Annotated in this window: 187 protein-coding genes, 1 tRNA gene, 1 pseudogene and 1 riboswitch (1 of these 190 cut by a window edge); of the genes and pseudogenes, 82 read left to right on the top strand and 107 right to left on the bottom strand. The window is 61.8% G+C overall.

What is annotated here, in order from left to right:
* Positions 1-377, bottom strand: partial view of a hypothetical protein gene (locus VSX56_RS03750; RefSeq protein ID WP_350934950.1) — the 5' portion only. 52 nt of this gene lie to the left of the window's left edge; the window shows 377 of its 429 coding nt (coding positions 1-377); the start codon lies at positions 375-377; the stop codon falls past the left edge of the window.
* 12 nt (positions 378-389) lie between these two features.
* Positions 390-887: a flagellar basal body-associated FliL family protein gene (locus VSX56_RS03755; protein WP_339113512.1), complete on the bottom strand. Its 498-nt coding sequence runs from the start codon at positions 885-887 to the stop codon at positions 390-392.
* A 122-nt stretch (positions 888-1,009) separates the two neighbouring features.
* On the opposite strand from VSX56_RS03755, the gene fliF reads away from it, so the two are divergent.
* Genes fliF through fliP form a run of 4 tightly spaced genes read left to right on the top strand, consistent with a single transcriptional unit; the run spans position 1,010 to position 4,229 of the window.
* On the top strand, positions 1,010-2,632 hold the full coding sequence (gene fliF, locus VSX56_RS03760; protein ID WP_350934953.1) for a flagellar basal-body MS-ring/collar protein FliF: 1,623 nt from the start codon (positions 1,010-1,012) through the stop codon (positions 2,630-2,632).
* Complete coding sequence (locus VSX56_RS03765) at positions 2,629-3,225, top strand: FliH/SctL family protein (RefSeq protein WP_339113510.1); 597 nt, start codon at positions 2,629-2,631, stop codon at positions 3,223-3,225. Before fliF ends, VSX56_RS03765 begins: the two co-directional genes overlap by 4 nt.
* A complete protein-coding gene (locus VSX56_RS03770) occupies positions 3,218-3,493 on the top strand; it encodes a FliM/FliN family flagellar motor switch protein (RefSeq protein ID WP_350934955.1) in 276 nt (91 codons plus the stop codon). The genes VSX56_RS03765 and VSX56_RS03770 overlap by 8 nt, the downstream gene beginning before the upstream one ends.
* Before the next feature lie 7 nt (positions 3,494-3,500).
* The gene (fliP, locus tag VSX56_RS03775; RefSeq protein ID WP_339113508.1) at positions 3,501-4,229 is read left to right on the top strand and encodes a flagellar type III secretion system pore protein FliP; all 729 of its coding nucleotides are present in this window, start codon (positions 3,501-3,503) and stop codon (positions 4,227-4,229) included.
* Positions 4,230-4,271: 42 nt separating this feature from the next.
* On the opposite strand, the gene VSX56_RS03780 is transcribed toward fliP, so the two are convergent.
* From VSX56_RS03780 to VSX56_RS03790, 3 genes are all read right to left on the bottom strand, one after another.
* Positions 4,272-4,781 (bottom strand): acyl-CoA thioesterase, encoded by a 510-nt coding sequence (locus tag VSX56_RS03780; RefSeq protein ID WP_350934957.1) that lies wholly within the window; start codon positions 4,779-4,781, stop codon positions 4,272-4,274.
* Between the two features lie 104 nt (positions 4,782-4,885).
* A complete protein-coding gene (locus tag VSX56_RS03785; protein WP_339113506.1) occupies positions 4,886-5,533 on the bottom strand; it encodes a GntR family transcriptional regulator in 648 nt (215 codons plus the stop codon).
* Positions 5,534-5,574: 41 nt separating this feature from the next.
* Entirely contained in the window at positions 5,575-6,318 is a 744-nt protein-coding gene (locus VSX56_RS03790; RefSeq protein ID WP_350934959.1) for a M48 family metallopeptidase, read from the bottom strand.
* A 119-nt stretch (positions 6,319-6,437) separates the two neighbouring features.
* On the opposite strand from VSX56_RS03790, the gene VSX56_RS03795 reads away from it, so the two are divergent.
* Both VSX56_RS03795 and VSX56_RS03800 read left to right on the top strand, forming a co-directional pair.
* Positions 6,438-6,764, top strand: a complete 327-nt coding sequence (locus VSX56_RS03795; RefSeq protein WP_339113504.1) for a TIGR02300 family protein — start codon at positions 6,438-6,440, stop codon at positions 6,762-6,764.
* A gap of 154 nt (positions 6,765-6,918) precedes the next feature.
* Positions 6,919-7,806, top strand: a complete 888-nt coding sequence (locus tag VSX56_RS03800) for an intradiol ring-cleavage dioxygenase (RefSeq protein WP_339113503.1) — start codon at positions 6,919-6,921, stop codon at positions 7,804-7,806.
* Positions 7,807-7,852: 46 nt separating this feature from the next.
* On the opposite strand, the gene lpdA is transcribed toward VSX56_RS03800, so the two are convergent.
* From lpdA to sucC, 9 genes are all read right to left on the bottom strand, one after another.
* A complete protein-coding gene (gene lpdA / locus VSX56_RS03805; RefSeq protein ID WP_350934963.1) occupies positions 7,853-9,238 on the bottom strand; it encodes a dihydrolipoyl dehydrogenase in 1,386 nt (461 codons plus the stop codon).
* 62 nt (positions 9,239-9,300) lie between these two features.
* Positions 9,301-9,708 (bottom strand): MAPEG family protein, encoded by a 408-nt coding sequence (locus tag VSX56_RS03810; RefSeq protein WP_339113501.1) that lies wholly within the window; start codon positions 9,706-9,708, stop codon positions 9,301-9,303.
* A 7-nt stretch (positions 9,709-9,715) separates the two neighbouring features.
* Complete coding sequence (locus VSX56_RS03815; protein ID WP_350934965.1) at positions 9,716-10,108, bottom strand: MAPEG family protein; 393 nt, start codon at positions 10,106-10,108, stop codon at positions 9,716-9,718.
* Entirely contained in the window at positions 10,105-10,440 is a 336-nt protein-coding gene (locus tag VSX56_RS03820; RefSeq protein ID WP_350934967.1) for a hypothetical protein, read from the bottom strand. The genes VSX56_RS03815 and VSX56_RS03820 overlap by 4 nt, the downstream gene beginning before the upstream one ends.
* Positions 10,441-10,512: 72 nt before the next feature.
* On the bottom strand, positions 10,513-12,015 hold the full coding sequence (odhB, locus tag VSX56_RS03825) for a 2-oxoglutarate dehydrogenase complex dihydrolipoyllysine-residue succinyltransferase (protein ID WP_339113498.1): 1,503 nt from the start codon (positions 12,013-12,015) through the stop codon (positions 10,513-10,515).
* A 3-nt stretch (positions 12,016-12,018) separates the two neighbouring features.
* Positions 12,019-14,967 (bottom strand): 2-oxoglutarate dehydrogenase E1 component, encoded by a 2,949-nt coding sequence (locus tag VSX56_RS03830; protein ID WP_339113497.1) that lies wholly within the window; start codon positions 14,965-14,967, stop codon positions 12,019-12,021.
* Positions 14,968-15,039: 72 nt separating this feature from the next.
* Entirely contained in the window at positions 15,040-15,450 is a 411-nt protein-coding gene (locus VSX56_RS03835; RefSeq protein WP_339113496.1) for a hypothetical protein, read from the bottom strand.
* 378 nt (positions 15,451-15,828) lie between these two features.
* Complete coding sequence (sucD, locus tag VSX56_RS03840; protein WP_339113495.1) at positions 15,829-16,713, bottom strand: succinate--CoA ligase subunit alpha; 885 nt, start codon at positions 16,711-16,713, stop codon at positions 15,829-15,831.
* 4 nt (positions 16,714-16,717) lie between these two features.
* Positions 16,718-17,911, bottom strand: coding sequence for an ADP-forming succinate--CoA ligase subunit beta (gene sucC / locus VSX56_RS03845; RefSeq protein ID WP_339113494.1), 1,194 nt, complete (start codon positions 17,909-17,911; stop codon positions 16,718-16,720).
* A 228-nt stretch (positions 17,912-18,139) separates the two neighbouring features.
* Here sucC and VSX56_RS03850 point away from each other — a divergent pair, with 228 nt between their 5' ends.
* Positions 18,140-19,222: a glycosyltransferase family 2 protein gene (locus VSX56_RS03850; RefSeq protein WP_350934972.1), complete on the top strand. Its 1,083-nt coding sequence runs from the start codon at positions 18,140-18,142 to the stop codon at positions 19,220-19,222.
* A 56-nt stretch (positions 19,223-19,278) separates the two neighbouring features.
* Here VSX56_RS03850 and mdh read toward each other — a convergent pair whose 3' ends face one another.
* Both mdh and VSX56_RS03860 read right to left on the bottom strand, forming a co-directional pair.
* The gene (gene mdh, locus VSX56_RS03855) at positions 19,279-20,241 is read right to left on the bottom strand and encodes a malate dehydrogenase (RefSeq protein WP_339113492.1); all 963 of its coding nucleotides are present in this window, start codon (positions 20,239-20,241) and stop codon (positions 19,279-19,281) included.
* Between the two features lie 214 nt (positions 20,242-20,455).
* Positions 20,456-20,782 carry a hypothetical protein gene (locus VSX56_RS03860; RefSeq protein WP_339113491.1) on the bottom strand — a complete coding sequence of 109 codons (327 nt, stop codon included), beginning with the start codon at positions 20,780-20,782 and terminating at the stop codon, positions 20,456-20,458.
* 191 nt (positions 20,783-20,973) lie between these two features.
* Here VSX56_RS03860 and VSX56_RS03865 point away from each other — a divergent pair, with 191 nt between their 5' ends.
* The 13 genes from VSX56_RS03865 to VSX56_RS03925 all read left to right on the top strand — a co-directional run bounded on the left by VSX56_RS03865 (position 20,974) and on the right by VSX56_RS03925 (position 29,807).
* Complete coding sequence (locus VSX56_RS03865) at positions 20,974-21,834, top strand: HpcH/HpaI aldolase/citrate lyase family protein (RefSeq protein WP_350934974.1); 861 nt, start codon at positions 20,974-20,976, stop codon at positions 21,832-21,834.
* Between the two features lie 18 nt (positions 21,835-21,852).
* A complete protein-coding gene (locus VSX56_RS03870) occupies positions 21,853-22,392 on the top strand; it encodes an NnrU family protein (RefSeq protein WP_339113489.1) in 540 nt (179 codons plus the stop codon).
* A gap of 11 nt (positions 22,393-22,403) precedes the next feature.
* Positions 22,404-22,607 (top strand): DUF1737 domain-containing protein, encoded by a 204-nt coding sequence (locus VSX56_RS03875; RefSeq protein ID WP_339113488.1) that lies wholly within the window; start codon positions 22,404-22,406, stop codon positions 22,605-22,607.
* 29 nt (positions 22,608-22,636) lie between these two features.
* Entirely contained in the window at positions 22,637-23,671 is a 1,035-nt protein-coding gene (locus VSX56_RS03880) for a MaoC family dehydratase (protein ID WP_350934977.1), read from the top strand.
* A 135-nt stretch (positions 23,672-23,806) separates the two neighbouring features.
* Positions 23,807-24,094, top strand: a complete 288-nt coding sequence (locus VSX56_RS03885; protein ID WP_339113486.1) for an NINE protein — start codon at positions 23,807-23,809, stop codon at positions 24,092-24,094.
* A 25-nt stretch (positions 24,095-24,119) separates the two neighbouring features.
* Complete coding sequence (locus tag VSX56_RS03890; protein ID WP_339113485.1) at positions 24,120-24,380, top strand: TM2 domain-containing protein; 261 nt, start codon at positions 24,120-24,122, stop codon at positions 24,378-24,380.
* Positions 24,381-24,743: 363 nt separating this feature from the next.
* Entirely contained in the window at positions 24,744-25,133 is a 390-nt protein-coding gene (gene sdhC / locus VSX56_RS03895) for a succinate dehydrogenase, cytochrome b556 subunit (protein ID WP_339113484.1), read from the top strand.
* A gap of 12 nt (positions 25,134-25,145) precedes the next feature.
* Positions 25,146-25,538, top strand: coding sequence for a succinate dehydrogenase, hydrophobic membrane anchor protein (gene sdhD / locus VSX56_RS03900; RefSeq protein WP_339113483.1), 393 nt, complete (start codon positions 25,146-25,148; stop codon positions 25,536-25,538).
* 20 nt (positions 25,539-25,558) lie between these two features.
* The gene (gene sdhA / locus VSX56_RS03905) at positions 25,559-27,367 is read left to right on the top strand and encodes a succinate dehydrogenase flavoprotein subunit (protein ID WP_339113482.1); all 1,809 of its coding nucleotides are present in this window, start codon (positions 25,559-25,561) and stop codon (positions 27,365-27,367) included.
* A complete protein-coding gene (locus VSX56_RS03910; protein WP_350934981.1) occupies positions 27,367-27,657 on the top strand; it encodes a hypothetical protein in 291 nt (96 codons plus the stop codon). Before sdhA ends, VSX56_RS03910 begins: the two co-directional genes overlap by 1 nt.
* 108 nt (positions 27,658-27,765) lie before the next feature.
* A complete protein-coding gene (locus VSX56_RS03915; protein ID WP_339113480.1) occupies positions 27,766-28,545 on the top strand; it encodes a succinate dehydrogenase iron-sulfur subunit in 780 nt (259 codons plus the stop codon).
* A 162-nt stretch (positions 28,546-28,707) separates the two neighbouring features.
* Entirely contained in the window at positions 28,708-28,878 is a 171-nt protein-coding gene (locus VSX56_RS03920; RefSeq protein WP_339113479.1) for a hypothetical protein, read from the top strand.
* A 50-nt stretch (positions 28,879-28,928) separates the two neighbouring features.
* On the top strand, positions 28,929-29,807 hold the full coding sequence (locus VSX56_RS03925) for an urea carboxylase-associated family protein (protein WP_350934984.1): 879 nt from the start codon (positions 28,929-28,931) through the stop codon (positions 29,805-29,807).
* Between the two features lie 89 nt (positions 29,808-29,896).
* Here the strand turns inward: VSX56_RS03925 and VSX56_RS03930 are convergent, their stop codons facing one another.
* Positions 29,897-30,259, bottom strand: a complete 363-nt coding sequence (locus VSX56_RS03930) for an ArsR/SmtB family transcription factor (protein WP_339113477.1) — start codon at positions 30,257-30,259, stop codon at positions 29,897-29,899.
* 226 nt (positions 30,260-30,485) lie between these two features.
* On the opposite strand from VSX56_RS03930, the gene VSX56_RS03935 reads away from it, so the two are divergent.
* The 5 genes from VSX56_RS03935 to VSX56_RS03955 all read left to right on the top strand — a co-directional run bounded on the left by VSX56_RS03935 (position 30,486) and on the right by VSX56_RS03955 (position 33,172).
* A complete protein-coding gene (locus tag VSX56_RS03935; protein WP_339114434.1) occupies positions 30,486-30,821 on the top strand; it encodes an AtpZ/AtpI family protein in 336 nt (111 codons plus the stop codon).
* Between the two features lie 77 nt (positions 30,822-30,898).
* A complete protein-coding gene (locus VSX56_RS03940; RefSeq protein ID WP_339114433.1) occupies positions 30,899-31,660 on the top strand; it encodes a F0F1 ATP synthase subunit A in 762 nt (253 codons plus the stop codon).
* Positions 31,661-31,720: 60 nt separating this feature from the next.
* Positions 31,721-31,957: a F0F1 ATP synthase subunit C gene (locus tag VSX56_RS03945; RefSeq protein WP_339109046.1), complete on the top strand. Its 237-nt coding sequence runs from the start codon at positions 31,721-31,723 to the stop codon at positions 31,955-31,957.
* 95 nt (positions 31,958-32,052) lie between these two features.
* Entirely contained in the window at positions 32,053-32,610 is a 558-nt protein-coding gene (locus VSX56_RS03950; protein ID WP_350934988.1) for a F0F1 ATP synthase subunit B', read from the top strand.
* Between the two features lie 4 nt (positions 32,611-32,614).
* Complete coding sequence (locus VSX56_RS03955; RefSeq protein ID WP_339113475.1) at positions 32,615-33,172, top strand: F0F1 ATP synthase subunit B; 558 nt, start codon at positions 32,615-32,617, stop codon at positions 33,170-33,172.
* Between the two features lie 71 nt (positions 33,173-33,243).
* On the opposite strand, the gene VSX56_RS03960 is transcribed toward VSX56_RS03955, so the two are convergent.
* The 4 genes from VSX56_RS03960 to VSX56_RS03975 all read right to left on the bottom strand — a co-directional run bounded on the left by VSX56_RS03960 (position 33,244) and on the right by VSX56_RS03975 (position 36,784).
* The gene (locus VSX56_RS03960) at positions 33,244-34,008 is read right to left on the bottom strand and encodes a FadR/GntR family transcriptional regulator (RefSeq protein ID WP_339113474.1); all 765 of its coding nucleotides are present in this window, start codon (positions 34,006-34,008) and stop codon (positions 33,244-33,246) included.
* 112 nt (positions 34,009-34,120) lie between these two features.
* The gene (locus VSX56_RS03965) at positions 34,121-34,780 is read right to left on the bottom strand and encodes a YiaD family glycine zipper/OmpA-like lipoprotein (RefSeq protein ID WP_350934991.1); all 660 of its coding nucleotides are present in this window, start codon (positions 34,778-34,780) and stop codon (positions 34,121-34,123) included.
* 147 nt (positions 34,781-34,927) lie between these two features.
* Positions 34,928-35,779 carry a methylated-DNA--[protein]-cysteine S-methyltransferase gene (locus tag VSX56_RS03970; RefSeq protein WP_350934993.1) on the bottom strand — a complete coding sequence of 284 codons (852 nt, stop codon included), beginning with the start codon at positions 35,777-35,779 and terminating at the stop codon, positions 34,928-34,930.
* Between the two features lie 75 nt (positions 35,780-35,854).
* On the bottom strand, positions 35,855-36,784 hold the full coding sequence (locus VSX56_RS03975) for a Hint domain-containing protein (protein WP_339113471.1): 930 nt from the start codon (positions 36,782-36,784) through the stop codon (positions 35,855-35,857).
* Between the two features lie 174 nt (positions 36,785-36,958).
* Between VSX56_RS03975 and nth the strand changes: the two genes are divergently transcribed.
* Complete coding sequence (nth, locus tag VSX56_RS03980) at positions 36,959-37,615, top strand: endonuclease III (protein ID WP_339113470.1); 657 nt, start codon at positions 36,959-36,961, stop codon at positions 37,613-37,615.
* Entirely contained in the window at positions 37,612-38,595 is a 984-nt protein-coding gene (locus VSX56_RS03985) for an adenosine kinase (protein WP_350934996.1), read from the top strand. The genes nth and VSX56_RS03985 overlap by 4 nt, the downstream gene beginning before the upstream one ends.
* 93 nt (positions 38,596-38,688) lie before the next feature.
* Here VSX56_RS03985 and VSX56_RS03990 read toward each other — a convergent pair whose 3' ends face one another.
* Together VSX56_RS03990 and VSX56_RS03995 are read right to left on the bottom strand one after the other, a co-directional pair.
* Positions 38,689-39,456 carry a phosphatase PAP2 family protein gene (locus tag VSX56_RS03990; RefSeq protein ID WP_350934998.1) on the bottom strand — a complete coding sequence of 256 codons (768 nt, stop codon included), beginning with the start codon at positions 39,454-39,456 and terminating at the stop codon, positions 38,689-38,691.
* 46 nt (positions 39,457-39,502) lie between these two features.
* Positions 39,503-40,321 (bottom strand): sulfotransferase family protein, encoded by an 819-nt coding sequence (locus VSX56_RS03995; protein ID WP_339113467.1) that lies wholly within the window; start codon positions 40,319-40,321, stop codon positions 39,503-39,505.
* A gap of 145 nt (positions 40,322-40,466) precedes the next feature.
* Here VSX56_RS03995 and VSX56_RS04000 point away from each other — a divergent pair, with 145 nt between their 5' ends.
* Together VSX56_RS04000 and VSX56_RS04005 are read left to right on the top strand one after the other, a co-directional pair.
* Complete coding sequence (locus tag VSX56_RS04000) at positions 40,467-42,041, top strand: DUF5928 domain-containing protein (RefSeq protein ID WP_350935000.1); 1,575 nt, start codon at positions 40,467-40,469, stop codon at positions 42,039-42,041.
* An 11-nt stretch (positions 42,042-42,052) separates the two neighbouring features.
* Positions 42,053-42,418: an HIT domain-containing protein gene (locus tag VSX56_RS04005; RefSeq protein ID WP_339113465.1), complete on the top strand. Its 366-nt coding sequence runs from the start codon at positions 42,053-42,055 to the stop codon at positions 42,416-42,418.
* A gap of 101 nt (positions 42,419-42,519) precedes the next feature.
* Here the strand turns inward: VSX56_RS04005 and VSX56_RS04010 are convergent, their stop codons facing one another.
* Complete coding sequence (locus VSX56_RS04010) at positions 42,520-42,996, bottom strand: transglycosylase SLT domain-containing protein (protein WP_406869984.1); 477 nt, start codon at positions 42,994-42,996, stop codon at positions 42,520-42,522.
* A gap of 152 nt (positions 42,997-43,148) precedes the next feature.
* The gene (locus VSX56_RS04015) at positions 43,149-45,581 is read right to left on the bottom strand and encodes a heavy metal translocating P-type ATPase (RefSeq protein ID WP_350935003.1); all 2,433 of its coding nucleotides are present in this window, start codon (positions 45,579-45,581) and stop codon (positions 43,149-43,151) included.
* A 281-nt stretch (positions 45,582-45,862) separates the two neighbouring features.
* Here VSX56_RS04015 and VSX56_RS04020 point away from each other — a divergent pair, with 281 nt between their 5' ends.
* Positions 45,863-46,450 (top strand): L,D-transpeptidase, encoded by a 588-nt coding sequence (locus VSX56_RS04020; protein WP_350935005.1) that lies wholly within the window; start codon positions 45,863-45,865, stop codon positions 46,448-46,450.
* Positions 46,451-46,550: 100 nt separating this feature from the next.
* Positions 46,551-46,627: transfer RNA gene (locus VSX56_RS04025), tRNA-Met, on the top strand.
* A gap of 119 nt (positions 46,628-46,746) precedes the next feature.
* Here the strand turns inward: VSX56_RS04025 and VSX56_RS04030 are convergent.
* From VSX56_RS04030 to xdhA, 10 genes are all read right to left on the bottom strand, one after another.
* Positions 46,747-46,974 carry a hypothetical protein gene (locus VSX56_RS04030; protein WP_350935008.1) on the bottom strand — a complete coding sequence of 76 codons (228 nt, stop codon included), beginning with the start codon at positions 46,972-46,974 and terminating at the stop codon, positions 46,747-46,749.
* Between the two features lie 138 nt (positions 46,975-47,112).
* The gene (locus VSX56_RS04035) at positions 47,113-49,407 is read right to left on the bottom strand and encodes an OmpA family protein (RefSeq protein WP_350935010.1); all 2,295 of its coding nucleotides are present in this window, start codon (positions 49,405-49,407) and stop codon (positions 47,113-47,115) included.
* Between the two features lie 186 nt (positions 49,408-49,593).
* Positions 49,594-50,679: a BMP family ABC transporter substrate-binding protein gene (locus VSX56_RS04040; RefSeq protein ID WP_339113460.1), complete on the bottom strand. Its 1,086-nt coding sequence runs from the start codon at positions 50,677-50,679 to the stop codon at positions 49,594-49,596.
* Between the two features lie 51 nt (positions 50,680-50,730).
* Complete coding sequence (locus VSX56_RS04045) at positions 50,731-51,660, bottom strand: ABC transporter permease (RefSeq protein ID WP_350935012.1); 930 nt, start codon at positions 51,658-51,660, stop codon at positions 50,731-50,733.
* Positions 51,657-52,019, bottom strand: coding sequence for a hypothetical protein (locus tag VSX56_RS04050; RefSeq protein WP_339113458.1), 363 nt, complete (start codon positions 52,017-52,019; stop codon positions 51,657-51,659). The genes VSX56_RS04045 and VSX56_RS04050 overlap by 4 nt, the downstream gene beginning before the upstream one ends.
* Complete coding sequence (locus tag VSX56_RS04055) at positions 52,016-53,092, bottom strand: ABC transporter permease (protein ID WP_350935014.1); 1,077 nt, start codon at positions 53,090-53,092, stop codon at positions 52,016-52,018. Before VSX56_RS04055 ends, VSX56_RS04050 begins: the two co-directional genes overlap by 4 nt.
* On the bottom strand, positions 53,089-54,606 hold the full coding sequence (locus VSX56_RS04060; RefSeq protein WP_339113456.1) for an ABC transporter ATP-binding protein: 1,518 nt from the start codon (positions 54,604-54,606) through the stop codon (positions 53,089-53,091). Before VSX56_RS04060 ends, VSX56_RS04055 begins: the two co-directional genes overlap by 4 nt.
* On the bottom strand, positions 54,603-55,541 hold the full coding sequence (xdhC, locus tag VSX56_RS04065; protein WP_350935017.1) for a xanthine dehydrogenase accessory protein XdhC: 939 nt from the start codon (positions 55,539-55,541) through the stop codon (positions 54,603-54,605). Before xdhC ends, VSX56_RS04060 begins: the two co-directional genes overlap by 4 nt.
* The gene (xdhB, locus tag VSX56_RS04070; protein ID WP_350935020.1) at positions 55,538-57,835 is read right to left on the bottom strand and encodes a xanthine dehydrogenase molybdopterin binding subunit; all 2,298 of its coding nucleotides are present in this window, start codon (positions 57,833-57,835) and stop codon (positions 55,538-55,540) included. The genes xdhC and xdhB overlap by 4 nt, the downstream gene beginning before the upstream one ends.
* Positions 57,832-59,232, bottom strand: a complete 1,401-nt coding sequence (xdhA, locus tag VSX56_RS04075) for a xanthine dehydrogenase small subunit (protein ID WP_350935022.1) — start codon at positions 59,230-59,232, stop codon at positions 57,832-57,834. The genes xdhB and xdhA overlap by 4 nt, the downstream gene beginning before the upstream one ends.
* Positions 59,233-59,530: 298 nt before the next feature.
* On the opposite strand from xdhA, the gene dnaE reads away from it, so the two are divergent.
* Positions 59,531-63,043, top strand: coding sequence for a DNA polymerase III subunit alpha (dnaE, locus tag VSX56_RS04080; RefSeq protein ID WP_350935024.1), 3,513 nt, complete (start codon positions 59,531-59,533; stop codon positions 63,041-63,043).
* An 81-nt stretch (positions 63,044-63,124) separates the two neighbouring features.
* Here dnaE and map read toward each other — a convergent pair whose 3' ends face one another.
* Positions 63,125-63,937, bottom strand: a complete 813-nt coding sequence (map, locus tag VSX56_RS04085; RefSeq protein ID WP_339113451.1) for a type I methionyl aminopeptidase — start codon at positions 63,935-63,937, stop codon at positions 63,125-63,127.
* Positions 63,938-64,055: 118 nt separating this feature from the next.
* Between map and VSX56_RS04090 the strand changes: the two genes are divergently transcribed.
* From VSX56_RS04090 to VSX56_RS04100, 3 genes are read left to right on the top strand one after another with little or no spacing between them, the layout of a single operon-like run.
* Positions 64,056-64,799 carry a competence/damage-inducible protein A gene (locus VSX56_RS04090; RefSeq protein ID WP_350935026.1) on the top strand — a complete coding sequence of 248 codons (744 nt, stop codon included), beginning with the start codon at positions 64,056-64,058 and terminating at the stop codon, positions 64,797-64,799.
* Complete coding sequence (locus tag VSX56_RS04095; protein ID WP_350935028.1) at positions 64,796-65,518, top strand: GNAT family N-acetyltransferase; 723 nt, start codon at positions 64,796-64,798, stop codon at positions 65,516-65,518. The genes VSX56_RS04090 and VSX56_RS04095 overlap by 4 nt, the downstream gene beginning before the upstream one ends.
* A complete protein-coding gene (locus VSX56_RS04100) occupies positions 65,515-66,468 on the top strand; it encodes an OmpA family protein (protein ID WP_350935030.1) in 954 nt (317 codons plus the stop codon). The genes VSX56_RS04095 and VSX56_RS04100 overlap by 4 nt, the downstream gene beginning before the upstream one ends.
* Here the strand turns inward: VSX56_RS04100 and VSX56_RS04105 are convergent, their stop codons facing one another.
* The 4 genes from VSX56_RS04105 to VSX56_RS04120 all read right to left on the bottom strand — a co-directional run bounded on the left by VSX56_RS04105 (position 66,469) and on the right by VSX56_RS04120 (position 70,039).
* The gene (locus VSX56_RS04105; protein WP_339113447.1) at positions 66,469-67,374 is read right to left on the bottom strand and encodes a LysR family transcriptional regulator; all 906 of its coding nucleotides are present in this window, start codon (positions 67,372-67,374) and stop codon (positions 66,469-66,471) included.
* A 224-nt stretch (positions 67,375-67,598) separates the two neighbouring features.
* Positions 67,599-68,252, bottom strand: a complete 654-nt coding sequence (locus tag VSX56_RS04110; RefSeq protein WP_339114431.1) for an HAD family hydrolase — start codon at positions 68,250-68,252, stop codon at positions 67,599-67,601.
* Positions 68,252-68,821: a 16S rRNA (guanine(966)-N(2))-methyltransferase RsmD gene (gene rsmD, locus VSX56_RS04115; protein ID WP_350935032.1), complete on the bottom strand. Its 570-nt coding sequence runs from the start codon at positions 68,819-68,821 to the stop codon at positions 68,252-68,254. Before rsmD ends, VSX56_RS04110 begins: the two co-directional genes overlap by 1 nt.
* A gap of 3 nt (positions 68,822-68,824) precedes the next feature.
* Positions 68,825-70,039, bottom strand: a complete 1,215-nt coding sequence (locus VSX56_RS04120; protein WP_350935034.1) for an NAD(P)/FAD-dependent oxidoreductase — start codon at positions 70,037-70,039, stop codon at positions 68,825-68,827.
* Between the two features lie 78 nt (positions 70,040-70,117).
* Here VSX56_RS04120 and VSX56_RS04125 point away from each other — a divergent pair, with 78 nt between their 5' ends.
* From VSX56_RS04125 to VSX56_RS04135, 3 genes are all read left to right on the top strand, one after another.
* On the top strand, positions 70,118-70,606 hold the full coding sequence (locus VSX56_RS04125; RefSeq protein WP_339113444.1) for a peroxiredoxin: 489 nt from the start codon (positions 70,118-70,120) through the stop codon (positions 70,604-70,606).
* A 107-nt stretch (positions 70,607-70,713) separates the two neighbouring features.
* Positions 70,714-71,658: an aldo/keto reductase gene (locus VSX56_RS04130; protein ID WP_350935037.1), complete on the top strand. Its 945-nt coding sequence runs from the start codon at positions 70,714-70,716 to the stop codon at positions 71,656-71,658.
* The gene (locus VSX56_RS04135; RefSeq protein WP_434096005.1) at positions 71,651-72,013 is read left to right on the top strand and encodes a YigZ family protein; all 363 of its coding nucleotides are present in this window, start codon (positions 71,651-71,653) and stop codon (positions 72,011-72,013) included. Before VSX56_RS04130 ends, VSX56_RS04135 begins: the two co-directional genes overlap by 8 nt.
* On the opposite strand, the gene VSX56_RS04140 is transcribed toward VSX56_RS04135, so the two are convergent.
* The 7 genes from VSX56_RS04140 to smc all read right to left on the bottom strand — a co-directional run bounded on the left by VSX56_RS04140 (position 72,010) and on the right by smc (position 80,005).
* The gene (locus VSX56_RS04140; RefSeq protein ID WP_350935039.1) at positions 72,010-72,411 is read right to left on the bottom strand and encodes a 4a-hydroxytetrahydrobiopterin dehydratase; all 402 of its coding nucleotides are present in this window, start codon (positions 72,409-72,411) and stop codon (positions 72,010-72,012) included. The genes VSX56_RS04135 and VSX56_RS04140 overlap by 4 nt on opposite strands.
* A gap of 67 nt (positions 72,412-72,478) precedes the next feature.
* Positions 72,479-73,417 carry a mechanosensitive ion channel family protein gene (locus tag VSX56_RS04145; protein WP_350935041.1) on the bottom strand — a complete coding sequence of 313 codons (939 nt, stop codon included), beginning with the start codon at positions 73,415-73,417 and terminating at the stop codon, positions 72,479-72,481.
* Between the two features lie 57 nt (positions 73,418-73,474).
* The gene (locus VSX56_RS04150) at positions 73,475-74,641 is read right to left on the bottom strand and encodes a GNAT family N-acetyltransferase (RefSeq protein WP_350935043.1); all 1,167 of its coding nucleotides are present in this window, start codon (positions 74,639-74,641) and stop codon (positions 73,475-73,477) included.
* Between the two features lie 45 nt (positions 74,642-74,686).
* Entirely contained in the window at positions 74,687-75,454 is a 768-nt protein-coding gene (locus VSX56_RS04155; protein ID WP_350935045.1) for a glycerophosphodiester phosphodiesterase family protein, read from the bottom strand.
* Positions 75,447-75,911, bottom strand: coding sequence for a RidA family protein (locus VSX56_RS04160; protein WP_339113438.1), 465 nt, complete (start codon positions 75,909-75,911; stop codon positions 75,447-75,449). The genes VSX56_RS04155 and VSX56_RS04160 overlap by 8 nt, the downstream gene beginning before the upstream one ends.
* Before the next feature lie 142 nt (positions 75,912-76,053).
* Positions 76,054-76,530 carry a YbjN domain-containing protein gene (locus tag VSX56_RS04165; RefSeq protein WP_339113437.1) on the bottom strand — a complete coding sequence of 159 codons (477 nt, stop codon included), beginning with the start codon at positions 76,528-76,530 and terminating at the stop codon, positions 76,054-76,056.
* 16 nt (positions 76,531-76,546) lie between these two features.
* The gene (gene smc, locus VSX56_RS04170; protein ID WP_350935047.1) at positions 76,547-80,005 is read right to left on the bottom strand and encodes a chromosome segregation protein SMC; all 3,459 of its coding nucleotides are present in this window, start codon (positions 80,003-80,005) and stop codon (positions 76,547-76,549) included.
* Positions 80,006-80,283: 278 nt separating this feature from the next.
* On the opposite strand from smc, the gene VSX56_RS04175 reads away from it, so the two are divergent.
* Both VSX56_RS04175 and VSX56_RS04180 read left to right on the top strand, forming a co-directional pair.
* Positions 80,284-80,640 (top strand): CidA/LrgA family protein, encoded by a 357-nt coding sequence (locus VSX56_RS04175; protein WP_339113435.1) that lies wholly within the window; start codon positions 80,284-80,286, stop codon positions 80,638-80,640.
* A complete protein-coding gene (locus VSX56_RS04180; protein WP_339113434.1) occupies positions 80,633-81,349 on the top strand; it encodes an LrgB family protein in 717 nt (238 codons plus the stop codon). Before VSX56_RS04175 ends, VSX56_RS04180 begins: the two co-directional genes overlap by 8 nt.
* 98 nt (positions 81,350-81,447) lie before the next feature.
* On the opposite strand, the gene rnhA is transcribed toward VSX56_RS04180, so the two are convergent.
* From rnhA to trpS, 4 genes are all read right to left on the bottom strand, one after another.
* Positions 81,448-81,906, bottom strand: coding sequence for a ribonuclease HI (gene rnhA, locus VSX56_RS04185; protein ID WP_350935050.1), 459 nt, complete (start codon positions 81,904-81,906; stop codon positions 81,448-81,450).
* An 85-nt stretch (positions 81,907-81,991) separates the two neighbouring features.
* Positions 81,992-82,411 carry a hypothetical protein gene (locus VSX56_RS04190; RefSeq protein WP_350935052.1) on the bottom strand — a complete coding sequence of 140 codons (420 nt, stop codon included), beginning with the start codon at positions 82,409-82,411 and terminating at the stop codon, positions 81,992-81,994.
* Entirely contained in the window at positions 82,411-83,358 is a 948-nt protein-coding gene (ispH, locus tag VSX56_RS04195) for a 4-hydroxy-3-methylbut-2-enyl diphosphate reductase (protein ID WP_339113431.1), read from the bottom strand. Before ispH ends, VSX56_RS04190 begins: the two co-directional genes overlap by 1 nt.
* A gap of 136 nt (positions 83,359-83,494) precedes the next feature.
* Positions 83,495-84,547 (bottom strand): tryptophan--tRNA ligase, encoded by a 1,053-nt coding sequence (gene trpS, locus VSX56_RS04200; protein ID WP_350935054.1) that lies wholly within the window; start codon positions 84,545-84,547, stop codon positions 83,495-83,497.
* A 169-nt stretch (positions 84,548-84,716) separates the two neighbouring features.
* On the opposite strand from trpS, the gene VSX56_RS04205 reads away from it, so the two are divergent.
* Positions 84,717-85,400, top strand: a complete 684-nt coding sequence (locus VSX56_RS04205; RefSeq protein WP_350935056.1) for a rhomboid family intramembrane serine protease — start codon at positions 84,717-84,719, stop codon at positions 85,398-85,400.
* A gap of 44 nt (positions 85,401-85,444) precedes the next feature.
* Here the strand turns inward: VSX56_RS04205 and murJ are convergent, their stop codons facing one another.
* From murJ to VSX56_RS04220, 3 genes are all read right to left on the bottom strand, one after another.
* Positions 85,445-86,992 (bottom strand): murein biosynthesis integral membrane protein MurJ, encoded by a 1,548-nt coding sequence (murJ, locus tag VSX56_RS04210; protein WP_350935058.1) that lies wholly within the window; start codon positions 86,990-86,992, stop codon positions 85,445-85,447.
* 13 nt (positions 86,993-87,005) lie between these two features.
* Positions 87,006-89,795: a [protein-PII] uridylyltransferase gene (locus tag VSX56_RS04215; protein WP_350935060.1), complete on the bottom strand. Its 2,790-nt coding sequence runs from the start codon at positions 89,793-89,795 to the stop codon at positions 87,006-87,008.
* Between the two features lie 122 nt (positions 89,796-89,917).
* Complete coding sequence (locus VSX56_RS04220; protein ID WP_350935062.1) at positions 89,918-91,099, bottom strand: penicillin-binding protein activator; 1,182 nt, start codon at positions 91,097-91,099, stop codon at positions 89,918-89,920.
* Between the two features lie 89 nt (positions 91,100-91,188).
* Between VSX56_RS04220 and rsmI the strand changes: the two genes are divergently transcribed.
* The 4 genes from rsmI (at position 91,189) to VSX56_RS04240 (ending at position 94,487) form a co-directional block, all read left to right on the top strand.
* Positions 91,189-92,088, top strand: a complete 900-nt coding sequence (gene rsmI / locus VSX56_RS04225) for a 16S rRNA (cytidine(1402)-2'-O)-methyltransferase (RefSeq protein ID WP_350935064.1) — start codon at positions 91,189-91,191, stop codon at positions 92,086-92,088.
* Positions 92,085-92,492, top strand: a complete 408-nt coding sequence (locus VSX56_RS04230; RefSeq protein ID WP_350935066.1) for a YraN family protein — start codon at positions 92,085-92,087, stop codon at positions 92,490-92,492. Before rsmI ends, VSX56_RS04230 begins: the two co-directional genes overlap by 4 nt.
* 93 nt (positions 92,493-92,585) lie before the next feature.
* Complete coding sequence (gene gshB / locus VSX56_RS04235; protein ID WP_339113424.1) at positions 92,586-93,539, top strand: glutathione synthase; 954 nt, start codon at positions 92,586-92,588, stop codon at positions 93,537-93,539.
* A gap of 24 nt (positions 93,540-93,563) precedes the next feature.
* Positions 93,564-94,487, top strand: a complete 924-nt coding sequence (locus VSX56_RS04240) for an alpha/beta hydrolase fold domain-containing protein (RefSeq protein ID WP_350935069.1) — start codon at positions 93,564-93,566, stop codon at positions 94,485-94,487.
* On the opposite strand, the gene VSX56_RS04245 is transcribed toward VSX56_RS04240, so the two are convergent.
* Positions 94,438-95,967: a YifB family Mg chelatase-like AAA ATPase gene (locus VSX56_RS04245; protein WP_339113422.1), complete on the bottom strand. Its 1,530-nt coding sequence runs from the start codon at positions 95,965-95,967 to the stop codon at positions 94,438-94,440. The two genes, VSX56_RS04240 and VSX56_RS04245, sit on opposite strands and share 50 nt — an antisense overlap.
* Positions 95,968-96,282: 315 nt before the next feature.
* Between VSX56_RS04245 and VSX56_RS04250 the strand changes: the two genes are divergently transcribed.
* From VSX56_RS04250 to VSX56_RS04270, 5 genes are all read left to right on the top strand, one after another.
* A complete protein-coding gene (locus VSX56_RS04250; RefSeq protein ID WP_339113421.1) occupies positions 96,283-97,161 on the top strand; it encodes an RNA polymerase factor sigma-32 in 879 nt (292 codons plus the stop codon).
* 214 nt (positions 97,162-97,375) lie between these two features.
* Complete coding sequence (gene coaBC / locus VSX56_RS04255; protein WP_350935072.1) at positions 97,376-98,581, top strand: bifunctional phosphopantothenoylcysteine decarboxylase/phosphopantothenate--cysteine ligase CoaBC; 1,206 nt, start codon at positions 97,376-97,378, stop codon at positions 98,579-98,581.
* Complete coding sequence (gene dut / locus VSX56_RS04260; RefSeq protein ID WP_339113419.1) at positions 98,578-99,030, top strand: dUTP diphosphatase; 453 nt, start codon at positions 98,578-98,580, stop codon at positions 99,028-99,030. The genes coaBC and dut overlap by 4 nt, the downstream gene beginning before the upstream one ends.
* The gene (locus VSX56_RS04265) at positions 99,030-99,800 is read left to right on the top strand and encodes a HesA/MoeB/ThiF family protein (RefSeq protein ID WP_350935074.1); all 771 of its coding nucleotides are present in this window, start codon (positions 99,030-99,032) and stop codon (positions 99,798-99,800) included. The genes dut and VSX56_RS04265 overlap by 1 nt, the downstream gene beginning before the upstream one ends.
* Positions 99,801-99,857: 57 nt before the next feature.
* A complete protein-coding gene (locus VSX56_RS04270) occupies positions 99,858-101,876 on the top strand; it encodes a M3 family metallopeptidase (protein ID WP_350935076.1) in 2,019 nt (672 codons plus the stop codon).
* A gap of 30 nt (positions 101,877-101,906) precedes the next feature.
* Here VSX56_RS04270 and VSX56_RS04275 read toward each other — a convergent pair whose 3' ends face one another.
* Both VSX56_RS04275 and VSX56_RS04280 read right to left on the bottom strand, forming a co-directional pair.
* Positions 101,907-102,794, bottom strand: a complete 888-nt coding sequence (locus VSX56_RS04275) for a cation diffusion facilitator family transporter (RefSeq protein WP_339113416.1) — start codon at positions 102,792-102,794, stop codon at positions 101,907-101,909.
* A 74-nt stretch (positions 102,795-102,868) separates the two neighbouring features.
* Entirely contained in the window at positions 102,869-103,489 is a 621-nt protein-coding gene (locus VSX56_RS04280) for an SH3 domain-containing protein (RefSeq protein ID WP_434096006.1), read from the bottom strand.
* A gap of 158 nt (positions 103,490-103,647) precedes the next feature.
* Between VSX56_RS04280 and VSX56_RS04285 the strand changes: the two genes are divergently transcribed.
* A complete protein-coding gene (locus tag VSX56_RS04285) occupies positions 103,648-104,634 on the top strand; it encodes a 2-hydroxyacid dehydrogenase (protein WP_339113415.1) in 987 nt (328 codons plus the stop codon).
* A gap of 15 nt (positions 104,635-104,649) precedes the next feature.
* Here the strand turns inward: VSX56_RS04285 and VSX56_RS04290 are convergent, their stop codons facing one another.
* From VSX56_RS04290 to VSX56_RS04300, 3 genes are all read right to left on the bottom strand, one after another.
* On the bottom strand, positions 104,650-106,077 hold the full coding sequence (locus VSX56_RS04290) for an ArnT family glycosyltransferase (protein ID WP_350935079.1): 1,428 nt from the start codon (positions 106,075-106,077) through the stop codon (positions 104,650-104,652).
* A gap of 115 nt (positions 106,078-106,192) precedes the next feature.
* Positions 106,193-107,242 carry a PRC-barrel domain-containing protein gene (locus tag VSX56_RS04295; RefSeq protein WP_350935082.1) on the bottom strand — a complete coding sequence of 350 codons (1,050 nt, stop codon included), beginning with the start codon at positions 107,240-107,242 and terminating at the stop codon, positions 106,193-106,195.
* A 192-nt stretch (positions 107,243-107,434) separates the two neighbouring features.
* Positions 107,435-108,022 (bottom strand): hypothetical protein, encoded by a 588-nt coding sequence (locus VSX56_RS04300; protein WP_339113412.1) that lies wholly within the window; start codon positions 108,020-108,022, stop codon positions 107,435-107,437.
* Between the two features lie 244 nt (positions 108,023-108,266).
* On the opposite strand from VSX56_RS04300, the gene VSX56_RS04305 reads away from it, so the two are divergent.
* Positions 108,267-110,771, top strand: a complete 2,505-nt coding sequence (locus VSX56_RS04305) for a GcvT family protein (protein WP_350935084.1) — start codon at positions 108,267-108,269, stop codon at positions 110,769-110,771.
* 50 nt (positions 110,772-110,821) lie between these two features.
* On the opposite strand, the gene VSX56_RS04310 is transcribed toward VSX56_RS04305, so the two are convergent.
* Positions 110,822-111,652, bottom strand: a complete 831-nt coding sequence (locus VSX56_RS04310; protein ID WP_339113410.1) for a GH25 family lysozyme — start codon at positions 111,650-111,652, stop codon at positions 110,822-110,824.
* Between the two features lie 96 nt (positions 111,653-111,748).
* Positions 111,749-112,084, bottom strand: coding sequence for a carboxymuconolactone decarboxylase family protein (locus tag VSX56_RS04315; RefSeq protein ID WP_339113409.1), 336 nt, complete (start codon positions 112,082-112,084; stop codon positions 111,749-111,751).
* A 168-nt stretch (positions 112,085-112,252) separates the two neighbouring features.
* Here VSX56_RS04315 and VSX56_RS04320 point away from each other — a divergent pair, with 168 nt between their 5' ends.
* Entirely contained in the window at positions 112,253-112,675 is a 423-nt protein-coding gene (locus VSX56_RS04320) for a hypothetical protein (protein WP_350935087.1), read from the top strand.
* Positions 112,676-112,736: 61 nt separating this feature from the next.
* Here VSX56_RS04320 and carB read toward each other — a convergent pair whose 3' ends face one another.
* Entirely contained in the window at positions 112,737-116,069 is a 3,333-nt protein-coding gene (carB, locus tag VSX56_RS04325) for a carbamoyl-phosphate synthase large subunit (RefSeq protein ID WP_350935089.1), read from the bottom strand.
* Positions 116,070-116,275: 206 nt separating this feature from the next.
* Positions 116,276-117,586: a class I SAM-dependent methyltransferase gene (locus tag VSX56_RS04330; protein WP_339113406.1), complete on the bottom strand. Its 1,311-nt coding sequence runs from the start codon at positions 117,584-117,586 to the stop codon at positions 116,276-116,278.
* A 398-nt stretch (positions 117,587-117,984) separates the two neighbouring features.
* On the opposite strand from VSX56_RS04330, the gene aspS reads away from it, so the two are divergent.
* On the top strand, positions 117,985-119,760 hold the full coding sequence (aspS, locus tag VSX56_RS04335) for an aspartate--tRNA ligase (protein WP_339113405.1): 1,776 nt from the start codon (positions 117,985-117,987) through the stop codon (positions 119,758-119,760).
* A 62-nt stretch (positions 119,761-119,822) separates the two neighbouring features.
* Here the strand turns inward: aspS and VSX56_RS04340 are convergent, their stop codons facing one another.
* From VSX56_RS04340 to mce, 3 genes are read right to left on the bottom strand one after another with little or no spacing between them, the layout of a single operon-like run.
* Complete coding sequence (locus tag VSX56_RS04340; protein WP_339113404.1) at positions 119,823-119,999, bottom strand: YqaE/Pmp3 family membrane protein; 177 nt, start codon at positions 119,997-119,999, stop codon at positions 119,823-119,825.
* A gap of 55 nt (positions 120,000-120,054) precedes the next feature.
* Positions 120,055-120,303, bottom strand: coding sequence for a DUF167 domain-containing protein (locus VSX56_RS04345; protein WP_339113403.1), 249 nt, complete (start codon positions 120,301-120,303; stop codon positions 120,055-120,057).
* Complete coding sequence (gene mce / locus VSX56_RS04350) at positions 120,303-120,707, bottom strand: methylmalonyl-CoA epimerase (protein WP_339113402.1); 405 nt, start codon at positions 120,705-120,707, stop codon at positions 120,303-120,305. The genes VSX56_RS04345 and mce overlap by 1 nt, the downstream gene beginning before the upstream one ends.
* A 170-nt stretch (positions 120,708-120,877) precedes the next feature.
* Between mce and VSX56_RS04355 the strand changes: the two genes are divergently transcribed.
* Positions 120,878-121,588 (top strand): response regulator, encoded by a 711-nt coding sequence (locus VSX56_RS04355; protein WP_339113401.1) that lies wholly within the window; start codon positions 120,878-120,880, stop codon positions 121,586-121,588.
* 2 nt (positions 121,589-121,590) lie between these two features.
* Here the strand turns inward: VSX56_RS04355 and VSX56_RS04360 are convergent, their stop codons facing one another.
* The 4 genes from VSX56_RS04360 to VSX56_RS04375 all read right to left on the bottom strand — a co-directional run bounded on the left by VSX56_RS04360 (position 121,591) and on the right by VSX56_RS04375 (position 125,032).
* Entirely contained in the window at positions 121,591-122,304 is a 714-nt protein-coding gene (locus VSX56_RS04360; RefSeq protein ID WP_350935097.1) for a GNAT family N-acetyltransferase, read from the bottom strand.
* 70 nt (positions 122,305-122,374) lie between these two features.
* Positions 122,375-122,791: a DUF1489 family protein gene (locus VSX56_RS04365; protein ID WP_339113399.1), complete on the bottom strand. Its 417-nt coding sequence runs from the start codon at positions 122,789-122,791 to the stop codon at positions 122,375-122,377.
* Between the two features lie 64 nt (positions 122,792-122,855).
* A complete protein-coding gene (locus VSX56_RS04370) occupies positions 122,856-124,310 on the bottom strand; it encodes a sensor histidine kinase (RefSeq protein WP_350935099.1) in 1,455 nt (484 codons plus the stop codon).
* Positions 124,307-125,032, bottom strand: a complete 726-nt coding sequence (locus tag VSX56_RS04375; protein WP_350935101.1) for a response regulator transcription factor — start codon at positions 125,030-125,032, stop codon at positions 124,307-124,309. The genes VSX56_RS04370 and VSX56_RS04375 overlap by 4 nt, the downstream gene beginning before the upstream one ends.
* A gap of 176 nt (positions 125,033-125,208) precedes the next feature.
* On the opposite strand from VSX56_RS04375, the gene VSX56_RS04380 reads away from it, so the two are divergent.
* The 4 genes from VSX56_RS04380 to VSX56_RS04395 all read left to right on the top strand — a co-directional run bounded on the left by VSX56_RS04380 (position 125,209) and on the right by VSX56_RS04395 (position 129,370).
* A complete protein-coding gene (locus VSX56_RS04380; protein WP_350935104.1) occupies positions 125,209-126,456 on the top strand; it encodes an ABC transporter substrate-binding protein in 1,248 nt (415 codons plus the stop codon).
* 62 nt (positions 126,457-126,518) lie between these two features.
* Entirely contained in the window at positions 126,519-127,391 is an 873-nt protein-coding gene (locus tag VSX56_RS04385; protein ID WP_339113395.1) for a carbohydrate ABC transporter permease, read from the top strand.
* Entirely contained in the window at positions 127,384-128,274 is an 891-nt protein-coding gene (locus tag VSX56_RS04390; RefSeq protein ID WP_339113394.1) for a carbohydrate ABC transporter permease, read from the top strand. Before VSX56_RS04385 ends, VSX56_RS04390 begins: the two co-directional genes overlap by 8 nt.
* A gap of 4 nt (positions 128,275-128,278) precedes the next feature.
* Entirely contained in the window at positions 128,279-129,370 is a 1,092-nt protein-coding gene (locus VSX56_RS04395; protein ID WP_339113393.1) for an ABC transporter ATP-binding protein, read from the top strand.
* 38 nt (positions 129,371-129,408) lie between these two features.
* Here the strand turns inward: VSX56_RS04395 and VSX56_RS04400 are convergent, their stop codons facing one another.
* Together VSX56_RS04400 and VSX56_RS04405 are read right to left on the bottom strand one after the other, a co-directional pair.
* Positions 129,409-130,848 carry a chemotaxis protein CheW gene (locus tag VSX56_RS04400; RefSeq protein WP_350935107.1) on the bottom strand — a complete coding sequence of 480 codons (1,440 nt, stop codon included), beginning with the start codon at positions 130,846-130,848 and terminating at the stop codon, positions 129,409-129,411.
* Positions 130,845-133,610, bottom strand: coding sequence for a methyl-accepting chemotaxis protein (locus VSX56_RS04405; protein ID WP_350935109.1), 2,766 nt, complete (start codon positions 133,608-133,610; stop codon positions 130,845-130,847). Before VSX56_RS04405 ends, VSX56_RS04400 begins: the two co-directional genes overlap by 4 nt.
* Before the next feature lie 240 nt (positions 133,611-133,850).
* Between VSX56_RS04405 and VSX56_RS04410 the strand changes: the two genes are divergently transcribed.
* From VSX56_RS04410 to VSX56_RS04445, 8 genes are all read left to right on the top strand, one after another.
* Complete coding sequence (locus VSX56_RS04410) at positions 133,851-136,142, top strand: Orn/Lys/Arg family decarboxylase (RefSeq protein ID WP_339113390.1); 2,292 nt, start codon at positions 133,851-133,853, stop codon at positions 136,140-136,142.
* Positions 136,143-136,258: 116 nt separating this feature from the next.
* Positions 136,259-136,894, top strand: coding sequence for an HAD family hydrolase (locus VSX56_RS04415; protein ID WP_350935111.1), 636 nt, complete (start codon positions 136,259-136,261; stop codon positions 136,892-136,894).
* A gap of 96 nt (positions 136,895-136,990) precedes the next feature.
* Positions 136,991-137,081: riboswitch (glycine riboswitch) on the top strand.
* 171 nt (positions 137,082-137,252) lie between these two features.
* Positions 137,253-138,353 (top strand): glycine cleavage system aminomethyltransferase GcvT, encoded by a 1,101-nt coding sequence (gcvT, locus tag VSX56_RS04420; protein ID WP_339113388.1) that lies wholly within the window; start codon positions 137,253-137,255, stop codon positions 138,351-138,353.
* 50 nt (positions 138,354-138,403) lie between these two features.
* Positions 138,404-138,763, top strand: coding sequence for a glycine cleavage system protein GcvH (gene gcvH / locus VSX56_RS04425; protein ID WP_339114427.1), 360 nt, complete (start codon positions 138,404-138,406; stop codon positions 138,761-138,763).
* 108 nt (positions 138,764-138,871) lie between these two features.
* The gene (gene gcvP / locus VSX56_RS04430; RefSeq protein WP_350935114.1) at positions 138,872-141,703 is read left to right on the top strand and encodes an aminomethyl-transferring glycine dehydrogenase; all 2,832 of its coding nucleotides are present in this window, start codon (positions 138,872-138,874) and stop codon (positions 141,701-141,703) included.
* Positions 141,704-141,783: 80 nt separating this feature from the next.
* Positions 141,784-142,620, top strand: coding sequence for a carboxylating nicotinate-nucleotide diphosphorylase (gene nadC, locus VSX56_RS04435; RefSeq protein WP_339113386.1), 837 nt, complete (start codon positions 141,784-141,786; stop codon positions 142,618-142,620).
* Between the two features lie 69 nt (positions 142,621-142,689).
* Positions 142,690-143,289 carry a sigma-70 family RNA polymerase sigma factor gene (locus VSX56_RS04440; RefSeq protein WP_406870031.1) on the top strand — a complete coding sequence of 200 codons (600 nt, stop codon included), beginning with the start codon at positions 142,690-142,692 and terminating at the stop codon, positions 143,287-143,289.
* Positions 143,286-143,990: an anti-sigma factor gene (locus VSX56_RS04445; protein WP_350935117.1), complete on the top strand. Its 705-nt coding sequence runs from the start codon at positions 143,286-143,288 to the stop codon at positions 143,988-143,990. Before VSX56_RS04440 ends, VSX56_RS04445 begins: the two co-directional genes overlap by 4 nt.
* 44 nt (positions 143,991-144,034) lie before the next feature.
* On the opposite strand, the gene VSX56_RS04450 is transcribed toward VSX56_RS04445, so the two are convergent.
* The gene (locus VSX56_RS04450; RefSeq protein WP_434096007.1) at positions 144,035-146,347 is read right to left on the bottom strand and encodes an FdhF/YdeP family oxidoreductase; all 2,313 of its coding nucleotides are present in this window, start codon (positions 146,345-146,347) and stop codon (positions 144,035-144,037) included.
* 169 nt (positions 146,348-146,516) lie between these two features.
* Here VSX56_RS04450 and VSX56_RS04455 point away from each other — a divergent pair, with 169 nt between their 5' ends.
* Positions 146,517-147,434 (top strand): formate/nitrite transporter family protein, encoded by a 918-nt coding sequence (locus VSX56_RS04455; protein WP_339113383.1) that lies wholly within the window; start codon positions 146,517-146,519, stop codon positions 147,432-147,434.
* A 52-nt stretch (positions 147,435-147,486) separates the two neighbouring features.
* On the opposite strand, the gene VSX56_RS04460 is transcribed toward VSX56_RS04455, so the two are convergent.
* The 6 genes from VSX56_RS04460 to VSX56_RS04485 all read right to left on the bottom strand — a co-directional run bounded on the left by VSX56_RS04460 (position 147,487) and on the right by VSX56_RS04485 (position 154,244).
* Complete coding sequence (locus tag VSX56_RS04460) at positions 147,487-149,712, bottom strand: methyl-accepting chemotaxis protein (protein WP_350935121.1); 2,226 nt, start codon at positions 149,710-149,712, stop codon at positions 147,487-147,489.
* Positions 149,713-149,730: 18 nt separating this feature from the next.
* A complete protein-coding gene (locus VSX56_RS04465) occupies positions 149,731-150,651 on the bottom strand; it encodes a substrate-binding domain-containing protein (RefSeq protein WP_350935124.1) in 921 nt (306 codons plus the stop codon).
* Between the two features lie 116 nt (positions 150,652-150,767).
* Positions 150,768-152,216 carry a sensor histidine kinase gene (locus tag VSX56_RS04470; RefSeq protein ID WP_339113380.1) on the bottom strand — a complete coding sequence of 483 codons (1,449 nt, stop codon included), beginning with the start codon at positions 152,214-152,216 and terminating at the stop codon, positions 150,768-150,770.
* Positions 152,213-152,872, bottom strand: coding sequence for a response regulator (locus VSX56_RS04475; RefSeq protein ID WP_339113379.1), 660 nt, complete (start codon positions 152,870-152,872; stop codon positions 152,213-152,215). Before VSX56_RS04475 ends, VSX56_RS04470 begins: the two co-directional genes overlap by 4 nt.
* Positions 152,873-152,932: 60 nt before the next feature.
* The gene (locus VSX56_RS04480) at positions 152,933-153,430 is read right to left on the bottom strand and encodes a DUF4405 domain-containing protein (RefSeq protein ID WP_339113378.1); all 498 of its coding nucleotides are present in this window, start codon (positions 153,428-153,430) and stop codon (positions 152,933-152,935) included.
* Positions 153,431-153,497: 67 nt separating this feature from the next.
* The gene (locus tag VSX56_RS04485; protein ID WP_350935127.1) at positions 153,498-154,244 is read right to left on the bottom strand and encodes a siderophore-interacting protein; all 747 of its coding nucleotides are present in this window, start codon (positions 154,242-154,244) and stop codon (positions 153,498-153,500) included.
* A gap of 675 nt (positions 154,245-154,919) precedes the next feature.
* On the opposite strand from VSX56_RS04485, the gene cyoA reads away from it, so the two are divergent.
* The 11 genes from cyoA to cynS all read left to right on the top strand — a co-directional run bounded on the left by cyoA (position 154,920) and on the right by cynS (position 167,227).
* Complete coding sequence (cyoA, locus tag VSX56_RS04490) at positions 154,920-156,065, top strand: ubiquinol oxidase subunit II (RefSeq protein WP_350935129.1); 1,146 nt, start codon at positions 154,920-154,922, stop codon at positions 156,063-156,065.
* Complete coding sequence (gene cyoB, locus VSX56_RS04495) at positions 156,055-158,052, top strand: cytochrome o ubiquinol oxidase subunit I (protein ID WP_339113375.1); 1,998 nt, start codon at positions 156,055-156,057, stop codon at positions 158,050-158,052. The genes cyoA and cyoB overlap by 11 nt, the downstream gene beginning before the upstream one ends.
* 2 nt (positions 158,053-158,054) lie before the next feature.
* Entirely contained in the window at positions 158,055-158,678 is a 624-nt protein-coding gene (cyoC, locus tag VSX56_RS04500) for a cytochrome o ubiquinol oxidase subunit III (RefSeq protein ID WP_339114425.1), read from the top strand.
* Entirely contained in the window at positions 158,678-159,052 is a 375-nt protein-coding gene (gene cyoD / locus VSX56_RS04505) for a cytochrome o ubiquinol oxidase subunit IV (RefSeq protein ID WP_339113374.1), read from the top strand. The genes cyoC and cyoD overlap by 1 nt, the downstream gene beginning before the upstream one ends.
* Before the next feature lie 84 nt (positions 159,053-159,136).
* The gene (locus tag VSX56_RS04510) at positions 159,137-159,859 is read left to right on the top strand and encodes an SURF1 family protein (protein ID WP_350935133.1); all 723 of its coding nucleotides are present in this window, start codon (positions 159,137-159,139) and stop codon (positions 159,857-159,859) included.
* 208 nt (positions 159,860-160,067) lie between these two features.
* Positions 160,068-160,955 (top strand): uroporphyrinogen-III C-methyltransferase, encoded by an 888-nt coding sequence (cobA, locus tag VSX56_RS04515; protein WP_350935135.1) that lies wholly within the window; start codon positions 160,068-160,070, stop codon positions 160,953-160,955.
* A 404-nt stretch (positions 160,956-161,359) separates the two neighbouring features.
* Positions 161,360-163,804 (top strand): nitrite reductase large subunit NirB, encoded by a 2,445-nt coding sequence (gene nirB, locus VSX56_RS04520; RefSeq protein WP_350935137.1) that lies wholly within the window; start codon positions 161,360-161,362, stop codon positions 163,802-163,804.
* Positions 163,801-164,127 (top strand): nitrite reductase small subunit NirD, encoded by a 327-nt coding sequence (nirD, locus tag VSX56_RS04525; RefSeq protein ID WP_350935140.1) that lies wholly within the window; start codon positions 163,801-163,803, stop codon positions 164,125-164,127. Before nirB ends, nirD begins: the two co-directional genes overlap by 4 nt.
* Positions 164,128-164,158: 31 nt before the next feature.
* Complete coding sequence (locus VSX56_RS04530) at positions 164,159-165,010, top strand: formate/nitrite transporter family protein (protein ID WP_339113369.1); 852 nt, start codon at positions 164,159-164,161, stop codon at positions 165,008-165,010.
* A 60-nt stretch (positions 165,011-165,070) separates the two neighbouring features.
* Positions 165,071-166,741, top strand: coding sequence for a bifunctional protein-serine/threonine kinase/phosphatase (locus VSX56_RS04535; RefSeq protein ID WP_350935143.1), 1,671 nt, complete (start codon positions 165,071-165,073; stop codon positions 166,739-166,741).
* A gap of 21 nt (positions 166,742-166,762) precedes the next feature.
* On the top strand, positions 166,763-167,227 hold the full coding sequence (cynS, locus tag VSX56_RS04540; RefSeq protein WP_339113367.1) for a cyanase: 465 nt from the start codon (positions 166,763-166,765) through the stop codon (positions 167,225-167,227).
* Positions 167,228-167,330: 103 nt separating this feature from the next.
* On the opposite strand, the gene VSX56_RS04545 is transcribed toward cynS, so the two are convergent.
* From VSX56_RS04545 to VSX56_RS04575, 7 genes are all read right to left on the bottom strand, one after another.
* Positions 167,331-168,497 carry an ABC transporter substrate-binding protein gene (locus VSX56_RS04545; protein ID WP_350935146.1) on the bottom strand — a complete coding sequence of 389 codons (1,167 nt, stop codon included), beginning with the start codon at positions 168,495-168,497 and terminating at the stop codon, positions 167,331-167,333.
* A complete protein-coding gene (locus tag VSX56_RS04550) occupies positions 168,494-169,078 on the bottom strand; it encodes an ANTAR domain-containing response regulator (protein ID WP_339114424.1) in 585 nt (194 codons plus the stop codon). The genes VSX56_RS04545 and VSX56_RS04550 overlap by 4 nt, the downstream gene beginning before the upstream one ends.
* Positions 169,079-169,181: 103 nt before the next feature.
* Positions 169,182-171,827: a molybdopterin-dependent oxidoreductase gene (locus VSX56_RS04555; protein ID WP_350935148.1), complete on the bottom strand. Its 2,646-nt coding sequence runs from the start codon at positions 171,825-171,827 to the stop codon at positions 169,182-169,184.
* Between the two features lie 26 nt (positions 171,828-171,853).
* Positions 171,854-173,092: an NAD(P)/FAD-dependent oxidoreductase gene (locus VSX56_RS04560; protein ID WP_350935150.1), complete on the bottom strand. Its 1,239-nt coding sequence runs from the start codon at positions 173,090-173,092 to the stop codon at positions 171,854-171,856.
* 6 nt (positions 173,093-173,098) lie between these two features.
* Positions 173,099-174,772, bottom strand: a complete 1,674-nt coding sequence (locus VSX56_RS04565; protein ID WP_339113363.1) for an ABC transporter ATP-binding protein — start codon at positions 174,770-174,772, stop codon at positions 173,099-173,101.
* Positions 174,773-174,777: 5 nt separating this feature from the next.
* Positions 174,778-175,869: an ABC transporter permease gene (locus VSX56_RS04570; protein ID WP_339113362.1), complete on the bottom strand. Its 1,092-nt coding sequence runs from the start codon at positions 175,867-175,869 to the stop codon at positions 174,778-174,780.
* 84 nt (positions 175,870-175,953) lie between these two features.
* Positions 175,954-177,321, bottom strand: coding sequence for a CmpA/NrtA family ABC transporter substrate-binding protein (locus VSX56_RS04575; RefSeq protein WP_339113361.1), 1,368 nt, complete (start codon positions 177,319-177,321; stop codon positions 175,954-175,956).
* Positions 177,322-177,719: 398 nt separating this feature from the next.
* On the opposite strand from VSX56_RS04575, the gene VSX56_RS04580 reads away from it, so the two are divergent.
* Positions 177,720-177,968 carry a hypothetical protein gene (locus VSX56_RS04580; RefSeq protein WP_339113360.1) on the top strand — a complete coding sequence of 83 codons (249 nt, stop codon included), beginning with the start codon at positions 177,720-177,722 and terminating at the stop codon, positions 177,966-177,968.
* Here VSX56_RS04580 and VSX56_RS04585 read toward each other — a convergent pair whose 3' ends face one another.
* From VSX56_RS04585 to VSX56_RS04610, 6 genes are all read right to left on the bottom strand, one after another.
* Entirely contained in the window at positions 177,969-179,117 is a 1,149-nt protein-coding gene (locus tag VSX56_RS04585; protein WP_350935155.1) for a trans-sulfuration enzyme family protein, read from the bottom strand.
* A gap of 124 nt (positions 179,118-179,241) precedes the next feature.
* The gene (locus tag VSX56_RS04590) at positions 179,242-181,143 is read right to left on the bottom strand and encodes a bifunctional sugar phosphate isomerase/epimerase/4-hydroxyphenylpyruvate dioxygenase family protein (RefSeq protein WP_350935157.1); all 1,902 of its coding nucleotides are present in this window, start codon (positions 181,141-181,143) and stop codon (positions 179,242-179,244) included.
* 66 nt (positions 181,144-181,209) lie between these two features.
* Positions 181,210-182,484 (bottom strand): TRAP transporter large permease, encoded by a 1,275-nt coding sequence (locus tag VSX56_RS04595; protein ID WP_339113357.1) that lies wholly within the window; start codon positions 182,482-182,484, stop codon positions 181,210-181,212.
* 1 nt (position 182,485) lies between these two features.
* Complete coding sequence (locus VSX56_RS04600) at positions 182,486-183,013, bottom strand: TRAP transporter small permease (protein WP_350935160.1); 528 nt, start codon at positions 183,011-183,013, stop codon at positions 182,486-182,488.
* Between the two features lie 70 nt (positions 183,014-183,083).
* Positions 183,084-184,094: a TRAP transporter substrate-binding protein DctP gene (dctP, locus tag VSX56_RS04605; protein WP_339113355.1), complete on the bottom strand. Its 1,011-nt coding sequence runs from the start codon at positions 184,092-184,094 to the stop codon at positions 183,084-183,086.
* Positions 184,095-184,150: 56 nt separating this feature from the next.
* Complete coding sequence (locus tag VSX56_RS04610; RefSeq protein WP_339113354.1) at positions 184,151-185,023, bottom strand: shikimate dehydrogenase; 873 nt, start codon at positions 185,021-185,023, stop codon at positions 184,151-184,153.
* Positions 185,024-185,161: 138 nt separating this feature from the next.
* On the opposite strand from VSX56_RS04610, the gene VSX56_RS04615 reads away from it, so the two are divergent.
* Entirely contained in the window at positions 185,162-185,830 is a 669-nt protein-coding gene (locus tag VSX56_RS04615; RefSeq protein ID WP_339113353.1) for a TetR/AcrR family transcriptional regulator, read from the top strand.
* Between the two features lie 33 nt (positions 185,831-185,863).
* Here VSX56_RS04615 and VSX56_RS04620 read toward each other — a convergent pair whose 3' ends face one another.
* The 13 genes from VSX56_RS04620 to VSX56_RS04680 form a co-directional block, all read right to left on the bottom strand.
* Positions 185,864-186,940, bottom strand: a complete 1,077-nt coding sequence (locus tag VSX56_RS04620; RefSeq protein ID WP_350935164.1) for a 3-carboxy-cis,cis-muconate cycloisomerase — start codon at positions 186,938-186,940, stop codon at positions 185,864-185,866.
* Positions 186,930-187,529: a protocatechuate 3,4-dioxygenase subunit alpha gene (gene pcaG / locus VSX56_RS04625; protein WP_350935166.1), complete on the bottom strand. Its 600-nt coding sequence runs from the start codon at positions 187,527-187,529 to the stop codon at positions 186,930-186,932. The genes VSX56_RS04620 and pcaG overlap by 11 nt, the downstream gene beginning before the upstream one ends.
* 2 nt (positions 187,530-187,531) lie before the next feature.
* Positions 187,532-188,284 carry a protocatechuate 3,4-dioxygenase subunit beta gene (pcaH, locus tag VSX56_RS04630; RefSeq protein WP_339113350.1) on the bottom strand — a complete coding sequence of 251 codons (753 nt, stop codon included), beginning with the start codon at positions 188,282-188,284 and terminating at the stop codon, positions 187,532-187,534.
* Positions 188,284-188,676 (bottom strand): 4-carboxymuconolactone decarboxylase, encoded by a 393-nt coding sequence (gene pcaC / locus VSX56_RS04635; protein WP_339113349.1) that lies wholly within the window; start codon positions 188,674-188,676, stop codon positions 188,284-188,286. The genes pcaH and pcaC overlap by 1 nt, the downstream gene beginning before the upstream one ends.
* A 2-nt stretch (positions 188,677-188,678) precedes the next feature.
* Entirely contained in the window at positions 188,679-189,455 is a 777-nt protein-coding gene (gene pcaD, locus VSX56_RS04640; RefSeq protein WP_339113348.1) for a 3-oxoadipate enol-lactonase, read from the bottom strand.
* Between the two features lie 81 nt (positions 189,456-189,536).
* Entirely contained in the window at positions 189,537-190,478 is a 942-nt protein-coding gene (locus VSX56_RS04645) for a LysR substrate-binding domain-containing protein (protein ID WP_350935169.1), read from the bottom strand.
* A 789-nt stretch (positions 190,479-191,267) separates the two neighbouring features.
* Entirely contained in the window at positions 191,268-192,347 is a 1,080-nt protein-coding gene (gene rutA, locus VSX56_RS04650) for a pyrimidine utilization protein A (protein WP_350935171.1), read from the bottom strand.
* A gap of 15 nt (positions 192,348-192,362) precedes the next feature.
* The gene (locus tag VSX56_RS04655; RefSeq protein WP_350935173.1) at positions 192,363-193,112 is read right to left on the bottom strand and encodes an SDR family NAD(P)-dependent oxidoreductase; all 750 of its coding nucleotides are present in this window, start codon (positions 193,110-193,112) and stop codon (positions 192,363-192,365) included.
* Positions 193,113-193,143: 31 nt separating this feature from the next.
* Entirely contained in the window at positions 193,144-194,190 is a 1,047-nt protein-coding gene (locus tag VSX56_RS04660) for an ABC transporter ATP-binding protein (protein ID WP_350935175.1), read from the bottom strand.
* Between the two features lie 3 nt (positions 194,191-194,193).
* Positions 194,194-195,183, bottom strand: coding sequence for an ABC transporter ATP-binding protein (locus VSX56_RS04665; protein ID WP_350935177.1), 990 nt, complete (start codon positions 195,181-195,183; stop codon positions 194,194-194,196).
* Positions 195,184-195,185: 2 nt separating this feature from the next.
* Positions 195,186-196,196, bottom strand: a complete 1,011-nt coding sequence (locus VSX56_RS04670; RefSeq protein WP_350935179.1) for an ABC transporter permease — start codon at positions 196,194-196,196, stop codon at positions 195,186-195,188.
* Position 196,197: 1 nt separating this feature from the next.
* Positions 196,198-197,169 carry an ABC transporter permease gene (locus VSX56_RS04675; RefSeq protein ID WP_350935181.1) on the bottom strand — a complete coding sequence of 324 codons (972 nt, stop codon included), beginning with the start codon at positions 197,167-197,169 and terminating at the stop codon, positions 196,198-196,200.
* 58 nt (positions 197,170-197,227) lie between these two features.
* Positions 197,228-198,883 (bottom strand): ABC transporter substrate-binding protein, encoded by a 1,656-nt coding sequence (locus VSX56_RS04680; protein WP_350935184.1) that lies wholly within the window; start codon positions 198,881-198,883, stop codon positions 197,228-197,230.
* A gap of 830 nt (positions 198,884-199,713) precedes the next feature.
* Between VSX56_RS04680 and VSX56_RS04685 the strand changes: the two genes are divergently transcribed.
* On the top strand, positions 199,714-200,517 hold the full coding sequence (locus tag VSX56_RS04685) for a recombinase family protein (protein WP_350935186.1): 804 nt from the start codon (positions 199,714-199,716) through the stop codon (positions 200,515-200,517).
* 337 nt (positions 200,518-200,854) lie between these two features.
* On the opposite strand, the pseudogene VSX56_RS04690 reads toward VSX56_RS04685, so the two are convergent.
* Positions 200,855-201,043: pseudogene (locus tag VSX56_RS04690) on the bottom strand (integrase core domain-containing protein); the annotation flags it as partial.
* Between the last annotated feature and the right edge of the window lie 67 nt (positions 201,044-201,110).

Here is a 201,110-nt window from a genome sequence, read left to right on the forward strand (position 1 = left end):
CGCTTCGGGGCATCGGCCGCTTCGGTCATCACGGGTTCTGGGGGAACCGTAGGAGCGGGACGCGGTTCGGGAGTTGTGTCCTGAGGGGCAGGCTCCGGAAGATCATGCAGCGAGGCGAGCATGATCTCCAGTTTCTCCGCGCCGATCTCCGCGCGTTTCGTGAGCGTCCGCAGCTGCTCCGCCGAGGTATTTGCTGTGCTTTGTGCCTTTTCCAGAGCCTTGGTCAGTTCATCGACCTGAGCGGATAGAACGGCAATCGCGCCGCCCATTCCGCTTTCAAGCTGATTGAACTTCTTGAGGCGGCGCGACAGGACAATACAGTAGACGGCAGCACCCAGAGCGCCAGCGATCAGCAGGATATTAGAGATAAGTTCCATGGTCTGCATTCCTCAGTTCAGCACAAATTCGATGATAAGCAGATCATTCACACGGCCCTCGCCGGTGACGATCTGGATGCGCCGCAACATCTGTGCGCGAAGCTTGATGAGTGCGGTGCGGTCCTCAAGCTCGCTCAGATCTACAGCGCGCAGATAACCGTTAAGCACATCCATGACGCGCGGCCGTAGCTTCTCGACATCGGCCTGATACGCCGTCGGGACTTCAAGCTCGGCGCTGAAGCGTAGATGGCGCGAGGCAGAATCGCTAAGCGAGATCACCATCGGATCGAGTTTGATAAAGGAAATATCCGGCAGATCCGCCGGTTTTGGAACCTCTTCGGCATGTGGATCCTCTGCCGCCGGAGGGGCGAGAATCATGCCGGAATAAAGTGCGAAGAAACTGCCGCCGCCAAAGACGAGCATCAGCACGAGGCCGATAATTAGCGGAAGTTTCGACTTTTTCTTCGGCTCTTCTGAGCCTTCTATCTGATCTGCTGTTGCTTCTGCCATGGGATCATTCCGATTACTTCGTTGAAACCGTAATAAACCCAGACCCACTAACCGATTGTTAAGGGCGATCGGCGAAACATGAGACGACGACGGGACAGAAGGTCCGCTCATGGAGGTGCGTCTTGGAACAGGTAACGGCCGTTTGGCAAGCGATGGATACGCGGCGGCGTTTCATTGTGCTCGCAGCAACCGGGATCGTCTTCGCGGCGATCCTGCTTCTTTCTAATATGGCATCCAAGCCATCCTACTCTCTCCTCTATGCAGGACTGGAAGGGAAAAGCTCTGGGGAGGTTGTCAGCGCGCTCGAACAGCGTGGCGTTCCTTATGAAATCCGTGGCGATTCGATCTATGTCGATGCAACCCAGCGCGACGAGCTTCGCATGACGCTTGCCTCCGAAGGACTACCGGCGATGGGCGGCGCCGGATATGAGCTGCTCGATTCGATGTCCGGATTTGGCACGACCTCGCAGATGTTCGATGCGGCCTATTGGCGCGCAAAAGAGGGCGAGCTGGCGCGGACGATTGTAGCCAATCCCGGCATCCGCTCGGCCCGTGTCCATATCGCACATGGCAGCGATAACGCTTTCCGCCGTTCGATCGAGCCGACGGCTTCCGTCTTCATCACTGCAGCCTCCGGCTCTATCAGCCAACAGCAAGCGCGCGCGCTTAAGCATCTTGTTGCCTCGGCGGTCACGGGTATGAAGCCCGAAGATGTTTCGGTGATCGATGCGAATGGTGGTCTGATCTCTACCGGTGACGATGACAACATCCTGCAAAATGGCGAAGATCGTGCAGTCGAGCTGAAAAAGAACGTGGAACGACTTCTGGAAGCGCGTGTTGGTCGTGGGAATGCCGTGGTGGAGATCTCGCTCCGTACCGCTTTGGAAAGCGAATCTATCACCGAACGCGTGATCGACCCGGCCAGCCGGATCGCAATTTCGACCGACGCTCAGGAGCAGAGTGACAGTTCCCAATCGACCGATCCGGCGAATGTGACCGTTGCATCCAACCTTCCTACCGGCAATGCGAATGCGGGTGGTCAGTCCCAGAGCAACAGCTCGCAGACCCGCGAGCGCACCAATTTCGATGTGTCCGAGACACGGCGCGAGGTTCTGCGTAAACCGGGTAGTGTGACACGCCTCACCGTCGCAGTGCTGGTGAATGGCCTCCCGACCACCGGTGCCGATGGTACCGTGACCTGGGCGCCGCGCCCTCAGGCTGAACTGGACCAGCTTCAAGCGCTCGTGTCGTCGGCTGTAGGCTTTGACGAAGCGCGTGGCGATGTGATCACCCTGCAAAGCATGCAATTCGAGCCGACGCTGATTGAAGGCACCGAGGCGATGTCGGGAGGCTTCATGGGTGGCCAGAACCTTGATGTCATGCAGCTTATCCAGCTGGGTGTGCTGGCGGTGGTGGCGCTTATCCTCGGTCTCTTCGTGATGAAGCCTATCCTGACCCAGCGCCAGCAGGTTGCACAGCTGCCTCCTGCTGCAGGTGACCCGAATGCACTGACTGGCGAGATTGCCGATGGCGACTTGCCCGATGATATGCCGCTTGTGTCCGGGCTCGGGGGCGGTGACGAACTGGGCGGTTTCGACATGCCCTTCGCCATGGGCAACGCCTTTGATGATGCAGAAAATGATGCCGATCCGGTCGACCGGTTGAAACGCCTGATCGAAGAGCGACGCGACGAGACCGTAGAGATCTTGCGCAGCTGGATGGATGAGAAGGAGGAACGTGCGTGATGCAGCGGTTCGAACTGGAATCCTTTGAAACGACCTCGCATGTGCCGCAATCCGTGACCGTGGAACATGCCGAACTCGAGGAAATCAAGCTCGCGGCCTTCGAAAAGGGCTACTCGGCAGGCTGGGAAGATGCGGTCGCGGCCCAGAATGCCGAGGAGGCGCGTTTGCGCGCCGATCTGGGCCAGAACCTGCAGGCGCTCTCTTTTACCTTCCACGAAGCGCGTCAGCATGTGCTCGAGGCCATGAAGCCGCTGCTTGTTGATATGACGGCAAAAGTTCTGCCGACTGTTGCACGCCAGACGCTGGCACAGACAATCGCGGAGCAGGTCATGCCGATGGCGACCGAGCTTGCCGATACGCCGCTCACCGTGGTGGTTAACCCTAATAGCCTCGAGCAGGTGCGGGAGCTTCTCTCGCAGGAGAAAAGCCTGCCAATGAGCTTTGTTGCAGAAGATACGCTGGGCGAAGGGCAGGTCTATCTGCGCTTCGGCGGCAAAGAAACGCATATCGACCTTGATGGTGTTATCGCACTGATCGGCGATGCGATTGCCAGTTATTTTGGCGCGGTCCAGAAGGAGCAGAATAATGACTGAGGCGGCAACCCAATCCTCGAACCCATTTACCCAAGTGCCGATCGAGATCACTATCTCGGTGGGTAAGGCGCGCCCGATGGTGCGTGACCTTCTGCGTATGAAGCGCGATTCGGTCATGCCGTTGGACAGCCGCGTCGATGATCCGGTCGAGCTCTATGTTGGGGACAAGCTGATCGCGCGTGGCGAACTGACCGAGCTGCAGGGGGATCACGCCGGGCAACTGGGCGTGCGTCTGACCGAGGTGATCGATCTGCAAAACGGGCTGTGACATGACAATGTCACGCCTAATTTGTTACGGCGCATTAACGTTAATGCTTTCTGCGGCGCCGGGTTTGGCGCAAGAGGTCACTCTGGATTTCGGCGGCGAGAATAGCCTCACGGGCAGTTCGGTTCTGCTGATCTCTGCGGTGACCCTGCTAAGCCTCGCGCCCGGCATCATGATTATGGTGACCTGTTTTCCGTTCATCGTCACGGTCCTGTCGATCCTGCGTCAGGCGATCGGCCTGCAGGCGGCGCCGCCGAATATGCTCATCATCTCGCTGGCGCTGTTCCTGACATGGTTCATCATGGAGCCCACCTTTATGGACGCCTATACCAACGGTATTGCGCCCCTGATGAACGGTCAGCTCGAGATGATGCCCGCACTGGAGCGCGCGATAGAGCCGTTCCGGACCTTCATGGCAGGGCGCACCAATCCCGAGACCTTCGCATCTCTGGCCCAGCTCCGCTCGCCTGATGCGGCCCTTGCGCTGTCGCCGGATGTGCCGCTCTCGACCCTGGTGCCGTCTTTCATGCTGTCGGAGATCGCGCGTGCCTTCCAGATCGGTTTCCTGATCTACATTCCGTTTCTGGTGATCGACCTCGTGGTATCGGCCGTGCTGATGTCGATGGGGATGATGATGGTGCCGCCTGCGGTCGTGTCCTTGCCCTTCAAGCTGGCATTCTTCGTGGTGGCCAATGGCTGGGTGCTGATCTCGGACGCGCTGGTGCGCAGCTACTTCTAACGCGAAAGGCGCCCCTCGGGGCGCCTTTTCCAGTTCCGTGGCTTACTTGACCTTGGCAGAGGCTTCTTCCATCCGCTTGCCATGTTCCTTGCGCAGCTCCTTGCGCAGCTCTGCGGCATCCCAGCGGTGCTGCTCTTCCTCGTTCTGCGGCACCAGCTTCGGCACCTCGACCGGTTTGCCGATCTCGTCCACGGCCACCATCGTGAAATAGCAGCTATTGGTGTGGCGGCGGCGGCCTGCGGTGATGTTCTCGGCCTCGACGCGGATCCCGATTTCCATCGAGGAGCGGCCGGTATGGTTCACGGCGGCCTGGAACCGCACCAGCTCGCCCACGAGGATCGGCTGTTTGAAGGTCACCTGATCGACCGAGAGCGTGACCGCATAAGAGCCCGAATAGCGTGAGGCCAGCGTGAAGGCCACGCGGTCCAGCTCGGCCAACAGCGCCCCGCCATGCACCTTGCCGGAGAAATTCGCCATATCCGGCGTCATCAGAACGTTCATCTCGAGCGTCTTGCGCTCGTCTTCGGTCAATCTACTGGCCATACCCGTCATGTCCCACTTTCCTTTCCGTGCCTTAAGCCATGCTGTGACCGGAATGGGAACCCCCGACGGCGCAAAGGTGCCTTGCACATGGAGGATATGTCACAGCCCGCACATTATTGTGCCAGATGTCGCAGACCTTGGGTCACATCCGTGCGGATCGCAAGCCGTAAACCGGGGTCGTCGCCTGCCCGTAGCGCGGCGAGGATCAATCTGTGGTGACGCGGCGGTTCATTGCGCTGCATGGACGCATAATAGGTGCTCATCGTCGGGCCCAGCTGCAGCCAGACGGTCTCGATCACGGCGAGGATCGCGGGGGCCTGTGCGCGCAGATAGAGCGTGCGGTGGAATTCCAGATTGGTGCGGATATACCCGATCGCATCCATCTTCACCACGGCCTCGGCATTGGCGTGGTTGATGGCCGTCAACCGGTCGATCAGCGCCATGTGGGCGCGGGGCAGGGCGCGCGAGGCCAGTTCCGGCTCGATCAGGGCGCGCAAGGCGGCCAGCTCCTCGATCCGTTCGTTCGACAGCATCGGCGTTGTTACCCGTCCCGAGGCCGAGAGAAACAGTGCGCCTTCCGCAACCAGACGCCGCAGCGCCTCGCGCACGGGGGTCATCGAGACACCATTCTCCTTGGCCAGCCCGCGCAGGGTCATCGGCGTGCCGGGCGGGATTTCCCCGTGCATGATCTGCATGCGCAGGCGCCGGTATAGCTTGTCATGCGCGGCGCTATCGATCTGGCGTGTGGTGATGGTGGTCATGGTCTCTATGTGATGAGCTTTGGGGGGCAGGTCAATGGGCTTCAGGGCGCGCGGAATTGCGTCGCATGTAGCCGGCCGCCTTCCTCACGCAGCCAGCGCCGCTCTTTGCGCCAGCTCGGGCGCAGCTCCTCGACGATGGACCAGAAGGCGGGAGAGTGGTTCATCTCCACGAGATGCGCCACCTCATGGGCTGCCACATAGTCCAGCACCTCGGGCGGGGCCATGATCAGCCGCCAGCTATAGCTGAGCGCGCCTTTCGAACTGCACGATCCCCAGCGCGAGCGCGTGTCACGCAGGGTGATGGCGCTGAAATTGCGCCCGATCCGCGCGGCGTAATGCTCCGTCGCGCTCTGGAGCCTGCGGCGGGCATTATGCTTGAGGAAGCTCTCCAGCTTGCGCGCCATGCGGTCCTCGGGACCGGGCACGAAAAGGGTCGTGCCTTCGCGTAGCGGCAACCGCCCCTGACCGGGCGCCAATGTCACCTCTTGCCCCTCATAGAGGATGCTCTGGCCGTAGCCTACGAGCGTCACCGAGGGCATGCGCGCAATCGCTTCGCTAAGCCAGTCGGTCTGGGCGCGGGCGAATGCAATTGCCTCCTTTTGGGTGCCACGCTGCGGGATGGTCAGGGTTACGCTTCCGTCGCTGCGCGAGACCCTGAGCCCGTAGCGCCGCGCCCGTGCCGAACGGTTGAGACGGATCGCCACACCGGGCAATTCGGGCAGTTCGATGAAGACGGGCTCCGCCTTGACGGGAGGGGGAGTGCGTTTGCGCGACAGGAAAGCCATGATCCAGATACAACCCCTTCATCCCATTCGGCGAAAATTTCGAAAAAGCTTTGACACGCCTCGGTCATTGTGGCAGTTGGCTTCGACTCTTTCTCTCAGAGCGTAGCCAGGAGAATTCCATGCCCAAAGAGGAATGGGGCGTCAAGCGCCTCTGCCCGCATTGCCAGAGCCGGTTTTACGATCTGAACCGTGATCCGATGATCTGCCCTGTCTGTTCCAATAGCCTGACGCTGGAAAGCGTATCGAATGGTCGTGGCCAGGTTCTGGTCGCGGATAAGACCAGCAACAAGCAGACCGATCTCGAAGTCGATGATCTCGGTGATGACGATCTGGATGATGATGCAGGCGACGTCGATCTCGACGATGATCTGCTCGACGAGGATGATGACGATAACGTCTCGCTCGACGATATCGCTGATGTCAGCTCGGATGACGACGATAACTGATCCATCGATTAGGATGATATCGGGAAAGGGCGCGGCCATTGGCGGCGCCCTTTCCTGTTGGCGAAGCGGGTAGGATAAAATCTGCCCATCAGAAAATCTTCTGGAACAGATCGGCCATGCTGCTGCGTTTTAAGCGCATCGAAAGGAAGATCTCATGACAAGCAATTTTAACGGGCTCAGCCGCCGTAATCTGATGAAGGTCCTTGCGGCTTCGCCAGTGGCCGTAACGGGCGCCGGAATAGCCAGCATGGCCCATGCCGAGGCCGAAGCCGCCGCGCAATCCGTGGGGCTGATTTCGGGCAATATGTGCCTTGTCTCGCCGGAAACCACCGAAGGGCCCTATTACATCGACCCCAAACTGGTGCGGGCCGATATTCGCGAGGACAAAGAGGGCATCGCGATGACCATGCAGTTGCAGGTCGTCGATGAAAACTGTCAGCCGATGGCCAATGCTCGCGTCGACATCTGGCATTGCGATGCCGAGGGAAATTACTCGGGTTATGCCTCGCAAGGCTCGGAGGGGACGCTGGACACCGAGGGCGAGACCTTCCTGCGTGGCACCCAGATGACCGACGAAAGCGGTATCGTCAGCTTCCAGACCATCTATCCGGGCTGGTATCGCGGGCGCACGACCCATATCCATTACAAGGTCTTCCTCGACGAGACCAATGTGCTGACCTCGCAGATCTTTTTCCCTGACGCGCTAAGCCAGTATATCTATGACAATATCGAGCCCTATACGCGCGACAGCACGCGTGACACCTATAACGCCATCGACGGCATCCTGCAGGCGGCGGGCGATGGGGCCTATACGGCGATCCGCGAGCAGTCCGAGATGTATCTGGCACAGCTGGTGGTAGGGGTGGACCCCGATGCGGTAAGCCAGGAGGGCTCGGGCCCCGGCGGTGCGCCGAAATCGGCCAATATGGGCGAGCCGCCCGAGGGCGCAGCACCGGAGGGGGGCGCACCGGGTCAGCCGCCGGAACAGAGCGCGGGCGATCTTTCGCCCGAGGATCTGATCCCCGGCAGCAAGACGGAATAAAAAAGGGCGGCCCCGGGGCCGCCCTTTCTTTTAACTCTCCGCCAGATCAGGCGTGGATCGCGCCGTCGCCGCAGGCCAGAGCCGCTTCGCGGACCGCTTCCGAGAAGGTCGGGTGGGCGTGGCAGGTCAGTGCCAGATCCTCGGCAGAGGCGCCGAATTCCATTGCAACACAAACCTCGTGGATCAGATCGCCTGCGCCCGGGCCGATGATATGGGCACCGAGGATGCGGTCGTTCTCGTCCACGATCAGCTTGGCGAAGCCTTCCGCCTGGAAGACGGCCTTGGCGCGCGCATTGCCCATGAAGGGGAACTTGCCGACCTTGTATTTGACGCCGTCTTTCTTCAGCTCTTCCTCGGTCTTGCCGACCGATGCCACTTCGGGGGTGGTGTAGATCACGCCGGGAATGACGCCATAGTTCACATGGCCATGCTTGCCGGCAAGGACCTCCGCCACGGCCATGCCTTCGTCTTCGGCCTTATGGGCCAGCATCGGGCCGACGATCGCATCGCCGATCGCATAGATGCCTTTGACAGAGGTCTGCCAATGCGCATCGGTCTTGATCTGGCCGCGCTGTTCCATCTCGACGCCGATATCCGCCAGACCCAGACCATCGGTATAGGGCTTACGGCCGGTTGCCACGAGCACGGTATCCGCGTCGATGGTGACCTCGCTGTTATCCTTGCGCAGCTTGTAAGTGACCTTGGCTTTGCCGTTCTTGGTCTCGACCGATTGCACGGCCGCGCCAAGGACGAAATCCATGCCCTGTTTGGCAAGGATCTTCTGGAACTGCTTCGAGACCTCGCCATCCATGGTGGGGGTGATTACATCAAGGAACTCGACCACGGTCACCTTCGCGCCAAGGCGTGCATAGACCGAGCCCATTTCCAGACCGATGACACCCGCGCCGATCACGACCAGCGATTTCGGGATCTTCTTCAGCGCCAGCGCGCCGGTGGAGGAGACAACGGTCTCCTCGTCGATCTCGATGCCCGGAAGCGAGGACGGAACAGACCCCGAGGCGATCACGATGTTCTTGGCGTTATGGACCTCTTCGCCCACTTTCACCTGACCGGCGGCCGGGATCGAGCCCCAGCCTTTGAGCCAGGTGATCTTGTTCTTCTTGAACAGGAATTCGATGCCCTTGGTGTTGCCGTCGACGACCTCTTGCTTATAGGCCTTCATCTGGTCCCAATCGACCGAGGGCGCCTTGCCCTTGAGGCCCATCTTGGCGAAGTTATGCTCGGCTTCATGCAGCTCATGGGTCGCATGCAACAGCGCCTTGGAGGGAATGCAGCCGACGTTGAGGCAGGTGCCGCCCAGCGTCTCGCGGCCTTCGACCACAGCGGTTTTCAGGCCAAGTTGTGCACAGCGGATCGCGCAGACATAGCCACCCGGGCCGCCGCCGATTACGATCACATCAAAATCTGCCATTTGTTGCTCCTATCTGTCAGGTGCGGATATCGTCTCCGGCAGGCGGACCCCGCCGGAGGGTGTTAGATCAGGCCAATCACGAGAATGGCCAGCGTTGCAAGCAATCCCACGCCCCAGATCAGCGAGCGCCAAGGCACCCAACCGAAGGCATAGGCGGGGATATAGAGAAGCCGTGCGACGAGAAATACGCCGCAAAGCGAAAGGGTGAGCGCACTGGTCTGGCGGGTCAGAACCACCAGCAGAACGGCAGGGGTGAACAGGATCAGGCTCTCGAAAGAGTTGTTCATCGCGCGGCGCAGGCGGGCGGTGGTCACCGACAACGGCACCGGCGGTTCATCATCGCGCGGCCCCATCGTGTAGCTCGAGGGCAGCTCCATATTGGCGCGCACCGCGAACAGCACCATAAGGGCGATGTGCAGGAAAACGGCGAGCCCGAGGGCGCTGAGTTCGGGGGTGGTGAATGCGATCATGATACCCTCAGAACACTGCCGCCAGAACCATCACCAGCGTGGCCAGAAGGCCCAAGGCAAAGATCGCGGACCGCCACGGCACCCATGCAAAGGCATAGGCGGGCAGGTAGAGCGCACGGGCAATCACATAGATCCACGCACAAAGGCCCGTCAGCCAGCCATTCGAGCCGGTGAACTGCACCAGCACGACGGCAATTATGAACAGCCCGATATTCTCGGTATGGTTGGACAGCGCGCGGCGCAGACGCTTGGTCCGCTCGGACAGCTGGGCGTCAAGGTTTTCCCGCGTGCCAAGATTGCCGTCCTTGCCGATATCGGCTTCCAGCGAGCGCTGCGACCAGAAGACCGCCGCCAGATGGATGAGGACCGTGGCGGCCAAGGCGTAAAGCTCTGCTGTCATGCAATTGCCTCTTTCGGTTTGCGGATCACGAGCGAAAGCCCCGCGATCATCGCCAGAATGCCGTCAACCAGCGGCCAGAGATTAGCGAGAGCAATACCACCGGAAATCGCGTGGAGATAATGCAGGGCGCAGAGGCCGAGGGCGGCGGCAAGGGCAGGGCGTGAGGGGGCGCGCAGTGCGAATTGCACGGAGAGCAGAAGCAAAACATCAACCAGCAGGAGGATCATGTCGGAGGCTTCCGCACGCCCCATCGCCAGATACGCGACAAGGAGGGGGAAATAGACGCCGCGAAGCGCGATCTCTGCCCAGAACATCCAACGTGCCAACTGCATCAGTCTTGCCTCGAAATGCGTCCCGAAGAACGTAGGGATGTGGCGCCCCGTGACGGAGCGCCACATGTCGGATCACAGATCCATCAGCAGGCGGCGCGGATCTTCCAGCGCTTCCTTGACGCGCACGAGGAAGGTCACGGCGCCTTTGCCGTCGACGATACGGTGGTCATAGGACAGCGCGAGATACATCATCGGGCGGATCTCGATCTTGCCGTTGACGACCATCGGACGGTCCTGGATCTTGTGCATGCCGAGGATACCCGATTGCGGCGGGTTCAGGATCGGCGAAGACATCAGCGAGCCATAGACACCACCGTTGGAGATGGTGAAGGTGCCGCCCTGCATCTCTGCCATCGACAGCTTACCGTCACGCGCGCGCTTGCCTTTTTCCGAGATCGCTTTCTCGATATCGGCAAAGGACATGCTGTCGGCGTCGCGGATGACCGGAACGACCAGACCCTGCGGGGTGCCTGCCGCCACGCCCATATGGACGTAGTTCTTGTAGACGATCTCGTTGCCGTCGATCTCCGCGTTCACTTCCGGCACTTCTTTCAGAGCGTGGCAGCACGCTTTGGTGAAGAAGGACATGAAGCCCAGACGCGCGCCATGTTTCTTCTCGAACATGTCCTTGTACTGGTTGCGCAGCGCCATCACCTCGGTCATGTCCACCTCGTTATAGGTGGTCAGCATGGCAGCGGTGTTCTGGCTGTCTTTCAGGCGCTTGGCGATGGTGGCCCGCAGGCGGGTCATCTTCACGCGTTCCTCGCGGGCCGCGTCATCGGCATTCGAGGTGCCGCGCGGCATCTGTGCCGGTGCGGGGGCCACGGACGCTGCCGGAGCCGAACCCGCTTTAGCCACATCCTCTTTCATGATGCGACCGTCGCGGCCGGTGCCGGTGACCGATGCGGGGCTGATGCCCTTCTCGGCCATCGCTTTTTCTGCCGAAGGGGCGTTCTTCACGCCGGCGCCGGAGGAGGCTTCTGCCGCCGGAGCGGGGGCTGCGGCGGGTGCGGAACCGGCCGACGCGCCTGCCGAGATCACGGCGAGCTTGGCCGAGGCATCAACGGTGGTGCCCTCGGTGGCCACGATCTCCATCAGAACGCCAGCGGCGGGCGCGGGCACTTCGACCGACACCTTGTCGGTTTCGAGTTCGCACAGCATCTCGTCCTGCGCAACGGTGTCGCCGACTTTCTTGAACCAGGTCGAGACGGTGGCTTCCGACACCGATTCGCCCAGCGACGGGACCATGACATCCACAGGCTTGCCTTCCGAGCCACCAGCTGCCGGAGCCGCAGCCGCGGGGGCCTCGGCCTTGGGAGCGGAGGCTGCGGCTTCGCCACCTTCGCTGATCATGGCCAGAAGCGCGTCCACACCAACGGTGGTGCCTTCTGCGGCCACGATCTCGCCCAGCGTACCGGCTGCGGGAGCGGGAACCTCGACGGTGACCTTGTCGGTTTCCAGCTCGCAGAGCATTTCGTCTTGGGCAACCGCGTCACCCGGCTTCTTGAACCAGGTGGCGACAGTCGCCTCGCTCACGGATTCGCCCAGCGTAGGGACGCGAACTTCGGTACTCATGGATTATCCCTCCAGTGCATCATTAACGAGCGCGTCCTGCTCGGCCTTGTGCGATTTCGCTAGACCCGTTGCGGGCGAGGCGGAAGCGGCACGGCCTGCATAGCGGGCGCGGGAATGTTTGGCGTCGAGTTTTGACAGGACCCATTCCAGGTTCGGTTCGATGAAGGACCAGGCGCCCTGGTTCTTCGGTTCTTCCTGACACCAGACCATCTCTGCGTTCTTGAAGCGGGCCAGCTCGTTCGACAGCGAATTTGCCGGGAACGGGTAGAACTGCTCGACGCGCAGCAGATAGACATCGTCGAGACCGCGGGCGTCGCGCTCGGCCAGCAGGTCGAAATAGACCTTGCCCGAGCACATCACGACGCGCTTGATCTCGGCATCGGGTTTCAGGTTCATTTCGGAATTGCCCTTTTCCGCATCGTCCCACAGGACGCGGTGGAAGAAGGACCCGGTGGTGAAATCTTCCTTGGTCGAGATCGCCATCGGGTGGCGAAGCAGCGACTTCGGCGTCATCAGGACCAGCGGCTTACGGAAGTTCCGGTGGATCTGGCGGCGCAGAATATGGAAGTAGTTGGCGGGTGTGGAGCAGTTGGCAACGATCCAGTTGTCTTCCGCGCACATCTGCAGGAAGCGTTCCAGACGTGCCGAGGAGTGCTCGGGCCCCTGACCCTCGAAGCCATGCGGCAGCAGCATCACCAGACCGGACATCCGCAGCCATTTGCGCTCGCCCGAGGAGATGAACTGGTCGAACATGATCTGCGCGCCGTTGGCGAAGTCACCGAACTGGGCTTCCCACATGGTCAGCGTGTTGGGCTCTGCCAGCGAGTAGCCATATTCGAAGCCAAGAACCGCATATTCGGACAGTGCCGAGTCGATCACCTCGTAGCGGGCCTGACCTGCCTTGATGTGATTGAGCGGGTAATAACGCTCCTCGGATTTCTGGTCGATGAAGGCCGAGTGACGTTGGCTGAAGGTCCCGCGGGTCGAGTCCTGACCTGCAAGGCGCACCGGATAGCCTTCCGCAAGGAGCGAACCGAAGGCCAGCGCCTCGCCGGTTGCCCAGTCGAAGCCCTTGCCGGTTGAGAACATCTCTTCCTTCTGGCCCAGCAGACGCGTGACCGTGCGGTGCATCTCGAACCCTTCGGGGGCGGTGGTCAGCGCCTTCCCGACCTCGTGGAAGGTCTCTTCGGAGACAGCGGTGGAGCCTGCGTCATAGACCTGCCCCTCGCGTTCCATGTTCTTCCAGCGACCGTCAAGCCAGTCGGCCTTATTGGGTTTGTAGACCTTGCCCGCCTCGAACTCCTCGTTCAGATGGGCCTGGAACGCGGCTTTCATATCCTCGATCTCGCCCTCGGGGATCAGGCCGTCCTTCACCAAACGCTCGGTATAGAGCTGGAGCGTCGTCTTGTGACCCTTGATGTTGGTATACATCTGCGGGTTGGTGAACATCGGCTCGTCGCCTTCGTTGTGACCGAAGCGGCGGTAGCAGAAGATGTCGAGAACAACGTCCTTGAGGAACTTCTGACGGAACTCGGTGGCCACTTTCGCGGCATGCACAACCGCTTCCGGATCGTCGCCGTTGACGTGGAAGATCGGGGCTTCCACCATCAGCGCGATATCGGTCGGGTAGGGCGAGGTGCGCGAGAAATGCGGCGCGGTGGTGAAGCCGATCTGGTTGTTCACGACGATATGGATCGTGCCGCCGGTGCGGTGACCGCGGATGCCCGAGAGCTGGAGGCATTCCGCCACAACACCCTGACCTGCGAAGGCCGCGTCGCCATGCAGCAGGATCGAGAGCACTTCGCGGCGCTCGCTATCGTTGAGTTGGTCCTGCTTGGCGCGGACCTTGCCCAGAACAACAGGGTTCACGGCCTCGAGGTGCGAGGGGTTCGCGGTCAGCGAAAGGTGGACCTTGTTACCATCGAACTCGCGGTCCGAGGAGGCACCGAGGTGGTATTTCACATCGCCCGAGCCATCCACGTCATCGGGCTTGAACGACCCGCCCTGGAATTCGTTGAAGATGGCGCGGTAGGGCTTCATCATCACGTTCGACAGAACCGACAGACGGCCTCGGTGCGGCATGCCGATGACGATCTCTTTCAGGCCGAGATTGCCGCCGCGCTTGATGATCTGCTCCATTGCGGGGATCAGGGCCTCGCCGCCATCCAGACCGAAGCGCTTAGTCCCCATGTATTTCACATGCAGGAACTTCTCGAAGCCTTCGGCCTCGACCAACTTGTTCAGGATCGCGCGACGACCTTCACGGGTGAAGGTGATCTCCTTGTCATAGCCCTCGATACGCTCTTTGAGCCATGCCGATTGCTCGGGGTCCGAGATATGCATGTATTGCAGCGCGAAGGTGCCGCAATAGGTGCGTTTCACGATCTCCATGATCTGGCGCATCGAGGCGATTTCCAGCCCCAACACTTTATCGAGGAAGATCGGGCGGTCCATATCGGCATCTGTAAAGCCGTAGGATTTGGGGTCGAGTTCCGGATGCGGAACCTCGTCGCGCATTTTCAGCGGGTCGAGGTCTGCGGCCAGGTGACCACGGATACGGTAGGCACGGATCAGCATCAGCGCGCGAACGGAATCCAGCACGGCACGCTTGATCGCGCCCTCGTCGAGAGCGACGCCTGTCTCGGCGGCTTTCTTCGAGATTTTCTTGCCGGCATCCTTCACTTCGGCGGCCGGCCACTCGCCGGTCAGCGCGCCCATGATCTCGGACGGCGCCGCACTCGGCCAGTCGCTGCGTTCCCAGCTGGGACCGGAGGCCGATTTCTTCACGCTGGCTTCGTCGTCCTGCAGCTGACGGAAGAAATCCGCCCATGCCGCATCTACAGACGCCGGATCATTAGCGAAGCGTGCGTAAAGCTGCTCGACATATTCGGCATTGCCTCCCTGAAGGAAGCTGGATGCCTGGAATTGGCTGTTTGGAGATTCGTCGTTCATATGGTCACCTGTTCAGGTGGATGGGTGATGGCGCGGCCCGCGCGTCTCGCGGACCGTGATGCTTGTGTGGCCTTAGTTGCTGTAAGGCGAGATATAGGGCTGGCTGGCGGCAGGCAAACCTGCGGCATGAGCACAACCGTCTGAGTATTTGGACCAGTCATTGGCATTGGTGCAGCGCGCAGCTTGCCCGTTGACAATGGTCCCGTCCGTGCGGGCAGTATTTGCAACGGCATAACCCGTAGAACCGGTGGGCGTGGTGCCTGCCGGAACTTTTCCGTGACCGACAACCGGCCCTGTGGTGATCGGGCCGGGGGCACCTTTCACCATTTGGTCCTGAATTTCGTGAGCGGGGGTGTCGGATTGCTCGTGCAGCTTGCCGCTGCCCCAGTAATTGCCCGGGCCGCAAGCGGTCAGGGCAAGCGCCGCGACCCCCAGCATCGACAGCAGGGGGAAACGGAGGGAACGGGTTGTCGTGGGCGTCATCGTCATTGTCCTTCTCGGAGGCTCGGCTGCACTATCGGTGTCATTAGTCAGATAATAGGTTTCCGCATCGTCAAGGCCGTCGGGGCAGATAGCGGTAAGTTTAACATCTGGCATATGTGCGTGCAGTATGGGCGAAACGCTGGTGACGGAGGCGTAGGCGCGAACCGCCCGGCCACGATGGGTCGGGAGATGGCTCGTCAGCACGTTGATCCGTCTTCTCATTGGTTCGCCCTTTGCCCGACCTTTTGTCAGGCTGACGTAGTTCTAAAGAAACCTCGGAAGGGCAAAACAGAGACGCGGTCTCTGTTCAGCTCTGCCGAGTGGCCCGGAAATGAGCCGGAGATGCCCGCGCAGGTCACCTGCGCGGGCACCAGAAAATTAGCCCTTGATGGCTTTCATGACGGCTTCACCCAGCGTTGCGGGGCTGTCTGCCACGACGATACCAGCCGATTTCATGGCTTCGATCTTCGATTCCGCATCGCCTTTGCCGCCGGCGACGATTGCGCCTGCGTGGCCCATGCGGCGGCCTGGAGGGGCCGTGCGGCCTGCGATAAAGCCTGCGGTCGGCTTCCAACGGCCTTTTTTCTTCTGCTCGGCGAGGAATTCTGCGGCTTCTTCTTCCGCCGAACCACCGATTTCACCGATCATGATGATCGAGGTCGTTTCCGGATCGTCAAGGAACATGTCGAGCACGTCGATATGTTCGGTGCCCTTGATCGGGTCGCCACCGATACCGACAGCCGAAGACTGGCCCAGACCCAGATCGGTCGTCTGCTTGACGGCCTCGTAGGTCAGAGTGCCCGAACGCGACACGACGCCGACCGAACCACGCTTGTGGATGTGGCCGGGCATGATGCCGATCTTGCAGGCATCGGGGGTGATAACGCCCGGGCAGTTCGGACCGATCAGACGCGACTTGCTGTCGATCAGAGCGCGCTTAACCTTCATCATGTCGAGCACCGGAATGCCCTCGGTGATGCAGACGATCAGCTCCATTTCAGCGTCGATCGCCTCGAGGATCGAGTCGGCCGCGAAAGGCGGGGGAACGTAGATCACGGTCGCATTGGCTTCGGTGACATGCTTGGCTTCATGAACCGAGTTGAACACGGGCAGGTCCAGATGCTTCTGGCCGCCTTTGCCGGGGGTCACGCCGCCGACCATCTTGGTGCCGTAGGCGATCGCCTGTTCCGAGTGGAAGGTCCCCTGCGAGCCGGTGAAGCCCTGACAGATGACTTTGGTGTTTTCGTTGACGAGAACTGCCATGATCTTAGCCTTTCACCGCTTTCACGATTTTTTCTGCGCCGTCGGACAGGTTGTCTGCGGCAATCACATTCAGGCCGGAAGTCGCGATGATTTCCTTACCCTTTTCGACATTTGTGCCTTCAAGGCGGACAACCAGCGGAACTTGCAGGCCGACTTCTTTCACGGCGGCGAGAACGCCTTCCGCGATGATGTCGCAGCGCATGATGCCGCCGAAGATGTTGACCAGAATGCCTTTGACGTTCTTGTCGGAGGTGATGATCTTGAAGGCCTCGGTAACCTTTTCCTTGGTCGCGCCGCCGCCCACATCAAGGAAGTTCGCAGGCTCTGCGCCGTAGAGCTTGATGATGTCCATCGTCGCCATCGCCAGGCCCGCGCCGTTCACCATGCAACCGATCTCGCCATCGAGCGCGATGTAGTTCAGGTCGTATTTGGACGCTTCGAGTTCCTTGCTGTCTTCCTCGGTCTCGTCGCGCAGCGCTTGGATGTCGGGGTGACGATAAAGTGCGTTGCCGTCGAAGCCGAGCTTGGCGTCGAGCACTTTAAGGTTATTATCGGGCATGACGATCAGCGGGTTGATCTCGAGCTGCTCCATGTCCTTCTCGATGAAGGCTTGGTAGAGCTTGCCCAGAAGGCTGACCATCTGCTTGACCTGACCGCCTTCAAGACCCAGCGCGAAAGCCACGCGACGGCCATGATAGGCCTGGTATCCTGCTGCCGGGTCGATCGAGAAGGAGATGATCTTCTCGGGGGTCGAGGCCGCAACTTCTTCGATATCCATGCCGCCTTCGGTCGAGCAAACCACCGAGACGCGGCTCGACTGACGGTCGACCAGAAGCGCCAGATACAGCTCGCGCGAGATATCCGAGCCGTCTTCGATATAGATGCGGTTGACCTGCTTGCCTGCCGGACCGGTCTGATGCGTGATCAGGGTCTTGCCGAGCATCTGCTTGGCCATGGCTTCGGCTTCTTCCACCGATTTGGCAAGGCGGACACCGCCTTTTTCGCCGGCTTCGGCTTCCTTGAAATGGCCCTTGCCACGGCCACCGGCGTGGATCTGCGCCTTAACAACCCAAAGCGGTCCGTCGAGTTCGCCTGCTGCGGTCTTGGCCTCCTCTGCCTTCAGAACCGCGCGACCCTCCGAAACCGGGCAACCGTAGCTCTTGAGGAGCTGCTTCGCCTGATATTCATGAATGTTCATGATCTCCGTCCCATGCTGGTGCGATTTGGGGCAGACTGGACAGAATGTCGCAGCCTGACAAGCTGAAATTGCCTTGCGCGCTGATATGTGAGCGGAAAACCGACTTTTGTGATCACACGATTGATGCGTGTGATCACAAGGAAGAATTCGTTAGCGATTCAACTCTGCAGTAGCCAAAACGGAACGAATCTTTGAAGACTGGGCAGGGCAGTTGAAAGTGATGCAGCAATGACGAAATCCGACGAATCACCGGAGCTTCCGAGATGGGGGGTGGTCGGCACGATGGACGAGCCTGTGCCGCTTGTCGCGGCCTGGGTGGCCCATCATCTGGCCATCGGTGCCTCCGAGGTCCATGTGGTTTTCGACCGGCCCGATCCTCCGGCAGAACGTCTTTTGCGCGGGGTAGCCGGGTGCTTCGTGCATCGTTCGGGCGAAGATGGCTGGGTGCGGCATTGGAACGCGCAACGTCCCTCACGCCACCAAGCCCGCCAGAAATACAACGCGACCCGGATCGCCAACGAGGTGGATGTGGCCTGGATGGTGCATTGTGATGCAGACGAGTTCATCCATCTTGAACGGCCCTTTGAATGGGAGCTTGCAAAGACCCATGAGAAGGCGTGGTTGCGGCTGGAAGTGCTTGAGCGGACCTTTGTGCCTGATGTGACCGGCAACGACATTTTCCAAGGCGTCTTCCGCAAGCGCTGGGATGCATTTTCCGAAGAGGGAGAGGCGTTTTACGGCGCACGGGCGCAGTTCCTCAACCGTGGCGTTTCCGGCCATATCGCGGGCAAGGCCTGCACGCGCGTGGGGCAGGGCTATGTGTTGGGGGTTCATCACCCCACCGAACACTGGGACGCGCCAGGTGGCACGGTGACCCTGCCGTATCGTCCCTCCTATAATGCGCGACTGATGCATTTCGACGGGCTCACGCCGCTGCATTATATTCTCAAGATGATGCGTCGGGCCTTGACGCAGGTGCAAGGTGATCCGGTGCCCTATGCCGAACCACGCGTCGCACAGTTCCGGGAGGCCGCCGCGCGGGCGCGGGATCCGCAGGCGCTATGGGACCAGTGGTATGCCGTTCAGGGCGTCACGGAGGCGGAGGAGGTGGGGTTGCTAAAGCGTCATCTGCTGGAGCGGATCGCCTGTCCGGTTCTGGGCCATGCCCGTGCACTTTTTCCCGAGCTGGATTTTACCTCCGCGGGGTTCGACAGGCTGCTCATGGAGCATGAGGCGGCTCTGATCGGGCGGGCGAGGGAGGAGCTGGGCTTCGATGCGCGGGCCTTCGCCATGGACGGGATCGCAGGCTAGACCCGAATGCAAAAGGCGCGGCCTGAGCCGCGCCTTTCACGTGAAACATCGATGGCTTATGCCAGCGAGCTGTCGATGCCTTTGCAGGCTTCGACGAGGCCATTGACCGCGTCTACCGACTTGTCGAACATGGCTTGTTCGTCCTTGTTCATCTTGATGTCGACAACGCGCTCGATGCCGCCGGCACCGATCACGGTCGGGACGCCGACATACATGCCGTCGAGGCCGAGCGCGCCTTTGACATAGGCCGCGCAGGGCAGAACACGCTTCTGGTCCTTGAGATAGGCTTCCGCCATCTCGATCGCCGAGGTCGCAGGCGCATAGAAGGCCGAACCGGTTTTCAGCAGGCCCACGATCTCTGCGCCGCCATCACGGGTGCGCTGGATGATCGCGTCGAGTTTTTCCTGCGTGGTCCAGCCCATTTCGACGAGGTCGGGCAGCGGGATGCCGGCAACGGTCGAATAACGGGCAAGCGGCACCATCGTGTCGCCGTGACCGCCGAGCACGAAGGCGGTGACGTCTTTCATCGAGACATTGAACTCGGTCGCGAGGAAGTGGCGGAAGCGGGCCGAATCCAGCACGCCTGCCATACCGCAGACCTTCTCTGCCGGCAGGCCGGAGAATTTCTGCAATGCCCAGACCATCGCGTCGAGCGGGTTGGTGATGCAGATCACGAACGCGTCGGGGGCGTATTGCTTGATCCCCTCGCCGACCGATTTCATGACTTTGAGGTTGATGCCCAGAAGGTCATCGCGGCTCATGCCGGGCTTGCGCGGAACGCCAGCCGTCACGATGCAGACATCTGCACCAGCGATATCGGCATAGTCGTTCGTGCCTTTCATCGTGGCATCGAAGCCTTCCGACGGGCCGGATTCTGCAATATCGAGGGCTTTCCCCTGCGGGGTGCCTTCGGAAATATCGAACAGGACGACATCGCCAAGTTCTTTGAGGGCTGCAAGATGGGCGAGAGTACCACCGATCTGACCTGCGCCGATCAGCGCAATCTTGGGTCGGGCCATGAATTCCTCCGTCATAGGATGGATATAAGTGACCGGTGATGGGTAGGCGGTTTTTATGCTTTAGGCAAGAGGACCTAGCGCATTCGTGCATCCTAAACGGGTTCTGTATGCTATGGTGTACGGCTTCGCGAGTCAGGAATGCAAGCGGGATCAGTCACTTATATGTGAGCAAAAATATCCCGCGAAATCAAATAAAACAGGTGGATTCCGCCGTTCAGATGTCTTTTTTCGGGCCGGTGCCGAAAGCTCTGCCAAAACCGCCGCTTTGGGTCTTGAAGTCCATTCCGGAGGCGATCAGGCAGCTGGTGCCACCAGGAGTGGTGGCCAGCAGGGTCCATGTGCCGCTCTCCGCGGCAAACAGCTCCATCAGCGTATTATTGGCAGCAATTCCCGTGCTGCGCTGTGTTTCCTGATAGCGGTTTGCCAGCTCGACCACGATCTCGGAGCGGTCACCACAGGCGGGGGTCTCGGCGCGCAGGTTCTGCGCGGCAAGGATGAGTGCAAGAAAGCCCAGTGAGAGGGCAAAAAGCTTCTTTTGCATAGATCGCCCCTTGGTTGTGATATGCAATGATCACTAAACTAAGGCGAACTGACGAAAAGAGAGTTAATCACCCTGGGGGCGCCCGCAATTTACCTGCGAGAACTAAAATTCTGCGATGCGGCAGAAATTATATTGCAAATAAAGTTTATACTGTGATCTTTTGTTCCGTATAGCAGTTTGGGAGGAGAATCATGTCGGCACAGCCTTATCGTTCGGTGCTTTACATCCCCGGCTCCAAGGAGCGGGCGCTTGATAAGGCCATGGGGCTAGATTGTGATGCGATCATCTTCGATCTGGAGGATGCTGTCGCCGTTGACGAAAAAATCAACGCCCGCGACACGCTGGTCGCAGCGCTGAAGGATAAGGATTTTGGCAATCGCGCGCGCATCGTGCGGATCAACGGGCTCGATACCGACTGGGGTCGCAAGGATGTGCTGAAGATGGCACGCGCCTTGCGCGAAGGCGCCCGGATCGATGCGATCCTGATCCCCAAGGTGAATGACCCCGCCGATCTGGATGCCGTGGGGGATCTGATCCCCGACGTGCCGCTCTGGGCAATGATGGAGACCTCGCTGGGGATGCTGAACGCGCAGGCGATTGCCGCCCATCCCCGCCTTCAGGGGATGGTGATGGGCACCAATGACCTCGCCAAGGAACTGGGCGCGCGGTTCCGCCCCGACCGGTTGCCGATGCTCTCGGGGCTGGGCCTGTGCCTGCTGGCGGCCAAAGCCTATGGGAAGATCATCGTGGATGGAGTCTATAATGCGTTCAAGGACGAGGAAGGTCTGGCCGCCGAATGCGCGCAGGGACGCGACATGGGCTTTGACGGCAAGACCCTGATCCATCCGGCGCAACTCTCCGTGGCCAATACCGCCTTTGCCCCATCCGAGGCCGAGATCGATCTAGCCGAGCGCCAGATCGCCGCCTTTGACGAGGCGCGATCAAAGGGGCAGGGTGTTGCGGTTGTCGATGGTAAGATCGTGGAAAATCTGCATATCGTCACAGCGCGGCAGGTCCTCGCCAAAGCGGAGGCGATTGCCGCACGGATATAAGCCAAGCGGAGTAAGCCAATGATCCTTCTCATCCTCGGTGTCCTGATCTGGGCGCTGGCGCATTTGTTCAAACGTCTGGCGCCCGAGGCGCGCGCGAAGATGGGGCCGCAGGGGCGGGCGATGGTGTCGGGGCTTCTCGTTCTGTCGCTGATCCTGATGGTGATCGGTTACCGCTCGGCGGATGGCGCGTTCTTCTGGGGCCGTAGCCCTGCGGTGACAGGGGTGAACAATCTGCTGATGCTGGTCTCTGTCTACCTCTTTGCCGCTGCCGGCATGAAGACCAAGATCGCGCAGATCTACCGCCACCCGATGCTGCTGGGCGTGCTGCTGTGGTCGGTCGCGCATATCCTCGTGAATGGCGATACGCCGAGCTTCGTGCTCTTTGGCGGGATCGGGATCTGGGCGCTGGTCGAAATGGTGCTGATTAACCGCACCGCGTGGGTGCCGCCCAAGGGCAAGGGCGCCAAAATGGAGATTTTCGCCCTTCTCGGGACGGTGATTGTCTATGGCGTGATTGCGGGTATCCATTATGCCTTCGGCTACCCGGTATTCGGGTGAAGGAGGATCCCATGAAAGCCTATCGTTTTCTCACGGCAGATGACACGAGCGAGTTCTGCCACAAGGTAACCGAAGCCCTGGCCAAGGGCTGGGTGCTGGAGGGGAACCCGCAATATGCGTTCGACGCGGCGCGCGGCGTGATGCGCTGCGGGCAGGCGGTGACGAAGATCGTCGAGGGCGAGTATTCGCCCGAACTGAAACTGGGGCAGCTCTAACGCGCCCCCAAACGGGAGGAGTGCAGGGTATGGCCAAAACGAATGCGGGCCGGTTTTTCGAGGATTATCATGTGGGGCAGGTGCTGAAACATGCCGTGCCCCGCACCGTCTCGGGCGGGGAGAGGGCGCTTTATCACGCGCTCTATCCCGCGCGCGGGGCGCTTTATTCATCGGATGAATTCGCACGGTCCTGTGGCCTGCCTGCCTCTCCCATCGACGACCTGGCGAGTTTCCATGTGATCTTCGGCAAGACGGTGCCGGATGTCTCGCTGAATGCGGTCGCCAATCTGGGCTATGCCGAGGGGAGATGGTATCTTCCGGTCTATCCCGGCGATACGCTGCGCTCCGAATCCGAGGTGATCGGTCTCAAGGAGAACTCCAACGGCAAGACCGGCGTGGTCTATGTCCGCACGCGCGGGCTGAACCAGCGCGATGAAACGGTGATGGACTATGTCCGCTGGGTGATGGTGCGCAAGGGCAACCCGGATGCGCCCGCGCCCGAGACAGTGCTGCCCGATCTGGCCAGGGTGGTGGCGCCCGAGGACCTGATCCTGCCCGAGGGGCTGGATTTCACCGGCTATGATTTCGATCTGGCGGGCGAGCCGCATCGCTGGGGCGATTACGGGATCGGCGAGAAGATCGACCATGTCGATGGCGTCACCATCGAGGAAGCCGAGCACATGCTGGCCACCCGCCTGTGGCAGAACACCGCTAAAGTGCATTTTGACGCGACCTTCCGCCCCGATGGCCAGCGGCTGATCTATGGCGGTCATGTGATCTCGATGGCGCGGGCGCTGTCGTTCAACGGGCTGGCCAATGCGCAGATGATCGTGGCGCTCAATGGCGGCGCACATGCCAATCCCTGCTTTGCGGGGGATACGGTCAAGGCATGGTCGGAGGTGATCGACAAGGCCGAGACAAGCGCCCCCGGCGTAGGGGCGCTGCGCCTGCGTCTGGTCGCCGCGAAAGCGGGGGCTGCACCTTTTGCGCTGAAGGGGGGGGACGGGAAATACCTACCCGAAGTGCTGCTGGATCTGGACTACTGGGCGCTTTGCCCCCTGTGACCGACCGGCAAGATACCGCCTAAAACATTGAAATCGAATGCATATGTTTGAATGCATCCGGTTTTTGCGGTTGATCATCCTAAAAACCTGCTTCAAACGGATCACATTGATGCGACCGTTTTGCGAGAATTTTAGATGAGCGATACACGTTCCCCGAAGTCCTACGGCACCGCTGTCGCGCTCTGTGGCGTGTTCGGTGTGCTGGGCGTGCATCACTTCTATCTCGGCAATATCCTGCACGGGCTGGTCGATCTGGGCCTGTTCCTCGTGACTGTGGCGCTGTTTTGCAACGGTAATCCGCTCGCGCTGGTGTTCCTGCTGGCGGATGCGCTGCACACGGTCATCGTGTTCTACAAGCTGATCACCGAGCAGGAACGCGACGGGCAGGGCCGACGCATCTGCCTTGCATCAACACCTATCTGACCTTTTCCCAATACCGGAGATTTCCATGACCGCTACCCCGATCGAGCCGCAATCCATGCAACAAGCCCCCGTTACGGGCGAATCCACCAAGGGTTTCGTTCCGGCGGTTCTGCTATGCTTCTTTCTGGGTAGCCTCGGTGTGCACCGCTTCTATCTGGGTCGCATCTTTACCGGCATCCTGATGCTGATCACGTTTGGCGGGCTCGGGATCTGGACGCTGATCGATTTCGTGCGCCTTGTCGTGGGCTCGCTGAAAGACAAGAACGGCCTGCCGCTGCGTCGCTAAGCTGGCCTCGCGCCCCCCAATCATGCACCCGTCCATGGATTGGGCGGGTGTTTTCGTTTAGGATCCGCCAGCGGCCTCTTGTGCGACTCTGCCGGTGCCCACGCTATAAGTCGACAAAATCACTCATGAATTGTTAGCGCCAATAATGTGATCACAGGAAGAATTTTCGTGATCACAAAGCGGGATTTCCACTCTGTTTTCACTGAAACGTGGCAAATTTTCCAGTCGTGACGCGTGACACCTGCGACAGATCGTCCTATGCATGTGCCAGACATTATTCCGGCCAGCCCCGCGGCACCCATAGCAATAGCCGATCGTCTTTTGCCATGCGAATTTCGGGGCCAAGCGACAGAGGGACCCACTATGGCAGAAACGAAACGGGTTGAACGGCCCCTTTCCCCCTTCATGATCGGTCAGTATTACCGCCCGCAAATGACCTCGATCTCGTCTATTCTGACGCGGATCACGGGCAATGCGCTGATCATTACGACAATCCTCGCCGTCTGGTGGCTGATGGCCGCAACCGGCGCGCCCTCCACCTTCGAGACCGTCAACTGGCTCATGACCTCCTTCATCGGCGATCTGGTCTTCACGGTTTCGGTGCTGGGCCTTTGGTATCACTACCTCGCGGGGCTGCGTCACTTCTACTTCGATTCGGGCCGCGGGCTCGATATCGAGACTGCCGAGAAACTCGGCATGGCCTGCATGATCGGTTCGGTCGTGCTGACCCTTCTTACCATCATCATCGTCTGAGGGAGGGATCTCATGCGTTACCTCACCGACCGCAAGCGCGCCGTTGGCAAAGGAGCCTCGGGGACGGGCACCGAACATCACTGGTACATGACCGTCTCGGCATGGGCTCTGGTGTTCCTCGTTCCCTGCTTCATCTTCATCTTCGGCTCCGCCTTGGGCAAGTCGCAGGCGGAAGTCATCGCGACCTTCTCGCACCCCTTCCCGGCGATCATCACCGCGCTGACCTTCTTCGTGGGTCTGCGTCACTTCGCCAAAGGCGCACAGACGATGATCGAGGACTACTGGCAGGGCATGACCCGCAAGATTGCGGTGCTGTTCGTGCAGGGCCTGTCCTATTTTCTGATCGCATGCGTGCTTTACGCGCTTGGCCGGATGGTTCTCATCGGCCTGGCAATGGGCGCCTGATAATAACGGGATAAAGACAAATGGCTGCTTACGAATACGAGACGCATAAATATGACGTCGTGGTTGTCGGTGCCGGTGGCGCCGGTCTGCGCGCGACGCTGGGCATGGCCGAGCAGGGTCTGCGCACCGCCTGTGTGACCAAGGTTTTCCCGACCCGCTCGCACACGGTTGCCGCACAGGGCGGTATCGCCGCCTCGCTGGCCAATATGGGCCCCGATAACTGGCAATGGCACCTCTATGATACCGTGAAGGGCTCGGACTGGCTGGGCGACACCGACGCGATGGAATACCTTGCGCGTGAGGCGCCCAAGGCCGTTTACGAGCTCGAGCATTACGGCGTGCCGTTCTCGCGCACCGAAGAAGGCAAGATCTACCAGCGCCCCTTCGGCGGTCATACCACCGAATTTGGTGAAGGCCCGCCCGTTCAGCGCACCTGTGCCGCCGCCGACCGGACCGGTCACGCGATCCTGCACACGCTCTACGGCCAGTCGCTGAAGAACAACGCAGAGTTCTACATCGAATATTTCGCCATCGACCTGATCATGTCGGAAGACGGCAAGTCCTGTGTGGGCGTGCTGTGCTGGAAACTCGATGACGGCACCTTCCACCTGTTCTCGGCCAAAACCGTCGTTCTGGCGACCGGTGGCTATGGCCGCGCCTATTTCTCGGCAACCTCGGCCCATACATGCACCGGCGACGGTGGCGGCATGGTGGCCCGTGCGGGTCTGGCGCTGCAGGATATGGAATTCGTCCAGTTCCACCCGACCGGCATCTATGGCTCGGGCTGCCTGATCACCGAGGGCGCGCGCGGCGAGGGTGGTTATCTGACCAACTCCGAAGGCGAGCGCTTCATGGAGCGTTATGCACCGACCTATAAGGACCTCGCGTCCCGTGACGTGGTCTCGCGCTGCATGACGATGGAAATCCGCGAAGGTCGCGGTGTGGGCGAGCATAAAGACCACATCTTCCTGAACCTCTCGCACCTTCCCCCCGAGGCGCTGCACGAGCGTCTGCCGGGTATCTCGGAATCCGCGAAGATCTTCGCCGGTGTCGATGTGACCAAGGAACCGATTCCGGTTCTGCCGACGGTGCACTACAATATGGGCGGCATCCCGACCAACTATTGGGGCGAGGTCATCAACCCGACCGCCGAAGACCCCGATGCGATCGTTCCCGGCCTGATGGCTGTGGGCGAGGCGGGCTGTGCGTCGGTTCACGGTGCGAACCGTCTGGGCTCGAACTCGCTGATCGACCTTGTGGTCTTCGGTCGCGCAGCCGCGCTTCGGGCGGGCAAGACGCTCGATCCCGAGGCGCCGAACCCGACCATGAACCTCAAGGGCGTGGAAGCGGCCTTCGAGCGGTTCGACAAGATCCGCTATGCCAAGGGCGGCACGCCGACGGCAGAGCTGCGTCTCGAGATGCAGCGCACGATGCAGGCCGATGCGGCCGTGTTCCGGACAGACAAGACGCTGGCAGAAGGCGTCGAGAAGATGAAGTCTGTGGCCTCCAAGCTCGACGATCTCTCGGTCACCGACCGCTCGCTCGTATGGAACTCGGATCTGATGGAAAGCCTCGAGCTGACCAACCTCATGCCGAATGCGATGGCCACCATCGTCGGTGCTGAGGCCCGTAAGGAAAGCCGCGGCGCCCATGCGCATGAGGACTACCCGGATCGTGACGATACCAACTGGCGCAAGCACTCGATTATGCGTGTCGACGGCCCGAATGTGGATCTGACCTTCCGTCCGGTGCATATCGATCCGCTCACCAAATTCGAGGATGGTGGTATCGATACGGCCAAGATCGCGCCCAAAAAGCGGGTCTACTGATGCGGGGGCGGCCGGCTCTGGCGGTGGTTCTGGGGGGCGCGCTTGCGCTCTCCGGCTGCACCAAGATCCCGGTCGCTCGGGCAGAAACCTTCTGCCAGCAACGCGTGCAGGATGCGCGTCCGGTCTCCGGTTCTGTGGGATTGGGCGTGGCAAACGGAAAACCGGCCACCTCTTATGATCTGAAGGTGGGGATCTCCTCGGATACGTTCCGCGACCCCAACGAGGTCTACAAGAGCTGTGTCTACCAGTATTCCGGTCAACTGCCGCAAACGCCGCTCTATAACAGGTGATCCGCTGTCCGGTGGCCCCGGGCAGGGAAGAGATATAACGGGGGCGCTTCGCGACGAAGTCCGCTACGCAGCGACCCGCCCCGTCCACATATGACCGGAGGTAGAAACATGGTTCAGTTTTCCCTACCCAAGAATTCGAAGATCCGTGTCGGCAAGACATGGCCGAAGCCGGAAGGCAAAAACGTCCGCAAATTCCAGATCTATCGCTGGGAGCCGGAAGATGGTGAAAACCCGCGGGTCGACACCTATTTCGTCGACCTCGCCAAATGCGGCCCGATGGTTCTCGATGCGCTGATTAAGATCAAGAACGAGATCGACCCGACCCTGACCTTCCGCCGCTCGTGCCGCGAAGGGATCTGTGGGTCCTGCGCGATGAATATCGACGGCCATAACACGCTGGCCTGTATCTTCGGTCTCGACGAGATCAAGACCGATGTGGTCAAGATCTACCCGCTGCCGCATATGCCGGTGGTCAAGGATTTGATCCCCGATCTGACGCATTTCTACGCGCAGCACGCGTCGATCATGCCGTGGCTGGAAACCAAGACCAACCGTCCCGAGAAGGAATGGCGTCAGTCGATCGAGGATCGCAAGAAACTCGATGGTCTCTACGAGTGTGTTATGTGCGCTTCCTGCTCGACCTCCTGCCCGAGCTACTGGTGGAACTCCGACCGCTATCTCGGTCCGGCAGCCCTCCTGCATGCCTATCGCTGGATCATCGATAGCCGCGATGAAGCCACGGCAGAGCGTCTCGACCAGCTCGAAGATCCCTTCAAGCTCTACCGCTGCCATACCATCATGAACTGCACCAAGACCTGCCCCAAAGGTCTCAATCCGGCGAAATCCATCGCCGCGATCAAGCATATGATGGTCGAACGCCAGAACTGATCCTTACGGTCATGTCCTGCGACACCCCCGGCGAAAGCTGGGGGTGTTTGCATTTTGCATTGCAGTATACGCATGTAAGCGTTGCAGCGCGGGCCATGGCGCCGCGATATAAAAACTTTATATCAGGCGTCGGGGAGGAACTCGGAAACACTGGAGAGTTCCATGAATCAGATTGTCAAATTCCCGGAACAGGCCGAGTCCGCTCTGAAGCAGGAAGACGCGCTGGCCTATTACAATCCCGGTACGCACAAGCCGGAACAGGCCTCACCGCAGGCGCAAAAACCTGCAAACATCGCTGTTCTTGATGAAATGTATGGCTACTATAGCGCCTGAACCGGTCTCTAGGGCCTGACAGACCCCGGTTGAGCAACCGGGGTTTTGTTATGTCCAAGAGGTTCGCGATGAAGCTTTCCACGCCCGAACATGCCGCGCCCGCCGATGCCATCGCGCGCAAATCCGTCCCGCCGGTGATCTGCTATCCCGTCACCACATTGCCCCGACCCGATCTTGCCGCCTATCGCGCATCGCGGGCAGGGGCGGAGAAAATCGGCGAGGTAATCGTTCCTCCGCGCGATGGTGCCTGTTTCCACGTGAAAGCCGGCCAGTTCTTCCGGATCTCCTCGATCGAGGGCGCCCAGGTGGGCGATCTCAACCTCTGGTCAGCCGATCTTTCCGAGCGGTTCTATTCCGGCAAGACCCGCGCACTCCACGGCACGCATCTGTCCAGCGGTGACCGCTTCTGGTCCTCTTTCCCGAGCCTGCGCCCGATGGCCACGATCATCGATGACAGCCTCGACTGGTATGGGGTCGATCCCGATGGCGGGTCGGTGCATGATGTCATCGGTACCCGCTGCGACCCCTATACCCATGCGCTACTCAGCGATGGCGGGCAATATCACCATTGCTGCCATTCCAATCTGACGCGTGCCTTGGCAGCGGAGACGGGCATGTCCTTGGCCGAGGCTGAAACCCAGGTGCATGACGTCTTCAACATCTTCATGTGCACAGGCTTCACCCGCGATACGGGGCAGTATTTCATGAAGGCAAGTCCGGTCCGCCCCGGCGATTACATGGATATCTTCGCCGAGATCGATCTTCTCGGCGCGCTCTCGGCCTGTCCGGGCGGCGATTGCTCCTCCGAGCACAGCTCCGATAGTGCGGCCTGCTACCCGCTCAAGGTCGAGATTTTCGCCGCCTCAGAGCCGCCCCGCGGCTGGGAGCCTCCCGCACGCAGCTCCTATGACCGGAGCCACGGCCTGTAACAAAGACAAAGGGGCCCGCGCGGCCCCTTCTTCCAGTGTCTGTAAATATCCCGGGGGAATTGGCGCGCAGCGCCAAGGGGGCAGAGCCCCTAATCGGCCTCCGGCTGCGGTGCGGCGAGGGGGGCAAGCTCGCTCTCGACAAAGCGTTCGAACGCATCCAGATCCATCGCCCGGAACTGGCCGAAACTCTGGATCCAGATGATCGCCTCGCTCATGGCCGAAGGTTCCAGCTTGCACCATTTCACACGGCCATGCTTTTCCTGACTGATCAGTCCTGCTTGGCTCAGGATTGCCAGATGTTTCGACACGCCCGCCAGCGAGATGTCGAACGCGCTGGCCACATCGCTCACCGCCATATCGTCCTCGAGCAGCATATGCAGGATCTCGCGCCGCGTCGGGTCGGCGAGGGCTGCGAATATCGCATCGAGATCGGAAGAGGGCTGCGTGCTCATGGGCATACTTACGAAGGTTTTGGGTCGATGGTCAACCGATGGGTTGAATTTGGATTTTGGCCCCGCGGGGCGGGGTGGTCAGATTGTCGCAGGGCGGCGTGAGGTGTGCGGTTTTCAAAATTGATACATATCAGTGCCTTGCGCGGTATTTCTCCTACGGTCATGAGCGTTGACTCACTGCGCCGTGACGTCTATCACAGCCCTAACACGACCAAAGGCCTGAATGATGAGCAACGAGCCTGATCCCGAACGTCTAAAAGCGCTCGAAGACAAGCTTGCGAAGCTGAGAAAGCAGGCTCCGGGCGAGACGGATGGACCACCGCGTGGCGGTGTCGCACAATCCGAGCTTGCCTGGAGGATGGTCATAGAGCTGGTTTCGGGGCTGGGTATCGGTTTCGGGGTCGGTTACGGGCTTGATGTCCTCTTGGGAACGTTGCCGATCTTCATGATCATCTTCGTTCTTCTGGGGTTGATTGCGGGGGTGCGCGTGATGATGCGCACCGCTGCGGAAATAAATGCGAAACCTGATGCCGCTCCTGCGGCTGATGAAGAGGGAAAATAGACGTGGCGGAAAGCACTTCGAACGCCAATGGCTCGTCCAAGATGATCAGCTACATCTTGTTCGCCGTTGTGATCCTGATGCTCCTCATTGCGATTGTGACCGAAGGGTCGGGCGAGATGGCTTTCCACCCGATGGACCAGTTCGTGGTCTCCCCTCTGGTGGGTGAGGGTGCTGTCCATTGGTATACGATCACCAATGCAACCCTGTGGATGGCGATTGCGATCGTCGCAATCGTTCTGGTGCTGGTTGTCGGCACCCGCGGCCGCGGCATTGTGCCCTCGCGCGCACAATCCATCGCCGAACTGTTTTACGGCATGGGCCACAAAATGGTCGAGGATATCTGTGGCAAGGAGGGGCTGAAGTTCTTCCCCTATGTCATGGTGATCTTCTCCTTCATCACCTTCGCTAACTTCCTAGGCCTGCTGCCGGGTAGCTTTGCCACCACCTCGCATATCGCTGTGACCGCTGTTCTGGCACTCTTCGTGTTCGTCTCGGTGACCGTGATCGGCTTCATCAAGAACGGCGCGGGCTTCCTGAGCCTGTTCTGGGTCTCGGCTGCGCCGCTTCCGCTGCGCCCGATCCTTGCGCTGATCGAGGTGATCTCCTATTTCGTCCGCCCCGTATCGCATTCGATCCGGCTTGCGGGCAACATCATGGCCGGTCACGCGGTGATGAAGGTCTTCGCAGGCTTTGCCGCCATCGCGCTGATCTCTCCCGTGTCCGTGCTGGCCATCACTGCAATCTACGGCCTCGAAGTGCTTGTTGCCTTCATCCAGGCCTATGTTTTCACGATCCTGACCTGCGTCTATCTGAAAGACGCGCTGCATCCCGCACACTAAGGTCGATCCAAGGATCGCGTTAATCTACTCAAGCCAATTCCAACTTTAGGAGTGACGACTATGGAAGGCGATATCGTTCAAATGGGTGCTTACATCGGTGCAGGTCTGGCTTGTATCGGTATGGGTGGTTCGGCAATCGGTGTGGGCACCGTTGCAGGCAACTTCCTGTCGGGTGCCCTGCGCAATCCGTCGGCAGCCGCTGGTCAAACCGCAACGCTGTTCATCGGCATCGCATTCGCAGAAGCACTGGGGATCTTCTCGTTCCTCGTCGCTCTGCTGCTGATGTTCGCCGTCTGATCCCTTTTTCGCAATCTTGCGGACGGAGGGGCCCCGACGGGCCCTTCCGAGTTTGAGACAGGACCGCGTGCCTGCGGTCCGAGAGGGACAACGACATGGCAACAGAACATGAAGCTGGCGATGTGGCGGTGACGGCTGGCGCTTCGGCGCATAACGCCGATGCTGCCGGTATGCCGCAGCTCGACTTCTCGACCTATCCCAACCAGATCTTCTGGCTTCTGGTCTCGTTGGTCGTGATTTATTGGGTTCTGGCAAAAGTCGCGCTGCCGCGGATCGCCTCCGTGCTGGCCGACCGTCAGGGCACCATCTCGGGGGATCTTGCCTCCGCCGAGGAATTCAAGCTCAAGGCCAAAGAAGCCGAGGCCGCCTATGAAAAGGCCCTGGCCGATGCTCGCACCAAAGCGCAGGCCATCGTGGCCCAAGCCCGTGCGGACATCCAGAAAGACGTGGATGCGGCAATCGTGAAAGCGGATGCCGAGATCGCGGCGAAAACGGCCGAAAGCCAAGCGCGGATCGCGGAGATCGAAGCCGGTGCCAAAGAGGCGGTGGAAGCCGTCGCCAAAGACGCTGCTGTCGAGATCGTCTCGACTCTGGGTGGTCAGGCCGACCAAGCCAGCGTCGCTGCGGCTGTCGACGAACGGTTGAAAGGATAAGGTCATGAAGAAACTTGCTGTTCTCATCGCCCTTGTTGCTGCTCAGCCCGCCTTCGCAGCGTCCGGCCCGTTCTTCAGCCTGCATAACACGAACTTCATCGTGACGCTGGCCTTCCTGACCTTCATCGGTGTGCTTTTCTATGTGAAAGTCCCGACGATGCTGGGTGGCCTGCTCGATAAGCGTGCCGCAGGGATCAAATCGGACCTCGAGGAGGCGCGCAGCCTTCGTGAGGAAGCCCAAGCCATTCTTGCCACCTACGAGCGCAAGCAGCGTGAAGTGCAGGTGCAGGCCGACGAGATCGTCGCCAGCGCCAAGCGCGACGCGGAGCTGGCTGCCGCTCAGGCGAAGAAGGATCTGGCCGATTCGATCGAGCGTCGCCTGAAAGCTGCAGAAGAGCAGATCGCCTCTGCCGAAGCCGGTGCCGTGAAAGCGGTGCGCGACGAGGCCATCACGGTCGCGATCGCTGCTGCTGGCAAGGTTCTGGCCGAGCAGATGTCTGCCGCTGATAAAGCGGCCCGCGTCGATGCGTCCATCGACGAGGTCGCCCAGCGTCTGCATTGATCTTTCGAGGTCACCAAACATTCTAACCCGGCCCTTGGGCCGGGTTTTTTCATGTCAGCTTGCGGGACGCGTCAGCTGCTGCGCTGTTGCAAACGCAGCTTTGCTGTTTCCTCGTTTTTCATCGCTTTGCGGTTATGGGTCATCTCGACCTCGACGAAGTTCATATGCGCCGCCACTGCCTCGCGTGCGGCCGTCCCGTCGCGCTTCTGGATCGCCTCGTTCATCGCGCGGTGCTGGTTGAGCAGCTCGTCACGGGTCACGCGGTTCTTGAAGAGCATGGAGCGGTTGTAAAACACGCCCTCGCTCAGCAGGTCGAACATCGCGCGCATCATATGCAGCATGATCACGTTATGGCTGGCCTCGATGATGGCCAGGTGGAACTGCGCATCAAGCGCGGCTTCATCGGCATAGCTGCGTTTGCTATGGGCGGCTTCCATGCGGCGGAAAAGCCCGTCGATAACCTGCAGATCGGTATCGGAAGCAAAACGCGCGGCGCGCTCGGCGGCCAGCCCTTCGACATCGCGGCGGAAGGCCAGATAGTCATAGACTGCCTGATCGGAGGACGAGAAGAGGCGGATCAGCGCGGGCGAGAAAGCCGAGCCCAGAACATCGGCCACATAGACACCGGCTCCGGCGCGCGTGGCAAGCAGCCCCTGATCCTGCAGCTCCGCAATCGCCTCCCGCAGGGACGGGCGCGAGACGCCGAGCCTGTCCGAAAGTTCGCGCTCGGAGGGCAGACGTTCACCCGGGCGCAGGATCCCCTGCAGGATCAGCTCTTCGATCTGGCGCACGATGGCCGTGGCAAGCTTTTCCGATTCGATTCTCTGGAACGGCATCGCAGGCACCTCCTTGGTTAGTTTTTCTAGCCAATCTATCCGATGCCATGGGATCTGGTCAAAAGAAAGGGCCAGCAGATGCCGGCCCCTCCCAAATCGGTAATGGAAAAACTCAGTTGTTCGTCGGCGTGATGATGAACTCGACGCGGCGGTTCTTGGCGCGGCCTTCCGCGGTCAGGTTCGACGCGATCGGGTTCTCTTCGCCGCGACCATAGGACTGGATGCGCGAGGCGGGCACACCGGCCTGCACCAATACGCCGGTGACGGCATCGGCGCGGGCTTCCGAGAGGCGCTGGTTATAAGCAGCTTCGCCGGTGTTATCGGTGTTGCCGACGACCTGCAGCGTGGAGTTCGGGTAGCGGTTGAGGCTACCGGCCAGCGTGTAGAGGTCGTTACGCAGGCTCGGGCGGACGGCCGAGCTGTCGGTATCGAACAGGATATCCTGCGGCATGGTCACGACAAGGTTGTTGCCGTTGTTGACGACCGAGGTGCCTTGCGCGTCGAGATCGCGGCGAAGCTCTTGCGCCTGCTTGTCCATCTGGTTGCCGATGGCGCCACCGATCAGGCCGCCCACGGCGGCACCGGCTGCAGCTTTGGTCAGACGCTCGTCACCACCGGACATGGCGCCTGCGGCACCGCCCAGAAGAGCGCCTGCGATCGCGCCGCCACGGGTGTTCTGATAGGGGTCGTTCGGGTCGGCGGGGGTGGTCACACAGCCTGCCATTGCAAGCAAGGCGACACCTGCCACACCAAGGGAAATCTTCTTGTTCATCTCGTTCCAGCCTTTGTTCACGCGCCCGTATTCTCGGGCGTCCGGTGGATATTACGTCCGAGAGAAGGGGAAGTTCCATCGCGCTTCAATAGCTGGGCGGCATTTTGCCGAAGGGTTCCGGCAAATGTTATCCGCCGCGAGCCAGCGCTACAGCATAGGCGAACGCTCGGCTTCCGAACGGGCCGCTTCGCGCGCCAGAAGCACACGTTTGGTCGTCAGCCCCCAGTGATAGCCGCCCAGTCCGCCCGATTTGCGAAGCGCACGATGGCAGGGAATCAGCGCGGCAATCGGGTTCTTGCCGATGGCGGTGCCGACCGCGCGGGTGGCCTTGGGCGAGCCGATGGCCGTGGCTATGTCCTGATAGGTGGAGACGGCGCCTTCGGGGATCTGCAGAAGCGCCTCCCAGACCTTGATCTGGAACGCGCCGCCTGTGAGGGTCAGTGAGACGTCTCCCCGCTGGGCGAAAGCTGCCGCGACCCAATTGCCGAGTGCGGCAGGGTCCTCGCGGAACTGCGCGGCAGGCCAGCGTTTTGCCAGATCGGCAAAGGCCAACGCCTCTCCCATCACTTCGGTAAAGGCCATCCCGCAGATGCCACGCCCGGTGCCCATCGCGATCACAGGACCATAATGTGTCTCGAAGCGCCCCCAATGGATCGTCAGCCCCGCTCCCGCACGCGCGAACTCGCCGGGCGTCATCGCCTCCCAGCGCAGGATCAGATCATGCAGGCGGGCAGAGCCGGAGAGCCCCGTATCGGCTGCCACGGCGATCAGCGGATGCCGTTTGCGCAGGAGATCTTTGGCCAGATCCAGCTTGAGGTATTGCATGTAGCGCTTGGGAGAGACACCGGCCCATGCGGTGAAGCATTTCTGGAAATGCGCCTCGCTCAGGTTCAGGCGCTGCGCCAGATCGGCCAGCGAGGGTGTCAGCCCCTCGGCATGGGCGGCATCGATCTCGGCGATGGCGCGCGCGATCAGGCGGTAATGATAGCGGTCTTCCATGGGGTAGGGCCTTTTGCGGTTTGGCCCAGATTAAATCGGGCCGCGCCGGAGCACGACCCGAAACCTGTGTGAAATTCAGGCAGCGATGCGGTCCTGACGGGCGCGGCGGTCCTTGCAGAACATCTCTGCCTCCCAATCGGCGAGCCAGACGCGGGCCGACAGGTCATGATATTGCGCCAGCTGCGGCGCAAGGCTGGTGCGCACGCGCGGCGGCATCAGCGACATATAGGGGGAATCTGCCTGAACGGTCGCAACCCACATCCCCTCGGCCAGAACCAGCTCGGGCGCGGTAAAGAGGAGCGAATAGACCATGCGGCGGCCTTCGAGGCGCGGGCTATGGGGCGCCAGATGATCGGCCTGTGCCAGCATCTCGGCCTCTGCAAACCACAGTTCCAGTTCGGGTCCCGCCAGCAGGACACCGGTGCGCGGGCTCATCACCAGCTCGCGCTCGGGCAGGTTTGGGCCGAGCAGTTCGGCGGAGACGGACATCAGCTGCGTGGCCAATGGCGCACGGCGCGGCATGGTGTGATGACCAAGCCAGAGAAGCGGCTGGTAGCCATTATCGCGGGTCAGCACACGGTCACCGGGGCGCAGCCAGTCGATGGGCTGGGGGCCTTCATCGGTGGCAATCAATGTGCCGCCCGCGAGGCAGGGCATGTTTGAGATTTCTTCGGGCGAGGCGGCGCGCGCACCGCTCGAGCTTTGGGAAGCCTCCCGGTAGGGGATGCCGGGTGTCATCACGTCGGAGGGGATATAGAGACAGAGCTGTCCGTCGATTTCGATCCGGTCAAGGCGCAATGTCCCCGAGGTCGATTCGAGCAGAACGGGGATATCGGCGGTCAGATAACCACGGGCCAGCGCTTGACCATCAGGGTCGCGCAGCACCGCGATCTCACCCTCGAACAGGATCTCCAGCATGTTTTCCGGCTGAAAATCGCTCCGCAATGTCCAGACCTGTTCGTCGCGATCCCGTATGATTGCCGAGATCGGATAGCCCATATCCATCTGCACCTCCTCGTATTTGTGCCCCGCATCCTCAATCTGCTTCGAGGATGGATAACATCTGCTTAACGGAAATGACGTTAATGATGATTTCGTGAGTTGCTCCCGGGTTTGACTAGAAAGAAGACAGCGCTGAATGGGCTTGCGATGGAGAGCTCATCTGGGCATAGCTGGACCATGAGCAAACAAAGCGTCAAACAGTTTGGATATAACGAAATGTGCGAGGTTTTCGCACGTTTCCAGGCTTCCGAGGCCGAGCCCAAGGGCGAGCTGGACCATGTGAATGCCTATACGCTTCTGGTGGCGGTCGCGCTCTCGGCGCAGGCGACGGATGCGGGGGTGAACAAGGCCACAAGGCACCTCTTCCCGATCGCCGATACGCCGCAGAAGATGCTGGATCTGGGCGAGGAGGGGCTGACCGAGCATATCAAGACCATCGGTCTGTTCCGCCAGAAGGCCAAGAATGTCATCAAGACGGCCAGAATTCTGGTCGAGGAATATGGCGGGGAGGTGCCATCGTCGCGGGCGGCGCTGCAATCGCTGCCCGGCGTGGGGCGCAAGACGGCGAATGTGGTGCTGAATATGTGGTTCCATTATCCCGCGCAGGCGGTTGATACGCATATTTTCCGCATCGGAAACCGCTCGGGCATCTGCCCCGGCAAAGACGTGGACGCGGTCGAGCGCGCCATCGAGGATAACGTCCCCGTGCAATATCAACATCATGCGCATCACTGGCTGATCCTTCACGGACGCTATATCTGTGTCGCGCGTAAACCGAAATGTGGTGCCTGTCTGATACGCGACCTGTGCCAGTTCGAGGAGAAAACCTTATGAGCAAATATGATGTCGTGGGTATCGGCAATGCGATTGTCGATGTGATCAGCCGCTGCGAGGATGCGTTTCTCGACAATATGGCGATCGAGAAGGGGATCATGCAGCTGATCGAGACCGATCGCGCGGAGCTGCTTTATGGCGCGATGGACGAGCGCAACCAGATCCCGGGCGGCTCGGTGGGCAATACGATTGCGGGCATCGGTAATCTGGGGCTGAAATCGGCCTTTATCGGGCGGGTGCGTGATGACGGTCTGGGCCGGTTCTACGAGGCGGCACTGAAGGCCGAGGGCACCGATTTCCCCAATCCGCCGGTGAAGGCGGGCGAACTGCCCAGCTCGCGCTCGATGATCTTTGTGACGCCGGATGGCGAGCGTTCGATGAATACCTATCTCGGGATTTCCTCGGAGCTGTCGACCGAGGATGTCCCCTTGGACGTCGTCGAGAACACGCGCTACCTATTCCTCGAGGGGTATCTGTTCGACAAGGATAAGGGCAAGGCCGCGTTCCTGAAGGCGGCGCAAGCAACGCGCCGGACGGGCGGGCAGGCAGGGATCGCGCTGTCGGACCCCTTCTGCGTGAACCGTCACCGCGAGGATTTCCGGCGCCTTGTGCGCGACGAGATGGATTTCGTGATCGGCAACGAGCATGAGTGGGAAGCCCTCTACGAGACCGATCTGGCATCGGCGCTGGAGCAGGCCGCGCAGGAATGCGCGCTGGTGGTCTGCACCCGCGGCGGGGCCGGTGTGGTGATCCGTCGTGGCAACGAGACAGTGGAAGTGCCGGTAAAAGCGGTGACGCCGGTCGATGCGACAGGCGCGGGTGACCAGTTCGCGGCAGGGTTCCTGTATGGTATCGCCACGGGCGCGTCGCTCGAGGAGGCCGGCCGGATGGGGTGTGTGGCGGCGGGCGAGGTGATCACCCATTACGGTGCACGGCCGGAAGTGGATGTGAAAGAGCTCTTTGCCGCAGCCGGTATCTGAGCGATATCATCGGGGTGAGTGCCCGAGGGGGGGGAGCCTTCCTCGGGCGCCCGAGGGCGCCGCTCGCGCGGCTCCGCTGCCGCGTGTAGGTGGTTAGTCCTGCGGGGGAATGTCGGGTTTGGGTCGCGTGGGGAAGAGCCAATCGGCGATCAGCATGCACGCCACCGCCCATGCAGCCCCGATGGACCATCCCGCCAGCACATCGGTCGGCCAGTGCACGCCCAGGGCAACGCGGCTGATGCCGACGCTGACCGCAATAAGCACCGCTACCGAAATCAGATAGGCCCGTGTCCGACGGCGGGCCTGTAGGCGCGCCAGCATCACCGCAAGGGTGAGCCACGTGATCGTGGCCATCATCGAGTGGCCCGACGGGAAAGAGGCCGAGGTGACATCGGTCCCGTGCGGCACCAGGTCGGGGCGGGTCCGGTCAAACAGCATCTTGGTGATATTGGAGACGACCTGCCCGCCGATGACGGCGGCCAGCAGCACCCAGACCTGACGCCGATAGCCTTCCATCAGCAAATAGCCCGCGGTGAAGACGGTCAGCGCGCCGAGGACCGTGACCCCGCCAAGCGCGGTGATATCGCGCACCACGGTTTCCATCCATGCAGGCCCGTTGAGCACTGCCAGATCATCGCCATTGCGGAACCACAGAAGGATTGCGCGATCGAAGGCGGTGGTGTCGCCCTCGGTCATCTCGGCGGCGATGGCGCCGAAGGCCCAGATGCCGCCTCCGATCAGGATCAGGCTGAGCAGCACTCCGATCTCGATGCGATCCAGATGCCGCCCGAGCCATGGCCCGACAGGGGCGGGCAGGCGGGCGGCGAGGCGGGCGGGTAGGGTGGGAGCTTCATGCGACATATCCGGCCAACGCAGCTTTCATAAGCGGGTTCCCCAGCCCGAGAAATTATTGCCCGAGCTTGGCATGGACCTCATCGAGGTCGACCTCTCCCAGAGGCATCTTGTTGTCGGGATTGTCAAAATCATATCTGAAGAGCTGGAAATCCTTCTTGTAGATCTCCCAGACCAGATGGCGCGAGAGATCATCGAAATAATCGCTGATCGGATGGGCGCGCTTGGGGCCGTGGCCTTCGGATTCGTTGAATTTCGGCACCGCCGAAAGATCCACTTTCACCGGCGTCTGGATATCGTCGAGCACGCTTTGCATGCCCTCGTTGAACTTCTCGGTGAAGAAGATGTTGTTGTAGCGGCCGCCGTTGACGATGAAAGTCGAGATATGGCCGGACATGGCCGACCAGTGGATGTCGGGCTCCATCGGGCGCCGCCAGCGGATTGTGTCACGCGCAAACAGCAGGAAGCGGCGGAAGCTCTTGATCTGATCGAAGTCGAAATTATCTTCCGGAGAGCCGACATCGATCCCGTATTTCTGTATCAGCTGCGGCACCAGATTGCCGCGGTAGCGGCGGCCATTGCGCTGGATGCCGGCGATCTTGTCGAAGAAGGATGACAGGATCCGGCCATAGGGATTGCGTACACAGGTGAAGGAATAGGCCTGACCGCCTTTGACGACCCGCTCGATCGGGCCCTGGCTATGCTCTTGCGACCATTTGTGCAGCCCTTCTTTCGAATCGTGGATGTCACCATCGAAGAACCGCCCGTGATCGGAATAGAACATGATCTGGCCGATCGACGAGCAGGCGCATTTGGGCACCACGCGATAGACCACGCTTTCGCTTTCCGTCATCCACGTTCCGGGAAACCCCATCTGTCTGCTCCTTTAACCCGGTGCGCTTATCGTCACCTTTACGCAATGATTAGTCTGAAAAAGCAAACAAACTTTATATTTTCAATGTCACTCGCCGCAAAGAGGGGCGATAGTGGCGTAACCGACATAAGCGACGCCCGAAATCATGGTCCAGATTGCCTTTATCCTCCTGACACACAAAGACCCCGAAACCGTGATCCGTCAAGCGGCACGGTTAACGGCGGCGGGCGATTGTGTCTCGATCCACTTCGATGCACGGGCGAATCCCAATGATTTTGTCAAAATTGCCGATGGTCTGGCCGATAATCCGCAAGTGACCTTTGCCAAGAAGCGGCTCAAATGCGGCTGGGGCGAATGGAGCCTTGTGGCGGCAACCCTCGAGGCGGTGAAGGCGGCAGTGGAGGCGTTTCCCGAGGCCACGCATTTCTACATGCTCTCGGGGGACTGCATGCAGATCAAATCCGCCGAATACGCCCATCAGCGGCTTGCGGACGAGCAATGTGACTATATCGAGAGCTTCGATTTCTTCAACTCGGACTGGATCAAGACCGGCTTCAAGGAAGAGCGGCTGATCTACCGCCACTGGTTCAACGAGCGCACCCATAAATGGTGGTTCTACAAGAGCTACGAGTGGCAGAAACGGCTTGGGATCACCCGCAAGGTGCCTGCCGATGTAGAGATGATGATCGGCTCGCAATGGTGGTGTCTGCGCCGCGATACGATCCTGAAAGTCCTGCAATTCTGTGTGGACCGCCCAGAGGTGATGAAATTCTTCTCCACGACATGGATCCCCGACGAGACCTTCTTCCAGACGGTGGTGCGCCATGTGGTTCCCGAGCGAGAGATCCGCTCGCGCACACTGACCTTCCTGATGTTCACCGATTACGGCATGCCGGTGACCTTCTATAACGACCATTACGACATGCTTCTGGCGCAAGACTACCTGTTTGCCCGCAAGATCAGCCCGACGGCGAAAGAGCTGAAAACGCGGCTCGGCACGCTCTGGGGCGAGGAGGGGATGGCGTTTCCGATCTCCAATGAGGGCCGCGCCATGTTCGGCTTCCTTACGCAGAAGGGCCGCGAGGGACACCGGTTCGCGCCGCGCTTCTGGGAGACCGAGGCGACCCTTGGCCGCGATCGCGCACTCTATGTGGTGGTATGCAAGAAATGGCATGTGGCCAAGCGCCTCGTCGAGCAGATCCGCACGCGTAGCGACCTTCCTTGCGTGAACTATCTGTTCAATGAGGAGGAGGAGCTGCCGCCTTTGGGGGGCATCGAGAAGACGCTCGAAAAACGCAACCGTCACCGTCGGGCACTGCTGCGGATGCTCTTGGAATATCACCGCAGTGACCGGCTGCTGATCTGTGTCGACCCGTCGGATTTCGATCTTCTGCGCGATCTGACCTCGGATAAATCCGAGACGCGGATTCTCGAGATCCAGACGGAGTTCTCGGACGACTATCTGGTGGGCCATGCGCAGCGGATCGGGCTGGCGGGCCATGACAGCCCGCCGCAGATCTACGAGCGTGTCCTTCCGACGATCCGCTACGATCTGCGCTACGAGAGCGAGCGGATCCGCGATGCGGAATTCGAGCATTTCTGGCGCATCCGCGAGGCATCGGGTCTTGCGGGTAATGCCGAACCGCTTGCGCAATTCCTGAAGATCGATACCGATACCGCTGCCGAAATAGCGGCAACCCACTACCTGTTTTCCGACTGAGGAGGCTTCCCTTGTCCTATTCCTACGATAGCGAGAATATCTTCGCCAAAATCCTGCGCGGCGATATTCCCAACGCGACCGTGCTCGAAACCGATTACACGCTGGCCTTCAAGGACATCACCCCCAAAGCACCCGACCATGTGCTGGTCATCCCCAAGGGGGCCTATGTGAATTACGACGATTTCTGCCAGAACGCCTCCGACCCAGAGATCCTCGATTTCATGCGGGCCTGCGGGCAGATCTGCAAGGATCTGGGCGTCGAGGACAAGGGCTTCCGCGCGATCACCAATGCGGGCGAGCATGGCTGTCAGGAAGTGCCGCATTTCCACATGCATATCCTGGCGGGCAAGGTGATGGGGCCGCTTCTGGCCGAATGATCCCTGTCCGAGTGATCCCTGAATGAACAAGGCACCGGTTCGCGCCGGTGCCTTCGGGACATGGGTGGGGCTATAAGGTCGGCTCGGTTACAAGGTCCGGCTCAGTTGCGCAGGCCGGTCTCTTTCAGCATCCCGCGGCGCTTGGCCTCATAGTAATAGCCGCGCGAATAAAGCGAGACGGCCTTATCGCTCGAGCCATCCGACAGCAGCCAGGCGCCGCGGAGGTATTTGCCCGCATATTTGAGATTGGTTTCGGCATCCAGAAGGTTGCGCGGTGCGCCACTGAAGCCCATAGCGCCTGCGGTCTGGGGCGAGATCTGCATCAGGCCGTAGTAGCTGCCATTGCGCGCCTCGGGGCGGTAGGAGCTTTCTCGGGTGACCACACGGTGCATCAGCGCGCGCGGGATCTCGTATTGATCGGCATAGCTGTTGATCATTCTGCGTAACTCGGGCGTTTCGTTGGGGCGCAGGTTCATCTGCTGGGGGGCCGCCTGTTTCTGGGGCGTGCTGCATGCCGCCATCCCGAACAGAGCCACAAGGAACAGCCCGAAAACAATGATCCGCTTTGTGAAATGCATCTATCTGCGCGCTCCGGAGAAACCGATGGCGGCAGTTAGCCACAAGTTTACGGTGGGGAAAACCTGACAGATCCGCCCGCCAGAGACAGGGGACGCCGGTTCGGCGATGTTTCGCCCATAGGATCGGCGGGGATCTGCCTATGCGGCAGATCTCAGAGTTTCAGTCCCCGCAATCTTAACGCATTGGCCACCACGAAGGTCGAGGAAAACGCCATCGCTGCCGCCGCCAGCAGAGGCGACATGCCCGGCCCGCCAAAGGGTTTGAGCACGCCCATCGCCACAGGAATCAGCGCCACATTATAGGCAAAGGCCCAGAAGAGGTTCTGGCGGATATTGCGCATGACGGCGCGCGAAAGCCGCACTGCCTGCCCCACGCCGCGCGGGTCGCCCTGCATCAGCACGACCTCGGCAGTCTCGATGGCCACATCCGTGCCGGTGCCGATGGCGATGCCGATATCGGCAGCAGCGAGGGCGGGCGCGTCATTGATACCGTCACCGACAAAGGCGGTGGTGCCTTTCGCTTTCATCTCTTCGATAGCGGCCACTTTGCCATCGGGCAAAACTCCCGCCACAACATGGCTGATCCCCAGCCCCTGCGCCACGCTTTGCGCTGTGCGTTCCAGATCGCCCGAGATCATCGCAGTCTCTACATGGGCGCGGTTGAGCGCCTGCACGACCTCGCCCGCCTGCGGCTTGATCGGGTCGGAGACGGCCATCAGCGCAGCCAGCTCCCCATCCACAGCCACCCAGATCGGGGTCTTACCCTTGGCGGCCAAGGCTTCGGCCTCGGTGCGCAGCGCGTCAGTGGCAATCCCGGCCTCGGCGAGTGCCGCCGCATTGCCGATCACCAGCTTGTGGCCGTCAGCCTCACCCGTCAGGCCCCGACCCGTCTGGCTGCGCACACGTTTGGCGGCAGCGGGCGTGAGGCCCCGTGTCTCGGCCCCTGTCACGATGGCCTGCGCCAGCGGATGTTCAGAGCGCGCCTCGATCCCTGCCGCCAGCCGCAGTGCTTCTGTCGCGGGCAGGCTGCCCTGCGCCGCGATAAGATCGGTCAGGGTCGGGTGGCCCTCGGTCAGGGTGCCGGTCTTGTCGAAGGCGACGGTCTTCACCTCGGCCAGCCGTTGCAGAGCATCCCCACGGCGGAACAAAAGCCCCATCTCTGCCGCGCGTCCTGTGCCCACGAGGATGGAGACGGGCGTGGCCAGCCCCATCGCGCAGGGGCATGCGATGATCATCACCGAGATCCCCGCGACCATCGCATGGGTGAAGCCCTGACCGGCGATCAGCCAGATCAGAAAGGTCAGCACCGAGAGCGCGATCACCACCGGCACGAAGACCCGCGTCACGCGGTCCACCAGCGCCTGCACCGGCAGCTTGCCGCCCTGTGCCTCCTCGACCATCGAGATGATGCGCGCCAGCACCGTCTCGGTGCCGGTGGCGGTTACGCGATAGACCAGAGGCACGGTGCCATTGACCGTGCCGCCGGTGATGGCTGTGCCTTCGGTCTTGGCCACGGGGGCGGGCTCGCCGGTGAGCATCGACTCGTCGATCCAGCCCTCGCCCTCGGTCACGATCCCGTCTGCGGCCACCCGCGCCCCGGGGGGCAGATGGACCAGATCGCCCGCCGCCAGTTCGGCCACGGGGAGGTCGATGACCTGATCGCCACGCTCCACGCGGGCGGTGTCGGGGCGCAGCCCCACCAGCCGCGAGATCGCCTCGCCCGCTCGGCCTTTGGCACGGGCCTCGAACCAGCGGCCCAGAAGGATCAGTGTCACGATGGTGGCGGCGGCCTCGAAATAGACGCCGCGCGCGGCTTCGGGGACAACAAAAGGCAGCAGGGTGACCAGCGTCGAATAGCCCCATGCCGCCAGCGCCCCGAGCGCCACCAGCGAGTTCATCTCGGGCGAGCGCCTGAGAAGCGCGGGCAGCCCGAGATCGAGGAACACTTTCCCCGGGCCGAACAGCACGGCAGTGGTCAGCACCAGCTGGATCACCCAGGAGACACGCTCGCCGATGGTGGCGTCGATCAGATGATGCATGCCGGGGATCAGGTGGCTGCCCATCGCCAGCACGAAGACCGGAAGCGTCAGCACTGCCGACAGGATCACATCATGGCGCAGCTTGCGGGCTTCGGCTTCCTGCTTCTCGGCGCGGTCGGGCAGGGGGCTTTCGTCCTTGCGGGCGGTGGCGGTGATCCCGAGGGGGGCGATCAGCTTCACCATCTCGCTCGGAGCAATCGCCCCTTGGGCATAGCGGATACGGATCTCGCGGGGGGCGGGTGTGACCTCCAGAATGGCGGGATGGGCCAGCAGAGCCTCGCGCAGAGCGGTCTGCTCCTCGGGGCTTGCCTCGCGCCCGAGCGCCAGAACGGTCTCGGCCTCGGCAATGGGATAGCCCGCCTGATCGAGCGAGGCGGCCAGATCGGCAGAGGCAGGCCCGTCAAAGACCAGCGTGACATTGCGCGCCATCAGATTGGCATTGGCTTGCGATACGCCCGGCACCTCCAGAAGCGCGCGTTCCACACGGCCCGTGCAGGCCCCGCAATGCATCCCGTCCACGATGAACCTTGTGCTTTGCTCTGTCATGATACCCCCGCTTGCAGATGTCCTGTCTTCAGATAGGCAACAAAATTGTCTGATGCCACCGGTCTTCGTGCAAATTCGGGAGAGGAGCGGGGGAGGGCCGCTTCTGACCTGTGTCATCTTTGCGATGTGTGAAGAATTTCTGGGCTAGCATCTTGGCAAGGGCCCCCGATTGCCGCTCCAATAGGGGTAAGAAGTTTTGATAGAGATGCGGAATTTTACCGCCTGTTCGGGTTTTATGTGTACGCGGTTGACCTGCATCTGACTGTAACAGGAGGTTACATATGAAGCGTCGTTGCGTGATTGGTGGCTTGGCGAGCCTGCCTGTTCTGGCCTCTCCGGCCCTGTCCTTCGCGCAGGAGGTGGAAACCGCTTCCGCGCCCGAACCCAAGATCTGGCCGATTGCCGAGCAGTATTATCCGCGCGAGGTGCGGGTGAAACCCGAACTGGCCGTGGGCTCTATCATCGTGCTCTCGGACAAGTTCTTCCTCTATCACATCACGGCCCCCGGCGTCGCGATGCGCTACGGGGTGGCTGTGGGCAAGAGCGAGCTGGTCTTCCGCGGCGAGGCGACTGTTGCCCGCAAGGTGAAATGGCCGAGCTGGACGCCGACCCCCGATATGATCAAGCGCGAGCCCGACCATTACGCCAAATATGCCGATGGCATGCCGGGCGGTCCGACCAACCCGCTGGGCGCGCGGGCGATGTATCTCTATCAGGACGGGCATGACACGGCGATCCGGATCCACGGCACCACGCAACCCAGCTCGATCGGCCATGCGGTGTCGAATGGTTGTCTGCGGATGGTCAATGACCATGTGATTGCGCTCTATGATACCGTCGAACTGGGCACGCCGGTGACTGTCTATTGATGGCCTGTTTCGGGCGCTCCGAAAGAAAAACGAAAAAGATGACGTTTTTTCAAAATCGGGGTTGACGGTCCGATGCCCAGACCGTAGATAGCCGCCCAGTGGCTAGGTAGCTCAGCTGGTTAGAGCACACGACTCATAATCGTGGGGTCGGGGGTTCAAGTCCCCCCCTCGCCACCACTTCCAAACTTCCAGCGAAATCAAAGACTAATGCCTTCGGGCAGCCTCCGGATGATCCGGTCGCCAAGTCTGTGCGCAGGTCGTCCTGATGTCCGGATTGCTGTGAAAAAGGCGGCCTTTCAGCCGCCTTTCTGCTCCATATCCGCCCCGTTCAGTCTGCCATGCAGCGCCTCCAGCGCGGCGATCGTGTCGTCATAGCTTTGCAATGATTTCGGATGATCCTGACGGTTCCGGCGGTAGAATGCGATCCAGTCGGGAAGCTCCCCGACGGGATAGGTATTGAACCATACGCCAACGGTCAGGGTGAAGGTCTTGCCGCCTTCGTCGAGTTCGGCTGTTGCTGGCATCTTATGCTCCGTTTGACTTCGGGCCGTCTGTCTTCGGGCCGTCTTACTGCGTGGTTCTAGCCGAAAGACACTGCCATGACAAAGCCCGAGGTCCGGGGCACAAAGTAAAGGGCGCCGCATGGGCGCCCTTTAAAATGCTTAGTTCGAGGCCACGCGCAAAAGGTCGGTCACGCGGCGGACTGTGACGCGGCGGTTCTCCTCGGAGGCACCTTGCGTGTCGACCTTCAGATACTCTTCGCCATAGCCCTGCACCACGAGGTTCTCCGGCGGAATGTCGAAATATTCCGTCAGTGCCAAGGCCATGGATTCGGCGCGGCGGTCCGAGAGCGCCAGGTTATAGGCGGCATTGCCAACAGCATCCGTGTGACCCTCGATCAGGAAGATCTCGCGCGGATTGTCGTCGATGCGCGCTTTGATCGCCTCGCCCAGCTGCGACAGCTCCTCGGCCTGTGCGGGCCGGATCGCGGCAGAGCCGGTCTCGAAGGTCACATTCTCGACCGAGATCGCGGGGGCAAGATCGCGCACATCTGCAATCTGGCGAACCTGCGACAGGGTGAAACCACGATCGGTGTCGGCGCTGCGAGCCAGCGCATCGCGCAGGGCGTCCTCGTCGCTCGTGCTCGAGACATCGCGGAAATTCGCGCGTGGCAGGTCGGAGACCTGAACCGGCTCCGCCCCCTGGCTATCGTCGATCAGCACATAGCGTGTCCCGTCGGGTTCGATCCGCGTGCGCTGCACGATGCGGCGCTGGGCGTCGTAGACCGTCACGATCTGGGCGCCGTCCTCGCGGCGGGTGATCGTGCGGGTCGAGCCGTCATCATAATTGCGCGTGCTGATCCGCGCGCCCGGTTGACGCAGCAATGCGTTATCATCCTTGATCAGCCCGTAGGAGCCATCAGGGTTCTGCACGACGACACGGTCGCCGGAATTCACCGCAACTTCCGAGCCGTTATTCAGGATCGCGCCAACGGCCAGAGCCCCGAGACCCGCAATCGCGACCTTCTCGAAATCGGACAGACCCTCGTCCTTATCATCGCGGTCACGGTCCTGCGCCTTGGCGTTGACGGCCGTGGTGAAATCCTCGTTCGAGGAACGGGCATTCTCCTTGGTGATGACCTCTTCGGTCATTTTCGGATCATCCGCAGGTGCGGCTTTGGCGTCGCCATCGCGCGGCATCTCCGCCTCGGCGGCGAGGGCCTCGTTTTTCACGGGAGCGCCTTCGCTGGCCCGCTTCTGGGCATCCTCGGTCGCGGCAAGGGCTTCCTCGACGCGGCGCGACTCATCGGCCTTGGCCACGTCATCCGTCTTGGCCGCGTCATCTGACTTGGGCTGTGCATCTTTGGTCCCAGCGTCAGCCGCTTGCGGGTCGCGGGGCTCGGGCGCAGCCTGCGCATCGGCCTGAGCCTGCGCGTCGGCATCCGCCTTCGCCTCGGGCTTCACATCGGCATCGGGCGCGTCCTGTTTCCCGGCGAGGGCTTTGGCCAGCGAGTCGGGATCGGTCCGGCCATTGGCCTTGTTAGGCGCTTCCTCTTCGGCACTCTGCTGCGGGGAAGGGGTCGCCATGTCGCGATCCGCGGATTTCTCCTCTGCGGGCATGTCGGCTTTCGCGTCCGCGTCTGCTCGGGCCTGCGCGGGTGTCGCATCAAAGGGCCCTGCATCGGCAGCCCCTTTATCGGCGGCCCCAGCATCGGCGGCCCCTGCATCGGCGGATTGAGCGTCGGGTGCGGCTTTGGTCGCTGGCGGCTCTTTTGCCTGCGCCTGATTGTCCTGCGCCTTATCGGCCCCATCCGTCGTCTTGCCTTCCAGCTTGCGTTTCAGCGCATCGACCTTGCCGCCCTCGGTGGGCGTCTCGCCGGTTGCGGCTGCCTGCGCTCGGGGCTTCGTGTCCTCATCTGTCTGGGCCTGCGTCTGGACACCGGATTTCGCTTCGGCATCCTTACCGGGCGCCGTGGTCACCTCGGCCTTGGCTGTGCCTTTGGCAGCCGGCTTGGCCTGTGCCGTATCATCTGCCGCATCACCCTGTGCGGCAGCTTTGGCATTGCCGCCACCCATGGCTTTACGCGCCTCTTCGGTGCTGTCCTCGGCCTTTTGGCGGGCCTGTTTCTGGATGGCATCCTCGCTGCGCTTCTCGGCCTCCGAGCCGGGGGCGCTTGCGGTCATGCCCTCGCACAGATCGGCCGCCGCCTTGGCGGAGACACCATTCTGGCTCTGGGTCTCGATACAGCTGTTCTGGCGGGCCTGACCGCGGGGCTTCTCTTCCGCGCCGGTCGACACACGGCCATGATCGGGGTCCGATTTGCCTTCGGCCCCTGTCTGGCCTTCTGCCTGCGCCTGTCCTGCCGCCAGAGGGGCGGTCTGGGCCATGGTCAGGCCGGGGGTGACGGTAGCAAGAGCCGCAATCAATGCGGTGGTGCTACGAAGTGTACTCTTCATCATTCCTCCAAGGCGACAGCGCTCCAATGGCTAGATACTTTGGCTGGGGCTGTCTTTTCAGGCGGATAACACCGAGAGAATGATAAATGTTCCTGATGTGCCGGAATGGTGCTTCCGGATCGGCGGATTTTTGCACGAAAAAGGGGCGCGATAATTCGCGCCCCTTTTTTATTCAATGGGTTATGTTTAGCTCGGCATCTCTGCGGTGATGCCGTCAACATAGAAGTTCATTCCCGCCAGCGTGCCGTCATCGGCCACTTCGCCGTCGGCCAGCCAGTCCGATCCATCCTGTTTTTTGAGCGGACCGGTGAAGGGATGATACTCGCCCGTGCGCATCGACTCGATCAGCGCCTCGGCCTCTTCCTTCACTTCGGCGGGCACGGCATCGGTGATCTCGCCGATCTCGACCATGCCGGTATCGATGCCCCCCCAGGTCGCATCCGATTCCCATGTGCCATCCAGAACCGCCTGCACGCGCTTCTTGTAATAGGGCGCCCAGTTGTCGATCGTGGAGGTCACGCGCGGCTTGGGCGCGAAATTCGACATATCCGAGGCCTGACCGAAGGTGATCACATTGCCCGCTTCCTGAGCCTTGGCTTGCGGCGCGGTGGAATCGGTGTGCTGCATGACCACATCCACACCGCTTGCGATCAGCGCGCCTGCGGCATCGGCCTCTTTCGCCGGATCGAACCAGCTGTTGATCCAGACCACCGACATCTCGACATCGGGATTGACCTTCTTGGCGTGGATATAGGCCGCGTTGATGCCCTGAATACATTCGGGGATCGGGAAGGAGCCGATATAGCCGATCTTGTTCGACTTGGTCATGCGGCCCGCGATGGTGCCCTGAACGGCGCGGCCCTGATAAAAGCGCGCGTCATAGGTGCCCACATTCTCGGCGCGCTTATAACCGGTCGCGTGCTCGAATTTCACATTCGGGAATTTCTTGGCGACGTTCTGGACCGCATCCATATAGCCGAAGGAGGTCGCGAAGATCAGCTCGTGGCCTTCCAGCGCCAGCGAGGTCAGCGAACGCTCGGCATCGGGGCCTTCGGGCACGGATTCGATGAATTTGGTCTGGATCTTGTCGCCAAATTCGGCTTCTAGCGCCTGACGGCCCTGATCATGCTGGTAGGACCAGCCCATATCGCCTACCGGACCGACATAGATGAAGCCGACTTTCAGCGGGTCGGCCTGTGCGAAAGCGGGCGCGCCACTGGCTGCGATGCCGGCCATAGCGGCCGAGGAGGCAAGGAAGGTTCTGCGTTTCATGGAGGGTTCCCCTTGGATGATGGGCATCTTGATGTGCCCGAAGTTAGCCCCTTAGCGGGAGGCATGGAAGGATTTTCCGAGGCTGCCCGGTCCGGCCTGAGCGCCGTTGCGATGCATCGCGGAAAGAAGGACGAGAGCGAGGATGGTCACCAGATAGGGCGCCATCGACAGCAGGTGGACGGGGATCGCATAGCCCGCGGCCTGTAGCTGCAATTGCAGCGCGGTGATCCCGCCAAAGAGATAGGCTCCGATCAGCGCGCGTTCGGGCCGCCACGAGGCAAAGACGACGATTGCCAGCGCGATCCAGCCCGCGCCTGCGGTCATGCCCTCGGTCCATTGCGGCACACGCACGAGGCTGAGATAGGCGCCGCCAATCCCTGCCAGTGCCCCCCCATAGGCCAGCGCCATGAAGCGCACGGCCACCACGCGGTAGCCGAGCCCGTGAGCCGCGTCATGGTTCTCGCCCACGGCTTTCAGGATCAGCCCGCCACGGGCGAATTTCAGGAAGGCCCATGTGGCCGCGCACAGGATCAGCGAGAGAAAGACCACCCAGTCATGCGAGAAGAGAATACGCCCGAGCACCGGAATATCGGAGAGCGGGCCGAAATCGAGCTTGGTGGTCGGCGGCGGGCGCACACCCTCGAAGGGCTTGCCCAGAAGCGCCGAGAGCCCCAGCCCGAAAAGCGTGAGCGCCAGCCCCGTGGCCACCTGATTGGACAGAAAGACCTGAGTCAGAAGCCCGAACAGAAGCGCCAGCACCACTCCCGAGAGGGCGGCTGCGATAAAGCCCAGGACGGGGCTGCCGGTGGCTACGGCCGCGGCAAAGCCGCCGATCGCGCCCATGACCATCATTCCCTCGACCCCGAGATTGAGCACGCCCGAGCGTTCGACCACCAGCTCGCCCGTGGCCGCCAGCAGAACGGGCGTCGAGGCGGTCATCAGCATGGCAATCAGTGTGACGATATCGATACCACCGATCATTGGGCGTCTCCGTAAAGGCTTGTGGGGTCGGGGATAGGCCCCCAGAGAAGATAGGCGATGGCCAGCCCGATCAGGCAAGCCACGGCAAAAAGAACCAGATCCGCGCGCGAGCGGCGCAGGGCACGGGCCGCGCGACCGGCATGGAAAGCCTCGTCCTCGGTCGCGGCCACGTCCAGCCGCTTGCGGGCCAGATCCGAGAGGCGGCGGGTCACCTCCAGCACGGCCAGAAGCCCGATGGCAATCGGCACATAGAGGATGGCCGAGGCCGACCAGACCAGCAGATAGTAAAGGGCCAGCCCGCCAAGCACCCCCATCACCCCCAGAACGGGACGGTGGAGCGAGGGAAGCCTGCGGCTCATACCGCTTTCCCCAGTTTCACGCGGTAATTGGTCAGCACGTCAAACCCCAGGAGGAAGAACAGGAGCATTCCCTGGAACACCTGGATTGCGGCGGGGGGCAGTTGCAGCATCAGCTGGGCCACATCACCGCCGATATAGGTCAGCGCCATCAAAAGCCCCGCCAGCAGGATGCCTACCGGATGCAACCGGCCCAGAAAGGCCACGATGATCGCGGTGAAACCATAGCCCACATTGAACCGGTCGGTGATCTGGCCTGCAGGCCCCGCCACCTCGAAGAGCCCCGCAAGCCCCGCCAGCGCGCCCGACAGGCACAGGCAGGTAACGATCAGTTTTGCGGGCACGACGCCTGCAAAACGCGCCGCCCTTGGTGCCTCGCCCGCCACGCGGATACGGAAGCCCATGATATGGCGGTGCATCAGGATATAGGTGAAGATCACCGCAATGAGTGCGGCGACCACGCCCCAATGCGCGCCGGTGCCCGCGATCAGCTCCCCGTTGAAGGCCGAAGGATATTGCTGCAGGTTACGCGAGCCGGGCATGCCGAAGCCTTCGGGATTTTTCAGCGGACCGAAGGCCATATAGGCCAGAAAGTTCTCGGCCACATAGACCAGCATCAGCGACACGAGGATCTCGTTCACCCCGAACCAGACCTTCAGGAGCGCGGGGATCAGCCCCCATACGAGCCCGCCCAATGCGCCCAGCACGATCATGGCCGGAAAGAGCCATGCGGCTCCTGCGGGATACATATGCAGCGCGAGCCACGCGCCCGCGAGCGCGCCCATGATATACTGGCCCTCGGCGCCGATATTCCAGATCCCTGCGCGGAAGCCTACCGCCAGCCCCGTGGCGATCAGGATCAGGGGCGCAGCCTTCACCAGAAGCTGGCTGCGGAAATAGGCGGCATTGGGGCCGAGGATCGGGTCCCAGAAGATTGCCTTGATCGCGGTGAACGGGTTGGTGCCAAGCGCGGCAAACAGCAGCCCGCCGGCGATCATCGTGGCAATCACCGCAAGGATCGGCGTGGACCATGCCCAGTGGCGCGAGGGGGTGGGGCGGCGGATCAGCGTGATCATGCGCTGGCCTCCTGCATCCCGTGGGCACCGCCCAGCATGAGGCCGATCTCTTCGATCGTCAGGCCCTTGGTCGGGCGCGGTGCCGACAGGCGTCCTGCATTGAGCGCCGCGAAATGGTCGGAAATTTCCATCAACTCGTCCAGATCCTGAGAAATCACGATGACCGCGCCCCCTTTGGCCGCCACATCCAGCAGTGCCTGCCGGATCGAGGCGGCAGCAAGCGCATCTACCCCCCAGGTGGGTTGGTTCACGATCAGCACCGCAGGCTCCTGCAGCACCTCGCGGCCCACCACGAATTTCTGGAGATTGCCCCCCGAAAGTGCGCGCGCCGCCACATGCGGCCCCGGAGTGCGCACATCGAAGGCCTTGATGATCTCCTCGGCAAAGGCGCGGGCGGCGGCCATATCGACCATGCCTCCCTTGGCCAAGGGGCGCCGGATCGTGCCGGTCAGCAAGGTGTTCTCGGTCAGGCTCATGGCGGGCACGGCGGCATGGCCCAACCGCTCCTCGGGCGCGGCCAGAAGGCCGAAGGCGCGGCGCTCGTTGGGGCCGAGCCCCGAAAGGTCACGGCCCGCCAGCACCACGCTGCCCGCAGCCGAGGGGCGCTCGCCCGCCAGCGTGGCCAGAAGCTCTTCTTGCCCGTTTCCGGCCACACCGCCTATGCCCAGCACCTCGCCCGCGCGCAGACGCAGGGACACATCCTTGAGGGATGGACCGAATTGCGAGAGGGGGGCAAGGTCGAGCCCCTGCACCTCCAGAACCACATCCCCAAGCGTGCGCCCCTCACGGTCGGTCACCTTCAGTTCGGCCCCCACCATCAGTTCGGCCAGCTCGCGGGCGGATTTCTCGCGCGGGATCGCATCGCCCACCACCTTGCCGCCGCGCAGGATGGTCGCGTGGTCGCACAGCGTGCGGATCTCTTCGAGCTTGTGGCTGATATAGAGGATCGCGGTGCCTTCGGCCGCAAGCTGGCGCAGGGTGCGGAAGAGGATCTCCACCTCCTGCGGCGTCAGCACCGAGGTGGGTTCATCCATGATCAGAAGCTTCGGATCCTGCAGCAGGCAGCGCACGATCTCCACGCGCTGCCGCTCCCCCGCCGAAAGGTCGGCCACAAGGCGGGCAGGGTCTAAGGGCAACCCGTATTGGGTGGAAATCTCACGGATACGCCGGGCGAGCTGGCGCATGGGGGGCGGGTTCTCCATCCCCAAGGCCACGTTCTCGGCCACATTCAGCGCATCGAATAGCGAGAAATGCTGGAACACCATCGCCACTCCGCTCGCGCGTGCGGCGCGGGGTTCGGGCGGCGCATAGGGCATGCCGCGCAGGGTCATCGTGCCCTCATCGGGCTTCACCAGCCCGTAGATCATCTTCACCAGCGTCGATTTGCCCGCGCCATTCTCGCCCAAGAGCGCATGGATCTCGCCCTGACCGATCTCGAAGCCGACATTGCTATTGGCGATCACGCCCGGATAGGCCTTGGTCAGGCCCTCAAGTTTCAATAGGGGATCGCTCATGCTTCTCTCGCGTCCTGACTGTCGGGTTTTGACCGGATGGTCGTTTCTTGTCTCAATACTCCGGCAGCGACCCCGATCGCAATGGCCTGCGGATGTTTGCCCAAGGAAGGATCGCCGATGGGGCATTGTATTTGCCCGATTTTCTCTGCGCTATGGCCCAGATCCCGCAACCGGCCCCTGAACCGCGCCCATTTGGTCTCTGATCCGATCAGCCCCAGATGGCCGAAGCCATGGGTCAGCAGCCGGTGGCACAGATCCAGATCCAGCGCATGCGAATAGGTCAACACATAATGATGCGCATGACAGGGCGCGAGCGGCACCAGATCGGCGGGGTTCTCGGCGATCAGGGGTGTGACACCCTGCGGCAGGGTCGCAGGGAAGCGCGTGGCATCGGTATCGGCCAGATGGATCGCATAATCGGGGAAGGGCGCGAGGGTGGCGGCAATCGCGCGCCCCACATGGCCCGCGCCCCAGATCCATACGGGCAGGGCGGGGGGCGCCACTGGCTCCACCAGCCAGCCATCGACCAGAAGCTGCGGCACCTGCCCGCGGTCGCGGTGGCGGGACAGCGCACGATGGACCGAGAGCGGCATCTCGGCAGGCCCGTCGAGGCGGCGGGCATGGAGCGGACCGAAGCTGCGGTCTATGTCCTGCGCGGTTATCGCTTCATAGGCCAGGGTTACCGCGCCGCCACAGCACTGGTTCATCGCAGGGCCAAGCGGGATGGAGTGGCGGCCTGTCCGGCCTGCGCGGGCTGCCTTGATGGCCGCATATTCCAGCGCGCCGCCGCCGATCGTGCCCTCGATATGGCTTGCAAAGACCAGCATCTCGGCGCCTGTCTCGCGCGGGGTCGAGCCCTTCACACCTGCCACCAGCACGCGGGTGAAAGGCCCGCGCGTGGCGGCCTCGCGCAGGCGCGTCGGATCGAAGCTCATGCGTCCTCTCCGGTGCCTTCGGCGCGCGCGATCGCATCGAGGATCGCCTCGGGCGTGGCCGGTGCACGCAGCGCGGGCCAGTGCGGGCCACAGGCCGCCACCGCATTCTGCAGCGCGAAGAAGACGGCATTGCCATGCATGAAAGGCGGCTCGCCCACGGCTTTGGAGCGGTAGATTGTGTCTTTGCGGTTAGGCTGGTCCCAGAGGTCCACGTTGAAGATCCTTGGCCGGTCCGAGCAGGCGGGGATCTTGTAGGTTGAGGGCGCATGGGTGCGCAGCGCGCCCTTGTCATCCCAGACCAGTTCCTCGGTCGTGAGCCAGCCCGCGCCCTGCACAAAGCCGCCCTCGACCTGGCCCTTATCGATAGCGGGGTTTAGCGAGGCGCCCGCATCATGCAGGATATCGGCCCGCAGGATGCGGTTCTCGCCGGTATGGCGGTCGATCACCACCTCGGCGATGGCCGCGCCATAGGCGAAGTAGTAGAAGGGGCGTCCGGTGCCCGTGGTCCGGTCCCACGAGATTTCGGGGGTGGCGTAATAGCCGGTGGAAGACAGGCTGATCCGCGCCTGATAGGCGGCCAGAACGGTCTCGGTGAAGGTGCCGCGATAGGCGCCTGCGGCCACGAACCCATCCGCGAAGGTGACATCCTGCGCGGCGCAGTCCTCACGGGCGGCAAGGAAGGTGGCGATCCGGTCGCGGAGTGTCTCGCAGGCGGCCTTGACGGCCATGCCATTGAGATCGGCGCCCGAACTGGCCGCCGTGGCCGAGGTATTGGGCACCTTGTCGGTATCGGTGGCCGAGATGCGGATCTGTCCCAAAGGCAGGCCGAAGATGCTCGCCGCCACCTGACAGACCTTGATATGCAGGCCCTGACCCATCTCGGTGCCGCCATGATTGAGCCGCACCGTGCCATCCTGATAGATATGCACCAGCGCGCCCGCCTGATTGAGATGGCTGAGCGTGAAGGAAATCCCGAATTTCACCGGCGCCAGCGCGATGCCCTTTTTCAGCACCGGATTGGCGGCGTTCCACTCGGCCACCGCCCTTTGGCGGGCGGCAAAACCGGCGCGGGTGGTGAGGTCTTCGGTCAGCGCCTGAAGGATGCTGTCCTCGACCGGCTGGCCGTAATGGGTGGGGGCAGGAGCCTCGCCCATCTCGGGATAGAAATTGCGCCGGCGCAACTCCAGCGGGTCGAGCCCCATCACCTGCGCCAGATGCTCGATCGCGGCTTCGGTGCCCAGAATACCCTGAGGCCCGCCAAAGCCGCGATAGGCGGTGTTCGATTGCGTATTGGTGCGCAAGCGTAGGCTTTCGACGCGCAAAGCGGGGATGTGATAGGCGGCATCGGCATGCAGCATGGCGCGGTCGCAGACCGGCAGCGACAGATCCATCGACCAGCCGCAGCGGGCGTATTGGCGCAAGACCGCACCGGTGATCCGGCCATCGGCATCCGCGCCGATATGGTAGTCCACGCGGAAATCATGGCGCTTGCCGGTGATCGTCATATCGTCATCGCGGTCATAGCGCATCTTGCAGGCGCGGCCCGTGAGGTGGGCGGCCACGGCACAGGCGATGGCGGGCTGGTTGCTCTGGCTTTCCTTGCCGCCAAAGCCGCCGCCCATGCGCCGCATCTCGATACGCACATCATGCATATGCAGGCTAAGCGCCTCGGCCACCTTATGCTGCACCTCGGTCGGATGCTGGCTGGAAACCCGCACGATCATACCCTGATCCTGCGGCTCGGCCATTGCGGCCTGACCTTCGAGATAGAAATGCTCCTGACCGCCGATCTCGATGCTCCCATGGGCGGTGAAAGCCGCCTGCGCCAAGGCTTCGGTCGGGTCGGCATTTTCCCAGATGATCGGGCCGCCCTCATACCAGCTTTCGCGGGCGATGGCCTGATCGATGGTCAGGACCGGCGCGCGGGGGGCATAGGTGATGCGGGCGCGGCGGGCGGCGATGCGGGCCAGACGGTGCGAGGTGGCGGCCACGATGAAAACGGGCTGGCCGATGTAATGCACCTCGCCTTCGGCCAGAAGGGGTTCATGCCAGCCTCTGTCGGTGGAGGCATCGTTTTCGCCCGGGATATCGGCGGCGGTGAGCACGGCGGTCACACCTTCGGAGGCATGGACCTCCGTGAGGTCGATCCCGGTGATTTCGGCACTGGCCTCGGTCGAAAGCCCGAAGGCCAGATGCAGGCAGCCTCTGGGTTCGGGCAGGTCATCGAGATAGCGCGCCTGACCTGTCACATGCAGGCGGGCGGAATCATGGGGCAGGGGTTTGGCGACGCTCATGGCTGCACCTCCAGAATGGAGAGGTGCTGGCCGGTGAGATCGGCGAGATAGCGCAGGGCCAGCCCCTCGGCGGCTTTCAGGCGGTAGCGGGCAGAGGCGCGCATATCGGAGAGCGGCTGGAAGTCGAGGCCGAGCGCGGGCAGGGCCGCGCGGAAGGTCTCGTCAGAGAGCGGCTTGCCGGTGAGGAGCGCCTCGAAACCGCTGGCGCGTTTGGGGGTGCCGGCCATGCCGCCGAATGCCACGCGGGCCGACGCGATGGTATTTCCGTCGAGCGTCAGGTTGAAGGCCGCGCAAACGGCGGAGATGTCCTGATCGAAGCGCTTCGACAGCTTATAGGCACGGAAATGGGACGCGGATTTGGGGAAGGAGATGCTTTCGACAAACTCGCCCTGTTGGCGGTCCTGTTTGCCGTAATCGAGGAAGAAGTCCTCGAGGGGTAGCTCGCGGCGCGTGTCGCCCTGGCGCAGGGTGAGCGTGGCGCCAAGCGCGATGAGCGCGGGGGGCGTGTCGCCGATGGGCGAGCCATTGGCGATATTACCGCCCAGGGTCGCGGCCTGCCGCACCTGCTCGGAGGCGAAGCGGCGCAGAAGTTCGGCGAGGCTTGGCAGATGCGGCGCGACCGCGTGACGGAGGGCCGCGATGGTGGTTGCAGCGCCGATGGTGAAATGGGTGTCGGTTTCCTTAATTAGGGCGAGGTCCGCGCATTGGCCGAGGAAGGCCACAAGCGGCAGATCCTGCAGCTTTTTGGTGACCCAGAGCCCGACATCGGTGGCACCGCCGATCAGCGTGGCCTGCGGGTGGGCGAGATACCAATCTGCCAGTTCTTTTGTGGAGCGGGGGAGGAAGGGAGGCTGTCTGCCTCCCTCTGGACCTTCGGTCCATTCACCCTCCGAGGATATTTCAGGACGCTGGAAGGGGGTGTCCATCCAGTCGGGTGCAGGCGCGTTGGCGGCCGCCTGGGCTGCGCGCAGAATCGGGGCATAGCCCGTGCAACGGCAGAGATTGCCGGCCAGAAGATCATCATGGTCGTGCTGGTTGTTCTGGTGCGCGCAGGCGAGAGAGGCGATGAAGCCCGGGGTGCAGAAGCCGCACTGGCTGCCGTGATGGGTGATCATGGCGTCCTGCACGGGATGGCATTGGCCTTGGGGACCGGTGATGCCTTCGACCGTGCGCAGAGCGCGGCCATGGAGTTGCGGCATCATCAGGAGGCAGGCATTGAGGGGTCTGGAGCGATCGGCATCGGTCACGATCACCGTGCAGGCACCGCAATCGCCTTCGTTACAGCCTTCTTTTGTTCCGGTCAGCCCTTCCGCGCGTAACCAGTCCAGCACCGATTGCGTCGGGTCGCTGATTGCGACCTGGCGGGTTTCTCCGTTGAGAAGAAACGTGATATCCATGAGAAGACTTTCGCCACGGTACAGCTGTGAAGTGCGGCCCCGCCCGATGTGGCGTAGAACGGGGGCGCGGTTCTGGGATGCGTGAACCTGTGCTCAGAAAAGCGTGGCCTGTGGGGCGGGTGCAAGGCTGAACTGACGGTTTGCGCCAGAATGGCGGGCGGAATGCCTTCAAATTGTGCGCATTGCCTGAAGAGTGGTCAATCGGAAATTCGCCTTGGTGGGTGGGGCGGGTGAAATTTGACCGGCCTTCCGCGTGATCGGCCTTTTCGCAGCCGCGCGGGCCGCATAGATTGGAGGAATGACAGAGCCTCGATTCATCCATCTCCGCGTCCATACCGAATATTCGCTTCTCGAGGGCGCCGTGCCCGTGAAGAAGCTGATCAAGATGTGCGATGCGGCCAATATGCCCGCAGTCGCTGTCACCGATACCAATGCGATGTTTTCCGCACTGGAGTTTTCGGTCACGGCCAAGGGGGCAGGGTTGCAGCCTATCTTGGGCTGTCAGGTCTCGCTGGCCTATGATCCGGCGCGTCCGGGCGAGAAGATCCGGTTGCCGGCACCGCTGGTGCTCCTTGCGCAGAACGAGAAGGGCTACGAAAACCTGATGGAGCTGTCGACCTGTCTTTATGTCGGCAAACATGGGGATCTGGTGCAGGTCACCACCGAACAGCTGGAACGGCATGCAGAGGGCATTATCTGTCTGAGCGGTGGGGCCGAGGGGCCGGTGGGCAAATTCCTCCAAGCCGGTCAGCCCGAACGGGCGCGGGCGCTGATGGAAGAGCTGGCGCGCATCTATGCGGGACGGTTCTATGTGGAGCTGCAGCGCCACCCGGGCGAGGACGGGCGCACCATGGAGGCCGAGCGGCTGACCGAGCGCGGCTTTGTCGAGATGGCCTACGAGATGGGGCTGCCACTGGTGGCCACCAATGATGTCTTTTTCCCCAAGCCCGAGATGTATGAGGCGCATGATGCGCTGATCTGCATCGGCGAGGGGGCCTATGTGGATCAGGCCGATCCGCGCAGGCGCCTGACGCCTGCCCATTATTTCAAATCCGAAGCCGAGATGGTCGCGCTGTTCGCGGACTTGCCCGAGGCCGTGGAGAATACGGTCGAGATCGCCCGGCGCTGCGCCTATGGCGCTTCGAAAATCGATCCGATCTTGCCGAAATTCGCCGATGACGAGATCGAGGAATTGCGCAAGCAGTCCTGGGAGGGTCTGCGCAAGCGTCTGGAGGTGATCGAGGCGGCGGCGCCTGTGGAGGAATACGAGGAACGGCTGAAATTCGAGCTCGGGATCATCGAGCAGATGGGCTTTCCGGGCTATTTCCTGATCGTGGCCGATTTCATCAAATGGTCGAAGGCCCATGATATTCCGATCGGTCCGGGGCGGGGTTCGGGGGCGGGCTCGCTTGTGGCCTATGCGCTGACCATCACCGACCTTGATCCTTTGCGCTACTCGCTCCTGTTCGAGCGGTTCCTGAATCCCGAGCGGGTCTCGATGCCCGACTTCGATATCGATTTCTGCATGGATCGTCGCGAGGAGACGATCAAATATGTGCAGCAGAAATACGGGCGCGAGAAGGTGGGGCAGATCATCACCTTCGGCGCGCTGCTCTCGAAAGCCGCCGTGCGCGATGTGGGGCGTGTGTTGCAGATGTCCTTCGGGCAGGTGGACCGCCTGTCGAAGATGATCCCCGTCGAGGGGGTGAAACCTGTCTCGATCGAGAAGGCGCTGGCCGACGAGCCGCGTCTGCGCGAGGCCGCAAAGAACGAAGAGGTGGTCGCCCGCCTTCTGAAATATGCCCAGCAGGTCGAAGGGCTCTTGCGCAATGCCTCGACCCACGCGGCGGGTGTGGTGATCGGGGACCGTCCGCTGGACCGGCTCGTGCCGCTCTATCAGGATCCGCGCTCGGATATGCCCGCGACCCAGTTCAATATGAAATGGGTCGAGAGCGCCGGGCTCGTGAAGTTCGACTTCTTGGGTCTGAAGACGCTGACCGTCGTGCAATCGGCGATGAACCTGATCTTCAAATCGGGCAGGCCGCTCCATGTGGATGCGCATGGCAATACGCTTTACGAGCCGGCGCCGGGCGGGGAAAACCAGATCAACCTTGTGCCTCTGGATGACCAGAAGACCTATGATCTTTACTCGGCGGCGCATACGGTCGCGGTGTTCCAGGTGGAATCCGAGGGCATGAAATCGGCGCTCCGGCAGATGAAGCCCACCTGTATCGAGGATATCGTGGCGCTTGTCGCGCTCTATCGTCCGGGTCCGATGGAGAATATCCCGACCTATTGCGATGTGAAACACGGGCGCAAGCCATTGGAGTCGGTGCATAAGACCATTGACCATATCTTGGCCGAGACGCAGGGCATTATCGTTTATCAGGAACAGGTGATGCAGATCGCGCAGGAGATGGCGGGCTATACGCTGGGCGGCGCCGACCTTCTGCGCCGCGCGATGGGTAAGAAGATCAAGGAGGCGATGGATGCCGAGCGCCCGAAATTTGAATCGGGGGCGGCGAAAAACGGGGTCGATAAGAAAAAGGCCTCGGAGGTGTTCGACCTTCTGGAGAAATTCGCCAATTACGGCTTCAACAAATCCCACGCCGCCGCTTATGCGGTGGTCAGCTATTACACCGCTTGGCTGAAGGCCAATCATCCTGTCGAGTTCATGGGCGGGGTGATGAATTGCGATATCCATCTGACCGAGAAACTTGCGATCTATGCACAGGAGGTCAAGAAGGGCTTGGGCGCGGAGATCGTGCCGCCTTGCGTCAACCGCTCGCTCTCGACCTTTGATGTGGTGGACCAGAAGCTGGTTTACGCATTGGGCGCGCTGAAGAATGTGGGCGTCGAGGCGATGGAGCTGATCGTGCAGGCGCGTCAGGTGGAGGGGAAAGACAAGCCTTTCCGTGACCTCTTCGATTTCGCGCGCCGCGTTGATCTGAAGCGGGTTGGCAAGCGGCCGCTGGAGATGCTGGCGCGGGCGGGAGCCTTTGACCAGCTGGACCCCAACCGCAAGCGGGTGTTCCAGTCGCTCGACAGCCTTGTGGCATGGTCGGGGGCGGTGATCGAGGCGAAGAACTCGGCGCAGGTGTCGCTCTTTGGCGATGCGGGCGATGATCTGCCGCCGCCGCGTATGGCCGATACCGATGACTGGTTGCCGGGCGAGAAACTGGCCGAGGAGCATAAAGCGATCGGCTTCTATCTCTCGGGCCATCCGCTGGAAGATTATATGCCTGCGCTCAAGCGCAAGAAGGTGATGACCCTCGACGAGATCCATGCCAAGGCGGTAGGCGGGCCCTTTGCGGCGAAGATCGCGGGGGAAGTCGCCTCCGTGCGCGAGAAGAAATCGGCCAAGGGTAACCGCTTTGCCTTTGTGGCGCTCTCGGATGCGTCTGGGCCCTATGAGGTGGCCTTCTGGTCCGAGGCGCTGGAGGCCTGCCGTCCGGTGCTCGAGACGGGGCGTCTTCTGGTGCTCAACGTCAAGGTCGAGGTGGATGGCGAGTCGGTGCGTATGGTGGCGGGCTCTGCCAGCCGCGTCGATACGATGGTGGCCGATGCCGGTGGCACGGGGCTGATGATCCATGTGGAAACCCCCGAGGCCGTGCCTTCGATTGCCTCGCTGCTGACGCGGCTCGAAGAGGAGGGCAAGGTGCGCTCGCGCGGACCGATCAGTTTCACGGTGTTCGATGCCGAGAAGAATTGCCGCTACGAGCTGGCCACGGGGCGGGATTTCCCGGTGAACCCGCAGATCAAGGGGGCGATCCGCTCCCTGCGCGGCGTGTCGATGGTGGAAGAGATCTGAGGGCGGGGTCGATTTCCTCGGGGCCATCGAGGCCCCGAAGAAATCGGTCAGGCCGCGCGCGGGCGCGACCTTCCTGCTGCCTTATCCCCAGGTCGGGTGGAAGCGGTTGGTTGGGCTGAGCGTGAAGATCTCGCAGCCATCCGCCGTGACACCCACGCAATGTTCGAACTGTGCCGAGAGCGATTTATCGCGGGTGACGGCGGTCCAGTCATCGGCCAGCACCTTGGTATCGGGACGGCCCAGATTGACCATCGGCTCGATGGTGAAAATCATGCCTTCCTCGAGCACGGCCCCCGAGCCCGCGCGGCCATAATGCAGCACATTCGGCGGTGCGTGGAAGACGCGGCCTACGCCATGGCCGCAGAAATCGCGCACCACGCTCATACGGTTGGCCTCGACATATTTCTGGATCGCATGGCCGATATCGCCGAACGTATTGCCCGGCTTCACCTGTTCGATGCCGATCATGAGCGCGTCATAGGTGACCTGGATCAGGCGTTCGGATTTGCGCGAGAGATTGCCCGCCACATACATGCGCGAGCTGTCACCATACCAGCCATCCTTGATGACGGTGATGTCAATATTGAGGATGTCGCCATCCTTGATCACCTTGTCACCCGGGATGCCGTGGCAGACGACGTGATTGACCGAGATGCAGGAGGCATGCTGGTAGCCGCGATAACCGATCGTTGCCGAAGTGGTGCCGAGTTCCTCGACGCGCTTGCGGATGAAGGTTTCCAGATCCATCGTGGTGATGCCGGGGCGGACATGCTGGGCCACCTCGTCGAGGATCTGCGAGGTCACCGCACAGGCGGCGCGGATGCCGTCAAAATCATCCGTGGTATTATAGATGCGGATCCCGTCTTTCGTCACGCGGCCTTGGGCTTCATCCACCGGCTCTCTCCTTCAATCGCTTATGCCCTAGTTAATCACAAAATGATGCCATGACTAGGGCTTGGGCTTTTCGCTTATGTCAACCCGGCCTATACCTGTGCACAAAGGAGATAAACCCATGTCTGACGCGAAGAAGCCCAATCCCACTGCTGCTATCCTCATCATCGGGGATGAAATCCTGTCGGGCCGTACCCGCGAGGGCAATGCCTATTATCTGGCAGGCGAGCTGACCAAGGCGGGGATCGACCTGAAGGAAGTGCGCATCGTGTCCGATGATCAGGACCAGATCGTGGGCGCGATCCATGCGCTGTCGAAAGCCTATGACACGCTTTTCACCTCCGGTGGCATCGGGCCGACCCATGACGATATCACCGCCGATGCGGTGGGTGTGGCTTTTGGCGCGAAGGTCGATGTGCGCGACGATGCCAAAGCGCTGCTGGCCGCGCATTACGCCCAACGCGGGGCGGAGTTCACGCCGGCGCGGATGCGGATGGCGCGGATCCCCGAAGGGGCCACGCTGATCGACAATCCCGTCTCCGTCGCGCCCGGCTTCACCATGGGCAATGTGCATGTGATGGCGGGCGTGCCCAATGTGTTCCAGGCGATGGTGGCAAGCGTGCTGCCCACGCTCACGGGCGGTGCGCCGGTCCTGTCGCGCAGCCTGCGGGTGCCGCGCCCCGAATCCGAGATTGCCGAGCCTTTGCGGGATCTGGCCGAGACCTATTCCGACCTGTCCTTCGGGTCTTATCCCTTTGTAACGGATGGAAATTACGGCGTGAATCTTGTGGTGCGCGGGCAGGACGAGACGCGGCTCGAGACCGCCTTCGCCGAGCTGCAATCGGCGTTTCCGGAGGGGCAATGACCTCTGGCACCGCGACCGGCTTTTATGAATTGATCGACGCCACATGGCCTGCCGCAGCCTTCCATAGGGCGGGCGGCTTTGTGGTGCGCGATGGCAAGGGGGGCGGCAGCCGTGTAAGCTCGGCAAGCCTCGAGGTGCCACTCTCCGAGGCCGATCCGGAGGCTGCGATTGCCTGCCATCGCGCTCTCGGGCAGCCGGTCAAGTTCCAGATCCGCGACGGTCACGAGGCGCTCGACGCAATGCTGGAGGCGCGGGGCTATGAGTGTTTCGATCCGTCGCTTGTCTATCGTGCCCCCGTCGTGGCTTTTCCGCAGGACATCCCCGAACTGGCGGCCTTCCCGCATTGGCCACCGCTGGCCGTGACCCGCGAGATCTTCGAGGAGGATGGCATCGATGCGGCCCGTCAGGCGGTGATGGCGCGGGCACAGGGGCCTGCTTGTGTCATTCTGGGCCGTAACGGGGATCGCGCGGCGGGGGCTGCTTTTGTGGCCTGTGCGGGGCGCGAGGCCATGATCCATGCGCTTACGACCCGCCCCGAGTTCCGCCGCCGTGGCGTGGCGGGCCATATTATGTCCGAGGCGGCCCGCTGGGCGGGGGCGAACGGGGCCACCGCGCTCAATCTTGTCGTGCGCGCATCCAATACAGGGGCGATCGCGCTTTACGAACGGCTGGGGATGATCCTGCAGGGCCGCTATCATTATCGTCGGGAAATCCTATGACCATGTTTCGTTCCGCCTTGCTTTCGATCGCCCTTTCGGGGCTGGCCGTCGTTGCCGCCCGCGCCGAGCCCCTGCAGCTCGATCTGCCGGAGGATGCCACGATCAGCGCCTCCGATAGTAACCCGGCCACCGATTACAGCCTGCTGACCGGGCCGTGGACTTCTGCCGCTCCGGCTTCGGCACGGGCGCTGGAGGGCACGCGGATCGATACCGCATGGCGGCTGCGCGGCAACCAGCAGACCACTCTGCAGATCATGGCCCCCTTGCGGAGCCAGATCGAGAATGCGGGCTACACGGTGCTTTATGATTGCGCGACCGAAGCCTGTGGCGGGTTCGATTTCCGCTACCAGCTCGATCTTCTGCCCGAGCCTGGGATGCATGTGGATCTGGGAGATTTCCTCTATCTTGCCGCGCGCAAGGGGCCGGAATATCTGGCGCTGACAGTGAGCCGCTCGTCGAATTCCGGTTTTGTGAACCTCACCACGCTGAGCGCCGGTGTGGTCGATGCCGCGCGTCCCGATAATCCGCTGCAGATTACCACAACCAAGGGGACAGGGCAGGAAAGCCGCCCCATCGGGACGCTTTTGCAGACCGAAGGTCATGGGGTTCTGGACGGGCTCGATTTTGCAAGCGGTGCCGACGAGCTGAAACCCGGCAGCTATAACAGTCTCGCGGCGCTGGCCGATTATCTGGCCTCGGCGCCCGAGGCCAGTATCGCACTCGTGGGGCATACCGACATGGAAGGAGCGCTTGCAGGCAATATCGATCTGTCGAAACGCCGTGCCGAGGCGGTGCGGCAGCGCCTGATCAGCGATTACGGCATCGCCCCCGAGCGGATCGTGGCCGAGGGCGCGGGGTGGCTTGCGCCCATCACCACCAACCTCACCGAGGAGGGGCGGCGCACCAACCGGCGTGTCGAGGCCGTGCTGACCTCGACCTCGCTCGAGTGATCACCAGTTGTTCGGTCCGCGATCCTGAAAGGTATCCACGAGGAAATCCATGAAGGCGCGGACTTTGGGCTGGGTATAGCGGCCCGGGGGATAGATCGCATAGATCCCCATCGTGTCCTCGGGCAGATCGGGCAGCGCTTCCTCGACGATCCCCTTCTTCAGCGCCTCTGCGCACAGGAAGGAGGGCAGGTAGGCGATGCCCAGCCCGCTGATGGCCGCCTGCAGGAGCGATTGCCCGTCATTCACCGTCAGCCAGCCTGCCGAGCGCACCTGACGACGCTCGCCGGAGGGGGCGGTGACCTTCCAGACATTGCCGGTCGACTGGTTGGAGTAATGTAGGAGTTTGTGGCTGTTGAGATCGTCGATCTTCATCGGACGGCCGTATTTCTGGAAATATCCGGGGGCCGCGATCATCTTCTGTCCGGTTTCGGTCAGCTTGCGCGCACGCAGGCTGCTATCTTCCAGCTCACCCAGACGGATCGCCATATCGAACCCTTCCGAGATCAGCTCCACATAGCGGTTGTTGAGCACCATATTCACATTGATCTCGGGATAGGTGCTCAGAAACTCGCCCAGAACCGGCGAGAGAAGATGCACGCCGAAATCCGTTGCAACCGAGATGCGCAGTGTCCCCGAAGGCGCCGTCTGCATAGAGGTGACCAGCGCGTCGGCCTCGCCCGCATCGTTGAGAACCCGTCGCGCGCGGTCATAATAGGCCATCCCGATCTCGGTCGGCGAGACACGGCGCGTGGTGCGGTTCAAAAGCCGCGCCCCCAGCCGCGTTTCCAGCGCGGAAACATGTTTGGAGACCGCAGATTTGGAAATTCCCATCTTTCTGGCCGCGTCGGTAAAACCGCCCTGATCCACGACCGTGGCGAAGGCTTCCATTTCTGTCAGACGGTCCATGCTCGGCAACCCTTGATTCATTTCGACTTTTCGAAGATCGGGGCCAAATCGGGCTGAATTGGGGCTACGAATGGACAATACAGGGGAATCGCCAAAATGGGTGCGCTGACGGAAACGGTTTCACCCTTTATACACGCTGGGGTTGGGCCGGAGGCGCGTTAGCGCCGAGCGGATCTGGCAGGGCCTCAATGGCGCTGCCAGATCCGGCACCCTTTGCGGTAGGCTCAGGCAGGGAGACCGATCAACGCGGGCACTTGGGCCATATCGGTAAACAGCTCCGCCCCTGTCGCAGCAAGCTTCGGATACTCGCCCTGTGGCGCATAGCCCAGACAACGCATGCCTGCCGCCGCGGCAGCGTCTGCTCCCGGCGGACTGTCTTCGATAACGACACAGTGCTCGGGCGCAACCCCCAGCACGGCAGCGCAATGAAGATAGAGATCGGGCGCGGGTTTCGGGCGGACGACATCCTCCTGACCGGAAAACAGCCGCCCTTCCAGCTTGGCACGAATCTCGGGATGCTGGCCGAGGGTCGCATCCATCTTCACATGCCGCCCGTTCGAGCCTACCGCATAGGGGATGCCCGCCGCATCCAGCCGCTCCAGCAGCTCGGGCACACCGGCCATCAGTGGCGTGCCGGCCCGCAGACGCTCGCAAAGCGTGGTGTAATAATGATCGGCCCAGTCCTCGGGCAGGGTGGCGCCCATCTCCCGGGCACGCATCGCGCAGCCCTCGATCGTGCCGCCGATGAACATCCCCTCCATCTCGTGCCGTTCCAGTTCCAGCCCGTGGGCCGCGAACTCCTCCTGCAACAGCTCGAAGGTCATGGGCTCGCTATCCACCAGCACCCCGTCGCAGTCGAAAATTACCGCCTTGATCATCATTCTTCCTCCGCCATTACGGCCAGTGTCACGATCGTGTCGCCATATTTCCGCTGGTCCACCTGTTCCAGCGGCGCCGGCACCACAGGCGCCACATTCTCTTCCCAGACCACCATCGCACCGGGCGCGATCCAGCCGTTCTCTAGGCAGGACGCGATCGCCTTCTCGCCGAGCCCCATGCCATAGGGCGGATCAAGGAAGATCAGGTCATAGCCCTCGCCACGGCAGGGTCCCATCTTTGTCGCATCGCGCCGCCAGATGTCGGTCACCCCCATCGCTCGCATCAGCTCGATATTCTTGCGCAAAAGCACCCGCGCGGGCGTGCCCTCATCGACAAAAGCCACGCGCTTGGCTCCGCGCGACAGCGCCTCCAGCCCCAGCGCACCAGTGCCCGCAAACAGATCCAGCACCCGCGCCTCGGGGATCGGGTTGCCATGCGTGCCATTGACCAGCAGGTTGAAGATCGATTCGCGCACGCGGTCCGTCGTGGGGCGCAGATGGCCCTTGCTATCGCCTTCGCCCACTTCGGTCAGTTTCAGCCCGCGCTTCTCGCCACCAATAATCCGCATTTTTTACCGCCGCATCAGGGATTTCAAATCAGCCGCCGCCTCGATCTCAACGGGCGTCACATCGGACCCCGCCTCGATCAGGCGCTTGCCCACCATATAGGCCCGCGGCGCGTCGAGCGCATCCACCGCAATCAGGTGATCCTCGCGGAAATACCAGAAGCTCTCGCCATCCACATCTTTCGCGATCACGCGGGTATAGCCGCCATTCCAGCCCGCAATCTGGAGTTTCGAGGCAAACATATCCGACCAGAACCACGGTTTCGGCTGGTAGGTCTCAGCGGCGCCCAGCATGTTGCGCGCTACCAGTTCGCCCATATCGATGGCGTTGCCCACCGATTCCAGCCGCATCCGCGCGCCGTGCAGGTCGATCTCGGCGCAATCGCCCGCCGACCAGATATGCGGATCCGAGGTGCGCCCCTGAGCATCGGTCACGATCCCGTCGCCCAGAACCAGTCCGGCTTCCTCGGCAAGCCGCACCGAAGGCGTGACACCGATGCCCACCACCACCAGATCGGCGGGCAGGACTGTGCCATCGACCAGCTCGACGCTGTCCACCACGCCTTCCCCGCGTAAGGTGCGCAGCCCGGTGCCCTCCCTGATTGTTACGCCTTGGGCCTGATGCAGCGCGCGCACGGCATCCGCCGTCTCGCGGCAGGCCACACGGCGCAGGATACGCTCGGAGGCCTGCACCAGCACGACATCCAGCCCGAGCTTGCGGGCCACAGCGGCGGCCTCGAGCCCGATATAGCCGCCGCCGATCACGACAAGCCGTTTGCCCGCCGCCATCTGCGGCTGGAGCGCTTCGATATCGGCCAGTGTGCGGATGGTGAACACATTCCCCAGATCACCACCCAAAGCTGCCGGCAGGCGTTTGGGGTCGGCGCCTGTGCAAAGCGCCAGCTGGTCATAGCGGATCCCGGCCTTTGCGGTATGCACAACGCGCGCCGCCGGATCGATGCGCAGGGCCGGCTCGCCCAGCCGCAGGGTGACATTCTGTTCGGCCCAGTATGCGGGCGCGCGCAGGGTGAGCCGCTCCAGCGGCATCTCGCCCAGGAGATAGGCTTTGGACAGAGGCGGACGCTGATAGGGCGCCACGGGTTCCTCGCCGATGATCGTCAATGCGCCGTCATAGCCTTCGGCACGCAGCTTGGCCGCCATCGAGGCCGCTGCCTGTCCGCCCCCCACGATGACGATGCCCCCGTTCACGATCTCCGGCATTTCTCTTTCCCTCTGGTGCTTTGTTGGACGAACCCTATATCGTGCGGGCAACCATGTGCAACGCGACAGGAGAGCGACATGACAATCAGTGAAGGCGACGTGCTTCCCGGGGCCACCCTTTTGACGGTTGGTGCCGAAGGCCCGACCACCGTATCTTTGGGCGACAAGATGAAAGGCCGCAAGGTCGTTATCTTCGGTCTTCCGGGCGCGTTCACCGGCACCTGCACCACCGCCCATGTGCCGAGCTTCATGCGCACCCGTGATGCCTTTGCCGAGAAGGGCGTGGACGAGGTGATCTGTATCACCGTCAATGACCCCTTCGTGGTCGATGCGTGGTCGAAAGCGACCGGCGCGGGCGAGGCGGGTCTGACCATGCTGGCCGATGCCGAAAGCGCCTTCACCAGCGCCATCGGCATGAATTTCTCGGCCCCCGCCATCGGCTTCAAGGACCGCTCGGCCCGCTACGCGATGTATGTCGAGGATGGCGTGGTGAAGGTTCTGCACAAGGAAGAGAATGCCGGCACCTGCGAGATCTCGGGTGGCGAGGCGCTTCTGGCGGCGATCTGAACCGGCCCATCTTGAAAAGTGCGGTAAATCCCGTCACCAATGGCCCTTCGGGGCCATTTTTTATTTCTTTTTCCGCACGGGCGGCCCTTCTGTATAGGATGACCAGTATGCTGCACAAACCGCTCGGCCGTTCGGGCCTGACTGTCTCGCCCTTCGTGTTCGGCGGGAATGTTCTGGGATGGACCGCGGATCGGGCGACCTCTTTTGCCATGCTGGACCGGTTGGTGGAGGCGGGGGCAACCTCGATCGACACGGCCGACAGCTATTCCTACTGGGGCGAGGGGATGAAGGGCGGCGAGTCCGAGGCGATGATCGGCGACTGGCTGGCCCGCCGCAAGCGCCGCGACGATGTGGTGATCTATACCAAGGTCGCCAAGCTCTCGTGGCGCAAGGGGCTGCGGCGCGACAATATCCTTGCCGCCATTGACGAGTCGCTGACCCGACTGCGCACCGATTATATCGATCTCTATTTCGCCCATGCCGATGACGCGGATGTGCCGCAGGAAGAGGTGCTCGAGACCTTCGAGATGCTGCGCGTGCAGGGTAAGATCCGCGCGGTGGGGGCGTCGAATTTCGCCCCCGACCGTCTGGCCGCGGCTCTGGCACTGGCCAAGCAGATGAATGTGAAGGGCATCGAGGTGATCCAGCCCGAATACAGCCTGAGCACGCGCGAGAGTTTCGAGAAAGAGCTGCTGCCGCTAGTCAAATCGCAGGAGTTGGGGGCTGTGACCTTCTTCACGCTGGCGGCGGGGTTCCTGTCGGGCAAATACCGCACGCAGGCCGATTTTGCGGGGATCCCGCGCGCGCGCCATGCCGCGAAATATCTGGATGCGCGGGGCTTGCGCATTCTGCAGGCTCTGGCGGAGATCGCCGATGGCGTCGGCGCCCCCATGGCGCAGGTGGCAACCGCCTGGGCGATGGCGCGCGAGGGCGTCTCGGCCCCTATTGTCTCGGCCTCGAATATGGATCAGCTCGATACGCTTCTGGGCGCGATCGACCTGCAGCTGTCTGATGAGGCGATGGCCAGCCTCGAGGCGGCCTCCGATGGGTAAACTGACCACTATCGACGGGATCATCAGCGATCGCGGGTCGAAATATGCGGTCTCCGGCGCGCCTTGTGCCTCGGAGGACGAGGCCAAGGCTCTGATCAAGGATCTGTGCCGCACCAAGAAATTCGCCAAGGCCACGCATAATACATGGGGTCTTCTGACCCCCGAAGCGCCGGTAAAAAACGATGATGGCGAGTCGGGGGCGGGCATGGTGATCCTGCGGATGCTCGAACGCGAGGGGCTCGAGAACCACCTGATCGTGGTCACCCGCTGGTATGGCGGCAAGCATCTGGGGGGCGACCGCTTCCGCCATGTGCAGGAGGCCGTGCGGATCTATATCGAAGCACTGGCCGGTTAATCGAGCAGATCCTCGCCAAGATCTGGGCGTGGATCGGGCTCCTCCACCTCGTCCTGACCGGGTTCGCGCTCGGGCAGCGGCGACTGGAACAGCACCTTGCCCTTATGCGGAATGGCATCGAGTGCGCGGGCCAGTTCGAAATCCAGAATGCTCAGGCCCTTGCAGGAATGGGTCGAGAGCTCGATATCCACCACGTTATAGACATTGCGCCAATCGGGGTGGTGATCCATCTTCTCGGCCAGCAGGGCCGCCTGTGCCATAAAGCCCCAGGCCTGTTCGAAATTCTCGAATTTCCAGACTTTGCGGATCGCGTCGGATTGTTTGGCCATGCGCCAGCCGCTTTCTTTCAGCAGGGGCATCAGGGAGGCGCGTTCGTCCTGATTGAGCTTCGTGGCCATCGTGTTTTCCCTATATCGAAACGGGCAGGAAAACCCTGCCCGTCTATGAGTTTAACCGAAATCCGGCTTACTTCAATTTATCTCCCGCAGCGGTTTGCGAAACAGGGGTTTCGCTCGGCGCGGACAATTCCTTGACCGATACTTTCGGCTTGGCCATCTCCAGCTTGTTGTCGAAGATGATCTCGCGGGTCGGGAAGGGAATGCCGATGCCGTTGGCATCGAATTCGCGTTTCACGACCTCGAACAACTCCCAGCGGAACTTCCAGTAAACGTCCGTCGTGGCCCAGGCGCGGAACAGCAGGTTGATCGAGCTGTCACCCAGCTCCTTCACGCCGATGGTAGGGGCGGGGTCTTTCAGGATGCGCGGATCCTCGTCCACGATCTTCTGCAGGATGTCCTTGGCCACCTTGATATCGCTGTCATAGGAGATACCGATGGTCAGATCCATCATGCGGGTGGTGTTGGCCGAATAGTTGGTAATGGCCGAGGACCAGATATCCGAATTCGGCACGACGACCTGAATGCCATCATAGGTTTTCAGGATCACATAGAACAGCGAGATCTCGGTCACGGTGCCCGCATTGCTGCCGGCCTGCACATAATCGCCCACACGGAAGGGGCGGAACATGATGATCATCACGCCTGAGGCGAGCGAGGACAGCGTGCCTTGCAGCGCCAGACCGATGGCCAGACCGGCGGCACCGATCAGTGCGGCCAGCGAGGTGGTCTGGATGCCGAAGCGGTTGAGAATGAAGATGAAGCCGATCGCGAGGATCAGGTATTTCGCGATATTGCCCAGAAAGCCGAACAGCGTCGCATCCAGGCGCTTGTGGCGCGCGGCCAGATTGCCGATGCGGCCCTTGGCCCAGCCCGAAATGACCAGCGCGACGATCAGGATGACCAGCGCGGCCAGCACGTTCAGCGTGCCCAGCACCACGGCATCAATACGTTCGGGGGTGATCCACTGGCTCACATCTGTCAGGTTTTGCAGGTTCAACTCGTCCATGCGTCTTCAGGTCCTTTGTTTCGTTCGGGCGCGGCCTAGGGGGCATGGTGCCGAAAATCAACCCCCGCTGCGGAAGGGCCCCATCTCGGTCATCACCTCGACATCCTCGTCGATGGCCGCGCGTTCGGCCTCCAGATAGTCCGAAATCGCGCGCCGCAAACCCGGATGGGTGATCCAATGCGCGGAATGGGTGATATGCGGCAGATAGCCGCGCGCCAGCTTGTGCTCGCCCTGCGCGCCCGCCTCGACCCGCGCCAGACCATGCGCCAGCGCATAATCCACCGCTTGGTGGTAGCAGAGTTCGAAATGCAGATAGGGGTGATCCTCGATGCAACCCCAATAGCGGCCATAAAGGCAATCGCGCCCGATCAGGTTCAGCGCGCCCGCCACAGGGCGACCCTCGCGGAAAGCCAGCACGAGCAACACATCCTCGCGCATCCCGTGCAACGCATCGAAAAAGGCCCGCGTCAGATAGGGGGTGCCCCATTTGCGCGCGCCGGTATCCTGATAGAATTCCCAGAACGCATCCCAGTGTTCGGGCCGGATCTCGTCGCCGGTCAGCTGCCGGATCTCGCCGCCGAAGGCTTGCGCCCTTGCGCGCTCCTTCTTCAGCGCCTTGCGCTTGCGCGAGGAAAGCTGTTCGAGGAAGGCGTCGAAATCGGCATAGCCCTGATTGTAGAAATGGAACTGTTGCCCGTGGCGGTGCAGATAGCCCGCGCCCTCGGCCAGATCGGCCTCGTCTTCCGGGCAGAAGGTCATATGCACAGACGACAGCCCGTTGTTTTCGGCCACTTGCGCCATGCCCGCCAGAAGGGCGGCACGGCCTGCCTCGGTCTGGCCCGCTGCGGTCAGCAGGCGCCGCCCCGTGCAGGGTGTAAACGGCACCGCACATTGCAGCTTGGGATAATATTGCCCGCCCGCCCGCTCGAAGGCATCAGCCCAGCCGTGGTCGAACACATATTCGCCCTGACTATGGGATTTGACGTAAAGCGGGGCCACGCCCAGAACGGTTCCGCCTGCCCGTGCCACAATAGGCCGCGGGTCCCAGCCCGTGCCGCGTCCAACCGAGCCCGAACTCTCGAGCGCCGAGAGGAACCGGTGCGTGGTGAACGGATCATAGGCCCGTCCGCCATCCGCCACTTCGGGGCAGGCACAGCTATCCCACAAAACGGGGTCGATGGCCGAGACACCCCCGGCCAGTTCCAGTTCGATCGTGTCACTCATCGCAGGCTCCTGTCGGGGCTGATGATGACGGCATCGGGCGTGAGGTCAAGCGTCGGGCAGGGCCGGGGCATAGCCTTCGAAGGTCACGTTTTCGGCAACCTCGCGCGCCTTGGCCTCGGCTTCGGGCGAGCGGATCGTCCAGCACAGGATATGCGCACCCTCGGCCTTCAGCGCTGCCACCCGCGCCATCCCGAGGTCTTTCCAGTGATGCGAGATGAACGAGGCGCCCACTCGGTCGTAATCGGCGATCTCGCGCAACCGGGCGCGTTGATCGTCGTCAAGATCGGGGAAGTCTTCCGCCGACCATTCGGCATAGGTGGTCAGGCCAACGGTCACTTCGGGGGCGGCCGCATGGAAAAGCGCAATGGTCTCGGGGTTGAACCCCATCACCGCCACGGGGCCCTGATAGCCGCGCAGCGCCTGTGCGGCGGCGTCCTCCAGCGGGCCCAGCCCCGCGCCATTGGGGTCGTTCTGGTTCTTGATCTCGACCAGAAGCGGCACTTGGCCGGCCACCAGATCGAGCACCTCGGCAAAGGTCGGGATGCCCTCATCGGCATCGCGCAAGGGGATCGCCTGCAACTCGGCGGCGGTGCGGGCATGGAGCGGGCCGGTCTCGCCGGTCAGACGGTCGAGGAGATAGTCATGGAAGACCATCGCCACACCATCCGCCGAAAGCTGCAGGTCGATCTCGATCCCGTAACCTGCCGCAATCGCCGCCCGGATGGCTGCGAGGCTGTTCTCGGGGCGGCGTTGCGCCCGGTCATGATAGGCCCGATGCGCGATCGGCAGGCTCAGGAATCGCGGATCAAGCATCTTTGATCTCGAAGACCGCGTCAATCTCGACCGCCACACCAAGGGGCAGCGAGGGGGTCGCCACAGCCGAGCGTGCATGGCGGCCCACATCTCCGAAGACCTCGACCATCAGGTCCGAGCATCCGTTCACGACCTTGGGCTGATCGGTGAAATCGGGGGTGGAATTGACGAAGCCGCCCAGTTTCACCACGCGGGTGATCCGGTCCAGATCGCCAAGCGCGGCCTTTGCCTGCGCAATCAGCGCCAGCCCGCACAGGCGCGCGGCGGCAGCGCCCGCTTCGACATCCATATCCTCGCCCAGACGGCCTTTCACCAGACCATCGGCGCCCGAGGAGATCTGGCCCGAGATGAACAGCTGGTTGCCGGTGATCACGAAGGGCACATAATTGGCGGCCGGCGCGGGGGCTGCGGGCAGGGTGATGTTCAGTTCGGACAGGCGGGATTCGATCTTCGACATGGGGTCCTCTTTGTCAACGCGGTGGAATGCCGGTTCGGCGGCGCAATTCGCACCGGACGCTAGGCGCGCATCCCGAAAGGCGCAAGCGGAATGCGCCCGCAAAGCGGAGTGTCATCAGAATATCACAGGCCGTGGGCAGGGCTTACCAGCCGATGAAGTGCTCGAAGTCGCGGGTGACAGTCTGCCAGAGGCCGAGCGAGGTGGAGAAGTTCTGCTGGGTCACTCCATTGCCTGCCATATTGATATCCATCTCGATGAAGGGATCGCCGTCGTCATCGAGATAGGCGCGGCCGAAGCGGTTGTCGCGGTTCCAGTCGTTGATCCGGCGGGCGTCGAGCGGTCGGTCAAGGTCATACCCCGTCGAGAACTGGATGTTCTGGCACTGCGCGCCACTTTTGCAGCCGTAGAAATAGACCGAGAAATGGGTGCCGTTCAGCTGGCTGACCAGCATAGGCGCGCCGTAATCATCGGTTTCCTGCTGGGCCTGCAGGCCATCGGCCCGCATCGCGGCAAGAATGGCCGCGGGAGTGGCGGTGACGGTATTGGCCAGCGCCGGAGAGGCTGTAAGCGGGGCTGCCAGACCGGCCAGCATGGCCAGTGATACCAGAAGCTGTTTCATGATTATCCTTCAGGTCTCAGGCGACCATTGCCTCGGCCTTCTTGAGATCGACCGATACCAGCTGGCTTACACCCTGTTCCTGCATTGTCACACCAAAAAGACGGTCCATCCGGCTCATCGTGACCGCATGGTGGGTGATGATGAGGAAACGGGTCTCGGTGCGGCGCGTCATCTCGTCCAGAAGGTCGCAGAAACGGGTAACATTGGCATCGTCCAAGGGCGCGTCGACCTCGTCGAGCACGCAGATCGGGGCGGGATTGGCCATGAAGACGGCAAAGATCAGCGCCATCGCGGTCAGGGTCTGCTCGCCGCCCGACAGCAGCGACAGCGTCGAGAGCTTCTTGCCCGGCGGCTGGCACATGATCTCAAGACCGGCCTCGAGCGGGTCATCGGATTCCACCAGCGCCAGACGCGCATCGCCGCCCGAGAAAAGATGGGTAAAGAGCTGACGGAAATTCTGGTTCACCTGTTCGAAGGCCGCCAGGAGGCGCTCGCGCCCCTCGCGGTTGAGCCCGTTGATGCCGCCGCGCAGCTTGGCGATGGCATCCTCCAGATCGCCTTTCTCGGTGAACAGCGTGTCATGTTCTTCCTGAATGCTTCGCGCGTCTTCCTCGGCGCGCAGGTTGACCGCCCCCAAAGCATCGCGGTCGCGTTTGAGGTCGGCCACGGCCTTTTCCAGCTTGGCAATGGTCGGCATATCCCCAGGCGCGATATCGAGGGATTTCAGCAGGCTCTCCGGGGCCAGATCCATCTCGTCGCTGATCCAGTCGACGGCCAGGGTCAGCGCCTCGCGGGCGCTCTCCACGCGCGTTTCGGCCCGCGCGCGGGCCTCGCGGATCTCGGAGGCCTGTTTTTCCGTCTCGCGTTCGACGGTCTGGGCCGTGCGCAGGCGGCTTTCGGCATCCTGAAGCGCGGTGGTAGCCTTGGATTTGCGCGCCTCCGCCTCCTGGATTTGCTCGCGCAGTTCGTCGCGGCGCTCGTTCAGCTCCTCGGGCAGGGCCATAGCCTCCTCGAGTTCCTCCAGCGCCTCGGCGCGGCGCTCGGCCAGCTCGGCCCCATGGCGTTCGGCGGTGGCCAGACGGGTCTTCCAGCCGCCCAGCTGCTCGGTGATCTCTGTGTGGCGACGGGTGCGGGCCTCGCCTTCGCGGCGGACCTCGTCCTGTGCCGAGCGGCGGGTGAGCATGGTCATCCGCGCGGCCTCGACCGTGATCTTCACCTGATCCATTTCCTCGCGGGCGCGCGACAGGGCGGGCAGGGCATTGATCGCGGCCTGTGCCTCCTCGAGGGTCGCGCGTACGGCACGGGCCTCCTCGGCATGGCGGCCCTCGGCCTGACGGGCGGCTTCCAGACGGCCTTCGGTGACCGAGCGGTCGGCCTCGGCTTTGGACATCAGGCGCTGTGCCTCGGCGAGGCGCTTGTCGGCCTCGCGGCGGGTGTCGCGGGCGCGGGCATAAGCCAGATTGGCATCGGCAAGCTTCTGTTTGAGCTGTTCGTGATTGCGCACGGCGGATTGCGTCGAGGCTTCGGCCACGGCCAGATCGGCGCGCAGATCGCTCAAGCGGTTCTGCTGGCGCAGGCGTTGGGCCGCGGCAGAGGGCGCATCCTCGGCGCCCGCGCGTAGCCCGTCCCAGCGCCAGAGATCGCCCGCAAGCGTGACAATCCGCTGGCCGGGACGCAGATCCTTGTGGAGCGCATCGCCCTGATCCCAGCTTTCCACCACACCGATCTGGTTCAAACGGCGGGTGAGCGCCTCGGGTGCCTGCACATAGCGCGCGAGTGCCTGCAGACCTGCAGGGAGCGCAGGTGCGTCGCTATAATCGGGCAGGGTCAGCCAACCCGAGCCTGCATTTCCCGCCGCTTCGGGCGCGTTCAGGTCATCGGCCAAAGCCGCGCCCAAGGCGGCCTCATAGCCTTTGGAGACGCTAATCCGGTCAAGGATCTGCGGGCCCGACATGGCGTCGCGGTCCAGAAGCCGGGTGAGGGCCGAGACCTCGGATTTCAGCGCACTCATCTCGCCTTCGGCCTCGGCGCGCGCCTCGCGCGCCTCGGCCTCGCGGGTTTCCAGCGTGCCACGCAGATCATCGGCGCTATGGAGCGCCTCTTCGGCCTGATCGGTCATCTCGGTGGCCTCGGAGGCGGCTTCCTGCGCGGCCTCGATCCGGCTATTGACCTCGGCCAGCGCTTCCTCGGCCTCCGTTGCATTCAGTCGGGCAGTAGCGGCCGCACGGTCGAAGCGTTCGGCGCTTGCCTGACTGTCGGCCAGTTGCCGCTCGGCAGACTGGTGACGGGCGGCCAGCTGGGCCACATCGCCGGTCAGCTGGTCAAGGATCTCCTCGCGGTCCCGCGCGATCTCGGCGGCCTCTTGGGCGGCCTCCTCGGCGGCGGCCAGCGCATCCTCATGGCCGGCGCTGTCGCGCGCGATCTGGCGCAGCTCGTATTCCAGCCGCTCCAGCGTCTCGCCCGCGTCACGGTTGAGGCTGGTCTCGCGTTCCATGTCGCGGTCGATCTGGGCAATGCGGCCCTTGAGCGTCTCGATCTGGCCGCGGGCCTGGGCTTCCTGTTGCGAGAGCTGGTCCTGTGAGAGAACGAGCCGCTGCAGAATGGCGGTGGCCACGGTATCCTCCTCGCGCATGGGCGGCAGGATCTCTTCGAGGTTGGCACGCAACTCGGCGCTGTCGCGGGCGGCGCGCTCGGCCACGCCGGCATTGGCTATGATCGCGGAAAGGGCCTTCTCGGCCTCCTGACGGGTTTCGTCTGCCTCGAGCCAGCGGCGATAGAGGAGCATCCCCTCGGAGCGGCGCAACTCCTCGCCGATCTGGCGGTATTTCGCGGCCTGCCGCGCCTGACGGGCCAGGCTGTTGAGCTGTCCGGCCAGCTGGTCGATCACATCATCGATCCGCTCGAGATTGGCCTCGGTGGCCTTGAGCCGCAACTCGGCCTCGTGGCGCCGCTGGTAGAGACCCGAGATCCCCGCGGCCTCCTCGAGAATGCGGCGGCGGGCCTTGGGTTTGGCGTTGATCAGCTCGTTGATCTGGCCCTGACGCACCAGCGCGGGCGAATGCGCCCCTGTGGACGCATCGGCAAAGAGCATCTGCACGTCGCGGGCGCGCACGTCCTTGGTATTGACCTTATAGGCCGAGCCCACATCGCGGGTGATGCGGCGGGTGATCTCCAGCAGGTCGCTATCGTTGAAGCCCGAGGGCGCGAGGCGTTCCTCGTTGTCGATCTGTAGCACGACCTCGGCAAAGTTGCGCGCGCCGCGGGTCGAGGTGCCCGCAAAGATCACGTCTTCCATCCCGCCGCCGCGCATCGCCGAGGCACGGTGTTCGCCCATCACCCAGCGCAGAGCCTCCAGAAGGTTCGACTTGCCGCAGCCATTGGGGCCGACCACGCCTGTCAGCCCGTCCTGAATGACGAGATCGGTCGGGTCGACAAAGCTTTTGAAGCCGTTCAGACGCAAGCGGGTGAAACGCAAGGGCACCATTCCTTCCAAGGCAGGCATGCGCGGGGGCGCATCTGTCCCGCAGCCTATGCCGCCGCGGGATTTGGGCGCCTTTTCCCAGCCGATCCGCGATGTGTCAATTCAAAGACACAGTCGCGCGCGGGGAAAGGCCGATTTATCCCCAGATTATCGCATTTATCGCGGGGCTGTGTATTGGTTCGAGTTGTCCGGACCTTGTGGAGACGGGATGGCGGTGCCATACCGACGCTGCGGGAGGACAGGTATTCACGGTTTTGCACACCGGAGGGATTATGGTCGCTGCCTTTGCTTTCATTCTGTTATTCCAGCTCGTCGGAGAGGTGCTCTCGCGCGGGCTCGGCCTGCCGCTTCCGGGGCCTGTCCTGGGCATGATCTTCATGCTGGCGTCGTTCTTTGCCTCGGCGCGTCTGCGCGAGGTGGTGCAGCCCACGGCCAAGGGGCTCCTGTCGCATCTGTCGCTTCTCTTCGTGCCGATCGGGGTCGGGGTGGTGGCCCATATCCCGACTCTGATGAGCCATGGTCTGGCGCTGGGGCTGTCGCTGGTGCTGTCGACCGCGCTGGCACTTGTGGCGGGGGCTGCGGCCTTTGCCGTCACGCTGCGGCTGACGAAGGGGGCGGGCAATGAGTGATCCGTCCACCATCTGGTCCTATCTCGCCTCGCAGCCGCTTCTGTGGCTCTGTGCCACGCTCTTTGCCTATTGGGCGGGCGATGCGATCTTCCGCGCCTCGGGGCGACAGCCATGGGCCAATCCGGTGGCGATTGCGGTGGTGTTGCTGGGGGGGCTGCTCACGCTGACCGGTACCCCCTATGACCAGTATTTCGAGGGCGCGCAATTCGTGCATTTCATGCTGGGACCGGCGACCGTGTGCCTTGCGGTGCCGCTCTATGCCAATCGCCGCGAGATCCGCAAGACATGGCTTCCGATCGCGGTGGGGCTCGTGGTGGGCAGTTTCGTGGCGATTTTCTCGGCCTTGGGGATTGCCTGGGCTTTGGGGGCCGATCATGTGCTGCTGGCAACGCTGGCGCCGAAATCGGCCACCGCACCGGTGGCCATCGGGATCAGCGAGCGGATGGGCGGCGAGCCCACGCTGACGGCGGCGCTGGTGCTGCTGACGGGGATGATCGGGGCGATCATCGTCTCGCCTTTGCTGAACCTGATCGGGGTGCGCGACTGGCGCGCGCGGGGGCTGGCCACAGGGGTGGCCGCCCACGGGATCGGCACGGCGCGGGCCTTTCAGGTGCATGAGCAGGCGGGGGCCTTTGCCTCGATCGGGATGGGGCTGAACGCGATCCTGACGGCGATCATCGCGCCTCTGGTGATGGGCTGGTTTTTCTAGGCCAAGCGGTGCGCCGCCCCTGCGGGACAGCGCAAGATATACTTACGGCGCAGGCCTTATGCGGGGCCTGCGCGGCGCCCCTTGGCGGGTGTTTCGCGTTATTTCGACGGTTTGAACGGGGCCATGCCGGAACGGGCCAGCTCGTCGGCCCGCTCGTTTTCGGGGTGGCCCGCATGGCCCTTGATCCATTCCCATGTCACCTCATGGCGGGCTTGGGCCTCGTCGAGCCGTTGCCAGAGATCGACATTTTTTACAGGCTTTTTGGCGGCGGTCTTCCAGCCATTGCGCTTCCAGCCGTGGATCCAGCCGGTCACCCCGTTTTTCACATAGGCGCTATCGGTGATGATGGTGATCTTTGAAGGTCGGGCGAGGGTTTCGAGCGCCGAGATTGCCGCCAGAAGCTCCATGCGGTTATTGGTGGTCTCTGCTTCGCCGCCTTCGAGCGTGCGTTCTTTGAGGATCGTCTCGCCGTCCTTGGCCAGCATCAGAACCCCCCAGCCCCCGGGGCCGGGATTGCCGGAGCAGGCTCCGTCGGTATAGGCGAATAGATCGGGCATGGGGATCTCCTTTGGCGCGGGTGTAGCGGCTTGGCTACGCGTGGTCCAGAGGGAGCTTGGTGCGGAGGCGCTTGGTCCGGAGGACTTAGGGGATCAGCGCGTAGAGGCAGGCGAGGATCAGAAGGCATTCGCCCAGACGCAGGCGAGCCCACCCGCCGGGGCGGCGGTTTTTCAGGATCAGGTCGATGATGAGCGTGACCAGATGGGCAATAAAGAGGCTTTGTATGACCGGCATCCCCGCGCGTATGGCCGCGATGGTCGCAAAGAGGGGCAGGGTATGGGCGAGCAAGATGGAGGTGCTGGCCTGCATCTTTCGGGCGGCGCGGAAGGCCCAGAGCGCCAGCAGGACCAGAGCCCAGAAGGCGGCGATGTCGCGGGGCGTGGTGGAGACGGGCAGGGTCAGCCGCCCGTCGCGGGTGGCGATCACGGCCCAGACCAGTGGCAGGCAGAGAAGGGCGCTCAGGGCGAGGGCGCGGCGAGGCGCGCCGATGCCGGGCGCGCGCATCAGGCGGTTTCGCGCAGCACGCGGGGGACTTTGAACTCGACCCGTTCCTGCGCGGTTTCCACCTGTTCGACGGTCACGTCATAGCGGTCGCGGAAAGCGTCGATCACCTCGTTGATCAGCACTTCGGGCGCCGAGGCACCGGCGGTGATGCCGATGGAGGTGATGCCGTCAAGCGCGCGCCAGTCGATATCGGCGGCGCGCTGGACAAGCTGGCTATAGGCGCAGCCCTCGGAGGTGCCGACCTCGACGAGGCGGCGCGAATTGGACGAGTTGGGCGCGCCGATCACCAGCAGCGCGTCGATCTTCGGCGCGATGGCCTTGACCGCGGCCTGACGGTTGGTGGTGGCGTAGCAGATGTCTTCCTTGGCGGGGCCGACAATGGCGGGGAAGCGCTTTTGCAATGCGGCCACGATGCCTGCGGTATCATCGACCGAGAGCGTGGTCTGGGTGATGAAGGCCAGCGCCTTCGGGTCGCGCGGGGCGAGATGGGGCACATCGGCCTCGGTTTCCACCAGCAGGACCTCGCCCTCGGGCAGCTGGCCCATGGTGCCCAGCACCTCGGGGTGGCCGGCATGGCCGATCATGATCATCTGCAGGCCGGCCGCGTGGTGACGCTCGGCCTCGATATGGACCTTCGAGACCAGCGGGCATGTGGCATCCACATAGACCATCTCGCGGCGTGCGGCCTCGGCGGGCACGGCTTTGGGCACGCCATGGGCCGAGAAGATCACGGGGCGATCATCGGGGCATTCATCGAGTTCCTCGACAAAGACCGCGCCCTTGTCGCGCAGGCTGTCGACGACGAATTTGTTATGGACGATCTCGTGGCGGACATAGACCGGTGCGCCCCATTTCTCCAAAGCCATTTCCACGATCTTGATCGCGCGGTCCACGCCGGCGCAGAAGCCGCGGGGGGCGGCGAGATAGAGGTTGAGCGGCTGTTTCATGGAGATGTCCTTTGGGGCCTTTAGGCTTGAAGGTAGGCAGGATGGCGGGCTCTGCCAAGGGGGTGCGGGCTTCGGGGGCATCGAGCCCCCGTTCTCCCGCGGTTACGGGCCGGTGCGGCCCGTAACCCGGAAAAGATCAACGCGAGCGCACCATGCCCATGATGTCATAGGTTTTCTCGACGATCGGGCGGGCGATGGCATCGGCCTGCTCGGCCCCGTGACCAAGGATCCGGTCGATCTCTGTCACATCATCCATCAGGCGTTTCATCTCGGTGGAGATCGGCGCGAGCTTCTCGACCGCAAGATCGGCCAGAGCCGGTTTGAAATCGCCAAAGCCCTTGCCTGCGAATTCCGCCACCACCTGCGCGGCCGTCATATCGGCAAGGGCCGCGTAGATATTGACCAGATTGCGGGCCTCGGGGCGCTCCGACAGGCCCTCGACCGTTTCCGGAAGCGGCTCGGCATCGGTGCGGGCCTTGCGGAATTTCTTGGCGATGGTGTCGGCATCATCGGTCAGATTGATGCGCGAAGCATCCGAGGGGTCGGATTTCGACATCTTCTTCGAGCCGTCGCGCAGGCTCATGACGCGGGTGGCAGCCCCCTCGATTAATGGTTCCGGCTCGGGGAAGAAGTCGACACCGAAATCATGGTTGAACTTGTTGGCGATGTCGCGGGTCAGTTCGACATGCTGCTTCTGGTCCTCGCCTACCGGCACCATGGTCGCGTGATACAGAAGGATATCGGCGGCCATCAGCGCGGGATAGGCGTAAAGGCCCAGCGAGGCCTTCTCGGCATTCTTGCCGGCCTTGTCCTTGAACTGGGTCATCCGGTTCATCCAGCCCAGACGCGCGGTGCAGTTGAAGAGCCATGCCAGCTCGGCATGCGCCCCCACTTGGGATTGGTTGAAGAGGATGGATCTCTTGGGATCGACGCCCGAGGCGATAAAGGCGGCCGCCGCCTCGCGGGTCTGGCGGCGCAGGGCTTCGGGGTCCTGCCAGACGGTGATCGCATGCATGTCTACGAGGCAGTAGATCGTCTCGATCCCCTCATCCTGCTTCTGGGCAAAACGCTTGAGGGCACCAAGATAGTTGCCCAGCGTCAGGTTGCCGGACGGCTGGATGCCGGAGAAGATCCGCGGCGTGAAATTCGCATTCGGCGTTTCGGGCGGGGTTACGGTCGTATCGCTCATCTGAGGCTCCCCTGCATGCAGGCTGGTAATATCGTCCTTGCTCGCTTATCCCCAAATCCGGCGGGGATCAATGTCTGGCCCCGTCCTTACCCTGTTATCCGCCTCCGATATGTTGAAGGGGCGGCCTCTGCGCCCCATATTCTGGCGCAACCCAAGTGAAGGAACCCGAATGCGCTCCGGTTACAATGAAGGCCCGCTGAACAAATTGCCGCCGATCGTCTGGATTCTGGCCGCTCCCATCCTCATCGGCGAGCTGATGTTCGGGCTGGGGCAGGCGGGGCTGTTCCAGAACGGGGTCGTCTGGCGGGCCGAGGCCCTGCAGCGCTTTGCCTATGACCCGAACCTGATGCGGGCGATGATGGAGGCGGGGGTGCATCCGTGGCGGCAGATGGCACGGGTGGTGACCTATCCGTTTGTCCATGGCAGCTTCACCCATGCGGCCTTCGTGCTGGTCTTCATTCTGGCGCTCGGCAAGATGGTGGGCGAGGTTTTCCGTGGCTGGGCGGTGGCGGCGGTGTTTTTCGCCTCCTCCATTCTGGCGGCGCTGATCTATACCGCGCTGCCCTTTACCCAAGGCGCGCTCTATGGCGGCTATCCGGCGGCTTACGGGCTGATCGGGGCGTTCAGCTTCATCCAGTGGACCTATCTGGGCGCAACCCGCGGCAACCGGATGCAAGCGTTCCAGCTGATCGGGTTCCTGATGGGGATCCAGCTTCTGTTCAGCCTGATCTTTGGTGGCACCGATCAATGGATCGCGGACCTTTCGGGCTTCATCGTGGGCTTCGTGGTCAGCTTCTTCGTGTCGCCCGGTGGCTGGGGACGGGTGCTGGCCAAGCTGCGCAACCGGCGCTGATGGTAAAATGAAACGGCGCCTCGCGGGGCGCCGTTTCCGTTTGATTACTTCCTGCGGCGGCGCAGATTGGCCTTGAACTCGGCCAGCCCGAAAATGCCCAAGAGCCCCGCAACCGCGAAATAGACCACGATGCCCGAGCCGCACAAGAGGCCCAAGGCTCCCCAGCGTGCGCCATGATCGGCCAGCATGGGCGCAAGCCAGCGGGCGGTATAGACGAGCTGCACCCCCATCACCGCGCAGGCAACGGCGATCTTCCACAGGCTCTTCCAGAAACGCGCATCGGGGCGCGCCGCCTTGCCCAGATTGCGTGCGCCCCACCAGAGCTGGCCGAGCATGACCCAGCCCGAGATGGTGGTGCCCAAAGCGGCCGCCGAGAACCCGATCAGCGGCATAAGGCCGATGGCGGCCACGGCATTCACCACCATCGAGACGACGGCGTAATGGAAGGGGCGGCGGGTGTCCTCGCGGGCATAGAACACCGGTTGCAGCACTTTTTGCAGCACGAACGCGGGCAGTCCCACGCCATAGATCGCGAGCACCAGAGCGGTGGCCACCGTATCCTCGGCCCGCCACGCGCCACGGTCATAAAGCACCGAGATCAGCTGCGGTGCGATCACCACCAGCGCCACCGCCGAGGGCAGGGTGAGAAACAGCGCGAACTCGGCCCCGCGCGAGAAACTCTCGCGGCCCTCCGTCTCCTCGCCCGCGCGCAGATGGCGCGAGAGGGTGGGCAGAAGCACCGTGCCGATGGCGATGCCCACTACGCCCAGAGGCAGCTGGTAGAGACGGTCGGCATAGCTCAGCCATGCCACGGCGCCTTCGGTAAAGGACGCCACCTGACGCCCGACCAGCAGGTTGATCTGCACCACGCCACCGGCCAGAACGGCGGGGCCCGCGATGACCAAGAGGCGCTTGAGTTCCGGCGTCATGCGCGGGCGGCCGGGCAGGAGCGTATAGCCCAGCTTGCGCGCCGCAACCCATGCAAAGCCGAACTGCACGACCCCCGTGGCAGGCACTGTCCAGGCCAGCGTGGTGCCCATATCCCAGCCCGCGTAATTGGCCGCCATCATCGCGAGGATGAACATCACATTCATCAGGATCGGGACGATAGAGGCCTCGGTGAATTTCCCGAACGTGTTGAGAATGCCCGATAAAAGCGCCACAAGCGAAACGAAGAGGATATAGATGAAGGTGATCCTGCCGAAATCCACGGCCATGTCGAACCGTGCATCTCCCGCAAAGCCCGCAGCCATCGCCCAGACCAGCCACGGCATGGCGATCGTGCCGATGATCGTGAAGAGGAAGAGGACGGCAAAGAGCCCCTTGAACGCGTCGCGCGCAAGGCCATGCGGGTCCTCACCCGCCTCCACGCGTTTGGCGAACATCGGCACGAAAGCCATGTTGAACGCGCCCTCGGCAAAGAAGCGGCGGAACATGTTGGGCAGGGAAAACGCGACCATGAAGGCCTCGGCCACCGGTCCTGTGCCAAGGTAGGCCGCCATCATCATATCGCGCACAAAGCCCAGAACGCGGCTGCCCAGCGTCCAGAGGCCTACAGTCAGGAAACCCCTGACCAACCGTCCTGCCTTCATCGAATGGCCTTCATCAGTTATTCGCCCGCTTCGCACCGCTTTCGATGTAATCGCGCAGACGTTGTTCCAGTTTCTCGCGCTTGGATTGTGCGTGGAGCTTATGGCCGAACATATCCTTCACATAGAAGGTATCGACCACCTGCGCCCCATAGGTCGCGATCTGCGCCGAGGCGATATAGATATTGCTCGAGGCCAAGGCCCGCGTCAGGTCATAAAGGAGCCCCGGTCGGTCGCGGGTGTCCACCTCGACGATGGTGTAGAGTTCCGAGCCGTCATTATCGAACATGATATGCGTCGGGAAGCGGAATTCGCGCTCGCGTTTCTTGACTTTGTCGCGATCTTTCAGCGCATCGCGGGCCACGACCTCGCCCTTGAGGGTCTTGTCGATCATATTGCGCAGGCGCGGCAGGCGCGAGGCCTCGAACGGGTGGCCTTCGGCATCCTGCAGCCAGAAGGCCGCCGTCGCATAGCCGTCCTTGGTGGTATAGGTGCGCGCATCGACGACATTGGCGCCCACCAGTGCCACCGCCCCCGACAGTCGCGCGAAGATACCCGGATGATCCACCAGCGCAAAAGCTGCACGGGTGGCATCGTGATCGGCGTCGACCTGAACATCGATGCGGATCTCGTCATCGGGCAGGTCCCTGAGCAGATGGGCGAAGGCATATTGGGTCTGGGTCGAAAGCCCCTGCCAATAAGCGGGCGTGTGGCGGGCAACCTCGGCGCGACGCACCTTCGGGTCCCAGCCCTCCGCCTCCAGCCGGTCGCGCAGCGCCTTTCGGGCATCCTGCGCGCGCTGGTCGCGGTTGATCGCCTCCAGCCCGTGTTCCAGCGCCTGCGCCGTCTCCGCATGCAGACGACGGATCAGCGTGGCCTTCCAGTTGTTCCACACATTGGGACCGACACCGCGGATATCGCAGACCGTCAGCACCGTCAGCAGGTCCAGCCGCTGGCGCGTTTTGACCACCTTGGCGAATTCCTTGATGGTGCGCGGGTCGGAGATGTCGCGCTTCTGTGCCATGTCGGACATGACCAGATGGTTGCGCACCAGCCACTCCACTGTCTCGCATTCGGCCTCTTTCAGCCCCAGACGCGGGGTGACCGTGCGCGAGATCTTCGCGCCCAGGATTGAATGGTCCTCGGGGCGGCCCTTGCCGATGTCATGCAGCAGGAGAGCCACATACATGACCTTGCGGTTGATCCCTTCCTTGAGGATCTCGGAAGAGAGGGGCAGTTCCTCGATCAGCTCGCCGCGCTCGATCTGCGCAAGCGCCGAGATGACCTGTATGGTATGCTCGTCCACCGTGTAGCTGTGATACATGTTGAACTGCATCATCGCCACGATCGGTTCGAATTCGGGGATGAAGGCCCCCAGCACGTTCAGCTCGTTCATCCGCCGCAGCGCCCGCTCGGGATTGCCATGTTTGAGCAGCAGATCGAGGAAGATCCGCCGCGCCTCGGGGGTCTTGCGCAAGGTGTCGTCAAACAGATGCAGGTTCGATTGCACCAGCCGCATCACATCGGGATGGATCAGAAGGCCCGTGCGCAGCGCCTCCTCGAAGACCCGCAGGAGATTGAGCGGATCGGCAAGGAAGGACGCCTCGTCGGAGACGTTGATCCGGCGGATGTCATCGACGAAGGGCGGTTTCAGATGCCGTCTGCGGCGGAAGATGCGGGTGAGTTTGGGCGCATGTTTGACATGCTGTGCCTCGAGCTTGGTCAGGAAGATCCGCGTCACATCGCCCACGATCGTGGCGTGGCGGAAGTAGTCCTGCATGAAAACCTCGACCGCGCGGCGTCCGGCGGTATCCTCATAACCCATGCGTCCGGCCACCTCGACCTGCATGTCGAAGGTCAGCTGGTCGGCGGCGCGATGGGCGATCAGATGCAGATGGCAGCGCACCGCCCAGAGATAATCCTCGGCCGAGCGGAAATTGCGGTATTCCTCCTCGGTGAAGGCTCCGAGGGCCACCAGCTCTGCGGCACGGTTCACCGAATGGACGTATTTCGCGATCCAGTAGAGGGTCTGCAGATCGCGCAGACCGCCTTTGCCTTCCTTCACATTGGGTTCGAGCACATAGCGCTGGCCACCCTGACGCTGGTGGCGCTTGGCGCGCTCGTCGAGCTTGGCCTCCACGAATTCGGGCGCGGAATTGGCAAAGAGCTGTTTGCGCAGCTGGGTGGCCAGCTTGCGCGCCAGCGCCTCGTCGCCGCACAGGAACCGCTGTTCCAGAAGGGCGGTGCGGATGGTGAAATCCTCGCGCCCGAGCTGGATACAGTCATCGATGGTGCGCGAGGCATGGCCGACCTTCAGCTTCAGGTCCCACAGCATATAGAGCATGCTCTGGATCACGGCCTCGGTCCACGGGCTCAGCTTCTTGTCGCCCAAAAAGAGCAGATCGACATCCGAATGCGGTGCCATCTCGGCGCGGCCATAGCCGCCCACGCCCAGCACGGTGATGATCTCGGGTGTCTTGCCAGCCTTGGGCGTTTGCGGGTTGAGGTAATCCGAGGCCACATGGACCACGGCGCGCACCATACCATCGGTCATGCGCGCATAATGTTCGACCGTGCTCCGCGCGATGCGGGGATGGCCCGCCAGCTCCGCCTCGATCCACAGGCGCGCCGCATCGCGGGCGATGTTGAGGAACCGCACCGTGGCGGTGCTGATCTCCTTGGGGTCGCTCAGGCCCTCCAGAACCAGATCGAGAGCCGGGATCAGCTCGTCGCTTTTCAGCAGAAGGGGCGCCTCGTCGGGAAGAGGGGTCGTCAGCCTGTCCTCGGCGGCTATGCTCTGGTCCATCATCGTCTCCCTTGCGCCCTGTCGGTAGCGCTTCATGGAAAAGGGGCGGCCCGCAGATGCGTGGCCGCCCCGTTATGCGTTATGTCCTTGTTACCAGCTGGCTGGCACGCGGAAAAGGGCGATCAGAAGCCTGCGCCCGAGAAGCTGCGCGGTGCGGGGTCGATGACCTGAACCTGACCGTTGGCAACCTGAGCCACGGCCAGACCGCGCTCGTTGGTGCCATCCGAGCGCAGACGGAAGACGCCGTTTACGCCCACAAAGCCCGAGCGCTGGGTCAGTCCCGATTTCGACAGCGCATTGGGATTGCCGGATTTCACCAGCGCCCCGATGGCCGCGATCCCGTCATAGGCCAGACCCGAGATGGGCGAGGGAGCCTCGCCGAAGGCTGCCTGATAACGGGCACGGAACTGCGCGTTCAGGTTCGGATCGGGGGTGGCGAACCAGCCGCCCTGCAGACCCGGCAGCGAGAGCGTCGCTTGCGGGATATCCCAGCGGGTCAGACCCATGAATTTCTTCTGGGTGGTGTCCACGCCACGCTCGGGCAGCAGCTGCGACAAAAGCGGCAGCGCGCCTGCGGTATCGGCAGTCATGAAGACGGCATCGACATCATCGGCCTTGGCACGGTCGGCGATCTGGCCTGCGGCATTGATCACGCCCTGCTGCGAGAAGGGATAGCTCATCGTGCCGGCAAGGCTTGCGCCCGAGCCGCTGATCGCGTTCTGGATGGCCTGTGCCCCTGCCTGACCGGCCGTGTTCTGTTCATGCACGACGAGGATGTTGCGCTTGCCCGTGCGGGCGGCATAGCGCACCAGACGGTTGGCGGTATTCTCGAAGGTCGGGCCGAGCACGAACACGTTGCCACCTGCAATCGAGGTATTGTTCGAGAAGGACAGCACATTCACATCGCGCGGGGCCACGGCCCGGCCGACGGCATTGGCCGATTGGGCGAAGACCGGACCAAGGATGATCTTGGCACCTTCGTCCACCGCTTTGGTGGCCATGGCGGCGGCTTGATCGGGGCTGGCGCCGGTATTGTAGACGCGCAGGTCGATCTTCACGCCATCGAGATCGGAGATGGCGAGGTCGGCGGCCTGCTTGAGCGAGCGGGCAAGGGTTTCATCACCGGAATTGCCTGAACCGCCCGGAAGCAGTAGGGCGACAGGCACCGGTTTGGAGGTGTCGATTCGCTGACCCGACCCGCTGCCCGTCATCGCGTTCGGGTCACAGGCGGCGACCCAGAACGCAGACATCACAGCTGCGATACGGATCAGTGGGTTGCGGCGCTTTCGTAAAATCGCGAACATGCGGGGTCCTCTGATCATTCGGCAGGGATTGAATTAGGACGAACCCTAGGTGTTTCCATAGGGGAAGTAAACTTGACGAAAGGTGCGCGATGAGCGGGAATTGGCAGGCCGGACAACCGGCCGTGGTGGGCGCGAAAGCGAGCCCGAGCAAACTGGCTGCGGGGTTGCACTTTATCGCCACCCCGATAGGAGCCGCGCGCGACATCACCTTGCGGGCGCTCGACATCCTCGCGACCGCCGATGTGCTGGTGGCGGAGGATACGCGGTCTTTGCGGCATCTGATGGAAATTCATGGGGTTAGCCTGGATCATCGGCCGCTGATTTCCTATCACGACCAGAATGGCGATCAGGCGCGGCCCAAGGTGATGGCACATCTGGCCGAAGGGAAATCCGTGGTTTATGCCTCTGAAGCCGGGACACCTCTGGTGGCCGATCCGGGCTATCAGCTGGGGCGCGCGGCCATCGAGGCGGATGTGTCCGTTTTTACCGCGCCGGGCCCTTCGGCGGCACTGGCCGCGCTGACTATCTCGGGTCTGCCTTCGGATCGCTTCCTGTTCGCAGGCTTCCCGCCGCGGACCTCGAAGGCAAAGCAGGAGTGGTTCCGCACGATGGATAACGCCTCCGCGACGATGATTTTCTACGAAAGCCCGAAGCGGGTGAAGGACACGCTCGAGGATCTGGGCGCGGCTTACGGGTTCGATCGTCAGGTGGTGATCTGCCGTGAACTGACCAAGCGTTTCGAGGAGGCGTTGCGCGGCACCGTGGCGGAATTGCAGGCGGCTCTGGCCGATCGCGAGATCAAGGGCGAGATCGTGATTCTCGTGGATCGTGCGGGCAAGCGCGAGGCGGTGCCCGAGGATATCGAGGCGGCGCTGCGCAAGCTGTTGCCCGATATGAGCGTGAAGGATGCCTCTGCCGAGGTGGCCCAGCATTTCGGGCTCAAACGCCGTGAGGTCTACCAGATCGCGCTCGGTATGGCCGAGAAATGAGCCAGGCGCCCGGCGATACGCCCGAGGACCGACGCCGTCATGCGCGGGGTCTTCGGGCGCATCTGTCAGGCGAGGTGGCCGAGGCGCAGGTGGCCCGTCACTATGAGGCCCTGGGTTTTGTCTGCCGCGAAACCCGCTGGCGTGGCCCCTATGGCGAGATCGACCTGATCATGGAGGGGTCGTGCCTTGCCTTTGTCGAGGTGAAGCGCGCCCGAACTTTCGCGCAGGCGGCCCCGAGGCTTGCGCCCGCGCAAGTGGCCCGTATCGGGCGGGCGGCGCTTGATTACATCGCCCGCCATCCCGATCTGCGTCTGAAGCCGATGAGGTTCGATCTGGCACTGGTGGATGGCAAGGGAGAGATCCGGCTGATCCCCGATGCCTTCCGCTTCGATCAAGGGGTCTGATCTGTGGAAAATCGAACATCCCCTCCGATCACAGCAAGATTGCATGTGCTTATCATTTCGGTGCACTAAGTCTGCAAACGAAAGGGGGCGCGTATGGCCTTGAAAGTTGCAATCCAGATGGACCCGATCGGTCCGATCAATATCGACGCGGACAGCACCTTCCGCATTGCCGAGGAAGCGCAGGCGCGCGGGCACGAGCTGTTCTATTACACGCCCGACCAGCTGAGCTACCGCGAGGGCGCGATCTATGCCCGTGGCTGGCCGCTGACCGTGCGTCGCGAGAAGGGCAACCATTTCACGCTTGGCGAGAAGCAGGATGTCGACCTGTCGACCTTCGATGTGGTCTGGCTGCGGCAGGATCCGCCTTTCGACATGGGCTATATCACCACCACCCATCTGCTGGACCGCATCCATCCGAAGACCCTCGTGGTCAACGACCCCTTCTGGGTGCGCAATTCGCCGGAGAAGCTCTTGGTGCTGAACTTCCCCGAGCTGACGCCGCCCACGATGATCGCCCGCGATCTGACCACGCTGCGTGAATTCAAGCAGAAGCACGGCGATATCATCCTCAAGCCGCTCTATGGCAATGGCGGAGCGGGCGTGTTCCGTCTGGACCCGAACGATCGCAACCTCGCCTCGCTGCACGAGCTGTTCTCGGGCATCAACCGCGAGCCGCTGATCGCGCAGAAATTCCTCCCCGCCGTGTCCAAGGGCGACAAGCGCATCATTCTGGTCGATGGCGAGCCCGTGGGGGCGATCAACCGCGTGCCTGCCGAGGGCGAGACGCGCTCCAACATGCATGTGGGTGGCCGCCCCGAGAAGGTGGAGCTGACCGAGCGTGACCGCGAGATCTGCGCCAAGATCGGCCCCTATCTGCGCGAGAAGGGCCAGATTTTCGTCGGTATCGACGTGATTGGTGACTGGCTGACCGAGATCAATGTGACCTCGCCCACCGGTATTCAGGAACTCGAGCGGTTTGATGGTGTGAATATCACCTGCAAGATCTGGGAGGCCATCGAGGCCCGCCGTTTGCAAACCGGCGCCTGAGGCGCATACCAGAGGAACCGGCGGATGAGCTTGCGCGTGCGGATGTTCAACATGATGCTGCGCCATATGGTCAAACGCCGGTTCCGCAGGATTACAGGCCCCCATGAGGCCCGTGCGGCACTCGAGGGGGGCACCCACCGGCTCCCCATCCCGTCCGGCCTGCTGGTGCAGCGACGCGATCTGGGCGCAGTGCCTGCGCTGTCCGTGCGCGCGGGCGTGATCCGCGACTATACTCATGCCGTTCTCTATCTGCATGGCGGGGCCTATCTGGCGGGTTCGGCATGGCATTACCGCGGGCTTGCGGGCGAGATCTCACGCCATCTGGGCGCGGAGGTGATCCTGCCCGAATACCGTCTGGCTCCCGATCATCCGCTGCCTGCCGCCCCCGAGGATGCGCTGGCGGCATGGGACGGGCTGCTGGCCCAGGGCTTCTTGCCGCAGGATATCGCGATTGCGGGAGACAGTGCAGGGGGCGGGCTGGCATTGGGGCTGTTGGCGCGGCTCTGTACGCGGGGCACGCCGCCTGCCGCGACCTGTGTGATGTCACCATGGACCGATCTGGCGGGGCAGGGCGCCTCGTTGCGCGAGAATGCGGAGGCCGACCCGATCCTGCCCGCCGAGCAGTTCGGCACGCTGGTCGATATGCTGCTGGCGGGGGCTGCGCCCGATGATCCGTTGATCTCGCCGCTCTATTCGCGGTTCGATGGTGCGGGGCCGGTGCTGATCCAGCACAGCCTGACCGAGATCCTATGCGATGACAGCCTGCGCATGGCCGACCGGCTGCGCGGTTTCGGGGTGGATGTCACGGTGCAGAGCTGGCCCGACACGCCGCATGTCTGGCAGATCTTTGCCCGCTACCTGCCCGAGGCCGAAGAGGCGATCGAGGATCTGTCACGCTTTATTCGCCGGGCATGGACTGCGGGGCCGCCAGCAGCAGGCGGTAGCTGACCGCCTCTGAGATATGCGCCTTCTGCACATGCTCGACGCCCGCCAGATCGGCAATGGTGCGCGCAACCCGCAGGATGCGGTGATAGCCCCGCGCCGAGAGCCTCAGCCGCTCGGCAGCGCGGGCCAGCACCGCCTCGCCCTCTGCATCGGGGCGTGCGATCTCGTCCAGAAACTGGCCGGAGACATCGGCGTTGGCGCGGATTTCCGGGTGATCGGCATAGCGCCGCGCCTGTCTGTCGCGTGCGGCAGAGACACGGGCCCGCACTGTGTCACTTGCTTCCCCCGTTGGCAGGGCCGCAAGCTCGCTATAGGCGACGGGGGGCACCTCGATACGCAGATCGAACCGGTCCAGAAGCGGCCCAGACAGTTTGCCCAGATACTCCGCCCCGCAGTCGGGCGCACGCGGGCAGGCGCGGGAGGCCTCCCCCAGATGGCCACAGCGACAAGGATTGGCCGCCGCCACCGCCAGAAACCGCGCCGGATAGGTCAGATGCGCATTGGCGCGCGACACGCTGACCTCGCCGCTCTCGATGGGCTGGCGCAGAGTCTCCAGCACACTACGCTGGAATTCAGGCAGCTCGTCCAGAAACAGCACCCCGTTATGGGCCAGACTGATCTCGCCCGGCCCCGCGCCGCGTCCGCCCCCCACAAGGGCGGCCATGGAGGCGGTGTGATGGGGCGCGCGATAGGGGGCAGTGCGCGAGAGCCCCTCCTCGGGCAGCTGTCCGGCGACCGACTGGATCACCGATGTTTCCAGCGCTTCGGAGGCGGTCAGAAGCGGCATGATGCCGGGCAGACAGCGCGCCAGCATGGATTTTCCCGATCCGGGCGGGCCGACCATCAACAGGTGATGGCGGCCAGCGGCAGCAATTTCCAGCGCCCGGCGGGCGCGGGCCTGCCCTTTGACATCGGCGAGATCATGGCGGCTCTGCGCAATCGCCGCAGGGGAAGGCGTGGCGGGTAACAAAGGGGCAGTGCCGCTCAGATGGCGCACCATCGCATCCAGATGGCTGGCGGCAAAGACCAGATCGCGCCCAGCCCACGCAGCCTCTGCCGCGCAACCTGCGGGGCACAGAAGGACACGGTCATGGGCTGCGGCACTCATCGCGCTGGGAAGCGCGCCGGGCACGGCGACGAGCCGCCCGTCGAGCGATAGCTCGCCAATTGCCGTCACGCCGATGGTCCGGTCTCCGGGCACGATCCCCATCGCACCCAGCAGGGCCAGCGCGATCGGCAGATCGTAATGCGCACCGGATTTGGGCAGGTCGGCAGGGGCCAGATTGACGGTGATCCGTTCCAGCGGCAGCGCGATCGACAGTGCCGAAAGCGCAGCCCGGATCCGCTCGCGTGCCTCGCTCACGGCTTTGTCGGGCAATCCCACGATGGAGAACCCGGGCAATCCGGGCGACAGGGCGCATTGGATCTCGACCGGCACGGCCTCCACCCCTTCGAATGCGGTGGTATATATCGTTGCAACCATGCTCCGGCCTCTCGGGAAGGGATCTGACGATAGTAGATGAAATCATCATTCACGCAATGGTTGTGTTTATTTGCGGCTTTTTGCCGATGCGGCCCGGTTTTTTGCGCGGCAAGGCTTGACCCGAAAGATTTTTATTAGAGCTATGAATATAAATGATTTTATAGCAACTTTTTGAAAGTACTGCCGCGGTTTTCCGGCAAATATTAAGATTTTCTCGCGGTTTCGCGGAACCGTTCCGCGCGTTGCGCATTGTGTCCGTGTGAAACGGATTTGAATGCGGGCGTCTGCCTTGCTTGAGCCCCGGGAGACGATTTGATGGCACTCGATGGTATGACGGATGAAACCCTACCGCGTCGCGCAATGAAGGCGGAATTCCTTGATGCGGAGACCGAGCTTGCGCTGGCAAAGGCATGGCGCGACAATCGTGACGAGGTTGCCCTGCACCGTCTGATCAATGCTTACATGCGGCTGGCGATCTCGATGGCGGCCAAGTTCCGCCGTTATGGCGCCCCGATGAACGATCTGATCCAGGAAGCGAGCCTCGGCTTGATGAAAGCCGCCGAGAAGTTCGACCCTGAACGTGGCGTTCGTTTCTCGACCTATGCGGTCTGGTGGATCAAGGCTTCGATCCAAGAATTCGTGATGCGCAACTGGTCGATGGTGCGCACCGGTTCGACCTCCTCGCAGAAGGCTTTGTTTTTCAACATGCGCCGTGTGCAAGCCCAGATCGAGCGCGAGGTCGAGGCCGAGGGTGGCAAGATCGACGCGGCGACGCTGCGCAAGCGTGTGGCCGAGGAGATCGGCGTTCCGCTGGCAGATGTGGAAATGATGGAAGGTCGTCTGTCGGGCAGCGATTTCTCGCTGAACGCCACGCAATCTTCCGAAGATGAAGGCCGCGAATGGGTCGATACGCTCGAGGACGAGAATGCCGACACCGAACGCACTGTCTCTGCCGACCAGGATGGTATTACCCTGCGGGCATGGCTGGGCGAAGCGATGGGCCGCCTGACCGAGCGCGAGCGCTATATCATTCGCGAGCGTCGCTTGATCGAGGATCCGCGCACACTGGAGAGCCTCGGGCAGGAACTCGGTCTCTCGAAGGAGCGTATCCGCCAGCTCGAGGCGCAGGCTTTCGGCAAGATGCGCAAGAGCCTCGAGACCCACGGCTCCGAAGTGCAATCCCTGTTCGCCTGATGGCCACGGTTTCTCCGTCGTAAAAGGTGATACCTATTGTTCTCCCTGTTGGAAGCCGCTTCCAGCTTGTCTCGGCCCGGCGTTCTGCGTCGGGCCATTTTTCATTGATGGGTTCCCGAGACGCTTCGGGGCAGGCGGGGCGCTTGCACGCCCGCCCGCTTGGCCTTAGACCTGAAGATCGTTTCGGGAAGATCGGTTCGGGCGGAGACAGACCATGCTGGACGGCAAACGCATAGCACTGATCATCGGCGGCGGTATCGCGGCCTTCAAAGTGCCGGAGCTGATCCGGATGTTGCGCGCGCAGGGCTGTGCTGTGACGCCGATTGTCACGAAGGCGGGAGCCGAGTTCGTAACGCCCCTGACGCTTTCGGTCGTGGCGGGCGAGCCTGCGCATGACGATCTCTTTGATGTCAGCCGCGAGGCCGAGATCGGCCATATCCAGATGTCGCGCGATGCCGATTTGCTGGTTGTGGCGCCTGCGACCGCCGATCTGATGGCGAAGATGGCGCAGGGGTTGGCCAATGATCTGGCCTCGACGTTGCTGCTGGCCACCGACAAGCCCGTGCTGATCGCGCCCGCGATGAACGTGCGCATGTGGGACCATCCCGCGACGCAGCGCAATATCCGTCAGCTACAGGCCGACGGGGTGCTGTTTGCGGGGCCGGCCGACGGCTCGATGGCCTGTGGTGAATTCGGTCCGGGCCGGATGAGCGAGCCCGCCGATATTCTGGCCTCGATCCGTGCGGCGCTGGCGGATGGCCCGCTGAAGGGCCGCCATATCGTGGTCACTTCGGGCCCGACTCACGAGCCCATCGATCCGGTGCGCTATATTGCCAACCGCTCCTCGGGGGCGCAGGGCACGGCGCTGGCGGGGGCATTGCGCGATCTGGGTGCGCAGATCACCTTCATCACGGGGCCTGCGAGCGTTCCGCCGCCCATGGGAGTGAAGGTGGTGCGGGTCGAGACCGCGCGGCAGATGCAGGCAGCCGTCGAGGCGGCGTTGCCCGCCGATGCGGCCGTTTTTGCTGCGGCCGTGGCCGATTGGCATGTGCTCAATGCAGGTGCGCAGAAGATGAAGAAGGACGGCACGGGCCGTGCGCCCGCGCTCGAATTCGGCGAGAACCCCGATATTCTGGCGCAGGTCGCGCAGATGGAAACCGGGCGGCCCCCCTTGGTGGTGGGCTTTGCAGCCGAGACGGAAAAGGTTATGGAGCACGCGACCGCCAAGCGGGCACGCAAGGGCTGCGACTGGATCGTGGCCAATGATGTAAGCCCCGCGACCGGTATCATGGGTGGCACCGAGAATGCCGTGACGATTATTGATGCGCAGGGTCCCGAGACCTGGCCGCGCCTTGCCAAGGAAGAGGTGGCCCGCCGGCTGGCCGCGCGCATCGCTTCCGCTTTGACGACGAAGGAATGACGATGGAAATCCGCTTCAAACGCGCCGAGGGCAATCTGGATCTGCCTCTGCCGAGCTATGCGACCGCCGGTGCCGCCGGTATGGATCTGCGGGCCTTCCTGCCCGACGGGCCGATCACTTTCGAGCCGATGCAGTTCGAGTTTATCTCGACGGGGTTCCATGTGGAACTGCCCGCAGGCACCGAGATGCAGATCCGCCCGCGCTCGGGCCTGGCGCTGAAGCACGGCTTCATCATTCCCAACAGTCCCGGCACGGTGGATGAGGATTATCGGGGCGTGGTGCAGATCGGGCTGATGCTTCTGGGCAAGGTGCCGTTCCGCATCTCGCATGGCGACCGGATCGCGCAGGCGGTGATCGCGCAGGTGCACCGCTTTGACGTGACCGAGGTGGGAACGCTGTCCGATACCGCCCGTGGTGCAGGTGGCTTCGGCTCGACCGGTATCGGCTGATGACGGGCCTCTCCGACCGCGAGCTGGAACGTTATATGCGCCACATCCTATTGCGGGAAGTGGGCGGCACCGGCCAGCGGCGGTTGAAAGAGGCGCATGTTGTTGTTGTGGGCGCAGGCGGGCTTGGCGTGCCTGTGCTCATGTATCTGGCCGCAGCCGGTGTGGGGCGGATCACGGTCATCGATGATGACCTCGTGTCGCGGTCGAACCTCCAACGGCAGGTGATCTATACCGAAGCCGATATCGGCCAGCCCAAGGTCGGGGTCGCCGCCCGCTGGTTGGCGGCACAAAACCCCGATGTTGAAATTCTGCCAGTCGAGGCGCGTCTGACGCCCGATATGGCGACGGATATGTTCGGAACCTGCCAGCTCGTGGTGGATGGGTGCGATAATTTTCCGACCCGCTATATGGTCAATCAGGCTTGCGTCACGGCCCGCGTGCCGCTCCTTTCAGGGGCGATCACGCAATGGGAGGGGCAGCTCTCGCTCTATGATCCGGCCCGTGACGCGCCGTGCTTTGCCTGTATCTTCCCCGAAGCTCCCGCCGAGGGGCTGGCACCTACCTGCGCCGAGGCTGGTGTCATTGGCGCATTGCCGGGCGTGGTGGGGGCGCAGATGGCCGCCGAGGCGATCAAGGAGATCACAGGGGCGGGACAAAGCCTGCGCGGCCGGTTGCAGCTGATCGATATGCTCTGGGGCGAGAACCGGCGGATCAGCTTGGCGCGGCGTGCCGATTGTGCGGTCTGCGGGGGAAATCACCCGCCCGTGTAAAGCGGCCCCTTTCCATAGCGCGGCCAAGCGCCTAGCTTCACTGGAAAGGAGATCCGCATGACAAATCCGCTTCTGGCCGATTGGACCGGCCCGTTTTCGCTCCCCCCTTTCGCGCAGATGGAGGATGACCAGTTCGGTCCCGCCATCGAGACCGGCCTGACCGTTGCCCGCGCCAATATCGCGGTGATCGCGGCCAATCCCGAGCCGCCGACATTTGCCAATGTCATCGAGGCGCTGGAGGAGGCCGAGGACCTTCTGAACCGTGTCGCGGGGCTGTTTTACACGGTGTCGGGTGCCGATAGCACGCCCGCACGCGAGGCGCTGACGCGGGATCTGGCGCCCAAAATGGCGGCCTTCTCGTCGGAAATCATCATGAACGAGGCGCTTTACCAGCGGATTGCCGTGCTCTGGCGGGCGCGGGAGGCGCAGGGGTTGACCCCCGAACAGGACCGGATGCTCGAACTCTATCACCGCATGTTCATCCGTGCGGGCGCGGCGCTTTCGGGGGCGGAGGCCACGCGGATGGCCGAGATCAAATCGCGTCTTGCGGTGCTTTATACCCAGTTCTCGCAGAACCTTCTGGCCGATGAGCGCGCATGGTCGCATCCGCTGACCGAAGAGGATCTGGCAGGGCTTCCGGCCTCGCTTGCCGCAGCTGCGCGGGCAGCAGGCGAGGAGCGCGGCGAGGCAGGCCCCGTCCTGACGCTCTCGCGCTCGCTGGTGGTGCCCTTCCTGCAGTTCTCCGACAATCGCGAGCTGCGCCGGATCGCCTACGAGGCATGGACCGCGCGCGGGGCCAATGGCAACGAGACCGATAATACCGAACTGCTGAACGAGATCCTCAGCTTGCGCGAGGAACGCGCCAAGCTGCTGGGATACGAGAGTTTTGCGGCCTACAAGCTCGAGACCGAAATGGCGGGCAACCCAGATAATGTGCGTGGGTTGCTGATGGGGGTCTGGGGGCCTGCCAAGGCGGCCGCGGAGGCCGATGCCGAAGTTCTGACCGAGATGCTGCATAAGGATGGCACCAACGGCCCGCTCGAGCCGTGGGACTGGCGCTATTATTCGGAAAAACGCCGCGTGGCGGAGTTCGATTTCGACGAGGAGGCACTGAAACCCTATCTCTCGCTCGATGCGATGATCGGCGCGGCCTTCGACGTGGCCAACCGTCTCTTCGGACTGGAATTTAGCGAGATCGACGGGCCGTTCTACCACGCGGATGTGCGCGGCTGGGAGGTGACCCGCAAGGGCCAGCATATCGCGGTGTTCTTGGGGGATTATCATGCGCGCGGGTCCAAACGCTCGGGCGCATGGTGCACCGCGATGCGCTCGCAGAAGAAGCTTGGTGGCGAGACCCGGCCCATCGTGATGAATGTGTGCAACTTCGCCAAGGGCGATCCGACGCTTCTGAGCCATGACGATGCGCGGACCCTGTTCCACGAATTCGGCCATGCGCTGCACCAGATGCTGTCGGATGTGACCTACGAGTTCATCTCGGGCACTTCGGTCGCGCGGGACTTCGTGGAGCTGCCGAGCCAGCTTTACGAGCATTGGCTGGATGTGCCGGAGGTGCTGCAGAAACACGCCCGCCATTACAAAACGGGCGAGGCCATTCCGCAGGACCTTCAGGACAAGCTGAAGGCTGCCGCGACCTATGATCAGGGCTTCTCGACGGTGGAATATCTGGCCTCGGCGCTGGTGGATCTGGACTTCCACGAGGGGGCCGCGCCCAAGGATGCTCTGGCCCGTCAGGCGGAGGTTCTGGCGGAGATCGGCATGCCCCATGCGATCCGTATGCGCCATGCCGCGCCGCATTTCGGGCATGTCTTCTCGGGCGATGGTTACAGCGCGGGCTATTACAGCTATATGTGGTCCGAGGTTATGGATGCCGACGCCTTCGAGGCGTTCGAGGAAGCGGGCGGGCCGTTCGATCCGGCAATGGCCGAGAAGCTCGAGGACTGGATCCTGTCCAAAGGTGGCTCGCAGGAGGCGGAGACGCTTTATAAGGGGTTCCGTGGCCGGATGCCCGGCGTCGAGGCGTTGCTGAAGGGCCGTGGTCTTCTGGACGAGGTCTGAGAGAAGGGCCAGCCCTGCGGGGCTGGCCTCTTATGCCTGTGGGCGCCAGACGTCCTTGTGGATAATGACATCCGCATTGGGATAGGTCTCGATAATCTTGTGCTTGAGGCGGGCGGCGATATCATGCGCCTCCTCGAGGGTCTGCCCGCCCTCCAGCTCCACATGCAGCTGCACGAACATGGTCGCGCCTGCGGTGCGGGTCTTAAGATCGTGGAAGGCCATGACCCCCTCATGCTCGGTGGCGATGCGCTCGATATCGGCGATGATCTCGGGCGCGACCGCCCCGTCCATCAGCGCGTTCCAGCCCCCTGTTCCGATGCTCCATGCGCCCTTGAGCATGACGAGCGCCGCGATCAGTGCCACGATCGGATCGACGCGCTGCCAGCCGAAGGTCTGGGCCGCCCAGAGCGCGAAAATCGCCCCGAGTGCGGGGATCATATCGCCGACATAATGCAGCCGGTCAGCGGCGACGACCTTGTTGCCGGTCTTCTTTGCCACGCGGCCCTGCCAGATCACCAGCGCGAGCGTCAGCACGATCGAGACCACCATGACGGTGATCCCTGCGCCTTCCGAGCCGATATGCTGGGTGCCCGGCGTCAGCAGGCGCTCGATGGAGGTCCAGATGATGATGCCGGCACTGGCCGCGATGAAAAGCGACTGGCCGAGCGAGACGAGATCCTCGGCCGAGCCATGCCCGAAACTATGGTCGTGATCGGCGGGTTTTGCGGCATAGAGGATAGTCAGGAGGCCAAGAACCGAAATCAACAGATCCAGCGCACTATCGGCCAGCGAGGCCCCGATCGAGAGCGACCCCGTTTGCCAGAGCGCCCATGATTTGAGGACCACGAGGATGCTGGCAACCGCGACAGAGGCCAGACCGGCAGAGCTGTTGAGTTTAACGCTTTCGGAATCATACATCCTGAAAGTCCTTCGTTGCGCGCGGATCTCCCTGCGCGAAGACCTAGCCCAACCTCCCCGAGCCGTAAAGGTTCTTAGTCCCTGATCTCGTCGGGATCGACGCCCCAGATCGCGGATTTCTTGACCCAGCCCTCGGCCCCGTCGGCGCGGATGTCGCACCAGTTCAGGCTGCATTTTCCCAGATGCAGGATGGCCCCCGATTCCGCACGCGCCGTAATGGCCGAGGTGTCATCGGGCTTGGCATGCAGATCGGCGACCGCGTCCTGAATGACCACGGTCCGCACGCCGGAAATCAGTGCGTAATGCACCCAGCCGCCCGCACCGTCACGGTCCTCGACGCGGCGCCAGTTACCATATTCGGCGGTGACCTTCAGGGGCATGCCGCGATGCTTGAACACCCAGTCGATCCGGTGCGAGAGCGAGGGCCCGCGGCGCGCATTGCCCGCCGAGGTCTTTAGCGAGACGAAACGCGGGATCGGCAGGTTGGTATTGGAACCCAGCTTCACCTTGCCCGCGTCCTTGCCCGCCGGTGCCAGATCCATTTCGGGCGCGGGACCACTATCCTCGTCGGATAATATACCACTTTCGTCCGCGCTCTCTTGCGCATGGGAGTAATGGCCATAGACTAGTGTCAGGAATGTGGCCGAAAGTATGGTCATACAAATGGCGCGCAAAAGTGCCTGTTTCGTAATCATGCTGTTACTGCCCATATGGTGGTGGTTTCGGTGCGCAACAAAATTGCGACAATACGGTGTATTTTGCCATTTTCTGCCTCGGTGGGTCTTGTATCTTCAACCCTTGAGGCGCAGTTTGCCCTTAAGCACGGAGAGTTGGAAGAGGGGGAGGAGGCGCCATGCCGAACCAGCGTTTGAGTGTTGTCGTCACGCGACGGTTGCCCGAGGTCGTGGAGACGCGGATGAAGGAACTGTTCGATGTCGAACTGCGCGACACCGATGCGCCGATGACGCGCGACGAGCTGGTCGCGGCGATGAAACGCGCCGATGTTCTGGTCCCGACGCTGACCGACAAGATTGATGCCAATATGCTGGCGCAGGCCGGTGAGGGGTTGAAACTGATCGCGAATTTCGGGGCAGGGATCGACCATATCGATGTGGCCACGGCCCGTCAGCGCGGCATTCTGGTGTCGAACACTCCGGGCGTCGTGACCGAGGACACCGCCGATATGACGATGGCGCTGGTGCTGGCGGTGACGCGGCGCATCCCTGAAGGTCTCGCGATTATGCAGTCGGGCCGCTGGGAGGGCTGGTCGCCTACCGCTTATTTGGGCGGACGAATCGGTGGCAAACGGCTGGGGATTTTGGGCATGGGCCGGATCGGGCAGGCGGTGGCGCGGCGCGCGCGCGCGTTTGGCATGCAGATCCATTACCATAACCGTCGCAGGCTTCGCTCCGAGATCGAGGAGGGGCTGGAGGCCACTTATTGGGAGAGCCTCGACCAAATGGTCAGCCGTGTCGATGTGATCTCGGTGAACTGTCCGCATACGCCCTCGACATTCCATCTGCTCAATGCCCGACGGCTCAAGCTGATGAAACCTTCGGCGGTGGTGGTGAATACCTCGCGCGGCGAGGTGATCGACGAGAATGCCCTGACGCGGATGCTGCGTTCGGGCGAGATCGCCGGTGCTGGGCTTGATGTCTTCGAAGGACGCCACGAGATCAACCCACGCCTGCGTGAGCTGCCCAATGTGGTGCTGCTGCCGCATATGGGCTCTTCGACCATCGAGGGGCGCATCGAGATGGGCGAGAAGGTGCTTCTCAATATCAAGACCTTTGCCGATGGCCACCGGCCACCGGATCAGGTTCTGCCCTCGATGTTGTAACCGGAGCGGCTGCCGTTAATGCGGTAGCGCCTGATACAGGGTGAAGGCGTGATCATGCGGCAGCGCGATGGCGTCCATGGGGCTCGGGCGGCGTTGGCAGAATTCGAGATAGGCCATGACCGCCGGATCCTCCGCCAGGCCCAGCAGCCAGAACGGGCCCTCGGGGCAGGGCCGGACCAGCTGTGTCGCAGGGTCATGCCAAGTCAGCTCCGGAAACCGCAGCGCCATATTGCCCGCGATGATCTCCTTGGCCAGCACTGTGCCGGTCAGGTTTTCTGCCGCCAGTGCCTCCTGCAGACCGTCGAGATCAAGGCTCTTGAAGGGCGGGTCGGTTTTCAGCATCACACCCATCGCCACGCAGAGCAGCACGGGCAGACAGAGGGTTGCGGCAACAAGGCCGATGCGCCGTCGGCGCCCGAGCCGGTCCAGCACCCAGAGCGCGGCCATCGGCACGAGTATCACGAGGATCGGCAAGAGCCAGCGCAGTCGCAACTCGGTCGCGCCGCTGAGGAGCCCGCCTGCGAGGATCAGCATCAGGGTCAGCCCCACGATGCCGAGCACGACGCCCTGTTCTGTGCGGCGCAGCGGTCCGCTTTCTCCTGCATCGTGTCTGGTGGGTTTGTGTAGCGTGCTGAGCGCGAAGGCGCCAAGAACGAGCACGGGAAGCGCAAGGAATGTGAGGACGGAGGTGGCGGTGCTGGTCAGGAATAGCCCTGACGAGACGAGCGGCCCTTGTCCTCCCTCGAAATCCAGCTTGTCAGCGGAGGCGAGGGCCACCGCCGCATGACGGGCGATCCAGCTGAAGGTGGGCAGGCAGATCGCCAGCGGCAGCACCAGCCAGAGAAGTGCCTTGCGGTCGCGGAGCAGTCTGCGGCCGCCCGCGCTCAGGAGAAGGCTGCCGAACCCTGCCAGCAGCAGGGGGGCGAAAGACCATTTTGTCAGAAGACCCAGTCCCGCAATCAGGCCGAGCGCCGCGTAATTGCCAAGGCTCGGGCGTTCGCGCAGCCGCAAGAGCGCCCAGAAGAAGGCCAGAGCGGCGATGGTGACGGTGACATTATGGGTCCGGATGCGTTGGCTTTCCCAGACCAGCTCGGGTAGCCAGAACAGCATGAGTGTCGCAAGCCCAGCCATCCAGATCCGCGTTGGCGGCACCCAGCGTCGCATCAGCGCGAAGCTCAGAGCGAAGGTGGCCCAGAGGGTCAGCGCCTTGAGGATGGCCAGTCCGGCCACCGAGGGGCCTGTGAGCAGAAACACAAGACGCTGCAACCAGATATAGAGCGGGGGCTGCGGGCCGTAGCCCCATGACCAGCCCTGCGCCCAGAGAAAGGCCTCGGCCTCGTCGATATTCAACCGGTCGCCCAGCAGGATACGGAGGGTGGCCTGAACCGCGAAATACAGCCCGAAAAGGCTTAACCAGATCGGAGACTTATTCAGCAGTGACACGGCAGGCGGGCTCCGGAGCAGAAAACGGTTCTGTGATGTTTGAAGCTTAAGCCGCGCGGGCGCAAATGAAAAAGGCCCGGAGAGTGCTCCGGGCCTTGGTCAAATGTGTATACTATCAGCCGGTGTATGCGGGCATCTGCTCCAGCTCGTCCTGAGTGGCGGCCACATGGATCGAGAGGCCGTCATCGGCTTTCATCACTTCCATCTGGTCGGGCGTCAGCGCGACGGATTTTGCACCCATCCCGAGGAAGCCACCGACACTAACCACCACTTGCGTGACACCATCATTGCTGTCGGTCACAACATCGGTGACCTTGCCGATGGACTCGTCATTCGGGCCGTAGACGGTCTGACCCTCCAGGTCTGCAGCCTTGACGGTGCTCCAGTCGGTCACCGGCGTGCCCTCGGGGTTGGCGGGCGTATCGGCTGCGGTCGTCATATCGGCCTTGGTATCATCGGCTGCATCGGCCATGTCATTGCCGGCCCGATCCATCGCGGTGCCCGCCTCGGCGGTTTTGTCCTTGGTCCAGTCAGCGGCGTCTTTGGCAGCCCCCGAAACAGCGGCACCCGCAGCGGCAGCTTTTTCCTTGGTCCAGTCGGCAGCATCGCCTGCCGCGTCGGCTACGTCATTGCCGGCATCGCTGGCGACAGTCGTGGTGTTCTCAGCGGCATTCTCCATGCCGTTTCCAGCGGCATTGGCGGCCTGGTCCATGTCATCCATGGCCGGCGAATAGGCCGGAGCGTTTTCCAACGAAGCTTTGTCGCCCTTCATCACCAGGCGGTAATCCGAGCCCGTGCTGCCTTCGGCCGAGACCATCTGCAGCGCATCGAGGTTAACGGCCACGGTTTTCTCGCCAATCCCGAGGAATCCGCCGACATCGACCAGAACGGCTTCGACATCGCCATTATTTCCGACGATCATATCGCTGACCTCGCCGATATCATCCATATCGCTATCCGCCGTCACATCCGCATCGGTCGAGGCGGTCGCATAGACGCGCTTACCGATGAAATCGGACGCCATGACGGCATCCGGCACGGACTTGAAGAACGTATCATTGCCTTGGACCTGCGCGGAGGCGGCAGCATTGGTATCGGTCGACTGGGCCATAACCGGCAAAGCGGCCATGACGGTGATTGCGGTGGTTGCAAGAAGCTTTTTCATAGTCTCTTCTCCCTTAAACTCTGCAGGGCCCGGCGAGTGTTTCGCAGCGGGTGTGGCCTGCTGTATCGGGGAAGAAACTGCGACCGGTGCGTTTTGGATCCCTGCAGACCGGTCACAAGATTTTCAGGCATGTGCGGGCGTGTCGGTGGGAACCCGCCGATGCCCGCTTTACCGCAGCGGTGGGTGGACCGGTCAGAACGACATCGCCAGATGGGTGGAGACCAACCCGTTGGCATCGAAGATCTGTGTGCCACCACCGGTGCGCGGCGGGCTGGTCGCGGTGTCGCCGCCGACGCTCCAGACGGGGCCAGTGGCGTTGAGGCTCTGATATGCGCTTTGCGCGCGCAGGCTTGTGGTCCTGTCCTGCAGGTTGCCATCGAGCCCGATGGTGAAGATGTTCTGCGCGGTATTGGTGTTTGCGCCGGAGGGCGTCTCCGTGCGGTTGGCGACCTGTTCGACGGGCACCACCACCGGTGCGGTATAGGAGGGCGTGCCGGAGCGGGGACGTGTGGCGCTGCCTTTATCCGCGGTGGTCAGCATGCCGCTCAGCGCGGATTCGACCACAAGCCCCACCTGCGCGGTCTCCGTCTTCACGCTGGTCTGGGCAGGCGTCACCCCTTTGGTCAGCTGCTCGGGGGTGGCACCTGACAGGCTTGCAGGCGCGTCGCTCTCGTCCATCTGGGCGGCAAAGCCCTGCGCGGCATTGCCGCTTTTCTGCTGGTTGAGCCAGAGCTTATGAACGGAGCTGACGAGGCTGGAAAGATAGTGCGACAGCGACATGACGGGCCTTTTGGTTAAAAGGGGGCTAAAGAATTAGGATGTTATTGATATATCCCGATGCGGCTTCCCTTGCGACAGTTTCATGTGCAGTTGGTAAACGCCCGCAGCCACGGCCGCTCCTTTATCACGCGGGACATCACGAGGGGACGCTTTGTCGTTTTTTGCCGCCAAAGGTCGGGCGCGGCGCTCCGCTTCTTTTGGCTTCTGCCAGAAATGGGTGAAAGGCCAACAGGAGATGCCCCCTATGAAAACCCATGTCAAAGCTCTGGTCGTCGGTGGCGGCGCCGTCGGCTGTTCGATCGCCTACCACCTTGCGAAGGCGGGCTGGAAGGATGTGATGCTTGTCGAGCGTGACGAGCTGACCGCAGGTTCCACCTGGCATGCGGCGGGGCTGCTTCCGCTGTTCAACATGGGTTATGCGACGACCCATATCCACAAATATTCGGTGGATTTCTACAAGACGCTGGAGGCCGAGACCGGTCTGAATGCGGGCTTCTCGATCTGCGGCAACCTGCGTATGGCGCAGACCCAGGAGCGGATGGACGAATATCTGCTCTATAGCTCGATCGCCGAGACCGCGGATGTCTACCACGAGTTCCTGACGCCGAAGGAAATGAAGGACCGCTGGCCGCTCCTGAATACCGAAGACTTGATTGGCGCGCTCTTCCACCCGCAGGACGGCTATATCAACCCCGCCGATGTGACGCAGGCCATGGCCAAAGGCGCGCGCCAGCGTGGTGTGGATATTGTCCGTAAACTGCAGGTCAATGCCTATAAGTGGACTGGTTCGGAATGGATCGTGACGCTCGAGAAGATGGTGGACAAGGGCGGTAACCTTGTGGGTTCGGGCGAGATGGTCGATATCCATGCCGAGCATGTCGTCACCGCCACCGGCAACCACGCGCAGCGCACAGCAAAACTTCTGGGCATCAAGATCCCCGCGATTCCCGTGGAACACCAGTTCATCGTGACCGAGCCCGATCCGGCGCTGCTGGCTTACCGTGAGGCGGGCAACCCCGAACACCCGGTGCTGCGGGATTCCGACAGCAAATGGTATGTGCGTGAAGAACGCGGCGGCTGGATCTTGGGCCCCTACGAGCGTGGCGCACCGGCCTGCTTCCGTCATGGCGTGCCCGATAGCTTCCGCGCCGATCTGTTCCCGCTCGATCTGGAGCGGATCGAGGAAGAATATATGTCGATGATCCACCGGATCCCGACCACCGAGACCGCTGGCCTGAAAGACGATTTCAACGGCCCGATCTGCTACACCCCCGATGGCAACCCGCTGGTGGGTCCGGCACCCGGTCTGCGCAATATGTGGCTGGCCGAGGGCTTTAGCTTCGGGATCACTGCCGCAGGCGGCACCGGCTACTATCTGGCGCAAATGATGGTCGAGGGTGAAGCCGAGATCGATATGGCCTCGCTGGACCCCAAACGCTACGGCCAGTGGATGACCAATGAATGGGCGGTGAAGAAGAACGAGGAATGCTACGAGCACGTCTTCATCCTGCACCATCCCGACGAGGAGCGCGAGGCGGCCCGCCCCCTGCGCACCACGCCCAACTACGACGCCCAGATTGCGGAAGGCGCGCAGATGGGTCAGGTCAATGGCTGGGAACGCCCCAACTATTATGGCCCGAAAGATGCGCCCTCGAACTTCGACCATGAAGCGCGTTCGTTCCGCCGTGGCGGCTGGTGGCAATATGCCAAGGACGAGGCCGAGGCGATCCGCAACACGGCCGGTCTGATCGACGCCTCCGCCTTCACCAAGCATCTGGTGCGCGGCCCCGGTGCGACGGCCTTCCTTGATATGTTCACCTGCAACAAACTGCCGAAAGTGGGCCGGATCAACCTGACCTATGCGCTGACGCCTGCGGGCACCACCCGCACCGAATATACCATCGTGCGGATCGCCGAGGACGAATATTACCTGATCTCGGCCGGTGCATGGACGGATTACGACGCCGATTACCTGAAAAAATCGGCCGAGGACTTCCGCGCCAATGGTGGTGACTATCTCGACATCCACGACATCACTACGCAATGGGGTGTCTTCGCGCTGGCAGGGCCCAATGCGCGCGCCATTCTCAACGAGCTGGTCGTGGATGCCGAGCCGGAAACCGTCCTGTCGAACAAGCGCTTCCCGTGGCTCTCGATGCGCAATATCGAGCTGGGTATGTGCCCTGTCCGCGCCGTTCGCGTGGCCTATACCGGCGAGCTGGGTTGGGAACTGCACTTCCCGATCGAGTTCTCGCGCTATCTCTGGAACGCGCTGCAGGACGCCGGTGCCAAGCATGGCATGAAGCTGGTCGGCGCCCGCGCCCAGAACTGGCTGCGTCAGGAGAAATCCTACCGCGCCTTCGGCAACGAGCTGGGCCGCGATGCCACCCCGCTCGAGGCCGGCCTCAACCGCTTCGTGGATCTGGATAAAGAGTTCACCGGCAAGCAGGCGATGCTCGACAAAGGCATCCGTGCGATGTGCGTGACGTTGCTGATCGACGGTCCGGCCGATGCCGATCCGTGGGGCCGCGAGGCGATCAAGCTCGATGGCGAAAAGGTCGGGCGCCTGACCTCGGGTGGCTATTCGGTCGCCTTCGGCAAGCAGATCGGCATGGGCTATGTCCGCCCCGATCTGGCCGAGCCGGGCACCAAGCTGACCGTGCGCATGATGGGGCAGGACTATCCGGCGGAAGTCACCGTCGACAGCCCGCATGACCCCGAGAACACGCGCATCCGCGTGAATGGCTAAAGACAAAGGCCGCCCCTCGGGGCGGCCTTTTCGATTGCGGCGGGTAAGGCTCAGGGCTGCTGGCGGGCGCTATACCAGTTGGCCCAGCCGGTGGGCGATCCTGCAAAGGCGTTCAGATCCACGGTCCCGCCAATCCCCGGCGCGATGCCGGTGCCGGTATATTGCCAGAAAGTCCAGCGCACGCCCGGATAGCGGTCGCGTGGGTGATCTGCCACCGAGCGCAGCCAGAAATCGTAATTCCCCAGCAGTTCCAGATCATTGTCATGCCAGAAATCCACGGTGGAATAGATTACGGGGCGGGTGCCATAATGGGCGGTCACGATATCGAGGAAGGTGCGCATCTCGGCGCGCACCGTCTGCGGATCAGGGAAGCGGCGGCAGGTCTTGGACTGGTGGTTCCATTCGATATCCAGCACGGGCGGCAGATCCCCACGCACACGGGGCACGCGGCTGATATACCATGCGGCCTGTTCCTGCGGGGTGCGGCAGAAGTAATAGAAGTGATACGCGCCCACGGCCACGCCAGCCGCGCGCGCTGCATTGGCGTTCATCCCGTAGCCCGGATCGATATAATCGCCGCCTTCAGTCGCTTTGAGCCACGCGAACCGGATGCCCGAACTGCGAGCGCGGCGCCAGTCGATCAGCCCCTGATAGCGTGCCGCATCGATCCCGTGGATCGGATAATCAGACGGGGATAATTCCCCCCACGGGTGCGGCGACCGGTCTCCGAATTGTAGCGGAATACCGGGCGCGCGATAATTGGCGGCGTCGAGCGAGGACGGATTGGCGAGTTTGCCAACCGTCGGTCCGCTTCCTCCACCACAGCTTGCAAGAGAAAGGGCGAGGCCGCAGGCGGCCAGCAACTTTCGGATAGGGATCATAACCATCTCCATAAGGGATGGCTCAACGTCTCGTATTTTTGTGGAAATGTCATCCCCTGTGAAGGGCGGACATTAATCATATATCGCCGATGCGCATTATTTCGCGAATTCGTCCCATGCCGCGAGTGCATGGCCCGAATACATCACACCCGGACCGCCACTCATCTGGATCGCGACACCGAGAATATCGCCCAGTTCCTCACGCGTGCCGCCGGCTTTGCGGAAGGACTCAACATGCAGGAGGATGCAGGGTTCGCAACGCTGGACAATGGCCATGCCCAGTGCCAGCATCTCTTTCTGTTTCCTGTCAAGAACGCCCGCGCCTTCGACATTTTCAGAGAGCGTCCCGAAACCCTGCATCGCCTCGGGAATGGCTTGGACTATGCTGCGCAGCTCCCCGCGCACGGTCGATATCTTGTCTGTATAGCTCATGATGCACCTCACATATTGCATCATGAATATGGCATGTTGAGGCCCTCACTGCGTTGACCTGAGTCAAATGTATATTTTCTAATTTGGAAACGACGATGGATTTGTAAATCAATTGTCCACCAATCCGGCGCAATCTTGGCGATAGAGGAGAGAGCATGGGAGACACGGATGATTGTGCGACTGGCAGTGATGATACTGGTTCTGGCGAGTGCGACGGGCGCTCGCGCGCAGGGTGATCGCACGCAGCAACTTGTGGGCTGCCTCGATGTGCTCTCGGCCTATAGCAGCTGGCTCGAACACGTAGAGGCGATGCGGATGCCCGGCATCTCGAGCGGGTTCTATGGCAATACTGCCCGCGAAATGGCGCGGATCGATAACGGGCGTTACCTGTTACTGACGGATCTCTCCCGCAGCCAGAGCCGCGAGCAGATGGCGATCTATTTCGACACGCTCGCGACACCGCGCGATGGCGGTTGGATCCTGCTCGCCCCCGAGGACTTTGCTGCGGTAGGGCAGGATATGCGCCACCGCGTCACGCTTTGCGGAGCCATTTTTTTGAGGGAGCAGCGCGAGGCGGCACTGGCCCGATGAAACCGGCCCAATGAAAAAGGCGGCACCAGAGTGCCGCCTTCCTATACCATGTCCTGACGGGTCAGGCCTGTAGCGAGCGCACGATAACATCGCCCTCGGCGCGGCTCTTCATCGCAGCGACAGCTGCGATCGACCCTGCGGCGGTGGTGAAATACGGGATGTGGTCATAGAGCGCGACCGAACGGATTTCACGGGAATCCGAAATCGACTGGTTGCCCTCGGTCGTGTTGAACACGAGTGCGATCTCGCCATTTTTCATGCGGTCCACGATGTTCGGACGGCCTTCATAGACCTTGTTGACCAGCTCCGCTTCAACGCCTTTCTCGGCCAGCCATTTGGCGGTGCCGCGGGTGGCGATAACGGTGAAGCCCATCGAGATGAGATCCTTGGCGGCATCGGCCAGATCTTCCGACTTATCGGCATCCTTGATCGAGATGAATACGCGGCCTTCGACCGGCAGCTGCGTCCCGGCACCCATTTGCGCTTTCAGGAAGGCGCGCGGGAAGTTGCGGTCCCAGCCCATGACCTCGCCGGTCGAGCGCATCTCCGGACCAAGCAGCGTGTCCACACCCGGGAAACGGGCGAAGGGCAGGACCGCTTCTTTCACCGAATACCAAGGGGTAATCGGGTCGGCCAAGGTCATCTCGTCGGCATAGGGCAGGTCGTCTTCGGGGCCGGCATCCGCCGGATAGGGCGCACGCTCGGGGAAGGCCGACATCGGCTCGCCCGCCATCAGGCGCGCCGCGATCGACGCAATCGCCGAGTCGGTTGCTTTGGCCACGAAGGGCACCGTGCGCGAGGCGCGCGGATTGACTTCGAGCACATAGATCACGCCGTCCTTGATCGCGAACTGGACGTTCATCAGACCTTTGACGTTCAGACCAAGCGCAAGCTTGACGGTTTGCTCCTTCAGCTCGGCGATCATCTCTTTCGAGAGCGAATAGGGGGGCAGCGAGCAGGCCGAGTCGCCCGAGTGGACGCCTGCTTCCTCGATATGCTGCATGATCCCCGCAACATGGACGGTCTCGCCATCCGACAGCGCGTCGACATCGATCTCGATAGCGCCGGTCAGATAGCTGTCGAGCAGCACGGGGCTATCACCCGACACCACCACGGCATTGTTGATATAGCGCTTGAGGCTTTCCAGATCGCGCACGATTTCCATCGCGCGGCCACCCAGAACATAGGACGGGCGGATCACCAGCGGATAGCCCACACGGCCTGCGATCTCGTAGGCTTCGGCTTCCGAATGCGCGATGCCGTTGACCGGCTGTTTCAGGCCCAGATCGTTCAGCAGCGCCTGGAACCGCTCGCGGTCTTCGGCCAGATCGATGGCATCCGGCGTGGTGCCAAGGATCGGAACACCTTCTGCTTCGAGCGCATTGGCCAGTTTCAGCGGCGTCTGGCCACCGAACTGCACGATCACGCCGTGCAGAGTGCCCTTGTCCTGTTCGACGCGCAGGATCTCGAGCACATGTTCGAGCGTCAGCGGTTCGAAATAGAGACGGTCCGAAGTGTCATAGTCGGTCGAGACGGTCTCGGGGTTGCAGTTGACCATGATGGTCTCGTAGCCCGCATCCGACAGCGCGAAACACGCATGGCAGCAGCAATAATCGAACTCGATGCCCTGACCGATCCGGTTCGGGCCGCCGCCCAGAATAACCACTTTCTTGCGGTCGGACGGGCGTGCCTCGCATTCCACATCGCCCATCGCGGGCGCTTCATAGGTGGAATACATATAGGGGGTCTGGGCCTCGAACTCGGCCGCGCAGGTATCGATGCGCTTGAAGGCCGCAACGACGCCCAGATTGCGGCGGGCGCGACGGACCTGACCTTCGGTGCGGCCGGTCAGGCGGGCAAGGCGGGCATCGGTGAAGCCCATCATCTTGATCTTGCGCAGACCTTTTTCGTCCATGGGCAGGCCGTGCTTGCGGATCTCAGCCTCGGCGTCGATGATCTCGCGGATACGGTCGAGGAACCACGGATCGAAAGCGGTGGCCGCGATGATCTCGTCATTGGTCAGGCCGTGGCGCATGGCCTGCGCGATCAACAGCAGACGGTCTGGGGTCTGTTTGGAGATTTCCTTGACCACAGCGGCTTTATCAGGGGCGCCGGGGATCTCGATTTCGTCGAAGCCCGACAGACCGGTCTCCAGCGAGGCTAGTGCCTTTTGCAGCGATTCCTGGAAGGTCCGGCCAATCGCCATTGCTTCGCCTACCGATTTCATTGCGGTGGTCAGCGACGGCTCGGAGCCCGGGAATTTCTCGAAGGCGAAACGCGGGATCTTGGTGACGACGTAATCGATGGTCGGCTCGAAGGAAGCCGGCGTGACCTTGGTGATGTCGTTATCCAGCTCGTCGAGCGTATAGCCCACAGCCAGTTTGGCTGCGACCTTGGCGATCGGGAAGCCGGTGGCCTTGGAGGCCAGCGCCGAGGAACGCGACACGCGCGGGTTCATCTCGATCACAACCATACGGCCATCGGCGGGATTGACCGCCCATTGCACGTTCGAGCCGCCGGTTTCCACACCGATCTCGCGCAGGACGTTGATCGAGTGGGTCCGCATCAGCTGGTATTCTTTATCGGTCAGCGTCAGGGCAGGGGCGATGGTGATACTGTCGCCGGTATGCACGCCCATCGGGTCGATATTCTCGATGGCGCAGACGATGATCGCGTTATCCGCCTTGTCGCGGACCACTTCCATCTCGAATTCTTTCCAGCCCAGAAGGCTTTCATCCACGAGGATCTGCGCCACAGGCGAGGCATCCAGACCCGAGCGGCAGATGCGTTCGTAATCATCGCGGTTATAGGCCACGCCGCCGCCGGTGCCGCCCATGGTGAAAGCAGGACGGATAATTGCCGGAAGGCCGATGTTTTCCAGCTCACCCAAGGCGATCTGCACACCCGCATTGATGTCGAACTTGCCGTTCTCTTTTTTGGGGGCGGTGACGATGGTCGCGCGCGGGTTCTCGATGCCGAGGCGGTCCATCGCCTCGCGGAACAGTTTGCGGTCCTCGGCCATCTCGATGGCCTCGCGGTTGGCGCCGATCAGCTCGACATTGAACTTTTCGAGCACACCCATATCGGCAAGGGCCAGTGCGGTATTCAGGCCGGTCTGGCCACCCATGGTCGGCAGGATCGCATCGGGGCGTTCCTTCTCGACGATCTTGGCGACAACCTCGGGGGTGATCGGCTCGATATAGGTGGCATCGGCCATGTGAGGGTCGGTCATGATCGTGGCAGGGTTCGAGTTCACCAGAATGACCCGGTAGCCCTCTTCGCGCAGAGCCTTACAGGCTTGGGCGCCCGAATAGTCAAACTCGCAAGCTTGCCCGATGATGATGGGCCCTGCACCGATAATGAGGATGGACTTGATGTCAGTTCTCTTCGGCATGGTGCGGTTCCTTCGATTCGGCGCATAACAAAGGGCGCGGGCCTTGGCGGCCTCACGCAAATTGGTGCGGGTTATAGTCAGACTACGCCTCGGCGCAAGTCCTGATCTGGCGCGCGGCGGAGGTTAGACGCAAAAGCCCTGCCTAAATATTAGGCAGGGCATAAACTTTGTCCGAAGGGTCAAAATCCGCAATCTCTACGGGGGTCTCATTCGGCGGCGTGACGAACCTCCTCCCGGAGTTCGGCGTCTTGCGCCTGACCGTTCTGCATCGCAGCAGCAGTGAACGGGGCTACCGCGCGGGTCGGCTCGATGGGGGCGTCATACATATAATCACGGGTCAGCGGCGCATCCTCGACCTTATGGGTCAACTGGTACTGAAACACGACCTGACCGCCGTAGCGGAAGGTCATTTCCGATGCGATCAGATAGTAACGCCACATCCGCGTGAAGGTCTCGTCATAAATGCCTGCGGCGCGGGCCTCGTTGGCCTCGAACCGTTTGCGCCAGTGCAGGAGGGTTTCGGCATAGTGGTTGCGCCAAACCTCCAGATCGGAGACCACGAGGTTCTCGTGTTCGATGGCGGCCGAGGATTCCGACATGGCGGGGCAATAACCACCCGGGAAGATATATTTTGTGATCCAGTTCGAAGTGGTGCCAGGAGGGGTGACCCGACCGATGAAGTGGATGAGCGAGATGCCTTCGGGGTTCAGCATCTGGCGCACATGGCGGAAATATTCGCGATAATGCGGCACGCCCACATGCTCGAACATTCCGACAGACACGATGCGGTCGAATTTTTCCTCGACCTTGCGGTAATCGGTCAGGCGGATATCGACCAGATGCTCGAGCCCCGCCTCCTTCACACGCCGCCGGGCCAGACCGAACTGCTCGCGCGACAAAGTGACGCCCACCACTTTCGCGCCGTAATCGCGCGCGAGCGTCAGCGCCATGCCCCCCCAGCCACATCCGATATCGAGCACGGTCATGCCCGGTTCGATGCGCAGCTTGCGGGCGATATGGTGTTTCTTGGCCGATTGCGCCTCTTCCAGCGTCATGTCGGGGCGGGTGAAATAGGCGCAGCTATATTGCCGGTCCTCATCGAGGAAAAGGTCATAGAGCTTGCCGGACAGATCGTAGTGATGGGCGACATTCTGTTGCGCGCGATTGACCGGATTGAACTGGCTGAGCGAACGCCCGAGGAATTGCAGGATATTGAGCGGCTTCTCGAACCAGGGAAGCCCTTCTCGGTTGAGATTGAGGATCAGGGTCTTCAGGAAATTCGGAAGATCGTCATCCTCGATGGTGAAATCGCCGTTCATATAGCCTTCGCCCACACCCATATCGGGGTTCATGACGATATGGCGCGACAGATCAGGGCTTTTGATCTGTATCCTGACCGGTTTGCCGGTGCCATCCCCGTAGAGGCGGGTGGTGCCATCGTGGTAAGTGATTTCCAGAACGCCACGATGCATCATGTGGCGGACGATCTGATCCATCATGCGGTCCCAAAGCGTCATGATCGTACCCCTCTAACTGTCTCAAACAAGTTAATGGCCGGAATGAGTGGGCGGCCGTCGGCGGGGCATGAATTTTCCCCGCAGTTTCCTTAACAACTGAAATTAATTGTTAGCGCCCTATGGAAATGAATCGAGGGGATGGGTTGTGTGCTGGTGCAGAATCCAGTGGGCCTATCGGCACAAACCGCCAAAAAATCGGCTTTTGACGTAATTTTAAGCGCGGCTCGGGCCGCTCTGGCTCAAAGGACGCGCGGAACCGGATGCCTAAAGCCAGCCCTTTGCGGGCTCCGGAGCGTTCCGGCCTTGACTTTCCGGCCCCCAGAATGTGTATCGGCGCAAAGCTGAAAGCCCATGTTTCATGGGCCGATTTCGCGAGCCTAAACACTGAGGGAAGCCACATGCACGCCTATCGTTCCCATAATTGCGCCGGTCTGAGCGCAGCCAATGCCGGTGAAACCGTCCGTCTGTCGGGCTGGGTGCATCGGGTCCGCGATCATGGTGGCGTGCTGTTCATCGACCTGCGCGACCATTACGGCATGACGCAGGTCCTATGCGATGGCGACAGCCCTGCCTTCAAGGCGCTGGAAAAAGTGCGCTCGGAATGGGTGATCCGTATCGACGGCACCGTGAAGCTGCGCGATGCCTCGCTCGTCAATCCCAAAATCCCGACTGGCGAGATCGAGGTCTATGTCCGCGATATCGAAGTGCTGGGCGAGGCTGCCGAGCTGCCGCTTCCGGTCTTCGGCGAGCAGGAATATCCCGAGGAAACGCGCCTGACCTACCGCTTCCTCGACCTGCGCCGCGAGAAGCTGCATAACAACATGATGCTGCGCTCCAACGTTGTGCGCAGCCTGCGGAACCGTATGTGGGACGCAAACTTCAACGAATTCCAGACGCCGATTATCACCGCCTCGAGCCCCGAAGGCGCGCGCGACTTCCTCGTGCCCTCGCGTCTGCACCCGGGCAAATTCTACGCGCTGCCGCAGGCGCCGCAGCAGTTCAAACAGCTGATCATGGTCGCGGGCTTCGACCGTTACTTCCAGATCGCGCCCTGCTTCCGTGACGAGGATCCGCGCGCCGACCGCTCGCCCACCGATTTCTACCAGCTCGATGTCGAGATGTCCTTTGTAAGCCAGGAAGACGTGTTTGCCGCCGTGCAGCCCGTCATTCAGGGCGTGTTCGAGGAGTTCGGTAAGGGCAAGGCCGTTGACGGCAACTGGCCGCTGATCGCTTATAAGGACGCTCTGCTGAAATACGGCTCCGACAAGCCCGACCTGCGCAACCCGATCGAGATGCAGGTCGTGTCCGAGCATTTCGCAGGCTCGGGCTTCGCGATCTTCGCGAAACTCCTCGAGCAGGACGGCACCGAGATCCGCGCCATCCCCGCGCCGACCGGCGGCTCGCGCAAGTTCTGCGACCGTATGAACAAATTCGCGCAGGAGCAGGGCCTGCCTGGCATGGGCTATATCTTCTGGCGCAAGGCCGAGGATGGCTCGGTCGAGGCCGCCGGTCCGCTGGCGAAGAACATCGGCCCCGAGCGCACCGAAGCGATCCGCACCCAGCTGGGTCTGGGCGAGGGCGATGCGGCCTTCTTCCTTGGTGGTAAGCCCGAGAGCTTTGAGGGCGTAGCGGGCCGTGCCCGCAATGTCATCGGTGAAGAACTGGGCCTGACCCAGAAGGATTGCTTCAAATTCGCCTGGATCGTCGATTTCCCGATGTACGAGAAAGACGACGAGGGCAAGATCGACTTCAGCCACAACCCCTTCTCGATGCCGCAGGGCGGGCTGGAGGCGCTTGATGGCGATCCGCTCGAGGTGCTGGGCTACCAGTATGACCTTGCCTGCAACGGCTACGAGCTGATCTCGGGTGCGATCCGGAACCACGATCTGGCGACCATGTATAAGGCCTTCGAGATTGCGGGCTATGGTCATGACGAAGTTGAGAAGCGCTTTGGCGGTATGGTCAAGGCATTCAAATACGGCGCTCCGCCCCACGGTGGTTGTGCAGCCGGTATCGACCGGATCGTGATGCTTCTGGCCGAAGAGCAGAATATCCGCGAGGTCATCATGTTCCCGATGAACCAGCGCGCCGAAGATCTGATGATGAGCGCACCGTCGGAGCCGATGAACGAGCAGCTACGCGAGCTGAACCTGCGCGTGATCCCGCAGGACTGAGCCTTGCGTCAGATACGGAAAGGGCCCCGTTTCGGGGCCCTTTTTCGTTATCGCTTCATAGCTTACACATGCGCGGCTTTGGGTTCGCGGGCGATCACCCAGACGGCGTGGACGATACCCGGAATATAGCCGAAGATCGTCAGCAGGATGTTGATCCAGAAATGTTTGCCAAGGCCTACCTGCAGGAACACGCCCAGTGGCGGCAGGATGATGGCGAAGATGATGCGGATGAGGTCCATGTCGTTTCCTCCGTTGATTTGGACAAGAAACAACGGCGCGCGGGAAAAGGTTCCCTCAATCCAGCCGAAAGACCTTCTGGCGGCTGGTCTGCCCACGCACAAGCGTCAACCGCGATTTGGCCACGCCTAGCGATTTGGCCAGCAGTTTGGTGACGGCGGCATTGGCCTTGCCATCCTCGGGCACGGTGGTGACATAGGCGCGCAACCCGTCCTCGGCCAGCACGATGGCATTGCGCGAGGCTTTGGGCGTCACGCGCAGGTCTACCTCGGCTCCGCTGGCAAAGAGGTCCGCGATGGTGTCCATCACACCTGTTCCAGCTCGATCAGGCAACCGTTGAAGTCCTTGGGGTGCAGGAACAGGACGGGTTTGCCATGGGCGCCGATCTTCGGCTCGCCCGTGCCCAGCACCCGCGCGCCCTCGGCCTTGAGCCGGTCACGCGCGGCAAGGATGTCCTCGACCTCGAAACACATATGGTGGATGCCGCCCGAGGGGTTCTTCTCCAGAAAGCCGGTGATCGGGCTGTTCTCCCCCAGCGGATAAAGCAGTTCGATCTTGGTATTGGGCAGTTCGATGAAGACGACCGTCACTCCGTGATCGGGCTCGTCCTGCGGGGCGCCCACGGTGGCGCCGAGCGTTCCGCGATACTGGGCACTGGCCGCCTCCAGATCGGGTACCGCGATGGCTACATGGTTAAGTCGACCGATCATCCCGCGTCCTCCTCTGCGCCCAGTCTGATGGGCAAAACGCCTGAAAGAGACGTTGCACCCCTTTGGCCGCGGGGTCAATTGCTCGATCGCGTTGGGAAATTAACCGACTGTTCACTCTATCTCGGCTTAACTCTCTATAGACGCCGATTCACCTGACTGTGGAGACCGAGATGAGTGATGACCTTGCCGGCCTTATCGGCCAGCGCCCCGCAAATGCGTCCCGCCCGCTTCTGGGGCTGACGATTCTGGTTGTCGAGGACAGCCGTTACGCATCCGAGGCGATGCGGCTTCTATGTTTGCGTTCAGGGGCGCGGATCCGCCGTGCGGATTGCCTGCGCTCGGCACATCGCCATCTGCGGACCTACCGCCCTTCGGTGGTGATCGTCGATCTGGGTCTGCCCGATGGCTGTGGCGATGATCTGATCCGCGAAATCAAGAACTCCGACCAATCGTTGCCGGTGGTGCTGGGAACTTCGGGCGATACGGGGATGGAGGCGCTGGCCCTTGCGGCTGGGGCCGACGGGTTCCTGCCCAAGCCTGTGGAAAGTCTCGCGCTTTTCCAGCAGGCCGTGCTGTCTGTCCTGCCGCCGAGCGAACGGCCGAAGACTCCAATGGCGCTGAACGACGCCATGATCAGTCCCGATCCGATTGCGCTGCGCGATGATCTCAACCTTATGGCCGAAGTGCTGTCAGGCGCGCAGGATGCGGCCTCTCTTGGCTATGTCTGCCAGTTCCTGAGCGGTGTGGCCCGGTCCGCGCGAGATGATGCGCTCGAGGACGCCGCGAGTGCCCTAGGGCGCGAGGGCGGGCCATCCAGCGCCGATATCTCGCGCCTGTCGGGTATGGTGCAGGAACGTCTGGCGGCGGGCAGCGCCTTCTGATCTTAGCCGGCAAGCTGCGGGTCGGACGAGACCCGCACAAGGCGCGTCAGATCGGATAGCCTCTCGATCTGGTTGCCTTCCGCGTCGAAATTCTTGGGGTCGAGCCATGCCGAATAGGCCTCACGCAGGGCGGGCCAGTCCTTGTCGGTGGCGGCAAACCATGCGGTATCGCGGTTGCGCCCCTTGTAATGGGTGGCCTGCCGGAAGGTGCCCTCGTAGCTGAGGCCCAGCCGTTGCGCCGCACGGCGCGAGGGGAGGTTGCAAGCGTCGCATTTCCACTCGAAACGGCGATAGCCCGCATTGAAAGCCCATTCGATCATGCGGATGAACCCCTCGCTCGCGGCGCGGCTGCGCTGGAGCTGTGCGCCCAGTGTGATAAAGCCCAGTTCGATGGTGCCGATGGCGGGCGATATCCGCAAAAAGCTCTGCATTCCCGCGGCATGGCCGGTAACAGGGTCGATCACCGCATAGAATAGCGGGTCCTTTGATGCGATCTGCTCATTGATCCAGCGGATAAAAGCGGTCTCGGCATGGAATGGGCCGACCGGCATGTAATCCCACAGCTCGTCATGGTTTTCGGCCAATGCCGCATAGAGATCATGGGTATGGGTCGAGGACAGGCGCTCCAGACGCATATACGTTCCCTCGATCCGCTCCGGTCCCGGAGCAGGAGGGGCAACCCAATCGCCAAGTGGCGCACCAAAGGATTTCTGCATGGTCTCTCCCGCATTTTGCGGAACGCTAGCGGGAGTTTGCCGAGCTGGCAATGCGCATCTTGTGCAGGAGTTAGCGCAGGCCCAGTTCGGCCAGCGCGCTCATCAGCTCGCGCGGCAGAGGATCCTCGCGGGTGCGGCCAGCGGGCAGGTCTTTGGGCGCATCCTCCGGTTTGAGATAGCGCCAGCCCTGGAAGGGACGGCGGGTCAACGCCTCCGTGCGGATGATTTCGCGGTCGAGCACGATGGCGCAGCGGGTGATGCCGTCGGCCCCCACGCGCTCCTCCAGCCCGATCACCTTCTGGCGTGCCAGAACCGCGCCCTTGAACACCCAATAGAGCGAACCGCCCTCCAGCACCTCTTCGGCACGTTTGGGCCACATACGGGTGACGTGTTCGGCGGGGCCTGTGCCAAAGCGCGCCTCCTGCCAATTCGCAAGATCCTCGACCTTCTCGGCGCCGACGCAGAGTTTGATGAGATGTTGGGGCATGGGCAAGCGTTCCGACTGTATCTGGTAGGTCTGATATAGGATAGGCGGCTGTGTGTGCAACCGCTCAGGCCCCGCGTGCGAGCGTCAGGGTGACCCGCAGCCCCAGCGGCCCCTGAGCAAAAGCCAGGTGGCCATTATGGCTTTCGGCCACCGTTGCGGCAATGGTCAGGCCCAGCCCGTGGCCCGAAACCTGCGCGTCCTGCCCGCCACGCTCGAACGGGACGGTGAGGGCGGCCATCAGTTCGGGGCGCGCCGTGCCGCCCTCATCCTCGACGACGATGCGCGCCTCGCGGGAATCCGCTTCAAGGCGCAGATGTGCGCGATGGCCGTATTTCAGGGCATTCTCGACAAGGTTAGAGATCGCGCGTTGCAGCGCCATTGGCCGTGCGGTGACCAGAACCGGCCTGTCGCCCAGATGGAAATGCCCGATCCGTCGGGAGAACAGGGTCTGTCCGCCGGTGCTTTCGAGCTCGGCCATCGGGGCTAGATCGACGGGCTGGCCGGAATCGCGATAATTATCGGCCAGCGCCTCGACCAATGCGCTCAGGCTCAGTTGGCGCGGTGCTTCGATATCCAGCTCCGAGCGGGTATAGGCCAATACCCCGTCGATCATTTCGCTCATTCGTTCGATATCGGCGCTCAGCCTGTCGCGCAGCTGGGCATCCTCGATAAGGGCCGCGCGCAGCCGCAACCGCGTGGCGGGTGCGCCCAAATCGTGGCTGACCCCCGACAGCACCATCAACCGTTTGGCGAGCCGCTGTTTTTCCGTCACCAGATGCTGGTTGACGGCGGTGACGATCGCCGCCAGCTCGGCCGGCCCCTCGTTTTCGTAACTATCGGGACCGCCCTGTATCCGGCGCAGGCCCAGCTGTGTGCCGAAATCGCCAAACCGCTGCGCCACGCGCCCCGAGGTAATGAGGAGCGCCAGCAGCGCGAAGCCTCCGAGCCCGAGCGCCAGCAGCCGGTTGTCACGCGGAGTGGCCGCGCAGCTCCAGATTTCATGGCCTTCGAGGCGGTACCATTGCCCGTCCGAGGCCCGCATGATCACGAGGGGGGCGCCGCAATAGGTGGCCAGCAGCTTCGTGACCTGCCCGAACATCTGTGCCGCCGTGACTTCCGGCCCGCTTTTCAGCCGCGCGACCGGGTAGGTCAGATCGGGCGACAGCACCTCGATCACGGTCTGGGGCGCGTTGGTGCCGGTGGGATGGAGGCCGGGGACGGGGATATGGGTGATACGGGCGGGGCGGGGTACACCGGCCAGCGAGAGAAACTGCCCCGCCTCGGCCAGCAGCGCCTGATCGGGGGGCAGGCGGGTGGCATCGAGGCCAAGAGGCCTGTCGGTGCCGCTTTCAATGGCGGCAAAAAGCAGCTGGCCTGTCAGATCCGCCTGCGCCAGATGGGCTCGCCATGCGCTCTGGCTCTGCACCCAGAGCACCGCTGCCAGCGCACCGGCCAGAAACCCCGTCACGATCCAGAACGCCGACATGGCCTTCAGGCTGGGATGGCGGAACGCGCTCATTCCGCCTCGCGGGTGACATCGCAGGCCAGCACATAGCCGATGCCGCGTTCGGTGCGCAAAAGCGTGGGCGCTTTGGGGTTGCGCTCGATCTTCGAGCGGAGCCGCCCGACCAGCACATCGATGGCCCGCCCTGCGCCATCGGCATCGGGCTGGTCGCTGAGCGCTGCGGCGATCTCCTCGCGCGAGAGCGGGATGCGCGGATTGGCCAGTAGTGTTTTCAAAAGCGCGGTCTCGCGGGTCGAGAGGATCACCTGATAGCCGTCGGGGGCGTGGACCTCGTCACGCTGCCCGTCATAACGCCAGCCGTCAAAATGCCAGATACCGCTCGAGCGGCGATAGCTGAGCGAAGGAGTGCGCCGGACACGCCTCAGCACTGCCTTCACCCGCGCGATCAGCAGATCGGGGTTGAAGGGCTTGGCGATATAGTCATCGGCCCCCACCTCGTAGCCCGCCATGCGCTGGTGATCCGCCGACAGCGCCGAGACCAATATGATCGGCAGCTCCAGCTCGCCGCGCAGACGGGCGCAGATCTCCACACCGTTCTCGTCGGCCAGCATCACATCCAGAAGGATCAGATCGACGCGATGCGTCTGCATATGAGCGCGGATCTCGGCCTCGGTGCTGGCCGGATGGGCGGCAAATCCGTTACGCTGCAGGAAGGTCACCATCATCTGCTGCATATCGGCATCATCATCGACGACCAGAAGATGCGGTATCGCCATGGTTGTTCCTCCCTCATGCGGCCTTCTTGGTAACAAGTTGTAACAAAGCGGGCAAGAATCCCGTGCCGCAGCGCAGAAGGGGGGCGCTAACAGCATTGCGCAAACCATTAAGGGTCGCGCTATACTGTGGGCGATATGCGCTTGGGGAGAAGCGCATGTATTTGGGAGGATTACCAATGAAACATATGACTGCATTCGCGGCGCTGTCTGCTGCTGCCCTGACCGCAGGGGCCGCGTGGGCCGAGCCGCAGGCCGAGGTTCTGCACTGGTGGACGTCGGGTGGCGAGGCCAAGGCCGTGGCCGTTCTGCAGAAACAGTTCTCCGACCGTGGCGGCGTCTGGACCGATATGCCGGTGGCCGGCGGTGGTGGCGATGCGGCCATGAGCGCGCTTCGGGCCCGTGTCCTGTCGGGCAATGCGCCGACCGCCGTGCAGCTGAAAGGCCCTGCCATCCAGGAATGGTATGATGAAGGCGTGCTGGCCGATATCTCGGATGTGGCCGATGCGCAGGGCTGGGCCGATGTGCTGCCCGCGCAGATTGCCGAGCATATGAAATGCGACGGCCATTGGTGCGCCGCACCGGTCAATGTGCACCGCGTGAACTGGGTCTGGGCAAACAAGTCGATCCTCGAGGCCAATGGTATCGAGATGCCCACCACCTGGGACGAGTTCAATGCCGCCGCCGACAAGCTGAAAGCCGCAGGGATCACGCCTTTGGCCCATGGCGGTCAGGCCTGGCAGGACGCGACCATCTTCGAGACGGTTGTGCTTGGCATCGGTGGTGCCGATTTCTACCAGAAGGCGCTGGTCGATCTGGATCCGGATGCGCTGAGCTCGGATACGATGAAATCGGTCTTTGACGAGATGCGCACCCTGCGCGGTTATGTCGATGACAATTTCTCGGGTCGTGACTGGAACCTTGCCACCGCGATGGTCATGAATGGCGAGGCCGCTTTCCAGATCATGGGGGACTGGGCGAAGGGCGAGTTCCTGGCCGCAGGCAAGGAGCCGGGCGTCGATTTCGTCTGTGCACCGACCCCGGGGGATGCGGGCTTCCTCTATAACGTCGACAGCTTCGCGATGTTCAAGGTGGATGGCGAGGACAAGAAAGAAGGTCAGGATCTGCTGGCAGAGCTGATCGTCGGCCCCTCCTTCCAGGAAACCTTCAACCTCAACAAGGGCTCCATTCCGGTCCGCACCGATGTCAGCCTGGACAAGTTCGATGATTGTGCCAAGAAATCGGCCGCCGATATGAAGGCCGATGGCGAGGCGGGCTCGCTTCTGCCCTCGATGGCGCATGGTATGGCGCTGCATGGCGGGCAATCGGGCGCGATCCTCGATGTCGTCACCGCGCATTTCAACTCGGATATGTCCTCGGATGATGCCGTGAAGATGCTGGCCGACGCCGTCGCCAACTCGATGTAATCTGACGATTACGATGGCCGCTCTGCCCTGCGGGGCGGCCCCAAACTCTCAGGACCACTCTTATGACCGACTGGCTTTCCCGCCATGTCCCAAAGATCGTGCTTGCGCCGACCTTCTTCGCGGTGCTGCTGTTCGTTTATGGTTTCATCGCTTGGACCGCTTGGGTGTCGCTTACCCGCTCGAAGCTGATGCCGCGCTATGAAATCGACGGGCTGATCCAGTATGACAGGCTGTTCTCGAACCCGCGCTGGGATACGGCGTTCAACAATCTCTTCATCTTCGGCGCGCTGTTCATCATCATCTCGATGGTGCTGGGGCTGATGCTGGCGATCTTCCTCGACCAGAAGATCCGCATCGAAGGCGCTTTGCGCACGATCTACCTGTATCCGATGGCGCTCTCGATGATCGTCACCGGCACGGCCTGGAAATGGATACTGAACCCCGGTCTGGGTATTCAGGCGATGGTGCAGGGCTGGGGCTTCCCGAATTTCAAATTCGACTGGCTGATCGATCCCAAGATGGCGCTCTATACCATCGTGCTGGCGGCGATCTGGCAGGCCTCGGGCTTCGTGATGGCGCTGTTCCTTGCGGGGCTGCGTTCGGTCGATGGCGAGATCATCAAGGCCGCTCAGGTGGATGGCATTCCCACATGGCGTGTCTATACCGCGATCATCATTCCCTCAATGGCACCGATCTTCCTCTCGGCCTTCATCGTGCTGGCGCATCTGGCCATCAAGAGCTTCGATCTGGTCATCGCGCTGACCGGCGGCGGTCCGGGCTATGCGACGGATCTGCCCGCGACCTACATGTATGCGATGGCCTTCTCGCGCGGCGATCTGGGGCAGGCGGCCTCGAGCGCCATGGTCATGATGGGCGTCGTCTTTGCCATCGTGGTTCCCTATCTCTATTCGGAATTGAGGGCGAAACATGACTGATATGCCACTCACCCGCTCCTCGGGCTCGCTGATCGGGCGTCGTGTTCTGCGTTGGGCGCTGTATGCGATGCTCTGTGTCTTTGCGCTCTACTACCTGCTGCCGCTCTTCGTGATGGTGACCACCTCGCTGAAAAGCCTCGAGGAAATCCGCACCGGATCCTTGGTGGCCCTGCCGCGCGAGATCACCTTCGACGCATGGTCCAAGGCCTGGTCGGGCGCCTGCACCGGTATCCAGTGCGAGGGGCTGAAACCCTTCTTCTGGAACTCCATCCTGATCTCGGTGCCCGGCGTGCTGATCTCGACGCTGATCGGCGCGATGAACGGCTATGTCTTTGCCCAATGGCGCTTCAAGGGCGCGAACCTGTTCTTCGCCTTCCTGCTGTTCGGCTGCTTCATCCCGTTTCAGGTCGTGCTGCTGCCGATGGCGCGGATGCTGGGCATTTTCGGCATGGCCGGCACCATTCCGGGGCTGATCTTCGTGCATACGATCTACGGTCTGGGCTTCACCACGCTGTTCTTCCGCAATTACTATGTCACCATTCCGCACGAGCTGGTGCGCGCGGCCAAGATCGACGGGGCAGGGTTCTTCCGCATCTTCTGGTCGATCTTCCTGCCGCTCTCGCTGCCGATCTGCGTGGTGACGATCATCTGGCAGTTCACCCAGATCTGGAACGACTTCCTCTTCGGGGTCTCCTTCAGCTCGGCGGGCAGCCAGCCGGTGACCGTGGCGCTGAACAATATCGTCAACTCTACCACCGGTGTGAAAGAATATAATGTGGATATGGCGGCTGCGATCATCGCGGGCCTGCCGACGCTCCTCGTCTATATCGTCGCTGGCAAATATTTCATCCGCGGGCTGACCGCCGGTTCCGTGAAAGGCTGATCTCATGGCTCCTATCCTTGACATCAAACATCTGCGCAAAAGCTATGGCGCGACCGAAATCCTGAAGGATATCAACGTCTCCATCGAAAAGGGCGACTTCCTCGTGCTGGTCGGACCGTCAGGTTGCGGCAAGTCCACGCTGCTGAACTGCATCGCCGGTCTCGAGGACATCTCGGGAGGCACGGTCGAGATCGACGGGCGCGACATGACCCATGTCAGCCCGAAAGACCGCGACATCGCGATGGTGTTCCAGAGCTATGCGCTCTATCCGACCATGTCGGTGGCCAAGAACATTACCTTCGGTATGAAGGTGCGCGGTATCCCGCAAGACGAGCAGGATCGCAAGCTGGCCGAGGTGGCGAAACAGCTGCAGATCGAACAGCTGCTCAAACGCCGTCCGGGGCAATTGTCGGGCGGTCAGCGCCAGCGGGTTGCAATGGGACGTGCGCTGGTGCGCGATCCGGCACTGTTCCTCTTCGACGAGCCGCTATCGAACCTCGATGCGAAACTCCGCGTCGAGATGCGCTCGGAAATCAAGAAACTGCATCAACGGCTTGGCGCGTCGATGGTCTATGTGACCCATGACCAGATCGAGGCGATGACGCTGGCCACCAAGATCGTGGTCATGAAGGGCGGCGTGATCCAGCAGATCGGGACGCCGGCCGAGATCTATAACCATCCCGCCAACACCTTTGTGGCCGATTTCATGGGCAGCCCGCCGATGAATCTGATCCCTGCAAAGACGTGGTCCAACGGTAACGGGGCGCAAGTCGAGATTGCCCGCGACGGGATGGAGCCGATTATCCTGAACGTGCCGCGTGCCGATCTGCCCACCGATGTGCTCATGGGGGTCCGTCCAGAGGATCTGGCCGAGGCAGGCTACCGCGCGGGAAGTGCGGTCCAGCGCGCTCAGATTCTTGTGGATATGGTCGAGCCTGCGGGTGCCGATACCTATGTCACGACCCATATGGGTGGGCGTCAGATCACCGCGCGGTTGCATGCGGAGACGCAGGCGAATTCCGGCGCGTTACTGGATCTGGAATTCGATCTCGACAAGGTGACCTTCTTCGAGCCGTCGAGCGGCGCGCGTCTGTAACCCTGTTCCGGCTGGCGGGATCCGCTGGCCGGACGGCCCTAGCCCACGGGCAGGGCCATCGGGTCAATGACCCGCCACAGGGTCTGGTCTGTCGCATGGCGCCTTTGCAGCATGCGAACCGTGCCCGAAGGGCCGTCTGGGATACAGTTCAACTGCTCGATCGCACAGATGCGGTCGACCATCAGGCCGATGGTCTCCTCCCCGAATTTGATCAGCACGATCGCGGTCGCGGTCTCGCAATGATCGCCATACTGCCCGAGCAGCGTTGCCAGGCAATAGGTCGGGATCAGCCGCCCGCTGCGCGAATGGAGATTGCCACGATAGGCGCTGTAACTGCCCGCATTCATGGGCGCTTCCGGCATCGCGACAATTTCCTCGATTACTTCGATGTTGAAGGCGAACTGACCGCCCGATTGCACGAGGAGCGCGGTGGCCAGATCATGGCCCAGCGTGCTCGTGCCGGTTGGTTTGCTCGCGGCGATATCGGCGCTGCGCTGTTCGAGCTTCGACAGCATCGCCAGCGTCTCGTCGGCGATCAGCGCCTTGCCATCCAGCACATAGACCTCCCGCCCGCCCGATGTCAGATGCACGCCTGCGAACAGATCGGAACGGTAGCTGAGCACCGAGGGCATCGGGGTGATCTGGCCTCCAGACAGGGTGCTGATATCAAGCACACGATCCGCCCGGAGGGCGAGAGACTGTCCTGCGCCGAAGGGCAGAAGCACCGAGGATACCGTTGTCACGGGCTGGTCACGTCCGCTCATCCCCAGAAGAGCGTTGAGATTGACTAGCGCGCGTTCGGTGCCGTGATGGGTGACGCTGCCTTCGCAAAAACCCGATCTCATCACGCGGGTGTCGATCTCCGTATCGGGCAGGGTCGCGCCGATATCGCAGAGCGGCAGACAGTAATGGACGCCATCCATCTCGAAGGTGAGATAGTTGTTCTGGGACGACTGGACCTGCCTCTGGCTGCGTTCGGCGCGCGATTGCGGCACGCCGTGGCGCGGCAGGACCGTCGGGTCGAGAATTCCGATGGGCTGGCTGTCGATCAGACGGAATTCCGGCAGCAGCTGATCGGCTAGCGCTCCCTGATCACGCGAGATCTGCTGCATAATACCGTCCTGCGCAGGCACGATTCTGAGCGCGGTTTTCGCCAGCATGCCATAGACATGCTCTCCCCGACCCAGAATGACGATCACATTGCCATCGGTTGCCGTATCCACCGGTGTAAGCCCGAGAACGGGTGCGATATCCACGACCGGAATGATCTGCCCACGCAGTGCGACACAGCCGATCACCGCAGGTTGCGAGGACTGGAATGCTTGGAGTTCCTTGGGCGCGGCCATCACCTCGCGCAGATCACGCACATGGATGCCGATCACTATCCGCCCCAGATCGACCAGCGCCAGTTTGCTGTCCTGCGTCATGGCGCAGGACAGGGCGGGCTCACCGTCAAACTCTGCCGTCAACTCCGTCATGCGCGGTCGCTCACCACATCGCTCAGAGCCGAGATCATGTTGACGACATTTTTCGAGACGTCTTTCTGTTCGGCGACCGAACCAAAGATTTCATCGACAGCGCCGCCGGTTTCCTTCACCCGCTCGACGATGCGCTCGAAGGCGGTGCGGGCGCTGCTCGAGCGCTCTTTGCCCAGCTGCACCTGCGCACCGCTCTCATTGACCAAACGGGTGATCTCGAGGGCTGCCGTGGAGCTGCGCTCGGCCAGCTTGCGCACCTCGTCGGCCACGACAGAGAAGCCTACGCCATATTCACCGGCCCGGGCTGCCTCGATGGCGGCGTTGAAGGCCAGCAGGTTGGTCTGGTTGGCAATATCGCTGATCACCCGCGCCATCTCTGTGACATCCTTGGAGGATTTCGCAATCGTTTCGATGACCTCGATAGCACGGTTGAGCTCTTCGAACCCGCCTGATGCCGCTTTCTCGGTATCGCGTGACACCGAGATGGTGAAGCCGGTTGAGGTGTCGATCTTCTTGATCGATCCCTCGAGCTGGGCGACCATCCGTCGCATCGCATAGGCCTTCTCGCGGATCAGCTGCTCGAGCTGCACCTGCGAGGTTACATCATGGGCGTATTTGATGACACCGATCGGTTCTCCATGAATATCGAGGAGCGGTGCATAGGTGGCCTGTATCCAGAAATCACGGTCGAATTTTGCCATCCGGTGGAAGCGGCCATCCTGCTCCTCCCCCTTGCGCAGAGAGATCCAGAAATCGCGGTATTCCTGCGATTTGACGTGGTCCGGGGTGCAGAACATAGAATGGTGCTGGCCCTGCAGCTCACGCATCGAATAGCCGGTGACCCGCAGGAAATTCTCGTTGGCGGCCAATATGTTGCCTTCGAGATCGAACTGGATCACTGCCTGTGCGCGGTCGATGGCGTTGAACTTGCACTCGAATTCCGCGTTTCGCTTGCGCTGTGCGGTGATGTCGGTCGCGAATTTGATGATTTTGAGCGGACGGCCATCGGCATCGAAGACCGGATTGTAGCTGGCCTGAATATAGACCTCCTCGCCGCGGCGGGTGAGGCGGACAAATTCATTGGCCACATATTCGCCCCGCCCCAGCGTTTCCCAGAAACTGCGATAGGCCTCCGAACCCGCGTGATCCGCCTTGCAAAAGATCCGGTGATGCTTGCCGAGAATTTCATCGGCCTTATAGCCCATCAGTTCTAGGAAATTCTTATTGGCGGCGAGAATTTTGCCGGACAGGTCGAATTCGATTACCGCCTGAGCGCGGTTGATCGCCATGACCGTGCCCTCATGCTCGGCCGCGCTATAGCGCTCTTTGGTGATGTCGCGGCTCAGTTCGATGATGCGGATGATTTTGCCCTCGGCATCATGGATCGGGCTGAAATTCGAATAGAGATAGAAATCGCTGCCCGATTTGGAGTAGCGGCGATAGGTGCCACAAAGGCACTCGCCGGTAGCGAGACGCTGCCAGAAGCGCTCGAATTCCAGCGTTTCCTCGCCGCTACGTTCCCAGATTTTGTAGACAGGTTTGCGGAACAGATCTTCCAGCTCATAGCCCGACGCTTTGAGATAGGGCGCGTTCATTTCCAGCAGCAGACCTTCAGGCGTATATTCAGCCACCAGCTGGCAACTTTTGACCGCATCCATCCGGCCTTGGATCTCGTTGGCGGCATTGCGCTCGGCGGTCACATCGAGTGCGGCTTTCACAACCTTGAGCACCTGTCCGTTGGGGGCGATGACAGGGTTGTAGCTGGCACGGATCCAGATGCGTTTGCCGTCTTTGCCAATGCGCATATATTCGCCCGCATCCGCCTTGCCGGACGAAAGCTTGGCCCAGAAAAGACCGTAATCCGGCGAGGCGGTATACAGCTCGCTACAGAACATCCGGTGGTGCTGGCCCTTGATTTCCTCGAGGCGGTAGCCGGTGAGTTTAAGGAAATTGTCATTGGCGGTGAGCACCTCGCCCTCAGGCGTAAACTCGATCATCGCCAAGGCACGGTCGACGGCGCTCAGTTTGCCATCCACCTCGGCTTGCGCCAACTTGTTCTCGGTGATGTCCATCGCGAATTTGGCGACGCGCACGACACGGCCATTGGGGCCGAAAATCGGGTTGTAATTCGCCCGCAACCAGACGGTCGCACCATCTTTGGTAATCCGCTCGAACTCGCCATCCACGGCCTCTCCCGCGCGCAGGCGTTTCCATAGCTGCTGATACTCTTTGGAGGAGGAAAATTCGGGTGTGCAGAAGATCTTGTGGCTCTGGCCTTCGATCTCGGCCACCTCGTAGCCCATCTGCGACAGAAAATTTTCGTTGGCGCGGATGATGGTCCCATCGGTCTCGAACTCGATCACCGCCTGCGTGCGCTCGACCGCATCGAGGCGCGAGCGGGTCTCGTCATCCATCGGGATCAGACGCCCGTCCACAATGACGGTCGGTTCCTCGCCCACCTTGTTGGCGATGCCGAAGAAGGTGATGCTCGAGCGTTCGTCGATCAGATGCACATGGAATTCGACCGCCTCGCCGGTGGCGTTCGCCCGTTCCAGACATTCTTTCACATAGTCGGCTTCGCGGAAGAACGAGGGGAAATGGGCGTTGATCGGTGTGTTGTTGCCGCCGCCCACAAGCTGGTTCGCCGTTTTGTTGGCGGTTTGGACCTTGCCATCGGGCATGCCGACACGCATCAAAATACTCGCTTTGATCAGAAGCTTACGGGCAGCTTCCAGATCCAGATCCGACATATCGGCGCTCATCGGCACGAATCTCCTCAATCATATACAATTGTCGGGATAAAGCACTTGCCTTAAATTCTCCCTAAAGGAGATCTGCATTTCCATCGCTTTCGTGATGGCTGTAACGGGCCGGAATGTGGGTGATGGCTTGACGCTCGCGGCGCGAGAGGGGACAAACGGGCAACCGCCCGTGCAGCCGGTCCGGATCGGCGGGTGACCTGGATGGCGCAATGCCCCGTGCCATCGCTCAAGGAGAGTTTGATGAAGTTCCGTTTCCCCATTGTCATCATCGACGAGGATTTCCGCTCGGAGAATTCCTCCGGCTTCGGCATTCGTGCTCTGGCGCAAGCGATTGAAACCGAAGGGTTCGAGGTGCTGGGTGCTACAAGCTATGGCGATCTGTCGCAATTTGCCCAGCAACAATCGCGCGCCTCGGCTTTTGTTTTGTCGATCGATGACGAGGAATTCACGCCTGGCCCCGATCTGGACCCTGCGGTGATGAACCTGCGCAACTTCATCGAGGAAGTGCGCTGGAAGAACCCCGATGTGCCGATCTATATCTATGGCGAGACCAAGACCTCGCGCCATCTTCCCAATGATATCCTGCGCGAGCTGCACGGGTTCATCCACGCCTTCGAGGACACGCCCGAATTCGTGGCCCGCCATATCATCCGCGAGGCGAAATCCTATCTGGAGGGTATCCAGCCGCCCTTCTTCAAGGCGCTTCTGGACTATGCCGAGGACGGGTCCTATTCGTGGCATTGCCCGGGGCATTCGGGCGGCGTGGCTTTCCTGAAATCACCGATCGGCCAGATGTATCACCAGTTCTACGGCGAGAACATGCTGCGCGCCGATGTGTGTAATGCGGTCGAGGAGCTGGGCCAGCTTCTGGACCATAACGGCGCGATCGGAGCCTCCGAGCGCAATGCCGCGCGGATTTTCAACTCCGATCACTGCTTCTTCGTGACCAATGGCACCTCGACCTCCAACAAGATCGTCTGGCACCATACGGTCGCGCCCGGCGATGTGGTGGTGGTGGATCGCAACTGCCACAAGTCGATCCTGCATTCGATCATCATGACCGGGGCTATACCGGTCTTTCTGAAGCCCACGCGCAACCATTTCGGCATCATCGGCCCGATCCAGAAATCGGAATTCACGATGGAGTCGATCCGCGCCAAGATTGCCGCGAACCCGCTTCTGAAGGATGCGGATAAAGAGGCCACCACGCCGCGCATCCTGACCATCACCCAGTCGACCTATGACGGGGTCCTGTATAATACCGAAGAGATCAAAGGGATGCTCGACGGTCATATCGAGAACCTCCATTTCGACGAGGCATGGCTGCCGCATGCGGCCTTCCACCCGTTTTATGGCCAGTTCCATGCGATGGGCCGCAAGCGCGGGCGCACCAAGAAATCGGTGACCTATGCGACGCAATCGGTGCACAAGCTCCTCGCGGGGATCTCTCAGGCGAGCCATGTGCTGGTGCAGGATAGCGAGGAGATCAAGCTCGACCGCAGCCTTTTCAACGAGGCCTATCTGATGCACACCTCGACCTCCCCGCAATATTCGATCATCGCGTCCTGCGATGTGGCCGCGGCCATGATGGAACCTCCGGGAGGCACGGCGCTCGTCGAGGAGAGCATTGTCGAAAGCCTCAATTTCCGCCGCGCCATGGCCAAGGTCGACGAGGAATACGCCTCCGACTGGTGGTTCAAGGTCTGGGGGCCGGAAGATTTCGACCACAATTCCGACGGGATGGGTCAGGCGCGCGACTGGGTTCTGAAGAAGACCGATGCCGAGGGTGTGGAAACCGGCGGTGGTGATAGCTGGCATGGCTTTGGCGATATGGCGCCCGGCTTCAACATGCTCGACCCGATCAAGGCGACCATCGTCACTCCCGGTCTCAACCTTGATGGCCGCTTCGACGAATGGGGTATTCCGGCCTCCATCGTGACCAAATATCTGGCCGAACATGGCGTCGTGGTCGAGAAGACCGGCCTCTATTCCTTCTTCATCATGTTCACCATCGGGATCACCAAGGGCCGCTGGAACACGCTCCTGACCGCGCTCCAGCAGTTCAAGGACGATTTCGACAAGAACCAGCCCCTATGGAAGGCGATGCCGGAATTCTGCCAGAAGCAACCGCGCTACGAGCGGATGGGCCTGCGTGATCTGTGCGAGCATGTCCACAAGCTCTATGCCAAATATGACGTGGCCAAGCTCTCGACCGAGATCTATCTCTCGGATCTGACGCCGGCGCTGACGCCCTCGGATGCGTTCTCGCATATCGCGCGGCGCACCACGCAGCGCGTGCCGATCGACGATCTGGAAGGGCGCATCACCACGAGCCTCGTGACGCCCTATCCGCCGGGCATCCCCTTGCTGATCCCGGGCGAGGTCTTCAACAAGCGGATCGTGGATTACCTCAAGTTCAACCGCGAATTCGCCCGTGAATGTCCGGGCTTCGAGACCGATATCCATGGGCTCGTGCAGGAGACCGGCCCCGACGGCCAGATCCAGTATTTCGCCGATTGCGTCGCGGAATAAGAACGGCCTCACGCGTCATCCGGTCCGATCTGCCGGTCTGATCGGGTGACGCGACCCGATTTGGGCGCTATGCTTGCCTTGTTGTGACTATTGCCGCCCAAAAGACAGGAGCCCCTATGAGTTTTCCGCATCAGGCCATTTTCTGGGATATCGACGGGACGCTGGCCGATAGCGAGCCGGTGCACGAGCGCTCCTTCCATCAGGCCATCGACGGGCTCGGCCTCGACCTGCCCGACGATCTGCATGACCGCATTCTGGGCATGAGCGAGGAGCGCTGCCATGCCTATCTGGTTCAGAAATGCGGGCTGGAGCTGGGTCTTGCCGAATGGACCGCGCGTCGGCATGCGCTTTATATGGCGATGCTGGACGATGTTCATGCCTTCCCGAAGGCAATGGAGATCTGGGACGGGCTGGCGGCGCAGGGGGTCAGACAGATGGCCGTCTCCAATTCCGACCGTCGCCTGCTGATGGCCAATCTGGTGCGTCTGGGGCTCGATCTGCCCGGCACATTGCTCGTCAGCCGTAATGATGTCCGTCAGGGCAAACCAGAGCCGGAACCCTATCTGCGTGGCGCGTGGCTTCTGGATGTGGACCCCGCGCAATGTGCCGTGGTCGAGGACAGCCCCACCGGCGTGCAGGCAGGGCAGGCGGCGGGTATGACCGTCTATGCCGCCCCCGATATGGCGCCGGGCTTGCGCGAGACGCTGGGCCTGCCTTGTGCCAGCCGTCTACTGGAACTGCTGCCTGCCTGAGCGGTGGGTGGCATAAAGTCGCAAATCCGCGTGCAAGCGTCGGTTTTGCGTAAAAATCACTTGCTCTGCGACACGGGATCGGGCATCCCACCTGCAACAGCCGCTACGGGAGAATCCGGCCATCGCGCCGGTGCCGAAGGAGCAACCGCCCCGGGAAACTCTCAGGCAAAAGGACCGAACGGCTACAGACTCTGGAGAGAGGCGCGGGAAACTGCGTCCGCCGAAGGAATAACATTCTCAGGCGCCTGAGACCCGTACGGGGTCGGGCAGGGACAGATGGGGCATCGAGCGGTCGCGGGATTATCCTGCGACGAAACACATCGATGCCGGAGATCCGGCTCTATATAGGGAGATCCCGATGACGGAGCTCTTGCGCACGGATCTGTATGATCTGCACGTCTCTCTGGGCGCCAAGATGGTGCCCTTCGCTGGCTGGGAAATGCCGGTGCAATATCCCATGGGCGTCATGAAGGAGCACCTCCACACCCGCGCCGAGGCGGGGCTGTTCGATGTCTCGCATATGGGGCAGGTGATCGTGCCGCTTTCGGCCATCGACGCGCTCGAGGCGCTGATCCCCGTGGATATCGCGGGTCTCAAGGAAGGCCGCCAGCGCTATGGGATCTTCACCAATGAAGCGGGCGGCATTCTGGACGATCTGATGATCGCGCGGAAATCGGACCATCTCTTCCTCGTCGTCAATGCCGCTTGTGCCGAGGCCGATATCGCGCATCTTCAGGCGCATCTGCCCGAGGTGACGGTGATCCGTGACCGTGCGCTCATCGCACTGCAAGGGCCCAAGGCCGAAGCCGCGCTGGCCCGCCTGATGCCCGCTGTGGCCGGGATGCGCTTCATGGATGTGGCGGAGGCCGGATGGCAGGGTCAGACGCTCTGGATCTCGCGCTCGGGCTATACCGGCGAGGATGGTTACGAGATTTCGGTGCCTTCCGCCGTGGCCGTGGCCTTCACGCAGGCACTTCTCGATATGGACGAGGTTGCCCCCATTGGTCTGGGCGCGCGCGACAGCCTGCGCCTCGAGGCGGGGCTGTGCCTCTATGGCCATGATATCGACACCACCACCACGCCGGTCGAGGGCGATATCGCATGGGCCATCCAGAAGGTCCGCCGCAAGGGCGGCGCCCGCGAGGGCGGCTTCCCCGGCGCGGAGCGCATTCTGTCCCAGCTGGACAGCGGCGCAGACCGCCGCCGCATGGGCCTGCGCCCCGAGGGCCGCGCGCCGATGCGCGAGGGTGTCGAGATCTTTGACGCAGCCGAGGGCGGCACCATGATCGGCACGATCACCTCGGGCGGTTTCGGCCCCTCGGTGGGTGCGCCTATTGCCATGGCCTATCTGCCCTCGAGCTTCCGTGAAGGCGATACCGTCTGGGGCGAGGTCCGCGGTAAACGCCTGCCTGCCACCGTGTCGGCGATGCCCTTCCAGGCGCAAACCTACAAACGTTAAACCTACCTTCGTGTCATAGGCACAAGTATCATCATACAGGGGAACGCATGATGAAATTCACCGAAGAGCATGAATGGCTCCGCGTCGAGGGCGATCTGGTTGTTGTCGGCATCACCGAGCACGCCTCCGAGCAGCTTGGCGATGTGGTCTTTGTCGAACTGCCCGAGCCCGGCACGCAAGTGGCCAAGGGTGACGAGATCTGCGTGATCGAGTCGGTCAAGGCGGCATCTGACATCAGCGCCCCCGTTGATGGCGAGATCGTCGAGGTCAATGACGCGCTGGCCGACAATCCCGCGCTGGTCAACGAAGACCCGCTGGAAGGCGCTTGGTTTTTCAAGATGAAGCTGGAGGATATGGACCAGCTCGACGCCTTCATGGACGAAGACGAGTATAAAGACTTCATCGGCTGATTGGCCTGTTGGACGGGCCCTTCGCGGGCCCGTTCGCATGATGGTCCGCCCATTCCAGCCTGCATGTTGCGGGCTGGACGATTCCCCTATTGGAACAGGTGCTGCGCTATGCCCTTTACCCCTTCCGCCTATAATACCTATGATTTCGCCAATCGCCGCCATATCGGCCCCAGCCCCTCGGAAATGGCCGAGATGCTGAAGGTGGTGGGTGTCCAGACACTCGACCAGCTGATCGACGAGACCGTGCCCGCGGCCATCCGCCAGAAGGACGCGCTGTCCTGGGCGCCTCTGTCGGAATACCGTCTGCTGGAGAAGATGCGCGGCGTGGCCGCCAAGAACCGCGTGATGACCTCGCTGATCGGGCAGGGCTATTACGGCACCGTCACCCCCCCCGCGATCCAGCGCAATATCCTTGAAAATCCGGCATGGTATACGGCCTATACGCCCTACCAGCCCGAGATCGCGCAGGGCCGTCTCGAGGCGCTGCTGAACTACCAGACGATGGTATCGGACCTGACCGGCCTGCCGGTGGCCAATGCCTCGCTTCTCGATGAGGCGACGGCCGCCGCCGAGGCGATGGCGATGGCGCAGCGTTCGGCCAAATCGAAGGCGCAGGCCTTCTTCGTCGATATCAATTGCCACCCGCAGACGATTGCCGTGATCGAAACCCGCGCGCATCCGCTGGGCATCGAGATCATCAAGGGCGAGCCCGAGGATCTGGTGGCCGAGCAGGTCTTTGGCGCGATCTTCCAGTATCCGGGCACTCTGGGCCATGTGCGCGACTTTACCGCCCAGTGCGAGGCGCTGCATGAGGCCAAGGCCGTGGCCGTGGTCGCGACCGATCTTCTGGCGCTCTGCGTGCTGAAAGAGCCGGGTGCGATGGGCGCTGATATTGCCGTGGGGTCGGCGCAGCGTTTCGGCGTGCCGATGGGCTATGGTGGCCCGCATGCGGCCTTCATGTCCTGCCGCGATGCGTTCAAACGCTCCATGCCGGGGCGGATTGTGGGTGTGTCGATCGACGCCAATGGCAACAAGGCCTACCGCCTTGCGCTGCAGACGCGCGAGCAGCATATCCGCCGCGAGAAGGCCACCTCCAATGTCTGCACCGCGCAGGCATTGCTGGCGGTGATGGCCTCCTTCTATGCCGTCTTCCATGGTCCGATGGGCCTGAAGGCGATTGCCGAGAGCGTGCATTACCATGCCGTGCGCCTGCGCGATGCGCTGGTGGCCGCAGGGGCCGATGTGCAGCCCGAAGCGTTCTTCGACACGCTCACCGTGCGCGTGGGTGTGGGCCAGCAGGGCATCATGGCCGCCGCCCGTCACCGTGGGCTGAACCTGCGCAAGGTCGGCACCGACCGCGTGGGCATCTCGGTGGACGAGATCACCGATGAGGGTGTTCTGGTGCGTCTTCTGGATGCCTTCGGCATCACCGAGCCCGCGCCCATGGAGGTCGAGCGTGGCTTCCCCGAGGCGCTGGTGCGCGAGAGCGATTACCTCACCCATCCGGTCTTCCAGATGAACCGCGCCGAATCCGAGATGATGCGTTATATGCGCCGCCTGTCGGACCGCGATCTGGCACTGGACCGCGCGATGATCCCGCTCGGCTCCTGCACCATGAAGCTCAATGCCGCCGCCGAGATGATGCCGATCACCTGGCCGGAATTCGGCTCGCTGCATCCGTTCGCGCCGCGTAATCAGGCCGAGGGCTATCACGAGGCGATTGCCGATCTGACGGAGAAACTCTGCGAGATCACCGGCTATGACGCGTTTTCCATGCAGCCCAATTCGGGCGCGCAGGGTGAATATGCGGGGCTTCTGACCATTGCCGCCTATCACAAGGCACGCGGCGAGGAGCACCGCAATATCTGCCTGATCCCCGTCTCGGCGCATGGCACCAATCCGGCCTCGGCGCAGATGGCTGGTATGAAGGTCGTGGTGGTGAAATCGGCGCCCAATGGCGATGTGGATATCGAGGATTTCGAGGCTAAGGCCACGGAAGCGGGCGCCAATCTGGCGGCCTGCATGATCACCTATCCCTCGACCCATGGCGTGTTCGAGGAAACGGTCCGCACGATCTGCGAGATCACCCATAAACATGGCGGTCAGGTCTATCTGGACGGGGCCAATATGAACGCGATGGTGGGTCTGGTGAAACCGGGCGAGATCGGGTCGGATGTGAGCCACCTCAACCTGCACAAGACCTTCGCCATTCCGCATGGCGGTGGTGGTCCGGGCATGGGTCCGATCGGCGTGAAGGCGCATCTGGCGCCCTATCTGCCCGGTCACCCCGAGGAAGGCAGTGATGGCACCGTGTCGGCGGCCCCCTATGGCTCGGCCTCGATCCTGCTGATCTCGTGGGCCTATTGCCTGATGATGGGCGGCGAGGGGCTGGCCCAGGCGACCCGTGTGGCGATTCTGAACGCCAATTACATCGCCTCGCGTCTCAAGGGCGATTATCCGATCCTCTTCATGGGCAACCGTGGCCGTGTGGCGCATGAATGCATCCTCGACACGCGCGGATTTGCCGAATTCGGCGTGACCGTGGATGATCTGGCCAAACGCCTGATCGATAACGGCTTCCACGCGCCGACCATGTCCTTCCCCGTGGCGGGCACGCTGATGGTGGAACCCACCGAGTCGGAAACCAAGGCGGAGATCGACCGCTTCATCACGGCGCTTCTGGCGATCCGCGAGGAAGTGCGCGCGGTGGAGAATGGCGAGATCTCGGCAGAGGACAGCCCGCTGCGCCATGCGCCGCATACGGTCGAAGACCTCGTGGCCGAATGGGACCGCGCCTATAGCCGCGAGGCAGGGTGCTTCCCTGCGGGCTCGTTCCGCGAGGACAAATACTGGCCGCCGGTGGGCCGCGTGGACAATGTCCATGGCGATCGTAACCTGATCTGCATCTGCCCGCCACCCGAGGCCTATGCGGCAGAGTGATCTGTGAAAGGGGGCGCTTTCGCCCCCTTTTTCTATGCTCGGCGACGGGGTAGAACCCTGAAAACAGGTGGAGGACCCCGATGCTTTACGACATGCGCAAACTCGACGCCCAGATCGCGCTTTGGCTTGATGAGGATTGCGGCCAGTTCGATCTGACCGCCAAGATCATGGTGGAGGATGACGCGACGGGGCGGTTTGCCTTCAATGCGCGCGAGGACATGGTGCTGGCGGGGCTGCCGATGGCAGCGCGGGTGTTCCGGCATCTGGACCCGAAGCTGAAGCTCGAGGTGCTGGCCGAGGAGGGCGAGAGGATCGATGCGGGCACCACCTTTGCCATTATCGAGGGCAACGCGCAGGCGATCCTGACGGGCGAGCGTGTGGCGCTCAACCTGTTGCAGCGGATGTGCGGGATTGCCACGCTGACCGCCGCCTATGTGGCAGAGATCGAGGGGACGGGTGCGTTTCTGGTGGACACGCGCAAGACCACGCCGGGGCTGCGCGGGCTCGAGAAATACGCGGTCACCTGTGGTGGCGGGCGCAACCACCGCCTGAGCCTCGATGGGGGTATTATGCTGAAGGACAACCATATCGCGGTGGCCGGATCGATCACCTTGGCGGTGGCCAGAGCCAAGGCGAAGGCACCGGTCCTGACCAAGATCGAGGTCGAATGCGACCGTCTGGAACAGGTCGAGGAAGCGCTTTCGGCAGGGGCCGATGTGATCATGCTCGACAATATGACCAACGACGAGATGCGGGCGGCGGTGGCGCTCGTGGGCGGGCGCGTGCCTCTGGAATGTTCGGGCGGGGTGCGTCTGGAGACGATCCGCGCCAAGGCCGGGACTGGCGTCGATTTCATCTCGGTCGGGCGGATCACCCAATCCGCGCCTTGTGTGGATATCGGGCTCGACGATCTCTGATCGTTTTTGTTGGACAGAACGGACCCTTGCTTTAGGTTAAGTCATGACCGCCGAGGGAGGATCTGGTTCATGCAGACTATCTCAGGCCTCGCGCCTGCCAAATCGCGCCGTTCCACATCTCGCGGGCTGTCGACTCCAGAGGAGATTGAAGCCCTTATCGCGCGGGTCGTTCTGCGTGATAAAGCCGCCTTTTCAGCGCTTTACGATGCCACCAGTGCTAAGCTGTTCGGGGTTTGCCTAAAGGTGCTCGACAACCGTGCCGAGGCCGAGGAGGCGCTGCAGGAGGTGTTCCTGCGGATCTGGCGCAAGGCCGACCGCTATAGTGTGACCGGCCATAGCCCGATGACATGGCTGATCACGCTCGCGCGCAATCTGGCCATCGACCGGTTGCGCAAGCGTCAGCGCGGGCGCACGGATATTGACGAGGTCTATGATCTGTCCGACGATAGGCCGGGGCCCGAAGCCTGCATGATCGCCAACTCCGAGGCCAAGCGCATCGGCTCCTGTCTGGAGATGCTGGAGGATGGGCGCGCCGATGCCGTGCGCGGGGCCTATCTCAACGGCGACAGTTATGCCGATCTGGCCGAACGTCACAATGTGCCGCTGAACACGATGCGGACATGGCTGCGCCGCAGCCTGATGAAGCTGAAGGATTGCATGAGCCAATGAGTGCGACGCCCGAATTCGATGATGATCTTCTGGCCGCCGAACAGGCGCTACGCCTTTTGCCTCCCGAGGAACAGGCCACCTTCGCTGCGCGTTTGCGCGACGAGCCCGCCTTGCGCGCGCGATTGCGCGATTGGGAGAGCCGTTTCGCGCCTCTGGCCGAGGACTTCCCCGAAGTGATGCCGCCAGCCTCGGTAAAGCGCCAACTGATGACCGAGATCGGTGCTCCGGCATCGCGCAGATCGCTGATGCTCTGGGGGTGGCTTGCAGGTGGTGTCGTGGCGGTGGGTATCACGGCGACCTTCTTCGTACCCGATATCATCAATACCCTGAATAACCCCGCCATTCCGGCCCTTCCCGGCTTTACACCGGGCATGCAGGCCAGCCTGATGGGCGCGGGCGACCAGCTTCTGGTGCAGGTGCAATATGATACCGGCACCGGCGAAGTGCGCTTGGTGCAAATGGCCGGGGTGCAGCATGCGACAGACCGGTCGATGGAGCTTTGGGTGATCCCTGCAGGGCAGAAGCCCGTCTCGCTGGGTCTTATGCCCGAACAGCGCGATGCCCACATGCCGATGCCCGATGAACTGCGCCCGATGCTGGCGAACGCGACCTTCGCCATCACGGATGAGCCCAAAGGCGGCGCGCCAGACGGTGTGGCAACAGGTCCGGTCATCGCCAAGGGCGATATGACCTCCGTATAATCCACTCCGATTGCTGGAAGGGCCGCACATGAGGCGGCCCTTTTTTATGCGATGATCCGGACGGGGGTGCCCTTATAGGCGGGTGTGCCGGAGCGGAGTTCGTGATATTCCAACGGGATCAAGGGGTTCAGCTCGGGATAATAGCCCGCAACACAGCCATTGGGCAGATCGAATGCAGTGACGCTCAGTCCCTCGACACGGCGCTCGCGCCCGTCCTCGATATCGCAGACCAGCGTGACTTTCTGACCCTCCGAAAGCCCCGCCCGTTCCATTTCGCCGCGGTTGATGAGCACCACCATACGCGAGCCCGAAAGTCCCCGCAGGCGGTCCGAATGCCCGTAGATCGTGGTGTTGAACTGGTCGTTGGAGCGCATGGTGTTGAGCGTGTAGCTCTGGCCACGCGCGGTGGTGCCGGGCTCCTGACCCAGCGCCGAAAGGGTCGTGGGCGTGGTGAAAAGCGCCTTTCCGGCCTCGTTGTTCCAGCGCCGCTCGCGGGCTGCATTGCCACGGTAGAACCCGCCCGCCTTCGACATGCGCAGGTTCATCTCGTGGAACTGCGCGGGCCAAGTGGCGGCGATCAGATCGCGCACATGGTCGTAATTCGCGGTCCAGTCATCCCATTGCAGCGCAGGATTGGCGGGTAGGGTGGCTTTGGCGATGCCCGCGATAATGGCAAGTTCGGATTTCAACTGGTCGCTTGGCGGTTTGGCGCGGCCCAGCGAGGCGAAGATATGGCTCATCGTGTCCTCGACGGTCTGCACCTGCGGTACACCGTTCTGCAGATCCTCGTCGGTCCGTCCCAGACAGGGCAGGATATAGGACACCTTACCCGGATTGAGATGCGAGCGGTTGAGTTTGATCGCGATCGAGACGGTGAGGTTCTGCTTGCCCCATGCCTCTTCCAGCCGCTCGATATCGGGCATGGCGCGCAGGAGGTTGCCGCCGAGCGCGATGGTGGCTTTCACCCGGCCCTCGATCACGCCCTTACCGGCCTTCACGATATTCATCCCGCGTGTGCGGGGCAGGGTGACGCCGAACATCTTCTCCTGTTTGTCGAGCGGGAAGAGCGCGGGGTTCTCGCCGATCCCCACGGTGCGCTGCCCCTGCACGTTCGAGTGCCCGCGCACGGGCGAGATGCCCGCACCCAAACGGCCCATGTTTCCGCGCAACAACAACAGGTTGACCAGCATGCCGAGGTTCAGCCACCCGTTGACATGCTGGGTCAGGCCCATGCCATAGACGCCGATCACGCGCTTGGCGTCGACATAGATTTCCGCAGCCTGCTCGATCATGGCGCGGGTCAGGCCCGAATGGTGCTCGATCTCCGCCCAGTCCATAGTGCGGATTTCTGCCATCGCCTCCTCGAGCCCCTGCGTATGCTCGGCGATGAAGTCATGGTCCAGCACTGTGCCGGGGGCGGCATCTTCGCGCGCGAGCACATATTTGATCATGCCCGCCAGCACGGCGATATCCCCGCCGGGACGGACCTGATAGTAATGGTCCGAAATCTTGGTCGATTTGCCGGTGACCATCTGCTTGGGGCTTTGCGGGTCGGTGAACTCCAGCAGGCCCTTTTCGCGGATCGGGTTGAAGGTCACTACCTTGCAGCCGCGATCCACAGCCTCTTTCAGTGTGTGCAGCAGCCGCGGGCTGTTGGTGCCGGTATTCTGGCCAAAGAAGAACAGCGCATCGCAATGGTCGAAATCTTCCAGCGTGCAGGTGCCTACAGGAACGCCGAGATAGGTGTTGAGGTTCACCGAGGTGGTCTCGTGGCACATATTCGAAGATTGCGGCAGGTTGTTGGTGCCATAGATCCGCGCCAGCAACGCGTAGAGATAGGAGGGCTCGAGGCCCGCATGGCCCGAGGCATAGAAAACCGCCTCATCGGGGGTGATCCCGTTCAACTCTCGCCCGATCTCGGCAAAAGCTTCCTCCCACGCCACAGGCTGATAGCTGTCGGTGGTGGCATCATAACGCATCGGATGGGTCAGGCGACCTGCGGCTTCCAGATCATGATCGGTCCACTGGCGCAGGTCGCTGACCTTATGCGCAGCGAAGAAGGCAGGGCCCACCTTCTTCGTGGTCAGCTCCCACAACGTTGCCTTGGCGCCGTTCTCGCAGAATTCGAATGTTCCGGGATTTGCGGGCTTGGCCCATGCGCAGGACGAGCACATCGCGCCGCCAGTCTTGTTCAGCTTGGCAAGGATCTGCAGCGCCAAGGGCGTTGGAGGCTCTTTCTTCATGATCCGCGCGACGCCCTCAAGCGATCCCCATCCCCCTGCGGCTCGTTTATAGACAGGGGTGCCGGCATCGGCTTCAACGGGCGAATGGCTGTAATCTTCGGGTTTCATCGGCATCTCCCAGTGCGCAAGGCTCCTCTTTTGTGACGCGCCCAATGCGCAGGCACAAGTCTGGATGCGACAAATCATAGCACATCCCGAACCAATGGAACGAAATGCTGCGATACTACGTTCCTTCACGGTTGCAAAAATCTATGTGACGGCAAACGAGCGGAAGGAACCGAAGTTGTCAGAGCGAGAACAGGCCGCAGCGGATCAGGAGCATGCGGAAAAGAAACATGAAGCCTCGTTCGACGAGCACGAGCTTCGGGCCATCGAGAAAACGGGGGCGATGAGCCCGCCTGCCATTTTTGAATCGATCCGCCGCTCGGGGGTGGAAGAGCTGATGCGTCCGGCCTCGGCGCTGGTCATGTCCTCGCTCATTGCCGGGATCGCCATCGGGTTCTCGGTTTTCACCGAAGGTCTTCTGCGGTCTCATCTGCCTGATGCCGAATGGCGTCCACTTGTCGAGAATTTCGGTTATACGGTGGGCTTCCTGATCGTGATCATGGGGCAGATGCAGCTGTTCACCGAGAACACCATCACTGCGGTCTGTCCGGCGCTGGATGAGCCCGGACCGGAGGTGTTCCGGCGCCTTGCGCGGCTATGGGGGATCGTTTTCCTCTTCAACCTGATCGGCGCGACACTGTTCGGGATCGTGCTCTATCTCATGCGCGGCTATGATCCGGCGCTCTGGCAAGCGGTTCAGGAGCTTTCGGAAGAGGCCACCCATTTCCCGTGGCTCGAAACCATGTTGCGGGGGATTGGTGCGGGCTGGCTGATCGCGGCGCTCGTCTGGATGTTGCCCAATGCCCGCCAGTCCAAGCTGCTGATGATCGTCATCGTGACATGGATCATCGCGACGGCGGAATTTACCCATGTGGTGGCAGGCTCGACCGAGGCGACCATCGTGGTGCTATCGGGCAAGATGTCCGCGATCGGGGCGCTTACCGGTTTTACCCTGCCCGCATTGATCGGGAATGTGCTTGGCGGATCGGTATTCTTTACCGTTCTCACATGGGCGCAGATCAAGACCGAGCTGGAGGAACCCAAGGAATGCCCGTGGCGCCATGAGGGGGATCCGCGCGCGAGACGGCGTAGCTGAGGGGCGCGGATGCGGAATGGAAAGGGGCCCGGCAGGGCCCCTTGACTTAATGTTATGCCGCGTTCGCGGTGTCATCATAGCCGGAGCCCGCGACGCGGAACTGGGTGATTGCCTCGTTCAGCGATTTTGCCTCTTGCGAGAGGGCCAGAGAGGCTGCTGATGTTTCCTCGAACATCGCCGCGTTCTGCTGGGTCATCTGGTCAAGCTGGGCGGTCGCCGAGTTGATTTCCCGAACGGCATGGGATTGTTCCTCGACCGAGTTGGCCACGCTAGAAATATTGGTCGCAATCTCGGCAATCGAGTCGGCAATACGCTGCAGGGCGGTATCGGTCTGGCCGACAAGATCCACGCCGATCTTCACGCTATCGGAGCTTTCCGAAATCAACCCGCCAATCTCGCTCGCCGCTTCCGACGAGCGCTGTGCAAGGGCCCGGACTTCGGAGGCCACGACCGCAAAGCCGCGCCCCGCATCGCCCGCTCGCGCAGCTTCCACGCCGGCATTGAGTGCCAGAAGGTTGGTCTGGAAGGCGATATCGTCGATCACACCAATGATCCGCGTGATCCGGTTGGAGCTTTCGGCAATGGAATTCATCGCAGCGACCGCCTGTGCCATAATATCGCGTGACGCAAGGGTTTCCGATTTCGAGCTATGTACGACCTTTTCGGTCCGGCGGCTGTTCTCGGCGGCGGAAGCGGTGTTGGCCGCGAGTTCCTCGACCGCGGCCGCCGTTTCCTCAAGGGTCGCCGCCGTGCTTTCGGTGCGGTGCGACAGGTCGGTCGCGGCCTGACTGACCTCGGAGGCATTGTTGAGGATGTGGCTGACGCTCGACTGGATCGAACCTACCAGATGGCTGAGCGAGTCGATACTGCGGTTGTAATCCGCGCGCAGGGCCTCGTAGCTCTCGGGGAAGCGGGTCTCGATGCGCTGGGTCAGATCGCCTTGCGAAAGACGGCCAAGGGCCTTCGCGAGTGTGGAGACAACCTGCTCCTGCTCTGCCGCGCGCTCGGCCCGCTCGGCCTCGGCCAGTTCGGCAAGGCGCTGTTTCTCGGCCGCGGCGGCGTGCTCGCGCTCCATGTGTTCGCGTTCCTCGCGGGCCTTACGTTCCATCTCTGCACGCTCTGCCTCAAGCTTGCGCTGGGCTTCCGCCTCACGCTCGGCGGCCTCACGGGCCTCGGCCTCGCGCTGCTGTTCCTCCAACTCGCGATTGGCGAGAATGTTCTGCCTGAAGATCTGGAGCGCTTCGATCATCGCCCCCAGTTCGCCCCCGCGTTTTTTCGTGCCTTCGAGCGCATCGATATTGCCCTCGGCCAGATCGCGGGTGCGTCGGGTCAGATCCCGCAACGGGCGTACCAGAACCATCTGCAGGAAGCCGATCGTTACCATGAGCACGAGAAGCGAGGCACCGATTGCAAGCTCCATATTTCTGGTCGCCTTACCGATCTGGCTATCCAGAACGCCGGCGCGAGCGCTTACGCCGTCAAGGGCTTCGCCTCCCACTGCGGCAGCGCCCGCACTGAGCTGGGTGATCTCGCTCAGCGCCGCACTCGAGGCGGCAGCCCCCGCCGCCAGCGCTTCGAGTTCGTTGCCGCGCCGTGCGATTACCCCGGTTTCGGGGTCGATCAGGTCATGCAGCATTGCGACATCGGTGTCATACCCGTCGCCGAGGCTGAAGATCAGCAGTTTTGCCTGACCCTCGACAGAGGCCTTATACCGGTCCAGACCGATCAGATCCCCCTCCATCGACACCGTAACGATCTGGCGAAGCAGGGATTGCGCATCGGCGCGGGCTTGGGGCGGACCCATCAGTTCAAGTTGCGAGACGAGGATCTCGAGCTTGCTGAGATCCTGACGGACGGCTGTATGCGCAAGCGAGGCATCCTCGCGGGCCGCCGCCAGCTGCAGGAGTTGCAGCTTGAATTCGGACATGCGGTCGGCGAGATCAATGGCCTGACGCGGCGGGCGCTGGCGGGCCAGTTCGAAGAAGGCCGCAAAGCGCTGCTCCGAGGTCTTCAGGACCTCATCGATCTCGGCGGGTGTATTGGCCAGAAGCAGCGCGGTGATCAGCTCGGGCAGGCGGTTGGCGCTTACCATGATATCGCTGGTATTGCGTAGATCGGGGACATTGTCTTCGGCCAGTTCGTGCATGCTCGTCGAAAACTGTTGGAAGACAAGCCATGCAACGGTGATGGCGGCGCCGAGAATAGTAACGAGGAGGATCTGGCTGAACGCGAGGCGCGGACCGATCCCAGCGAAGAAGTTATTGAATTTCTTAAGCATTTGGGTCTCCGCCGCCGGTCAGTTCATTGCGACCGACGCATCGGCCGGTTTCACGAGTTCAAAGGGTATCCAGACTTGCGGGGGCAGGGTCTCGCCCGCCAGAAGCTGCTGTGCGGAGACGATGGCGCCACGGGCCTGCTCGGCGGCGTTTTGCAATACCGTGACGTCGAGCTTGCCTTCGGCCATTGCCTTTCGGGCGGTGGCGGTGCCGTCGATGCCGCCGATCAGGATTGTGCTGTGATCGATACCTGCCTCGTCGAGAGCGGCAATCGCCCCCAGCGCCATATCATCATTATTAGCCACGACCGCATCGGGCAGGGGCCCCTCGGCCAGCCATTTCTCCATGATGGCACGTCCACCATCCACCGACCAGTTGCCAAAAGCTTCGGCTTGAATGGTGACGCCCGAGCAATGATCGGTGGCCAGTTCACTGTAATAGGCCTTGGTCCGCTCGCGCGCTGCTTCCGACACCAGATCGCCGACAAGGATCGACACCGTGCCCGTATTGCCCAGTGCATCGCAGACATAGCCTACCTCGAGGCTGCCCGATTGGGTTTCGGGCGAGCCGACATAGACCTGCGGACCCTGCAGGACCTCCCAGTTCAGGGGTTTCGCATTTACGAAGACCAGAGGAATGCGCGCCTTCTGGGCCATACGCGAGATGGTCAGGCCGGAATCGGCGCTTACGGCATTCACGATCAGAGCATCGACCTTCATGTCGATGAGCTTCTGCACCTGTTCGAGCTGCGTTTCGGTGCTGTTCTGCGCATCCATGATCTCGAGATCCGTATCGGGCATGGAGGCTGCCGCATCGGTGAAGCCGCCCTCCAAAGCCTTGATGAAGATCTGGGATCTATCGATTAACGTTACCCCGTATGTCGCGGCCGCGAGCGGACTGGCGACACATAGGAGGACCGGAAAGAGCAGGCGCGCAAACATCAACTACCTCGTGCAAAGGACTGGCCGGAAAGTGATTCCCGGGGATTGACCTTCAGGGGTAGCAGTCGCGGCCTAAGAAAGTGCTTATTTCACCTAAAGATAGCTAAAATGCGATGTTATGGCAGGAAAACGGCCTGAAATCCGCTTGCCTTGCCGGGGATCGGGCTGTGCAGCTCGAGCGTTGCCCCCGACCTCTCGGCGATCACATGGGCAATCGCGAGACCCAACCCCGTGCCGTCTCCGGCACCATCCCCGCGGGCAAACCTGTCGGAGATGCGCGCCAGCTGCTCCGGCGGCAGGGCAGGCGCATCATTGCGGACGGTAAGCCTGCCATCGGGGCTGAGGCTTATCTCTACGCCGCCCGTCCCATGTTTGCGCGCGTTCTCGATGAGATTGCGCGCAAGGATTGCGAAGGCATCAGGGTCGAGATCACTCATCACGGGGCGGTCAGGACGGTTCACGTCCAGCCCGGCCGCGATTGCCGGATCGGCGCGGCGCATATCATCGAGCAGGATGTCGAGGATCATCCGCAGATCGTTTTTTCCGTCCAGACGGAGCTGCGCCCCTTCGGCGCGCGCCATCTGCATAAGCTTCTCGGAGAGGCGCGACAGACGCTTCAGCCCGCCCTCGATCTCCAGTGCCCGCGAGATCGCGACCGGATCGCTACTCTCGGCGCGCAGCCGCTGGGCCTGTGCGATGGCACCGGCCACGGGTGTGCGCATCTCATGCGCGGCATTGGAGGCAAAGCTGCGCTCGGAGTCGAAGGCGGCCTTGAGGCGCGACAAAACGGCATTGATTCCGTCGGCGATCGGGCGCAGCTCGGAGACCATGTGCTCGCTCTCCAACGGATCGAGACGCTGCGGCCCGCGAAGAGCCAGATCGTGCTCCAATTGGCGCACAGGATTGAGTGCCCGCCGCACCGCCCAGAAGATCCCGCCCAGCCCGAGGGGCAACGCGATCAGCAGCGGTAGCGACAGCAGCAGGATCATATTGCGTCGCACCGCCTGCCGGTGGTCGAGCGGCTCTGCCACGGTGATCGACAGGCCCGCGCGGGGAGAATAATCGGTAAAAGTGCGATAGCCCGACAAGGTCAGGAAACCGGGCGTGATATCGTCGGAGATGGCGATGTCCTCGCTGCCATCGGTTTGCAACAGAACATCACCGGCCTGATTGCGCACGATGAATTCGACGGTGTCGGGCCGGTCATCCAGCCGTGCCACCGCGCGGTTTTCGGGCGGCGGCGGCGGCCAGAGGCGGTCGTTGGGCGAGCGGTCATTGCGCTGCGGGTCGGGTCGGGAGCGCGCATTTGGCGACTGGTTCTCGCGGGTGCTGTGATCACGCGTGCCCTGCTGGACCTCACCGGAGTTGCGCGCCCGCAGGCGTTGTTCGCGCAGAGCGAAAGGCAGGATGCGCTGCGCGGTATCGCTCAGTTCGCGGTCGAAGACGCGGTTCATCTCGCGGCTCATGAGCCCTGCGGTGACCACGGCGGCCGCCAGCCACAGGACCGCGACGCCCGCACCGATGAGAAGCGCGATGCGCAGTCCCAGAGAACGGGGCAGCCTCATTGTGCCACCAGTCGGTAGCCCAGCCCGCGCTCGGTCTGGATGCGGTCACGGCCCAGTTTCTTGCGAAGGTGGCTGACATGGACCTCGATCGTATTGGAGCCGATCTCGTCATCGAAACTGTAGAGAGCCTCTTCCAGCTGGGCTTTGGACAAAAGCTGGCCCGGACGGGCGAGAAACGCCTCGAACAGCGCCCATTCGCGCCCCGTCAGGGTTACGGGAAGCCCCTCGCGGGTCACCGATTTTGCAGGCAGGTCGATGCGCAGATCGGCAATATCCACCGTCGGGTTCGGATTGCCGCTATAGCGCCGTGCGACCGATCCGATGCGCGCTGATAGCTCGTCCAGATCGAAGGGCTTGACCAGATAGTCATCTGCCCCCGCATTCAGCCCCGCGATGCGGTCGCTGACCTGATCGAGGGCGGTCAGGATGATCACCGGCACCGTGGAGCCGCCCGTCCGCTGGTCTTTCAGAAACGGAATGCCGCGCCCGTCGGGCAGCATGAGGTCCAGCAGGATGAGGTCGAAACGCGAGATCTTTGTCAGATCACGCGCCTCCTCCAGCGTCTGGGCCCAGTCGAGCGAATGCCCGTCCGCGCGGATCTGGTCGCTGACGGCACTGCCGAGGCTCTGATCGTCTTCGACAAGAAGAATGCGCATGGGGGCGGGTCCTTTCGGCTACGGATCGGGGATGGTTCAAGGGATGCCGTCTGCGCGCGTTTATTGCAAGAGCAGGCGGGCGATGGCATCGACCTGCGCACCGGCGCCTTGGGCGATCTCGGCGGGCGACTGCTCGGGCGTGCCGCTATAGCCCGCCGCTTGCAGGCGCGTCAGCAGGGCGGTGCTGTCACTGTCCAGAACCGGCGCAATCTCCGAGATCGGGGCGTCGAGCAGCTTCTGTGCAAGGGCGAATTGCGGGGGACGCCCGCCCTTGGCGGTGCTTTCCGAACTGATCGGCAGGGCGAATGCCACGGCCGCAATCAGCGAGGCCACGAGGGCAAGCAGCATCGGCGGCGCCTTGAAATAGGCTTTCAGGGGTCGCCAGTTGCGCCACAGATGCAGAACGAAGGGAATGACGAGCACCATCGACAGCCATTCATGCATGCTGTGGAACCAGCCCATCTGCCAATGGAAGAACAGGGCGACGCCCGAGACGAGGGAAACGAGGAATAATCCGGTGATGAGTGGTGTCGCATAGCGGAAAAGGGTCTGGCGCATAATAAACTCCGGAGAAAGCGGGCCTGTCTCCGGAGCGTAGCGGGCGAGTCTGATGCGAAGCTGAAGCTTACATCGATTTGTCGCTGGAATCGGCCTGACCCTTGATCCAGTAGCCTGCGGCCTTCATCCAGGGCAGGGGATGGCCGCGCTGCTCCAATGCGTCGCGGATGGCGCGCGCGACAGCGGCCTCTGCGGCGATCCAGACAAAGGTGCCCTCTGGCAGATCGAGCGAGGCGAGCCGCTCGATGAAGGGCGCAGGGTCCGTCGGATCGTCGCGATGGATCCACAGCGCCAATGTCTGCGCGGGAGAGGGCAGGGGCTGTTCGTCCTCGGGGCCCTGTACGGCAACGAGGCTGGTGGCCGGAATATCGGCGGGAAGCTCCGCAAGGCGGCGGCCGATGGCGGGCAGGGCGGTCTCGTCGCCGATCAGCAGCCAGCTGCGGATCGGGCCCGTGATAGTCTGCGATCCGCGTGGCCCGCCGATCCGCGCTTCGTCCCCGACGGACACCGATTTGGCCCAGAGCGTGGCGGGGCCTGCATCATGTAGCGCGAAATCGACGGTCAGCGTGAGGGTTTCGGGGTCGAAGACGCGGGGCGTATATTCACGCATCACCGGCTCGCCATCCGCATCGGGTACGATCAGTTTGAAATGGTCGTCGGGAGCGGTCGAGGTGAACCCCTCTAGCTCGGGCCCCGAGAAGACGAGGCGCAGCATATTGGGAGTGAGCCGGGTGATCTCGGAGACGGTCAGCGTGCGACGGACAAGCTCGTGACGCTGACGCTCAATGCGCGGTAAGGTATCTGATGTGGTCATGGGAAATCCTGGATTGCAATCTATGCGGGGGCCGGATGGCGCCTGCACATTTCCTGATTAAAAAAATCGAGAATTAGGCCCGGGTCAAGGCGTCCGGTTGCGAGGCGGTTGTGCATATGGTCACAGGTCAGCCGCGGTAGCGCTGGTTGAGGAAGATTTTGCGAGTTTCAAGTTGTGACATGCTCTAAAGGCATGACGTGTGTTCATAACCGGCATGCAAAATTGTAAAATTGCCGTGATTAAAAAAGTGAACTTTGCCTAGTGTCTTCTGCCCGAAAATTATACAGATTTGATACGGATCAGTTTTGTCAACTCACGTCTCCATGAGTTGTCACGCAGTGCAGATCAAGAAAATTTTTATTCGAAAAATCAAGTTCATCATTAAAAAAATCTCTATTTTACATCCTCTTGAGGGGGCGTGTTGCGACGTTTTTACACAGGAATGCGATCTGATTCGTTTACCTGTATTTCAACCCAAGGAATCGGCTGCAAAAATCCTGCCGGAAATTCAGCGCGTCGGAATGTCGCATAGAGATTTAACCTGTTGATGCATAATGCAGGCTCTAGTCTTGTCTTGGCCCCCTGCTCGTGGCATGTGGTCCCGACTTTTACTACAAATTGCGGCGAGGGTGCTGCATTGCATGCCCGAAGCTGCAAAGCTGCAAGAGGCACGCATTGTTGAAACACCTCAAACTCCCGCTGATGCTGTTGGCGGCAGCGTCGCTGGCGGGATGTCAGTACGAAGTTCTTTTCCCCAGCGGCTGGGTCGCTGAGCAAGAGCGCGACCTACTGGTCATCTCGACAGTCCTGATGCTGCTGATCATCATCCCTGTTGTCATCATGACGGTCTATTTCCCCTGGAAATACCGCCACGATCGCGATGACCAGAGCGATTACGAGCCCGAATTCGCGCATTCGACCAAGATCGAAGTCGTTGTCTGGGGCATTCCGGTCATCATCGTCGCCATTCTCGGCGTCATCCTGGCGATCTATACCTATCGCCTCGACCCCTATCGTCCGCTCGACCATACCGAGAACATGGGCGCACCGGTCGAAGTCGAAGCGGTCTCGCTCGACTGGAAATGGTTGTTCATCTATCCCGAGCAGGGCGTGGCTTCTGTTAATGAACTGGTGATCCCCGAGGGGCGCCCGATCAATATGAAGCTCTCCGGCTCGACCGTGATGAACACGTTCTGGGTTCCGGCGCTTGCGGGTATGGTCTACTCGATGGCTGGCATGGAAACCAAACTGCATTTCATCGCGGATGAAACCGGTGATTTCCAGTCGCGTTCCGCCCATTACTCGGGTCCCGGTTTCTCGAAGATGACGTTCACCACGCATGCCGTGAACGACGCCGATTTCGACGCATGGGTCGCCAAAGCCAAGGCGGAAGGCGAGCCTCTGACCCGCGAATCCTACTTGCAGCTTGAGCAGCCCACCATCGATGCACCCGTCAGCTATTACAGCTCCGTCGTGGACGGTCTGTTCGACCGTATCGTCGGGCTGTGTGTTGAAGAGAACAAGGTTTGCATGAACGAGATGATGATGCTCGATATGCATCGTGATCAGATCGCAGGCCATGAAGGCGAGAAAGCCGAAGGCGAGGGCGGCGAGCATGCCACCATCGGCATGCCCAAGCACCTGTTCGAATATGACGACCAGCGTGCGATCGACGGTCACGGTAACCTGATCTCGCTGCCGGCAGATACCTCCGAGGAGCACATGTCCGCACTCGACGCGCGTCAGATCATGGCACAAGCCGCGCTTGGCGCCGATGGCCTCTGCCTCCCGAACCAGGAGTATAAAACCAATGTTAACTGAAGAAGCTCGCGTGGCGCAGGAGACGATCTCCCCGATCTTCGGGCGGCTCAGTCTCTCGTCCATTCCCTATCATGAGCCGATTCTGATCGCGACCTTCGCAGGTGTTGCCGTTGCAGGCATCATCGTTCTGGCGCTCATGACCTATTTCAAGGCATGGAAACCGCTCTGGACCGATTGGGTCACCACGATCGACCACAAGAAGATCGGCATCATGTATATGGTGCTCGGTTTCATCATGTTCGTGCGCGGCTTTGCCGACGCGCTGATGATGCGCGCGCAGCAGGCAATGGCTGCGGGCGGGGCAGAGGGCTACCTTCCGCCGCACCACTATGACCAGGTCTTCACCGCTCACGGCGTGATCATGATCTTCTTCGTGGCCATGGCCTTCATCACCGGTGTGATGAACTTCGTCATGCCCGTGCAGATCGGTGCCCGCGACGTGGCCTTCCCCTTCCTGAACAACTTCTCGTTCTGGATGACGGTGGCCGGTGCGCTTCTGGTCAACATCTCGCTGTTCATCGGTGAGTTCGCACGCGTCGGCTGGCTGGCCTTCCCGCCGCTATCGGGCGCTGCCTATTCGACCGGGCCGGGGATGGATTACTATCTCTGGGCGCTGAACATCGCGGGTATCGGGACAACGCTTTCGGGCGTGAACATGTGCGCCACCATCTTCAAGATGCGTGCGCCGGGCATGTCGCTGTTCCGTATGCCGGTCTTCACCTGGACCGCGCTGTGCACGAACATCCTGATCGTGGCGGCCTTCCCGGTTCTGACCGCAACCCTCGTGATGCTGACGCTCGACCGCTACATCGGAACGCATTTCTTCACCAACGACCTTGGTGGGAACGCGATGATGTATGTCAACCTGATCTGGATCTGGGGTCACCCGGAGGTCTACATCCTCATCCTGCCCTGCTTCGGGATCTTCTCGGAAGTCGTGGCGACCTTCTCCGGCAAGCCGCTCTTCGGCTACAAGACGATGGTCTGGGCAACGATGTCGATCATGGTTCTGTCCTTCATCGTGTGGCTGCACCACTTCTTCACGATGGGGTCGGGCGCTGCCGTGAATACCTTCTTCGGTATCACGACGATGATCATCGCCGTGCCGACGGGTGTGAAGATCTTCAACTGGATCTTCACCATGTATAAAGGCCGCGTGCGGTTCGAGACCCCGATGTACTGGGTGATCGGCGGTATCGTGACCTTCACCATCGGTGGTATGACCGGCGTTATGCTGGCAATCCCGCCGGTCGACTTCCAGCTCCACAACTCGCTGTTCCTGATCGCGCACTTCCATAACGTCATCATCGGTGGTGTTGTCTGGGCGATCTATGCAGCTGTCTACTTCTGGTGGCCCAAAGCCTTCGGCTTCAAGCTGCATGACGGTCTGGGTAAAGCGTCCTTCTGGTGCTGGTTCGTGGGCTTCTACCTTGCCTTCATGCCGCTCTACCTGCTGGGCTTCATCGGCGTGACGCGCCGGATCAACTCCTATTCGGATCCGTCCTGGCAGCCCTACTTCGTCGTTGCCGCCATCGGTGCACTGTTCATCCTGGCCGGCATCCTGCTGAGCTTCGCGAACTTCGCCTACTCGATCTACAAGCGTAAAGAATTGGCTTGTGGCTCGGACCCGTGGAATGCGCGTACGCTCGACTGGGCAACCTCGTCCCCGCCGGCGAAGTACAACTTCCCGCAGGATCTCCACATCAACGGGATCGACGAATTCTGGGCGATGAAACAGCGTGGGTTCAAGTGGTCAACCGACTACCAGCCGATCCACATGCCGCATTACACGCCCGCAGGGTTTGTCATTTCGGCGCTGGCCTTCATCTTCGGCTTCGCAATGATCTGGTATATCTGGTGGCTGGCTGTCGTAAGCTTCGTCGGTGTCGTCGCCTACACGATCTACCATACCTTCAACTACAACCGTGACTACTACATCCCCGTAGAAGAGATCGCGGAAACCGAAGCAAAGGGAAATGCAGCATGACGATGCTTGATACCCCCGTCACCGGCCCCATCAAGGGGCCGGAAGGTCCGGACCATCATCAGGACCATCATCATGTGAGCCCGACGCCGATCGGTTTCTGGCTCTACCTGATGTCGGACTGCATCATCTTCGGCACGCTCTTCGCGACCTATGCCGTTCTTGGTGGCAACTATGCCGGCGGCCCGGGCCCGAAAGATCTGTTCGAACCGTCACTGGTGCTGTGGGAAACCGCGCTGCTGCTGATCTCGTCGATCACCTTCGGTGTGGCCATGCTGAACGCGACTGCCCACAAGCTTGGCGGCACGATCATGTGGCTCATCATCACGCTGGCCTTCGGTCTGGGCTTCCTCGGCATCGAACTTTACGAATTCCATCACTTCATCAGCATTGGCGCAGGCCCCGATCGTTCGGCCTTCCTGTCCGCCTTCTTCCTGCTGGTGGGGACCCATGGTCTGCACGTAACCTTCGGGTCGATCTGGCTGATCACTCTGGTCTTCCAGCTCCGTAAGCACGGTCTGATCGAGGCGAATATGCGCCGCCTGTCGACGCTGTCGATGTTCTGGCACTTCCTCGACCTGATCTGGATCGGCGTCTTCTCCTTTGTCTATCTCGTGAGGCTCGTCTAATGGCTGAACATAGCTCGCATTCGCATGGCTCCATGGGCCAGCTGATGATCGGCTTCGTCCTTGCCGTCATCCTGTCGATCATCCCCTTCTATCTGGTGATGGCCGATGTGGATATGTCGCGGACGACCATCGTCGGGATCATCATGGGTCTGGGCGCCGTCCAGATCATCGTGCACCTCGTCTACTTCCTCCATGTCAACCGTTCGGTTGAAGAGGGCTGGACGCTGGCAGCCACCGTTCTGGCGGTCATCATCCTTGTTATCGTTCTCGCAGGCTCGCTCTGGGTCATGCACAATATGAACGAAAACATGCAGCCGATGCCGACCCAGGAACAGATGATGGAAATGATGAACCTGCAGAACCAGCAGGGCTGATCTGGACATCATGACCGAATGACGGGGCCGGGAAACTGGCCCCGTTTTGCTATCTGCTTCTCTCTAGCAATCCGGAGACCTCCTATGACTACCGAAATCCGCTGGGTCCGTTTGGGCATCGCAACCGTTCTGGCTGCCGCTTTCGTCGCGCTTTTCATGTCGCTCGGCATCTGGCAGGTGCATAGGCTGCATTGGAAGCTCGATCTCATTGCGCGGGTCGATGCGCGGGTGGCGGCAGAGCCGGTGCCGGCGCCCGGCCCCGCGGACTGGGCGGGGATCACCCGCGAGGGAGATGAATACCGCCATGTCGAGGTGGATGGCACTTTCATGAACGAGGACGAGGTGCTGATCTACACGCCCTCAATGTTCGGACCGGGCTACTGGGTGCTGACGCCGCTCAAGCGCGATGACGGCACGATCGTGATGATCAACCGTGGCGTGGTCTCGGAGGAGAAGAAATCTCCCGACAGCCGCGTGGCGCCCGAGGGCGAGCAGCACATCACCGGCCTGCTGCGGATCACCGAGGATCACGGCTATCTCTTCAGCCAGAAGGACCGTCCTGAAGATGGCGTCTGGTATCGCCGTGATATCGCTTCGATCACCAAAACCAAGGGGCTCGAAAACGCGGCTCCCTATTTCATTGATCAGGATCTGACCGATCCCGAGGGTTTCCCGCGCGGGGGCCAGACGGTGGTGAAATTCCGCAATTCTCATCTGAGCTACGCCATCACATGGTTTTCTATGGCGGCACTCAGCCTTGTGGGCTGGGTCGTCGTGCTGCGGCAAGAGCTGAAAAAGCGCGGCTGAGTGCCGCAATAATGTGCAATGCGGGGCAGGTTTTCTGAAAAGCCGCCCTCCGCCCCAGCCGGAATATTGCGCGCTGTGAACAAACTCTGGTAATAGGAACCATGCGGCAACGACGTCGCGTCGACTTTCTAGGATTCCGGGCGAAGCTGCCTGACCCCCTGCATATGCGGTGAGGTCTGGCGGCTTTTTTGTTTTGAGGAACATGACGATGATGGGTCTTCCTATTGCTCTTCGCGACCGCATACGCTGGTTCGGCATCGGTCTGGGTCTGGTCGATGCGCCGGTCCGGGCCAGTAGCGGGCGATCGCTTGCCGCAGGGCAGGGTCAAGAGGCACCGCGGCGCGGACATATCTCGCTTGTGGGGGCGGGGCCGGGAGCCGCCGACCTGCTGACCTTGCGGGCTGTGGATCATATCCGGCGAGCGGATGTCGTGCTCTATGACCGGTTGATCTCGGAGGAAATCCTCGACCTGATCCCAAGCGGGATCGAGACTGTCTATGTTGGTAAGGCGGTGGGCGCCTGCGCCTGGCCGCAGGACAAGATCGACGCGCTGATCGTGGAGGAGGCTCTGAAAGGTCGGCGCGTGGTGCGGCTGAAATCCGGCGACCCGTCGATTTTCGGTCGGGCCTGCGAAGAGATCGCTGCCGCCCGTGCAGCCGATATTCCGGTCGAGATTATCCCCGGGATCACGGCGGCCTCGGCGGCGGCTGCGAGTCTGACGCGTCCGCTCACCTCGCGCGGGCTAACCGATACATTCGTTCTGACGACCGGCACCTGCCGCCCCGGCGACGCGCCCTCCGACCGGACCCGTTTTGCCCGTCCCGGCACCTCGATGGCCTTCTATATGGCGGTCGAGCGGGCAGGAGAGATCCAGCGCGATCTTCTGGAGGCCGGTGTGCCGCCCGAATGCGAGATCGACGTTGTAGCTTCGGTCAGCACGCCGCATGAGCGCAAGGGGCAGATGACGCTTGGCACGCTGACGCAGGAGATCGAGGCGCAGGATCTTCATAGCCCTGCTGTGATCTTCATCCGCTACCCCAAGACGATGGCGGCATGTGAAATACCGGCGCAGGCGGGCTTGCAAGCCGTCGAATAATGCGCGTGACGCATTGTTTGGGACGGATGGAAACCGGGCTCGTGCCCGGTTTTCTTTTGGGTGTATTTTTAATGTGCTGTTTATTTTGTCAATTATGCAGCTTGTTGCTTAGTTTTGGGCAAGTTTTTCAATATCTCATGGGCGCTGCCAGATTTTTATGGAACGTCCTTCAAAATGGTTTGTGGAATCGTCATTCCGCGATAATGCTGAGTTTAAGGCCTGGTTAAGGCCATCTGCCGCAATGGCGCGGCTCTTCCGAAAACGCCCCTAGGGGCCTGCGGCAATGGCGCTGCATTTCGCACTGATCTTCTTCAGAATGCGGGATGATGCCTGCCCGTCTATGCAGCTTCACTCCCGAACTCACTCGCCGCGACCATCGTGTCGCATGCCATTAGGGGTTCGTTATGACCAAGCAGAAACTCGTCATCGTCGGAAATGGTATGGCTCCGGGCCGGATGCTCGAACACCTGTTCGAGACTGCGCCGGACCTATATGATGTAACCATCTTCAACGCCGAGCCGCGCGTCAATTATGACCGTATCATGCTCTCGCCCGTGCTTGCCGGCGATAAGAGCTATGAAGATATCATCATCCATAGCGAGGACTGGTATGCCTCGCATGGTGTCACGCTGCATATGGGCGAGCGCATCATCGGGATCGACCGTGACGCGAAAACCGTCACTTCGGCCAAAGACCGTGTCGTGCATTACGACAAGCTGGTCATCGCCACCGGCTCCAACCCGTTCATCATTCCGGTTCCGGGCCATCAACTGGAGGGCGTGCTGGCTTACCGCGACCTTGATGATACGCAGAACATGATCGCGGCAGCCGCGCGTGGTGGCCGTGCCGTGGTGATTGGCGGTGGTCTTCTGGGCCTCGAGGCTGCGGCCGGTCTGAAGAACCGCGGCATGGACGTAACCGTCCTGCATATCATGCCCTCGCTGATGGAGCGCCAGCTCGATCCGGCGGCGGGCCACCTGCTGCAGCAGGCGCTCGAGGCGCGCGGCATCGAGGTGCGCTGCAAGGCCAATACCAAGCAGATCCTCGGCACCGAGCGTGTGGAAGGTGTCGAGCTGGAAGACGGCACCATTCTGGACGCCGATCTGGTGGTCATGGCCGTGGGCATCCGCCCCAATACCGGCCTTGCGAAAGAGGCGGGGCTCGAGGTCAATCGCGGCATCGTCACCGATGCGCAGATGCGCACTTCGGATGCGTCGATCTACTCGGTCGGTGAATGTGTCGAAGTGGGCGGTATGGTCTACGGCCTTGTCGCGCCACTCTATGACATGGCCAAGATCGCCGCTGCCGATCTGGCAGGCGCACCGATTGCGGGCTTTAAACATGTCGACACGCCCACCAAGCTGAAGGTGACCGGCTGCGACCTCTATTCGGTCGGCCAGTTCGGCGAGGGCTATGAGGAGATCGTGCTGCGCGACGCGGCGCGTGGCTCCTACAAGCGCCTGATCGTGCAGGAGAACAAGATCGTCGGCGCGGTGCTTTATGGCGATGTGGCCGATGGTGGCTGGTATAACGAGATGATGAAATCCGGCGCCTGTATCGAGGATATGCGCCAGACCATCATCTTCGGCCAAGCCCATCAGGGCGGCGGCAATTTCGACCCGGTCGAAGCGGCGGCCGCGATGTCAGATGATGCCGAGATCTGCGGCTGTAACGGGATCTCCAAGGGCACCATCGTCAAGGCGATCAACGAGCAGGGTCTGACGACGCTGGCCGATATGCGCGCCCATACCAAGGCTTCGGCATCCTGCGGTAGCTGCTCGAACCTTGTGGCCTGTGTCATGAAATCCGTGCTGGGCGAGAGCTTCGTCCAGAAAGCGGTCGAGCCCGTCTGCGGCTGTACCGAGCATGGCCACGAGATCGTGCGCGCCACTATCAAGAAGGCCGGTCTGAAATCCATTCAGGCCGTTTATCAGACGCTGGAATGGAAAACTTCCGAGGGCTGCGCCAAATGCCGCCCCGCGATCAACTATTATCTTCTGTCGGAATGGCCGGGCGAGTACGAGGACGATCAGCGCTCGCGCTTCGTCAACGAGCGTCTGCATGCCAATATCCAGAAGGATGGCACCTATTCGGTGGTTCCGCGGATGTTTGGTGGCATGACCACGCCTGACGAGCTGCGCGCGATTGCCGATGTGGCCGATAAATACAACATCCCCACCGTCAAGGTGACCGGCGGCCAGCGGATCGACCTGCTAGGCGTGAAGAAAGAAGACCTGATCCCCGTCTGGGCTGATCTGAACAAGGCGGGCATGGTCTCGGGGGCCGCATATGCCAAGGGTCTGCGCACTGTCAAAACCTGTGTGGGCAAGGACTGGTGCCGCTTTGGCACGCAAGACAGCACCGGGCTCGGCATCAAGCTCGAGAAGTTCCTCTGGGGCGCATGGTCTCCGGCCAAGCTGAAACTGGCGGTCACCGGCTGCCCGCGCAACTGCGCCGAGGCGACTTGCAAGGATATCGGGGTGATCTGCGTCGATAGCGGCTACGAGATCGTCTATGGCGGCGCGGCGGGTCTGCATATCCAAGGGACCACCAAGCTGGTGAATGTGGCGACCGAGGAAGAGGTCATCGAATATACCGGCGCGTTGACGCAATGGTATCGCGAGACGGGCTTCTATCTGGAGCGGATCTATAAATGGGCCAACCGTCTTGGCTATGACCATATTCAGGACGTTCTGGTCAATGACCCCGAGCAACGCCGCGCCTATTACGACCGCTTCGTCTACTCGCAGCAATTCGCACAGATCGATCCTTGGGCCGAATTTGTCGCCGGAAAAGGCGCGTCCGAGATCGAACCGATGGCAGAAATCAAACTGGAGGCCGCAGAATGAACGCCACCGCTACCAGCCTCACTTGGGTGGCCATCGGCCCCCTCAGCGCAATCCCCCGCCTTGGCGCACGCTGCGTCATCAAGGGCGATACCAGCATTGCCGTATTCCGTCTCAATGATGACCGGCTCTTTGCACTCGAAGACCGCTGCCCCAATGATAACGGGCCGCTCAGCCAGGGGATCGTGCATGACGGCCTCGTCACTTGCCCGATCTGCAATTGGGTGATCTCGCTTGAAACCGGCGCCGCCCAAGGCGCCGATCAGGGCCAGACCGCTACCTTCCCCGTCAAGCTGGATGATGAAACCATCTATCTCGGCGTCTGAACGACCAATCATAAAACAGGGATCTCATATCATGTCGTATATCCAACCCAAGGAATTCGCGGCCAAGATGGTCGATGCCGGTGAAGGCAAGATCTTCATGTCCACCAAGGACACGCTGATCCGTGCCTATATGGCAGGGGCCATTCTGGCGCTCGCGGCGGCCTTTGCCGTGACCATCACCGTCAATACCGGACAGCCGCTCGTGGGCGCGCTTCTGTTCCCCGTGGGCTTTTGCATGCTCTACCTGCTGGGCTTTGACTTGCTGACCGGCGTGTTCACCCTTGCGCCCTTGGCAGTGCTGGCCAAGCGTCCGGGTTGCACTTGGGGCGGGGTGCTGCGCAACTGGGGTCTGGTCTTTGTCGGCAATTTCGCCGGTGCCATGACCACTGCCGTGCTGATGGCGATTGTCTTCACCATGGGCTTCTCGGCAGAACCCAATGCCGTGGGCCAGAAGATCGGCCAGATCGGTGAGGCACGGACGCTGGGCTATGCCGCAGCCGGTGGAGCGGGTATGCTGACCGTCTTCGTCCGCGCCGTGCTGTGCAACTGGATGGTCTCGACCGGTGTGGTGGCCGCAATGATGTCGAACTCGGTCTCGGGCAAGATCATGGCGATGTGGATGCCGATCCTCGTCTTCTTCTACCTCGGTTTCGAGCATTCGATCGTCAACATGTTCCTGTTCCCGTCGGGGATCATGCTGGGTGGCCAGTTCACCTGGGCCGACTACCTGCTCTATAACGAGATCCCGGTTGTTCTGGGGAACCTCGTGGGCGGTCTGACCTTTGTGGGTGGCATGATCTACATGACCCACTTCAAGGAATCGCCCAAGCGCAACGCGACCATCTCGCGCAATGGCGACGCGACCGGCGTCGCCGCCGAGTAATCCCGCCGCTACCAGAGGCCCCGCCGCAAAGGTGGGGCCTTCCGCTTTCCGGAGATCTCCATGAAACCGATGCGCGCCTCTCTCAAGGTCACTCTGGGCCAGCTGTCCGTCGCGGGTGTGAAGCCCGAAAATCAGGACCGTGCCGGCGCCATGCTGAGCGATCTGGCGGGCCACGGGATCAGCCTCGTGCTGGCCGATGGGATCTCGACCTCCAATCTGGGGGCGGAGGCGGCGGAGTTCGCCGTGACCTCGTTTCTCAACGATTATTACGCCACGCCTTCGTCATGGCCGGTGGAGACCGCCGCGCGTGGTGTCATCTCGGCGATCAATGCAGCCCTCTGGGGGCAGAACGCGGCCCTTGCCGATATCGAGCGCGGCCATGTTACGACATTCGCGGCACTGGTGGTGAAAGACCGCATCGCGCATTGCCTGCATCTGGGCGATAGCCGGATCTCGCGTGTGGAAAACGGGCGCCTTATGCCGCTCACGCGTGACCACAAGACGGGGCGTTCGCTTGATCGGGCCTTGGGGATCGGTGCCAGAGCGGAGGCGGGATATGTTGCATTGCCGGTGGCGGAGGGGGAGCTGTTGGTGCTGACCACCGACGGCGTGCACGAGCATCTGTCGCCCGAGGCGCAGGACGTCGCGCTTGCGCTCCAAGATCCCCAAGAGATTGCGCAGATGCTGGTCGATCAGGCGCTTGTGGCAGGCAGCACCGACAATCTGACAGTTCAGGTCCTGCGCGTTGATAGCCTGCCCGAGGCCGATACGCCCCTGCCGCAGGATCTGGTTCTGCCATCCTTGCCGCGGGCGGGGGAGATGCTCGAGGGCTACCGGATCATCCGGCAGGTGCAATCCACTGCGCGCAGCCATATCTATCTGGCCGAAACGCCGGAGGGCGCACGGGTCGCACTGAAGATCCCGAGCGCCGAGATGGCCGAGGACGCGACCTTCCGCACCGGTTTTCTGGCCGAGGAATGGGCCGCGCGCAGGGTGCGCTCGGACCATGTGCTGCGCGTGCCGGAGCCGCGTCCGCGCCAGCATCTGTTCACCGTCTCCGAATGGGTCGAGGGGCAGAGCCTCCGGCAATGGATGACAGACAATCCACATCCCGAACTGGCACAGGTGCGCGCGCTTTTACGCCAGATCGTGCAGGGTGTGCGGGCGCTACACCGGCGCAACATGATCCATCAGGACCTACGTCCCGAGAATATCATGATCGATACCGAGGGCACCGTGAAGGTTATTGATCTCGGCTCCGTCGCGGTGACGGGGGTCGAGCGCACGGCCGCTGGCGGCTTGGGGCCTCAGGCGGGCACCTATCAATATACTGCGCCCGAATATCTCTCGGGCGATCAGGTCAGCTGGCGGTCGGATCAATATGCGATCGGGGTGATCGCTTATGAAATGCTGACGGGCCGTCTGCCTTATGGCGCACAAGTGGCCCGCATCCGCTCGCGCAAGGATCAGGCGGCGTTACGCTATGCCTCGGCTCGCGATGACGAGAGCGGTGTGCCAGCATGGGTGGATCAGACGTTGGCCCGCGCGCTCCACCCCGATCCGAGCCGCCGCTACGACGCGCTGACCGAGTTCCTCGTGGATATGGAGCGCCCGAATCCGGCATGGCGGTCCGGAGCGCATCGACCACTGATGGAACGCAATCCGGTTCTGTTCTGGCAGGGGGTCAGTGCCGTTCTGGCGCTTCTCTGCCTTTATCTTGCCGTCCGATGACGGCCAATCAGGGAGAGTGAGATGAAAGATCTGATGACCGAGAGCCTGACCAAGGAAGACGCGACCGCGCTGATCTTGCAGGCCAAGAAGCGCAAGGGTTTGACATGGGAAGGCATCGCCGAGGCGATCTCCATGTCACCCGTCTGGACCCATTCGGCGGCGATGGGCATGAATGCTTTCCCCGAGCCCAAGGCGCGTGAGCTGATGGCGCTTCTGGACCTGCCAGCCGAGGCCATTGATGCGCTGACCGAAAGCCCCACCAAGATCTGGGATCAGGCCGTTCCGACCGACCCCTGCATCTACCGGCTCTATGAAATCGTGGGCGTCTATGGCCCGACGGTGAAGGCGCTTATCCACGAGAAATTCGGCGATGGCATCATGTCGGCCATCGACTTCGATATGAAGATCGACAGGGTTCCGAGCGAGAAAGGCGACCGTGTAAGGATCGAGATGTCGGGAAAATACCTGCAATATAACTGCTGGTGAGCCACCTGCCGGACCCATCCGGCCAGATTTCCCGAGAGTTTACCTCTGACTGGGCCCGGAGCAAGCTCCGGGCATTTTTCTGTCTCTGGCTCAGGGTCTGGCTTCAAGGTTCGGGGTCGAAGACCTGCCCGTCGAAGAAATGGTCGGGCGACAGAATTACGCGGCCCCTCTCGGAGGGGACGGCGGTGGGTTGCGAGATCGCGCCTTCGAGCTTTTCCGATGCGCCGGGCAGATCCGCCCCCAGATCGCGCAGGTGGCGGCGATAGATATCGGTGCGGAAACAGGCCTTGCCGGTCCTGATGGCCTCCGCCTCGTCCAGCCCCAGACGGCGTGCGATCCGCATCGCGATCCAGCCCGCCTGCGAGCGCCACGGGAAGCCCACGGCCCCCTCCTGGAATGTCAGGAAATGCGGATCCTGCCGGATCTCGCCCCCGCCCGAGATGAAGAAGCTGCCATTGAGCCCGCGTTCGATCAGGTTGACGGGCAGATCCAGATAATCGGGGCGCGCCATAATCTCGGCGGCGGTAGCGCGTTTGCGCGGACGGTCGAGCCATGTGCCCGCCCGCCAGAGCGCGCGCAACAGCTTGCCCGACAGCTCGGGGTTGTCGTCGGCCCAGCCCCCGCGCACGGCCAGCACCTTTTCGATGGCCGATCGCCGGATGGCGCTAGTGGGCAGCAGAAGCGTTCCGACGCCATTCTCCACCGACAGCGAGCCCCATGGCTCGCCCACGCAGAACGCGTCGATCTCGCCTGCGGCCAGCGCATCGGCCATCAATGGCGGCGGCACGGTATTGACCGCGAGCATCGCAGGATCGCTCAGCCCGCAGCTCTCGAGCCAGTAATAGAGAAGCTCGGCATGCATAGAGAAGGGGAAGGGCACACCCACGCGCAAAGGCTTACCGAGTGCCAGAAGGGCCTCGCCCGCCATGCGCGCATCGCGGAAATCGAAACCATGGCCGCCCGCCCGCATCTGTTCGGCGATAACATTGCTCACGCCGATCACATTGCCGCCGGTATTCATCGCGGCAATCGCCTCGATCCGGCCTTCGGGCCCACTGAGCCCCAGCGCCTTGGCCACCGGCACCGGTGACAGCAGGTGGGCGGTGTCGATCAGCCCCAGCATCAGATAGTCGCGCATCACCGACCAGGAGGGCAGTTTTACGAGATCCAGATCGAGCCCTTCCTCCGCGGCAAACCCCATCTCGCGGGCGACGATCAGCGGTGCGGCATCGGTCAGCGGCAAGAATCCCGCCTTAATGGTCTGTATCATGCCAGAAGCCCCGCCGTCGTCACCAGCGCCTCGGCCACTTCGGAGACCTTGCGCCCGCGATCCATCGCTGTCTTGCGCAGGAGGGCATAGGCCTCGTCCTCCGAGATGCCGCGCGCCTTCATCAGGATGCCCTTGGCGCGGTCGATCAGCTTGCGCTCCTCGAGCGCGCGCTTGGTGGTCTCCAGTTCGGTGCGCATGCGATTGAACATATTGAACCGCGTGATCGCCGCATCGAGCACGGGGCGCACGCGATGCGCCTGCAGCCCGTCGACCACATAGGCCGACACACCCGCCTCGATGGCGGCGCGCGTCAGGCTATCGTCGGATTTGTCGACAAATATCGCAACGGGGCGTTCCAGCGGGCCGGAGGTCGCTGCGAGATCCTCGAGAATATCGCGCGAGGGGCTCGAGAGGTTGATCAGCACCACATCGGGATTGCGCTCCGCAATATGGCGCGCAAGCCCCGCGGATTCGGAGATGACCGCGATTTTCACGGACGTGTCCTGCGAGAGAAGATCGACGATCTGCATCGCGCGATCGCGGTCGGATTCGACCAGAAGAATGGAGAGCTCGGCTTTCATGAAGGCAATCTGAGCCAGTTTCGGCATAGGCGCAAGAACTGCGTGGAAAAACTGCGGGCGGGTTCGGAAACCCGCCGGTTTTACTGGTGAAATAAGAGGCGTTTCAGGCTCTTAGCTTGGGGATTTCGGCTTTTGCGAGCAGCCCTGCCAGCTCGGAGCGGCACGACCCGCAATTGGTGCCGGCCTGCAGCGCGGCCCCGATCGCCTCGACGCTCATCAGATTTTGCGAGGTGATCGCCTCGAGGATCGTGTTCATGCCGACATTGAAGCAGGCACAGATGATCGGACCCGGATCGGGACGGTCTTCGGGAGCGCGGCCCGAGAGTGCCTGAGGGGCGGATTGGCCGGGCAGGGTGGTCAGATAATCGCGCATGACCGCCACCGGCTCGCGCGAGACAAAGAGCGCCGCTTGCAGCACGCCATTCTGATGGAAGGCCATACGGATCATGCCACGCGCCTCGTCGCGCAGGATCTGGACCGGACCCTCGGGCAGCCCGAACAGCGCGCGCGCCCATGCTTCCCAATCGGCGGGGCGGCGCGATCCGGCGAGTTCGGCGCGATAACCTGCCTGTGTGGGCGCATAGGCCTGATAGTCGCACTCTGCGCGCATCGGTTTCTGCGAGATCGCGAAACCATACCAGTCCGCCTCGAACCGATCGGCCCGGACCACGGCGGCCTTGCTTTCGGGTTGGCCCGAGACGGGGTCGGTGACCGAGGCCACCAGCGCATCCACACGGGCCGAGGGCGCGGTCTCGCCCGTCCAGTGGATCGGCGCAAAGACATCGCCCTTGCGGGTGGCCTCGGTGATCAGCGCACGGAAGATGCCCTGACCGGTGGGTGAGGTCAGCCGCACCAGATCAGCCGGTTTGATGCCCTTGGCCGCGGCGTCCTCGGGATGGATCTCCACAAAGGGTTCGCCCAGATGCGCCGAGAGCCGCGCGGTCTTGCCGGTGCGTGTCATCGTATGCCACTGGTCGCGGATACGGCCCGTATTGAGCCGCAGTGGATAGCGTTTCTCGGTTTTCGCAGCCGGTGCGCGATAGGTCACGGCCAAAGCACGGGCGCGGCCATCGGGGGTGAAGAACGTGCCATCGGCAAAGAAGCGGCCGCCCTGACGGGTGGCACTCACCGGCCAGCGGGTGGGTTCGAGCGCGTCGTAATCGCTTTGGGAAAGGCTCTCGAAGCCGGAGATATCGAAATCGCGGCCAAAGCGGGCGGCCACATGCGAGAGCGCGGCATATTCGCGGAAGATTTCGGCTGGGTGCTCGTAATCGAAAGCGCGGGGCCAACCCATTCGCCGGCCCACTTCGGCGATCTGACGCCAGTCCTCGCGGGCCTCGCCGGGGATAGGCAGGGCAGGGCGCTGGCGCGAGATCGTGCGGTCCGAATTGGTGACGGTGCCGTTCTTTTCGCCCCAGCCGGCGGCGGGCAGAAGCACATGTGCCAGACGCGCGGTATCGGTGGCACGGGTCACATCGGACACGACCACAAAGTCACAGCCTTTCAGCGCCTCGGCCACGCGGTCGGCATCGGGCATCGAGACCACCGGATTGGTATGGATGATCCAGACCGCCTTGATCTTGCCCTCGCCGATGGCGCGGAACATATCCACGGCCTTCAGACCTGCCGCGACCGGCATTTCGGGCGCATCCCAGAAGCTGCGCACCGCCGCGCGATGGTCGGCATTCTCCAGATCCAGATGGCAGGCGAGCATATTGGCAAGCCCGCCCACCTCGCGCCCGCCCATCGCATTGGGTTGGCCCGTGACGGAGAACGGGCCACAACCCGGCAGGCCGATACGGCCTGTGGCCAGATGGCAGTTGAGGATCGCATTCACTTTATCGGCGCCCGCCGAGGACTGGTTCACGCCCTGGCTGAAGATGGTGACCACCTTCTGTGTGCCGATCCACAGATCATGGAAACGCGCGATTTCCTCGGGCGAAAGGCCGGTGACGGCGGGGTCGTCCATCTCGGCATTGCCCACCGCCTCGTCGAGCCCGGCGATATGGGGCTCGAATTTGGGGTCGACCGCACCGCGCCGGGCGATCTCGGCGAGAAGCGAGTTGAAGAGCGCCACATCGGTGCCGGGCTTGAGCGCCAGATGCAGTTCGGCCTGATCGCAGCTCGCGGTGCGGCGCGGGTCGATCACGATGATCTTCATCTCGGGGCGCGCGGCTTTGGCGGCCATGATGCGCTGGTAGAGGACCGGATGGCACCAGGCGAGGTTCGAGCCCGTCAGCACGATCAGATCGGCCTCTTCCAAGTCGTCATAGGTGCCGGGCACGGTATCGGTGCCGAAGGCGCGTTTATGACCCGCCACGGTTGAGGCCATGCAGAGCCTTGAATTCGTGTCGATATTGGCGGTGCCGATAAAGCCCTTGGCGAGTTTGTTCACAAGGTAATAATCCTCGGTCAGGAGCTGCCCCGAGACATAGAAGGCCACCGAATCCGGCCCATGTGCGGCGATGGTCTCCTTGAAACGGGTCGCCACCAGATCCAGCGCCTGATCCCAGTCGGCGGGGCGGCCATGGATCTCGGGCGCGAGCAAGCGGCCCTCGAGCCCGACCGTCTCGGCAAGCGCCGAGCCCTTGGAGCACAGCCGCCCCTTATTGGCCGGATGGTCGGGGTCGCCCTTCACCTCGAGGCCGAGGGCCGTATTGCGCAACAGCACGCCGCAGCCCACGCCGCAATAGGCGCAGGTCGAGCGGGTCCAAGGGGTGTCATTCAGGGACAGATGGGTGTCTTTCATGACCTTGATCCTTCTTAAGGAGGGGCTTAACCGGCGAGCGAGCACCGGCTTGGCTGGGCTGTGGCATTGGCCGAAACCGGCCCGAAGATCAGCGCTTCGCGCAGATCCGATATATCGGCCCCGTCACGGATCAGTCCGTAATAGAAACCGCCATGTTCGGTATCGCCATAGATCACGGCGCCGACGAGCTTCTCGCCCGCGATGACGAGGCGCTTGTAGATCCCGTCTTCCGGCGCACTGAGCAGGATTTCCTCGCGGTCCGGCCCATCGGCAAAACAGCCCGCCGAGAAGAGATCGCACCCGGTGACCTTCAGCTTGGTCGAGGTCTCTTTCGGGATGTAGCGTGTATCGCCGCCCATCAGATTGGCGGCCAGAACCTCGGCCTGATCGTAAAGAGGCGCGACCAGCCCGAATAGCGCACCATTCAGCTCGATACATTCGCCAAGCGCGAAAATGCTCGGATCCGAGCTGCGCAGATGGTCATCCACGGTGATCCCGCGGCCGACCGCGAGCCCTGCGGCCTGCGCCAGCGCCGTAGCGGGGCGGATGCCCACCGCCATCACCAGCAGATCACAGGGCAGGAGGGTGCCATCCTTGAGACGCAGCCCCGCCACGCGGCCATCGGGGCCTGCCACGATCTCTTCCGAGGCCGTATTGCAGCGGATCTTCAGACCCCGCGCCTCCAGCGTGCGGGCCAGCATTGCCCCCGCTGCCGGGTCGAGCTGGCGCTCCATCAGATGGCCTGCAATATGGATCACGGTCACATCCATACCCCGCGCGGCCATTCCGGCCGCAGCTTCCAGCCCCAGCACTCCGCCACCGATGACAATGGCGCGGGTGCCTTTTTTCTGGCCGATCATGACTTGCGTATCGTCCCAGTCACGCCACGAGATGACGCCGGGGAGATCATGGCCGGGCATGGGGATCACGAAGGGGTTGGACCCCGTCGCGATCACCAGCCTGTCATAGGGCACTGGGCCGTGCTCGCCCATGACAGTCTTCGACGTGCGGTCGATCGAGGTGACACGCTCGCCGAAGCGGGGGGTGATCCCGTGGCGCGCATACCACTCGGCATCATGGGTCACGATCTCTTCGTAGGTTTTCTCGCCCGCCAGAACGGGGGAGAGCATCAGCCGGTTGTAATTGCCGCGGTCTTCCGCGTTGAACAGGGTAATCTCGAAGGCGTCAGGGGCGGTGTTCACCAGATGCTCCAGCATCCGCCCCGAGGCCATTCCCGCACCGATAACGACCAGACGCGTCTTCATCGGCCCTTACTCCGCCGCGATCTTTGCGGGGCGCTTGGGCTTTGCGCCATGCTCGTATTCCTCGAGGAAATCGAGCACTTCCTGACGGTAGTGATAGTAGTCGCGGTGATCGAGCAGCGCCTTGCGGGTGCGCGGGCGCGGCAGTTTCACATCGGTTATCTTGCCGATGGTCGCCTGCGGGCCATTGGTCATCATCACCACGCGGTCGGCCAGCAGGATCGCCTCGTCCACATCATGGGTGACGCAGATCGCAGTGACCTTGGTGCGCGACCAGACCTCCATCAGCACCTCCTGCAGCTCCCAGCGGGTGAGGCTGTCGAGCATACCGAAGGGCTCATCGAGCAGCAGCAGCTTGGGCGAGAGGGCGAAGGCGCGGGCAATCCCCACACGCTGCTTCATGCCGTTCGACATATCGGAGGCGGATTTGTCCATCGCATCGGCGAGGCCCACGCGCTCGAGATAATATTCCACCACATCCTGACGCTCGGCGCGGCTGGCATTGGGATAGACCTTGTCCACACCGATCGCCACGTTCTCCTTGGCGGTCAGCCAGGGGAAGAGGTTGGGCGACTGGAATACCACGGCACGCTCGGGGTCGGCGCCCTCGACATGGATACCGTCGAGCTTGATCGCGCCCTTCGAGATGCCGTTGAGCCCCGCGCACATGGTCAGCACGGTGGATTTGCCGCAGCCCGAATGGCCGATGAGGCTGATGAACTCGCCCTTCTGCACATCGAGATTGAAATCCTCGACCACGGTCAGCGGGCCTTTCGGTGTGGGGTAGATTTTGTGGAGCTGCGAGAATTGCAGGTATTTCTCGTCATTCAGGCTGCGGCCTGCCTCTTCATAGGCTTTGGGCAGCGCGTGAATCGGGGTGACATTGGGCAGGCTGCGGGTGCCGGCAGCCGCCGCCTCGATCCCCGCATCCATCAGATATTTGGTGACGCGCGCGCGCAGGGCATGGAAGCCTTCGTCATGGTTCATCTCGGTCCGGTCACGCGGACGCGGGATCTCGACGCGGAACTCCTCGCCCAAAGTGCCATCGGGATTGAGCGCGATGATCCGGTCGGCCAGAAGGATTGCCTCGTCCACATCATTGGTGATCAGCACGCAGGTCTTCTTGTCGGCATCCCAGATCTGTTCGATCTCGTCGGCCAGATTGGCGCGGGTCAGCGCATCAAGCGCCGAGAGCGGCTCGTCAAGAAGCAGCACCTCGGGGTTCATGGCGAGCGCACGGGCCACGTTCACCCGCTGGCGCATGCCCCCCGACAGCTCGGCAGGGCGGCGGGTTTTGGCATGCGAGAGCCCCACCATCTTGATGAAATGGTCGACCTTGGCCTTTTTCTGGTCCTGCGTCAGGTTCGGGAAGACAGCATCCACCGCAAGGCGCACATTGCCATCCACCGTCAGCCAGGGCATCAGCGAGTAGTTCTGGAAGATCACGCCACGCTCGGGGCCAGGGCCGGTGATTTTCTGGCCGCGGAAGGTGACCTGACCGCGGGTGGGCGTATCAAGCCCCGCCATCAGATTGATCAGGGTGGTCTTGCCGGTGCCGGAGAAGCCGAGGAGCACGAGGAACTCGCCCTCTTCGACACTCAGGTTGATATTGCGCAGGACATGGGTGGCGTTGGTGCCGTCGCCATGGCTTTTCGAGACGTTCTGGAAGTCAATGATACCCATGGCGCTCACCGGTTGTTCGAGAAGGTGAAGAGCGACTGCAGAGCGAACATCACGCGATCAAGCAGGAAGCCGATGATGCCGATGGTGAGAACTGCGACGATGATCCGGGCCAGCGATTGCGAGGAGCCGTTCTGGAACTCGTCCCAGACGAATTTGCCAAGACCGGGGTTCTGCGCCAGCATCTCGGCGGCGATCAGCACCATCCAGCCCACACCCAGGGACAGACGCAGACCGGTGAAGATCAGCGGCAGGGCGGAGGGCAGAACCAGCTTGGTGATCTTGGTATAGGTGTTCATTTTCAGAACCTTGGAGACCGAGATCAGGTCCTTGTCGATGGAGGCCACACCGAGGGCCGTGTTGATCAGTGTGGGCCAGAGCGAGCAGAGCGTCACGGTGATGGCCGACACGAGGAAGGATTTGGCAAACAGCCCGTCATTGGTGGCATAGAGCGCCGAGACGACCATGGTCACAATCGGCAGCCATGCCAGCGGCGAGACCGGCTTGAAGATCTGCACCAGCGGGTTGATGGCCGCATTGGCATAGGGCGAGAGGCCGGCGAAGATGCCCAGCGGAATGGCGATGGCCGAGCCGATCAGGAAGCCGAAGAACACGGTTTTGATCGAGGTCCAGATCTGGTCGTAATAGGAGGGCGCGCCGGTATAGGGGATGTCCCTGACCTGATCGGCCTTGCCGGCCGCAATCAGTTTCTCGTTGCGGGCCTCGACGCGCGCGTAATGGCTGTCGCGTTTCTCGGCCTTGGCGATGGCGTCGTCATTCAGCGCCACAGCCTCGCCCCAGACGGCCACAGGGCCGGGGATCGCACCGAGCGAGGTCTGCACTTTGGGCGCCAGCGTGCCCCAAGCCACGAGGAAGGCCACGATGGCCAGAACCGGCACGCCCAGAAGCTTCCAGATCTCGCGCCCCTGGGTGCGGGGGTTGTCGCCTGCCATGATTTTCAGGATCGGGGTGATCCAGGCCAGACCCAGCACCTTGAACCAGCCATCGGCGCGGTTGATGCGGGTGAACATGCGGGCGCGGCGTTCTTCGCGGGCCTTGGTATCGGTCGTTTCAAGCGATTGCGGGTCGATGGCGGTCATGATCGGATCCTTTGGGGCGATATGGCGTCTGGATGCCGGAGGAATGGGGGGAATGTCCGGCGGGCTGGCCGCCGGACGGTGCGCTTAGCCTTTGACTTCGGCGCCTTCGACGGTCTGTGCGTCTTTCAGGCCGATGGGCAGGCTGTCGATATAGGCGTTGGGCTGTTTGCCGTCATAGCCGATGCCGTCGATGACATCCGCAGCAGGGGTCGGCGCCTTGTAGCCGTCGCTATCCCAGGGGAAGTCGGCCTCGCTGGCTTTGCCTTCCTCGACCAGCATACGGGCGGCTTTCAGGTAGATCTCGGGCTTGTAGACCGATTTCGCGACCTCGTCATACCAGGTGTCGGGATGGGCTTCGGGGATCTGGCCCCAGCGGCGCATCTGCGTCAGATACCATACCGCGTCCGAATAGAAGGGATAGGTCGCGTTGTGGCGGAAGAAGGTGTTGAAATCGGGGACGTCGCGCTTGTCGCCCTTCTCATACTCGAAGGTGCCGGTCATCGAGTTGGCGATGACCTCTGCATCGGCGCCGACATATTCGGGGCGCGAGAGGATTTCCACGGCCTCGGGACGGTTGGCGTTGTCGTTCTCGTCGAGCCAGATCGCGGCGCGGATCAGCGCCTTGGTGATGGCGATCGTCGTGTTGGGGTTCTGGTCGATGAACTCGGCGGTCAGGCCGAAGACCTTCTCGGGGTTGTTCTTCCAGATCTCGTAATCGGTAACGACCGGCACGCCGATGCCCTTAAACACGGCCTGCTGGTTCCACGGCTCGCCCACGCAATAGCCCGAGATGGTGCCTGCCTCGAGGGTCGCGGGCATTTGCGGCGGCGGGGTAACGGACAGGAAGACATCCGCGTCGATCTGGCCCTTCACGTCTTCGGGCGAGTAATAGCCCGGGTTCAGGCCACCAGCCGCCAGCCAGTAGCGCAGCTCGTAGTTATGGGTCGAGACGGGGAAGACCATGCCCATGTTGAAGGGCTTGCCTGCGGCTTTGTATTTTTCAACCACCGGCTTGAGCGCCTCGGCGGAGATCGGGTGCTTGATCTTGCCATCCGCGTCTTTCGGCAGATTGGCCTTCATCTCGTTCCAGACCTCGTTCGAGACGGTGATGCCGTTGCCGTTGAGATCCATCGAGAAGGGGGTGACGATATGGGCTTTGGTGCCATAGCCGATGGTCGCGGCGATCGGCTGGCCCGCCAGCATATGCGCCCCGTCGAGCGTGCCGGAGATCACGCCATCCAGCAGCACTTTCCAGTTGGCCTGCGCCTCAAGGGTGACAAAGAGGCCCTCATCATCGAAATAGCCCTTTTCATAGGCCACGGCGAGCGGTGCCATATCGGTCAGCTTGATGAAGCCGAAGGTCAGCTGGTCTTTTTCGAGATCCAGCATTTCTGCAAAAGTCGGGCTTGCAAGAAGGGTGCTGGCGGCGAGGCCGAGGAGAATTTTCTTCATGTCACTTCCTTTGCGGGCTGCCATGCAGCAAAGCCGAAAAATAAAAAAAGCCGCCGATGACCAGGCCATGTTTCGGGCCAGTATCATCGAGCGGCTTTGCTCATAGTCCCAGTCAGCGGGACGAAATTCTGTGTCGCGGCGCCATTGCCGGGCGACACGTTCTTTGTGACAGATTCGCGGGCTGCGCGGGGAGGAAATCTGAGCAGCTAGGAACGAATTTTCTAAAAAATCGCCATACAGATCAGATTTTCATGCAGATCGACATCAATCGTTCAAAAAAATGGCGCTTTGCAAATGGCGTGCGGAGAAAAATCCTGTCGAATTTGATGGGCCTGCTTCCTTTTCGGACGGTGCCACGACATAGCTCGGTTGCTGTTTCGACGAATGGATAGGGTAAAATGCGGTTCTCGATCGTTCTGGCAATGTGTGTGATTCCGTTTGTGGGGGCCGCGCAGGAGGCCTCCCTGCCAGTGCCTTCGGCTGCGGCAAAAACCTTCCTCGACCGGCTGGAGGTCTTCGGCGGGCACAAGGGGGAGGTCTATGCCGCCTGCTGCAAGACGTGTCATGCTGGTAAGGCCTGCGGGAATAGCTGTATCAGCCGTTCCAAACAGTGCCATAAAGGAGCGGGCTGCGCCTGCGACGGCTGATCAGGGCGCCAGCGCCGCAAAGAACCGCACCAGATCCTCGCGCAGATCGGCAGGGTCCTCCATGCCGATCGACAGCCGCAGATAGAGCCGTGGGTCGGGAGGAGTGCGCCCGTCGACGCTCATCGGTGCGATCAGGCTGCGCGTGCCGCCCCAAGAGGCGCCGATCGCGAAAACCTCCAGCGTATCGAGTGCACGGGGAAGGTGAGCTGCCTGCTCCGCGGTCAGCACCACCGAGAACAGCCCTGATCCGGCGCGGAAATCGCGCGCCCAAAGGGCGTGGTCGGGATGCGAGGGGAGGGCAGGGCAGAGCACCGGATAATCATGGCTGCTTTCGATCTCGCGCGCCAGTTCGGTTGCCACACGGCCCGCATGTGCGAGCCGCACCGCCATCGTCTCCAGCCCGCGCAGCACCAGCGAGACCGCATCGGGCGCGGTATGATAGCCCAGCATTCGCATCACATCGCGCAGGGCCTGATATTGGGCACGTTCGCGTACCGCCACCGACCCCATCAGCAGGTCGGAATGCCCGCCCGCATATTTGGTCAGCGCCTGCATCGAGAAATCCACCCCATGCGCCAGCGGTTTGAAGAGCAGGGGCGTGGCCCATGTATTGTCGATGCCGGTCTGGATGCCCTTCGCGCGGGCCACCGCTGTGATCGCGGGAATGTCTTCCAGTTCCATCGTCGTCGAGCCGGGGCTCTCCATCCAGATCAACCTTGTCTCGGGGCGGATATGGGCGGCGATCCCCGCACCGATGCGTGGCGGATAGCTGGACCATGTCACCCCGCGCGGCGCCAGAAAATTACGGCACAGGCCCGCCACGGGGGGATAGGCGGACTCGGCGATAAGCACATGATCGCCCGGTTGCAGGCAGGCCAGAAACACCACGGCAATCGCCGCCTGTCCCGAGGGCAGGATCGCGCAATACGCGGCCCCCTCCAGCGCAGCCAGCTGCGCCTGCAGGATGCGCTGGGTGGGGGTGCCGTGCAACCCGTAGGAATAGCCATCCAGATCGCGCTTTGTGCGGTTGGTATAGTCCTGCGCGGTCTCGAAGACGATGGTCGATGCGCGCTGTGTGGCAGGGCTGAGCGAGGCATAGCCGCTGTCATCAATCGCGGGATGGTGGACGGTGCGGGTTGCGTCGCGCATAGGGGCCTCATTGGTTAGACCCCACACCAAGCCCTGACGCCGGACAATCGTCAAGCCTCTCCATGTCGGCCCCGCCCGAGACTGAGGAGGAAGAAGGCGGGGCCGCTTTCCGGGAGGAAAGGTCTTAGCGTTCGGGCATGCCCTTGATACGGCCCAGACGTTTCTGGGCGGCAATGCGGAACGGAGCATTCGGGCCCCCGAAACCGCGATAGCCGGTGGCGCGCTGGACGAGTTCGAAGAACACCCCGCCGGCCATCTGCTTGGAGAAGATCTGGAAGAACTCGCCCCGTTCGTCGCGGTCATAGAGGATATTGGCGGCCTTCATACGCTCCAGCAGCTCGGGCTGGAAATCGAAACGGGCCGCAAGATCGGCATAGTAGTTGGGCGACATAGGCAGCGCCTCGAAACCGCGCGCGGCCAGATCGTCGGCGAGCGCGAAGAGGTCTTCGGTCTCGAAGGCGATGTGCTGGACCGAAGCACCAAAGCTGCGGGCAAGGAACTCGCCTGCCAGCGTGCGCTGGGTCTCGGCGCCGTTCAACGTGAGCCGCAGCGCGCCATCGGAGGCCTCGACAATCTGGCTGCGCACCAGCCCGTCGGGGTCGATCACATCCACCATCGGCGATTTCTGCATGTCGAAGAGCGTCGAGTAGAACAGCGTCCAGCTGAGCATCTCGTCATAGGACATGGTCTGGGCGAGGTGGTCGATGCGGGTCACGCCGAGGGCCGCGGGCTTTGCCCCTGCGATCGGCTCGAACTCGACATCCCAGACGCGGTCATGGCCTTCCTCGTCGCCGATGAAATGCACGACGGAACCACCGAGGCCGCGGATTGCGGGCAAAAGGATCTCGCCCGGAGCGATAGGCTGCTCGAATGTATGCGCGCCGAGTGCGGTGGCGCGGGCCACTGCATCGGCGGCAGAGCCGACCTTCAGACCGATATCACAGACACAGGTGCCATTGGCGACCCACGCCTTGCCGGCATGCCCCTCGGTCTCGGCATTGATGACGATGCGCACATCTCCCAGCTGCCACAGATCGAGCGCCTTGTTGCGATGCTTGGCCATGCGGGTGAAACCAAGGGTGCCCAGCAGTTTGGCCAGATCATCGCGCGCCTCGCCTTGGGCGGCAAATTCGACAAAGGCGAAGCCCTTGGTGGGCACACGCGGCGGCATCGGCACAGGCTCGAGCGCAGGCGCCAGCGCCACATCGGGTTCGGCGCGGCGGACATCATCCATTAGCGCCACCAGTGAGCGGTAGCCATCGCGGGCGATGGTGCGGGGATTGCCGCCACGGAACTGGTCGTTGAAGATCTCGAGGCTGACAGCCCCCGAATAGCCGGTGGCCGCGACCGCGCGCATGAAGCGTTCGACCTCCAGATCGCCTTCGCCCGGCATATTGCGGAAATGGCGCGACCAATACAGCAGGTCCATATCGATTTTCGGCGCATCCGCCAGCTGCACGAAGAAGATCTTGTCGCCGGGGATGGAGCGGATGCTCTCGGGGTCGATGCCGCGGCCCAGCGTGTGGAAGCTGTCGAGGATCAGGCCGATATTGTCATGGTTCGCGCGGCGCACGATTTCCCATGCGTCACGGTGGTCGTTCACATGACGGCCCCATGCCAGCGCCTCATAGCCCACGCGCACGCCCATATCCTTCGCGATTACGCCCAGCTCGGCAAAATCATCGGCGGCGCGGTCGATGCCGCCCAGACTGCGCGGATGGCAGGACGAGCAGAAGAGCACCAGATCGGTGCCCAGCTCGCGCATCAGTTCGAATTTGCGTTTGGCGCGGTCGAAGGCCTTGGAGCGTTCGGGCTCGGGCAGACATTCGAAATCGCGGAAGGGTTGGAACAGCGTGATCTCGAGACCTTTGTCGCGGATCATCCGGCCCACTTCTTTCGGACCACCGTCAAATGCGAGAAAATCCTGTTCGAAGATCTCGATGCCGGAATAGCCCGCTTCGGCGATGGCCGACAGCTTTTCGGTGAGAGAGCCGGAGATCGAAACGGTCGCAATCGAGGTCTTCATGAATAACTCCAGAGGAATTTGAGGCGTAGAGGGGCGAAAAGGAGGGCCGTAGCCCTCCTTTTCCTATTAGTAACCGAGAATGGTCGGGAGGAAAGTCACCGTTTGCGGCACGAAGGTGAGGATCGCAAGCACCAGTACCTCGACAAAGAAGAAGGGCATGATCTGCTTGATGAGCCGTGCCATTCCGACTTGGGCGACCCCTTCGGCCACGAACAGACACAGGCCAAGCGGTGGCGTGATCAGGCCGATCATCAGGTTGAAGATCACGATGATCCCGAAATGGACCGGATCGACGCCAAGGCCCACCGCGATCGGATGCAGGATCGGCACCAGCACCAGCATCGCCGCGATCCCTTCGAGGAACAGGCCCACCACAAGGAAGAGGACCATGACCGCCAGCAGGAAGGCCGTTTTGCTATCGACATTGGCCAGCACCCATTCCGTCAGCATATTGGGCAGGCGGTTATAGGTAAGGAGCCAGTTGGCCGCCGAGACGGCCCCGATGATGATCAGGATGACCGAGCTGTCGCGCATCGCATCGCGGAAGATGCGGGGTAGGGCGGAGATCTTGATATTGCGGTAGACGAAAACACCCAGGAACAACGCATAGGCCACAGCAAAGCTTGCCGCTTCGGTTGGCGTCACGATGCCCAGCAGGATCGAGCCCACCACGAAGACCGGCATCAGGAGCGGCGGGATCCCCTGCAGGATTGCCTGCATCGCGGGTTGCTGCGGCAGATCGTTGGCAGGGGCGTTCTTGTCGATCTTCACGGTCAGCATGACCCAGATCGACAGGAAGATCGCCAGAAGGATGCCGGGCACCACGCCTGCCATGAACAGGGCAGGCACCGAGACGCCGGAGACGATCAGCGCATAGATGATGACGGGGATCGAGGGGGGAATGATCGGGCCGATCACCGAGGACGCGGCGGTGAGGGCGGCAGCATAGGCGCGGTCATAGCCGTGTTTTTCCATTTCGGGGATGAACACGCGGCCGATCGCCGAGGTATCAGCCACAGCCGAACCCGACAGGCCTGCAAAGATCACCGAGGCCCAGATATTGACCAGCGCCAGGCCGGCGCGCAGACGGCCTACGAGCACATTCGCGAAAGCGATGATACGCGAGGTGATACCGGATTCGGTCATCACTTCGCCTGCCAGCACGAAAAGCGGGATCGCCAGCAGCGGGAAGGAGTTCATGCCCTTGAACATTTCGGTCGCCACAAGGCGCATGGCATAGGGTGCCTCGCCCGTGGCCATGAAGAACATGAGAGCGGCGATGATGGAGATGGCGATCGGAACCCCGATCAGTAGGCCGACGATGAGAATGATAAAGGCCATGTCAGAGACTCCGCAGCGTGCCAAGACGCTCGATGAATTTCAGAACGGCGGCCACGGCCAGAAGCGCGCCGCCGATGGCGATGGCATATTGCCATGTGCCGACCTTGCCGACCCAGACCAGCGCGTCGATGCCGGTATGTTGGGCCAGCCAGTTGCCGGTGGATTTAAGCCCCGAAGCGGCCAGCTTGCCGCGTTTCATCGCGAAGCTATGGCCTGCATAGGCCAGCAGCAGGCCCGAGACGAAGGTGATCACATCGACGAAGAGATACAGGGTCTCGCGGGACTTGCGCGAGATCATGTCCACGAGGATCGTGAACCGGATATGGTTGTCGTTCAGATAGGCCAGCGCAAGGCCGAACATCACCCCGTAGATGGTCAGGTAGATCGGCAGCTCTTCGCCCCATGGGACCGATTGCCCCACAAGATAACGACGTAGCGAGTTGATGAAGATGATCGCGAAGACGAGGGCCATCGACAGACCGGCAAGGAAGCCGAGAATGCGACGGGCGCCATTGATCAGCGTCTGCATGGGGAAGGCCCTTCCTGGACGACAGTGGCCGGCGCGCCCGGACGCGCCAGCCTGACTTGTTACAAACGGGTTATTCCTGCGTGTCGGCTACAGCCGTCTGCAGACGGTCGATCCATTCCGCATCCGGACCCAGTTCTCCGCGCAGGTAGTCGATCACGGCGGGTTGCGCCGCATCGGCGAAGGCCTTGATCTCCTCGGTGGTCGGCGAATAGACCTGCATGCCCTCTTCCTGCACCTTCTTCACGCCATCGGCAGTCGACCATTCCTGGATCGCGCGGCCCATGGTGCCCGCGATACGGGCGGCTTTCGATACGACTTCCTGATCGGCGGGGGAGAGGCCCTCATAGAACTCGTCCGAGATCACGATGAAGTCCGCGCCATAGACGTGGCCGTCGAGGGTCATGTATTTCTGCAGCTTGTGCAGGCCGTTGTTATAGATCGTGCCAACAGGGTTTTCCTGACCGTCAACCACGCCGGTGGACAGCGCGTTGGGCAGTTCGGTCCATGCGATCGGGGTCGGCTCGCCGCCCAGCGACTTCACCATTTCCAGATAGAGCGGGATCGGCTGCACACGGAACTTCAGGCCCTTCATATCCGCCGGAGATTTGATCTCGCGGGTATTGTTGGTGAAGTTGCGGAAACCCGTCTCGCCATAGGCCAGCGTGCGCAGGCCGGTCTCGTCGAGGCAGTGCTCTGCCAGATCCTTGCCGAACTGGCCGTCCAGCACATCCCATGCAACGGGGGCCGAGGAGAAGATATAGGGGATGTCGAGAACGGAGGCTGCGGGGCAGACCTTCGACATTGCGCCCGAGACGATCGCCACCTGGGTTAGGCCTTCTTGTGCCTGTGCAACAAGTTCGTCCTCGTTGCCGAGGGCGCCTGCGGGGAACAGCTCGACCTTCAGGTCGCTCTCGCCCTCGACGATATTCTTGAAGATCTGGGCCGCAGCACCTTTTTTCGAGGTCTGCCAGTCATCGGGGTCCACATGGGCCACGCGAATGGTGGTTTCGGCCTGAGCCGCGCCTGCGAGACCGATGGTCAGTGCGGCCAGTGCCGCGGTTGCCTTGAGATTGAAACGCATGTCATCCTCCCTAGATTGCGTTCGGGTCTCCACTCATCTCCCTGAAGAGTGAAGCTTTACTTATCGAATTCCTCGAACCGTGCCTTCATCCGCGCACCATCGGCGGTGCGGCCGGTGAACAGTTTGAAGGCATCGATGGCTTGCCCCACAGTCATTCCCGAGCCGGGCATCACGCGTGCGCCAACTGCGCGCGCTTTGGCCAGAAGCTCGGTTTCGAGCGGGAAATAGACGATATCGGCCACCCACATATCGGCGCCCAGGAAGCTCTCCGGCACCGACATGCCCGGCAGTTTGGCCATGCCCATCGGCGTGGCGTTGACCATGCCCTGCGGGCGGTTCGCACCGGTCAGCTCGTCGGTCGAGGCAACGGCCACAACTTGGGTCGCCGGGCGGTTCTTGGCGACCTGCGCGGCCAGAGCCTGCGCGCGCGCGGGGTCCACATCGGTGATCGACAGGCGCTTGGCACCGCAATCGCACAGCGCATGGGCCACGGCCACGCCCGCACCACCGGCACCCACCAGCAGCACATGGTCATTTGGCGCATCGCCCAGACCGGCACGGTAGCCCGCGGCAAAACCCGTCATGTCGGTATTATGCCCGATGCGGCGGCCATCCTTGAAGACCACGGTATTCACCGCACCTACGGAACGCGCGCCCTCGGACAACTCGTCCAGAAGCGCAATCACTTCCTGCTTGTAGGGGTAGGTGATGTTGAGCCCGTCATAGCCCGCCTTCTCGGCGCCGACCAGCATCTGCTCGAGGGTCATCCCCTCGCGTAGCGGGTCGTCCATATCAAGTTTGTTATACAGACCGACCATGCCCTGCGCCTTTGCTTCGGCCATATGCATCGCGGGGGTGCGCGACTGGCCGATGCCGCGGCCGATCAGGCCTGCCAGCAGGGTATCCTTGGTCTGGATTGCGGTATTCATGTGTAATGTCCTCCCGCGTCGGGACTCCCGATCCGACGTGTTGACATAGTGATGGACCAGCGGGTTAATTTCGTCAAGAAGAATGTACCCGCTGGTCCATTGTAGAGTCTGGCGGTTATGAAGAGGGAGGAGAAAGTTATGGGTGTCGGAGGAAACCCCCGTGGCTGGAAGCAGAACCCAGAGGCTGTGAAAGCCGATATTCTGGCGGCGGCGCAGGAGGAGTTCGCGCGCCATGGTCTCTCGCGGGCGAGGCTGCAGGATATTGCCGAGAGAACGAAGACATCGAAGCGGATGATCTTCTATTACTTCAAGGATAAAGAGGCGCTTTATCAAGAGGTTCTCGAGAACGCCTATCGCAAGGTGCGCGAAGGCGAATGTGCTTTGGATGTGGACAACCTACCGCCCATCGAGGCGCTGGAGAAGCTGATCGGGTTCACATTCGACCACCATAAGGCGAACCCCGATTTTGTGCGTTTGGTTATGATTGAGAATATCCATGACGGTCGCCACATCCGCCAGATGGCCGAGATGCCGCATACCAATAAGCCAGCGGTTTTGCTTCTGGAGCGAATCTGTCAGGCGGGAATCGCGCAGGGTGTTTTCCGTGAGGATGTCGATCCGCTACGGGTTCACTGGCAGATTTCGGCGGCGAGCGTGTTCAATGTCGCCAACGAGATTACGTTTTCGGCAAATTTCGGGAATAATTTCTATACCCCCGAGGGACAGAGCTGGATGCGGGCCGAGGTGATCCGCACCATCGTGCTGTCGGTTCTGAAGGCGGGCACGCCGATTCCTTCGCCCAAGTAACCGAAAAGGCCCGCCGGTGGGGCGGGCCTTTCCTTATCCGATGCGGTTGATCCGCTCGCAGATGGTCTGGGCGGCAGTGGTCGCGCGGCCTGTGGCCTGTGCGATCTGCGGCAGCACCATCCATTCGAGCGTCCAAGCCGTGCCCGAGCGTTCCTGTTCGTGGATCATTGCCTGATGCATGGCCGAGACCTGCACCGCGTTGAACCGTGCCAGCGTCACCAGTAGTTCGGGCAGAACGGGATTCTGCTTATGCGGCATGGCCGACGACCCGCCGCCGCCCGACATGGCGATCTCGTCAATGCCTTGCTGGGCCATCAGGCAGATATCCTGCCCCATCTTGCCCAGAGTGCCGGTAATCAGCGCCATCAAACTGGCGGCTTCGGTCACCGAGCCGCGCATCGCATGCCATGCCCGTGGCGCATCTTCCAGATCCAGCGCCTGTGCCATATCGGCAGAGACCATCGCGGCCTTGTCTTTCAGTGCCTTACGGTCGCCAGACGCACCGCCCAGCTGCACCCGTGCAACCCGCGGCATCAGCGCGTCGATGCGTTCGATATGGGTGGCCAGCGGCATCATCCACGGCGCGATCCGGTCGGCCACGGTAATCTCGGTCGCGGCCTGCATACGGGTGCGGCCCATCAGGGGCTTGGCGCCATAGACCTGCACCAGCGTGTCCATCGCGTCCTGCAGCCTCTCGAGCCGCGCACGCAACAGGCGCAACGTATCACGCAGGCTGAGGATCATTGCGGTGTCGATAACATCCTGCGAGGTCGCGCCCTTATGGACCGCCTCCGAGGCATGGCCCGTAGCCTTTTTCAGTTCGGCCACCAATGCCGGCACCACAACGCCGTCATTTTCCTGCCCCTTGCGCAGGGCCGCCATATCGGGCGTGGCAGTCTCGATCCTGCTGGCGGCTTCATCGGCCAGATCGGCATCGAACAGTCCCGCCCGGCCCATAGCGCGGCTGAAGGCGGCCTCAAAGGCCAGCATATTCGCAAGCTGACGCTCCGGAGACCAGAGCGCCATGACTTCGGCATCGGCAAAAGAGCCCGAGAGCCACGGGTGGCCGAACACATCGGCCGCCCCGTTTTGAACCAGATCAGATGTCAAGGAACACCGTCTCCCCTTCGCCCTGAAGGCGGATGTTGAAGCGGTATCTGCCATCCGCTTCCTTTTTGGCGATCAGCGTCTCGACGCGCGGGCGCTGTTCGATACGTTTCAAGAGCGGGTCCTCCGAGTTGTCCTCATCCTCGAAATAGATCCGTGTCTGAAGCCCGATATTGATCCCGCGGGCAACGACCCACAGCGAGATATGCGGCGCGCCAAAGCCACCGCCCCGCAGCGCCACCTTGCCCGGTTTGACCGTGCGCAGAGTGAATTCACCGGTCTCGGCATCAGCGGCAAAACGGCACCAGCCCGAGACTTTGGGGTCGGCGCCCTCCTGACCTGCAAACTTGCCGGAGGCATCGGGCTGCCAGCTCTCGATGAGCGCATCGCGCAACGTCCAGCCGGTGCCGTCAATGACTTCACCGACGATCTCGATGATCTCGCCTTCGGCGCCCTCCTCGATGGGCGAATGGCCCAGTTCGCTGTCATAGATCTGGCCGTTGCCTGTATAGCTGGGCATCAGGCCGATATGGACATAGGGGCCTGCGGTCTGCGAGGCGCTTTCCTGAAGAGTGTCGAGTTGTTGAACCATGATTACATCCCCTCGATACGGTTTTCGAACATGGTCTGGCGGCGACCGCGCAGCACGATGTCGAACTTGTAGGCAAGATAGTCCAGCGGGCGCGAATGCGCCATGTCGAGCGGAGCCACGAGACGGTCGAGCGAAGCGCGGTCCTTCACCGTTTTGGCGATCGGGCAGAGATTGATCAGCGGATCACCCTCGAAATACATCTGGGTGATCAGGCGCTGGCCGAAGCTGTGGCCGAAGACCGAGACGTGGATATGCATCGGGCGCCAGTCATTGCCGCGGTTGGGCCAGGGATAGGCGCCGGGGCGGATGGTCAGGAACTGGTAATAGCCGTTCTCGTCGGTCAGCGTGCGTCCGCAGCCGCCGAAATTGGGGTCGAGCGGCGCCAGATAGCCGTCTTTCTTGTGGCGGTAGCGGCCACCGGCATTGGCCTGCCAGATCTCGACCAGAGTGTTGCGCACCGGGCGGGCGTTTTCATCCAGCACGCGGCCATGCATCATGATCCGCTCGCCGATGGCGGGGGCGGCGCCACGGTTCCAGTTGAGGATCAGGTTGTTATCATATTGCCCGAAAGCCGAGTGGCCGAAGGTCGGACCGGTTTCCTCCGAGAGCCCGGATTCCATCGCCAGAAGCGGCTGGTTGGGCGAGCGTGCCACCGATGTCTTGTAGCCCGGATCGTAAGGGACGGGGTGGATCTCGCGGTTGCGCGGGATCAGCGGGCCCTGATCGGCCTGCAGTCTTGCCAGCGGGTGGGTCATTATTTGCCTTCCTCCTCCTGTTCGGCAAAGACCTGCTTTGCCAATTTGATCGCATGGTTGGCCTTCGGCACGCCGGCATAGACCGCCACATGCAGGAAAGCTTCCATGATATCGTCACGCGAGGCACCGGTATTGGCGGTGGCGCGCACATGCATCGGGATCTCCTCGAAATTTCCCGTGGCGGCCAGAAGCGCCAGTGTCAGCATCGAGCGTTCGCGTTTGGTAATTTTATCCGACGACCAGACATTGCCCCAAGCGGTCTCGGTGATCAGCGTCTGGAAGGGCTCGTCAAACGGAGTTTTGCCCGCTTCGGCGCGGTCCACATGGGCATCGCCCAGCACGGAGCGGCGGGTTTCCATGCCTTTGTCATAGCGGAAGCTTTTCTCGGTCATGGTCAGATCCTGTTGAAGAAGGCCGCGATAAGCTCGGCCGTGTGTTTGGGGTGTTCGACGCAGGGCAGGTGGCCCGCATTCTCGATCAGATGGAACTCGGCATTGCACAATGCGGCCGTCGCCCGCACCAGATCGGGCGGGGTGGAGCCATCCTGATCGCCCGCCATTGCCATCACCGGCAGGGTCAGGGCGCGGGTGCTCTCGGTGAGGTCCGCCGCCGCAATCGCCGCACAGCAGGCGGTATAGCCGAAGTCATCGGTGCGGATTAGCATGTTGCGCCATAGCGCGAACTGGTCGGTCTTGCGGAAAGCGGGCACGAACCAGCGCTCGAGGATCGCGGCCTCGAGCGACACGATCCCGTTCTCGCGGATCGCGTTGATGCGGGTGGTCCACATCTCGGGTGTGCCGATCTTGGCGGCGGTATCCATCAGCACCAGCGCGCGCATCAGATCGGGGCGGGTGGCGGCCAGTTCTTGGCCGATCATGCCGCCGATCGACAGGCCCACGAAGTTGAGATCCCTTAGCCCATAGGCGTCGCAGAGCGCCGCGATATCTTCGGCCAGCTCGGCAATCGTAAGATCGGCTGCGGGCGCATCGCTCAGGCCGTGACCCGGTTTATCCAGACGCAGCACACGCCATTGGCCCGGAAGGGCCGCCAAAAACGCGTCCCAGACCCGGAGATCGGTGCCGAGAGAATTCGACAGCACCAGAACGGGTGCGTCTTCCGGCCCGTCAAGCCGGTAATGGACCTTGCGGCCCATACGATCAAAACTGTGCATGAATAGTCCTCCGAGCGTTGTTTTTTCATAAGCCCGCGTGTGGGGCCAATACAAAGCACGGAGGGAAATATAACAAGGGGGTTATGGTTCAAGCTGTCTTTCGCGCGGCAGCTCCAGTCCCGACAGCATGATCTGGTGACGCAAAGCCTCGGCCAGCCCGCCAATCTCGAACCTGTCCGCAGTGCTTTGCTTCATGGTCAGCCCGACCGATCCTGCAAGGAAGGGCGCTCCCAGATCTATTACCTCCAGCGTGCCGCTTTCAATCTCGCGGCGCACCACGCCGCGCGAGATGAACCACAAGAGATCCGAGGATTCGACCAGCCCCAGACCGGGTGCCAGAGAAACCGTCTCGAAGCGCATCTTCGGTTCGGTGATTCCCGCCGACAGCAGGAAGCGGTCCACTGTAGACCGGATGATGGATTTCTGCGTGGGCAGGATCAGCTCTGCCTGTTGCAGCACCTGTGCGCCGCTTGCGCCCGCCAGCGGGTGGCCTGCGCGCCCCACCAGCACGATTTCCTCGTGATAGAGGAAATCGAAACGCAATCCCGGCATGTCTTCGGGTGCAGGCATCCGGCCTACCATGAGATCGATCCGCCCGTCGCGCAGCTGGCCCAGCAGGAACCCGTGCGGTCCTGTCAGCATCGACATCCGGAGCCCCGGATGATCCTTGGCAAATTCGAGTGCAGCACGGGGGAAGATGCCGCCCGATACGGTGGGCAGAAGGCCCACATTGAGCATATCCGATGAGGTGCCTCCCTGGGCCGCCACCACGGCGGTGTCCAGCTGCTGCAGCGCTTGTAGGGCGTGACGGCGGAAGGCGCGGCCTGCGGGCGTCAGGCCCACGCTGCGGCCCTCGCGCGACAGAAGCTCCACCTCCAGCATCGCCTCCAGCTCGGCCAATGTCTTCGACAGTGCAGGCTGTGAAATGCCCTGACCGCGCGCGGCCGCCGAAATCGAGCCTTGGTCGATCACATCCAGAAATGCCCGCACATGGCGCAGCTTGACCCCCCGATGCAGCCCCATCGCTTTTTGCCCCCTCGAAATTCCTCACGACGGACATTGTTACCATCGCGGCACAAAACACAATGCGCGCCTCCGCGCAGGCGCTGTTCCATGACGGAAATCCTAAAGACGCCGGAATTTGCAGGGGATTGGAGATGTGAAAAAGATCCGCTCCGGAAACGGATGAGCATAGCTATACTCGCTCAAATCGGTTTCTGTGAGGTGGCTTTAGTGGTGCTGCCGGAGAGGTTTGAACTCTACATGGTCATAATAAAATCAATAACTTAGCTTTTAGTCTGACACCTGATCTGGCCTATTTTCTGACACCAAAATATTTTTACAACGTAGCTTTTAGTCGTTGCCGAAGCAAGCTTGGGCAACGAAGTGCACATTGCTTCGGCACCCGAATCACGTCCCGAAAATCGCCCGAAACGCCGAGCGGTGATGCGTGGGCTGCTATCCTCGGAGGCGATATCACTTTAAATTTTCAGGTAGGCTAGCACCCCGATGCGTTCTCGAAGGAAAGGTGCGCCGGGACTGTCTTTGAAAGGTGGCATGATGTCAGCTCTTCTCTTGTTTCGATAGGCTGAGGGCACCGGCTGCTGTGACGTGTGTCGGGTAGGGATGTGCTAAGATCGCAGCGTTCGCGTTAGCGATCGTCGGCTCTATCAAAATAGGGTTTGACGAGCATCGACTACATGGCGAGTTGGCCGATAAGGCCCGCGAGCGCAAGCCGAGTTCTGGCAGAAGGTCTATCGCGCACCAGGACTTACAAGTATTGCCGTTGATGCGCGATGGGAACTCAAAATCTCAAACGGTTTCAAGTTTTGTTTGGCGGCATCGCATCAGAGGCTGGATCTTTTCGCCAAAGATATCGAGCCCTGTGTCGTAGTCGTCGAAGGACAGGAGTATGCCCTTCGTGCCGGGCACAGCGGCCATCTCGTCGAGCATCTTTGCAACGCTGGCATAGCTGCCGACAAGTGTGCCGGTGTTCTGGTTGACGGCGCCCACAGGGAGGTTGATCCGCTTGGCGGAAGACGTCTCGGAGGCGTCCTTGTCACGACCGGATTGTTCTGCCATCCAGCTGAGCGCCTGGGTGTCGACAGCATCAGAATATTTCTGCCACTTGGCCTGCGCTAGGGCATCGGTTTCCTCGGCGATGATCATGACGAGAACGTAGGAGCCTACATCGCGTCCACTTGCCTGCGTCGCTTCCGCCAGTTTCGCATTTGTGCCACTGAAGGCGGTGGGCGTGTTCACACCGGTGCAGAAGGTGAAACTGTAATCCGCATGTTCGGCCGCGAACTGCATCCCGCGTGCCGACTGGCCCGCAGCCACGATCTCGATCTTGTTGCGCGGGATCGGACGCATCCGGCAGTCTTCCATCGTGAAGTGGTCGCCCTTGAAGTCACTGACCCCTGTCTCCCACAATTCGTGCAGGATGGTGCAATATTCGGACGCGTAATCGTAACGGTAGCCGAAATATGCGTCCCCTGGCCAAAGATCCTGCTGGGTATATTCCGCCGGTTGCCACCCAGTCACGATATTGACTCCGATCCGGCCTGGGGCAACGTTGTCGATCGTCGCGGCCATGCGTGCCACAACTGCCGGAGGAAGCGACAGGATAGCGGAGGAGGCGAAGAGCTTGACGTTCTTGCTGGCCGCAGCCAATGCAGCCGTCAGCGTGAAGCTTTCGAGCGCGGCATCCCAATAACCGGTCTCTCCGCCGAACCCGCGGAATTTCACCATCGAGAGGCCGAATTCCATATTGTAGCGGTCGAGTTTGTGCACGATCTCCAGATTCTGCTCGAAACTCGGGTCGAACTGCTTCGAGGCCTTGGAGATCATATAGCCGTTGCGGCCATTGGGGAGAAAAACACCAATATCCATGAAAGTCCCTTTCGTTTAGGCGAAGAAAGCCCCGCCGTTGACATGCATGACCTGTCCATTGACGAAGCTGGCTTGCGGACTGAGAAGATAGATTGCGGTGTCCGCCACCTCGGCGGCAGAGCCGAAGCGCTTGGCCAGAGTGCCCGCAACCAGATCCTTCAGCTGGTCTTCGGTGTAGCCATAGCGTGGCTGGGCCGTGTCGATGATGCCGGGCGCTATGGCATTCGCCCGGATGCCATAAGGGGCGAGTTCCATCGCCATAGAGCGCGTCAGTGAGACGATGCCGCCCTTGGAAGAGGCGTAATGCGCCGAATCGAGCCATCCCTGCACCGCAAGCGATGTCATCGATACGATTGCGCCGTCTCCGCCCGAAGCGATCAGATGATTGGCAAAGGCTTTGGCTAGAAAGGCATAGGCTTTGAGGTTGATGGTCAGGGTCTGGTCCCAGATTTCTTCAGTCATTTCCAAGAAGGGAATGCGCGGGTAGATACCGGCATTGTTGCATAGCAGATCCAGCCCGCCTAACCCGCCAGCGGCCCGCGCCACCAGATCGGGAAGCGCGGCGATTTCGGACATATCCGCTTGAAGCACCACCGCCTTGCGCCCCAACGCGGTGATCTTTTCGGCCAGTGCTTCGGTCTCGGCCTGACCATCAAGGTAATTCAGCGCGACATCCGCGCCCGCTTTTGCTGCAGCCAGTGCCACGGCTTCGCCGATTCCCTGCTGTGCTCCTGTGACGAGAAGCTTGCGACCTGTCAGTTCCATACTCGTATCCTTATGATAGCAATCGCGGCGCTCAGGCCGGTTCGTTTAGTGGTAAGCCCTGTCTCAGCATGGCATCGGACAGTTCGCGGAAGCGAGCGAACTGGTCGGGGCCTTGAGTGCGGTTGGCACGTTGGTGATGGTTGAGGCAATGCACGCGATGACCGGTTTCGGGATAGTCCGAGGCGGGCATCTCGCGGGTGCAGGCACTTTCGACCAGAGGGCAGCGCGAGGCCAAGGGGCAGCCGGAGGGCAGGTCGACGGGCGAGGGGATCTCGCCTGACAGCGAAATCCGTGCGGCTGTGCGCAGGCTGGGGTGGGGCAGCAGCACGGAATCCATGAGCCCGAGCGAATAGGGATGGCGGGGATCGTTGAAGAGCTTAGCTGCCGGGCCGACCTCCATCACCGACCCAAGATAGAGAACGCAGATCCGGTCGCTGAGAAAACGCACAGTATTGAGATCATGCGAGATGAAGAGATACGCGGTTTCCAGCTTTCGTTGCAGGTTTCGCAGTAGATCTACGATCTCGGCCCGTGCGGTCGGGTCCAGTGCCGAGGTCGGTTCGTCCAGCACGACGAGATCGGGGCGGGTGATGATCGCACGCCCGATGGCTGCGCGTTGCAAGAGGCCCGGTGACAGATCGCCCGGTAACCGCTGGGCCAGTGCCAGCGGCATACGGATCAGCTCGAGCACTTCGCGCAGACGAACCTCGCGGTCATGGCGCGAGATGGCGAGATAGCGCAGGGGTTCCATAATGGCGCGCAAGACCGGTTCGCGCGGGTTGAAGCTCTCTGCGGGTTCCTGAAAGACGAACTGGATACGCCCGCGCAATTCCGGACTGCGGATATTGCGCTGCCAGCTCAAGGGTTTACCGTCAAAGACGATCTCGCCCGAAGTGGGCTCCATCAAGCCCACGACCGCACGTCCGACCGTAGTTTTCCCCGAACCGGATTCGCCGACAAGGGAGAGCGTCTCTCCGCGCTCGATACCCAGCGTGACGCCGTTCAGCGCCTTCACCACCTTCGAAGCCCCACTGATCGGGAAATGTTTCACAAGATCTTGCACACTCAGAAGTGTCATGGGTCAGCCCTCCACCGGAAAATGACAACGGGTCAGCCGGTTGTCCGCGGTGGTGCGCAGCATTGGCGCCTCGCTGAAACAGCGCGACTGCCGTCGCACACAGCGATGAGCGAAGCTGCAGGCGGGGCGGGGCGGGTCGCTGGACAGCGGCTCTGCCGTCCATGCCGCACGCAGCTCCGGACTATGGGCGAAGGCGGCCATCAGCAGAATGGAATAAGGGTGATGCGGCCGGTCGAAAAAGGCCTCCCGCGGGGCGACCTCGACCAGTTCCCCCTCATAGAGGATCGCCACGCGATCACAGAAATGCGCCGCGATCGCGATATCACGGGTGATGACCAAAGCTGCCACGTCCTTGCCGCTGACCATCTTTTGCAGCAGCTCTAGCACCTGTAGCTGCACAGTCACATCCAAAGCCGAGGTGGCATCATCCGAGATGACCAGCCCCGGATCGCAGGCAAGTGCGATCGCAATAACCACCCGTTGTGCCATGCCTCCTGACAGTTCATGGGGATAGGCATCCATCCGGCGTTCGGGATCTGGGATCGAAACAGCTCGCAGCATTTCAAGGGCGCGATGCTGCGCCTCCTTGGCCGAAAGCCTGAGATGGTGGCGGATGACATTGGTGATCTGCTGGCCGACGGTCAGCACGGGGTTCAACTCGCGTCTCGGGTTCGACACGATCATCGAGATGTCGCGTGCGGGTTTGATCGGGCTGTCCGACGCTCCGAGATCCGAGAAGGGGCGGCCATTATAGGCCATCTCTCCGGTTGTTCTGTCGCCCCCACCCGGGATGGCGCCCATGATCGTGCGCGCCAGCAGGGTCTTGCCCGCGCCGGTTTCCCCCACCAGCGCGAGGATCTCGCCGGGCGCGATGGTCAGTGACAGGTCTCGGATCGCGACATGGGGGCTTTCGCCATAGCGGGGATATTCCACGCTGATATGGTCAAGCTGCAGGGCGGGCGTGATCAGGGTTTCGCTGTGATGGATGGTCATGGTCAGCCCCGCGTTCTTGGATCGAGTGCGTAATAGAGAAGATCCACCACCAGATAGACGATGAGCGAGAGCGCGGCCGAGAACACCACAAAGCCCAGCACGGGATTGAGGTCGGCATTGAGCACGCCCGACACCGCATATTGTCCGGCACCGCCCCAGCCGAAGACGATCTCGACCAGAACCGCCGCGCCGACGGTAAAGCTGTAGAGCACCGAGATGATGGTGATGATATTGGGCAGAGCCGCCCGCAGCGCCTGTTTGCGGATCATCTTGGGCGGCAGCCCGTTCATCCGCGCATAGGCCATGAAATCGGAGGCAAGCGCGCGATCCATAGAGCTTTGCGTGACTTTCAGGATCGGGCCTGCATTCACGAGCCCCAGCGTAGCGACCGGCAGGGCTAGATGGGCCAGCGCCGAGAAGAACACATCGAACCGCGCGGTGATCAGGCTGTCGATCAGCACCGAGCCGGTGATCGTCTCGGGCGGTAGCAGCATGATCGAGTAACGGCCAAGCGGCGCGGGCGCCCAATGCAGGGTTGAGTAGAAGATGAAGATGAACACCAGTGCTAGCCAGAAATCCGGCACGGCTCCGGACAGAAGCCCGTAATAGTTGGAGATCTTGCGCAGGATGCCTTTGGGGCGCATCGCAGAGGCGATCCCCATTCCCATACCGACAATCACCGCAACGATCAGCGACAGCGTCACCAGTTCCAGCGTCGCTGGAAAGCGGTCCAGAAGGTCGCTCAGCACCGGTCGCGCCGATTGCCACGACATGCCCAGATCGCCATGGGCAACGTTGTTGAGATAGATCAGGAATTGGTTGAAGACCGGCTGATCAAGCCCCATCTCGGTCCTGAGTTTGGCGACAGCCTCGGCTGTGGCATTGGGGCCTAGCATAAGCACCGCAGGGTCGCCCGGGATCAGCTTGATGAGGAAGAAGCTGATGAAGAGGATCCCCAAAAGCTGCGGAATGACATAAAGAAGGCGCTTGCCGATATAGCGGATGATCTGCATGTCAGACTCCCTTACGCATGAGACGGCGCTGTGCATCCTGTGCTAGCTTGCGACGGGCAGTGGGGTCGGCCAGAACTTCGATCGAGCCCCCGATAAGTGCGAAGCCGAAGACGCAGATGCCAAGAGCAAGGCCCGGGAAGACCGAGGGCCACCATTGCCCCGTCATGACCGATTGGAACCCTGCCGCGATCATCGACCCCCATTCGGGCGTCGGCGCCTCGACGCCTGCGCCCACGAAAGACAGCGCCGCGGTCAGCAGGATGGACATGCCGATATTCATCGAAAGCTGCGAGAGCGCTGGCGCGATGGAGTTCGGGATGATATGGCGGATCAGGATCGTGAGGTCCGAGGCACCGGCGACATAGGCTGCCTCGACAAAGCGCATGCTGCGCAGCGTCAGCACCTGTGTGCGCATGAGCCGCAGATAGATCGGGATATTGACGAAGGCGATGGCCGCAACGATCGAGGCGATCGACTGGCCGAATACGGCAACCAGGCAGATGGCGAAGACAAAGACGGGAAATGCCTGCAGCACATCGGCCACGCGCATGACGGCGCCCGCAAACAACCCCTTGCCGCGTGGCGTGCCCTGATAATAGCCCACAAGCGCCCCCAGCGGGATGCCGATCAGCGCCGAGGCCGCCGTGCCAAGCAGGGCAATCGCAAGGTCGATGCGCGGGGCATAGATAAGCCGGGTGGCGATATCCATACCGGTGTTGTCCGTGCCAAAGGGATGCGCCCAGCTGGGCGGCTGAAGATAGGATGTCGGGTCTGCGGCGACCGGATCGTAAGGGCTGATCCACGGCGCAAAAGCGGCAAGCACAATAATGAGCGCAATCAACCCGTAGCCAAGAGCGAAATCGGGTCTGACCCTCGCGACATCTGCAAGAAATCTAAGGCGTGCGCGAAAGGGGTGGCGCGGCATGGAAGCCGTGGTCCCGACAAAGTCGGAACTGGTGTCCTGAAGGCTCATGGTGACTTCCTATCGGGGAGTGGTGGGTCAGGGCATAACAGCCCTGACCGGAAGGCGATCAGCCGTAGGTGAAATCTTGGAAACGCAGATTATTCGACGTGTAATAGGTCATGCCTTTAACGTTCGAGCGCATATTTACCGTGAAATTCGGATAGGAAATGAACACCCATGGCGCTTCTTCTCCTATGATCTTCTCGGCTTCCGCCATCATCTCGAAACGGGCGGCATTGTCGGCGGTCTTCGAGGCCTGGATGAGGAGTTCGTCAACACGATCGTTCTTGTAGTTGCCGTAGTTCGAGAAGGTCCCGCTGTCGAAGTAAAGCTGGATCGAATAGCCGGGATCTGGGCACCATGGCGTATCGGTGAAGAAGATGATCGGCTGCGTGCGGCCCGAGACCTCGTTGAAATAGGTGCCAGCCGGAATTTTCTTCAGAGAGATTTCCACGCCGATTTCGCGCAGCGCCGTCTGATAAAGGATCGCCATCGGCTCCTGGATGGGGTCGCCCGCGTTGTAAGCCAAGGTGGACGAGAACCCTTCCGGCAGCCCTGCCTCCGCCAGAAGTGCCTTGGCCTTTTCAAGGTCCTGCTTGTATTGCGCAGTCGGTTTGAAGCCGGGATAGATCGACGGCATGGGACCATCCATCAGCGTCGCGGTGCCGCGATAAATGGTCTCCAGAACCTGTTCCTTCGGGAAGGCATAGTTCATCGCCTGCCGCACCTCGATCTTGTCGAAGGGCTCGAATTTCGTGTTCAGCTCGGCCCAGAACATCGGGGAGGCCTTGATCGAGGCAACGCTGACACCGGTGGCCTTCTGCAATTGCTCGATTTCCAGCGGTTGCAGCACCAGCGCGATATCCACAGCCCCGCCCTGCACGAGGGACGCACGGGTGGCCGAGGTCGGGACCTCCTTATAGACGACCTGCGTGATGGCAGGAGCCCCGCCCCAGTAATCCTCGCGCCCGACCAACATGGCCTGCTGTCCGCGCACCAACTGTGCCAGTTTATATGGACCGAAGCCTGCGCTTTCATTGGCGAGAAAATCGCGCGCCCATGGGTCATCCGCGGTGGCCATTTCCTTGCATTTCGTCGAGTCGAGGATGTTGTTGTAGAGATTGACCTGCAGCTTCATCAGGAGCGGATTGGCCTGCGGCAGGGTAAAGCGGACCTTATATTTGTCGACTGCGGCCACGTTTTCAGGACCGGACATTCCAAGGAGCTTGGTAAAGAAACCGCCGATGGCTCCAAGGGCGAATTTCCGTTCCCATGTCCAGACGACATCCGCCGCCGTCAGCTCGTTCCCCCAGTTGGACATGACGCCCTGCCGCAGATCGAACTCGGCCCAGGTGCCATCCTCCGCTACGGCCCACTTCTCGGCGAGCTTTCCTTTGAGCTTCAAACCGCCGGGAAGGTGCGGATAATCGGCGACATCCTCGCGCAGGACGCCTTCGATATCGGGGTCAGGTATAGTTTCAAACGCTACAAGGCTGTCATAGAGGCAGCCGATCATATCGAGAGTGCCGAGCGAGCCGTCAAACTCCGTATCGAGCGACTGCGGGGTGGCGGGCGCCGCAATCACCAGCGGTTTGGTCTGCGCTTGCGCGGGACCTGATGCAGCGAGACTAAGCCCTAGGGACGTTGTGCCGAGTGCGGCCGTGAAGCCGATCGAATGGTTCAAGAAGGATCGGCGATCCATGGTTTTGAGATCGTTCGTCACCGGACATGACTCCCTGTTGCGGTGCCTTAACGACACCGGATGGTCGGGCCTCTGGAATTGGGGCCTCATATGAGTGGATTGAGGCGCATGGAGTTGGAGCCATGAGCCGGAGGGCCTAGATGATCTTGGAGAAAGTGTTAGGCTAGGTTTGCTAATTGACTACCCAAGTCTGCCAACCGGATCTGCAAATCGTCAACGTGCATTCTGACGTAGCAAGATGAGAATATTTACTGTGCCTGTTTCGATAATTTTTGGCACGAGTAACAGATGTGGCTTTAAGTCAGCTCAAACTGCTCACGCAGTTGATGGGCCCACTGTGTCAGAATGTCGACGCCGTAGTCCGCGTCTCCGTAAATCGCTGCTGGCCTTGCGGGAATTACTTGCATCGCACTTCGGCGCTAATCTCGTTTCCACGCTTCAAGAACGGGAGCTTGCCTGACGGATGATCCGAATTAGTCTGTTAAACGAATTGGGTTTTCTCTCTGTGGCTCTGAGATGTTTCGTGCTGGCGCTTTTACTTGGACCGCTACAGTTGAGCAGTCCACCTTTTAAGGGCAAGATCAGTAGGTAGACTTTGAAGCTGAGCGTGATCAGATCAGAGATGAACGATTGATGAAAGTCGGCCGCTCAAAATGGCAAAACTCTCAATAAGGTGCAAAATTTGTAATTTTTGCCGTGCCTTTGTCGGATGGTTGCGCGTCAACTTGCTATAAGTAGAAATACCCGCCTAAGGCTGTTGCGATACCGGTGAAGTTTTGCGCTCCCCCAATCCAAATAGCTCAGATGCGGGCGACAAATCGTCACTTAAATGCCGCACCTGAAGAAACCACATGGCACCTAAGCAACACCCTGAAATAAATAATAAATGTGTAATATATACACGAGTTTCTACTCTTAAGCAGGAGGGACAAACCAACCTAGAAAAGCAGCGCCTTCTCTTGGAGGAATTTGCTGACAAGAAAGGCTTCATGGTCGTGGCTGTTTATTCGGAAACGAAGTCTGTCGGAAAGTCGGGCCACCCATGGAAAAGTTCCGAGCTAGGGAACGCTGTAGCTTATGCTTGGGATAATGATGCGTTTTTGCTTGTGTATGATTCGACGCGCTTATTCAGGCAGCCGGTGGATGCGAAAGCGTTTTGGAAGGAAGCCCCGGATCTACACATATTTTCTCTTCAGCGTAACCGTATCATTGGAAAGAAGCTGTTCTATTCTGATGTCAGGAATGGAGAGAAAAGTGTGATCAACATCCAGGAGGGCACAAAACGAAAGTTGAAGGCTATTCCGAAAAAAGAGACCACGCCGAAGGCTGTGTCGAGTTCTCGTCGGGGTGGGAAAAAGTCAGGCAAAGTGCGGCAACTCAAAGCTAAAGAAATACAAGAATATATCGCGCACGTTTTGTTGGAGCGCCCGTCCAATTTAAACCTTCCGGATCGAGAGTTGGCTGAGCTCTTGAACAAACGTGGCTATCTAAACGCTCGAAGAAAAGCTTGGACAAAAGATAATGTTCGTAATCCACGAAGATCAGCGCTGGCGCTACTTCGGGAACGAGATCTGTTGCCAACAGAGAACGATCTTCAAGCCGTCAAAGAAGACGAAGAGAGAATGAAGGCTTTACCTTTTTACGGTGCTTTCTAACGAGACATTAGCACTCCTCGAAGCTTTTGCCGGAATTTATGCATATTCTCAGCAAACTGCCGTTTGTTCTTGATAACGTTGACCGTGCAGTATTGCTAAGACTGACCGGAGAGCCGCCGTTCATCCATTCCTCAGCAAAGGACTGCTTTGAGCCTTTCTGCACCAATGCTGCGCAAGGGATGTAAGCGTGCGAACCGCGCATTGCTGCCATCTGATGTGGAAGGACCGGTCCGCAGCCACCATTCGCTCCGACTACCGGAAACTTGCCAACTTCCCGGAACCGGACGTTCGACCTTGCAGCAGCGCACCTATATTGACCCAGCTGAATCTGCTCAGGTTAGGCCGCTAATCTGAATGCCTCGACAGGCGTGCGCATGGCAAGGGCCTGATGAGGGCGGCGGTTATTGTAGAAGCTGATCCAGTCGCCGATGACGCGCATCGCGTGCTGGATGCTCTCGAAGCGGTGGCGATGCACGCACTGCTCCTTCAAGGTCCGGATGAAGCGCTCGACCATGCCGTTCTGTTGCGGGGATCGTGTCCCAACTGATGGTGTAGCTCATAGCGGGCCTCGTGCTGACTGGCGGGCCGAGCTG

Source organism: Thioclava kandeliae (assembly GCF_040297545.1).
GTDB lineage: Bacteria > Pseudomonadota > Alphaproteobacteria > Rhodobacterales > Rhodobacteraceae > Thioclava > Thioclava kandeliae.

Excerpts from the sequence above, each read along its gene's own strand:
- VSX56_RS03925 (WP_350934984.1), top strand. The coding sequence starts at position 28,929 with ATGTCCAAGAGGTTCGCGATGAAGCTTTCCACGCCCGAACATGCCGCG.
- VSX56_RS04095 (WP_350935028.1), top strand. The coding sequence starts at position 64,796 with ATGACCTCTGGCACCGCGACCGGCTTTTATGAATTGATCGACGCCACA.
- VSX56_RS03875 (WP_339113488.1), top strand. The coding sequence starts at position 22,404 with ATGAAAGCCTATCGTTTTCTCACGGCAGATGACACGAGCGAGTTCTGC.
- VSX56_RS04060 (WP_339113456.1), bottom strand. The coding sequence starts at position 54,606 with ATGAGCGATCCCCTATTGAAACTTGAGGGCCTGACCAAGGCCTATCCG.
- VSX56_RS04405 (WP_350935109.1), bottom strand. The coding sequence starts at position 133,610 with ATGAGCGCCGATATGTCGGATCTGGATCTGGAAGCTGCCCGTAAGCTT.
- VSX56_RS03890 (WP_339113485.1), top strand. The coding sequence starts at position 24,120 with ATGACCGCTACCCCGATCGAGCCGCAATCCATGCAACAAGCCCCCGTT.
- VSX56_RS04355 (WP_339113401.1), top strand. The coding sequence starts at position 120,878 with ATGAGTGATGACCTTGCCGGCCTTATCGGCCAGCGCCCCGCAAATGCG.
- VSX56_RS04295 (WP_350935082.1), bottom strand. The coding sequence starts at position 107,242 with ATGAAAAAGCTTCTTGCAACCACCGCAATCACCGTCATGGCCGCTTTG.
- VSX56_RS03910 (WP_350934981.1), top strand. The coding sequence starts at position 27,367 with ATGCGGGGGCGGCCGGCTCTGGCGGTGGTTCTGGGGGGCGCGCTTGCG.
- dctP (WP_339113355.1), bottom strand. The coding sequence starts at position 184,094 with ATGCGTTTCAATCTCAAGGCAACCGCGGCACTGGCCGCACTGACCATC.
- VSX56_RS03785 (WP_339113506.1), bottom strand. The coding sequence starts at position 5,533 with ATGACCACCATCACCACACGCCAGATCGATAGCGCCGCGCATGACAAG.
- pcaD (WP_339113348.1), bottom strand. The coding sequence starts at position 189,455 with ATGCACAGTTTTGATCGTATGGGCCGCAAGGTCCATTACCGGCTTGAC.
- VSX56_RS04465 (WP_350935124.1), bottom strand. The coding sequence starts at position 150,651 with ATGTTTGCGCGCCTGCTCTTTCCGGTCCTCCTATGTGTCGCCAGTCCG.
- VSX56_RS04320 (WP_350935087.1), top strand. The coding sequence starts at position 112,253 with ATGATTGTGCGACTGGCAGTGATGATACTGGTTCTGGCGAGTGCGACG.
- dut (WP_339113419.1), top strand. The coding sequence starts at position 98,578 with ATGACGATGGAAATCCGCTTCAAACGCGCCGAGGGCAATCTGGATCTG.
- VSX56_RS04165 (WP_339113437.1), bottom strand. The coding sequence starts at position 76,530 with ATGAAACAGCTTCTGGTATCACTGGCCATGCTGGCCGGTCTGGCAGCC.
- VSX56_RS03820 (WP_350934967.1), bottom strand. The coding sequence starts at position 10,440 with ATGCAGTTGGCACGTTGGATGTTCTGGGCAGAGATCGCGCTTCGCGGC.
- VSX56_RS03810 (WP_339113501.1), bottom strand. The coding sequence starts at position 9,708 with ATGATCGCATTCACCACCCCCGAACTCAGCGCCCTCGGGCTCGCCGTT.
- rsmI (WP_350935064.1), top strand. The coding sequence starts at position 91,189 with ATGAGCGGGAATTGGCAGGCCGGACAACCGGCCGTGGTGGGCGCGAAA.
- VSX56_RS04575 (WP_339113361.1), bottom strand. The coding sequence starts at position 177,321 with ATGAAGAAAATTCTCCTCGGCCTCGCCGCCAGCACCCTTCTTGCAAGC.
- gcvH (WP_339114427.1), top strand. The coding sequence starts at position 138,404 with ATGAAATTCACCGAAGAGCATGAATGGCTCCGCGTCGAGGGCGATCTG.
- cynS (WP_339113367.1), top strand. The coding sequence starts at position 166,763 with ATGAAAGATCTGATGACCGAGAGCCTGACCAAGGAAGACGCGACCGCG.
- VSX56_RS04380 (WP_350935104.1), top strand. The coding sequence starts at position 125,209 with ATGAAACATATGACTGCATTCGCGGCGCTGTCTGCTGCTGCCCTGACC.
- pcaC (WP_339113349.1), bottom strand. The coding sequence starts at position 188,676 with ATGACCGAGAAAAGCTTCCGCTATGACAAAGGCATGGAAACCCGCCGC.
- VSX56_RS03885 (WP_339113486.1), top strand. The coding sequence starts at position 23,807 with ATGAGCGATACACGTTCCCCGAAGTCCTACGGCACCGCTGTCGCGCTC.
- VSX56_RS04205 (WP_350935056.1), top strand. The coding sequence starts at position 84,717 with ATGCGCTCCGGTTACAATGAAGGCCCGCTGAACAAATTGCCGCCGATC.
- VSX56_RS03970 (WP_350934993.1), bottom strand. The coding sequence starts at position 35,779 with ATGGAAGACCGCTATCATTACCGCCTGATCGCGCGCGCCATCGCCGAG.
- VSX56_RS04160 (WP_339113438.1), bottom strand. The coding sequence starts at position 75,911 with ATGTCGAAGATCGAATCCCGCCTGTCCGAACTGAACATCACCCTGCCC.
- pcaG (WP_350935166.1), bottom strand. The coding sequence starts at position 187,529 with ATGGTTCAACAACTCGACACTCTTCAGGAAAGCGCCTCGCAGACCGCA.
- VSX56_RS03880 (WP_350934977.1), top strand. The coding sequence starts at position 22,637 with ATGGCCAAAACGAATGCGGGCCGGTTTTTCGAGGATTATCATGTGGGG.
- murJ (WP_350935058.1), bottom strand. The coding sequence starts at position 86,992 with ATGAAGGCAGGACGGTTGGTCAGGGGTTTCCTGACTGTAGGCCTCTGG.
- cyoB (WP_339113375.1), top strand. The coding sequence starts at position 156,055 with ATGTTAACTGAAGAAGCTCGCGTGGCGCAGGAGACGATCTCCCCGATC.
- VSX56_RS04360 (WP_350935097.1), bottom strand. The coding sequence starts at position 122,304 with ATGCAGAAATCCTTTGGTGCGCCACTTGGCGATTGGGTTGCCCCTCCT.
- VSX56_RS03865 (WP_350934974.1), top strand. The coding sequence starts at position 20,974 with ATGTCGGCACAGCCTTATCGTTCGGTGCTTTACATCCCCGGCTCCAAG.
- VSX56_RS04090 (WP_350935026.1), top strand. The coding sequence starts at position 64,056 with ATGTCTGACGCGAAGAAGCCCAATCCCACTGCTGCTATCCTCATCATC.
- VSX56_RS04610 (WP_339113354.1), bottom strand. The coding sequence starts at position 185,023 with ATGAATACCGCAATCCAGACCAAGGATACCCTGCTGGCAGGCCTGATC.
- VSX56_RS04305 (WP_350935084.1), top strand. The coding sequence starts at position 108,267 with ATGAAAACCCATGTCAAAGCTCTGGTCGTCGGTGGCGGCGCCGTCGGC.
- aspS (WP_339113405.1), top strand. The coding sequence starts at position 117,985 with ATGCACGCCTATCGTTCCCATAATTGCGCCGGTCTGAGCGCAGCCAAT.
- VSX56_RS03870 (WP_339113489.1), top strand. The coding sequence starts at position 21,853 with ATGATCCTTCTCATCCTCGGTGTCCTGATCTGGGCGCTGGCGCATTTG.
- cyoD (WP_339113374.1), top strand. The coding sequence starts at position 158,678 with ATGGCTGAACATAGCTCGCATTCGCATGGCTCCATGGGCCAGCTGATG.
- VSX56_RS04250 (WP_339113421.1), top strand. The coding sequence starts at position 96,283 with ATGGCACTCGATGGTATGACGGATGAAACCCTACCGCGTCGCGCAATG.
- VSX56_RS04645 (WP_350935169.1), bottom strand. The coding sequence starts at position 190,478 with ATGGGGCTGCATCGGGGGGTCAAGCTGCGCCATGTGCGGGCATTTCTG.
- VSX56_RS04560 (WP_350935150.1), bottom strand. The coding sequence starts at position 173,092 with ATGAAGACGCGTCTGGTCGTTATCGGTGCGGGAATGGCCTCGGGGCGG.
- VSX56_RS04265 (WP_350935074.1), top strand. The coding sequence starts at position 99,030 with ATGACGGGCCTCTCCGACCGCGAGCTGGAACGTTATATGCGCCACATC.
- VSX56_RS04445 (WP_350935117.1), top strand. The coding sequence starts at position 143,286 with ATGAGTGCGACGCCCGAATTCGATGATGATCTTCTGGCCGCCGAACAG.
- VSX56_RS04030 (WP_350935008.1), bottom strand. The coding sequence starts at position 46,974 with ATGCCAGCAACAGCCGAACTCGACGAAGGCGGCAAGACCTTCACCCTG.
- VSX56_RS03835 (WP_339113496.1), bottom strand. The coding sequence starts at position 15,450 with ATGACGCCCACGACAACCCGTTCCCTCCGTTTCCCCCTGCTGTCGATG.
- mce (WP_339113402.1), bottom strand. The coding sequence starts at position 120,707 with ATGATCGGTCGACTTAACCATGTAGCCATCGCGGTACCCGATCTGGAG.
- nirB (WP_350935137.1), top strand. The coding sequence starts at position 161,360 with ATGACCAAGCAGAAACTCGTCATCGTCGGAAATGGTATGGCTCCGGGC.
- VSX56_RS03755 (WP_339113512.1), bottom strand. The coding sequence starts at position 887 with ATGGCAGAAGCAACAGCAGATCAGATAGAAGGCTCAGAAGAGCCGAAG.
- VSX56_RS04365 (WP_339113399.1), bottom strand. The coding sequence starts at position 122,791 with ATGCCCCAACATCTCATCAAACTCTGCGTCGGCGCCGAGAAGGTCGAG.
- VSX56_RS04230 (WP_350935066.1), top strand. The coding sequence starts at position 92,085 with ATGAGCCAGGCGCCCGGCGATACGCCCGAGGACCGACGCCGTCATGCG.
- VSX56_RS03920 (WP_339113479.1), top strand. The coding sequence starts at position 28,708 with ATGAATCAGATTGTCAAATTCCCGGAACAGGCCGAGTCCGCTCTGAAG.
- VSX56_RS03930 (WP_339113477.1), bottom strand. The coding sequence starts at position 30,259 with ATGAGCACGCAGCCCTCTTCCGATCTCGATGCGATATTCGCAGCCCTC.
- VSX56_RS04220 (WP_350935062.1), bottom strand. The coding sequence starts at position 91,099 with ATGTTCGCGATTTTACGAAAGCGCCGCAACCCACTGATCCGTATCGCA.
- VSX56_RS03990 (WP_350934998.1), bottom strand. The coding sequence starts at position 39,456 with ATGTCGCATGAAGCTCCCACCCTACCCGCCCGCCTCGCCGCCCGCCTG.
- VSX56_RS04670 (WP_350935179.1), bottom strand. The coding sequence starts at position 196,196 with ATGCAGATCATCCGCTATATCGGCAAGCGCCTTCTTTATGTCATTCCG.
- VSX56_RS03850 (WP_350934972.1), top strand. The coding sequence starts at position 18,140 with ATGACGAAATCCGACGAATCACCGGAGCTTCCGAGATGGGGGGTGGTC.
- VSX56_RS04125 (WP_339113444.1), top strand. The coding sequence starts at position 70,118 with ATGACAATCAGTGAAGGCGACGTGCTTCCCGGGGCCACCCTTTTGACG.
- VSX56_RS04300 (WP_339113412.1), bottom strand. The coding sequence starts at position 108,022 with ATGTCGCTGTCGCACTATCTTTCCAGCCTCGTCAGCTCCGTTCATAAG.
- VSX56_RS04675 (WP_350935181.1), bottom strand. The coding sequence starts at position 197,169 with ATGAGCCTTCAGGACACCAGTTCCGACTTTGTCGGGACCACGGCTTCC.
- sucC (WP_339113494.1), bottom strand. The coding sequence starts at position 17,911 with ATGAACATTCATGAATATCAGGCGAAGCAGCTCCTCAAGAGCTACGGT.
- VSX56_RS03790 (WP_350934959.1), bottom strand. The coding sequence starts at position 6,318 with ATGGCTTTCCTGTCGCGCAAACGCACTCCCCCTCCCGTCAAGGCGGAG.
- nadC (WP_339113386.1), top strand. The coding sequence starts at position 141,784 with ATGCTTTACGACATGCGCAAACTCGACGCCCAGATCGCGCTTTGGCTT.
- VSX56_RS03795 (WP_339113504.1), top strand. The coding sequence starts at position 6,438 with ATGCCCAAAGAGGAATGGGGCGTCAAGCGCCTCTGCCCGCATTGCCAG.
- VSX56_RS04615 (WP_339113353.1), top strand. The coding sequence starts at position 185,162 with ATGGGTGTCGGAGGAAACCCCCGTGGCTGGAAGCAGAACCCAGAGGCT.
- VSX56_RS03915 (WP_339113480.1), top strand. The coding sequence starts at position 27,766 with ATGGTTCAGTTTTCCCTACCCAAGAATTCGAAGATCCGTGTCGGCAAG.
- VSX56_RS04510 (WP_350935133.1), top strand. The coding sequence starts at position 159,137 with ATGACTACCGAAATCCGCTGGGTCCGTTTGGGCATCGCAACCGTTCTG.
- fliP (WP_339113508.1), top strand. The coding sequence starts at position 3,501 with ATGTCACGCCTAATTTGTTACGGCGCATTAACGTTAATGCTTTCTGCG.
- VSX56_RS04310 (WP_339113410.1), bottom strand. The coding sequence starts at position 111,652 with ATGATCCCTATCCGAAAGTTGCTGGCCGCCTGCGGCCTCGCCCTTTCT.
- VSX56_RS03965 (WP_350934991.1), bottom strand. The coding sequence starts at position 34,780 with ATGAACAAGAAGATTTCCCTTGGTGTGGCAGGTGTCGCCTTGCTTGCA.
- VSX56_RS04345 (WP_339113403.1), bottom strand. The coding sequence starts at position 120,303 with ATGGACACCATCGCGGACCTCTTTGCCAGCGGAGCCGAGGTAGACCTG.
- VSX56_RS03975 (WP_339113471.1), bottom strand. The coding sequence starts at position 36,784 with ATGGATATGGGCTATCCGATCTCGGCAATCATACGGGATCGCGACGAA.
- sdhC (WP_339113484.1), top strand. The coding sequence starts at position 24,744 with ATGGCAGAAACGAAACGGGTTGAACGGCCCCTTTCCCCCTTCATGATC.
- VSX56_RS04440 (WP_406870031.1), top strand. The coding sequence starts at position 142,690 with ATGCAGACTATCTCAGGCCTCGCGCCTGCCAAATCGCGCCGTTCCACA.
- VSX56_RS04285 (WP_339113415.1), top strand. The coding sequence starts at position 103,648 with ATGCCGAACCAGCGTTTGAGTGTTGTCGTCACGCGACGGTTGCCCGAG.
- VSX56_RS04240 (WP_350935069.1), top strand. The coding sequence starts at position 93,564 with ATGAGCTTGCGCGTGCGGATGTTCAACATGATGCTGCGCCATATGGTC.
- VSX56_RS04340 (WP_339113404.1), bottom strand. The coding sequence starts at position 119,999 with ATGGACCTCATCCGCATCATCTTCGCCATCATCCTGCCGCCACTGGGC.
- VSX56_RS04180 (WP_339113434.1), top strand. The coding sequence starts at position 80,633 with ATGAGTGATCCGTCCACCATCTGGTCCTATCTCGCCTCGCAGCCGCTT.
- VSX56_RS04665 (WP_350935177.1), bottom strand. The coding sequence starts at position 195,183 with ATGACCATCCATCACAGCGAAACCCTGATCACGCCCGCCCTGCAGCTT.
- VSX56_RS04595 (WP_339113357.1), bottom strand. The coding sequence starts at position 182,484 with ATGGCCTTTATCATTCTCATCGTCGGCCTACTGATCGGGGTTCCGATC.
- mdh (WP_339113492.1), bottom strand. The coding sequence starts at position 20,241 with ATGGCCCGACCCAAGATTGCGCTGATCGGCGCAGGTCAGATCGGTGGT.
- VSX56_RS04035 (WP_350935010.1), bottom strand. The coding sequence starts at position 49,407 with ATGAAGAGTACACTTCGTAGCACCACCGCATTGATTGCGGCTCTTGCT.
- VSX56_RS04535 (WP_350935143.1), top strand. The coding sequence starts at position 165,071 with ATGAAACCGATGCGCGCCTCTCTCAAGGTCACTCTGGGCCAGCTGTCC.
- VSX56_RS04530 (WP_339113369.1), top strand. The coding sequence starts at position 164,159 with ATGTCGTATATCCAACCCAAGGAATTCGCGGCCAAGATGGTCGATGCC.
- VSX56_RS04120 (WP_350935034.1), bottom strand. The coding sequence starts at position 70,039 with ATGCCGGAGATCGTGAACGGGGGCATCGTCATCGTGGGGGGCGGACAG.
- sucD (WP_339113495.1), bottom strand. The coding sequence starts at position 16,713 with ATGGCAGTTCTCGTCAACGAAAACACCAAAGTCATCTGTCAGGGCTTC.
- cyoC (WP_339114425.1), top strand. The coding sequence starts at position 158,055 with ATGCTTGATACCCCCGTCACCGGCCCCATCAAGGGGCCGGAAGGTCCG.
- VSX56_RS04370 (WP_350935099.1), bottom strand. The coding sequence starts at position 124,310 with ATGAGCGCGTTCCGCCATCCCAGCCTGAAGGCCATGTCGGCGTTCTGG.
- VSX56_RS03860 (WP_339113491.1), bottom strand. The coding sequence starts at position 20,782 with ATGCAAAAGAAGCTTTTTGCCCTCTCACTGGGCTTTCTTGCACTCATC.
- VSX56_RS04410 (WP_339113390.1), top strand. The coding sequence starts at position 133,851 with ATGAAGTTCCGTTTCCCCATTGTCATCATCGACGAGGATTTCCGCTCG.
- VSX56_RS04375 (WP_350935101.1), bottom strand. The coding sequence starts at position 125,032 with ATGGCGATACCGCATCTTCTGGTCGTCGATGATGATGCCGATATGCAG.
- VSX56_RS03815 (WP_350934965.1), bottom strand. The coding sequence starts at position 10,108 with ATGACAGCAGAGCTTTACGCCTTGGCCGCCACGGTCCTCATCCATCTG.
- VSX56_RS04150 (WP_350935043.1), bottom strand. The coding sequence starts at position 74,641 with ATGAGTGACACGATCGAACTGGAACTGGCCGGGGGTGTCTCGGCCATC.
- VSX56_RS04555 (WP_350935148.1), bottom strand. The coding sequence starts at position 171,827 with ATGAAAGACACCCATCTGTCCCTGAATGACACCCCTTGGACCCGCTCG.
- VSX56_RS04020 (WP_350935005.1), top strand. The coding sequence starts at position 45,863 with ATGAAGCGTCGTTGCGTGATTGGTGGCTTGGCGAGCCTGCCTGTTCTG.
- odhB (WP_339113498.1), bottom strand. The coding sequence starts at position 12,015 with ATGAGTACCGAAGTTCGCGTCCCTACGCTGGGCGAATCCGTGAGCGAG.
- VSX56_RS04010 (WP_406869984.1), bottom strand. The coding sequence starts at position 42,996 with ATGCATTTCACAAAGCGGATCATTGTTTTCGGGCTGTTCCTTGTGGCT.
- VSX56_RS04330 (WP_339113406.1), bottom strand. The coding sequence starts at position 117,586 with ATGACGCTTTGGGACCGCATGATGGATCAGATCGTCCGCCACATGATG.
- VSX56_RS04600 (WP_350935160.1), bottom strand. The coding sequence starts at position 183,013 with ATGCAGACGCTGATCAATGGCGCCCGTCGCATTCTCGGCTTCCTTGCC.
- VSX56_RS03995 (WP_339113467.1), bottom strand. The coding sequence starts at position 40,321 with ATGGGGTTTCCCGGAACGTGGATGACGGAAAGCGAAAGCGTGGTCTAT.
- VSX56_RS04155 (WP_350935045.1), bottom strand. The coding sequence starts at position 75,454 with ATGCTTGATCCGCGATTCCTGAGCCTGCCGATCGCGCATCGGGCCTAT.
- VSX56_RS03945 (WP_339109046.1), top strand. The coding sequence starts at position 31,721 with ATGGAAGGCGATATCGTTCAAATGGGTGCTTACATCGGTGCAGGTCTG.
- rnhA (WP_350935050.1), bottom strand. The coding sequence starts at position 81,906 with ATGCCCGATCTATTCGCCTATACCGACGGAGCCTGCTCCGGCAATCCC.
- VSX56_RS04045 (WP_350935012.1), bottom strand. The coding sequence starts at position 51,660 with ATGATCGGTGGTATCGATATCGTCACACTGATTGCCATGCTGATGACC.
- VSX56_RS03935 (WP_339114434.1), top strand. The coding sequence starts at position 30,486 with ATGAGCAACGAGCCTGATCCCGAACGTCTAAAAGCGCTCGAAGACAAG.
- sdhD (WP_339113483.1), top strand. The coding sequence starts at position 25,146 with ATGCGTTACCTCACCGACCGCAAGCGCGCCGTTGGCAAAGGAGCCTCG.
- lpdA (WP_350934963.1), bottom strand. The coding sequence starts at position 9,238 with ATGGCAGATTTTGATGTGATCGTAATCGGCGGCGGCCCGGGTGGCTAT.
- VSX56_RS04055 (WP_350935014.1), bottom strand. The coding sequence starts at position 53,092 with ATGATCACGCTGATCCGCCGCCCCACCCCCTCGCGCCACTGGGCATGG.
- VSX56_RS04485 (WP_350935127.1), bottom strand. The coding sequence starts at position 154,244 with ATGACCACATCAGATACCTTACCGCGCATTGAGCGTCAGCGTCACGAG.
- coaBC (WP_350935072.1), top strand. The coding sequence starts at position 97,376 with ATGCTGGACGGCAAACGCATAGCACTGATCATCGGCGGCGGTATCGCG.
- VSX56_RS04015 (WP_350935003.1), bottom strand. The coding sequence starts at position 45,581 with ATGACAGAGCAAAGCACAAGGTTCATCGTGGACGGGATGCATTGCGGG.
- VSX56_RS03830 (WP_339113497.1), bottom strand. The coding sequence starts at position 14,967 with ATGAACGACGAATCTCCAAACAGCCAATTCCAGGCATCCAGCTTCCTT.
- VSX56_RS04270 (WP_350935076.1), top strand. The coding sequence starts at position 99,858 with ATGACAAATCCGCTTCTGGCCGATTGGACCGGCCCGTTTTCGCTCCCC.
- VSX56_RS04275 (WP_339113416.1), bottom strand. The coding sequence starts at position 102,794 with ATGTATGATTCCGAAAGCGTTAAACTCAACAGCTCTGCCGGTCTGGCC.
- VSX56_RS04145 (WP_350935041.1), bottom strand. The coding sequence starts at position 73,417 with ATGGACGAGTTGAACCTGCAAAACCTGACAGATGTGAGCCAGTGGATC.
- VSX56_RS04000 (WP_350935000.1), top strand. The coding sequence starts at position 40,467 with ATGGTCCAGATTGCCTTTATCCTCCTGACACACAAAGACCCCGAAACC.
- VSX56_RS04475 (WP_339113379.1), bottom strand. The coding sequence starts at position 152,872 with ATGCGCATTCTTCTTGTCGAAGACGATCAGAGCCTCGGCAGTGCCGTC.
- VSX56_RS03960 (WP_339113474.1), bottom strand. The coding sequence starts at position 34,008 with ATGCCGTTCCAGAGAATCGAATCGGAAAAGCTTGCCACGGCCATCGTG.
- VSX56_RS04545 (WP_350935146.1), bottom strand. The coding sequence starts at position 168,497 with ATGATACAGACCATTAAGGCGGGATTCTTGCCGCTGACCGATGCCGCA.
- xdhA (WP_350935022.1), bottom strand. The coding sequence starts at position 59,232 with ATGGATATCACGTTTCTTCTCAACGGAGAAACCCGCCAGGTCGCAATC.
- VSX56_RS03950 (WP_350934988.1), top strand. The coding sequence starts at position 32,053 with ATGGCAACAGAACATGAAGCTGGCGATGTGGCGGTGACGGCTGGCGCT.
- ispH (WP_339113431.1), bottom strand. The coding sequence starts at position 83,358 with ATGAAACAGCCGCTCAACCTCTATCTCGCCGCCCCCCGCGGCTTCTGC.
- VSX56_RS04395 (WP_339113393.1), top strand. The coding sequence starts at position 128,279 with ATGGCTCCTATCCTTGACATCAAACATCTGCGCAAAAGCTATGGCGCG.
- VSX56_RS04480 (WP_339113378.1), bottom strand. The coding sequence starts at position 153,430 with ATGCGCCAGACCCTTTTCCGCTATGCGACACCACTCATCACCGGATTA.
- VSX56_RS04655 (WP_350935173.1), bottom strand. The coding sequence starts at position 193,112 with ATGGAACTGACAGGTCGCAAGCTTCTCGTCACAGGAGCACAGCAGGGA.
- VSX56_RS04175 (WP_339113435.1), top strand. The coding sequence starts at position 80,284 with ATGGTCGCTGCCTTTGCTTTCATTCTGTTATTCCAGCTCGTCGGAGAG.
- VSX56_RS04590 (WP_350935157.1), bottom strand. The coding sequence starts at position 181,143 with ATGAAGACCTCGATTGCGACCGTTTCGATCTCCGGCTCTCTCACCGAA.
- gcvP (WP_350935114.1), top strand. The coding sequence starts at position 138,872 with ATGCCCTTTACCCCTTCCGCCTATAATACCTATGATTTCGCCAATCGC.
- VSX56_RS04190 (WP_350935052.1), bottom strand. The coding sequence starts at position 82,411 with ATGCGCGCGCCCGGCATCGGCGCGCCTCGCCGCGCCCTCGCCCTGAGC.
- carB (WP_350935089.1), bottom strand. The coding sequence starts at position 116,069 with ATGCCGAAGAGAACTGACATCAAGTCCATCCTCATTATCGGTGCAGGG.
- VSX56_RS04550 (WP_339114424.1), bottom strand. The coding sequence starts at position 169,078 with ATGAAAGCCGAGCTCTCCATTCTTCTGGTCGAATCCGACCGCGATCGC.
- nirD (WP_350935140.1), top strand. The coding sequence starts at position 163,801 with ATGAACGCCACCGCTACCAGCCTCACTTGGGTGGCCATCGGCCCCCTC.
- xdhC (WP_350935017.1), bottom strand. The coding sequence starts at position 55,541 with ATGAGCTTCGATCCGACGCGCCTGCGCGAGGCCGCCACGCGCGGGCCT.
- VSX56_RS04470 (WP_339113380.1), bottom strand. The coding sequence starts at position 152,216 with ATGAGGCTGCCCCGTTCTCTGGGACTGCGCATCGCGCTTCTCATCGGT.
- VSX56_RS04660 (WP_350935175.1), bottom strand. The coding sequence starts at position 194,190 with ATGACACTTCTGAGTGTGCAAGATCTTGTGAAACATTTCCCGATCAGT.
- rutA (WP_350935171.1), bottom strand. The coding sequence starts at position 192,347 with ATGGATATTGGTGTTTTTCTCCCCAATGGCCGCAACGGCTATATGATC.
- sdhA (WP_339113482.1), top strand. The coding sequence starts at position 25,559 with ATGGCTGCTTACGAATACGAGACGCATAAATATGACGTCGTGGTTGTC.
- VSX56_RS04050 (WP_339113458.1), bottom strand. The coding sequence starts at position 52,019 with ATGAGCCGCAGGCTTCCCTCGCTCCACCGTCCCGTTCTGGGGGTGATG.
- VSX56_RS04105 (WP_339113447.1), bottom strand. The coding sequence starts at position 67,374 with ATGGACCGTCTGACAGAAATGGAAGCCTTCGCCACGGTCGTGGATCAG.
- VSX56_RS04580 (WP_339113360.1), top strand. The coding sequence starts at position 177,720 with ATGCGGTTCTCGATCGTTCTGGCAATGTGTGTGATTCCGTTTGTGGGG.
- VSX56_RS03800 (WP_339113503.1), top strand. The coding sequence starts at position 6,919 with ATGACAAGCAATTTTAACGGGCTCAGCCGCCGTAATCTGATGAAGGTC.
- VSX56_RS04585 (WP_350935155.1), bottom strand. The coding sequence starts at position 179,117 with ATGCGCGACGCAACCCGCACCGTCCACCATCCCGCGATTGATGACAGC.
- VSX56_RS04450 (WP_434096007.1), bottom strand. The coding sequence starts at position 146,347 with ATGCCGATGAAACCCGAAGATTACAGCCATTCGCCCGTTGAAGCCGAT.
- VSX56_RS03985 (WP_350934996.1), top strand. The coding sequence starts at position 37,612 with ATGAGCAAATATGATGTCGTGGGTATCGGCAATGCGATTGTCGATGTG.
- pcaH (WP_339113350.1), bottom strand. The coding sequence starts at position 188,284 with ATGACCCACCCGCTGGCAAGACTGCAGGCCGATCAGGGCCCGCTGATC.
- VSX56_RS04135 (WP_434096005.1), top strand. The coding sequence starts at position 71,651 with ATGGGTAAACTGACCACTATCGACGGGATCATCAGCGATCGCGGGTCG.
- VSX56_RS03955 (WP_339113475.1), top strand. The coding sequence starts at position 32,615 with ATGAAGAAACTTGCTGTTCTCATCGCCCTTGTTGCTGCTCAGCCCGCC.
- VSX56_RS04110 (WP_339114431.1), bottom strand. The coding sequence starts at position 68,252 with ATGATCAAGGCGGTAATTTTCGACTGCGACGGGGTGCTGGTGGATAGC.
- rsmD (WP_350935032.1), bottom strand. The coding sequence starts at position 68,821 with ATGCGGATTATTGGTGGCGAGAAGCGCGGGCTGAAACTGACCGAAGTG.
- cobA (WP_350935135.1), top strand. The coding sequence starts at position 160,068 with ATGATGGGTCTTCCTATTGCTCTTCGCGACCGCATACGCTGGTTCGGC.
- VSX56_RS04685 (WP_350935186.1), top strand. The coding sequence starts at position 199,714 with ATGGCACCTAAGCAACACCCTGAAATAAATAATAAATGTGTAATATAT.
- VSX56_RS03770 (WP_350934955.1), top strand. The coding sequence starts at position 3,218 with ATGACTGAGGCGGCAACCCAATCCTCGAACCCATTTACCCAAGTGCCG.
- VSX56_RS04140 (WP_350935039.1), bottom strand. The coding sequence starts at position 72,411 with ATGGCCACGAAGCTCAATCAGGACGAACGCGCCTCCCTGATGCCCCTG.
- VSX56_RS04315 (WP_339113409.1), bottom strand. The coding sequence starts at position 112,084 with ATGAGCTATACAGACAAGATATCGACCGTGCGCGGGGAGCTGCGCAGC.
- VSX56_RS04215 (WP_350935060.1), bottom strand. The coding sequence starts at position 89,795 with ATGGACCAGAGCATAGCCGCCGAGGACAGGCTGACGACCCCTCTTCCC.
- xdhB (WP_350935020.1), bottom strand. The coding sequence starts at position 57,835 with ATGAGCGTCGCCAAACCCCTGCCCCATGATTCCGCCCGCCTGCATGTG.
- VSX56_RS03940 (WP_339114433.1), top strand. The coding sequence starts at position 30,899 with ATGCTCCTCATTGCGATTGTGACCGAAGGGTCGGGCGAGATGGCTTTC.
- VSX56_RS04040 (WP_339113460.1), bottom strand. The coding sequence starts at position 50,679 with ATGAAACGCAGAACCTTCCTTGCCTCCTCGGCCGCTATGGCCGGCATC.
- VSX56_RS04130 (WP_350935037.1), top strand. The coding sequence starts at position 70,714 with ATGCTGCACAAACCGCTCGGCCGTTCGGGCCTGACTGTCTCGCCCTTC.
- gshB (WP_339113424.1), top strand. The coding sequence starts at position 92,586 with ATGGCCTTGAAAGTTGCAATCCAGATGGACCCGATCGGTCCGATCAAT.
- VSX56_RS04385 (WP_339113395.1), top strand. The coding sequence starts at position 126,519 with ATGACCGACTGGCTTTCCCGCCATGTCCCAAAGATCGTGCTTGCGCCG.
- VSX56_RS04565 (WP_339113363.1), bottom strand. The coding sequence starts at position 174,772 with ATGGGTATCATTGACTTCCAGAACGTCTCGAAAAGCCATGGCGACGGC.
- nth (WP_339113470.1), top strand. The coding sequence starts at position 36,959 with ATGAGCAAACAAAGCGTCAAACAGTTTGGATATAACGAAATGTGCGAG.
- VSX56_RS04280 (WP_434096006.1), bottom strand. The coding sequence starts at position 103,489 with ATGATTACGAAACAGGCACTTTTGCGCGCCATTTGTATGACCATACTT.
- trpS (WP_350935054.1), bottom strand. The coding sequence starts at position 84,547 with ATGAGCGATACGACCGTAACCCCGCCCGAAACGCCGAATGCGAATTTC.
- VSX56_RS04100 (WP_350935030.1), top strand. The coding sequence starts at position 65,515 with ATGACCATGTTTCGTTCCGCCTTGCTTTCGATCGCCCTTTCGGGGCTG.
- VSX56_RS04245 (WP_339113422.1), bottom strand. The coding sequence starts at position 95,967 with ATGGTTGCAACGATATATACCACCGCATTCGAAGGGGTGGAGGCCGTG.
- VSX56_RS04400 (WP_350935107.1), bottom strand. The coding sequence starts at position 130,848 with ATGACGGAGTTGACGGCAGAGTTTGACGGTGAGCCCGCCCTGTCCTGC.
- VSX56_RS04460 (WP_350935121.1), bottom strand. The coding sequence starts at position 149,712 with ATGCTTAAGAAATTCAATAACTTCTTCGCTGGGATCGGTCCGCGCCTC.
- VSX56_RS04390 (WP_339113394.1), top strand. The coding sequence starts at position 127,384 with ATGACTGATATGCCACTCACCCGCTCCTCGGGCTCGCTGATCGGGCGT.
- VSX56_RS04570 (WP_339113362.1), bottom strand. The coding sequence starts at position 175,869 with ATGACCGCCATCGACCCGCAATCGCTTGAAACGACCGATACCAAGGCC.
- VSX56_RS03780 (WP_350934957.1), bottom strand. The coding sequence starts at position 4,781 with ATGACGGGTATGGCCAGTAGATTGACCGAAGACGAGCGCAAGACGCTC.
- dnaE (WP_350935024.1), top strand. The coding sequence starts at position 59,531 with ATGACAGAGCCTCGATTCATCCATCTCCGCGTCCATACCGAATATTCG.
- gcvT (WP_339113388.1), top strand. The coding sequence starts at position 137,253 with ATGACGGAGCTCTTGCGCACGGATCTGTATGATCTGCACGTCTCTCTG.
- VSX56_RS04415 (WP_350935111.1), top strand. The coding sequence starts at position 136,259 with ATGAGTTTTCCGCATCAGGCCATTTTCTGGGATATCGACGGGACGCTG.